This is a genomic window from Mesorhizobium sp. M0184 (assembly GCF_040322215.1).
Lineage (GTDB): Bacteria > Pseudomonadota > Alphaproteobacteria > Rhizobiales > Rhizobiaceae > Mesorhizobium.
On record NZ_JAMYSZ010000003.1, the window covers coordinates 1 to 217996 of the forward strand.

The 217996-nt window shown below is 63.3% G+C and carries 243 protein-coding genes and 5 pseudogenes (1 of these 248 cut by a window edge); 108 read left to right on the forward strand and 140 right to left on the reverse strand.

What is annotated here, in order from left to right:
- Positions 1–293: 293 nt before the first annotated feature.
- From NKJ23_RS04945 to NKJ23_RS05040, 20 genes are all read right to left on the reverse strand, one after another.
- Positions 294–1790, reverse strand: a complete 1497-nt coding sequence (locus NKJ23_RS04945; protein WP_352678733.1) for a sugar ABC transporter ATP-binding protein — start codon at positions 1788–1790, stop codon at positions 294–296.
- Positions 1790–2848, reverse strand: a complete 1059-nt coding sequence (locus tag NKJ23_RS04950; RefSeq protein WP_352678736.1) for an SMP-30/gluconolactonase/LRE family protein — start codon at positions 2846–2848, stop codon at positions 1790–1792. The genes NKJ23_RS04945 and NKJ23_RS04950 overlap by 1 nt, the downstream gene beginning before the upstream one ends.
- Positions 2845–4968, reverse strand: coding sequence for an ABC transporter permease (locus tag NKJ23_RS04955; protein ID WP_352678738.1), 2124 nt, complete (start codon positions 4966–4968; stop codon positions 2845–2847). The genes NKJ23_RS04950 and NKJ23_RS04955 overlap by 4 nt, the downstream gene beginning before the upstream one ends.
- Positions 4969–5051: 83 nt before the next feature.
- On the reverse strand, positions 5052–6077 hold the full coding sequence (locus tag NKJ23_RS04960) for a sugar ABC transporter substrate-binding protein (protein WP_352678739.1): 1026 nt from the start codon (positions 6075–6077) through the stop codon (positions 5052–5054).
- A 59-nt stretch (positions 6078–6136) separates the two neighbouring features.
- Positions 6137–7123: an ABC transporter permease gene (locus tag NKJ23_RS04965; protein WP_023675789.1), complete on the reverse strand. Its 987-nt coding sequence runs from the start codon at positions 7121–7123 to the stop codon at positions 6137–6139.
- Positions 7124–7403: 280 nt separating this feature from the next.
- Positions 7404–8846 carry a DHA2 family efflux MFS transporter permease subunit gene (locus tag NKJ23_RS04970; protein ID WP_352678741.1) on the reverse strand — a complete coding sequence of 481 codons (1443 nt, stop codon included), beginning with the start codon at positions 8844–8846 and terminating at the stop codon, positions 7404–7406.
- Between the two features lie 224 nt (positions 8847–9070).
- Positions 9071–9871, reverse strand: coding sequence for a 3-methyl-2-oxobutanoate hydroxymethyltransferase (locus NKJ23_RS04975; RefSeq protein ID WP_023675787.1), 801 nt, complete (start codon positions 9869–9871; stop codon positions 9071–9073).
- Positions 9872–9908: 37 nt separating this feature from the next.
- Positions 9909–10223, reverse strand: coding sequence for a MocE family 2Fe-2S type ferredoxin (locus tag NKJ23_RS04980; protein WP_352678743.1), 315 nt, complete (start codon positions 10221–10223; stop codon positions 9909–9911).
- A 44-nt stretch (positions 10224–10267) separates the two neighbouring features.
- Complete coding sequence (locus NKJ23_RS04985; RefSeq protein ID WP_352678745.1) at positions 10268–11356, reverse strand: fatty acid desaturase family protein; 1089 nt, start codon at positions 11354–11356, stop codon at positions 10268–10270.
- A gap of 91 nt (positions 11357–11447) precedes the next feature.
- Complete coding sequence (locus NKJ23_RS04990) at positions 11448–12629, reverse strand: aldose 1-epimerase family protein (RefSeq protein WP_352678747.1); 1182 nt, start codon at positions 12627–12629, stop codon at positions 11448–11450.
- Between the two features lie 34 nt (positions 12630–12663).
- Positions 12664–13446 (reverse strand): ATP-binding cassette domain-containing protein, encoded by a 783-nt coding sequence (locus tag NKJ23_RS04995; protein ID WP_352679344.1) that lies wholly within the window; start codon positions 13444–13446, stop codon positions 12664–12666.
- Complete coding sequence (locus NKJ23_RS05000) at positions 13443–14447, reverse strand: ABC transporter permease (protein ID WP_352452735.1); 1005 nt, start codon at positions 14445–14447, stop codon at positions 13443–13445. The genes NKJ23_RS04995 and NKJ23_RS05000 overlap by 4 nt, the downstream gene beginning before the upstream one ends.
- A gap of 61 nt (positions 14448–14508) precedes the next feature.
- Entirely contained in the window at positions 14509–15447 is a 939-nt protein-coding gene (locus NKJ23_RS05005) for a sugar ABC transporter substrate-binding protein (RefSeq protein WP_352452734.1), read from the reverse strand.
- A 37-nt stretch (positions 15448–15484) separates the two neighbouring features.
- Positions 15485–16399, reverse strand: a complete 915-nt coding sequence (locus NKJ23_RS05010; RefSeq protein ID WP_352678750.1) for a sugar phosphate isomerase/epimerase family protein — start codon at positions 16397–16399, stop codon at positions 15485–15487.
- Between the two features lie 42 nt (positions 16400–16441).
- A complete protein-coding gene (locus NKJ23_RS05015; RefSeq protein WP_352679347.1) occupies positions 16442–17530 on the reverse strand; it encodes a Gfo/Idh/MocA family protein in 1089 nt (362 codons plus the stop codon).
- 50 nt (positions 17531–17580) lie between these two features.
- The gene (locus NKJ23_RS05020; RefSeq protein WP_352678753.1) at positions 17581–18642 is read right to left on the reverse strand and encodes an ABC transporter ATP-binding protein; all 1062 of its coding nucleotides are present in this window, start codon (positions 18640–18642) and stop codon (positions 17581–17583) included.
- Between the two features lies 1 nt (position 18643).
- Complete coding sequence (locus NKJ23_RS05025) at positions 18644–19735, reverse strand: ABC transporter ATP-binding protein (protein ID WP_352678756.1); 1092 nt, start codon at positions 19733–19735, stop codon at positions 18644–18646.
- On the reverse strand, positions 19735–20694 hold the full coding sequence (locus NKJ23_RS05030) for a carbohydrate ABC transporter permease (RefSeq protein WP_352458309.1): 960 nt from the start codon (positions 20692–20694) through the stop codon (positions 19735–19737). The genes NKJ23_RS05025 and NKJ23_RS05030 overlap by 1 nt, the downstream gene beginning before the upstream one ends.
- Positions 20691–21551, reverse strand: coding sequence for a carbohydrate ABC transporter permease (locus tag NKJ23_RS05035; RefSeq protein WP_254820511.1), 861 nt, complete (start codon positions 21549–21551; stop codon positions 20691–20693). The genes NKJ23_RS05030 and NKJ23_RS05035 overlap by 4 nt, the downstream gene beginning before the upstream one ends.
- 78 nt (positions 21552–21629) lie before the next feature.
- Entirely contained in the window at positions 21630–23243 is a 1614-nt protein-coding gene (locus NKJ23_RS05040) for an extracellular solute-binding protein (RefSeq protein WP_352678759.1), read from the reverse strand.
- A gap of 372 nt (positions 23244–23615) precedes the next feature.
- On the opposite strand from NKJ23_RS05040, the gene NKJ23_RS05045 reads away from it, so the two are divergent.
- The gene (locus NKJ23_RS05045) at positions 23616–24647 is read left to right on the forward strand and encodes a LacI family DNA-binding transcriptional regulator (protein ID WP_352678761.1); all 1032 of its coding nucleotides are present in this window, start codon (positions 23616–23618) and stop codon (positions 24645–24647) included.
- Between the two features lie 225 nt (positions 24648–24872).
- The gene (locus NKJ23_RS05050) at positions 24873–25037 is read left to right on the forward strand and encodes an SIP domain-containing protein (RefSeq protein ID WP_023675773.1); all 165 of its coding nucleotides are present in this window, start codon (positions 24873–24875) and stop codon (positions 25035–25037) included.
- On the opposite strand, the gene NKJ23_RS05055 is transcribed toward NKJ23_RS05050, so the two are convergent.
- The 3 genes from NKJ23_RS05055 to NKJ23_RS05065 all read right to left on the reverse strand — a co-directional run bounded on the left by NKJ23_RS05055 (position 25034) and on the right by NKJ23_RS05065 (position 27142).
- Positions 25034–25456 (reverse strand): aconitase X swivel domain-containing protein, encoded by a 423-nt coding sequence (locus tag NKJ23_RS05055; RefSeq protein WP_352678764.1) that lies wholly within the window; start codon positions 25454–25456, stop codon positions 25034–25036. The genes NKJ23_RS05050 and NKJ23_RS05055 overlap by 4 nt on opposite strands.
- The gene (locus tag NKJ23_RS05060) at positions 25453–26703 is read right to left on the reverse strand and encodes an aconitase X (protein ID WP_352678767.1); all 1251 of its coding nucleotides are present in this window, start codon (positions 26701–26703) and stop codon (positions 25453–25455) included. The genes NKJ23_RS05055 and NKJ23_RS05060 overlap by 4 nt, the downstream gene beginning before the upstream one ends.
- A 187-nt stretch (positions 26704–26890) precedes the next feature.
- Complete coding sequence (locus NKJ23_RS05065) at positions 26891–27142, reverse strand: hypothetical protein (RefSeq protein ID WP_352678770.1); 252 nt, start codon at positions 27140–27142, stop codon at positions 26891–26893.
- Between the two features lie 275 nt (positions 27143–27417).
- On the opposite strand from NKJ23_RS05065, the gene NKJ23_RS05070 reads away from it, so the two are divergent.
- Positions 27418–27750 (forward strand): hypothetical protein, encoded by a 333-nt coding sequence (locus tag NKJ23_RS05070; protein ID WP_352678773.1) that lies wholly within the window; start codon positions 27418–27420, stop codon positions 27748–27750.
- 278 nt (positions 27751–28028) lie between these two features.
- Here the strand turns inward: NKJ23_RS05070 and NKJ23_RS05075 are convergent, their stop codons facing one another.
- The 4 genes from NKJ23_RS05075 to NKJ23_RS05090 form a co-directional block, all read right to left on the reverse strand.
- The gene (locus tag NKJ23_RS05075) at positions 28029–28262 is read right to left on the reverse strand and encodes a DUF2934 domain-containing protein (RefSeq protein WP_352621602.1); all 234 of its coding nucleotides are present in this window, start codon (positions 28260–28262) and stop codon (positions 28029–28031) included.
- An 86-nt stretch (positions 28263–28348) separates the two neighbouring features.
- On the reverse strand, positions 28349–28561 hold the full coding sequence (locus NKJ23_RS05080) for a hypothetical protein (RefSeq protein ID WP_352452715.1): 213 nt from the start codon (positions 28559–28561) through the stop codon (positions 28349–28351).
- 120 nt (positions 28562–28681) lie between these two features.
- Positions 28682–28987 (reverse strand): DUF1236 domain-containing protein, encoded by a 306-nt coding sequence (locus tag NKJ23_RS05085; protein ID WP_023675766.1) that lies wholly within the window; start codon positions 28985–28987, stop codon positions 28682–28684.
- Positions 28988–29329: 342 nt separating this feature from the next.
- Positions 29330–29626 (reverse strand): hypothetical protein, encoded by a 297-nt coding sequence (locus tag NKJ23_RS05090; protein WP_352678776.1) that lies wholly within the window; start codon positions 29624–29626, stop codon positions 29330–29332.
- 169 nt (positions 29627–29795) lie between these two features.
- On the opposite strand from NKJ23_RS05090, the gene NKJ23_RS05095 reads away from it, so the two are divergent.
- The gene (locus NKJ23_RS05095; protein ID WP_352678778.1) at positions 29796–30071 is read left to right on the forward strand and encodes a hypothetical protein; all 276 of its coding nucleotides are present in this window, start codon (positions 29796–29798) and stop codon (positions 30069–30071) included.
- A 51-nt stretch (positions 30072–30122) separates the two neighbouring features.
- Here the strand turns inward: NKJ23_RS05095 and NKJ23_RS05100 are convergent, their stop codons facing one another.
- The 6 genes from NKJ23_RS05100 to NKJ23_RS05125 all read right to left on the reverse strand — a co-directional run bounded on the left by NKJ23_RS05100 (position 30123) and on the right by NKJ23_RS05125 (position 32384).
- The gene (locus tag NKJ23_RS05100; RefSeq protein ID WP_023675763.1) at positions 30123–30422 is read right to left on the reverse strand and encodes a hypothetical protein; all 300 of its coding nucleotides are present in this window, start codon (positions 30420–30422) and stop codon (positions 30123–30125) included.
- Between the two features lie 170 nt (positions 30423–30592).
- Entirely contained in the window at positions 30593–30916 is a 324-nt protein-coding gene (locus NKJ23_RS05105) for a hypothetical protein (RefSeq protein ID WP_023675762.1), read from the reverse strand.
- A complete protein-coding gene (locus NKJ23_RS05110) occupies positions 30916–31119 on the reverse strand; it encodes a hypothetical protein (protein WP_352678780.1) in 204 nt (67 codons plus the stop codon). The genes NKJ23_RS05105 and NKJ23_RS05110 overlap by 1 nt, the downstream gene beginning before the upstream one ends.
- Positions 31104–31373: a hypothetical protein gene (locus NKJ23_RS05115; protein WP_352678783.1), complete on the reverse strand. Its 270-nt coding sequence runs from the start codon at positions 31371–31373 to the stop codon at positions 31104–31106. Before NKJ23_RS05115 ends, NKJ23_RS05110 begins: the two co-directional genes overlap by 16 nt.
- On the reverse strand, positions 31373–31585 hold the full coding sequence (locus NKJ23_RS05120) for a hypothetical protein (protein ID WP_352452708.1): 213 nt from the start codon (positions 31583–31585) through the stop codon (positions 31373–31375). Before NKJ23_RS05120 ends, NKJ23_RS05115 begins: the two co-directional genes overlap by 1 nt.
- 1 nt (position 31586) lies before the next feature.
- Positions 31587–32384, reverse strand: a complete 798-nt coding sequence (locus tag NKJ23_RS05125; RefSeq protein WP_352678785.1) for an N-acetylmuramidase family protein — start codon at positions 32382–32384, stop codon at positions 31587–31589.
- Positions 32385–32542: 158 nt separating this feature from the next.
- Between NKJ23_RS05125 and NKJ23_RS05130 the strand changes: the two genes are divergently transcribed.
- From NKJ23_RS05130 to NKJ23_RS05155, 6 genes are all read left to right on the forward strand, one after another.
- Positions 32543–32728, forward strand: coding sequence for a hypothetical protein (locus tag NKJ23_RS05130; RefSeq protein WP_352474196.1), 186 nt, complete (start codon positions 32543–32545; stop codon positions 32726–32728).
- A 140-nt stretch (positions 32729–32868) separates the two neighbouring features.
- Positions 32869–33051, forward strand: coding sequence for a hypothetical protein (locus NKJ23_RS05135; protein WP_352474194.1), 183 nt, complete (start codon positions 32869–32871; stop codon positions 33049–33051).
- Between the two features lie 180 nt (positions 33052–33231).
- Entirely contained in the window at positions 33232–33399 is a 168-nt protein-coding gene (locus NKJ23_RS05140) for a hypothetical protein (RefSeq protein ID WP_023675755.1), read from the forward strand.
- A gap of 153 nt (positions 33400–33552) precedes the next feature.
- Positions 33553–33726 (forward strand): hypothetical protein, encoded by a 174-nt coding sequence (locus NKJ23_RS05145; RefSeq protein WP_352452704.1) that lies wholly within the window; start codon positions 33553–33555, stop codon positions 33724–33726.
- 236 nt (positions 33727–33962) lie between these two features.
- Entirely contained in the window at positions 33963–34184 is a 222-nt protein-coding gene (locus NKJ23_RS05150; protein ID WP_352579388.1) for a hypothetical protein, read from the forward strand.
- Positions 34185–34272: 88 nt separating this feature from the next.
- Positions 34273–34737, forward strand: coding sequence for an acyltransferase (locus NKJ23_RS05155; RefSeq protein ID WP_352452701.1), 465 nt, complete (start codon positions 34273–34275; stop codon positions 34735–34737).
- On the opposite strand, the gene NKJ23_RS05160 is transcribed toward NKJ23_RS05155, so the two are convergent.
- From NKJ23_RS05160 to NKJ23_RS05235, 16 genes are all read right to left on the reverse strand, one after another.
- Positions 34726–35439 carry a class I SAM-dependent methyltransferase gene (locus tag NKJ23_RS05160; RefSeq protein ID WP_352452700.1) on the reverse strand — a complete coding sequence of 238 codons (714 nt, stop codon included), beginning with the start codon at positions 35437–35439 and terminating at the stop codon, positions 34726–34728. The genes NKJ23_RS05155 and NKJ23_RS05160 overlap by 12 nt on opposite strands.
- A gap of 33 nt (positions 35440–35472) precedes the next feature.
- Positions 35473–35694, reverse strand: a complete 222-nt coding sequence (locus tag NKJ23_RS05165) for a hypothetical protein (protein WP_352452699.1) — start codon at positions 35692–35694, stop codon at positions 35473–35475.
- Positions 35695–35697: 3 nt separating this feature from the next.
- The gene (locus NKJ23_RS05170; RefSeq protein WP_352679350.1) at positions 35698–37698 is read right to left on the reverse strand and encodes an SGNH/GDSL hydrolase family protein; all 2001 of its coding nucleotides are present in this window, start codon (positions 37696–37698) and stop codon (positions 35698–35700) included.
- Positions 37647–38900: a hypothetical protein gene (locus tag NKJ23_RS05175; protein WP_352678789.1), complete on the reverse strand. Its 1254-nt coding sequence runs from the start codon at positions 38898–38900 to the stop codon at positions 37647–37649. Before NKJ23_RS05175 ends, NKJ23_RS05170 begins: the two co-directional genes overlap by 52 nt.
- 157 nt (positions 38901–39057) lie before the next feature.
- Entirely contained in the window at positions 39058–39432 is a 375-nt protein-coding gene (locus tag NKJ23_RS05180; RefSeq protein ID WP_352678791.1) for a hypothetical protein, read from the reverse strand.
- A gap of 1086 nt (positions 39433–40518) precedes the next feature.
- Positions 40519–40746, reverse strand: a complete 228-nt coding sequence (locus NKJ23_RS05185; protein ID WP_352678794.1) for a hypothetical protein — start codon at positions 40744–40746, stop codon at positions 40519–40521.
- A 300-nt stretch (positions 40747–41046) separates the two neighbouring features.
- Complete coding sequence (locus NKJ23_RS05190) at positions 41047–41343, reverse strand: hypothetical protein (RefSeq protein ID WP_352472061.1); 297 nt, start codon at positions 41341–41343, stop codon at positions 41047–41049.
- A gap of 7 nt (positions 41344–41350) precedes the next feature.
- Positions 41351–43972, reverse strand: a complete 2622-nt coding sequence (locus NKJ23_RS05195) for a hypothetical protein (protein ID WP_352678796.1) — start codon at positions 43970–43972, stop codon at positions 41351–41353.
- Positions 43972–44463: a hypothetical protein gene (locus NKJ23_RS05200; protein ID WP_352678797.1), complete on the reverse strand. Its 492-nt coding sequence runs from the start codon at positions 44461–44463 to the stop codon at positions 43972–43974. The genes NKJ23_RS05195 and NKJ23_RS05200 overlap by 1 nt, the downstream gene beginning before the upstream one ends.
- Before the next feature lie 2 nt (positions 44464–44465).
- Positions 44466–45125: a hypothetical protein gene (locus NKJ23_RS05205; RefSeq protein WP_352678800.1), complete on the reverse strand. Its 660-nt coding sequence runs from the start codon at positions 45123–45125 to the stop codon at positions 44466–44468.
- A 196-nt stretch (positions 45126–45321) separates the two neighbouring features.
- A complete protein-coding gene (locus NKJ23_RS05210) occupies positions 45322–47778 on the reverse strand; it encodes a phage tail protein (RefSeq protein WP_352678803.1) in 2457 nt (818 codons plus the stop codon).
- A complete protein-coding gene (locus NKJ23_RS05215; RefSeq protein ID WP_352678806.1) occupies positions 47775–48377 on the reverse strand; it encodes a phage connector family protein in 603 nt (200 codons plus the stop codon). Before NKJ23_RS05215 ends, NKJ23_RS05210 begins: the two co-directional genes overlap by 4 nt.
- A gap of 283 nt (positions 48378–48660) precedes the next feature.
- Positions 48661–48906 (reverse strand): hypothetical protein, encoded by a 246-nt coding sequence (locus tag NKJ23_RS05220; RefSeq protein ID WP_352458158.1) that lies wholly within the window; start codon positions 48904–48906, stop codon positions 48661–48663.
- A gap of 201 nt (positions 48907–49107) precedes the next feature.
- Positions 49108–50097 (reverse strand): Coat protein, encoded by a 990-nt coding sequence (locus tag NKJ23_RS05225; RefSeq protein WP_352678810.1) that lies wholly within the window; start codon positions 50095–50097, stop codon positions 49108–49110.
- Between the two features lie 23 nt (positions 50098–50120).
- Positions 50121–51029: a hypothetical protein gene (locus tag NKJ23_RS05230; protein ID WP_352678813.1), complete on the reverse strand. Its 909-nt coding sequence runs from the start codon at positions 51027–51029 to the stop codon at positions 50121–50123.
- A 217-nt stretch (positions 51030–51246) separates the two neighbouring features.
- Entirely contained in the window at positions 51247–51819 is a 573-nt protein-coding gene (locus NKJ23_RS05235; protein WP_352678816.1) for a hypothetical protein, read from the reverse strand.
- A gap of 110 nt (positions 51820–51929) precedes the next feature.
- Between NKJ23_RS05235 and NKJ23_RS05240 the strand changes: the two genes are divergently transcribed.
- The 3 genes from NKJ23_RS05240 (at position 51930) to NKJ23_RS05250 (ending at position 53036) form a co-directional block, all read left to right on the forward strand.
- Complete coding sequence (locus NKJ23_RS05240; protein WP_352678819.1) at positions 51930–52118, forward strand: type II toxin-antitoxin system HicA family toxin; 189 nt, start codon at positions 51930–51932, stop codon at positions 52116–52118.
- Between the two features lie 4 nt (positions 52119–52122).
- Entirely contained in the window at positions 52123–52524 is a 402-nt protein-coding gene (locus NKJ23_RS05245; protein ID WP_352541138.1) for a type II toxin-antitoxin system HicB family antitoxin, read from the forward strand.
- Between the two features lie 194 nt (positions 52525–52718).
- On the forward strand, positions 52719–53036 hold the full coding sequence (locus NKJ23_RS05250) for a YMGG-like glycine zipper-containing protein (RefSeq protein ID WP_352453776.1): 318 nt from the start codon (positions 52719–52721) through the stop codon (positions 53034–53036).
- A gap of 225 nt (positions 53037–53261) precedes the next feature.
- On the opposite strand, the gene NKJ23_RS05255 is transcribed toward NKJ23_RS05250, so the two are convergent.
- The 9 genes and pseudogenes from NKJ23_RS05255 to NKJ23_RS05295 all read right to left on the reverse strand — a co-directional run bounded on the left by NKJ23_RS05255 (position 53262) and on the right by NKJ23_RS05295 (position 61506).
- Positions 53262–53582: a Bbp19 family protein gene (locus tag NKJ23_RS05255; protein ID WP_352678822.1), complete on the reverse strand. Its 321-nt coding sequence runs from the start codon at positions 53580–53582 to the stop codon at positions 53262–53264.
- Positions 53579–55321 carry a portal protein gene (locus NKJ23_RS05260; protein WP_352678825.1) on the reverse strand — a complete coding sequence of 581 codons (1743 nt, stop codon included), beginning with the start codon at positions 55319–55321 and terminating at the stop codon, positions 53579–53581. Before NKJ23_RS05260 ends, NKJ23_RS05255 begins: the two co-directional genes overlap by 4 nt.
- Positions 55322–55502: 181 nt before the next feature.
- The gene (locus NKJ23_RS05265) at positions 55503–56666 is read right to left on the reverse strand and encodes an acyltransferase family protein (RefSeq protein WP_352678827.1); all 1164 of its coding nucleotides are present in this window, start codon (positions 56664–56666) and stop codon (positions 55503–55505) included.
- Between the two features lie 487 nt (positions 56667–57153).
- A complete protein-coding gene (locus NKJ23_RS05270; protein WP_352678829.1) occupies positions 57154–57723 on the reverse strand; it encodes a hypothetical protein in 570 nt (189 codons plus the stop codon).
- Between the two features lie 116 nt (positions 57724–57839).
- The gene (locus tag NKJ23_RS05275) at positions 57840–58961 is read right to left on the reverse strand and encodes a methyltransferase (RefSeq protein ID WP_352678831.1); all 1122 of its coding nucleotides are present in this window, start codon (positions 58959–58961) and stop codon (positions 57840–57842) included.
- 51 nt (positions 58962–59012) lie between these two features.
- Positions 59013–59768, reverse strand: a complete 756-nt coding sequence (locus NKJ23_RS05280; protein WP_352678834.1) for a phage terminase large subunit family protein — start codon at positions 59766–59768, stop codon at positions 59013–59015.
- 330 nt (positions 59769–60098) lie between these two features.
- A pseudogene (locus tag NKJ23_RS05285) lies at positions 60099–60728 on the reverse strand (terminase large subunit domain-containing protein); the annotation flags it as partial.
- On the reverse strand, positions 60694–61098 hold the full coding sequence (locus NKJ23_RS05290) for a hypothetical protein (RefSeq protein WP_352678837.1): 405 nt from the start codon (positions 61096–61098) through the stop codon (positions 60694–60696). The pseudogene NKJ23_RS05285 and the gene NKJ23_RS05290, both read right to left, overlap by 35 nt.
- Before the next feature lie 3 nt (positions 61099–61101).
- The gene (locus NKJ23_RS05295) at positions 61102–61506 is read right to left on the reverse strand and encodes a hypothetical protein (protein WP_352678839.1); all 405 of its coding nucleotides are present in this window, start codon (positions 61504–61506) and stop codon (positions 61102–61104) included.
- 372 nt (positions 61507–61878) lie between these two features.
- On the opposite strand from NKJ23_RS05295, the gene NKJ23_RS05300 reads away from it, so the two are divergent.
- Both NKJ23_RS05300 and NKJ23_RS05305 read left to right on the forward strand, forming a co-directional pair.
- Complete coding sequence (locus tag NKJ23_RS05300; RefSeq protein ID WP_352678842.1) at positions 61879–62697, forward strand: class I SAM-dependent methyltransferase; 819 nt, start codon at positions 61879–61881, stop codon at positions 62695–62697.
- Between the two features lie 712 nt (positions 62698–63409).
- Positions 63410–63715, forward strand: a complete 306-nt coding sequence (locus NKJ23_RS05305; protein ID WP_352679353.1) for a hypothetical protein — start codon at positions 63410–63412, stop codon at positions 63713–63715.
- Positions 63716–63787: 72 nt separating this feature from the next.
- Here the strand turns inward: NKJ23_RS05305 and NKJ23_RS05310 are convergent, their stop codons facing one another.
- From NKJ23_RS05310 to NKJ23_RS05320, 3 genes are all read right to left on the reverse strand, one after another.
- Positions 63788–64141, reverse strand: coding sequence for a hypothetical protein (locus NKJ23_RS05310; RefSeq protein WP_352465355.1), 354 nt, complete (start codon positions 64139–64141; stop codon positions 63788–63790).
- Between the two features lie 298 nt (positions 64142–64439).
- Positions 64440–64871 (reverse strand): DoxX family protein, encoded by a 432-nt coding sequence (locus tag NKJ23_RS05315; protein WP_352678844.1) that lies wholly within the window; start codon positions 64869–64871, stop codon positions 64440–64442.
- 268 nt (positions 64872–65139) lie between these two features.
- On the reverse strand, positions 65140–65892 hold the full coding sequence (locus tag NKJ23_RS05320) for a tryptophan 2,3-dioxygenase family protein (protein WP_352678847.1): 753 nt from the start codon (positions 65890–65892) through the stop codon (positions 65140–65142).
- Between the two features lie 157 nt (positions 65893–66049).
- Between NKJ23_RS05320 and NKJ23_RS05325 the strand changes: the two genes are divergently transcribed.
- Complete coding sequence (locus NKJ23_RS05325; protein ID WP_245274655.1) at positions 66050–66526, forward strand: Lrp/AsnC family transcriptional regulator; 477 nt, start codon at positions 66050–66052, stop codon at positions 66524–66526.
- A 5-nt stretch (positions 66527–66531) separates the two neighbouring features.
- On the opposite strand, the gene NKJ23_RS05330 is transcribed toward NKJ23_RS05325, so the two are convergent.
- Positions 66532–67005, reverse strand: coding sequence for an Lrp/AsnC family transcriptional regulator (locus NKJ23_RS05330; protein ID WP_352465358.1), 474 nt, complete (start codon positions 67003–67005; stop codon positions 66532–66534).
- A gap of 111 nt (positions 67006–67116) precedes the next feature.
- On the opposite strand from NKJ23_RS05330, the gene NKJ23_RS05335 reads away from it, so the two are divergent.
- Entirely contained in the window at positions 67117–67680 is a 564-nt protein-coding gene (locus NKJ23_RS05335; protein WP_352678851.1) for an RBBP9/YdeN family alpha/beta hydrolase, read from the forward strand.
- 52 nt (positions 67681–67732) lie between these two features.
- Here NKJ23_RS05335 and NKJ23_RS05340 read toward each other — a convergent pair whose 3' ends face one another.
- On the reverse strand, positions 67733–68692 hold the full coding sequence (locus NKJ23_RS05340) for a prohibitin family protein (RefSeq protein ID WP_352678854.1): 960 nt from the start codon (positions 68690–68692) through the stop codon (positions 67733–67735).
- A 300-nt stretch (positions 68693–68992) separates the two neighbouring features.
- Here NKJ23_RS05340 and NKJ23_RS05345 point away from each other — a divergent pair, with 300 nt between their 5' ends.
- The 5 genes from NKJ23_RS05345 (at position 68993) to NKJ23_RS05365 (ending at position 70921) form a co-directional block, all read left to right on the forward strand.
- Complete coding sequence (locus NKJ23_RS05345) at positions 68993–69361, forward strand: hypothetical protein (protein ID WP_352678857.1); 369 nt, start codon at positions 68993–68995, stop codon at positions 69359–69361.
- The gene (locus NKJ23_RS05350) at positions 69358–69666 is read left to right on the forward strand and encodes a hypothetical protein (protein WP_023675703.1); all 309 of its coding nucleotides are present in this window, start codon (positions 69358–69360) and stop codon (positions 69664–69666) included. Before NKJ23_RS05345 ends, NKJ23_RS05350 begins: the two co-directional genes overlap by 4 nt.
- An 11-nt stretch (positions 69667–69677) precedes the next feature.
- Complete coding sequence (locus NKJ23_RS05355; protein ID WP_023675702.1) at positions 69678–69860, forward strand: DUF3606 domain-containing protein; 183 nt, start codon at positions 69678–69680, stop codon at positions 69858–69860.
- Between the two features lie 208 nt (positions 69861–70068).
- Entirely contained in the window at positions 70069–70266 is a 198-nt protein-coding gene (locus tag NKJ23_RS05360; protein ID WP_352678859.1) for a hypothetical protein, read from the forward strand.
- A gap of 43 nt (positions 70267–70309) precedes the next feature.
- Positions 70310–70921 carry a hypothetical protein gene (locus NKJ23_RS05365; RefSeq protein WP_352645419.1) on the forward strand — a complete coding sequence of 204 codons (612 nt, stop codon included), beginning with the start codon at positions 70310–70312 and terminating at the stop codon, positions 70919–70921.
- 15 nt (positions 70922–70936) lie between these two features.
- On the opposite strand, the gene NKJ23_RS05370 is transcribed toward NKJ23_RS05365, so the two are convergent.
- A complete protein-coding gene (locus NKJ23_RS05370; RefSeq protein ID WP_352645421.1) occupies positions 70937–71842 on the reverse strand; it encodes a S1C family serine protease in 906 nt (301 codons plus the stop codon).
- Between the two features lie 249 nt (positions 71843–72091).
- On the opposite strand from NKJ23_RS05370, the gene yghU reads away from it, so the two are divergent.
- Complete coding sequence (gene yghU, locus NKJ23_RS05375) at positions 72092–72979, forward strand: glutathione-dependent disulfide-bond oxidoreductase (RefSeq protein ID WP_352678862.1); 888 nt, start codon at positions 72092–72094, stop codon at positions 72977–72979.
- On the opposite strand, the gene NKJ23_RS05380 is transcribed toward yghU, so the two are convergent.
- From NKJ23_RS05380 to NKJ23_RS05395, 4 genes are all read right to left on the reverse strand, one after another.
- Positions 72976–73680, reverse strand: coding sequence for a hypothetical protein (locus NKJ23_RS05380; RefSeq protein ID WP_352678864.1), 705 nt, complete (start codon positions 73678–73680; stop codon positions 72976–72978). The two genes, yghU and NKJ23_RS05380, sit on opposite strands and share 4 nt — an antisense overlap.
- Before the next feature lie 428 nt (positions 73681–74108).
- Positions 74109–74360 carry an exopolysaccharide production repressor protein gene (locus NKJ23_RS05385; protein WP_023675695.1) on the reverse strand — a complete coding sequence of 84 codons (252 nt, stop codon included), beginning with the start codon at positions 74358–74360 and terminating at the stop codon, positions 74109–74111.
- Between the two features lie 155 nt (positions 74361–74515).
- The gene (locus NKJ23_RS05390; RefSeq protein WP_502902501.1) at positions 74516–75676 is read right to left on the reverse strand and encodes a KamA family radical SAM protein; all 1161 of its coding nucleotides are present in this window, start codon (positions 75674–75676) and stop codon (positions 74516–74518) included.
- 193 nt (positions 75677–75869) lie between these two features.
- Positions 75870–76040: a hypothetical protein gene (locus tag NKJ23_RS05395; RefSeq protein WP_023675693.1), complete on the reverse strand. Its 171-nt coding sequence runs from the start codon at positions 76038–76040 to the stop codon at positions 75870–75872.
- 128 nt (positions 76041–76168) lie between these two features.
- Between NKJ23_RS05395 and NKJ23_RS05400 the strand changes: the two genes are divergently transcribed.
- The gene (locus NKJ23_RS05400) at positions 76169–76600 is read left to right on the forward strand and encodes an SAM-dependent methyltransferase (protein WP_352453694.1); all 432 of its coding nucleotides are present in this window, start codon (positions 76169–76171) and stop codon (positions 76598–76600) included.
- Between the two features lie 61 nt (positions 76601–76661).
- On the opposite strand, the gene NKJ23_RS05405 is transcribed toward NKJ23_RS05400, so the two are convergent.
- Positions 76662–78284 (reverse strand): ABC-F family ATP-binding cassette domain-containing protein, encoded by a 1623-nt coding sequence (locus NKJ23_RS05405; RefSeq protein WP_352678869.1) that lies wholly within the window; start codon positions 78282–78284, stop codon positions 76662–76664.
- A 219-nt stretch (positions 78285–78503) separates the two neighbouring features.
- On the opposite strand from NKJ23_RS05405, the gene NKJ23_RS05410 reads away from it, so the two are divergent.
- The gene (locus tag NKJ23_RS05410) at positions 78504–78914 is read left to right on the forward strand and encodes a DUF5071 domain-containing protein (RefSeq protein ID WP_352678872.1); all 411 of its coding nucleotides are present in this window, start codon (positions 78504–78506) and stop codon (positions 78912–78914) included.
- A 249-nt stretch (positions 78915–79163) separates the two neighbouring features.
- A complete protein-coding gene (locus NKJ23_RS05415) occupies positions 79164–79331 on the forward strand; it encodes a hypothetical protein (RefSeq protein WP_352678874.1) in 168 nt (55 codons plus the stop codon).
- Between the two features lie 39 nt (positions 79332–79370).
- On the opposite strand, the gene NKJ23_RS05420 is transcribed toward NKJ23_RS05415, so the two are convergent.
- The 6 genes from NKJ23_RS05420 to NKJ23_RS05445 form a co-directional block, all read right to left on the reverse strand.
- Positions 79371–80141 (reverse strand): exodeoxyribonuclease III, encoded by a 771-nt coding sequence (locus NKJ23_RS05420; RefSeq protein WP_352678876.1) that lies wholly within the window; start codon positions 80139–80141, stop codon positions 79371–79373.
- A gap of 9 nt (positions 80142–80150) precedes the next feature.
- Complete coding sequence (locus NKJ23_RS05425) at positions 80151–80795, reverse strand: alpha/beta hydrolase family protein (RefSeq protein ID WP_352638111.1); 645 nt, start codon at positions 80793–80795, stop codon at positions 80151–80153.
- Between the two features lie 182 nt (positions 80796–80977).
- On the reverse strand, positions 80978–82009 hold the full coding sequence (locus tag NKJ23_RS05430; protein ID WP_352679356.1) for a tetratricopeptide repeat protein: 1032 nt from the start codon (positions 82007–82009) through the stop codon (positions 80978–80980).
- Between the two features lie 59 nt (positions 82010–82068).
- Positions 82069–82980, reverse strand: coding sequence for a non-homologous end joining protein Ku (gene ku / locus NKJ23_RS05435; protein WP_352678878.1), 912 nt, complete (start codon positions 82978–82980; stop codon positions 82069–82071).
- Positions 82981–83386: 406 nt separating this feature from the next.
- Positions 83387–85876: a DNA ligase D gene (gene ligD / locus NKJ23_RS05440; protein WP_352678880.1), complete on the reverse strand. Its 2490-nt coding sequence runs from the start codon at positions 85874–85876 to the stop codon at positions 83387–83389.
- A 155-nt stretch (positions 85877–86031) separates the two neighbouring features.
- Entirely contained in the window at positions 86032–86256 is a 225-nt protein-coding gene (locus tag NKJ23_RS05445; RefSeq protein WP_023675682.1) for a hypothetical protein, read from the reverse strand.
- A gap of 183 nt (positions 86257–86439) precedes the next feature.
- Between NKJ23_RS05445 and NKJ23_RS05450 the strand changes: the two genes are divergently transcribed.
- The 5 genes from NKJ23_RS05450 (at position 86440) to NKJ23_RS05470 (ending at position 91975) form a co-directional block, all read left to right on the forward strand.
- Complete coding sequence (locus tag NKJ23_RS05450; RefSeq protein WP_352678883.1) at positions 86440–87447, forward strand: aldo/keto reductase; 1008 nt, start codon at positions 86440–86442, stop codon at positions 87445–87447.
- A gap of 229 nt (positions 87448–87676) precedes the next feature.
- Complete coding sequence (locus NKJ23_RS05455) at positions 87677–88627, forward strand: substrate-binding domain-containing protein (protein WP_352467966.1); 951 nt, start codon at positions 87677–87679, stop codon at positions 88625–88627.
- Between the two features lie 222 nt (positions 88628–88849).
- Positions 88850–90418, forward strand: a complete 1569-nt coding sequence (locus NKJ23_RS05460; protein ID WP_502902496.1) for a sugar ABC transporter ATP-binding protein — start codon at positions 88850–88852, stop codon at positions 90416–90418.
- Positions 90415–91431: an ABC transporter permease gene (locus NKJ23_RS05465; RefSeq protein WP_352453856.1), complete on the forward strand. Its 1017-nt coding sequence runs from the start codon at positions 90415–90417 to the stop codon at positions 91429–91431. The genes NKJ23_RS05460 and NKJ23_RS05465 overlap by 4 nt, the downstream gene beginning before the upstream one ends.
- Before the next feature lie 46 nt (positions 91432–91477).
- Entirely contained in the window at positions 91478–91975 is a 498-nt protein-coding gene (locus NKJ23_RS05470) for a GNAT family N-acetyltransferase (RefSeq protein WP_352678887.1), read from the forward strand.
- 196 nt (positions 91976–92171) lie between these two features.
- Here NKJ23_RS05470 and NKJ23_RS05475 read toward each other — a convergent pair whose 3' ends face one another.
- The 3 genes from NKJ23_RS05475 to NKJ23_RS05485 are packed head-to-tail and all read right to left on the reverse strand — an operon-like array spanning position 92172 to position 94358.
- On the reverse strand, positions 92172–92312 hold the full coding sequence (locus NKJ23_RS05475) for a hypothetical protein (protein WP_023675675.1): 141 nt from the start codon (positions 92310–92312) through the stop codon (positions 92172–92174).
- Between the two features lie 42 nt (positions 92313–92354).
- Entirely contained in the window at positions 92355–93986 is a 1632-nt protein-coding gene (groL, locus tag NKJ23_RS05480) for a chaperonin GroEL (RefSeq protein ID WP_352678890.1), read from the reverse strand.
- Positions 93987–94043: 57 nt separating this feature from the next.
- Positions 94044–94358: a co-chaperone GroES gene (locus tag NKJ23_RS05485; protein WP_352457303.1), complete on the reverse strand. Its 315-nt coding sequence runs from the start codon at positions 94356–94358 to the stop codon at positions 94044–94046.
- A gap of 338 nt (positions 94359–94696) precedes the next feature.
- On the opposite strand from NKJ23_RS05485, the gene NKJ23_RS05490 reads away from it, so the two are divergent.
- On the forward strand, positions 94697–94966 hold the full coding sequence (locus tag NKJ23_RS05490) for an usg protein (RefSeq protein ID WP_023675672.1): 270 nt from the start codon (positions 94697–94699) through the stop codon (positions 94964–94966).
- Positions 94967–95051: 85 nt separating this feature from the next.
- Here NKJ23_RS05490 and NKJ23_RS05495 read toward each other — a convergent pair whose 3' ends face one another.
- Both NKJ23_RS05495 and NKJ23_RS05500 read right to left on the reverse strand, forming a co-directional pair.
- Complete coding sequence (locus NKJ23_RS05495) at positions 95052–95345, reverse strand: DUF982 domain-containing protein (protein ID WP_245274652.1); 294 nt, start codon at positions 95343–95345, stop codon at positions 95052–95054.
- Positions 95346–95482: 137 nt separating this feature from the next.
- Entirely contained in the window at positions 95483–95695 is a 213-nt protein-coding gene (locus NKJ23_RS05500; RefSeq protein ID WP_245274651.1) for a hypothetical protein, read from the reverse strand.
- Positions 95696–96039: 344 nt separating this feature from the next.
- Between NKJ23_RS05500 and NKJ23_RS05505 the strand changes: the two genes are divergently transcribed.
- From NKJ23_RS05505 to NKJ23_RS05545, 9 genes are all read left to right on the forward strand, one after another.
- Positions 96040–96516: an Hsp20 family protein gene (locus NKJ23_RS05505; RefSeq protein WP_352678893.1), complete on the forward strand. Its 477-nt coding sequence runs from the start codon at positions 96040–96042 to the stop codon at positions 96514–96516.
- 29 nt (positions 96517–96545) lie between these two features.
- Entirely contained in the window at positions 96546–97052 is a 507-nt protein-coding gene (locus NKJ23_RS05510) for an Hsp20/alpha crystallin family protein (RefSeq protein ID WP_352678896.1), read from the forward strand.
- Positions 97053–97110: 58 nt separating this feature from the next.
- Positions 97111–97350, forward strand: a complete 240-nt coding sequence (locus tag NKJ23_RS05515) for a hypothetical protein (RefSeq protein WP_352678899.1) — start codon at positions 97111–97113, stop codon at positions 97348–97350.
- Positions 97351–97430: 80 nt separating this feature from the next.
- The gene (locus NKJ23_RS05520; protein ID WP_352569184.1) at positions 97431–98033 is read left to right on the forward strand and encodes a CDP-alcohol phosphatidyltransferase family protein; all 603 of its coding nucleotides are present in this window, start codon (positions 97431–97433) and stop codon (positions 98031–98033) included.
- Positions 98034–98059: 26 nt separating this feature from the next.
- Positions 98060–99847, forward strand: coding sequence for a bifunctional alpha/beta hydrolase/class I SAM-dependent methyltransferase (locus tag NKJ23_RS05525; RefSeq protein WP_352678902.1), 1788 nt, complete (start codon positions 98060–98062; stop codon positions 99845–99847).
- Between the two features lie 2 nt (positions 99848–99849).
- Positions 99850–101193: a phosphatase PAP2/dual specificity phosphatase family protein gene (locus tag NKJ23_RS05530; RefSeq protein WP_352678905.1), complete on the forward strand. Its 1344-nt coding sequence runs from the start codon at positions 99850–99852 to the stop codon at positions 101191–101193.
- Positions 101190–101618 (forward strand): hypothetical protein, encoded by a 429-nt coding sequence (locus NKJ23_RS05535; protein WP_352678907.1) that lies wholly within the window; start codon positions 101190–101192, stop codon positions 101616–101618. Before NKJ23_RS05530 ends, NKJ23_RS05535 begins: the two co-directional genes overlap by 4 nt.
- Before the next feature lie 8 nt (positions 101619–101626).
- Complete coding sequence (locus NKJ23_RS05540; RefSeq protein WP_031211476.1) at positions 101627–102289, forward strand: lysophospholipid acyltransferase family protein; 663 nt, start codon at positions 101627–101629, stop codon at positions 102287–102289.
- Between the two features lie 22 nt (positions 102290–102311).
- Positions 102312–103247, forward strand: coding sequence for a phosphatidate cytidylyltransferase (locus NKJ23_RS05545; RefSeq protein WP_352679358.1), 936 nt, complete (start codon positions 102312–102314; stop codon positions 103245–103247).
- Positions 103248–103371: 124 nt separating this feature from the next.
- Here NKJ23_RS05545 and NKJ23_RS05550 read toward each other — a convergent pair whose 3' ends face one another.
- The gene (locus NKJ23_RS05550) at positions 103372–105405 is read right to left on the reverse strand and encodes an AI-2E family transporter (RefSeq protein WP_352679361.1); all 2034 of its coding nucleotides are present in this window, start codon (positions 105403–105405) and stop codon (positions 103372–103374) included.
- A 223-nt stretch (positions 105406–105628) separates the two neighbouring features.
- Here NKJ23_RS05550 and NKJ23_RS05555 point away from each other — a divergent pair, with 223 nt between their 5' ends.
- From NKJ23_RS05555 to NKJ23_RS05565, 3 genes are all read left to right on the forward strand, one after another.
- Positions 105629–105925, forward strand: coding sequence for a hypothetical protein (locus NKJ23_RS05555; protein ID WP_023675661.1), 297 nt, complete (start codon positions 105629–105631; stop codon positions 105923–105925).
- Positions 105926–106307: 382 nt separating this feature from the next.
- On the forward strand, positions 106308–106529 hold the full coding sequence (locus NKJ23_RS05560; RefSeq protein ID WP_023675660.1) for an alkylphosphonate utilization protein: 222 nt from the start codon (positions 106308–106310) through the stop codon (positions 106527–106529).
- A 192-nt stretch (positions 106530–106721) separates the two neighbouring features.
- A complete protein-coding gene (locus tag NKJ23_RS05565) occupies positions 106722–108692 on the forward strand; it encodes an acyltransferase family protein (RefSeq protein ID WP_352678910.1) in 1971 nt (656 codons plus the stop codon).
- A gap of 230 nt (positions 108693–108922) precedes the next feature.
- Here NKJ23_RS05565 and NKJ23_RS05570 read toward each other — a convergent pair whose 3' ends face one another.
- Entirely contained in the window at positions 108923–109201 is a 279-nt protein-coding gene (locus NKJ23_RS05570; RefSeq protein ID WP_352678913.1) for a hypothetical protein, read from the reverse strand.
- Between the two features lie 269 nt (positions 109202–109470).
- Between NKJ23_RS05570 and NKJ23_RS05575 the strand changes: the two genes are divergently transcribed.
- Together NKJ23_RS05575 and NKJ23_RS05580 are read left to right on the forward strand one after the other, a co-directional pair.
- Complete coding sequence (locus NKJ23_RS05575) at positions 109471–109734, forward strand: hypothetical protein (RefSeq protein WP_352678916.1); 264 nt, start codon at positions 109471–109473, stop codon at positions 109732–109734.
- 223 nt (positions 109735–109957) lie between these two features.
- Positions 109958–110260, forward strand: a complete 303-nt coding sequence (locus NKJ23_RS05580) for a hypothetical protein (protein ID WP_352678918.1) — start codon at positions 109958–109960, stop codon at positions 110258–110260.
- 44 nt (positions 110261–110304) lie between these two features.
- On the opposite strand, the gene NKJ23_RS05585 is transcribed toward NKJ23_RS05580, so the two are convergent.
- The 3 genes from NKJ23_RS05585 to NKJ23_RS05595 all read right to left on the reverse strand — a co-directional run bounded on the left by NKJ23_RS05585 (position 110305) and on the right by NKJ23_RS05595 (position 111911).
- Positions 110305–110910, reverse strand: coding sequence for a DUF6456 domain-containing protein (locus tag NKJ23_RS05585; RefSeq protein ID WP_352453502.1), 606 nt, complete (start codon positions 110908–110910; stop codon positions 110305–110307).
- 65 nt (positions 110911–110975) lie between these two features.
- A complete protein-coding gene (locus NKJ23_RS05590; protein WP_352678920.1) occupies positions 110976–111599 on the reverse strand; it encodes a high mobility group family protein in 624 nt (207 codons plus the stop codon).
- 69 nt (positions 111600–111668) lie between these two features.
- Positions 111669–111911 (reverse strand): hypothetical protein, encoded by a 243-nt coding sequence (locus tag NKJ23_RS05595; RefSeq protein WP_352678922.1) that lies wholly within the window; start codon positions 111909–111911, stop codon positions 111669–111671.
- A 238-nt stretch (positions 111912–112149) separates the two neighbouring features.
- Here NKJ23_RS05595 and NKJ23_RS05600 point away from each other — a divergent pair, with 238 nt between their 5' ends.
- Complete coding sequence (locus NKJ23_RS05600) at positions 112150–112845, forward strand: XRE family transcriptional regulator (protein WP_352579488.1); 696 nt, start codon at positions 112150–112152, stop codon at positions 112843–112845.
- Positions 112846–113066: 221 nt separating this feature from the next.
- On the opposite strand, the gene NKJ23_RS05605 is transcribed toward NKJ23_RS05600, so the two are convergent.
- On the reverse strand, positions 113067–113366 hold the full coding sequence (locus NKJ23_RS05605; RefSeq protein ID WP_352678923.1) for a hypothetical protein: 300 nt from the start codon (positions 113364–113366) through the stop codon (positions 113067–113069).
- A 191-nt stretch (positions 113367–113557) separates the two neighbouring features.
- Here NKJ23_RS05605 and NKJ23_RS05610 point away from each other — a divergent pair, with 191 nt between their 5' ends.
- Positions 113558–113920, forward strand: coding sequence for a hypothetical protein (locus NKJ23_RS05610; RefSeq protein WP_352678926.1), 363 nt, complete (start codon positions 113558–113560; stop codon positions 113918–113920).
- Between the two features lie 27 nt (positions 113921–113947).
- Here NKJ23_RS05610 and NKJ23_RS05615 read toward each other — a convergent pair whose 3' ends face one another.
- Together NKJ23_RS05615 and NKJ23_RS05620 are read right to left on the reverse strand one after the other, a co-directional pair.
- Entirely contained in the window at positions 113948–114337 is a 390-nt protein-coding gene (locus NKJ23_RS05615; RefSeq protein WP_352678928.1) for a hypothetical protein, read from the reverse strand.
- A gap of 43 nt (positions 114338–114380) precedes the next feature.
- Entirely contained in the window at positions 114381–114830 is a 450-nt protein-coding gene (locus tag NKJ23_RS05620) for a hypothetical protein (RefSeq protein WP_352678930.1), read from the reverse strand.
- Positions 114831–114949: 119 nt separating this feature from the next.
- Between NKJ23_RS05620 and NKJ23_RS05625 the strand changes: the two genes are divergently transcribed.
- The 4 genes from NKJ23_RS05625 to NKJ23_RS05640 all read left to right on the forward strand — a co-directional run bounded on the left by NKJ23_RS05625 (position 114950) and on the right by NKJ23_RS05640 (position 119332).
- Positions 114950–115408 (forward strand): GNAT family N-acetyltransferase, encoded by a 459-nt coding sequence (locus NKJ23_RS05625; RefSeq protein ID WP_352678933.1) that lies wholly within the window; start codon positions 114950–114952, stop codon positions 115406–115408.
- Between the two features lie 117 nt (positions 115409–115525).
- Entirely contained in the window at positions 115526–116767 is a 1242-nt protein-coding gene (gene dinB / locus NKJ23_RS05630; protein ID WP_352678935.1) for a DNA polymerase IV, read from the forward strand.
- A gap of 170 nt (positions 116768–116937) precedes the next feature.
- Positions 116938–117582 (forward strand): hypothetical protein, encoded by a 645-nt coding sequence (locus NKJ23_RS05635; protein WP_352678937.1) that lies wholly within the window; start codon positions 116938–116940, stop codon positions 117580–117582.
- A gap of 592 nt (positions 117583–118174) precedes the next feature.
- Complete coding sequence (locus NKJ23_RS05640; protein WP_352678938.1) at positions 118175–119332, forward strand: sulfite oxidase; 1158 nt, start codon at positions 118175–118177, stop codon at positions 119330–119332.
- A gap of 188 nt (positions 119333–119520) precedes the next feature.
- Here NKJ23_RS05640 and NKJ23_RS05645 read toward each other — a convergent pair whose 3' ends face one another.
- The gene (locus tag NKJ23_RS05645) at positions 119521–120396 is read right to left on the reverse strand and encodes a sigma-70 family RNA polymerase sigma factor (RefSeq protein WP_352678940.1); all 876 of its coding nucleotides are present in this window, start codon (positions 120394–120396) and stop codon (positions 119521–119523) included.
- A gap of 44 nt (positions 120397–120440) precedes the next feature.
- Positions 120441–120752: a hypothetical protein gene (locus NKJ23_RS05650; protein ID WP_352678942.1), complete on the reverse strand. Its 312-nt coding sequence runs from the start codon at positions 120750–120752 to the stop codon at positions 120441–120443.
- 144 nt (positions 120753–120896) lie between these two features.
- Between NKJ23_RS05650 and NKJ23_RS05655 the strand changes: the two genes are divergently transcribed.
- Together NKJ23_RS05655 and NKJ23_RS05660 are read left to right on the forward strand one after the other, a co-directional pair.
- Entirely contained in the window at positions 120897–121262 is a 366-nt protein-coding gene (locus tag NKJ23_RS05655) for a VOC family protein (protein ID WP_023680367.1), read from the forward strand.
- A gap of 230 nt (positions 121263–121492) precedes the next feature.
- A complete protein-coding gene (locus NKJ23_RS05660; RefSeq protein WP_031213090.1) occupies positions 121493–121717 on the forward strand; it encodes a hypothetical protein in 225 nt (74 codons plus the stop codon).
- A gap of 24 nt (positions 121718–121741) precedes the next feature.
- On the opposite strand, the gene NKJ23_RS05665 is transcribed toward NKJ23_RS05660, so the two are convergent.
- The 8 genes from NKJ23_RS05665 to NKJ23_RS05700 form a co-directional block, all read right to left on the reverse strand.
- On the reverse strand, positions 121742–122965 hold the full coding sequence (locus tag NKJ23_RS05665) for an MFS transporter (protein ID WP_352678944.1): 1224 nt from the start codon (positions 122963–122965) through the stop codon (positions 121742–121744).
- Positions 122962–124338 (reverse strand): FAD-dependent oxidoreductase, encoded by a 1377-nt coding sequence (locus tag NKJ23_RS05670; protein WP_502902502.1) that lies wholly within the window; start codon positions 124336–124338, stop codon positions 122962–122964. Before NKJ23_RS05670 ends, NKJ23_RS05665 begins: the two co-directional genes overlap by 4 nt.
- A 50-nt stretch (positions 124339–124388) precedes the next feature.
- Positions 124389–124721 carry an ArsR/SmtB family transcription factor gene (locus tag NKJ23_RS05675; RefSeq protein ID WP_352490030.1) on the reverse strand — a complete coding sequence of 111 codons (333 nt, stop codon included), beginning with the start codon at positions 124719–124721 and terminating at the stop codon, positions 124389–124391.
- A 69-nt stretch (positions 124722–124790) separates the two neighbouring features.
- Positions 124791–125213: an arsenate reductase (glutaredoxin) gene (gene arsC, locus NKJ23_RS05680; protein WP_352678950.1), complete on the reverse strand. Its 423-nt coding sequence runs from the start codon at positions 125211–125213 to the stop codon at positions 124791–124793.
- On the reverse strand, positions 125210–125902 hold the full coding sequence (locus NKJ23_RS05685) for an aquaporin (RefSeq protein ID WP_352678953.1): 693 nt from the start codon (positions 125900–125902) through the stop codon (positions 125210–125212). The genes arsC and NKJ23_RS05685 overlap by 4 nt, the downstream gene beginning before the upstream one ends.
- 4 nt (positions 125903–125906) lie before the next feature.
- Positions 125907–126239, reverse strand: coding sequence for an ArsR/SmtB family transcription factor (locus tag NKJ23_RS05690; protein ID WP_352678956.1), 333 nt, complete (start codon positions 126237–126239; stop codon positions 125907–125909).
- Between the two features lie 99 nt (positions 126240–126338).
- On the reverse strand, positions 126339–128348 hold the full coding sequence (locus tag NKJ23_RS05695; RefSeq protein WP_352678959.1) for a tetratricopeptide repeat protein: 2010 nt from the start codon (positions 128346–128348) through the stop codon (positions 126339–126341).
- A gap of 134 nt (positions 128349–128482) precedes the next feature.
- A complete protein-coding gene (locus NKJ23_RS05700) occupies positions 128483–129106 on the reverse strand; it encodes an NAD(P)H-dependent oxidoreductase (RefSeq protein WP_352678962.1) in 624 nt (207 codons plus the stop codon).
- Between the two features lie 343 nt (positions 129107–129449).
- Here NKJ23_RS05700 and NKJ23_RS05705 point away from each other — a divergent pair, with 343 nt between their 5' ends.
- A complete protein-coding gene (locus NKJ23_RS05705) occupies positions 129450–130193 on the forward strand; it encodes an SDR family oxidoreductase (protein WP_352678965.1) in 744 nt (247 codons plus the stop codon).
- Positions 130194–130239: 46 nt separating this feature from the next.
- Here the strand turns inward: NKJ23_RS05705 and NKJ23_RS05710 are convergent, their stop codons facing one another.
- Positions 130240–130830: a DUF922 domain-containing Zn-dependent protease gene (locus NKJ23_RS05710; RefSeq protein WP_352678968.1), complete on the reverse strand. Its 591-nt coding sequence runs from the start codon at positions 130828–130830 to the stop codon at positions 130240–130242.
- Between the two features lie 115 nt (positions 130831–130945).
- On the opposite strand from NKJ23_RS05710, the gene NKJ23_RS05715 reads away from it, so the two are divergent.
- Positions 130946–131710, forward strand: coding sequence for a pseudouridine synthase (locus tag NKJ23_RS05715; RefSeq protein ID WP_352678971.1), 765 nt, complete (start codon positions 130946–130948; stop codon positions 131708–131710).
- Between the two features lie 154 nt (positions 131711–131864).
- Here NKJ23_RS05715 and NKJ23_RS05720 read toward each other — a convergent pair whose 3' ends face one another.
- From NKJ23_RS05720 to NKJ23_RS05730, 3 genes are read right to left on the reverse strand one after another with little or no spacing between them, the layout of a single operon-like run.
- On the reverse strand, positions 131865–132116 hold the full coding sequence (locus NKJ23_RS05720; RefSeq protein WP_352678974.1) for a hypothetical protein: 252 nt from the start codon (positions 132114–132116) through the stop codon (positions 131865–131867).
- Positions 132077–132307 carry a hypothetical protein gene (locus NKJ23_RS05725; protein ID WP_352678977.1) on the reverse strand — a complete coding sequence of 77 codons (231 nt, stop codon included), beginning with the start codon at positions 132305–132307 and terminating at the stop codon, positions 132077–132079. The genes NKJ23_RS05720 and NKJ23_RS05725 overlap by 40 nt, the downstream gene beginning before the upstream one ends.
- Positions 132297–132806 carry a hypothetical protein gene (locus NKJ23_RS05730; protein WP_245274855.1) on the reverse strand — a complete coding sequence of 170 codons (510 nt, stop codon included), beginning with the start codon at positions 132804–132806 and terminating at the stop codon, positions 132297–132299. Before NKJ23_RS05730 ends, NKJ23_RS05725 begins: the two co-directional genes overlap by 11 nt.
- 140 nt (positions 132807–132946) lie before the next feature.
- On the opposite strand from NKJ23_RS05730, the pseudogene NKJ23_RS05735 reads away from it, so the two are divergent.
- The 4 genes and pseudogenes from NKJ23_RS05735 to NKJ23_RS05750 all read left to right on the forward strand — a co-directional run.
- A pseudogene (locus NKJ23_RS05735) lies at positions 132947–133141 on the forward strand (pseudouridine synthase); the annotation flags it as partial.
- A 146-nt stretch (positions 133142–133287) separates the two neighbouring features.
- On the forward strand, positions 133288–133635 hold the full coding sequence (locus NKJ23_RS05740; protein ID WP_023680350.1) for an antitoxin Xre/MbcA/ParS toxin-binding domain-containing protein: 348 nt from the start codon (positions 133288–133290) through the stop codon (positions 133633–133635).
- Positions 133636–134277, forward strand: coding sequence for an RES family NAD+ phosphorylase (locus NKJ23_RS05745; protein WP_352678980.1), 642 nt, complete (start codon positions 133636–133638; stop codon positions 134275–134277). It abuts the gene before it with no gap.
- Positions 134278–134300: 23 nt separating this feature from the next.
- Positions 134301–134582 carry a hypothetical protein gene (locus NKJ23_RS05750; protein ID WP_352579469.1) on the forward strand — a complete coding sequence of 94 codons (282 nt, stop codon included), beginning with the start codon at positions 134301–134303 and terminating at the stop codon, positions 134580–134582.
- A gap of 100 nt (positions 134583–134682) precedes the next feature.
- On the opposite strand, the pseudogene NKJ23_RS05755 reads toward NKJ23_RS05750, so the two are convergent.
- A pseudogene (locus NKJ23_RS05755) lies at positions 134683–134772 on the reverse strand (HAD family hydrolase); the annotation flags it as partial.
- A gap of 88 nt (positions 134773–134860) precedes the next feature.
- Here NKJ23_RS05755 and NKJ23_RS05760 point away from each other — a divergent pair.
- A complete protein-coding gene (locus NKJ23_RS05760; protein WP_352678983.1) occupies positions 134861–136255 on the forward strand; it encodes an NfeD family protein in 1395 nt (464 codons plus the stop codon).
- Entirely contained in the window at positions 136252–137022 is a 771-nt protein-coding gene (locus tag NKJ23_RS05765; RefSeq protein ID WP_023680344.1) for a slipin family protein, read from the forward strand. The genes NKJ23_RS05760 and NKJ23_RS05765 overlap by 4 nt, the downstream gene beginning before the upstream one ends.
- Positions 137023–137071: 49 nt before the next feature.
- Here NKJ23_RS05765 and NKJ23_RS05770 read toward each other — a convergent pair whose 3' ends face one another.
- Complete coding sequence (locus NKJ23_RS05770; RefSeq protein ID WP_352678985.1) at positions 137072–138001, reverse strand: LysR family transcriptional regulator; 930 nt, start codon at positions 137999–138001, stop codon at positions 137072–137074.
- A 105-nt stretch (positions 138002–138106) separates the two neighbouring features.
- Here NKJ23_RS05770 and NKJ23_RS05775 point away from each other — a divergent pair, with 105 nt between their 5' ends.
- Positions 138107–139117: a zinc-dependent alcohol dehydrogenase family protein gene (locus tag NKJ23_RS05775; protein WP_352636049.1), complete on the forward strand. Its 1011-nt coding sequence runs from the start codon at positions 138107–138109 to the stop codon at positions 139115–139117.
- Positions 139118–139226: 109 nt separating this feature from the next.
- On the opposite strand, the gene NKJ23_RS05780 is transcribed toward NKJ23_RS05775, so the two are convergent.
- The 3 genes from NKJ23_RS05780 to NKJ23_RS05790 are packed head-to-tail and all read right to left on the reverse strand — an operon-like array spanning position 139227 to position 143010.
- Positions 139227–141548, reverse strand: a complete 2322-nt coding sequence (locus NKJ23_RS05780; protein ID WP_352678988.1) for a xanthine dehydrogenase family protein molybdopterin-binding subunit — start codon at positions 141546–141548, stop codon at positions 139227–139229.
- A complete protein-coding gene (locus tag NKJ23_RS05785) occupies positions 141545–142528 on the reverse strand; it encodes an FAD binding domain-containing protein (RefSeq protein WP_352678991.1) in 984 nt (327 codons plus the stop codon). The genes NKJ23_RS05780 and NKJ23_RS05785 overlap by 4 nt, the downstream gene beginning before the upstream one ends.
- Positions 142525–143010, reverse strand: a complete 486-nt coding sequence (locus tag NKJ23_RS05790) for a (2Fe-2S)-binding protein (RefSeq protein ID WP_352579463.1) — start codon at positions 143008–143010, stop codon at positions 142525–142527. Before NKJ23_RS05790 ends, NKJ23_RS05785 begins: the two co-directional genes overlap by 4 nt.
- Positions 143011–143713: 703 nt before the next feature.
- On the opposite strand from NKJ23_RS05790, the gene NKJ23_RS05795 reads away from it, so the two are divergent.
- On the forward strand, positions 143714–144346 hold the full coding sequence (locus tag NKJ23_RS05795) for a TetR/AcrR family transcriptional regulator (RefSeq protein ID WP_352587101.1): 633 nt from the start codon (positions 143714–143716) through the stop codon (positions 144344–144346).
- 18 nt (positions 144347–144364) lie between these two features.
- On the opposite strand, the gene NKJ23_RS05800 is transcribed toward NKJ23_RS05795, so the two are convergent.
- Entirely contained in the window at positions 144365–144805 is a 441-nt protein-coding gene (locus NKJ23_RS05800; protein WP_352451439.1) for a lipid-binding SYLF domain-containing protein, read from the reverse strand.
- A 265-nt stretch (positions 144806–145070) separates the two neighbouring features.
- Here NKJ23_RS05800 and NKJ23_RS05805 point away from each other — a divergent pair, with 265 nt between their 5' ends.
- On the forward strand, positions 145071–146003 hold the full coding sequence (locus NKJ23_RS05805) for a hypothetical protein (protein WP_352645499.1): 933 nt from the start codon (positions 145071–145073) through the stop codon (positions 146001–146003).
- Between the two features lie 19 nt (positions 146004–146022).
- Here the strand turns inward: NKJ23_RS05805 and NKJ23_RS05810 are convergent.
- Both NKJ23_RS05810 and NKJ23_RS05815 read right to left on the reverse strand, forming a co-directional pair.
- Positions 146023–147584: pseudogene (locus NKJ23_RS05810) on the reverse strand (serine hydrolase).
- A 128-nt stretch (positions 147585–147712) separates the two neighbouring features.
- The gene (locus tag NKJ23_RS05815; protein WP_352678995.1) at positions 147713–149146 is read right to left on the reverse strand and encodes a coiled-coil domain-containing protein; all 1434 of its coding nucleotides are present in this window, start codon (positions 149144–149146) and stop codon (positions 147713–147715) included.
- A 443-nt stretch (positions 149147–149589) separates the two neighbouring features.
- On the opposite strand from NKJ23_RS05815, the gene NKJ23_RS05820 reads away from it, so the two are divergent.
- The 6 genes from NKJ23_RS05820 to NKJ23_RS05845 all read left to right on the forward strand — a co-directional run bounded on the left by NKJ23_RS05820 (position 149590) and on the right by NKJ23_RS05845 (position 155348).
- On the forward strand, positions 149590–150330 hold the full coding sequence (locus tag NKJ23_RS05820; RefSeq protein WP_352451444.1) for an ATP-binding cassette domain-containing protein: 741 nt from the start codon (positions 149590–149592) through the stop codon (positions 150328–150330).
- Between the two features lie 55 nt (positions 150331–150385).
- Positions 150386–151447, forward strand: coding sequence for an ABC transporter permease (locus NKJ23_RS05825; protein ID WP_352469187.1), 1062 nt, complete (start codon positions 150386–150388; stop codon positions 151445–151447).
- Positions 151448–151498: 51 nt separating this feature from the next.
- The gene (locus tag NKJ23_RS05830; RefSeq protein WP_023677316.1) at positions 151499–152503 is read left to right on the forward strand and encodes a sugar-binding protein; all 1005 of its coding nucleotides are present in this window, start codon (positions 151499–151501) and stop codon (positions 152501–152503) included.
- Positions 152504–152550: 47 nt separating this feature from the next.
- Positions 152551–153300 carry a glucose 1-dehydrogenase gene (locus tag NKJ23_RS05835; RefSeq protein ID WP_352451446.1) on the forward strand — a complete coding sequence of 250 codons (750 nt, stop codon included), beginning with the start codon at positions 152551–152553 and terminating at the stop codon, positions 153298–153300.
- 183 nt (positions 153301–153483) lie between these two features.
- The gene (locus NKJ23_RS05840; protein WP_352678999.1) at positions 153484–154395 is read left to right on the forward strand and encodes a DUF930 domain-containing protein; all 912 of its coding nucleotides are present in this window, start codon (positions 153484–153486) and stop codon (positions 154393–154395) included.
- A 152-nt stretch (positions 154396–154547) separates the two neighbouring features.
- A complete protein-coding gene (locus NKJ23_RS05845; protein WP_352679002.1) occupies positions 154548–155348 on the forward strand; it encodes a class I SAM-dependent methyltransferase in 801 nt (266 codons plus the stop codon).
- 64 nt (positions 155349–155412) lie between these two features.
- On the opposite strand, the gene NKJ23_RS05850 is transcribed toward NKJ23_RS05845, so the two are convergent.
- From NKJ23_RS05850 to NKJ23_RS05865, 4 genes are all read right to left on the reverse strand, one after another.
- A complete protein-coding gene (locus NKJ23_RS05850) occupies positions 155413–155988 on the reverse strand; it encodes a dihydrofolate reductase family protein (RefSeq protein WP_352679005.1) in 576 nt (191 codons plus the stop codon).
- Between the two features lie 101 nt (positions 155989–156089).
- Entirely contained in the window at positions 156090–156623 is a 534-nt protein-coding gene (locus NKJ23_RS05855) for an SRPBCC family protein (RefSeq protein WP_352679008.1), read from the reverse strand.
- Positions 156620–157009 carry an ArsR/SmtB family transcription factor gene (locus tag NKJ23_RS05860; RefSeq protein ID WP_352569142.1) on the reverse strand — a complete coding sequence of 130 codons (390 nt, stop codon included), beginning with the start codon at positions 157007–157009 and terminating at the stop codon, positions 156620–156622. The genes NKJ23_RS05855 and NKJ23_RS05860 overlap by 4 nt, the downstream gene beginning before the upstream one ends.
- Positions 157010–157154: 145 nt before the next feature.
- Complete coding sequence (locus tag NKJ23_RS05865) at positions 157155–157790, reverse strand: ankyrin repeat domain-containing protein (protein ID WP_352679010.1); 636 nt, start codon at positions 157788–157790, stop codon at positions 157155–157157.
- Positions 157791–158019: 229 nt separating this feature from the next.
- Here NKJ23_RS05865 and NKJ23_RS05870 point away from each other — a divergent pair, with 229 nt between their 5' ends.
- Positions 158020–158874: an aldo/keto reductase gene (locus NKJ23_RS05870; RefSeq protein ID WP_352679012.1), complete on the forward strand. Its 855-nt coding sequence runs from the start codon at positions 158020–158022 to the stop codon at positions 158872–158874.
- 231 nt (positions 158875–159105) lie between these two features.
- On the opposite strand, the gene NKJ23_RS05875 is transcribed toward NKJ23_RS05870, so the two are convergent.
- A complete protein-coding gene (locus NKJ23_RS05875) occupies positions 159106–159411 on the reverse strand; it encodes a hypothetical protein (protein WP_023677305.1) in 306 nt (101 codons plus the stop codon).
- A gap of 236 nt (positions 159412–159647) precedes the next feature.
- Here NKJ23_RS05875 and NKJ23_RS05880 point away from each other — a divergent pair, with 236 nt between their 5' ends.
- From NKJ23_RS05880 to NKJ23_RS05930, 11 genes are all read left to right on the forward strand, one after another.
- The gene (locus NKJ23_RS05880; protein ID WP_352679013.1) at positions 159648–160940 is read left to right on the forward strand and encodes an Nramp family divalent metal transporter; all 1293 of its coding nucleotides are present in this window, start codon (positions 159648–159650) and stop codon (positions 160938–160940) included.
- A gap of 722 nt (positions 160941–161662) precedes the next feature.
- Positions 161663–162220 (forward strand): FMN reductase, encoded by a 558-nt coding sequence (gene msuE, locus NKJ23_RS05885; RefSeq protein ID WP_023677302.1) that lies wholly within the window; start codon positions 161663–161665, stop codon positions 162218–162220.
- Between the two features lie 52 nt (positions 162221–162272).
- Positions 162273–163637, forward strand: coding sequence for an LLM class flavin-dependent oxidoreductase (locus tag NKJ23_RS05890; RefSeq protein WP_352645505.1), 1365 nt, complete (start codon positions 162273–162275; stop codon positions 163635–163637).
- Positions 163638–163677: 40 nt separating this feature from the next.
- Positions 163678–164526 (forward strand): ABC transporter permease, encoded by an 849-nt coding sequence (locus NKJ23_RS05895; protein WP_352645507.1) that lies wholly within the window; start codon positions 163678–163680, stop codon positions 164524–164526.
- 58 nt (positions 164527–164584) lie between these two features.
- Positions 164585–165583: an ABC transporter substrate-binding protein gene (locus tag NKJ23_RS05900; RefSeq protein ID WP_352679016.1), complete on the forward strand. Its 999-nt coding sequence runs from the start codon at positions 164585–164587 to the stop codon at positions 165581–165583.
- Between the two features lie 37 nt (positions 165584–165620).
- Complete coding sequence (locus NKJ23_RS05905; RefSeq protein WP_352679018.1) at positions 165621–166382, forward strand: ABC transporter ATP-binding protein; 762 nt, start codon at positions 165621–165623, stop codon at positions 166380–166382.
- A gap of 166 nt (positions 166383–166548) precedes the next feature.
- On the forward strand, positions 166549–167190 hold the full coding sequence (locus tag NKJ23_RS05910; protein ID WP_352679021.1) for a BA14K family protein: 642 nt from the start codon (positions 166549–166551) through the stop codon (positions 167188–167190).
- A 128-nt stretch (positions 167191–167318) separates the two neighbouring features.
- Positions 167319–167648, forward strand: a complete 330-nt coding sequence (locus NKJ23_RS05915; RefSeq protein WP_287286361.1) for a DUF2934 domain-containing protein — start codon at positions 167319–167321, stop codon at positions 167646–167648.
- Positions 167649–167651: 3 nt separating this feature from the next.
- Positions 167652–167801, forward strand: coding sequence for a hypothetical protein (locus NKJ23_RS05920; protein WP_023677295.1), 150 nt, complete (start codon positions 167652–167654; stop codon positions 167799–167801).
- Positions 167802–168013: 212 nt separating this feature from the next.
- On the forward strand, positions 168014–168274 hold the full coding sequence (locus tag NKJ23_RS05925; protein WP_352621365.1) for a hypothetical protein: 261 nt from the start codon (positions 168014–168016) through the stop codon (positions 168272–168274).
- A gap of 3 nt (positions 168275–168277) precedes the next feature.
- On the forward strand, positions 168278–168538 hold the full coding sequence (locus NKJ23_RS05930) for a hypothetical protein (protein ID WP_023677293.1): 261 nt from the start codon (positions 168278–168280) through the stop codon (positions 168536–168538).
- On the opposite strand, the gene NKJ23_RS05935 is transcribed toward NKJ23_RS05930, so the two are convergent.
- The 8 genes from NKJ23_RS05935 to NKJ23_RS05970 form a co-directional block, all read right to left on the reverse strand.
- Entirely contained in the window at positions 168535–169239 is a 705-nt protein-coding gene (locus NKJ23_RS05935; RefSeq protein WP_352679024.1) for an SOS response-associated peptidase, read from the reverse strand. The genes NKJ23_RS05930 and NKJ23_RS05935 overlap by 4 nt on opposite strands.
- Positions 169240–169350: 111 nt before the next feature.
- Positions 169351–169569, reverse strand: coding sequence for a hypothetical protein (locus tag NKJ23_RS05940; protein ID WP_292659780.1), 219 nt, complete (start codon positions 169567–169569; stop codon positions 169351–169353).
- A gap of 1082 nt (positions 169570–170651) precedes the next feature.
- Positions 170652–172439, reverse strand: a complete 1788-nt coding sequence (locus NKJ23_RS05945; protein ID WP_352679027.1) for an ABC transporter ATP-binding protein — start codon at positions 172437–172439, stop codon at positions 170652–170654.
- 9 nt (positions 172440–172448) lie between these two features.
- Positions 172449–173480 carry a glycosyltransferase family 2 protein gene (locus NKJ23_RS05950; protein ID WP_502902498.1) on the reverse strand — a complete coding sequence of 344 codons (1032 nt, stop codon included), beginning with the start codon at positions 173478–173480 and terminating at the stop codon, positions 172449–172451.
- A 6-nt stretch (positions 173481–173486) separates the two neighbouring features.
- Positions 173487–174593, reverse strand: a complete 1107-nt coding sequence (locus NKJ23_RS05955; protein WP_352679029.1) for a glycosyltransferase family 2 protein — start codon at positions 174591–174593, stop codon at positions 173487–173489.
- 2 nt (positions 174594–174595) lie between these two features.
- Entirely contained in the window at positions 174596–175792 is a 1197-nt protein-coding gene (locus NKJ23_RS05960) for an acyltransferase family protein (RefSeq protein ID WP_352679032.1), read from the reverse strand.
- Positions 175792–176094, reverse strand: coding sequence for a hypothetical protein (locus NKJ23_RS05965; protein ID WP_352679035.1), 303 nt, complete (start codon positions 176092–176094; stop codon positions 175792–175794). Before NKJ23_RS05965 ends, NKJ23_RS05960 begins: the two co-directional genes overlap by 1 nt.
- Before the next feature lie 133 nt (positions 176095–176227).
- The gene (locus NKJ23_RS05970) at positions 176228–177634 is read right to left on the reverse strand and encodes an MFS transporter (protein ID WP_352679038.1); all 1407 of its coding nucleotides are present in this window, start codon (positions 177632–177634) and stop codon (positions 176228–176230) included.
- A 201-nt stretch (positions 177635–177835) separates the two neighbouring features.
- Between NKJ23_RS05970 and NKJ23_RS05975 the strand changes: the two genes are divergently transcribed.
- Positions 177836–178738: a sigma-70 family RNA polymerase sigma factor gene (locus NKJ23_RS05975; protein WP_352679041.1), complete on the forward strand. Its 903-nt coding sequence runs from the start codon at positions 177836–177838 to the stop codon at positions 178736–178738.
- A gap of 97 nt (positions 178739–178835) precedes the next feature.
- Here the strand turns inward: NKJ23_RS05975 and NKJ23_RS05980 are convergent, their stop codons facing one another.
- Positions 178836–180038, reverse strand: coding sequence for an MFS transporter (locus tag NKJ23_RS05980; protein ID WP_352451471.1), 1203 nt, complete (start codon positions 180036–180038; stop codon positions 178836–178838).
- Positions 180039–180254: 216 nt separating this feature from the next.
- Between NKJ23_RS05980 and NKJ23_RS05985 the strand changes: the two genes are divergently transcribed.
- The gene (locus NKJ23_RS05985) at positions 180255–180683 is read left to right on the forward strand and encodes a VOC family protein (protein ID WP_352679044.1); all 429 of its coding nucleotides are present in this window, start codon (positions 180255–180257) and stop codon (positions 180681–180683) included.
- A 92-nt stretch (positions 180684–180775) separates the two neighbouring features.
- Here NKJ23_RS05985 and NKJ23_RS05990 read toward each other — a convergent pair whose 3' ends face one another.
- Complete coding sequence (locus NKJ23_RS05990; RefSeq protein ID WP_352679047.1) at positions 180776–181669, reverse strand: LysR family transcriptional regulator; 894 nt, start codon at positions 181667–181669, stop codon at positions 180776–180778.
- 96 nt (positions 181670–181765) lie between these two features.
- Here NKJ23_RS05990 and NKJ23_RS05995 point away from each other — a divergent pair, with 96 nt between their 5' ends.
- Positions 181766–182515 (forward strand): SDR family NAD(P)-dependent oxidoreductase, encoded by a 750-nt coding sequence (locus tag NKJ23_RS05995; RefSeq protein ID WP_023677277.1) that lies wholly within the window; start codon positions 181766–181768, stop codon positions 182513–182515.
- Between the two features lie 152 nt (positions 182516–182667).
- Positions 182668–183051: a YybH family protein gene (locus NKJ23_RS06000; protein ID WP_352679050.1), complete on the forward strand. Its 384-nt coding sequence runs from the start codon at positions 182668–182670 to the stop codon at positions 183049–183051.
- Between the two features lie 104 nt (positions 183052–183155).
- On the opposite strand, the gene NKJ23_RS06005 is transcribed toward NKJ23_RS06000, so the two are convergent.
- Positions 183156–183617: an Lrp/AsnC family transcriptional regulator gene (locus tag NKJ23_RS06005; protein WP_352455438.1), complete on the reverse strand. Its 462-nt coding sequence runs from the start codon at positions 183615–183617 to the stop codon at positions 183156–183158.
- A gap of 158 nt (positions 183618–183775) precedes the next feature.
- Between NKJ23_RS06005 and NKJ23_RS06010 the strand changes: the two genes are divergently transcribed.
- The gene (locus NKJ23_RS06010; protein WP_352679053.1) at positions 183776–184783 is read left to right on the forward strand and encodes an ornithine cyclodeaminase family protein; all 1008 of its coding nucleotides are present in this window, start codon (positions 183776–183778) and stop codon (positions 184781–184783) included.
- 80 nt (positions 184784–184863) lie between these two features.
- Here the strand turns inward: NKJ23_RS06010 and NKJ23_RS06015 are convergent, their stop codons facing one another.
- A complete protein-coding gene (locus NKJ23_RS06015; protein ID WP_352578476.1) occupies positions 184864–185796 on the reverse strand; it encodes a dimethylarginine dimethylaminohydrolase family protein in 933 nt (310 codons plus the stop codon).
- Positions 185797–185826: 30 nt separating this feature from the next.
- A complete protein-coding gene (locus NKJ23_RS06020) occupies positions 185827–187419 on the reverse strand; it encodes a zinc-binding metallopeptidase family protein (protein ID WP_352679366.1) in 1593 nt (530 codons plus the stop codon).
- A 75-nt stretch (positions 187420–187494) separates the two neighbouring features.
- Between NKJ23_RS06020 and NKJ23_RS06025 the strand changes: the two genes are divergently transcribed.
- From NKJ23_RS06025 to NKJ23_RS06050, 6 genes are all read left to right on the forward strand, one after another.
- On the forward strand, positions 187495–188382 hold the full coding sequence (locus NKJ23_RS06025) for a LysR substrate-binding domain-containing protein (RefSeq protein WP_023677271.1): 888 nt from the start codon (positions 187495–187497) through the stop codon (positions 188380–188382).
- Positions 188383–188505: 123 nt separating this feature from the next.
- On the forward strand, positions 188506–189600 hold the full coding sequence (locus NKJ23_RS06030; RefSeq protein ID WP_352679056.1) for an ABC transporter ATP-binding protein: 1095 nt from the start codon (positions 188506–188508) through the stop codon (positions 189598–189600).
- 64 nt (positions 189601–189664) lie between these two features.
- Positions 189665–190780: an ABC transporter substrate-binding protein gene (locus NKJ23_RS06035; protein WP_352679059.1), complete on the forward strand. Its 1116-nt coding sequence runs from the start codon at positions 189665–189667 to the stop codon at positions 190778–190780.
- Between the two features lie 17 nt (positions 190781–190797).
- Positions 190798–191631 (forward strand): ABC transporter permease, encoded by an 834-nt coding sequence (locus tag NKJ23_RS06040; RefSeq protein WP_352679062.1) that lies wholly within the window; start codon positions 190798–190800, stop codon positions 191629–191631.
- A 4-nt stretch (positions 191632–191635) separates the two neighbouring features.
- Positions 191636–192442 carry an ABC transporter permease gene (locus NKJ23_RS06045; protein WP_352679065.1) on the forward strand — a complete coding sequence of 269 codons (807 nt, stop codon included), beginning with the start codon at positions 191636–191638 and terminating at the stop codon, positions 192440–192442.
- 89 nt (positions 192443–192531) lie between these two features.
- A complete protein-coding gene (locus tag NKJ23_RS06050; RefSeq protein ID WP_352501284.1) occupies positions 192532–192819 on the forward strand; it encodes a DUF982 domain-containing protein in 288 nt (95 codons plus the stop codon).
- A 43-nt stretch (positions 192820–192862) separates the two neighbouring features.
- On the opposite strand, the gene NKJ23_RS06055 is transcribed toward NKJ23_RS06050, so the two are convergent.
- The 4 genes from NKJ23_RS06055 to NKJ23_RS06070 form a co-directional block, all read right to left on the reverse strand.
- Positions 192863–193171 (reverse strand): HigA family addiction module antitoxin, encoded by a 309-nt coding sequence (locus NKJ23_RS06055; protein WP_352455430.1) that lies wholly within the window; start codon positions 193169–193171, stop codon positions 192863–192865.
- A gap of 26 nt (positions 193172–193197) precedes the next feature.
- Positions 193198–193476 (reverse strand): type II toxin-antitoxin system RelE/ParE family toxin, encoded by a 279-nt coding sequence (locus tag NKJ23_RS06060; RefSeq protein WP_352679068.1) that lies wholly within the window; start codon positions 193474–193476, stop codon positions 193198–193200.
- Between the two features lie 147 nt (positions 193477–193623).
- On the reverse strand, positions 193624–194691 hold the full coding sequence (locus tag NKJ23_RS06065; protein ID WP_352679071.1) for a glycosyltransferase family 2 protein: 1068 nt from the start codon (positions 194689–194691) through the stop codon (positions 193624–193626).
- 470 nt (positions 194692–195161) lie between these two features.
- Complete coding sequence (locus NKJ23_RS06070; RefSeq protein WP_352578468.1) at positions 195162–196493, reverse strand: dicarboxylate/amino acid:cation symporter; 1332 nt, start codon at positions 196491–196493, stop codon at positions 195162–195164.
- Between the two features lie 238 nt (positions 196494–196731).
- On the opposite strand from NKJ23_RS06070, the gene NKJ23_RS06075 reads away from it, so the two are divergent.
- Both NKJ23_RS06075 and NKJ23_RS06080 read left to right on the forward strand, forming a co-directional pair.
- Entirely contained in the window at positions 196732–198591 is a 1860-nt protein-coding gene (locus NKJ23_RS06075; RefSeq protein ID WP_352679074.1) for a sensor histidine kinase, read from the forward strand.
- Positions 198592–198597: 6 nt separating this feature from the next.
- On the forward strand, positions 198598–199953 hold the full coding sequence (locus tag NKJ23_RS06080) for a sigma-54-dependent transcriptional regulator (RefSeq protein WP_352679077.1): 1356 nt from the start codon (positions 198598–198600) through the stop codon (positions 199951–199953).
- A gap of 30 nt (positions 199954–199983) precedes the next feature.
- Here the strand turns inward: NKJ23_RS06080 and NKJ23_RS06085 are convergent, their stop codons facing one another.
- Positions 199984–200727 (reverse strand): 2OG-Fe(II) oxygenase, encoded by a 744-nt coding sequence (locus NKJ23_RS06085; protein WP_352679080.1) that lies wholly within the window; start codon positions 200725–200727, stop codon positions 199984–199986.
- A 211-nt stretch (positions 200728–200938) separates the two neighbouring features.
- Between NKJ23_RS06085 and NKJ23_RS06090 the strand changes: the two genes are divergently transcribed.
- The 11 genes and pseudogenes from NKJ23_RS06090 to NKJ23_RS06140 all read left to right on the forward strand — a co-directional run bounded on the left by NKJ23_RS06090 (position 200939) and on the right by NKJ23_RS06140 (position 210286).
- Complete coding sequence (locus NKJ23_RS06090) at positions 200939–201613, forward strand: tetratricopeptide repeat protein (protein ID WP_352679083.1); 675 nt, start codon at positions 200939–200941, stop codon at positions 201611–201613.
- 69 nt (positions 201614–201682) lie between these two features.
- Positions 201683–202852, forward strand: a pseudogene (locus tag NKJ23_RS06095) (tetratricopeptide repeat protein); the annotation flags it as partial.
- A gap of 39 nt (positions 202853–202891) precedes the next feature.
- Complete coding sequence (locus tag NKJ23_RS06100) at positions 202892–203212, forward strand: tetratricopeptide repeat protein (RefSeq protein ID WP_352679085.1); 321 nt, start codon at positions 202892–202894, stop codon at positions 203210–203212.
- Between the two features lie 149 nt (positions 203213–203361).
- The gene (locus tag NKJ23_RS06105; protein ID WP_352679088.1) at positions 203362–204087 is read left to right on the forward strand and encodes a 3-keto-5-aminohexanoate cleavage protein; all 726 of its coding nucleotides are present in this window, start codon (positions 203362–203364) and stop codon (positions 204085–204087) included.
- Between the two features lie 95 nt (positions 204088–204182).
- On the forward strand, positions 204183–205079 hold the full coding sequence (locus NKJ23_RS06110; protein ID WP_352679091.1) for an acyltransferase family protein: 897 nt from the start codon (positions 204183–204185) through the stop codon (positions 205077–205079).
- Between the two features lie 384 nt (positions 205080–205463).
- Positions 205464–205967, forward strand: coding sequence for an Lrp/AsnC family transcriptional regulator (locus NKJ23_RS06115; protein ID WP_352679094.1), 504 nt, complete (start codon positions 205464–205466; stop codon positions 205965–205967).
- Positions 205964–207127, forward strand: coding sequence for a saccharopine dehydrogenase family protein (locus NKJ23_RS06120; protein ID WP_352679097.1), 1164 nt, complete (start codon positions 205964–205966; stop codon positions 207125–207127). The genes NKJ23_RS06115 and NKJ23_RS06120 overlap by 4 nt, the downstream gene beginning before the upstream one ends.
- Before the next feature lie 122 nt (positions 207128–207249).
- Complete coding sequence (locus tag NKJ23_RS06125; protein ID WP_023677252.1) at positions 207250–208038, forward strand: ABC transporter substrate-binding protein; 789 nt, start codon at positions 207250–207252, stop codon at positions 208036–208038.
- Between the two features lie 147 nt (positions 208039–208185).
- Positions 208186–208857 (forward strand): amino acid ABC transporter permease, encoded by a 672-nt coding sequence (locus NKJ23_RS06130; RefSeq protein ID WP_352679100.1) that lies wholly within the window; start codon positions 208186–208188, stop codon positions 208855–208857.
- A complete protein-coding gene (locus NKJ23_RS06135; RefSeq protein WP_352679103.1) occupies positions 208854–209528 on the forward strand; it encodes an amino acid ABC transporter permease in 675 nt (224 codons plus the stop codon). Before NKJ23_RS06130 ends, NKJ23_RS06135 begins: the two co-directional genes overlap by 4 nt.
- A 29-nt stretch (positions 209529–209557) precedes the next feature.
- Entirely contained in the window at positions 209558–210286 is a 729-nt protein-coding gene (locus tag NKJ23_RS06140; protein ID WP_352679106.1) for an amino acid ABC transporter ATP-binding protein, read from the forward strand.
- An 86-nt stretch (positions 210287–210372) separates the two neighbouring features.
- On the opposite strand, the gene NKJ23_RS06145 is transcribed toward NKJ23_RS06140, so the two are convergent.
- The gene (locus NKJ23_RS06145; RefSeq protein ID WP_352645542.1) at positions 210373–210618 is read right to left on the reverse strand and encodes a hypothetical protein; all 246 of its coding nucleotides are present in this window, start codon (positions 210616–210618) and stop codon (positions 210373–210375) included.
- 75 nt (positions 210619–210693) lie between these two features.
- Here NKJ23_RS06145 and NKJ23_RS06150 point away from each other — a divergent pair, with 75 nt between their 5' ends.
- Positions 210694–210786, forward strand: coding sequence for a LysR family transcriptional regulator (locus tag NKJ23_RS06150; RefSeq protein ID WP_352473773.1), 93 nt, complete (start codon positions 210694–210696; stop codon positions 210784–210786).
- 472 nt (positions 210787–211258) lie between these two features.
- Here the strand turns inward: NKJ23_RS06150 and NKJ23_RS06155 are convergent, their stop codons facing one another.
- The 6 genes from NKJ23_RS06155 to NKJ23_RS06180 all read right to left on the reverse strand — a co-directional run.
- Entirely contained in the window at positions 211259–211711 is a 453-nt protein-coding gene (locus NKJ23_RS06155) for a nuclear transport factor 2 family protein (protein ID WP_352679109.1), read from the reverse strand.
- Positions 211712–211725: 14 nt separating this feature from the next.
- The gene (locus NKJ23_RS06160; RefSeq protein ID WP_352679112.1) at positions 211726–212391 is read right to left on the reverse strand and encodes a hypothetical protein; all 666 of its coding nucleotides are present in this window, start codon (positions 212389–212391) and stop codon (positions 211726–211728) included.
- A 129-nt stretch (positions 212392–212520) separates the two neighbouring features.
- Positions 212521–214032 carry a LuxR C-terminal-related transcriptional regulator gene (locus NKJ23_RS06165; protein WP_352679114.1) on the reverse strand — a complete coding sequence of 504 codons (1512 nt, stop codon included), beginning with the start codon at positions 214030–214032 and terminating at the stop codon, positions 212521–212523.
- Positions 214033–214615: 583 nt separating this feature from the next.
- Positions 214616–215704 carry a Gfo/Idh/MocA family protein gene (locus NKJ23_RS06170; RefSeq protein ID WP_352679117.1) on the reverse strand — a complete coding sequence of 363 codons (1089 nt, stop codon included), beginning with the start codon at positions 215702–215704 and terminating at the stop codon, positions 214616–214618.
- Positions 215705–215756: 52 nt separating this feature from the next.
- Positions 215757–216542 (reverse strand): ThuA domain-containing protein, encoded by a 786-nt coding sequence (locus NKJ23_RS06175; RefSeq protein ID WP_352679119.1) that lies wholly within the window; start codon positions 216540–216542, stop codon positions 215757–215759.
- Positions 216543–216904: 362 nt separating this feature from the next.
- Positions 216905–217996, reverse strand: partial view of a DUF2778 domain-containing protein gene (locus tag NKJ23_RS06180; protein ID WP_352679122.1) — the 3' portion only. It continues 459 nt past the right edge of the window; the window shows 1092 of its 1551 coding nt (coding positions 460–1551); its start codon lies beyond the right edge, outside the window — the gene reads right to left on this strand; the stop codon is at positions 216905–216907.

Sequence of the window (217996 nt, forward strand, 5' to 3'; positions counted from 1 at the left end):
ACGGACGGCTCCCTTGTTTGAGATCTCAACGAACTCATTCTGGCACATCCGATGCCGTCGGGCGCCGTCCACCCCATCATGCCGTGACCTTAGCCGAAGAACGCAGCGAAACAGAATTCTGCGCCGCAGCAGCGCTCTGATGTAGCGGCATGGATCCTGGGGTCTGCGCCGCGTCGCTTCGCTCCTTGCTTCGCCCCAGGATGACGAAACGACGGGCGCCTCGGCCAATCTCCAAAGTGTATGATCCGCCGGCGCAAAAACCATCCCAATGTCAACCTTCCGCGCCCAGGAACCTAATGCACGGCCGCGTACATGATCTTCTCCTCCGTCGCCTCGGCCGGCGAGAACTCCTCGACGATGCGGCCTTGCCGGCAGACCAGGATGCGGTCGGACAGGTTCATGATCTCCGGCAGGTAGGACGAGATGACGACGACGGCCAGGCCCTCGTCGGCCAGGCGGTTGATGATCTGGTGGATCTCGGCGATGGCGCCGACATCGACGCCGCGCGTCGGTTCGTCGAAGATGACGATGCGCGGCTTCTGCACCAGCCCCTTGCCGATCACCACCTTCTGCTGGTTGCCGCCGGAAAGCTCGACCACGCGGGCGTTGTCGATGATCGCCTTGACGTTCAGCGTCCTGGTCCATTCGGCCGACAGCGCCCGCATCTCCTGCGCATTGATTACCCAGCTCTTTTCCCGCCCCGCCGCCAAAAAGCCGCCGAACAGGTTCTCGGCGACGTCCATCGTCTCGAAAATCCCCTCGCTTTTGCGATCTTCGGTGACATAGACGATGCCGTCCGCCACCGCCTCGCTCGGCACGAGATAGCGCACCGGCCGGTCGTGCAGTTCGATGCTGCCGCCGCGCAGGAAGTCGCGCTTGTAGATGCCGGAGACGATCTTGAACGTCTCGGTGCGGCCCGAGCCGATCAGCCCGAACACGCCGGTGATCTGGCCCTCGAAGATCGAGAAGGAATTGTTGCGCACGACATTGCTCATCGAGATGTCCTGCACCGACAGCACCTTCTTGCCGGGCTTGCGCAGCTTGGTCTCGTCGCGCTGGCTGTAGAGCTGCCCCGACAGCGTGCGCCCGACCATCGCCGCGACGATCCTGTCGCGATCGAAAGCGGCGGTATCGTCGGTGATCACCAGCTCGCCGTCGCGCAGGATGGTGATGCGGTCGGCGATATCAAGCGCCTCTTCGAGCGCATGGCTGATGAAGACGATCGACACGCCCCTTGCCTTGAGCCGGCGGATCAGCGCGAAGAAGTGCCGCTTTTCCTCTGGCGTCAGCGTCGCCGTCGGCTCGTCGAAGATGATGATCTCGGCATTGTGGTGGACGGCACGCGCGATCTCGACCATCTGCCGCTTGGCCGCGCCCAGCGTCGCCACCATGGCATTGGGATCGACGGGAAAATTCAGCGACTGCAGGAACTGCTGCGCCGAGATGTAGGTGCCGCGCAGCCGGTTGAGAAAGCTCTCCGTGCCGAGATAGAGGTTCTGCGCCACCGTCATCGACGGCACCAGGCTGGTTTCCTGGAACACCATGGCGATGCCGGCTTCAAGTGCCGCATGCGGCGAGGCGTAGGCGATCTCCTGCCCCCTGTGGAACATCTTTCCCGATGTCGCATCGACGACGCCGGCGATGACCTTGGTCAGCGTTGATTTTCCTGCACCGTTCTCGCCGAGCAGCGCGTGGATCTCGCCCTTGCGCAGATCGAAGCTGACATTCTTCACCGCAGGCACACCGCGATAGGTCTTGGTCACGTTTTCCAGGCGGACGATCGGTTCCATCAGCGATGCCCTCCTGAAGCCAGATCGATGGCCAGCAGGCAATCGCCGCCTTTCGAGGCAATGAACAGGCGACCGTCTGTCTCCGCCACGCTGCAGATGCCGTGGCGCGTGCCGTTGGCGCGGCTGTGCAGGCTGTACTGCGGCCGCATGTCCCGATCGAGCCTGACCACCAGCCCGTAGGAGCGGCTCGGCGACCATGGCTTGTGGATGCCCATGGTGCGGATGCCGCCGCATTGCAGCGGCTCGAGGAAGCTGCGGTTGGAGGCGAGTGCCGGCGCGATCCAGTGTTGCGGCGACACTTGCGCCAGCATGTCGTTTCGATAGTGCTTTTCCTGCAGCACGAATTCGATCAAACGGTTGCGGGGCGCAAACAGCGCCAGCCAGGCACCGCCATCGGCAGCGGGCGATAGCCGCGCGGGATAGCCGGGCAGATGCGCCAGCACCGTCGAGCGGCTGCCTGTCGCGCCGTCGAAGCGGACGAGTTGGTGCCGCCAGCTCTCGCCGACCAACACGTCCTTGCCGGTTGGATGCAGCCCATAGGGAAAGGCGATGTCACCGGCGAGCTTGCGGAATTCGCTGCCTGCCGGATCGCGCCTCCACAGCGAACCCGACGCACCCTTCTTCATCAGATCGGCGGCCCATTCCAACGGCGCGTGTTCGGCCGAGCCATTGGCCAGCCAAAGCGTGCCATCTTCTGCGTAGGCGAGTGCTGTTATGCAGCGGATCTCGGCCGGCAGGGCGGCCTCCTTGCCTGCAATCAGCAGCCTGCCGCTTTCGAGCCCGACCGTCAGTTCGCCGGCGGGCGAGCGCGCGAGCGCGGTGACCGCGGCCGGAAATGTCTCGACCAGAACAGGCGCGCCACCGGCGGCGAGCGCGTAGACGGCATTGCCGCTGGACGCCAGCAGCCGGCCGTCGGCGACCAGCAGATTATCGGGCTCGAGCAGTTCGGCGAAGGCCGCAACATCGTCCAGCAGCGTGTTCGGCCTGAAGGCGCCGTCGAGCGGCGGGATCGTCACCGCCTTGCCGCGGAAGATGTCGAGGATCGGGTCCAGCATCATGCCTTCGCCCCCCAGTAAGAAGCGGGGCTGGTCCAGTTCGGGTCGGCCCCGGCAATCCGGTAGCGGCCGATCCGATTGTTGAGGATACCGCCGACGAACAGAAAACCCTTGTGCTCGCGCACCGAGGTGACCATCGGGTGAGCGGCGCCCGACAGGTCGCCCATCGCCTCGACGATGCCGCCCTTCTCGTTGAATTTCACCACACCGCCGGTGTTGATGTTGGGGAACAGCCATTCGTCCTGCGGCAGCCGGCGCGTCATGCGCTTGCGCATGTCGGGATGGCGCAGCGACAGGTCGAAGCTCGGCGTGCGCATGCCGAGCCAGGCCATCCAGTAATTGCCGTCCGACGCTCGGTTGATGTTGTCGGGGTAGCCCGGCATGTCGCGGATGACGCATTCGGCGCTGCCTGCTTTCGGCCCTTCCAGCCAATATCGATGCACGCGGCAGGCCCAGCTTTCGGCAAAAAACAGCGACTTGCCGTCATGCGCCATGCACACGCCGTTGGTGTAACGGTAGCCGTCGAGCAATGTCTTGGTCGAACCGTCCTTCGGATCATAGACGAGCAGCCGCCCCGTGGCGCGGTTCTCGATCGAGTCCAGCGCCCAGTCGTGCGCGTCATAGCGCTTGGTGGAATCGGTGAAGTAGATGCGGCCGTCCGGCGCGATGTCGCAATCATTGGGGTCGCGCAGCCGCGCATCGTCGACGATCGAGGTCCAGGAGCGCGACGTTTCCGCCGAAAGCCGCTTCACCTCGCGCTGCGGCGAGACCGAATAAAGCCCCATCGCGCCAACGCAGCTGATCAGATTGCCTGTCTTGTCGAAGGCCAGGCCGAGCGGAAAGCCGCCAATATGGGCAAAGACCTCCGAGCGTTTGTAGTCCGGCGCGAAGAAGCGGACGATCTCGCCATGCCTGGTGCCGCAATAGAGATGGTCGTCGCGGTCGAGGATGACGTCTTCCGGCCCTTCCAGCTCGCCGAGCCCGATATGGTCGGCCTCCGACAATCGGTTGTCGAGTTCGTAAGGGGTGCCCGAACCCGGTGCCGCCGACTGCGTTGCCCCCATCTTCAGGTAGACCGGTGCGACATAGACCTCGTCCAGAACCTTGTGGCGGTTCTTCAGCCAGCGAATGTCGATGGTGACGGCGACGGCCAGCATGATGCCCAGCACCATCTGGTTGGTGCCGGTACCATAGCCCAGCCGGATCAGCCCGTTGGTCATGGTCAGCACGATGATCGCGCCCATCAGCCCCTTGATCACCGAACCGCGACCGCCGCCCAGGCTGACGCCGCCGACGACCGCCGCTGTCAGTGCCATGACCTCGAGGTTGAGGCCGGTGCCCGGCCCTGCCCCGCTCAGCCGGCAGGCGATGAGGAAGCCGCCGAGCGAGGCGCAGAAGCCGGAAAACACATAGGTCATGAATACGGTGCGGCGCACGCGGATGCCGGCATTGTGGGCCGATCGCCGCGACCCGCCCACCGCCTGCACATGCCAGCCGGGCCGCGAGCGCGTCAGCGCGACATGCGTAATAATCGCCAGGATAATCGCCGCCCACACCGCAACCGACAGGCCCCAGAAGGTGTCGTCGCCGATGAAGTCCAGCACATCCGATGTGGCATCGGAAAGCTGGACGTCGGCGGCATAAGTGGTGACTAAAATGTCGAACAGCGCCCGCCCGAAAATGAAGGTGACCAGCGTCGTCAGGAACGCGCGCAGCCTGAAATAGCCGATCAGGTAACCGTTGATCGCGCCGAACAGCAGGCCGGTGGCGATCGAGGCGGCCAGCGCCAACCACACCGATTGTTCGAGGATGAAGAAGACGAACACGGCGGAAAAGCAGGACAGCGCGAAGATCGAGCCGACCGAAAGGTCGATGCCGCCGCCAAGCATGACCACCGTCATACCGGTGACGACCAGCGAGAATTCGCCGAGCTGGCGGGTCGATTCCTGCAGCGACATCGGCTTGAAGAAGCCGGGAATGATCGAACCGAACACGCCGAGCGTCGCCACCAGCGCCAGGAACGGAATGGCGTTGTCGGTCCAGCGTTTGCTGAGGATCTCGCCGACGAGGTGGTCGGGCACGAGATTGTAGCGCCAGGATTGAAGGCGTTCGCGAAAGGACATCGGTTGCTGCTGCCACTCAAGAGAGAAAGAGGCGGCCGAACCCGGTCCGGCCACCTCGTCGATGCTTGCAACGGACCCGCGGTTTACTTGGCCGCAGCTTGGGCTTGCAGTGCTTTCAAGTCCCAGCAGCTGTCTGGCTTGAGGTCGGCCTTGGTTGTCGCCTTCTCCAGCGTGTAGATGTAGGTGTGCGAGGTGCCGGCCGGCTGGCCACTCTGCAACAGGAACTTGATGACGGCGTTGATGTCGCCCGACTGGCGGGCAAGGTCGGTCATCACCACCGCGCCATAGGTGCCGTCCTGCAGCTTGTCGCAGTCGGCGGTCTTTTCGCCACCGCCGGTGGTGACCAGAAAGACTTTGCCCTCGAGCTTGGCATCGCGGATCGCAGCAGATGCGCCGGTCGCGTCGCCGTCCCAGAAATCGATGATGGCGCAGATGTCGGGGTTCTGCTGCAGCATCGTCGTCGTCACGTTGCGCGAGGTCGTCGCATCCCAGTTGGAGTCAGGCTTGGCCACGACCTTGAAGTCGGGGTTCTTGTCCAGCACCTTCATGATGCCGGCATATTGGTAGAGGCTCGACGAGTTGGCCTGGTCGCCCTGCACCAGCCCGATCTTCTTGGACGAGTTCGGCCCACAACCCTTGATCGCCGCTTCGGCTTCCAGCTGGCCGAGCCGATCCCAGTCGCTGCCTACAAAGGCATCGGCCGGGAAGTTCGCCGGATTGTCGACCAAAAGCACATAGGTGCCTGCGGCCTGCGCCTTCTTCATCAGCTTGGCATAGGAGTTGAGGTCGGGCGAATGGATGATCAGCACGTCCGGCCTGGTGTCCGACGAGATTGCGTCGGTTATCGCCTGCGCGCCGGCATCGACCACCCAGTTCGGGTCACGCGTCTCGAACACGCCGCCCCAGGCCTCGACCTCCGTCTTCAGGTAATGCGCCCAGCCCTGTGCCAGGTCGAAGCCCATCGCCATCGGTACCAGCATCACGCGCTTGCCCTTGAGTGCTTGCGAATAGGCGCCCGGACCCGGATCTTCGGCCGCGAAGCCTGGCGCCACGAATGCGGAGGCGGCAAGCGCTGCCGCGGCAGCCATAAACGTCCTGATGATTTTCATGTCACATCCTCTGGTTTGGTCGTTGTCGTTCGCGGCCGGCCCCAACCGTTCGCGTCAGTCTAAATGTCGCCTTGCTGCGCGGTCTGCTCGTCGCGCGGATTGATGAACCCATCGACGATGATCGCCGCCAGCAGGATCGCGGCCTTGATCAGGTTCTGATAGAGCAGCGGAATGTCGATGATGGTCATCGCATTGAGCAGGATGCCGATCAGCGCGGCACCCACCAGCACGTTGCGCACCCCGCCCCGCCCGCCAGACAGACCGATGCCGCCTATCACCGCCACCAGCACGATGTCGTAGAGCAGCGTGGAATTGACGATGCGGGTGTTGATCGAATGCAGGCTGGCGGCGGTGAGCAGGCCGGCCACCAGCGAGACCAGGGCCGACAGCACGTAGCGCAGCACCAGCATCGGGCGCACTGGAATGCCGATGTTGCGCGCGGCAACCGGGTTGTCGCCGGCGAAATAGACGTAGCGACCCCATTTGGTGTAGCGCAGGAACAGGAAAAAGGCGAAAGCCAGCCCGGCGAAGACAAAGACCTCGACCGGGATGTCGAGGAAACGCAGCCCGCCCAGAAGCTCGACCCAATGGCCGGGCGGCACCGGCACGGCGTCCTGTGTGATCAATTGTGAGCGCACATAGCCGAAGACGAAGGATGCGGTCGCCAGCGTCACGAAGATCGCCGGAACCTCGGCGTAGGCGACCAGGATTCCGTTCAACAGCCCGATGGCGAGAACGCCAGCGAGCACATAGGCGAAGGCCAGCCCGTCGGATGTTCCCGAATTCAGCAGTTGCAGATACCAGGCGACCGACATCGCCATGATCGCCACCGCCGACAGGTCGATGCCCCTGCCGATAATGACGACCGCCATGCCGAGCGCCAATATGCCCAGCACCGAGACCGAGCGCACGATCGCAACGAGATTGTTCGAGTTGATAAAACCAGGCAGTCCGATGGCGGCGGCAATGAACAGCACAACCGCGATGGCAAAGACAATGCCCTCCTGGTTCAGGCTTCTCCAGTTTAGCCAGCCGGTCGCGTTCATTGCCCGCTTTCACCCGCGATGGCTACGCCCTGCTCCCTCTGCGGCCATCGGAACGAAAGCTAATCGGCTCAAGACCAATTCGTCAAATGAATCCGCGCATTGCAGGCCGGCTTGCGAGGAAATTCTGCGGTTGGACGCGCCGATTGGCGAGGCTGGCGCAATGCCAGGAACTCAAGCACTTTTGCAATTAACCGTGCCAATCGAACCGCTCGCAAAAGTTTGTTCCACAACGAGCGAAGCAGGCAGAATTTATGTCCGCGATCGCCGCTGGATTCCCGCGTCAAATCCGCGAAACATGGCCCGAGACCTCGGCGCCGGCGGCCTTCGCCAACGCCAGAAAGCGGAACGAGGCGACGAGCCCGATTGCGCCGATCACCAGGAAGGCAAGGCGGAAGTCGACGAGATCGAGCGCTGCCGCGCCCCTGGCGATCTGTGACAGGTTGAGCAGTGCCGCCGCAACCGCCACGCCGAACAGCATCGCCACCTGCTGCAGCATGCTGGACAATGTCGCCGCCGAACTACGCTGCGGTGAGGCCACATCGGCGAAGGCCAGCGTGTTGAGTGCGGTGAACTGCATCGATCGCGAAAGGCCGGCGATCAGCATCAGCACCACCACCAACGCTTGCGGCGTCTGCGGCGAAAGCGCCGCGCAGGCCATGATCGACAAGGAGGCGATCACCCCGTTGACGATCAGCACCGAACGGAAACCGAAGCGCCTCAGCGTCGGCGTCGTCACCGCCTTCATACCGAGATTACCGAGAAAATAGGCCAGGATCATCATGCCAGCATCGACCGGGCTCAGGCCGAAGCCGACCTGGAACAAAAGCGGCAGCAGGAATGGCGTGGCGTTGATGGCGATCCGGAAGATCGTGCCGGCCGACAGCGTCGAGATGGCGAAGGTCTGCACCTTGAAAGCTGTGAGATCGAGCAGCGGATGGTTGGCGCTTCCCAGATGCCGCACCGCCAGCCAGCCGACCAAAATGCCCGTGCCGAGCAGTGCCACGGTCGGCAACACACCCTCTTGCGGATGCGCGATGCGCTCGAGGCCATAGAGCATCGCGGCGAGCCCTACCGAGGTCAGCAGGAAGCCCGGCCAGTCGAGCGGCTTGGCCCCAGCTTCGCGGTCCCCAGGAATGAAGCGGGCAACCAGCGCCAAACCGGCAACCCCAAGCGGAATGTTGATGAAGAAATTCCAGTGCCAGGAGAGATAAGTGGTGATGAAGCCGCCAAGCACCGGCCCGACCACCGGCGCAAACAGCGCCGGCCAGGTGATCAGCGCCGTGGCGTTGAGAAGCTCGGATTTCGGCGCGTTGCGCAGCACCAGGATGCGGCCGACCGGCGTCATCAGCGCGCTGCCCAGGCCCTGAACCGCGCGTGCGGCGACGAACTCGGCCAGGTTCTGTGAGATGCCGCAAACGAGCGAGGCCAGCGTGAACAGGGCGATCGCCACGAGGAAGATGTTGCGCGCGCCAAAACGGTCGGCAAGCCAGCCGGACAGCGGCACGAACACCGCCATGGTCAGCATATAAACGGTGATGCCGATGCTCATCGCCACCGCCGGCACGCCGAAGGATTCTCCCATCTGCGGCAGCGAGGTCGAGATGATGGTCGAATCCAGAAGCTGCATGAAAAAGGCGACGGCGACGATCAGCGCCACCCGCCGAGCTTGCCGCGCCGCCGGCGCGGTTTCGGGCAAGGCTTTGTTTTCGGGAATGGCGGTCATGCGCAGAACTGTCCGAAGGGGAATTTTCACCCGCTCCATCGGCAACCGCACCATTGTCCGGCAAACCGATGACGCACCGGTTTCAACAGCATCTGGCCGGTGCCGTCCAGACCTGGTCCAACAAACTTTCGTGTGGCATCGCAGCCGGCCATGCGATGACCTGGCCCTGGCGCCGAACCGGCCTTTTACGATCCGCGATGACGCTTTGTGCCGGCCGGCGTATCTCATGCGGCTTCGATCTTCTCCAGGAACAGGCTGAGCTGGTCCGGGTCCATGTGCACGACGTGCCTGTCTTCGGGATACGCCAGGCTGTTCACATCGGCGACATATTCGGAAAAAGCGGCGATGCGTTCGGCCTGCAGGCGATCGTATTCGGCGGCGAAATTGCGATAGACCTTGGAATGGCGCGGCATGTGGCCACGGTTCTGGCCGAGGATGTCGTCGGCGAACAGATATTGCGCGTCACAGCCGGTGCCCGCTCCCATCGACAGCATGATCAGCGACGTCCGTTCCGAGATCGCCTTGGCCACTTCCACCGGCACCACTTCGATCTCGGCGCCGATCGCGCCGGCGGCCTCCAGTTGCTTCACCGCTTCGAACACCTGCATGGCGGTGTCGGCGGTCTTGCCGACAGCCTTGAAGCCGCCGGTCCAGGTGGCGCGTGACGGGATGAGGCCGACATGGCCGATTACCGGAATGGCGTCGTCGGCCATCCGCTTGATGGTGGCATAGCCGGCGCTGCAATAGACCGCATCGGCGCTGGCCTTGTAGAGCCGGAACGCCCAGCGGACGAAATCATCGGCGGTGCCGATCTCGAAGAAATTCTCGCCCGGCATGGTGAACAGGCTGGGTGCCGCATCGCGATATTGCGGATTGAGCACCAGCTCCGGCGGCACCGAGACGATATCGACGCCGGCGCGTTCGGCGGCCTCGGCCTCGTCCATCGTCAGCACGCGCAGCATCGTCAGCTGCCGCTTGCCCTTCATGGCCCGCAGGTCTGCGACGGTCGGTCTTTTCCGGCTCATGGATTTTGGTCCCCTTTGCTACGTGACAGAAGGCCGGTCAGGCGATCTGGATCATCACCTTGCCAGCTTCGACCTTGACTGGATAGGTCGCGAGATTGACGCAAACGGGAGCGCCCTTCGCCTGGCCGGTCTTGTAATTGAAGCGGCCATTGTGCTTTGGGCATTCGATGATGTCGTCAATGACAAGCCCATCGGCCAGATGCGCCTTCTCATGCGTACAAAACCCGTCGGTGGCGAAGAATTCATCGTCCGGCGAGCGGTAAATCGCGAAGGTGCGGCCGCCATGGTCGAAGCGAATGACGTCTTCCTCTTCGACATCGTCCACGGCGCACGCTTCGACCCAATCGGCCATTCTATATCTCTCCTGAAATTTTCTGCATGGCGCCGGTGCGGTGCCTATTCAGCCGCCGCCGACATGTTCACTTCGTGGAACTCGCCACGATAGGGCCTAGCCGTTGGCGGCAGTTCGCGCTTGAGGAAATGATCCTCGTATTTGAGCTGCCTGAGCAGGACAGGCCAGACCTCGCGATAGGCATGCCATATCGACGGGTTCGGCTCCGGCAGATCGTGCTTGATCAATTCATGCAGCTTGGGCAGCGCGTGATAGGGCACCATCGGAAACATGTGGTGCTCGACGTGGTAGTTCATGTTCCAGTAGATAAACCGGCTGATCGGGTTCATGTACACGGTACGGGTGTTGAGCCGGTGATCGACGACGTTGTCGGCCAGACCGATGTGTTGCAGCAGGCCGGTCATCACCATGTGCCAGGTGCCGTAGAGGCGCGGCACGCCGATGAGCACCACCGGCACCCACGACTGCATGTAGAGGGCGAGTGCTATCGTGGCGATATAGATGGCAATATGCCAGCGCGCCGCGATGACGGCCTTGTGCTGTTCCATCTCGGGAACGTAGCTTTTCTCGTCGGGCGTCAGCTTGCCGAACGCCTGGCGTACCAGCGCCGGAAGCGAATAGCGAAAATCAAGGATGCCGGTGAAAGCCAGCGCCGCACGCAAAAGGTCCGGCGGGCGCATCACGGCGATCTCGGCGTCGCGGCCGACGATGATCGTGTCTGTATGGTGCCGGGCATGGCTCCAGCGCCAGGTCACCGGGTTGCGCATCAGCATGAAGCTGGCGATCTGGTAGACGACATCGTTCATCCAGCGCGTGCGGAAGGCAGTGCCATGGCCGCATTCGTGCCAGCGCGAGTCGCTGGAGGAGCCGTAGAGCACGCCGTAGACGAAGAAGAACGGCACGCACCACCAGGTGCCCCAGAAATAGATGGCGCCGGCGGCGGAGCCGAGGATGGCGACGATCCAGATGATCGTGTCGCGGATCGCCGGGCCGTCTGAGCGCTGCATCAGCTCCTTGATCGCCTTGCGAGGGACATCCGTGTTGTACCACTCCGCCGAGGCCAGTCCCGTCTCGATCGCCCTGCGCGTGCTTTCGCCGACCAGGCTGTAATCGCGCTTTACCGTGCCAGCCATTGTGACCTCCGATTCCCGATCTGCCGCGAGCCCTCCCTGCTCCGGCCGGAGCCAGCCTCCCAACTGGTGTCCCGTATCTTGTTCGCCATTATCACGACCTGCCTCCAAGAACAGGAAAACGGCCCGACGGCTGCGGGTAGTCCTCTCGCGGCTGCCTGGCGATTGCCGCGATCCGGCTCTCCGCATCGGCGATCTCGCCGGCCCCGTCGAGAACCCGGAACACGGCATCGTAGGAGCGGCTCTCGCCGTGCTCCAGCCAAATCATCTCGCCGCGTTCGCGCGCGGCCAGATTCCCAAGCACATGATGCGTCGACGGCTCGATGCCAAGCGCGTACTGCCCGGCCTGGAAATTCTGCCATTGATAGGCGCAGGGCAATTGGTCCTTGCGCGTGACCACCTCGAAGCCGAGGCCGAGCCTATCGTTGACCACCGCCACCGGCACTTCGCCGGCGCTGTCGGCGCCGAGCTCGTGCTGCCAGACCTGTTCCTTGAACCCCGGTTGCGGAGCCGGCACCGTGCGGTAGCCGACCTTCTGCGCTTCATAGCGCTCGCCGGCATGGTCTGCCCAGATGACGTCGCGGATCGGCGCCAGGTAGCGCGCGCCCTCGTCGAGCACCGGATGACTGACATTGATGTGGTAGAAATACATATGCGGCGTCCGGTTGAAGCCGTGATTGACGACACGGTCCGAAAGCCGGATCTCGTTGCCGCCGACATCGGCCTCGATCCGCCGCAGCAGATGCAGATCTTCACCGAATACCGTCGATTGCTGGACGATGCCTTCGGCCCACAACACGCAGCGGTCGCCGTCCCAGGTCTCGCCATAGCCGGTCAGCCGCGCCGGAATGGTGCTGACGCGGCCGTGCAGCGAATGGCGCACCGTCTTCTTCGGCGGGTAGTTGTAGGTATCGGCCGGTACTTCGTTCATGAACAATATATGGTCGAGGCCGCAGGTCAGCAGAAGGCCGGAGAACGATCGCGCCCACGCCAATCCCTCCTCGCCTTCATATTCGTGCAGGCCGGGATGGCGAAAACCGCTCGGCGAGTGCCAGCCGATCGCCTGGCCCCTGAAATCGCAATCGGCGATATCGAGCGCCCGGTCGACCAGCGCGGTGAAGCGCAGGCCGGAGCCGGTGCGGAATTCGAGCATGCGGATGCCGCGCTCGACGCCGTCGCCAAGCGTCATCAGCCGCACGCCGGCGAACTGCGACAGCATGCCCGAGCGTTCCGAGACCTGCCGGCGCGACAGCGTCTTGCCGTAAAGCTCTACCATGTGACGGCCAGTTCTTTCACTTTGCTCCCGTCCTTCACTTCGCTCTCGTCTCCTTGAGCAGGGCCGACATGTCGGCGCCGGTGATGATGCTTTCCACGGTCAGCAGGTCGGTATCGGCGACGGTCTGCTCGGCGACGATCTCGCCACGGCGCATAACGATGATGCGGTCAGCGACCTGGAAGACGTGATGGATGTTGTGGGTGATCAAAAGCACCGAGTGACCGGCATCGCGCACCTCCTTGACGAAGCGCAGCACGCCGTGCGTTTCCTCGACGCCGAGATTGTTGGTCGGCTCGTCGAGGATGATGACCTTGGCGGCGAACTGCATGGCGCGCGAGATGGCGATCGACTGACGCTCGCCGCCTGACAGCGTGCTGACCAGCGCATCGGCGTCGAGTTTCTTCGAGATGCCGACGCGCTTCAATAGAGCCGACGCAGCATCGCGCAATCGAGCGAGATCGAGCGGCGCGAACACGCCAAGCCATTTGAGATTGACCGGCTCGCGGCCGAGGAAAAGATTGCGCGCGATGCTGAGATCGGGAGCCAGCGAGGTGTCCTGGTGGATGGTCTCGATGCCGAGATCCATCGCATCGCGCGTCGAGCGGATGGAGACTTTCTCGCCGCGCACATAGATATCGCCGCGGTCGACGGGAAACACGCCCGAGATCGCCTTGATCAGCGTCGATTTGCCGGCGCCGTTGTCACCGAGCAAGGCCACCACTTCGCCCTCGTTGAGCGTGAAGGAGGCGCTCTTCAGGGCGCGGACGCTGCCGAAGGACTTTTGCAAATTCTGCAGCCGAAGCACTTCCATGGTCAGCTCCTGGCGGCGTTCTTCTGCAGCAGAGCGTGCAGGATGAGCATGGCAAGGATGATGACGCCGACGAAGATGTTGTAGGCGAGCCCAGGCACGCCGATCAGCACGATGCCGTTGCGGATGCTGCGCAGCATCAGCGCGCCGACGATGGTGCCTAAAATGGTGCCGCGTCCACCGGTCAGCGCAGTGCCGCCGACCACCACCATGGCGATCACTTCGAGCTCGTACCCGGTGCCTGCCACCGGCGAGGCGGCAGAGATGCGAAAGGCGCTGATCATGCCGGCGAGACCGGCAAGTACCGAGGTCAGGATGAACAGCCAGATCTTGACCGCATCGGCCGGCACGCCGCGCGCCACGGCAGCGTTACGGTTCGAGCCGATAGCACTGATCCAGTTGCCGAGCTTGGCGTAGCGCAGCACATAGATCGCCAGTAGCGACAGGCCGATGAACCACCACAGCGAGGTATAGAAACGGAACGTTCCGATATTGAAGCTGCCGGCCAGCAGCGTTACGAAGAAGCCCGGCTGGTCCCAGGATTTCAGCGGAAATCCTTGCGTGATGTAAAGCGCTGCCCCACGCACGACGAGCAACATCGACAGTGTCACCAGGAAGGACGAGATGCCGATCTTGGTGACGATCAGCCCGTTGATCGCACCGATCGCTATGCAGAGCAGCAGGCCGGCCAGCAGCGCGACGCCAATATCAAACCCGCCGTTCTGCACCAGCAGCATGACGACGACCGGCGCCAGCCCGAATACGGCACCGACCGAAAGGTCGAACTCGCCCGCCGTCAGAAGCAGCGTCATGCCGAGCGCGATGATGCCGAGCTCGGGCAGGAACGCCATCATGTTGGAGATGTTGAGCGGCGACAGGAAATTCGCGTCGGCGATCGCGAACACCGCCAGCAGGACAATCAGGATGACGAGCGAAGAGAACTGCGGCGAGCGCATCAGGCTCGACCTGCGTTTGGCACGCGGCATTTCCTCTTCTGCGGCAATTGTCATGACTGTTTCGACCATATCTCAGGGTGACGCCCGCCGCCTGCGCGGCGAGCGTCAGTTCCAATCACTTGTTGTAGAGTTTCAGGATCGGTTCGACGCTCGAGGCGTCGTAGAGACTGAACGTGTGGATGTCGTAGCCGATCGGTTCGCCAGCGGCGGCCAGCCCGAGCAGCGCCACCGGCATGAAGCCTTGCGCCGAGGGAAACTGCCAGGCAGCCGCGTTGATGAACCCAGACTTCACTGACTCGGCCGTTTCCTTCGAATTGCCCCAGCCGACGACCGGGATCTTGCCGGCCGGCACGCCGGCGCCGTCGAACACCCGCTTGACGCTGGCCGCAACGGAATCGCCGAGCGCGATGATCGCCGGCGGGTTGTTGGCCACCATGTAGTCGGTCATCTTGGCGATGATGCCGGCCGGATCGGTGCCGCAATCGACCACATCATATTTGATGCCGAGCGGATCGAAGACGCTGGCAATGCCTTCGGTCTCGAGCTGCTGGTAGCTGGCGCCCGGCACTTCGACCGGCAGGAACACCTTGTCGCCCTGCTTCACCATCTTGTGGTCGACCAGATATTTCGCCCAGATGACACCGGCTTCCTTAAGGTCGGCGCCGACATAGGCCTGCCGGCCGGTTGCCGGATCGTCGGTATTGAAGAACACGATCGGGATGCCGGCCGCCTTGGCTGCCTTGACCTCCTCGGTCCACAGGCCGGGCTGCGCCGAGGTGGTGGCGATACCGTCCGGTTTGGCGGCGAGTGCCGAGTTGAAGGCTTCCTTCTGCGCCGCCATGTCGCCGCCGCTGAACGAGATCTTGCAGGTCACCTTGAGCTGGTCGCAGGCCTTGGTGGCGCCGGCATTCCAGTCGATCCAGAAGGCATCCGACGGGCCGCCATGCGACAGCAGGTAGAACGTCTTCTGGGCGTCCTGTGCCAGCGCCGAGGCCATGGTCACGCCGGCGAGCACGGTCGCCGCAGCCGCGATTTTCAACGCGAATTTCAACATTTCTCTTCCTCCCTTGTTTCGTAGCCGAACCGCGCCATCACAGACCGTTGGCGCGGAATTTCCCGTCGAGGAATTTCTTGGCGCGCGGCACGTCGTCTTCCGAAAGATGTTCGATGATGACCGGGATGTTCGGGTGCTTTTCGGCCAGCCGCTTGAGATAGAGGTCGTAGTTCAGCGAACCGAGACCGGGCGCCGGCAGCTCGATCTCGCCGACGCCGCGGAAAGTGTGGCTCTCCAGCGCGTCCTCGTCGCCGATATCTGCGTGCTTTTCCGACTTGTCGCCGCCGGAACGCTTGACGTCCTTGGCGTGGGCAATCTTGATCTTGTCGGTCAACGTGTCGAACACCTGGTTCAGGATCTGGTCCATCCTGTCGATGTTGTGCGTTTCGAAATAGTTGGTCGGGTCCATCAGCAGGCCGAGGCCTGGGTGGTCGACCTGCGCGAACATCCTCACCGTCTCTTCGACCGAGCCGACGACATTGTTGACATAGGTTTCGAGCAGGAAGACCGCGCCGTGGTCATAGGCGGTCTGGGCAAGGTCGGCGATGACCTTGCGGCATTCCTCAAAACCTTCCTCGGTCTTGTTCTTCGGGTGATGCACCCAGTCGGACTCGGTGTTGTAGGTACCGGTTTCCGAGATCACGTAAGGGGTGCCGAAATGGCGTGCGTTGCGGATGATCTCCTTCAAATGGCCGACGCGCCGCTCGCGCTCGCCCAGGTCCGGATGGATGATGTTGGTATAGCCCGACACACAGCAGATCGGCAGATTGTGGTCGCGGAACGCATCGCGGACAGTCTTGGCCTTGTCCTTGGTGATCTGTCCGGCGGAAAGGTCGATATCCCTGAAATGCAGGTCGAGCTGCACGGTGTTGAAATCGAGCGCACGGATCTTCTGCGCGGTTTCCTTGAGGCCATACGGGAAATAACCCGTGAAAATACCTGCCTGCATCATGGTGTGAATTCCTCCCTGTAAGTGATTCAGTCGTCCGGTGTTTCAGTTGATCGAGATTTCGGAAAGCTTGACGGTCCGGCCCTTGTCGATGGAGCGGTAGCCGGCTTCGACCAGCGCCATGGTCTTGACGTTGTCGGCGACCGATAGCGCCGGCGGCTCACCCGTCTTGACCGCGTGCTGGAGCTGCTCCATGACGCCGATGAAGGCATGCGGGAACCACATCGTGTCCCAGCTTGGCGTCACCCATTCACCACCGGTGGTCTCGGTCGAGGCATAGGTCAGCGTCGAGGCAGCGCCAGTCGGCCAGCCGATGGTGCCCTTGGCGACGCCCTTGGTGCCGTCGACGCGCCAGTTGATGTGCTGGTCGTCCTTGTAGCCCTCCTGGCGCGGACCGGACCAGACATCCTCAAGCGATACGGCGAGCACGCCCGACGGGAACTTGATCGTCGACACGGTGATGCCGTCCGAATGATCGAAGCGGGTGCGCGGATCCTTGCGGGTCAGGGTGGTGATCTCCAGGGGATCGCCGAACAGGAAGCGCAATACGTCGAGATGGTGGACGCTCATATTGGCGAGCGTCAGCCGGTCATAGTCCTCGAGGAAGCTCTGCCAGTGCGGGATCGCATGCATGTCGATCTGGGCGAAAACGATGTCGCCGAGCGCGCCGCTGTCGATGATCTGCTTCAAGACGCGCATCGACTGGTCGTAACGCATGTTCTGGTTGACCGAGAGGATCTTGCCTGCCCTGGCCGCCTCGTCGCGAAGTTTGACGGCCTCTTCAAGGGACAGCGCCAATGGCTTCTGCGCCAGGATCGCCTTGATATGTGCCTGCTTCAGAGCATGGCGGATCAGCGCCGGCTGCTTGTCCGGCGGAAAGGCAAGGTCGATGATCTCGACGTTCTTGTCCTCGATGAGCTGTTCCGGCGTGTCGTGGACGGTTGGGATATCCCAGCGTTTGGCGACCTTCTCGGCGCTGGCCTTGGTCCGCGAGGCAATCGCCACCACGGGGAAACCGGCTTCCTTGTAGGCGGCAAGGTGACATTCGGCCATGATCATGCCGGCGCCAACGCAGCCGATCCTGTATTCTCTGGTGCGGACTTCAACGTCCGGCTCAAAGCCGTTGCCCACCATTTCTTGGCTTGCCATATGTTCCTCCCGAAGCTCGTTCCTTGCAGCCGCCGTCATCGTGCCAGCGCTCCGCCGCCTTGCCCGAAATAATGCACCCTGCCCGGCTCGCAGGATATCGCCACCATCGCGTCCGGCCTGATGTCTGGCTGGCCGCGCAACAGCGCCCGCAGACGCGCCTGCCCGGCGGCGAGCGTCACAACCGTGTAGCCGCCGAGCGGCTCGACCTCGAACACTCGCGCCGCGCGGCCCGCGCCTCCCTCCGACCAGGCCTTAACCTTGATGTCTTCCGGCCTGAGTCCAATTTCCACGGCATCGGCCGGCGCAGCCTTGTCCGCGATGCGGATCGTGCCTTCCGCCGCCTCCACGCCTTCCGCGCCGTGCACCGACTTCAATATATTCATCATCGGCGACCCGAGCAGCCGCGCCACATAGGTGCTGGCCGGCCGGTCATAGATCTCGGCCGGCGCGCCGATCTGCCTGATCTTGCCGTTCTCCAGAATGGCCATTCGGTCGGCGACCGACATCGCTTCTTCCTGGTCGTGCGTGACATAGATCAGCGTCTTGCCGAGCTCGCGCTGGATGCGCTTGAGCTCGACCCGCGTCTCCTCGCGCAGCCGGGCGTCGAGCGCCGAAATCGGGTCGTCCATCAGATAGGCGGCGGGATCCCGTACCAGCGCGCGGGCAATCGCCACGCGCTGCCGCTCACCTCCGGAAAGCTGTGCCGGCGGCTTGTGCAGGATATGGCCGATATGCAGCTTGGCCGCGACGTCGGCGACGCGCTTTTCGATCTCGGCTTCGGCGACCCGGCGTTCGACCAGCGGAAAGCGGATGTTGTCGCGCGCGCTCATATGCGGAAACAGCGCCAAATTCTGGAACACCATGGCGACGTTGCGCTCGGCCGGCGACACCGTGTTGACCGGCTTTCCGCCGATCAGGATCTCGCCCGCGTCCGGGGTTTCCAGCCCGAGCACCAGGCGCAGTATCGTCGACTTGCCCGACAGCGGCGGCCCGAAGAAGCAGAAGAACTCGTTGTCGTTCACCGCGAACGACGCATCGTCGACGGCCAGCGTGCCGCCATAGCGTTTTGTCACATTACGGAAAACGATGTCGGCCATCTCAACCTGCTCTCAATGCAAGACCGGAGGCGGCGTCGAAGACGCGCACCGCCTCCGCCGCAGGCGCGACGACGGCTGTCTGCCCGATCGCCAGCCCGACATCATTGTCGAACACCGCCTTCACCGCAGTCTCGCCGTCGCCAAGGTGGATGATGGTGCGCGCACCGATCCGCTCGACGAAACTCACCGGCATGGACAGGCCACGGCCACCTTCAGCCAGCGTCACCTGCTCCGGTCGAAAGCCATAAAATACCTCGCCGCGCATCCTGCGTACGGCATCTGCGATCTCGACCGGCAGCGGCGGTGTCACGCCGAGCGGGCCGAGATCGATGACCAGACCTCGGTCGCTTTCCGCCGGCCTGCCCTTGAGCAGGTTCATGCCCGGCGCGCCGATGAAGCGGGCGACGAAGACATTGGCCGGGTTGTTGTAGACCTCGAGCGGCGTGCCGACCTGCTGCAGCACGCCGTGGTCCATCACCGCGATGCGGTCGGCCATGGTCATTGCTTCGAGCTGATCGTGGGTGACGTAGACCATGGTCTGCCGGAACTGCCGCTGCAACTGCTTCAGTTCGGTCCGCATCACTGCCCGGAAGGCGGCGTCGACATTGGAAAGCGGCTCGTCGAGCAGGAAGATCGCCGGCTCCATGATCGCCGAACGGCCGATCGCCACCCGCTGCAATATGTTGACCGACAGTCTGTCCGCCTTGCGGTCGAGCAGCGGTGTCAGCTGCAGCATCTCGGCGATGGCGCCGACACGGCGGTCGATCTCGGCCTTTGGTGCGCCGCGCATTTTCGGCCCGTACGCGAGGTTCTGCCGCACGCTCATATGAGTGAAGATCGCATAGTTCTGGAAGACGAAGCCGACGCCGCGCCGCCCCATCGGCACGCCGGCCATGTCGCGCTCGCCGAACAGGATCTTGCCGCTGGTCGGCCCTTCCATGCCGGCGATCATGTTCATCGTCGTCGACTTGCCGCAGCCGGACGGCCCGAGCAGCGCCATGAACTCGCCGTCGGCAATGGCCAGATCCATCGTCTTCAGCGCGGTGAAATTGCCGAATTTCTTGACCAGGTTCTGCAGATGGATGGTGCTCATCAGGCCGCCACCTCGCGTACCCGGGCCATGCGTTTCATGGCAAACACCGCAGCGATGGACAGCACGATCAATATGGCCAGCGCGATTGCCGCCACATAGCCCCAGATCAGGTCCTGGGTGGTGAGCTTGTAGATGTAGACGGAGATGGTTTCGGTAGCGACGCCGGGACCGCCGCCGGTCATGATGTAAAGCGTGTCGAATATCTTGAAGTTCTCGATCACCCTGATCGCCAGCGCGATGATGATGATCGTCTTCATCTTCGGCAGCACGATGGTGACGAAGCGCTGCCACGGGTTGGCGCCGAGCAGCGTCGCCGCCTTGATCTGGTCGTCGGGCACGCCGACCAGGCCGGCAAGCAGGATCAGGAACATCAGCGGCGTCCACTGCCAGATGTCGGCGACCATGACGGCGATGAGCGCCAGCGTCGGGTCCGACAGCCAGGCGATGGTGACGGGAAAGCCTGAGATCGCCGACAGGATGTCGTTGACCGGGCCACCTGACTGAAACAGCATGAAGAACATGTAGCCGGCCACCGCCGGCACCACCATCATCGGCATCAAGAGGATCGAGTAGAAGATCCGCTTGCCGGGGAACTCGTCGGCAAACAGTGTCGCGAGCGCTAAGCCGAGCAGGAACTCCGCCGGCACGCAGACGATCATGACGATGGCCGTGCGCTTCAGCGCACTCCAGAAGCGCGCATCGGCGGCAAGGTCGGTGTAGTTGGCGAAACTGTTCCACATCGACCAGGCGTTCCACCAGCCGGTGCCCGACAGCGGCGACCAGTCGGTCAGGCTGATGTAGAGCTGCATCAGGAGCGGGAAGACGGCGATGAACAGCACCAGGATCTGCGCCGGCAGCGTCAGCCGGAAGCCGAGCTTTGCGCCCTCGTCCGGCAGCACCGACGCCGCTTTGGAGGCTTGCATGTCGCCCTCCGAAATCGTCGCAGTCACCGCGCTCATTGCTTGAGCGCCCCGAAGGTCAGCCCGCGCACCAGATGGCGCTGGATGGCGATGCCCATGATGACAGGCGGCACTGCGGCTATCAGGCCGAGGGCTGCCTTGGCGCCGTAGAGTTGGCCGGTCATCGAGGAGGACAGCGAGGCCATGTAGACAGGGACCGTCACCCATTCGCGCGTCGTCAGAAGCAGCGCAATCAGATAGTCCGACCAGTTGAGGATGAAGACGAACAGCGCGGCACTGGCCAGCGGCGCGCGCATCATCGGCAGCGTGATGCGCGTGAAGACGCGCCACCGCGAGCAGCCCTCGACCAGCGCCGCCTCCTCGATCTCGCGCGGCATGTCGTCGAAGAAGGTCTTCATCAGCCAGAAGGCGAAAGGCAGCGTGACGATGCCGTAGATCAACGACAGCCCCCACCAGCTGTCGGTGAAGTTGAGGAAGGCCCACATGATCATCACCGGGGTCATGACCGCCATCGGCGGAAACAGGCGAAGCTGGATCAGCGCCAGCGGCAGGTTCTGGCCCGAGCCGAAGCGCGACAGACCGTAAGCCGCCGCAGTGCCCGCCGACATGGCGATTGCCGTACCGAATGTGGCCGACAGCAGCGACGACAGGATCGGCTTCAAAGCTGTGCGGTCGAGGGCGACGATCAGATTGTTGGTCGATTCACCGAAGACGAAGCGGAAATTGCTGAGTGTCGGGTTCTTCGGCCACCAGGTCAGGTCGGCGCCGGTCGCCGACCATTCGGCGATCGGCTTGAACGCCATCGACACCATCCACAGGATCGGCACCAGCGTCACCGCCATCGCCGCAAGGATCGCGGCATAGCGGAATATCTCGAAAGGAACTGAACGCTTCATCTTGCGGCTTTGCTGGGTCCTTCGTTGCCGAGGGGAAGAGCGACCGCTCCTCCCCTTCTTGGTAAGATCCTGGAAGGATCAGGCGATCGGATCGAGGACGGTCGGCCAGGCCTCCTTGTTGGTCTTGATGGCTTCGAGAAGCTTCTCCTCGCCGGTGCGGCGGGCAATCTTCTTCCACTCGGCCTCGGTGTCGGCCATCGCCTGCTCGGCTGTCTTGGCCTTGGTCAGCGCGGCGACGAGGTTCTCGTCCAGCGCGTTGTGGAAGGCGGTGGCGCCGGGATAGTTGATGGTGGGCACGGTGCGGGCGACCGTCTCGCGCACCACGTCCATGTGGTAGGTGTGATAGGTCTGGCGAACCAGCGGATCCGAGAAATCCGATAGCCGGAACGGATCGAAGTAGCCGCCTGGATTGGCAGTCATCCAGGCGTAGATGCGGCTTGAACCCAGCCACTGGAGGAACAGGTAGCAGGCCTCCGGATTCTTGGCTTGCGAGGACACCGACGCCGACAGATTGAGCCACAGCACCGACCGGCTGACCAGCTTGCCGTCGATTTCGCGGCCGGGCGGCAGCATCGAGCCGATCTTGCCGGTGACAGCTGAATCCTTGTTGCCGGCATTGTCGAGGAATTTCGGCAGATTGGAGAAGGCACAGGTCATGGCCGCGCCGCCCTTGGCGAAATTGCCGTACTGCTCCGGCCAGCCCCAGGAGATCGCATCCGGCGAATGATGCGAGAGCGACGCGATGTACTCGCTGGTCGCCGCGATACCTTGCTCCGAATTGATCAGCGGCTTGCCGGCATCGTCGAACAAGAACTGATTGGGCGAAGCCATTGAGACATAACGCTGATACCAGTTGGTGTAGCCCCAGCCCTGGTTGCGCAGATCGGTCGAGCCGAACAGGCCCTTGTCCGGGCGCTGGAAGAAGGCCGCGATCTCGTCATGCTGCTTCCACGTCTTCGGCGCCGCCAGTTCATAGCCGTATTTGTCGGAGAAGGCCTTCTTCTCGTTTGCGTCGCCGAACAGATCGGTACGGTAAACCCATGTCTGGAAGTCGCCATCCAGCGACACGCCATAGGTCGAGCCGCGATACTGATTGAGCAGCGAGACGCCCTTGGCGCCGTCGACATAGCCGCGCTCGGGATCGTCCCATTCCGGCTTGTATTGCGCGACGAAGTCGTCGAGCTTGAGGATGCCGCCGGTTTCGGCGAGGTCGCCAAGGCGGTTCCATTCGACCGCGTAGATGTCATACGCCCCACCCTTGGTGGAGATGTCCTGCATCGTCTTGGTGAATTCCTGGCCGTTTGGCACACCGACGATTTCCAACGGAATGCCGGTTTCCTTCTCCCAGAGATCCTTGATCGACGGCGCGCCGGCCGGAAACGGCTGGGTTAGCTGGCCGATCGAGCCGTCGGACAGGCCAAGCACGATCTTGGCCGGCGCCTTGCCGGCGCCCTTCATCGCCTTGGCCGCCTCGATGGCGCGGCCCTCCGGCGTATCGGCGCCATATTGATAGCGCTCCGAGCCGTCGAAGCCCGTCGGGCCACCGATCATACCGGGCGCCAGGGCATCGGCCGCATAGGCACGGCTCGGGCGAATGAATTTCGGTGCAATACCTGCGGCGGCAATAAGGACTGCCGCCTTTCCACCCGACGCCAGCAAACGGCGCCGCGACACGCGGATCAAATTCGACATTGGAACTCCTCCCTCAGGGCCTTGTTCCTCCACGGCCCTTATGATGGATATTGACGGCACTATACGAAGGCTGTCAACATCATAAATAATCAATACACCTCATAACATCTCATGGGAGGGGAAGGATGGCGTTTATCAAGGCTCTCACACTGAAGCCGGTGCTTGAATTTGAGGGAGCCCGGCTGCCCGCCTCCCCGCTTTGGTCCGCTTGGGCATTTTGGTGTAGCGCAGCGGCTTGCGCATCGGCCAAGGCCGGTTACATCATTTCCCATCAGAATCGCGGACGGCGATGAAGCCGCTCTGCGACATCGGACCCATGAAATGCGTAATCTCGATGCGCCCTTGGCGCATTTTGGAATGAGGTGATCGACAGTGCGGTCCACCCTGACAGACATAGCCCGGGAGGCCGGCGTGTCGGCCGCCACGGTCGACCGTGTGCTCAACAACCGCGCCGGGGTTCGGGCGCGCACCCGCGAGGTCGTGCTCGAAACGGCGCAGCGGCTTGGCTATATCGCTGAAAATTCGAACAATCCGAACCAGCGCAACGCGGTTACTGGCGAGGTCATACGGCTGGATTTCGCCCTGCCCGCCGGCACCAATTCCTTCATCAAGATGCTGCACCGCCAGATCGAGGCGCAGGCGCAGGCGCGGCCGGACCTCGACGTCCGCGTCGCTACTATCGAAGGCTTCAATCCGGACCGGCTTGCCCGTCTGCTGCAGGAACTGCACGGGCAGACGCAGGGCGTTGGTGTGATCGCGCTCGACCATCCAACTGTGCGTGAGGCGATCCGCTCGCTTTCGGCCAGCGGCGTCAGGGTCGTCACCATCGCTTCCGACATCCTGCATGTGCCGAGGGTTGCCTATATCGGCATCGACAACCGCGCCGCCGGCCGGCTCGCCGGCTACCTTCTCAACCGCTTCATGGGTGCCGGGCGTCCGGGCAAGGTCGCGCTGTTCGCCGGTTCGCTCTCCTATCGCGGCCACGAAGAGCGCGAGATGGGCTTCCGCCACATACTGGCGGAAGAATCACCCAATCTGCAGATCGTCGAGATGCGCGAAATGCTCGACGACCGGGAAAAAGCCTATTCGGAAGCCTCCGCCCTGCTCGACCGGCACCCGGACCTGGCCGCCATCTACAATGTTGGCGCCGGCAATACCGGCATCGCCCGCGCGCTGAAGGAGCGCGGGCGCGCGCTGTCGACGGTCTTTCTCGGCCATGAGGTGACGGAAGGCACCAAGGAGCTTCTGCTCGACGGCACGCTGGACGCGGTCATCGACCAGAACCCGCGCGTCGAGGCCCGTGAAGCGCTCAACACCTTGACCCATGCGGTCAGGGGCTTGCCTTACGAACTGCACCAGCCACGGCTGCAAGTGATCTTCAGGGAAAGCATCCCGGAGATCTGAAAGAAGGGCCGAAGCCGATGATAGATGCGCCGCCCAATACGAACAGCGCCTTCGTCTCCGCCGCCGGCGACGACCGTCTCGGCGGCCAGTGCCTTGAACCCGCAAGACGGCGCAAGGACAGACACGCCAGCGGCAGCATAACCGTCATGCTGCCCGATCGAAACCAGCGCATCTGCCCGCGCCCGCTATCACTGCCGACCTGCCATTTCGCCCCTGTGGGTAAGGTTGCTCGCATGGCCGACCGGTTCGGCATTCGGCTGGTTCGCGGCCGAAGCGGCAGCCGCCACGACGGTGCGCGAACACTGGCGCGGCACGCTGGCGCTCGGCCGCAACGAAACACTGGCGGCAGCCTACTGGCGGCGGGGCGCGGCGGGACTGATGGCCGGCTAGAGCTTGCTCACCATCGCTTGACCACCCTCGCCCGGACCGATTGCGATCCGGTCGCCGGAGACAATGCCTGATATGTCGCAGACGACCAGCGGCATGCTGATTTCATAGAGGAATTCGGCAACGATGGCGCCGACGGCAAGGATCGGGTCCGGCCGCTCCAGGATAATGCCGGCCGGCGCCGTGCCTCTGCGGATCGCTTCGGCCAGAACCGAAGACGAGGACGACGACCCTCGCCCGCTCGGCATCACCAGGATCTTGCCGGCGATATTGCCGCCCAGGTCCGGATGCGAATGGTCGATGATGTCGCCCGTTTCGACGTCGATCCCGCCCCAGAAGCTGAGCGCCTGCGAAAGCACCAGCGCTGGGCCTTGTGCCGAGCCGGAAAGGTGGAATGTACCGGTTCTGGCCGGCGTCTTCATGGCGCGCCTCGCACGACGCGGCCGGCCGCAGCCGAGCGGACGCAGTCTTCCATGTCACCGAAGGCCACCGAGACACCGATATTGCCAGGTGCGTAATGCGCCCATTTGCCCGAATTGGTCATCACCACGCCATCGAGACGCTCGAGGATCGACGTGACATAGGTGCAGGTGTCGGTGACCGGAACGAGGCCGAAGGCTTCCATGCCGGCCAGTGCGCCTTCGTCCTGCAGCCGCGTCAGCGTCGCGCGCCCTGTGTTGACATAGATTGGGACACCCTTGCCTGGACCGACTTCGCGCAGCAGCGGCAACAGGCGCATCCACTCGTCATAGGAGAAATGCGGCGTGCCTAACGACACGGCTGCAAGCTGCACGCCGTCGGGGACGCTCGACAGCCTGGCCAGCGCATGGTGGATGTCAGCGCGAGAGATCCGGATTTTTTCCTCCGGCGCCAGGCCGTGCAACGCCTCATCCGGCGTCTTCGCCTCCGGCGTGATGCCGACGGCATGAAACAGCGCCACGGCACCCGTCGTTGCCGCCGCCGCCCCCAGCGCCTTCAATTGGTCCTCGTCGCGCGGCTGCGGCAGGCCCGATATGACAGGGATGCGGTCGCGAGCCCTTTGCCCGATGATCAGCCCTACGCCGACAAACAGAGCGTCGCTTGGCTCGAAAGCAGCGTCAGTCAGCTCGAACAGGACCTGGCCTCGTCGATTTTCACTCAGATGCAGCCCCCATGCCGGCGCGCGCCCAGTCATTGCGCAGCATAAATCGACGAAATCGCCATAGCGGTTGGTCCGCGCGCCGATCACCGAATTGGCAAAGACGATGGCGTTGGATTCACCCCAGGCAATCTGCTCGCCAAACCCTGGCCGGAACCGCGTCTGATAGGGCGCGCAGGTGAAGGTCGCCTGGCAGCCGAGTTCCAGATGCGCCTTCATCAGGCGTCGCGCCGGCGTTTCTTGCGACACCGGCATCTTCACCAATCCGGGATGGATGAGGTCGAACGAACCGACATTCAGCGTCGTCGGCACCCGAACGCGGCCGCCGCCCTCGATCAGCCTTTCGACGAAATCGAGGCTGGCCTGGCCGTGATAGAGGCAGCCGTCGATATGGGCACCGGCAATGTCCAGCAACTTGCGCGCGCCGACCGCCTTCGAAAAGGCAACCAGGATCTTCATGGCGGCAGCCGCTGCCGAGCCTAGCTCGCCATGCAGCATCGACTGGTCGCCGGCCGTCAATTCCAGCGTCATCGGCAAAATTCCCGAGCCCACACCATGCCGATCAAGCACTCCCTGATTGCGGAGCGTCTGGCAAGACAGAGCTTTGGATCTCTTCTACTTCGCAGCGTTCAGCAGACCAGACGTCCACAGCTCATCGCGAAGCAAGAGAGACGCGAAGCACGGTCGGAGAGCGGGGCGATCCGCGGCGGAAACGGCGCTATTCCTTCTGGGGCACCCCGTCGACTGCCCCGTCGCCATCTGCAGAATGCGGCAGGATGCCGAAGTCGCGCGACTTGGTCCCATGCGCCGCCGTCAGGAAACCATCGGCTGTGAGGCCTCGCCTCAAAAGTTCCCGTATCGCGGCCGACCGGCTCGGCATGCGCTTGTCGAAGCGCCAGTTCTCCAACGCCGCCAGTTCACCGACGGTCAGCATGATCTGCAATCGTTCCGGGCGTTCCAGTTCGGACATCTCCGCCTCCAGTCATACCAGCCTAAATGCAGCTGAGTTAGTATGTTCCTAATTTTCTGTAGAGTTAGGTACGTGAGCAGAATGCGTCAAGGCCTTCAGATCAGCGAGTCATGCAGAAGTCCGATGAAGCGGATCAAGCATCAAATGGACAATCAACAAAATACGCTAACTATTTGACATAAAACGAGTTTTTAAGGAATTTCGCTTGCCAATCGCGAATCCTGGGCGCATCGTAGAACACGAGGGACAAACCGCTCCTGAAGGGAAGGTTTTCCATGCGCTACGGATTTTCGGTTCGCCTGCACGAAGACGTCAGTTCCCGAGTTCGGGCTACATTGCGGTCCGGGATTGCCATCAATCTGACTGCTGTCGCCGAAGCCGCGCGACTGCAGAACCTCGCCGAGAATGTTGCGCGCGAAGACATCGAATGGCTCGTCATGCAAGCAGCCCAGCTCTACGGGGCGGCTATCGAGTTCGACGGCTTCGCGGAAACCGATCTGGCGGAGTTTGCGTGCCCTCAGCTGATGCAAAGAAGCCCCGCCGTGGGCTGGGACGCCTTGGAAGACGGAGCGTCCGCTTCGTCGGATCCTGGCCGTCAAACACACTGAGGCGCGTGCTCGTGTGAGCCCCGCCCTGCTGCCGCGACGTGCAAGGCGCGCCATTGGGATGGCGGGCTTGGCGCCGACGAATCTCGCGCCTGAATATGAGGTCTGCACTGGCAGGCACGAGGAATGGCTGTTGCCATTGGCTTGGGCAGGGCAGTTCCGCCGTGACCGGACCGATCCGGACAAGGCGGCCGGGCCTATACCATGAACGTAGCCTATGATGGATCTGAATTCTGCCGTTTGGACGCGTTCAATCCAAGTCTGCCTAAATCCGCTTGAGTTCACGCTTTGCGTGGTCGCGCCTTGGGTTTGCTTCCGTCCTTGGTGGCGGGCGCCGGCTTAGGCTGACGTGGTGTCGGCTTCGGCCGGCTGGCGGTCTTCTCTTTCGCGGCGATTTCCGTGTCGATTTCTGTGGTAGCCTGATCCCAATGCTGCTGATGGGCCCCGTCGGGCCTGCCTGCCTGTTCCCAGATCGCGTGTGCTCGCTGGCGAATCCGTTCCTGCCTGTCCGTCACTGATACCTCCGTCGGCTCGGTTCATGCGTAAGCAACCTTGTTCTAGCTGAAATTTCGACCGGCGTCTTGAGCGGCAGGCAAGACCGTTATTGAACCTCTCTGTCACACAGGACAGCAACGCCGAGGAGCGCCGCCTTCTTGATGATCAGCCCTTCAAGGTCCGCGTCCGAGCGCTCGGTTCCGGTGCGTTCGCGCAACAGTGCTATCGCCGCCTTCATCGACAGCAGGCCATCGCCTCGTTCAGCAAGTAGTTTGTCGACGGCGGCGGCCACGTTGACCGGCTCGACATGCGGCAGCATGGGAATGGCTCCTTTCCTTGTTTCGAGACGACAGCGGCTCCATCCCGATCGCTCGGGATGGAGTTCGATTTTATAAGACCGTGACCTTTCCAAACCCGGTTCGCGGTTTGGCAACGCCGATCACTCGATGACCTGCACGATCTTGCGGGTGCCTGGGTCGACGAGCACGGTGCGATTGCCGACGACGACGTATCTGTACCGCACGTCTGGAACATCGATCGGTTGCAGCTCGACCGTATCGGGCAACGTGGAACCGATATTGAGCTCCACCCCCAGAAGACTGATCGACGCAAGCGGGTGCTTGTGGACGTATTCGCGGATGACCGTCTGCTGTTCGGGCGTGACAATCACCTGGTCCGCGGTGGCCACGCCGACGCCGGCAAGCAACGCCAATCCCGCCGCAGCAGGAACAAGGTGGATTTTCATCGTCTACTCCTGTTGTTACGGGCCTCGCCCTTACAATTGCGACGCTGCATTCCGGTCGAAGCGGCGAACCCTCTAGGCAAACGCCCACGCCACCTTGTTGTTCCGTAAGTGGCGGCTAATCGAACAGCGGTGAAGTGCCCGCGCGATGCGGCGAATGGACTGCGAATGAACTGCGGTGGCCCGCGTCGCAAGACGCGGGCCGATCGGTTTCCCGATCAGCAGCGATACCGGAGGGGGGTGATATCTACTGCGTCTGAAATAACATTTAGGACAAGCTAATGTTCCTAAGCGAGTGCAACAAACCTGCCGGCGCAAGCGGCGCGAAGTTGCCGCTCGTCGCTGCTACTGCTTTGGCGGCTGTGGCGGCACCTCGCCGGGCTTGATCACCGGGGTCCTGCCCTCGTCCGGCGGTGGCGCCGCCATGCCCTGATCGCCCGTTGGCGGGGGCTTCAGGACCCCACCGCATGGCTCGAGCGTATCGGACAAATTGTTGCTGGCCGGCTTCTGCTGCTCGCTGTTCTGGTCCGGCAGCTCGACTTTGCAGCGGTCGGATTGCGCCTGTTCGTCCGGCTGCGCGGCCGCCGGCACCGCCAGCAGCAGCGCACCTAGCATATACGGCAAGAAAATGAGCGGTCTCATATCGAGCTCCTTTCGCGCCAGTATCTTCTGAATGTGAAGGCGGGCAGGCGCGATTGGTTCCGTCGTGCGGCAATGCGCCCGGACCGCAGTGGCCTGGGAACCGGCCGCCAGACTTATGAGTTCAACCAGTAAGCCAATTCAGGGCCGCTGACATTATGGAGAACCGGCGATGGAACCGCGCAGGAAAGAACGAACCGACGACGAGACGGAGAGCCCGACGATCCAGCAGCAGGACTGGGATGCCATCCGGAGCGGGAGAATCCTCCCTGACGGCGTGCCGCAAAACGTCGATATTCGCTATGACGTCGAGAAAAGCGGCGAACTGCCGGAGGAGGACGACGATAACGCTTACCAGGAAAGCGACGAGGCCTTGCCGGACGACACCGATGAACGCGTCATTTCGCGCGATCTCGAACGGGAAGGTGGTCCTTTCGACGAGGAATGAGCCACCGCCTTCCGCATTCTGCATCGGCGGCCGGATGAAAAACCCTTGCTTTCAGTCCGGGAGGTCGAAGACCGGATCCTGGCAGCGATAGACCGGACATTGACCGTCACGCGTCTTGATATAAGCGGCGCGCGGCACCTGCGGCCAGTCGCATTCATTGCCGAATTGGCGGACGTAACGGTCGTAGGTGTTCTGGCCGGTGGTCAGCACCACAGAGCGGTGCCTCTGGATCAGAAGCTGTGTCTGTTCGCACGTCATCGCGCGGCTGTCCGGCCGGGCGTGGGCCGTCGCGGCAAACAGAAGCGCCCCGGCTGTCAGGACCGCCGCTTGTGTCAGGACCTTGGCAAGCATGACACCATCTCCCATGCCTAACGCGCATCTTGCTCGGGCAGCGCCGGATCGAGCCGCCGTCGCGCAGAGGCAGATCGTACAGAATGCGAGGGAAAATGCAAAAAGCCCGCCGCACCTTGCGGCGCGGCGGGCTCCAACCGAACGTCACTATTTCGTCGGGCTTGGGCGGCTTATTCCTCCTTCACCGGCCCGAACCGGCGCACGATCATTTCGAAGACGATGTCCGAAATCCACATGGCCGAGACGCCGATTAGGAACGCCGCGGCCAGCGTCGTGGTGTCGTCGTCCGGAGAAGGAATGGGCAGGCCGGCGGCGCGGAAATAATGCACGACCGGCAGCGTCAGATAGGCCGCCGCCAGCGCGCCGCAGATCGGCGAGGCCACCATCTCGCGGACCTTGTAGCGGTGGCGCGACAAGGCTCGCAAAATGCCGCCGGAAAGGCCGGCGACCAACACCGGCGCCTTGATGCCCAGGACGTCGAGTAATTCGTGCATCATGGCGTCCACCCGCACCATCTGGCACCCTGCCCGTTGAAGGCGTTCATCTCGTCGAGCTCGGGCCGGGTCATGGCGGCGACCACGGCCGCCGATGGCCGGCGCGGCTGGTTGTGGTCGCACCAGACCTGGCGCGGATTGCCGGCCGGCGTGGTTGTCGCGCAGCCGGCGAGCGCCACGCAGAGGATCAGCGCTTTGCCCATTTCGCAGCCTCCGCTCTTGCTGCCGCATCGGCCATGCCGGCGGCCTTGCGCTCTTCGGCGGCGGCCTCGCGCCTCATTTCCAGGCGGTCTTCGGCGGCCGCGACTTTTGCCTCGGCCTGTTTGACCGCCTCCTTCTTCGCCCGGTTGATGCCGCCGGCAACATAAAGGCCGATGCCGCCGCCCACGGCGGCCAATACCGTCATGACGACCTTGTTGCCGAGGATGGCGCTGAGAATGCTGAGAAGCGCTGCCATCACAGATCCTCCGCGCGGCGACGGCGAAGGAACTCGGTCAAAACGCCGTTGATGACGAGGAACCAGGGGAACCATTCCCCCGGGATGATCGGCGAAAGAACCTGCGGGTCGACATAGGTAACGATGGCCGCGATGACGCCGATGGCCGCCTGAAGCCGCGCCCAGAATATTGTCTCGCTGTCGCGGAAAAAGCTCTTGATCCGGGTCCACATGTCATTTCCTTCCAAACAGTTTGAGGATGGCTGATAGTTTCAGGATGGCTGCGATCAGCGCTGCCCAGAAGCCGGGCTTGGCGACAGCCACGGGAGGCGCAGAGGGCGCGGCGGTCGGTTGTGGAACGGCAATTGGCTTCGCGGGCTCTGGCGGGGCTGCAGGGACGACCGCCGATGACGCCGGGCCGGCAGACGGCCACGGCGTGTCCTTGATGCGCGACCATTTGCGATAGGCCTCGGCAAGCCTGGTATCGTATGAGTTTTTGCGATAGCCGGCGCCGTTGTAGCCCTTGGCGAATCCCGACCAGTCATGATTGCGCAGATTGTCGTCGAGCCGGTTCTCGACGATGAAGTCGATCGCCGCGCCGAGCTGCAGCGCCTCGTCCGCCATCATTGCCTCGGCCATCGCCTGCACGGTAAGGAAGCCCGCGGCCTTGAAATTCTCGCCGAGGACCTGACCCAGCCCCCACGAAGCGGATTTGAGCGCCGCGGTTTCGTCGATCGCACAAGCTGCCCTGAGCCGTGGGTAGCTCTCCCTGGGATAGGGCTTCTCGCCCCACTTCGGATAAGCGAGGCCGGCGGCTACCGCTTGTGCCCGCTTAGCACCCGACAGGTTGCGGTAGAAGACGTGCGGTTCGAACAGGATGACCGGCCGGCCAACGGCGTCGAAGCCGTGCCCGCTGGTTTCAACATCGAGGAACGCGTGCATCTCGTCCTCGCCGACGCCGATCCGGGCACCGAGTTTCGGCAAGTCTATATCATCGAGGCGCCTGGCGGCGCCCCTGAACGTCATGTCCATGGGCAGTCCTTTCCGCCCTCGCGGGCAAGGTTTTGAGGTTGAAAAAGCAGATGCGTGGCGGCAAAGCAGAATTGGGCGGCAGCCCGTGCCGATGTTGCCGTGGCAAGGAAGGTTGATGTTTTCGACCTGCCGTGTGAAATGGCCGCGGGATGGTGCACATGTCTGATGATGAACAAACCGCTGCGGCGCGCTGGTCGGTGAAGTCCGAGCTCCGCGCCGTCGCTCGCGACAAGCCGTTGCTCGCGGTGCTGGCGGCGATCCTCTGCCTCTATTGTGCGTTTATCGCCGGACCGATCGTCTATGCGGTGCTGGCCATCAACGGCATTGCGGATTTCTTCAAATGAAGCCAGTTCCGGCGATCTCGCTCCGGTCCCGGTTCCTGCGTCTACCGCGCCCGAAATTGCTCGACCTGGATGAAATTGCTTAGCCGGGATGAAACTGTTCCCGTCTATCGTTCGTACCTGTAGCGGGTACGGGAGGACACGTGACGATAAGAATCAGGCTTCCGGGCGGCACCTTGAAGATCAAGAAAAGGAACGAGCTGCGGCGCCGCGAGCAGAACCGCGAGGTGCCGGTTTGGCAGGTCGGCAATTACTTCGTCATCTGGTGGCCGAGCGGCGTGTCCGATCGTCCGTCCTCGCCCAGAAAATCCTCGCCCAGGAAATAGCCCGCGCACCAGACGATGCCGACCGAGCAATGACGCCTCCGTGCGGGATCGGGAACCGCCGTGCGCGCCAAACCTCCGAAGACCGCTCGATAAATCCCAGAAATAGTCAGCGGGCGGGCATTGACTCTTCCGCAACGGAAGGTCTCTGATGCTGCATTGCACAATGGGGTGGCGGAATCGATGGCGGTGCGTATCAGGATGCCTGGCGGCACACTGAAGGTGAAGGTGTACCGCGAATTGCGCGACCGCGAACGCGCCCGCCGCATACCCGTCGTCAAGATCGGCCGGATCTATTTCACCTGGTGGTCGAACCGCCAGCGCCTGATTGATGATCAGTCGCCAGGATGAAGCTCCTTCGGCCGGCCCTGCCCGCCTGGCACCGCGAAGCCTCTGCAGCTCGCAAAATAAGTTGATGATCCTGCTGTTGACTCTTCCGCAACGGAAGGTCTCTACTTACCGCATTGCACACAATTGCTGCGTTGCACAACGGGAGTTGGACCGATGGCAGTGCGTATCAGGTTGCCTGGCGGCACTCTGAAGATGAAGACCTATCGTGAGTTGCGGGCCAGGGAACGCGACCGCCGCGTGCCTGTGATGAAGATGGGCTCGCTGTATTTTGTCTGGTGGTCGAAAAGCCAGGACCCTCACCAGAAGCCGCAGGACAGCAGACGGTAGCGGCTCTGCCGCGGTGGGTCTGGGTCCGCGTCAGCGATAAACTCTTGCCGAAACCTCTCCCCCCAGGATTTCTGGTCGAGTTGCAGCGCCATGTTGGTGTGACCTCGCGCGGCTCCCGATTCTTCTGACGTCTTTCGGCGATTTTCACGGCGTCTATATTGGCGGACGCGGTCGTCTCGCAAGCTTGCAAACCGCCGCCGCTTGTCGCAATAGCTAGGCCGTAAAGAGACGCATGGATGATGGAGGCTGACCTGTCTATTGCGAACAGCCGATTTCGGTTGTCGGCTCAGTTAGCCGACGAGCCACCGATCCCACGTGCAATTATTGATTCGGACCTCGAAGACGCGGCGCGGGCATTCTTCGAAGGGGTATCTGAACACCAACATTGGAAGCATTTCTTCGAGCGATCGCAGCTTTTCGCTGAGAGGGTGCGAAAGTCGCGCTTCGGCCGCAACTGATATGCCTTTCGTTCCACCATTCCTCTACCGCCTAGCCGGCATCAACTCCGGCCCCGCAACGAAGCTAAGTTTGCGGAGCGTCCGAAGTTTGCGGCGAGGCAAGCATGCGATCGGCGAAGAATGCATCATCAACAGCGTCTTTTCCTTCGATCGCGCCGATGCAAAGATCACCGTTGGAAAAAGATCCTATATCGGCAAGAGCCACCTCGTGGCGGCTGAGAAGATCGAAATCGGGGATGACGTGATCATTAGTTGGGGTACCACAGTCGTCGATCACAACTCACACGCGACGGGTTGGCAAGACCGCAAGGAAGATGTCGCCGACTGGCATCAGGGAAAAAAGGACTGGTCAAAGATCACCATTGCGCCAGTGAAGATTGAAGACAGTGTTTTTATCGGCTTCAACGTCATTATTCTCAAGGGCGTAACGATCGGCAAGGGATCGGTCGTTGGTGCGGGCTCTGTCGTCACGAAAGACGTGCCGCCCTTTAGTATGGTCGGCGGTAATCCTGCAAAGCAAATCGGCGGCGCTGCTGCTAGATCAGCGACTTGAGCACAGAGCTCCGGCCATGTAGGCCATGCTGCGCATCGCCGTCTTGGGTGCAAACCTTAGAAATTCGGTCCGCAGTCTGTGTTTTACCCATCCTTTTTTTTCGCCAGCCAGGTGCTGTTCATAAGCGAGGTCGTGCGCAAAAACCTTTAGCCGTTCGACCTTTAGCCCAGACGTTTTGAGAAGGTTTTCAAACGTTTGGGTCGTGTAGAAGTTGATATGCCCATACGGCCCTGACATCCGAATGGCCTTGCTGAGATCTCGCGTATGCTCCAAAGGCACTTCAATATAGAGCTTCTCGCAGACCCGAGCCGCCTCCCTCAGAAACATCCGTTCGTGCTCGACGTGTTCGACGACGTGAATGGCAAGCCCAAGATCGAACGACTTGTCGGGATGAGGGATGTGATAGCCGTCGAATACGTCGATGCTGTCCAGTTTGGCGATTTTTCTTGCCTTGATGGCCTCGACGCCGCTCTTCGAAATCTCGACGGCGCCAAGCTTCTTACCGAGCCCCTTCCTGTTCAGCTTATCCAGCACCGCACCTTCGCCCGCCCCGATGTCAAGAATCCTGTCGAAGAATTGGCCTTGAATGACCGCTTCGATGTGCCCGACCGACTGGTTTGAAGCTATGTCCCGTTTTGCGGCTACTTTTCCATCGGCGTAATAGTCGTCATAGATGTCGATGATGCTGCCGGCATGCGCCATGGGACAATCCTCCAAGGATAGCCCCCGCCGACCTCATCCTGCCATTGCCTGCGAATGGCGTCCAGCGTCGACTACGGCGCCGCCTACCCAGACCTCAATGAGACCCTCAATGTCGCCGTCAGGAACCGGGATTTCGCGGCTGTGTGCCGGATCCTTCGGCTTTGCGACCATGATCATTGCGCCCACCACCAGCCATTCCTCGCCCTCCTCGAGCTCGGTGATGATTTCGCCCTTATGCTGGATAGCGAATGCCATTGCTTATCCCCTTTCCGCGACTTGTTCGATGAAGCGCAGCGCATTGCCGTCATGGCCGGCATCGTTGAAATGCAAGCCCTCTTGATAGTTTCCCGAATTGATGTAGTCGAAGCCGTCGATCGGGATGGTCAGCACATTGCGCGATCGATAGGTCTGACGGATTGCGCCAAGGGCGGCATCATAGGTCCGACCGCCCGTGTAGCTTGCATCCCATGCGGCTGACGGCCGCGTCGGCGGCATCACAAGGATACGCGGTGCAGCGGCCGCTTCCAACGTGTTGATGATTGTTGCGATGTTTGCCGATATCGTGGCCGGCGGCGTGCCAAAGCTGTCATTGATGCCGAGCGCCAGGATGGGCACGATCTTGCCGCCGGCGTAGCCGCATTGAGCGGCGGCCGATGTAAGACGCGCGGTGTTGAATGACGAGAAGGAATAGCTGCCGTGTGCCGCGCGCAAGGTGCGCAGGCGCGGACGCGAGCCGGCCGCCTTGACGCCAAGCCTGATGAGCCCGGTAATCTCGACAGGACCGCCGACAGCCGTAAGAGTGTAATTGCCGCTTGCCGCTTGCCCGGTGAGCGAAGGCCCCGAATACTGATCAAGCGCCAGGGCGCCGGCGCAGTTGACGGTTTTGTACGCCGCGCCGCCGTTGAAGACAAAGGCAAGCGATCCCTGAGCGGCGTCCTGAGTGTAGTGGACGTCGACCTGTTCATAGGTGCCGGTAAACGCCAAGGACGCGCCGGCGGCGAGGAGGATGCTCTCGCCGATCGGCCCGCGCGACCCTGTCAACACGCTCCCGGCGACGGTGACGCCATAGAAAGTCGGAAGATAGGTAGAGCTTGGCCGCAAAGCAGTCATGCCCGGTTCATCGTCGGCAATGCCGATATTGGCAAAACGCGTAACCAGGTTGAACCAGTGTTTCGGCCCGTCGCTGGCAAGCGCCCAATGGCCGATGCTATCGGCGATCAGGCAGAGCACATCGTTGTTGGCGATGTGTTCGGCCATCGTCGCGCGAAAGCCGTCATAGAGATTTTGCAGCGACGGCCGGCGCGGAATGAAGAAGCGCTTACTGTTGACGGCCGGCTTGCCAGGTCCCCAAAAACCGTCGCCAGATGCGGGAATGGCCGTCAAGGTGAAATTTCCAGGCGGCACATAGGGATTGGGATGAGCGCTCGCCGCGGACGCAAACAGCGCGGTCGCATCGACGACGCCGTTCGGATCGGCGTCAGCCAGCAGGTTCATGCCGGTATTGCTGGCGCCGCCGGTCAAGGCCCGGTCGGCATCGGCGAGCAGACCGGTCTTGATCGTAAAGCGGACCTCGTACCGATGCTGGGCGGACGATGCTACGGTCGCGCCATTCGACAGCGCGCCTGATTTGATCCATGCCGGGATGCCTTGCGGGTTGACGTTGTTTTGAAATTTGTAGGCGCCACCGCTGATCGCCGGATATTTGCCGGCTGGGATTGGGATACCCAGCGGGATATGAGCGACCCCGTTGACCAGCGTCACCGCATATGTGCTTAGGACATTGACCACCAACCCGCCGAGATAGTCCACTACATGAATGAGCGCAGCGCCGGCGCCAGCGCCAGCGCCAACGTCGACCGCTGTAATATGGCCGTCGGCCGGCGCTGGCGTCTGCATGATGACGCTGTAGCTGCCCGGAACGTCCGACCCCGTGTTGACCAGCGTCGGCCAGCCGATTTCCTGGCTAACGCCGACAGCGGAAACGAGACCGTTTGCTGTGGTATAGGCAGCACGCGCCTTGACGGCGACTTCGCCGGTGAAGGTCGCCTTCCACTGCGGACCATTTACAGCGCCTATAGTCTTGGCAGTGTGCGAGGCCGGAACCGCCGCCGTGAACCACTCGAGTTCGCCGTTCGGAATTGCCCCGGCAGTGTAGTACCAGCTACCAGCGCCAGTGCGCTGGAGGCCCATGACGCTGCCGGCAGGCTTCAGGATCGAAAGCCCTGAAACAACAGACGACGGGCCGGCTGGAACGGACATTGTCTGGTCGGAAACCAGGCTAAGCGTCCCGTCGCCCTCGACGTGGGCAATAACGATGTGGGCTGTCCCCGGCACGATGCCAAATCCAAGCTCCAGGTCGACAGATATTCATCGACCGTCGACAGCGATCCAGGCCAAAAATAGACGCTGTCGTTCGTAATCACCGTGCCGCCGACGGAACCCGTGATCGGAACGGGTCCGACGATCCTTGAGCTGATCAGGGCAATTTCCGCCGTTGCCGCGCGAACGCCCGAATCGGCCGCCACAGGCCCGGCCGTGACATTGTACAGCCCAAGCACACCAGTCGAAGCTTCGGTCCAGAAATACTCGCCGACATCGACATTCCTGCCAAGCACCGCCGCGGCGGCGGCGCCGGCGAGCCCTGCCGAGGCTGCAAAACTGAACGTCGGCGCCACTGTGTAGGAGCCCGGCGCCGTGATCAGTATCTGCGTCAGCGCCCCGCCCGCCACCACGAAGCGGCCGGCGGCGCCCGAACCGGTCCCGCCGGTAAACGCCAGGTCGAACGTGCCATTGGCGCCGCCCGAGCCTGCCGTGATCGCACCGTTGCCGACGACGCCGAAGCCGATTGCCGCCGCCGTCGTCGGGAAAATGCCCTTGCCGTAGAGCGAAGCGTCGCGTGCAGCCTGGGCGCTGATGACTGCGGCGGCGGCGGCGACGGCATCGGAATTGGTCGCAGCCCGGTCGGCAGTGGTTTGGCCGGCATTCGCGGCGGAAGCGGCGGCACTGGCGGTTGCCTGGCCGGCGCTGGCTGCGGCAGCATCCTTCAGCGCCTGGGTTTCATCGCGCAGCGCTTCGACCTCTTCGACCACATCGGCGATGTCGGGCGAAACGGATGCGGCGATGGTTATGGCATCGGCGCCGACGGCCGGCTCGTCGGCCGTGAACTCGAACACGCGGCCGGCGTTGACCGACCCGATCTGGGTGTGAACGGTCGTGCCCTTCTGCAGGGTGCGCGTAGAACGGGCGTCGGCGGCGCGAAACCAGTCGCCTTCGCTCGCCGTGTAGATGCCGTTCTGCGTCGGGTCGGCCTGGTCCTTGACCAGCACGCGGTCGCCGATTTCGGCCGGCACGCCGTCGATGGCCTGCAGGCCGTGCAGGAGGATGCCGCCCGTAGTTGCGAGGCGCACGGGTTCGCGTTCGCCGGTCAGGAGACGAACGGCGGCAGTTGCAGGTCGGGACATGAGGGCTTGCTCCATAAAAAAAGCCCCGCTAAGCGAGGCTGGAAGGGGTTCGGTGCTGGTGTGGGAAAGCTAAGCTACGCGGCCGGACACCGCGCTATTCGGCGCAGCCGGTGTATTCACGGACGATTTTGCGGATAGTGAGCAGCGCGCTCCAGGGCTACAGCAATCCGCCGATGAGCCTTCTTGTGCCGCCCATTGCCGCCAGCCCGCAGGCCATGCCGGCGCAGTCGGCGACCCAGTCGAGGATATCCATATCGCGCGCGATCAGCTGCGCGCCCTGAAGCAGCTCGATCGCCGCGCCGGTAATGGCGAGGAGCAAAACCAGTCTCGTCTTCTGCTCCGGCCAGCCGAGGCTTCCAAGCGCCGCCAGCACCGCGAACGCCGCGGCGTGGTTGAGCTTGTCGTGCTGGAAGGTGAAGCCCATGTCCAACTCCTGCAGGAAGCGCACCGGCGAAAGCGCGAGCAGGAGAACGCCGGCCAAGGTGAGCAGAAAAACGATCCTTGCCATGGTCGGAAAAGTGTCTGTGCGCAACAGGTCAATCCTTCATCTTAAACAGGAGGCGATCCAGGAGGCACCGCCAACTGACCGCCCGGCGGTTAGCAGGCCATAAGCCAGCATCGTGACCACAATCAGACCGCGGGCCCGTTGCGTGCCTGGTCGCCATTTCCGGCGCATACTCACCAGTGATTGCGCCAGCGCTGATCCGGTCGAGCCGGCTGCCGGGCCTGCATCAGCGACGAGCGACGGAGCGTGGCTGTACATCACTTTGGGAGCAACGGAAGCACGTTCTCGTCAAGGAACCGACGGCGCTTGCCGACAAGCGGCAACCGATCACTCTCGAAGTTCCGGCAATACCCTTTCGTCGAGAAATTTGAGACGGCTATCCAACATTTCGGCGTTGGCTGGGCTAGCCGGCACATTGACCGGGATTAGATCTGCCACCGAGTCCCCCCGTCGCGCAGCTTCGACCCACTCTTCCATGGCGCCGATATATCCATCCAGCGCCTCGTATGGAGTCTTGGCGTCCACAGCCGGCAGATATGTCGGGGGCACATCGCCGACGATTACCCATATCCATGGGTCAACTTCTGGCCTGCCCGGAACAATCTCGAAGAGGAAATATAGATTATGCCATCGGCACCGTATCCAAGGTACTCCCCCTTGATGTCTGAAACCCAATCATAGAAATCAAGATATTTTCGGGGCTTCCAGACGTGCAGCATCAAGCTCTTCATCGCCTGTGCTTTTGTCAGCCGACGGCAAGCGGGTGACGCTAGTCAAGTCGGGTTTGACGTCGCTATAATTTCTCTCGACCACTTGTGTTCCCTTTCATTTCTTGCTTGAGCCATCTTCTTCTTGCCCAGCGAGCATAGTCTCTTGCATCGCCATGGTGTTTAATATGATCTGCTCTCGCACGATGCGTTATGTTTGAGAGGTGATCTGCCCCCCGTCGGCCAGCGCTTTCTCGTGAGACACATCCATATTCCGGCCCGTGGGCTGATTGGTCCTTGCCAGAACGCTCCGTGCGAAGTGACGCCCCGGTTTCTTGCACCGCTGTCGGCTCCGCCGCTCAGCGTCGCAATCACCCATGTCAACCGTTACAATTGGAAGTCGAAACTAACTCCGCTCCGATTCTGGGTGTTCGTCGAGGGTTTTGCCTCGCCTCCATGGCGAGGTTTTTGTCTCGCGCCAAGCATACCAGCCGTAAGGTAAATCAGCCAACTGCATAATAGTCTTGTCTTTTTCAACCATATTTTTCAGGCCTATGATCATAATATCGCTTTCAGCGAAATCTTCGGATTCATCCGCGTGAAACTGCCATGATCCGTCATCATCATCATGCACGACGCGAGCAACCCACCCACCATTGCGTATAGCTTTCCTGTTTACAAAAACAGCTACGTTCTGGGGGTCTTAAAACTTCCATTTAGTCATCACAGCGCCTATTTGTTCCACTTTCTCTGTTTCGAATTCTTGCAACCATCCTTGCATTGGTGTAACTATTCGATCCGGGAGTCTTTGTCGGATCAACTGGAATAAGCGGATCGATGTGATCAAACTGTGATTCGTTGGCGGAGGAGTAACGCCTTTTTTTACTTTCACCGGGTCAAAGCAGAGTAAACTCCGCTACCATTCAGAATGTGTTTAGGTGATTTTGTCGCGCTTCCATGGCGAAGACTTTGTATCGCGCCACGCACGCCAGCCTAACGGCAAATCCGCCAACTGTGCAACAGTTCCATCAAGCTCGACCACCTCGACCAAGGCCACTAAAATTAGGTCATCTTGATCAACTTCAGCTTCATTTCCGTAGAATTGCCACGACTCATTATCGTCGCCGTCATCATCATGTGACACATACGCAATCCAGCCGCCCCCCCTAAATATCTTCCGAGTCGAAATAACGGCTGTGTTTTTTGGGTTTTCGAACTTCCATTCGGTCATATGTCACCTATTTGTTCGATTTTTCTATATTCTCAAACCCAGCCGTAAGACGAAGATTTTTATAGCTATTTGATCCTGACGATTTTGTCTTGTCAGCGGGATTAACCGGATCTATGTGATCGATATGAGCTTCATTTTTTGGAGGAGTTACGCCTCTTTTGCTTTTCTTTGCTAGAATTATTTCTATACCACTCTCATCCGATCTCAAAATTCCATCATTCACCCTTTTATTTTCCTCGAAAATAGCTATCCTCTGCTTCTTTGTTGGATCCTTGCCGGACGCAACGTTGGGAGGATCTTCCAAATGCGTATAGGGCCTCCTTATTTCTCGGGCCTTGCCGGTCGAGATCGGAATCTCTTCTGCATTGACAGAAACCGGGGGAGCCCCACCATCCAGTACGATATCAGGTTTAGCATTCGCAGAACGCCCGGCAAGCCTTGCCAACACCTGGCTGCCAACGGCACTGAGCCCTTCGGCAAGGACATTGCCGCCCGCCCCCCAAAGCGCGCCGTTGGCAATTCCCCAGGGGACGCTCTGTCCTGTGTTGAAGGCGTATGCCCCGCCATAAGTGCCACCCGCCACACCCCCGACGCCAGTTCGGGCAGCAAGACCGATCAAGCCGTTCTCTGCCGCCGCGCCAACGCTTGCCCGGCCCAGCAAACCGAACAAACTCTCCGCCAGGCCATATCCGCTTAAACCGGTGCCGAGGGCTTCCGCCGCCCAACCGGCCGAGCCGGCCCGGTCCTCGGCGTCCTCGGTCTTGGCCTGTTCATCTTCGAGGAGGTGCTGGTAGTTTCCTCCCGACCAAACGGAGTCCAGCCCGGCGGAGATCGCATCCGCACCGCCGGCGGCCGCGCCCTTAGCCGTGAGGCGGCCGACATCCGAGAACGCCAAGCCGAATTGCTGTAGCCACGGCATGGCGCTGTACTGGGCTTGGGCCGGATGTTCCCCGATCCACGCCAGCCCGTTCTTGAGCACCGCAACCTGGGCTTCCAACGACTCTGGCGCGACGTTCGGATCTTGGGCGGCCTCGGCTCGCCACTGGGCTTCCGCCGCCACAGAAATCTGTTGGGTTGTCGCCTTGCGGGCATCAGGATCGCGAACCGCCAGGACGATCGAACTCAACTTGGCAAGGCGCTTTTCGAACGGCACACCTTGGTCGATGTATTTCGCCGCCTGCTGGCCAGCTACGGCCCAGGGCATTGGCAGTATTCGGTCGAAGCCCAACTCCTGCTGAGCAGCGACGGCCCAGGTGACGGCAGCCTTATAATCCTCAGGAGCTGTGATCTTGTCCCAGTCCGGAGCATGGTTCGGGAACAGTTGGCCGACGTAACCGGCGGGATCGGCGCGCCTGGCACCCAGCACCAATTGCGCGGCGCCGGCCCTTATCTCATATTGCTCCCGCTCTTCCGGCGAGCCGTAGGGGCCGGGTTCAAAATCCCGAATCTGGGCGTGTATCGCCTGGTTCGGGACGGGTCGCATGTCGAAAACCGCGCGGCCGATATCAGCCGTTATGTCGAAGGCTTGGAGACGCTTGCCGCCATCTTCGGCGCCGTACACGGCAGTGAAGTCTTCGGCACCCGGTGTCTTGCCAGAATAGCTGCCGGTATTGGCAATGGCAGCCGGCGCGTTCTGCAAGGCGATGTCGATGTTCGTGCGCGCATCGACCAGGCTTGCCACAGTCGCTACCTGCGCCTTCTGGCCGAGATCCTGAACCGTGTCCGGCGACAAGTCGGCAATCCAGGGTCCTGCGGCAGCCCAAGCCGTATTTCCGACGGGCCCCACGGAACCCGTGCGGATAGGTGTTTCGTCGGACGGAAGGCCACCTACGGGCGCTTCGCGCGTCGCCAGCACGCTGGACCCACTCGCCCGAGGTCCGCCCACAGCTTCGATGGTATCGTCCTTAGTCCTGCCGTCCGTTGAGACCGGCCCAGTCCCCAGCATCCCCGCAGCGCGCTTCGGGTCTTGGGCGATCATCGCCTGGACGAGCGCCTTTGCCGCGTTGCTGCGCCAGGCGGCCTCGGCAGCTTGCCGGGCCACCGGGTTGCCCATCTTGCCGATCAGGTCGAGCCCGCTCTGCCTGATCGCCTCGAACGTGCCGCTGTCGTCCGGGTCGCCCTGCGCGATGGCGCTTGTGTAACCGTCCTCGACCTTGCTCCACTCGGCCTGCTCATAGTTCTGGCGCCGCGCGTGCTGCTGCGCGGCCATGCGCGCCGAGCCGGCGAGCCGCAGAGCCTGCTTTTGCGCGAGGAAGTTGGCGCGTTCGCCCTCCGGCACTTTCGCCGCGGTCTCGTCGAAGATCTGGTCGAACAGGCCGGGCTTGACGACGCCGTCGCTGCGCGGATCGAGCTGGCCATACATGAAGTCGTGCAGGCCGCCGCCGTCGGCCGGCGCGGTCTGCACCGCCACGGCCTCGGCGTGCGCTATGCGTGCGTTCAGCTCGCGGCCGATAATGTCGGCGTCGAACGCATCCTGCTGCTGCTTCTGCTGCCGGAAGCGTTCGGCTATCGCCGACAGCTCGTCGCCAAAGCCTTGCATGGCGGCGCCCACCGGCGAGCCGTTGGGATAGGAAACCACATTGCCGGTATCGAGGCGGCGCTGGGCAAGCTGGAGCGGGATGGTGGCCATCAGTAGAGGCCTCCACCCGGCGCCGGCGGGAAGGCGCTTCTGCCGAACGTCACCGCCTTGGCCGGGTCGTAGAGGCCGGAAAGGCCCGACACGAGATTGCCGCCGGCCTTGAAAATCGAGGCGCCCACCGCCTGTCTGCCGGAAAAGCGCGCGATCGCCGCCTGCGTGGCGAGACCGTTCTGGCGCAGCTGCGAGCCGTACTGGATCGCCTTGAGGTCGAGCTGGCCCTGCCTGGCATTGGCCGCCAGCACCTCGGTCGGCGAGCCTGCTATGGCGACGCCCGAAGCGCCGGCCTGGGCACGCGCCTGCGCCTGCAGCAGATCCTGCTTGTGGCGCTCCTGGCCCTGCTCGAAGGCCGAGCTTTGGGCGTCGGCCCGCGCCTGCTGTTCATAGGCCTTGGCCTGGTACTCGGCCATCTGCTTCGACTGCTGGCCTTCCGCCAGCGCGCCGCCGACCGAAAGCGCCGTACCGATAAGAGCTAGTGTGCACATGGTCAGCCTCGTTCGCCGGCGGGAATGAATTTGCTTTTGATGCCGTCGACCGGCGCGCCGATCGCAGGGCGCCGGTCGAGCACGCCGCCGGGGCTGAGGAAGGACAAAAGCAGTCGGTCGGCCTGGATTGCCGGGCGGCTGAGACGCGATGGCGCGGCGGCGCGCGGGCCGGCCATGGCGGTGCGCCGGATGGTGGTCAGGTTGACTCTTGCCCCGGCAGCGCCGTCGGCATCGAAATGGCCGTTGGCGACGATGACGGCGCGGCTCAAGGCATCGGCCGCGAACAGCTCCTGCCGCAGTTGCTCGATCAGTTCGTGAACGCTCTTCCAACGCTCGCCGAGGGAGGCCGCCTTTGTTTGGATCTCAGCGCCAAGCGCTTCAATGTCGACGCGGGCTTCGTTTCGGGCGGCGGCGATGCGGCGCTTGTCCGCTGCCTCGATGGTCTGCTCGATCAGCGCAATTGCATCGTTGCAGTCGTCAAGTGCGGCACGGGCTGCTGCCAGGTCGCCCTTGCCGAAAATCGCGCGATCCTCGGCCTGTTGCAGCTCCTGTTTGCAGGCGATCGCATTGTTGAGGTCGGTGTCGAGCAAGGCGCGGATGGCAGCGAAATCGGCAGCCGTCCGCGCCTTGCCGAGGTCTTCGGCATGGGGGATTTGGGTCACGGGTGGGTTCCTTGGTTGGGGAAGCGATGGAGGACGGAGCGGGTGATCTCCCCCCTCGAGGGGGAGATGGCCGGTAGGCCAGAGGGGGTCGTCTCGCGTGGAGCTCCAACCCCCTCAGTTTGCGATGGGAGGCCGCGTCAGGACGTGCCGACCCCTCTGTCGCCTTCGGCGACATCTCCTCGAGGGGGGAGATTAACTAAGGCTCGGCGTCGAACACCGGTGTCATCGCCCTGATCGTGCAGGGCGTTGGATTGACGTGGCGGATCTTCACCCGCCCCTGCCCTTCCCAGCTATCGTCGATCGGCACCTCGACATTGCCGGTGAACAATTTCGCCATGCCGTCGGGTGCAACCACGGACGGGATGCGAACCTGCTCCGAGCGGCCGCGGATGAACGACTGGACCTGAAGCCCGGTTGTGTCGGTTTCCAGCAGCGAAAGGATGAGCTTGGCCACCTTCTTGCGCCGCCCGACGATCGATCCGTCGCGGCCGCCGACATCGAGCTCCAGCGTGTTGGCTTCGGACTGGTAGCCGAGCCCGACCTGCCATTTGGCTGCCGTAGCCCCACCGGGCAGCGAGACCGCGCCAGCGGCCACAGCAAGGCCCTTGTAGACCTTGCCGTCGGCCAGGACGTCGGCTGTTTCGCCGTTGAGATGATCAAGCCCTGAGACCGTGCCCACAGCGACGCCATCATAGGTCAGACCGCAGTCGACTTCGAATGCATCGCCGATCCCGCCATACTCAAACGGCGCGGTCTTTATTTCGATATAGCGCCTGGTCACGCCGCCGATCGTGCGCTTGACTATCAGCCAGAGATCGTCGTTGCCGTCCTGGCCGGGCGTCACCACGGCGCTTTCGACAACGGCCCAGTTCGATCCTGCGAAGCTTCCGGCGATCTGGTGGATGTGCATGCCGCGAACGTCCTGCGACGGCTGATGCGTGTAGCCGCCGAGTTCGCCATCCCCGAGCGGGAACCACAGCAGCGGATCGGGGTCGGTCTGGAAGGCGAGTTCGACGACGCCTTTCTTGGGAATGTGCTCCGATATCTGACCGACATCGTCGGAGGTGAAGCGGCCGGTGGCGTTTTGCGTCAGCTCGGCGATCGATTTGCGGGAGCGGGTGACATAGAGGAACGACTGCCCCGCATCGACGGGACGCAGCGGGGCACAACCGAAAGTCCGCGACCGGCGGTTCTTGAACGAGGACGGCGTCAGCGCCTCGTCGATGCCGGAGCCAGACAGCGCCCTCACCCCGCCAAGCGTTCCGATGATCAGCGCGCCGTCCGATTCCGCCACCCACGTAATGTCATTGGCCTGACCGCCACCTGCCTGCACGAATTCCAGCGCGTCGGTGTCTTTCTCACCGGTGGCGAAGTTGTCGAAATCGCCGGTTTGCGAGGCATAGACCGAGAATTTTCGGCTGAACGCCAGGCGCTCCTCGTAAAGCGAACCGCTCTGGACGTACTTGCCGGGCACGAACGTGCCGAGACGCCAGCGGATGATCGGGCTGAGATCGGGCAGAGCGTGCCCGTACAACTGGACCGTGACTACCGTCGTGCTGGTCCGGGCAACGACCTTGGCCCAGCGCCAGAAGCCATCCGCGCCAAGCAGACGAACGGCGCGGCCGATATCGCTGGTCTGGAAGCCGATACCGTCATTGATGCCGACGATCGAGGAGGCCGAGAGATCAAATGGCGTTTGCGACGGCGCGTATTCGTGCAGGGCCAGTTCGGCGATAGCGGTTCCGTCGCTGCCGCCACCTGAAAACAGCAGCTGATAATATTCGTAGGCAACCGTGTTGTTGAAGCCGTCGAAGAAGCGGGTTTCCGACTTGGACCAGCCGGTCTCTCCGTCCCGGCTGTCGAGCGTCGTCCAGTCGGTGCCGTTGTGCGAGGCCTGGAATTGCCACTGGCTCGGCGATGCAGTGTCTGAGTGATCATTCGTGGCGGTAATCCAGTAGGCGTCGACCGTCTTGGCCCCGCCGCCGCCGAACTGGTAGCGCAGATACCCGCTCGGAAAGCCCGCTATGTTCTCCCCCTTCTGCTTGTCGCCATCGAACACCTGCCACACGTCGGATGAGCCGTTGCTGTTGCTGACCGTGCCGCTTGGCAGCGTATTCGCGACCATGACCGGCATGGCGTTGCCGGTTGCGGCCGGCGTTAGCGTCGTGGCCGTGGTGTTGATCTTGTCGTATGGGCCGTCGAGAAAGACGAAATCGGCGAGCATCCAAGTCGTGTGCGCAGTGCGCGTCAGCACTTTGACCGGATGATCCTTGTGGGTGATCCACATCTGGTCTGCCGACTGGACGAATTGCAGGTCGAACAGATCGGCCTCGGGATAAGGCGAAACGACTTCGACCGTGCCGACACGCGCGCCATAGGCATAGACGCGGATGTAGAGATCGCCGAATTCGAGCGCATAGGCCTGATCGGCCGAGAAGATGAACGGGATCAGCCGTGTCGCCTTCGACGGAGCCTTCACCTGCGCGCAAAAATACGTGCCGCCGCGTTTCCTGATGCCGCCATGCGGCAGCGTGACGAAGTTCGTGCATTTCGACAGCGCCGCCCGGTAAAGGTCGAGCGAGGCGCGAGCATGCAAGCGGGGAGAAATCTCGCCGCGGATGAAAGCGTCCTGGACCGGATAGAGCGTGGTCATCGGCCGACGCCCCGGCTGTCGCCGCGCTGGAAAGCCCAGGACGTCGTGGAAAATCTGCCGCCGCGCTGGATGGCATTGGCTGAATAGGCGGCGTCCAGCGCCCTGTCATAGGCGCTGCGTGCGACGTCGATCATGCCGGACTTGTGGGTCAACGGATGCGCGATCTTGATGGCGAGCGCCGCCACCAGCACTTCGCTGAATAGCGCGTCCCAGTCGTTGGGGTCGGTCAGGTTGGCGACATAGCGGATGATGCGCGGCCCGGCCTGATCGGAATAGACCAACCCGGCCTCCTGCCGCCATGAGAGCGGCACGCCATCCGGCTCGCCATTATGGGTCAGCGGCAAGGGCCGCAGGCAATCGGCGGGAAGCTCATAGGCGAAGTTCAGCGTGCCAGCGCCGCCGCCGGTGTCGAAGCCGGCGACCGAGGCCGCCAGGATGGCGAAGACAAAGGCATGCTTGGTCAATTCGGCCTCGCGGGTCAGGTCGAAATGCAGATTGAGCAGGCGCGCCGCCTTGGCGTCCTGGTCGAGGCTGTCGATCGGCGCCTCGTCGAGCACGGCGAGCGCCATGTTGGCGATGTCGAGCGGGGTGATGGCCATGGCTCAGCCCTCTGTCTGTATGGTTGGTCGGAGAAAACGGGGCATGGTGCCTCCACGGCAAAAAGCCGCTTCGAAGCGGCTGGGGATTTTTTGTGATTTGTGGCTTGGGCAGAACGTTGCACGTCTCGTGCATCGAGCGTCACAACGCCAACCGCCCGTCAGGACACGGGTGGCAGGCGCTGCGTGATCCGTGTCTTTTCCGTTCGAAGCAAGGAAGCAATGCTTCGGCTATTGCGGTTCACGATATCGCCGCGCAACGCGGCGATGTCTTGCATGAATTGTGTCAGCCGATGCGTGCGCCGGTCGAGATCCCTGTTTCAGCTGACTTGGCAAAGACGCTTGCTTTCACCCTTCCGGCACCTCCCGCCAAAGCCAAGCCCCTGTCCAGGGCATCCTGAAGACTTGGCGTGTAGTAGGCGGTGTCTTCCAGGCCGCTGAAGAAGTTTATGCGATGAACTTCCCCCTTCTTACTCATGACAATGCCCGCTTTTCGGAGCACTTCCTGAACTGTTTTGTACTTCATGTTCATGGTGACCTCCCTTACCAAGACAAGGCAGCATCGCCCTTTCTTGTAACTGTTTGGTGCCGTCGATTGAGCGAAGGGCAACATGAATGTTGTAGCGAACGCCAAAATTCACATCACTCCGACGCAGCGCAGCGGGTGAACTTGGGATTCGCCGACCTGGCGTCCAGAAGGGGCGGGACGTCTGACGCCCGCCCCTTCGCCCGATCAGGCCTCGGTCGTCTTCAGCGCGATGAACGTCATGTGCTTGACGCTCGACGCCGTGCGGTCCCAGTTTGCCGCCAGTGCCAGCTCGGCATCGGTGGCGAATTCGCCGGCCGAGGACGCATCGAGGAAGCGGGTGCCCGGCACATGCGGCACGAAATGCCGGCGGCCGACCATTTCGGTGACGCCGCCGCCATGGCCCTGCCGCGGCTTGCGGTCGAACTCGAGCGGGCCGCCTTCGGTATTGACTGGCAGCTCGTTCCACAGGATTGCCTTGTCCTTGAACATGAACGCCGTGTAGACGCCGCCGGCAACCGGAATGTCGTCGTCGACGACAGCCCTGAGCCCCATGTAATAGGGGATCAGCGGCCCGCCCTGCTCGGACGACGGCACATAGTCGATGAGGTCGGCGAGTTTCAGTGCCTTCATCTGTTTGGAATGCATCCAGATCGTCTTGAACTTGTCGGCGCGGTCGCCCATCAGATAGGCGGCCTCGATGATGTCGGTGTCGACGATGGAGGCGCCGGTGATGCGCACCAGGTCGCCGGCGTCATTGGCAATGTTGTCGGCCAGCACGCCTTTCAGTATGCCCAGCAGCGTAAGCTTGTTGGCGCGCTGCCAGTAGTCGGTCTGGCGGCGCACGATAAGCTTCTGCGGATCGTCGCCGGCAAGGATCGAGGTCAGATCCGGGATGCCCCAGGCCTGCGCACGCACATTGCGGGCCGCGACTTCGCGGCGCGCACCGATCTTCTTCATCTCGATCGAGTCGGCCGGGTCGTCATTGACCGGCTCGGACGGATCGTTGCCGAGGTCCTTCCAGCCGGGCATGTCGACGGAACGTCCGCCCAGGCTGAGCTTCGAGGCGATCGACGGGTCGGAAAACAGGATCCCGGCCTGGTAAATCTCCAGCGACTGGACGTGCTCCTCGAACGAGTATTGCGCATAGACGGACGGAACGATCGCGTCCGCGGTACGGGTATAGGCGTCTGCCATTTTTGTCTTCCTTCAGGTTCGGGTTAAAGAGGATTGTTGGGCATCCACAGGTCAGGATTTTCGCCGGCCTCGCGTGCCAGCCGCCGGGCGCGGGCGGGGTCGCTTTTGACCAGGGCTGAGATGCCAGTCAGGTTGCGCTCGCCGGCGGCATTGCGCTTGAAGGGATTGCCTCCGCTCAAGGCAGCATTGCCGTCGATCGTGTCTTCGCGGAACATCGCCTCGCCGATGGCGTAGAACGCCTTGGCGATCTGCGGGTCGGTCAAGGCACCGTCCGGCAGAAGGATGCCCTTCGCCTTGTAGGCATTGACCAGGCCGAGCTTTTTCATCGCCCGGTTGGCGACCTCGAGCTTCTGGCGAAAGCCATCGCTGCCGGTCGGTCCCCAATCCCTGACGAGATCGTCGTGCGTCATCTCGACTGAGCGGGCAACAGCGATTTGCTGTGCCTTGGCCTGCTCCGCCATGTAGCCGACGAAGCGGTCGTGATAGGCCTGTGCGACCTTCGGGGTAGCACCTGCCTCGACTGCCCAGGCCTTGGACGCATTGGCGAGCTCGTCCGAATAGGCGAAGTTTTCGGGAAGCCCGTCGGGGCGCCTGTACTCGACCTTGTCGGGTGAGGTCAGCGGACGCATCGCCTCGGGCAGCCGGGCATGGAACCTGTCCCAGTCTTCCGCGGCTGCATCGGCTGCCGGAACGCGCAGGCTCTCGCCCTGCTGCCGCTCCAGCTCCGCATAGGAGGCGAAGACCCGATCGAGGCTTTCAGGCTTGGTCCAGCCCTTGGTTTCAGCAAGCTTGCGGTTGCCTTCGGAAAGACCGTCAAACCAACTTTTGGCCGCAGGCGGGGCGGACCCGTTGTCCCCGTTGGCCGGTGGCCGTGCAAGGTTGCCCGCCGGTGGCGCCGCCACCACGGACCCGGCGTCTGCCAGATCTGTCATGAGAAGATTCCTTTTGTTACAGAATTAAAGGCCGGTGATGAGAGCACTGGCGGCGAAGCTTGGTATCTCCCCCCTCGAGGGGGAGATGGCCGGCAGGCCAGAGGGGGTAGCCGCGCGTGGAGCGCCGACCTCATCTGTCGCCGGGCGTCGCGCCCGTCGAACCGACCCCCTCTGTCGCCTTCGGCAACATCTCCCCCTCAAGGGGGGAGATTAGCGCCTACGCATTATCGCCCCAGTTCTCCCAGAGCAGGGTGATGGTGCCCGACACCGCCAGCGTGCCGTCGGCGTCGATATCGGTGCCGGTCGCAAACGCCAGGTTGAGATAGAGGTCGACCGGCGTCACGGTGCCGTCGAGCGTCAAGGCTGCGGCAACATCGGCAATCGACGCGCTCGACGGCGCGGCACCCGCGCCATCCAGCGTGCGGCCGGTCGCGGCCAGCACATTGACCATGGTGCCGGCAAGCACCGCGCTCGATGCTGCCGTCGAGCCGAGCGACCAGGTCAGCGCGGCATTGTCGTTGATGGTCGAGGCGCGCGGCGTCAGCACGGCGAACTGCAGTCTTGCCGTGCCGCCCTTGATGCGGACCTTGCCATCGAGAAAGTCGAAGAGCTTCTGGCTGGCAAAGCCCTGCGCATCGGTGACCGGCACCGGCATGGCATTGAAGGAGAAGACGGTGCGGTAGGCGCCGCCCTGCCCAGTCGTCCTGGCGGTAAGCCCCGCCCTGGGCGGGGCAAGGCCGGCTTCTCTGGCGGCGGCACGCGAAAGCGTCCGGGCAAGACCTCGGGTCATTTGATTTCTCCATTCTTGCGGGATTGAAAACGGGGTCGGCTGGGCCGCCGCACGCAACAGCGGCAAAAGCTCATGGACATTTGGATCAGTTATGTGTATTTATACACAACATGAAGGGCGCCGATGTCATCCACAGGCTGTTGGCGGATGGCTGGTACGAAGTGGCTCGAAAAGGAAGTCACGCCCAGTTCAAGCACAAATCCAAGCCGGGCCGGGTGACAGTTCCGCATCCCAAGCGCGACATCCCGATCGGCACTCTCAAGAGTATTGAAAAACGATCCGGCGTGAAGCTGAGGTAGAGAAATGCGGAACTATATCGGATTGATCCACAAGCAAGCGGACAGCGACTTCGGCGTCTCCTTTCCCGATTTTCCGGGCCTGGTGACAGCCGGCGTCAACCTGGATGATGCCCGTGCCATGGCCGGGGAAGCACTGGCCTTTCATGTCGAGGGGCTGGTCGAGGATGGCGAGGCCATTCCCGAACCGTCGTCCTTGGAGGAGGTGATGTCGGACAAGGACAATCTGAGCGGTGTCGCCATCCTGGTTCCCTTGAAAGCTGAAGCTGCGAAGGTCGTGCGTGTCAATGTCACCATTCCGGAAGATGTCCTCGATCAGATTGACCGATATGCGGAGCGCCACGGCTACAGCCGATCCGGATTTCTGGCCGCTGCGGCGAAAAAGGTAATGCAGATCGAGGCAGCGTAGCGCTCTCGAAGGTCGACTGGAGATGAAGCTCTTTGGGTCTTGTTCGGTTACTTTCTTTGCGGATCAGGCCGTCAGACAAAAACAACCATGTCTTATTTCGTGAGGCACGGCGCCTATGTTCCGCCGCAAATGCGACCGCACTTGGCAAAATCGCCCCGTGTATTAGCTCATAGGTTTCAAGGGAGTACCAGACGATGACCATGTCCAGAGCCATTGCCGCCATGCTGGTGACTGCCGCATTGGCAGGCTGCGCGCAGACCGAAGCACAGCAGAGAACCAGCACCGGTGCGCTGCTCGGCGCCGGCGCCGGCGCGCTTGCCGGCCAGGCGATCGGCGGCAACACCAAGAGCACGGTCATCGGTGCCGGAGCCGGCGCCTTGCTGGGCGCCGTCGTCGGCAACGCCACCACGCCGCAGCCGCGCAGCGAACAGCTTTGCCGCTATCAGGATCGCACCAGCGGCCGCATCTACACCGCCCCCTGCGACGACCGGTACTACAACGGCGACTATTGAGCCGGCGCGGGCTGCAATCACGACAAGGCCGGCGGGACAGCACCCCCCTCTGGCCTGCCGGCCATCTCCCCCTCAAGGGGGGAGATTGGGTATCTTGTCTGCTTCCGCCAATCACCAACGTTGCAGGATTGGCGGCTAGGGCGAAGCTGCTGATCTCCCCCTTGGAGGGGGAGATGGCCGGCAGGCCAGAGGGGGGCGCCTCGCGCCTTTCGGACCTTATCCTACCTACGCCTCCAGCCTCGCCGCCTTCTCCAGCGCCGCCAGCTGCGCCTCGTCCAGCGTCAAAAACCCCATAATGTGCTGCACCACTTCGGCGCGGGCATTGCTCAGCGCGCTGTGCAGCTCGAAGCCGTTCGGCGTCTTGGTCTTGGCCAACCACTCGCCATAGGACGGGCGGCGGTAATAGCCGGTCACGGCCGTCAGGTCGGCCAGCACCATTTCGCCGTCCTGGCCCGAGAACACCCTGAGATAGGCCCTGGCCAGGGCATCCCGCGCCTTGGCCGGGCCGCCGGCCTGGCTGGAATGGGCGAAGCGTTTGCCGCTCATGCGCCCTGCCCGCCCGAAGCATCTTGCGCAGCCTGCGGCATCAGCCCGCCGAGCCCGTCGAGCAGGCCGCTGTCGCGCGCCTGCACTGCCGCCGGCACGGCATCCCTGGCGACCTTGCCGGCGGCAGCCATCGCCGCCATGCCGGCCTGTTCAGCTTGAGCCTTGGCTCTGGCATCGCGGATGCCGGCCACCTCGTCCTGGCGGCGAAAGATGCGCTGCGGGCTGCGGCCGGCGCCCTGCACGATCTTCAGCGCCTCGTCGCCGTCGATATTGTCCATCACGCCGGGGTCGAACTGCGCCATCTGCATGGCGGTGGTGACAACCTGGATGGTGTCGCGCGCCTCGGCCGAACGGCGCAGCACGTCGAGCGGGCCGGTGAAGGTCGGCCGCAACGCCTTGCCGGCAAGGCTCGCCGGCGGCAGGAAGCGGCTGTCTTCCTCGTAAAGTCCCTTGTCCTCGAGAATGCCCAGCTCGCGGTCGAGATTGCTGGCAAAGCCGGCCTGGATGATCGAGCCGGAGGGGCCGAGCAGCGCGCCCTTTTCCTCCTGCCGGATCAAGGCTTCGGTCGCCGTCATCTGCGGGTTCTGCACCAGCGTCTGGAACAGGTTGACGAACATCATGTCACGGATCTCCTCGGCCCGGCTGTCGGCATAATTGAAGGCATAGGTCGGGTTCTGGCCGGTGGCGATCGGCGCGATCAGCGGCCGGCCGGCATCATCGATGAGGCCGGGATAGTTCTCGCCGGGATTGAGCACCGGCACATAGTCGAGCCTTGCCTTGGAGGCGGTCGCCGGATCGGTGATCTGCTGCAGCGCGCGAAGGCCGGAGCGCCGCACGGCGTTCTCCTCGCGCACCGTCGTCAGTGCTTCAATGGTCGGCGAGATGCCGTACGGATCGCCCTCGTAGCGGCGCCAGTTGAAGCACGACACCGGGAACGAGCGAAAACCGCTTTCCCTGACTATCACCTCCTCGTCCTCGATCACGTGATAGGAAGCGAACGCCGTATCGAGATACTGGTAGGAGCCGCTCAAGCTGTACATCTTGCGCTCGTCGCGCGGCTGGATGCACTGGATCAGCGAGATCTTCGTCTCGCATTTGGCGGGGTCGTCGACCAGGATTTTGATCCGCGCCGGCAGTCTGTCATAGCCGAGCAGTTGCGCGGCCTGTCTTGCCGTGCGCTCGTAGCGGCGGTGGAAAATGTCGACCTGGCCCCAGCGGTTGCGCGAGAGATAGCCCTCGACCACCGGGATCGAGGCATAGCGGATCAGCGTGCCGCCAAAACCTTCCTCGGCATAGAGATAGGCCGGGCCGTAGCGCACGACATTGCGCAGGCAGGCCTGCGTTGCCGGCACGAAGTTCGAATTGGCGGAGTAGCGCAGCGAGAAAAGGAAATCGCGCAGCGCTTCCGCCCATTCCTTTTCCTCGTCGGTCTCCTCGTCGTTGATGGCCGCGGTCGACAACCCATGCCATTTCTCCGACTGGGGAATGATCAGGCTCTCCAGCCCCGCGGCCAGCCGGTTGGCGGCCGAGTTGATGGTATTGGCGTAGACACGCGCACCGCGCCGCTCCTGCCGCTCAGCCTGCGAATCGAAGCCGGCCTTTCGGCTGCCGCTCCACATGTCGGGCGCGTCGGGATCGCAGAATTCGGACACCGCCTCCCAGACATGCTCATACTGGCTGCGTTCGCCCTCCAGTTCTGCCTGTCGCGACAGGATATCGCGAGCACGGGAATCGCTCATGGTCAGCCTCGCTTGATGAACTCAATGGGAAAAAGAAATGGCGGGCGCGCCGAAACCGCCGATCTCCCCACTTGAGGGGGAGATGTCCGGTAGGACAGAGGGGGTCGTCTCGCGTGGATCGGCGACCCCCTCTGTCGCCTTCGGCGACATCTCCCCCTCAAGGGGGGAGATTGGAAGCGCCTTATTCCGCCGGCGTCGTCTCCAGCGCCGCTTTGCGCCCAAAGCGCTGCACCACGAAACGGCCCATCTTCTGGCCGGGCACTTCGATCAGCGTGTAGGTTATCCAGGACAGCAGGCACACCACCGGCAAGACGACGACGGTGACGATCGCAAAGCGCAGCGGCGCCGACAATTCGTGGCCGAACTGGGTTATGACCAGAGCCGCCACCGGCTGGAGAACCAGCAGATGGATCAAATAGATGCTGAAGGAAAGCTCACCCATCAAATGAAAGAACCTGTTGGCGAGCGTCATGGCGATCTTTCTGGCCACGATGCCCGCCATTCCCGGCAGCATCCGGTAGAGAACCAGGGCAAAGAACCCCAGGACGAGCGCTTCGCGCATCAACAGCTTGCCCAGCCCATAGCCGCCGCCGAAGGGCAGCGCCGCCAGCAGCATGGCCAGTGCCAGATGCACGAAGGGCCGCTTCTGCCTTTGATGGACGACGCCCGCCAGCAGCATCCCGCACAGGAAAATCTGCATCTTCAACGGCAGGAACGACGGCATCGGAAAATGCACCGACAACTGCCCCATCAAGAACACCATCGCGCTGCCGGTCGCCGCGGTCAGGATGGCCGCCCATAGCCAGTCAAGCCTGCGCACCAGCAGCATGATGGCCGGAAACAGTGCGTAGAACTGCATCTCCAGCCCGAGGCTCCAGTCGGGCAGCGGCGTGCGATAGGCGAAATTCGGCACCAGGCCGAACAGGAACAGCAGATGGGCGCCGATATTCTTGAGGCCGCTGTCGAGATAACGCTCGGGCGCCTGCGGCGACCGCAGCAGGAACTCGTCGATGACCATTCTCGACCCGTAGAGATAGGGGCCAAGCGCCAGGGCAACGAACAGCATGACGTAGAACAGCGGCGCTATCCTGAAATAGCGGCGGGTCCAGAATTTCAGCCAGGTTTCCGGCCTTTGCCAAGGCTCCCTGTCCTGGCGCAGCTGGTAGTGGAACACCATCAGGAAGCCGGACAGCATGATGAACAGATCGACGCCGAGGTCCGGTTCGCCGAGAATAGGAATCTGCCAGCCGGTCAACAACAAGCAGTGCCCGATGAGCACCCAGATCGCGGCAAGCGCCCGAAGCCCGTCCAGGCACTCGATGCGCGATGACCCGGCTTCTGTCATGCCGAACTCCTCGATGGCCATGTTGCAATGCAGCATGGCGGCTGAGGGAGGAATGTCAACCGTGCGGAAGGAACACGATTTGCGCTGTGCTGTTACGGAAAACGCGGAAGCTGCCTTGACCTTCTCCCCTTGTGGGAGAAGGTGGCCGAGCGAAGCTCGGTCGGATGAGGGGTGTTGGACCGATCGCTATTTTGCAGAGGTAAGCTCTTCAAATCGCTAAAGGTTTTTTCGCCTCATCCTTCCAGCATCCCTCATCCGGCTCGGCGCTGCCGCACCGATCCACCTTCTCCCACAAGGGGAGAAGGAAGAGCCCTCATCCCGCCTCTCTTCTTCACCAACCGCGCGTGCCGGCGCCAGTACCACCACGCCAGCACCCGGTTGCGGAACACTCGTCTCATCGCGCCCATGTCAAACCCCCAGCAGCACGCGGCGCTGGCCGGTCAGATCGCCGGGCGACAAATCGGTCTTCACGGTTCCGGCGGTGCCGTCATTGGCCGCAAGCTGGGCCCGCAAGGCGGCTTCGCGCGCCTGCACGTCCTTGTCGGCAATGGTCGGTGTCGGTGGCAACGGCTTCAGCGCCGGCGGCTTTTGAAAAAGGCACATGGTTTTCTCCAAAGTGAGAGGCTCTTGTCCAGTCGTAGAGCAGAAAATCCTCGCCGTTCCGGCCATAGCCCGGCAGGCGGCAGCGTTGCATAGCGCCCAGCCGGGCAAGCCAGCGCAGCGCCAGTTGATTGGCCGCCAAGGCGCGGGCCTCGACACGCCAGGCGCCGCGCGCCGCAACTTCAGGCCCGAGCACGGCATGAAAGAATTCCGTAATCCCAGGCACGCAGCGCCTCATGCGGCGCAGCCCGCTGCGCTGCTCGGCAGCGCCAAAGCCGGCCTCCGGATTGCCGTCGAGCTCGGCGACGTAAGCAAAGCCCTGCAGCGCCGTCAGCGCCAGCAGCGCCGGCGACCACTCGTCGAACTGGCAGTCGATCTCGGCCCGGTCCTCTGGCCGGAGGTTGGCGGCGATGTAGGAGAGATCGCGCAGCGTGGCGGGAATGATGCGGAGGGTCATGCTCGGCGAACCTTACCGTCCACTGCGGCGCTAGAAGGCGGCGGTCGACCTTGCATGCGGTCCAGCATTTCAATCAGCCCGGCCTCGACCCAGCCAGCGAACTGGGTGCCAAGCCTCTACTTGTAAGCCACTGCTGCGCTTGCAGGTCCCGCCAACGGAATAATCTCGCAGCGACTAAACCCTGCCTCTTTGCACCACTCGGTGAACTGGGCGCCGGTGAAGTCAAACGCCTCGCCAAATTCGATCAGCATGTTCAGCGACATCATGAGACCGAAGCCGTTTTGCCTGCGTTCATCGTCGATGATGTTCTCGATGGCGACCAGCGCGCCGCCGGTCGGCAATGCACGATAGGCCTTGGCGATCAGCATTTTCTTGTTCTCGAGATTCCAGTCGTGAAGGATCATTCCCATCGTGATGATGTCCGCCTTGGGGAATTCGTCCGCGAAGAAGTCGATCGCCTCGGCGATGACCCGGCCGCCGAGATTGCGCTCCCTCAAGCGCCGTTCGGCGATCGGCTGCACATCGGCGAGATCGCACGTCCGACATTGCATGTGCGGATGCCGCGCCGCGACGATGGCCGAAAGCTGCCCGGTTGCGCCGCCTATATCGGCCAGCGTCTTATAGTTGGAAAAGTCGAATTTCTCGGCAAACGCCGTGAAATTGCCCATGGAGATGCCGCTCATCGCGTCCATGAACTGCTCCAGGCGCGCCGGGTCCGCATAGAGTTCGCCGAACATCGACTTGCCTGTCTCCTTGATCTCGTTTTGAGGCTTTCCGGTTTGCAATGCCGGTGTGAGATCGCCCCAGAACCGATACAGTCGTGCGTTCGCCATCTCAAGGATTCCACCGATGTATTGGGGGCTCCGCTTGACCAGGAACAGCGCGGTCGATGGCGTATTGCCGTATTTGCCGGTTTCACCGGCGCCGTCCCTCTGCAGCAATCCGAGCGCGACGAGGGTGTCGAGAAAATCATACGTTGCGCGCGGATGCAGCCTCATCGCGCCTTGCAGTTCGAGGCCCGTTTTGGGGCCGTCCGCAAGCAGCGAGAAGAGTCCCAGTTCCACGGCGCTCAACAATGTCTTGGCTGGCCAGAATCCAAAGCCAATTTGCAGTATGTGGTCTGGAGAAATTCCGTTTTGCATCTGATCCTCCCCTATCGGCGAATGCCCCGTGAGGCCACGCCGATGCGTCCCTTGAGCGGGATCATTCGATGCTACACCACGTCCACGGACGTTCACTACAGTTTTCCAATCGGAGCCGGAGCGCGTTGCCTCCCTCCCCGATTTTCCTCACCGAAACGCCCCCAGCGGATCGGCTTGCCCCGCCTTCCGCCGCGCGGCCTTGAACACCGCCGGGTCGACCTGCGCTTCCCTCAGCATCATCACGCCGTAGCGGGTCGCCGACATCAAATCGTCGCGCAGCTTCACCACCTGGCCGTCCCGGCGGTGATAGAGCCGGAACTCCTCGAACCACGGCAAAAGCGTCGCAAACACCTTGAAGCGGCCTGAATGCATGCGGTCGAGCATCTCCATCAGCCCGGCTTCGACGGAGACCGAACCGTCGGCGAACTGCGCATGGCTGACGAGCATGTTCAGCCCATGCGCTGAATACTGCCTCGCAAGTGCGGTGCCGGCACCTTCCAGCGTCTCGCGGCGGCCGTCGCGCGGCCACGCCCAAGGCAGCCATTCGCCCCATGGTTTCAGCGTCAGCGCCTGCATGGCCGGCGTCTGCTGCGAAGCTCGGCAGGCTTTCGTGACATAGACGACATCGGCCTCCGTATCCCAGGCGAGCTCGACGGCGGCCGACGGATGGTCCCAGCCGAAATCGAGGGCGCCGAGCCGCGGCCAGTAGCGCGGCAGCCGGAACGGCTCGCAGGCGATCAGCTCCTCGGCCACCGGAAAGATGCGGCCGGAGCCGAGCACCGGAATGCCCTTGGCCCGCGCCTCGCGCTCATGCGCCGGATAGGCGGCAATGATCTCGGCGCGCTGCTGCGGCGTATAATGCCCGGCATCGTCGATGGTCATGAAGGTGACGTGGCGGGTCATTGTGCGCCCTCGCGGCATTGAATCGTGGTGGCAGGCGCTGGACGTATGGTGCTGTTTGACAAAGAACTTTCCGATGGCGGGACAGCGCCCCTCTCTGTCCTGCCGGACATCTCCCCCACAAGGGGGGAGATCGGATGCCACTCCAGCTTTCGCCAACCTCCAACGTCGACTGCAAAGCGCGGCCGGTGAAATTGCCAATCTCCCCCCTCGTGGGGGAGATGTCCGGCAGGACAGAGGGGGGCGCGAAGGAACGCAACGGATGAGAAGAGCGAATGCTTCTTTCCTGAACTTGCCTCACCCCCTCCCCATCCCTCCCACCTCCCCCGCAGACAAGAACAGCAGCACCACATCGCTCATGCCGAGCAGCGGCGTGAAGGTGACGATGGTGATGCCGCCGGTGGCGTTGGTGCGGGTCAGCCCTTCGGAATAGATGTCGAGCGGCGGCTCCTCGTCGAACCAGACGCCGTGCAGCGTTTCGCCCTGCCATTTCTCGCGACCCTTCTCGTAGCTCTTGAACGACAGCACCGATTCACCGGCCTGGACGTCGCCACCGCCGCCCCAGCGCACCACGACGCTGTCGAGCGCGCCCGGCGCCCGTCCCGCCATCGTGCTGACGACGGCGTCGGCCGGGATCATGCCGGTGCCCCAGGCCGCCTGCTGCTGCGGCGGGCCGATCAGGATGCGCTGCGGGTTGTCGCGCGTGCTTTCGCCGGTGACGCCGGCCGCCCACATCCGAACCGGACAATCGAAAACCTTGCCTTGCCACCAGTCGGGATAGCGGCCGGTGAGGTGCATCGCCCATTCGGCGCCGCCGGCCCTGGTCTTGCCGAGCTGGTTGCCGGCCATGAACAGGCGCTCGCGATTGGTCGCGCCGGCTGCATGGAACTCGGCCTGCCTGGAATAGGGCCGATAGGCGGCAAGCTGGTTAGTGCGGCGCCTGCGGTCCAGCTCCGCCAGCAGGCTGAGATATTCCGTCCTTGGCGCCCGGCTGTGCGAGGCCTTTTGCGAAGCCCGGCTTCTCGAGGAACGGCCTGAGGACGGCTTCGAGGCCGCGGATGCGCTGCCTGATTTCGTCATCGCTCAATGCATCCAGATTGTTGATGTTGACATTAAGATCCTTGGGCAGCACCGACACCACGAGCTTCAGATACTGATCGGGCTTTTCGGCGCGCACCTCGGCGATGACGCCGGCGCCATGGGCGCGAAAATCGGCGCGGATCGCTTCGAGAAAGCCGTCGGCCAGCGTCTTCTTCGCCCGCTTGGTTCGGCCGGGCTTGCCGGGTGCTTGATCGTGCGGCTGCGGATCGCCGGCGGAAGGAGCCTTGGCCATGCCCTACTCCGCCGTCCCGGCGGACATCGGCTTCTTGTTGCCTGGCCGCACGATGCGCTTGCGCGGCCTGGCCTTCTTGCCGGCGCGTGCCGACTTCCGCTTCCGCGGCTGGCTTGCCGGTTTCGCATCAGTCGTCGTGCCGGGCTTCATCGCACCGGCGTCGGGCAAGGCATTCAGCCTTGCCCTGAGAATTGCCGCCGCCTTGTCGTCGAGTGCTCCCGACGGGAAGCCGAAGCCGCCGACCGCATCGACGGTACCGCCACGCACCATGCCGATCCGCACGCCGGCGGCGACCTGCTCGAAGCGGCCATGGCGGGCATAGGGTGCGGCGCCGGCGAACTCGCCAATGGCGCTGACGACCTCGCGTGCGTCATCGTCGGTGATGATGGTGGCATAGCGACTGGACATGGGGTGTTCTCTGAAATGGGCGCACGGGCGCGTTGGGAAATCTATGGACGATAGGTGGTTGCGGACCGGGATAGTCGGTCGCGCTCATCGCGCCGACATACCTCGGCAGCACACGCAACATTCGGTCGAACAGGAGCCCGAAATGAAAAACCCGCCTCGGCGGGCGGGTCGTTGGAGCCAATTGGCACCATACCCAGATTAGTAGCATAGCTGCCGGCACAAAGCAAGAACAAAATGTGGCGCGGCGGCAGAAAAATGCACTGACGACCTCGCACCCTCGTCGGTGAACGGCTGGAAGGAGGGGCGAAAAAGGCGGGCATTGCGTGAGACTTGCGTTGATGGGATGGTGGTTGCGCTTGAGGGGAACGCGTCATGGGCAATGTCACCAGTCACTACGGCAGCGACGGCATCGTCGATCGCATATTGGCCGCGATCCCGGACGCCGACCCGGCCGGAAAACTCGAGGCCGCGCAACTCTATCCATTCGATCAGCTCCATGGCCGCGAACTGATCGCCACGCGGGAGCATGCGGCCCGTCTTGCTCCTTCGCCGACAGATCGGATCCTGGATATCGGCAGCGGCATTGGCGGGCCGGCAAGATTTCTGGCCTCGACCTATGGCTGCCAGGTCGACGGCATCGACCTGACACCAGCCTTTGTCGCCGCGTCGAGCCGACTGACCGCACTCAGCGGACTGGCAGACAAGGTTCGCTTCCATCAGGCCGACGCAACGAAACTGCCTTTTGGCGACAGCACCTTCGATGCGGCGATCTGCTTCTATGTCGGCATGAACATCGAGAACAAGGCCGCGGTCATCGACGAGGCCTGGCGCGTGCTGAAACCGCGAGGCAGGCTGATCTGGACCGAAGCCGTGCTCGCCGGCGGCGAGCCCTACTATCCCATGCCCTGGGCGGTTTCTGCGGCGACCAGCCACCTCGCCGATCGGGAAAAATTGAAAACCCTGTTTGTCGATGCCGGATTTCGCATCGACGAAATCGTCGACGAAACCGGCGAACATGTTGAGCTGGCGCTGAAGAGGGCCAATTCCGGCATCGTGCCCTCGCCGGCGCAGCAGCAGGCAAATGAAGTCGTCATGGGCGCGGAATTCCTGCAGCGCCGCCGCAACTACATCCGAAGCCTGAGTGACGGAAAGCTCGCTTCGCTCGCCGTGATCGTCTCCAAACCGGCCTGAAAACAAAAACCCGCCTCGGCGGGCGGGTCGTTGGAGCCAATTGGCACCATACCCAGATTAGTAGCATAGCTGCCGGCACAAAGCAAGAACAAAATGTGGCGCGGCGACAAAAAAATGCGATTTCCTTTCAACGCCTCGCCTTGTCCGCCTCCCGATTGACCTTCCAAGAAGACCGCTAGGCTGCATTCCTTCGCGCCCCTCTCTGTCCTGCCGGACATCTCCCCCACTTGGGGGGAGATCGGCTTTCGCGCCGGCTTTCGCCAATCTCCAACGTTGCAGGAAGAGCGCAGTGCCGAAACCCAATCTCCCCACTTGAGGGGGAGATGGCCGGCAGGCCAGAGGGGGGGTACTGTCCCGGGCGCTGTCCCGCCGACTTCACAGCCGGCAACACAAGCAACGTTCGATCGAAAAGAAGCCTGAAAACAAAAACCCGCCTCGGCGGGCGGGTCGTTGGAGCCAATTGGCACCATACCCAAATTAGTAGCATAGCTGCCGGCACAAAGCAAGAACAAAATGTGGCGTTGCGACAAAAAAACCGAATTCTCTTCGGCGCCTCGCGTTGCCCGCCAGCCACTTTGTGGGCGCGAACGCAGCGTCGGCAATTGGCGCTTCCTCCATTTGCCGAGGCATCTCACCGGCCGACGAGCAGCCCCAGCCGCGGATCAGAACAGGCATTCGCGCGTTTGAACCCCAGCCAATGGGAGCAAAAGCCATGAACGTCGCCAATCTGCAACTCGAAGGCCTGCTTATGGCCATCGCATCAATCAATCAGGTTCTGGTCCGCAAGGGCGTGGTCTCTGTCGAGGACATAGACATCGCCTTGCGCAAGGCCGAAGCCAGCGAGACCAACGAGGAAAGGTCCGAAGGCATGTCGGCGTCGAGCCGCGACGCCGTCAACTTCCCGATCCGACTGCTGGAGTTGGCCAATCAATGTCAGCCGGAGACGGACATGCCGTCCTTCTCGAAACTGGCACGCATGGTCGGTCAGATCAAGGAACCTTACAACGACCAGATGTGACACCGCGATCGGAGCTGACGCGGCGATACCAGCTTTGCCGCGCCGGGGCGGCAAGACTGCTGGCGGCGACTGCTAGCGGCCCTGCAGGATCTTGATCAACTTGCTGCTGTCGGCCCCCGGCGAGGAAAGCCTGCGGTAGTCCGCGTAAGTCAGCCTGCCATTTGCAACGGCATTAAAGAGCCGGTTACAAAAGGCGCTGTCGTATTTTGCGACACTGACATTCATGATTGCTGCGTAAGTCTTTCTTTCGTTGAGCGGGGTGGACCTCTCGCGTGCAATGCATTCGTTGATCGCCACGCGCTTGGTGACAGGGCTGCCTTCAAGCGTGGTATGCATCGTGTTGAATTCGCCTTCGGTCAAGGTAGTGCAGCCGGCAAGCAGAGACGTGCCGATCATGGCGGCAGCAAAACGCGTGGCGATGTTCATGAATTCCCCCTCAAGACCCGTGTCTTGCTTAGCCCGCCGAAAGTTGGAAGTACAGAGGGAATGCAGGCGCATCTACAAAAAGCATAAACCTCGAACGCTCGTACTTTAGCTGTCGCTTTTATTGCGCGCGACCTGCGGATGGCCGGAATGACGGTACCCGGCCGCTCTCGATCGTCACGACGATGCTGGTGCGGATCGTGCTGCCGATCTGGCCCTGGTCGCGGTCATAGACCCGACCGCCATTGTCGCAGCCACCTTCTGAGCGCCTTTACGAGAACGCCGCCTCCGAGATTGGGGATCACCCCCTGCCAAGCCTCAGCGCCAGGACCCTGCCCGGCCCGTGCACGGCGGCAAACAGCAGCCCGGCCAGGAAAGTGAAGTGATCGACGAAGAAGCCGAACTCCGCCTGGTTGCCGGCCCAGTGCGACGGCCCGTGGAAGGCGAAGCCGAGGAACAGCACATAGGCGCCGGCGACGAGTGCTGCCCATGAGAAGAAGGCGCCAGTCAGGAAGCATAGAACGAGGACGACCTCGAGCAGGGCTGCGCACCAGGCCAGGAACAGCGGGAACGGAAATCCAGCCGCCGCGATATAGCCGGCGGTGGCGCCGATATCGATGAATTTGAAGATCACGGCCATCAGGAACACGGCTGCGAAGATCAGCAGGCCGATGAGGATTGCCGCGGTCTGCCACGGCGACTGAACGGTTGATTGAGCGGTTTCCAAGGTCATGATGTCCTCCCAAGAGTTACGATGGTTGTGCCCCAAGGACGCACCACCAGCCGCAAGCCCGACATCATCCCCCGAAAAACCTGCAGGATACAAGCGCGGCACCAAAGTGGCGCCTTCCCTTCTCCCCTTGTGGGAGAAGGTGTCGCCGAAGGCGACGGATGAGGGGTGCTCCAGCTTGGCGCCGGCGGCACTCCGTCCAACACCCCTCATCCGTCTCGGCGCTGCGCGCCGATCCACCTTCTCCCACAAGGGGAGAAGGAAGGTTGTACTACCCCACCTTGACCCCCGGCTTGCTGATCGGCTCCCGTACCGTTCCATACTGGCTGCCCCAGCGGTCGGTCATCGCCCAGCGTATGTCCCAGAGTTCCGGGAAGAAGCGGTGGCGGGCGCCGGCTTCCAGCAATTCGACCGGCCGGCCCTTCAGCGATTTCGCGCCGAGGCCGATCGTGCGGTGGATGAGATAGAGGTGGTTGGCACGGAATTTCTGGAACAGCTCGTCGAACTCGATCAGCGCTTCGGCAACGACATAGCTGTCGCCGTGATCGTAGCCGGTATCGTAGACATCCTCGACCGAAAGGCCGCGGTCGTCGAGGTATGACGCCTTGAAGGCCCGCCACAGATCGGGCGGCAGGCGCAGCAGCTGCTTGAAGCCCGGCGATTCCTGGCCGCTGCCATTGCCGAGCTGCAGCCGGATCTGCTGGTATTCCTTGGGCGACATGGTTTCGAGCAGGTCGAGCTGCGCCGTCATCAGCCGCATCAGCCGGTGCACGCGCGCCATCAGCGTGACGATGCGATGCGTGTCCTGCTTTTCTAGGAAATCGACGACATCGACCAGCGTATAGGCGATGAGCTTCATCCACAGCTCCTCGACCTGGTGCACGATCTGGAACTGCAACTCGTCGGCATTCACCATCTCGGCCAGCGGCTTCTGGCAGGCAAGCAGCCTGTCGCATTTGAGGTAGACGCCATAGTCGCGCATCTCAGGCGTTTCGATGCGGGCATAATAGTCCTGCTTGTCCATGGCCATGCTCCTTGCCCCGGCCGTTGGGCCGCAGGCGCTTGTTGGATCCCGGTCCCCCGAGTCTAATCGCTTTCTTGCCGAACATTGTCCCTTTCTGTTATTCGATTGGCGGGAAACGAAGGACGAAAATTGTCGCTGAAGCAGATTGGAAGAACGAATGATGCTGGACGCGGTCGACCGGAAGATCGTCGCGGCGCTCGAACGCGAGGCCCGCATCTCCTTTGCCGCGCTCGCCGATGAGGTCGGCTTGAGCAAGACGCCGTGCTGGAAGCGGGTGAAGGCGCTTGAGGACGCCGGCGTCATCCGCGGCTACTCGACCCGGATCGACCCGGCCAAGCTCGGCTTCGGCATCGAAGCCTTCATCCAGGTGTCGATCGATTTCGAACTGTCGGACGCCTTCGAGGCGGCGGTCAAAAAGCATCCGCTGATCCGCCGCTGCCACGCCACGACTGGCGAGGCCGACTATCTCCTGCAGATCGTCACCGTCGACATGATGGCGCTCGACAGGATGCTGCGCGAGGAGCTCAGCCGGCTGCCCGGCGTGCGGCGCACGATCACCTCGATGGCGATGCGCGAGATCAAGGGCGGCATCTCGTTCGCCAATGCCGTCGGGCATACGCAGACCAAGCGATAGACCGGTCAGGCCCTGGTCATCAATTCGCGTCCCAGCCGCTTCGGTTGCTCGGCGCGCAGAACCACATTTGTCGTCACCGTGCCGTAGTGGCCGATGCTGTCGACGATGCTTTCAAGATCGGGCGGTGACGGGACCACGACCTTGACCAGAAAACAATCCTCGCCGGTCACCCGCAGCACCTCGACCACCTCCGGCAATTGGGCGAACCTCTTCAGGCAGGCCTGGATATGCTCATGCGTGGTGCGCAGGCGGATGACCGCCATGGTGCCGAGCCCGAGCGCTGCCGAATTGATCACCGCCTTGTAACCGGTGATGACGCCGCGCTCCTCCAGCCGCTTCACCCGTTCCGAGGTGGCGGGCTGGGACAGTCCGACGCGGCGGCCAAGCTCGGAGATGCCGATGCGGCCATCCTCCTGCATGATCTCAATGATCGCCAGATCGGTGGGGTCGAGCCTTGGCCGATAATCGCCGTTCCGCATGATCGCCTTTAATCCATCGGATTTCGTCGCTGCTTTCCGATGATCTCTCATTCCGCCACCTGGAAGAAGACCTAGAATTGCACGCGCTGCATCAGGAAAGAAGGGCTTCGCATGACCGACTTCATCATTGTGCCGGGCATCGGCGGATCGGGCAAAGCCCACTGGCAGACACGTTGGCAGCAGGCAAACCCGGCGATGCGGCGGTTCAACCCGTCGAGTTGGGACGCGCCGGACCTCGACGACTGGGTGGCCGCGCTGGAAACGGGTGTATGCCAGGCAAGGACACCGCCGATGCTCGTCGCCCATAGCCTCGGCTGTCTGCTCATCGTACACTGGCAGCGGATCTCCCCCCGCTCTATCGGCGGCGCGTTGCTGGTCGCGGTTCCGGACCCTGCGTCGCCGGCCTTCCCCTCCTCTGCCCGGGCCTTCGCCGACGCACCGCAACAACGGCTTCGCTTTCCGTCGCTGATTGTCGCCAGCACCAACGATCCCTACGGCTCGCTGGACTATGCCAGGGCGAAATCCGAGCGATGGGGCAGCGATCTCCATATCGCCGGACCGCTTGGCCACATCAATGGCGACAGCGGGCTCGGCAACTGGCCGGCGGGAATGGAGCTGCTGACAGCTCTAAGTCAAACGCAGGCAATCGCCCGAGGCGCCGTGCTTCAGCCGTAACCGCACCAGGACGGCTATCGCGCCGCCGTCCTGATCTGGTTTGCGCCGCGCCTCAGTTCGATGCTGCGGCAGGCGTGCTGAGTTCGAGGAACGGTACGGTCGAGCCCGGGATCATCGACTTCGGCAATTCGCCGTTCCATCTCTCCGCCTTGGTCAGTTCGACCAGCAGCGGATTGTTGGCGATTGCGGCGGCGCGAGCCTTGATGGCGCTCGCGGTCGCATCGCCTTCGACCCTGGTCTTGTAGGCGCTGGCCTCGGCTTCGGCCTTGACGCTGTCGGCGCGGCCCTTGGCCTGGGTGACGGCGATATCGGCCTTGATCTTTTCCTGCTGCAGGTTCTGTTCCTGCTTCTGCACCTCGACCTGAGCCGTCATCCTGGCTTCGACCGCCTGCTCGTAGGCGTCGGAGAAGTCGATGTTCTCGACCTGCACGCTGTCGATCATCACCGGGCCGTCGGTTACCGCCGCGATGGCCTCGGCGACGTCCTTGTTGAACTTCGCCCGGTTCTGGATAACCGACACCGCGTCGTACTGGCCGAACACCGTCTTGATCTCCTGCGGTGCTTTCCTGGCAATGACACGGTCGGCCAGTGCCTCGATCGATCCATAGTTGGTGTAGACGTTGCTGACTTCGGCGGCCGGCACGTGGAAGTTGACGGTGACGCGCATGTCGGCCGGCTGCTGGTCGCGCGAATAGGCCTGCATGGCCGGCAGGCCGCTGCAATCGTTCTGGTTCTCGCAGCCCCATTTGAGCACCTGCTGGCGCAGGCTGATCTTCTCGACACGCTGTAACCACGGCAGCTTGAAATGCAGTCCGGGATCAACGACCGAACTCAGCGCTCCGTTGGTCAAGAGCACGCCGCGGTCGCCCTGGTCGATCGTGTACCAGGATCCAAACAGCGCAAAGACGCCGAGCGCCACGATGACGAGTGCGATCAGGCCGGAACCGATCGACCCCGATGCCATCCCCGGCTTGCCCTGCGGACGGCTTGAATTACCTTGCGTTTCGGTCATCACCCCACCCCAACCTGATTGCCCGTGCTGCTTTTGCCCACAATAGTGGCGGCATTGCAATCCTCTGGATATGGAAGGACCTTCGCGCCAACCGGCCGGACCGGCGGGTGGTTCTGGCTGGCTAGCGGATTTCCCCTGCAGCCGCGGCAGCGGGCTGGGACGCGTTGCCTGGCGTCTCCTTCTGCCGTTCGGCATCGGTTTTGCGCTTTGGGCAATCCTCGTAATTGTGGTCGCGCCCACCGCAGTAGGAGCAGCATTGTGCCGGCGCGTCGGGGCGAAGCATCGTTGGCATGCACAAGAATGCACGAAAACCCGACAGATTGCGAAGGCTTCGGCGCCGGCAAGGTCGATTTCACCACGGAACCGCTCGCGGCGCCTGAAAGTTATCTGCTCATTGCAACCGGAGCACAGGACATGGCCGACGACCAGAACCGCTACGAGACCGGCGCGAGGAAATATCCGGCAAAGACGAGCCCCGACGCGGCCGACGAATTTTCGCAGGATGCGGCCGGCAACAAGCCGCCTCCCGGCGGCATGGGATTGACCAGGCCGGCTGACGATTTCGACGACAGGACCCTGCATTCGGAGGGCCAGAACCCGCCGCGCGCAGCGATCCGGCCAGACGGCAAGGCCACCGCCAAGAAGCCCGGCAAGGACGCAAGACGATGAACGTCGCCAATCTCCAGCTCGAAGGATTGATGATGGCGATCGCGGCCGTCAACAACGCGCTGGTCCACAAGGGCCTGTTATCGGTCGACGAGGTCGACATGGCGTTGCGCCGCGCCGAGGCGGCGATGACCAGCGACGAGCGTCTCTATGAAGACATGTCGCCATCCAACCGCGACGCCGTCTGCTTTCCGCTCAGGCTGCTGCAGGCGGCCAACAATGCCCAGGGTGAAACCGGCGTACCGTCCTTTGCCGAACTGGCCAGGATGGTCGGCCGGACCAAGGAGCCCTATAACGACCAGATGTGATGGAGGACGCCATGGCCGACGACAAATCCAAGACCAAGCAGGATCGCAAACTGGTCTCCGGCGAAGAGCCATACGAGGTCGCTGCTTTTGCCCGCAAATACGGCATACCGCAAAGCGAGGCCGCGACCATCATCAAGCGTTACGGCCCCTCGAGGAGGAAGCTCGACGCGCATATGGCGAGCCGCAACGCCTGATCCAATTCTGGCGGCGGCCGCCGTTCACGCCGGAAGCGTCCCTGCCCTGCCGCCTTGTCGAGAGTATCGGCACCGTCAGCCGTGACCTGTCGGGTTCGCCCCTGTGGGGATTCAACGCCTGGTTTTGACAGCCGCGGAATACTCGCGCGGCGCAACAACTCATTTACCTCGACGCTGTACCAGTCCGGTGAGCAAAGCCGGGGGTCGGATGCAGGAACAATTATTGCGCTACGAATGTGTCATGGAGCCGAACGGCCGTTGGATGGTGTGGGACATCATTCACGATCTGCCGGCGCAATTTTCGGAAATCGCGCTGATCGGCCTGAGCCGTCGTGAAGCGGTTTCGCTCTGCCGGCTGCTCAACGAGACGAGCCGTTCCGAGACGCGGCAGAGCCGGGCCTCCTGAGAAGCGCGTGCGTCTCAGGCCTGCCCAAGCGCGGGGGATCTACATGCGATCGATAATATTCGGTCTGGTCTTGCTGCTGCCGGCCGCCGCCCTGGCGGAGCCGATCGAGACCCAGAAGATCATCACGGCGGCGACCGGCGACTGGAACGGCGACGGCGCCGCCGATCTGGCGATGATCGTCGAGACCGAGCCCGGCTCTCCCATGGACCTGTATTTTTTCCTCAAAGATCGCGATGGCGATTTTCTAAAACCTGCCGGGATCGTGCATGATCAGATTGACGGGGAATGGAAGGATTACGACCGGCCGGGCCCCGCCACATCCGACACTGAGCCCGAACTCACTGCGCTCCCCAACGGTTCGATCAAGCTCTATATTCCGGCGATGGAGATCGGCAGCGAGCGGACCAACAAGACGCTGACGCTCGCCTGGCGCAACGGCACGTTCGTCGTCGCCGGTTTTGCCTACGAGTATTGGGATTACATGGACGACAATGTTGCCGGCGACTGCGACTACAATGTGCTGACCGGCAAGGGCAACAGCAGCAAGAAGCTGGCGGACGGCACCACCAGGCAAGCGACCGTATCGGTCGAAGGCAAGGTCATCCCATTCGCGGAGTGGACCCCGGGCACTGGCTTCAGCGCTTGCGGAGAGTGAGAGGTTTCGGTTGCCTCACTGCAGCGGCGGCTTCCACAGCAGGCTGTTGCGATCGGCGGACTTGACGCGCAGCCAGGTTTCGCGGCCATCGCGCAGCACCCGGAGCGGGATCTCGGCACCGGCCGGACCGCTCTTCCAAAGCTTGCGATAAAAATCGGCAAGCCCATCGACCGCCGTGTCGCGGACATCCGAGATGACATCGCCCTGGCGAAGGCCCGCCTGGGCGGCTGGACCGCCCTCGGCGACGCTCATCACCACGACCTTGCCGTCGCTCTCGGCCGAGAAGGCGCCGAGCCACGGCCGCGGCGGCCTGGCGACCTGCCCGCGCGTCAGCAGATCGTCGAGGATGGGCGGCAGAAGATCGATCGGCACCACCATGTTGATGTCGGCGACCTCGCCGTTGCGGCTCATCTGCAGGCGCAGCGAACCGATGCCGAGCAGCCTGCCATCCGCGCCGATGAGGCCGGCGCCGCCCCATGAGGGGTGAGCCGGCGCCGTGAAGATCGCCTCGTCGAGCAGATATTCCCAATAGCCGGCGAATTCCTGCTTGGTGACGATCCGCGCCCGCACGGAGCGGCCGACGCCGTCGGCGAGCACGACGGGATCGCCGATCTTGGCCCTGGACGCATCACCGAGCGCAATGGCGGGCAGCCCGAGCGGCGCCAGCGCCTGCACCAGGCCGAAGCCCGACTCCTGGTCGTAGGCGAGCGCATGGGCGGGAACCACGCGCCCGTCCTGGTCGGCCAGCCAGACCTCCTCGGCCTCAGTGGTGAGATAGCCGATGGTGAGTACCAGCCCGTCGCCGCGGATGACCACGCCACTGCCCTCGCGGCGGGTGCCAAGTGTATTTGCCGTGAAGGCGTCCTCTGGCACGGTGGCGCGGACGGCCACGATGGATCGCAAAAGGGGTTCGATATTCATGCTTTGGTTCCTGGCAATGTTCGCAGGCTGATATGGGCTATAGGTATGGCGCAGGTGACCGGGCGCAAGAGGCGGCGCCGGCTTTGGCGTGGACCGGCGCCGCGCCGTTCGCGCCGGGGTTTTGCATCAGCGCCGGCAGCCCTATCTGTACCTACGGCTATCCCAAGCTGCCCTATGCAAAGTTCCTCCGCCATTACCCACGTTGATATCTGATATCCTCCCAACCCAACCCTTCCAAAGGCCTCCCAAATGAACGACTACGCAACGGACCAATACACGCCGCCAAAAGTCTGGACCTGGAACAAGGCAAATGGCGGCGCTTTCGCCAGCATCAACCGGCCGACCGCCGGCCCGACGCATGACAAGAAACTGCCGGTCGGCAAGCATCCGCTGCAGCTTTATTCGCTGGCGACACCGAACGGCGTCAAGGTGACGATCATGCTGGAGGAACTTCTGGCGCTCGGCCACAGCGGCGCCGAATACGACGCCTGGCTTATCAGGATCAACGACGGCGACCAGTTCGGCAGCGGCTTCGTCGAGGTCAACCCCAACTCGAAGATCCCGGCCATGGTGGATCGCAGTGGGAAAAAGCCGGTCCGCATCTTCGAATCCGGCTCGATCCTGCTCTACCTCGCCGAAAAATTCGGCGAATTCCTGCCGACGGAGCAGCCGGCTCGCGCCGAGACCCTGTCATGGCTGTTCTGGCAGATGGGCTCGGCGCCCTATCTCGGTGGCGGATTCGGCCATTTCTACGCCTATGCGCCGACGAAGATCGAATATGCCATCGACCGCTTCGCCATGGAAACCAAGCGGCAGATGGATGTGCTCGACCGACGCCTCGCCGAAAGCGAGTATTTAGGCGGCAGCGACTATACGATTGCCGACATTGCGGTGTGGCCCTGGTATGGCGGGCTGGCCAAGGGCCGTATGTATGACGATTCCGGCGAGTTCCTGCAGGTGGAGCAGTACAAGAACGTGCAGCGCTGGGCCGACGCCATCGACGCGCGGCCGGCGGTCAAGCGCGGCCGCATGGTCAACCGCACCTTCGGCGAGCCTTCGATGCAACTGCACGAGCGCCATGACGCCAGCGATTTCGAGACCAAGACGCAAGACAAGCTCGCGGCGGCCAAAAGCTAAGCGGACGACGCGCCGATCTCCCGCCTTGTAGGGGAGATCGGGAGCTTCGGCCGACTGCTCAAGCTCGCCTTCACCGCCGCCATCCACAGCCGGTCGATGTTGGCCAGGAATTTCTCGTCGAGTTTGTCGAGGTGCTTCCAGTACATGCCGTCCTCGAAGAGATAGCCGAGTTCCTTCTCGATCCTGTCGGCCTCCTCCGCCTGATCGAGCCGCAGGCCGGCAAGCATCTGCGCCTTCATTTCCGATATTCGCGAGGGAGAAAGCGCGCCGAGTTCATCGAGCGTCAGCCGCGGGAAGACCAGCCGGCTGCGCGGCAGGTCGGATAGGTTGACGCACAGGCAGCCGCGCCGAAGCGCATGGATGAGCAGGCGGGCCGACTTCGCCTCGAGGTTGCGCAGGGTGACGTCGTTGCGCAGCGGATCGGCGCGGCCGACGCCGTAAAAATGCGTGTTGCCGGGCTGGTCGTAGATCATGTCGCAGCCAAGGAATGCCAGCACGTCCGGCTTCTGACTGTGGATCGTCCGGTAGGCCGCCGTCATCGACATGGTGCCGCCGGCATAGACGAAGCCACCAAAGCTGTTTTGCGCCGGCACGTAATGCGAGGCGCTGAATATCTGCGCCTGCTGCAGGGGACCGCCTTGCGGCATCCGCTCCGCCGGGAAATCGCCGGCATGGACGAGGAAATCCCAGTCGGGGCGCACGCGCCAGGCGTTGTTGATGGCGACGATCTTGCCGAAGGCCTGCTTGGGCTAGGCGGCGCAGCGCACGACATCGGGGGCGCTACCGATCAGCAAGATCACGTTCGGCGTTCCGTCGATCACCACAACCCTCTCGACCGGCCGAAATGCATCTCGATGCCGCCCGGTTGAACGGCTTTATAGCCTCAACGGCCCATCGAAAACACCAGCCGGATTTAAGCTGGCATCAACAAAAGGGAGCTTGCCAGCCGGTTGTAAAATGTGGCCTTAGGCACCGTCGTACAAACAGCAGGCAGGTTTTCCCGCTAGCCCAAAAACGACGATATGAGTTGGGCGATATATATTAGTTGACTAAACTAGCGGAACGTCCAATGCACATTCCCAGAACCGAACATGTCCTGTCTAGACCATGATATCTATATGGGACATTACTACATAAGCTGAACGCGACCTCGACGGTTCGGCGGCACAGCCCTCAGACGCCGCGGCTTTGCCTCCGCGCTTTTCGCCCCGGATCCGTAGATCAACCGGACGACGAACAGGAAATATCCAACCTGCATGACGATCAAGGTCAAGATCGTCCAGGCCAGCGTCTTCCAGATTGAACCCGTCGCAAGGTAAGTCGAGATCGCCACGATGGACGATGTGGTGGTCAGCCCCACCAGGAACTGTGGAAAGTTCATGACTTTTCTGCGCCGCCCCGAAACTCGCTACAGCCGGGACGAACTCCCCTAACCCATTACCCCGGACCAACGTTTTCACTATTTCAGCAATTGCGCAAGCACCAAATAGAACAGCAGTTAACGCATGCTTCCGTGATCAAGCGCTGCATGTCAGGTCACCAAGGTGGGCTGGCTTGGACGGCGGCTGCGCGTCCCTCCTCCCCAACCAGCTCTCCATAACCCCTCACCGCCCCATCAAGCCCACGTATTCGCCACGTCTCCCCTTCCCGTGCCTCAAGATGGGACGGGCCGAGCGGCACTTTCCCTCCGCCGTCCGGCAGGTCCAGCACGTAGACGGGATTGCAGATGCCCGACAGGCGCGCACGCAAGGCGCTGACCAGCGCCTGGCCCTCGGCGATCGTGGTGCGCCGGTGCGCCATTCCGCGCACGAGATCGCCGTGGTGCAAGTAATAGGGTTTGACGCCAAGGCGATACATCAGCTCGCGGCACAGCTCTTCCAGCACCTCGACCGTATCGTTCACGCCTTTCAGCAGAACGCTCTGGTTCAGCAGCACGAAGCCGCCCTGCCGCAACGTGCGGCAGGCCCGCTCGGTCGCCTCCGTGATTTCGCGTGGATGGTTGAAATGGGTGACGACAGTGACCATCAGCCGGCCCTGCAAGGCTTGCATCAACCCGCCGGTGACGCGCGACGGCAGCGCGACGGGTACGCGAGTGTGGATGCGCAACAGCCGCACATGCTGGATCGCCTCGACACGGGCGCGGATTTCCGCCAGCGCCCTGTCCGGCAGCGATAGCGGGTCGCCGCCGGTCAGGATCACCTCGCGGATTTCCGGATGGGCCGCGATATAGGCGAAGGCTTCGTCGAGAGCTTCGCGCGTATAGCCGCGGCCGATCGACGTCAGCTGCTCCTTGCGAAAGCAGAACCGGCAATAGACCGCGCATTGATAGGTCGGGAACAACAGAACCCGGTCCGCATGTCGATGCGTCAATCTAGGCACGGGACTGAAGGCGTGGTCGGCGATCGGATCGTCGAGTTCGCCCTCCTGCTCTGCCAGTTCGTCGGGCGACGGGATGACCTGAAGCCGTATCGGATCGGCGGGGTCGTTCCAGTCGATCAGGTCGAGATAGGCCTTGGGAATGCGAACCTTGTGGCGCGTGGCCGCAGCTTCGGCCGCCGCCCGCTCGGCTGGCGACAGCGGCAGCGAATCCAGATCGCCTACATGCCGCACGCCCTCGCGAACATCGTCCCGCCATGCGGCATCCGCCTCGCGAGCGCGCCGGTCATCGGCTGCCACGCCGGCCGCATCGACCGCCATGCTGGCGTCGGGGATGTCGGGATGTGAGGTCATCGCAGGCTCCTTGAATTTCGGGCCGGGGTACAGCATTGGAGCCAGGACTTGAAGGCAATAAGCGGTGTTTGGCCGGGTTGGAGGGCGCGGCAGGAAGCCACAACCGGCCACTGATCAGAACAATCGTCCAACATAGCTGACGCAAAACATTAGCTTGCTCTTATATTAGCTTGAGCGTATACACATAAACGGCCGGTGATCTACCCCCCAACCGGTTAGGCTCGGCGCCAGTTCCCTCCCTACCCCTCAGGTCAACGACGCCGGGCCGCTCGGGGTCCGCCCGGTCGCCCGCGGTCGAGACCGGATCGTCGACCTCTTCGATGTCGATCATGCCCCTGCTCAAGCAGCACCCAACTGAACATACCAGCTGAACACATCGGCGATGCCCGCGTCTCTCGGCCTTCCCGTCGCCGGCTGCGGTCGCTAATCTCGGATTGCAAAAAAGCTGGAGACCAGCGTATGGCGAACGACTTGTCGCCAAGGCTTTTGGAGATCGTCAATGCGCTGCCCTTGCGGCAGGGAATGCGAGTGCTGGAGATCGGCTGCGGACCGGGTGCTGCAGCGCGCGAGATCGCGCGCCGGATCGGCGGTGGGCACGTGCTGGCGATCGACCGCTCGGCCAAGGCCATCGCGCAGGCCGGGGCCGCCTCGCGCGCCGAGATTGCGGCAGGCCGGCTGAGCCTTCGCCAGGTCGCCATCGAGGATTTCGAGTTGGAGGCCGATGAGAAGCACTTCGACATTGCCGTTGCGGTGCGCGTCGGCGCGCTGGACGGGCGTCATCCCGAAGCAGGAAAAATTGCCCTGCGACGGCTCAAGGCGGCGTTGACCGCGCAAGGCCGGCTGTTCATCGACGGCGGCGATCCGCTGCGCGAAATTGCGATACATGGCTGAGCACCTCGTGCTTGGCCTCCGGAACCGAGCGTCTACGTGACCGTGAGCGGCAGAGCCGGCCTCAGCCCCGCAACCCCGGCGCCTCCTGCCCGGTGCGCTCGACATATTCGGTATAGCCGCCGCCATAGGTGTGGATCCCCTCGGGCGTCAGTTCCAGCACCCGGTTCGACAGCGCCGCCAGGAAATGGCGGTCGTGCGAGACGAACAGCATGGTTCCCTCGTACTGCGACAGTGCCGTGATCAGCATCTCCTTGGTGGCGATGTCGAGGTGGTTGGTCGGCTCGTCCAGCACCAGCAAATTGGGCGGATCGAACAGCATCAGCGCCATCACCAGCCGCGCCTTCTCGCCGCCCGACAGCACGCGGCATTTCTTCTCGATCTCGTCGCCGGAAAAGCCGAAGCAGCCGGCCAGCGCCCTGAGCGGCGCCTGGCCGGCCTGCGGAAATGCATCTTCCAGCGTCTGGAACACGGTGCGCTCGCCCTCCAGCACTTCCATGGCGTGCTGGGCGAAATAGCCCATCTTGACGCTGGGCCCGCGCGCCACCGTGCCATTGTCCGGCTCGGAAGCGCCAGCGACCAGCTTCAGCAGCGTCGACTTGCCGGCGCCGTTGACGCCCATGATGCACCAGCGCTCGCGGCGGCGCACCTGAAAATCCAATCCCTCGTAGATCGAGCGGCTGCCATAGCCCTTGTGCACGTTCTTCAGCGTCACCACGTCCTCGCCGCAGCGCGGCGCCGGCTGGAAGTCGAACGACACCTTCTGGCGGCGCTTGGGCGGCTCGACACGGTCGATCTTGTCCAGCTTCTTCACCCGGCTCTGTACCTGGGCGGCATGTGAAGCCCGCGCCTTGAAGCGCTCGATGAAGGCGATCTCCTTGGCCAGCATCGCCTGCTGGCGCTCGAACTGCGCCTGCTGCTGCCTGTCGGCAATCGCCCGCTGCTGCTGGTAGAATTCGTAGTTGCCGGAGTAGGCGGTCAGCGAACCGCCGTCGATCTCGACCACCTTGTTGACGATGCGGTTCATGAACTCGCGGTCGTGCGAGGTCATCAGCAGCGCGCCGTCATAGTTCTTCAGGAACTGCTCCAGCCAGATCAGGCTTTCGAGGTCGAGATGGTTGCTCGGCTCGTCGAGCAGCATGGCGTCGGGCCGCATCAAAAGGATCCTGGCCAGTGCCACGCGCATTTTCCAGCCGCCGGACAGTTTGCCGACGTCGCCGTCCATCATCTCCTGGCTGAAGCCGAGCCCGTCGAGCACCTCGCGGGCGCGCCCATCCAGCGCGTAGCCGTCGAGCTCCTCGAAGCGGTGCTGCGCCTCGCCGTAGCGGGCGATGATCTCGTCCATTTCACCGGCGCGATCGGGGTCGCCCATGGCGTGCTCGAGCTCGCGCATCTCGGCCGCCACTTCGCTGACCGGTCCGGCGCCGTCCATCACTTCGGCCACGGCGCTGCGGCCTTCCATGTCGCCGACATCCTGGCTGAAATAGCCGACGGTGACGCCGCGATCGACCGAGACCTGGCCTTCGTCGGGCTGCTCCTCGCCGTTGATCATGCGAAACAGCGTCGTCTTGCCGGCGCCGTTAGGCCCGACCAGCCCGACCTTCTCGCCCTTCTGCAACGCGGCGGAGGCTTCGATGAAGACGATCTGACGGCCGTTCTGCTTGCTGATGCTTTCGAGACGAATCATGGTTTTCCGGGAAAGGCCAAAGGAGCGTTCCCGCGCCAATACGCGATAGGCCGCGTCAGAGGAAGCGTGCAGTGGCGAGGCGCCCCGCGCCAAATTGTCGTCGGTGTCTCCGCAGCATGGGACCGCCAATCGGCGAACTTTGGCTGTGCCGCCACGCGGCGAAGCTTCTGGCTTTGGACGGTTAGATCGTGCAAGATCGACAGCAGAAAGTGACGTTAGATGATTGATGCCCAGCAGCTACTACCGCGCAGCAAGTACGATCTTGACGCGATCCCGGCGATCGTCGAAGCGGGCTACCCCGCGATTGCGCCGATATTGGGCGACCTGTTGGATTGGACGGCCGATAGCAATTGGCCAATAGCCGGACCGCTCGCTGATTTCCTTGTCACCTTGGGGACACCGCTGATCGATCCTATTTCGCGGGTCCTTCGGAGAGCCGACGGAACCCAAAAATGGCACTGCATTGCCTTGATCGTGCAGAGATTGCCGAAAGAGGTTCTTGGCGGCTTGGAAGAGGACTTGCGACAGTTAGCCGATCGTCCGAGTGACGATGATAGGCGAGAGGAGGCCGATGTTCTGGCGCAAGAAGCCTTGCTTCGGTTCGAACGCCAAAGTGCTGTGATCCTCTAACGTGATTTCGCCCTGCTCAGCAATGGATGGGGAACCGGCCTTGGCTCGCCCGAGTTGCGCGTCTCCAAACCGCAAATGAAGTCCGTTGTCAGCTGTTCGTAATCCTCCATGGTCGGCAGCGCCTCGTAGCTTGCAGAACCGGCGTGCTCAAATCCCCGATCTCTATCTGCGCATCGCCCGCCGGAATCGCTCGTCCAGCTGCTGGAACTCGGCAAAGAGCCCATCGCATGCCCGGCGACCCGCGCGACCATGCTGGACGAGCACCATTGGTATGTGCCTTTCGTCGAAGTCTTCACGTCGGAAAAGCTGCCCTGGGCTTCGACCGCCGCTACCCACAGTTTCGCAACGCAGCCCGACCTTGAGGGATACGCCCCTTTGATCGAGGCGTTCGCCCGCGAAGCGGCGCGGCCAACCTGACTGGTTGCCGCCCGGAAAGGCGGCGCCAGCCTCCGTGCCTCACTTCAATTCCACCCAGACCGGCGCGTGGTCGCTGGCGCCGGTCTCGCCACGCACGTCGCGGTCGATGCCCGCCGCTACCAGCCGGCGCGACAGCTTCTTGCTGAGCAAGATGTGGTCGAGTCGCAGGCCGGCATCGCGCGGCCAGCGATTGCGGCGATAGTCCCAGAATGTGTAGAGCGTCTCGTTCGGGTGCTTCTTGCGCAGCGCGTCAAGCCAGCCCTGGTCGAGCAGCCGCTGGAACGATGCGCGGCTTTCCGGCTGGACCAGCGCGTTGTCGTCATAGGAGCGGGTCGGGTAGATGTCGCGCGGCTCGGGCACGATGTTGTAGTCGCCGGCCAGCACCACCGGCAGGCCGGTGTCGAGCAACTGCGCCGCATGCGCCTCCAGCCTCTCGTGCCAGGCCAGCTTGTACCGGAATTTCGGGCCGGGCTGCGGATTGCCGTTCGGCGCGTAGAGGCAGGCGACGACGATGCCGTTGACCGCTGCCTCGATGTAGCGCGCCTGCTGGTCACTGTCGTCGCCGGGCAGCGCCTCGCGGGTCAGAACGGGTTCTGCGCCACGCGAAAGGATGGCGACGCCGTTCCAGGTCGGCTGCCCGACCCAAACTGCGCCGTAGCCGGCGGCCGCCAGCACAGTGCGCGGAAACTGCGTCTGTCTGGCCTTGAGCTCCTGCAGGCAGGCGATGTCGGGTTTGGCGGCAGCCAGCCATGCGAGCAGGTTCGGCAGCCGACTGTTGATGTTGTTGACGTTGAAGGTGGCGATCTTCATCGGCCTGCTTCAACGCACGATGCGTTCGGTCCACGCCTTCACCGCATCAGCGAGCGTCTTCAGATGATCGGCGGTGGAGAAGCCGGAGATGTTTTTGCGCGGCTTCAGATCATGGTCGCCGTCTTCCAGCCAGAAGATCTCGATCGCGTCGGACAAAGCATAGGTCGCGACCTCGTCTTTGGTCCCGAACTCGTCGCGCGTGCCCTGGAAGATCAATGTCGGCGTCTTGAGATCGGCGAGGTGCTTTGTCCGAAGCTGCGTCGGTTTCCCCGGCGGATGGAAGGGATAGCCAAGGCAGAGCAGGCCCGAGATCTCGCCCTTCGAAAACATCTCGTCGGCGATCATCGAAGCGACGCGTCCGCCCATCGACTTGCCGCCGATGATCAGCGGACCCTTCACGCCCTTCGCCCGGAGGTCGGCGATCGCCTTGACGTATTCCGGGTTAACCGTCTCGGCGCGCGGCGGCGGCTTGCGGTGGCCGTAGCGGCGAGCCGCCATGTAGTGGAATTCAAAGCGCGCAACGCGGAAGCCGGCCTCGGCCAGCGCCTTGGCGGTGGCGGTCATCGAGGCCGAGTCCATCGGCGCCCCGGCGCCGTGGGCGAGTAGGATGGTGATTGGGGCGGTGTCGGGACCGTCGAAGAGGAAGGTGGTCATGGGGACTCCAACGCTGGTGACCCCTTCTCCCCTTGTGGGAGAAGGTGGCCGAGCGAAGCTCGGTCGGATGAGGGGTGTTCCAGGGAACGCCGACGCCTCATTTCTTCCAACACCCCTCAACCGTCTCGGCGCTGCGCGCCGATCCACCTTCTCCCACAAGGGGAGAAGGAAGCGCTACTACCTCACCCCGCCGACTTCTGCGCCAGCTGCAAATCCACTAACTGTATCCCCTTGGCCGCCATGCGCGCCCATTCGGAATTGGCGTCGAGCTCGAGATAGCGCACCCAGCGACGCCGCGCCTCGGCGAGATTGCCGGCGTCGAACTCCAGCCTGGCAAGGTTGAATACCGCATCGGCATAATCAGCGTCCAATGCGATCGCCTTGAGCAAATGGCGGCGCGCCGAGGCTACCCGCCCCTCTTCGCTCATCAGCCCGGCAAGATTGAACCAGGCCTCGACGAAGCCGGGGTCGCACTTGATGGCGCGGGCATAGTCGTGCGCCGCCTCGGCCGCGTGGCCGGCGGCGCGCAGGCAGTTGGCGCGGTTGAAGGCGGCGATGGCATCGCTTGGGTCGATGGCCAGGCAGCGCTGGTAGAGCGCCGCCGCCTGCTCGTGGTCTTCAGCCCCTTCCGCCGCCTCGGCATCGGCGAACAGCTCTTCCAGCGTGTCGTCATCCTGCGTTCCCAGATCGAACAGCAGCTGGCCGTCGAGTTCGCTCTGGCCGCCCTCGAGATAGATCGCATCGGCCCGCCCATGCTGTGAGCCGACCGCGAGCGACTTGGCGGTGAGCGAGGCGACCGGGCCCGACCGGTGCACCGAGCGCGCAATCGCCCCCCATGAGGCGCCGCCGGCAACCAGCCCGGCATATTTGCGGGCGAGGATCAGGTCGCGAAAGGAATACGGTTCGCAATCATGCTCGAAGGCATCGAACAGCGACAAAAGGTCGAGATCCTCGCCGGTCAGCCGCGACTGGTCGATCAGCGACTGCCGCGACAGCGCCGAAGCCTCCGGCGCTTTCATCAGGCCGAGCAGGCGCAGGAAGCCGTTCTCGCTGACCAGCTTGCGCCCGGCCGCGCGCTCGGTGACGACGCGGCGCTCAATCTCGGCATCATCGGCCTTGGCGAGGAACGTCCGCCCGAATACAACATGGGTGGTCCGTCTGGTGACTCCGCGCCGCAATTGGGCTTGCCGGCGCGCGACCTCGCGCGCCGCCATGCGAAGCGGAAACGCCGCAAGCGCGCCGATAGTGCCGAAGATCGTGCCAGTGGGCACCGTCACCCTTTGCTCTTACCGACGGCCTGCAGCAGATTGGCCTTGAGCGGGTTTTCCTTGGCGCCGCCCTTGGCGGACTTTGCTTTGGCTGCCGGTTTCGTCGCCTCATCGGCCTTACTCTTCGACTTCGCCGGCGGCTTGGCCGATTGCGACAGGCTCGCCTTCAGCGCATCCATCAGATTGATGACATTGCCGCGCTCGGGTGCCGCCGCGATGATCGGCTTGTGGCCCTTGAGCTTCTCGCGGATCATTGTCATCAGCGCGATCTCGTAGCGGTCCTCGTAATTCTTCGGATCGAAGGTGGTTTCCTTCTGCTTGATCAGCGCCTCGGCCAATTGCAGCATTTCGGGATCGGGGTTTCCGGCCGGGATATTGCCGAAATACTCAGCCGTGGCACGCACTTCGTTCGGATTCCTCAAGGTGCAGACGAACATGCCGTTCTCGCGCGCGCCGATCGTCACCACGCGCTCGCGGCTGGACAGCACCAGGCGGGCGATCGCCAGCTTGCCGGATTTGCGCATCGCTTCGCGCAGCACGGCGAAGGTCTCCTCGGCCATTGCGCCGTCCGGCGCCAGGTAATAGGGCGCGTCCTGATAGATGACGTCGACCGAATGCTCGTCGACAAAGGCCTCTATGTTCATCGTATGGTTGGATTCGATGCGTACCGCATCGAGATCGGAGTCCTCGATGATGATGTACTGCTTGTCCTCGTATTCGTAGCCCTTGACCAGGTCCGAACGCTCGACCAGCCCGAGCTCGGGGTCGACCGGCTTCATGTTGATACGGTTGTGCGTCTTCTTGTGCAGCTGGTTGAAGCTGATGCGCTCGCTGGCGCTGGTCGCCGGATAAAGCCGGACCGGACAGCTGACCAGACTGAGCTTGAGGTAACCTTTCCAACTTGCCCTGGGCGCCATGAAATACTCCTACGCGGCCTTGTGCTGTCGAACTGTTCGCAGCGTTCATTCGTCCGGAGGACGAACGGGGCTGCCGAAATCCTACATTGCCCCTTACAATACCGGCAAATCCCTAGCGAAATCTTCCATCTCGGCTGAGGGGTCGGCGGTGGGACCCGGCGGGAAGATTAATTCAAATTTTCCGGAGCGTCGATGGAGTCTGGAGCCGCGCTCGCAGAACTTGGTTCCTCGCCCCCATGGAATGGGGGAGAGGTGGCTCGGCGAAGCCGAGACGGAGAGGGGGAATGGCGCCCCTTCGCCCACAAGAGAATCTCTTCCTCCGCCGGCGAAGACCCCTCTCCGTCCGCTACGCGGCCACCTCTCCCCGCTTTCGCGGGGCGAGGAACCCTAGTTCTGCAAAGCCCGCTTACTTGACCACCGGCAAATCCCTGGCGAAATCTTCCATGTCGGCCCAGGGATCGCCTGACGTCGCCAGCAGGCCCGGCAGCGACGAATAATTCAGATCCTGCGGAGCGTCGATGGATTCCAGATCGCTCCAGCTCACCGGCGTCGAGGCCGGCAAATTGGTGCGGGCGCGGAGCGAATAGGGAGCCGCAGAAGTGTGGCCGCGCGCATTGCGGTGATAATCGATGAAGATACGCCGCTTGCGGTTATCCTTGCCCATGGTGGTGGTGAAAGTGTCGGGCGCGGTGGCGGCAAGATGCGTCGAGATGGCGCTGGTCGCCTGGTGCAATTTCTTCCAGTTCTGCTTTTGCGTCACCGGCACTGATATGTGGATGCCGTGGCCGCCGGACGTCTTGGCGAACGGCACCAGCCCTAGCGCTTCCAGCTCGCCCTTAATGTGCACCGCCGCCTCAACCACCTCGCGCCAGGCGATCCCCTCGCCCGGGTCGAGGTCGAAAACGATCAAGTCCGGCTTGTCGAGCCGCGTGCGATGGGTGCCCCAGGTGTGGAACTCGACGACACCGAACTGCGCCAGCGCCAGATAGCCCTTGGCGTCTTCCACCGAGAGATAGGATTTGGTCTCGCCCTCCGAATTGGTGGCGTCGAAGGTCGCCACAGAGGACGGCATGCCGGTGAAGGCGTGGCGCTGGAAGAAACAGTCCTGCGGCCTGCCGGTCGGGCAGCGCACCAGCGACACCGGCCGGCCGAGAATGTGCGGCAGCATGAAATCGCCGACCAGCGCGTAATAGACGGCAATGTCGAGCTTGGTCGGGCCGGTCTTGCCGAACAGCCGTCGCGTCGGGTTGGTCACCCAGATGGTGGCGAGGTCGGCCTCGGCGATCAGCCGCTTGCGCTTGGCCGAAACCGGCGTCGACAGGCCGACGTCGCGCAGGCCGCGGAAAACGGCATGGCGCAGCGCATTGTCGGTGGTCCGGTTGGCGTAGTGGATATGCGCCGAAAGCAGCGGCCGCACCCAGTTCATCTCGCGCATGATTTCGCGGGGAACCCCTTCGGGCGCGGACGCCCCGGCGCGCAAAGGCTCCAGCCGGGCCAGCAACTCGGTGGCGGTGGCGGCATCGAAGCCGGTGCCGACCTTGCCGCGATAGTGCAATTCGCCATCCTCGAATTCGCCGAGGCCGAGTGCGGCCAGCCCCTCGGCCGCGTCGGAGACAGTGTAGCCGGCGATGACGAAGTCGCCGGTCTGAAGCGCCTTGGTCTTGGTCCAGGTCTTGGTACGGCCGCTCTGGTAGATTGCCGTGGCGCGCTTGGAGACGACACCCTCGAGCCCCATCTCGGATGCCTGGTCATAAAGTGCTTGGCCGTCTCCTTCGACATGATCGCTGAGCTGGATGGCCGAATTGGCGCCGAGACCGGACAGCAATTGCGAAAGCAGCGCCTTGCGCCGGCGGAGCGGCGCTTGTCTCAGGTCCCAGCCGTCGAGATACAGAAGATCGAAGGCGTAGAAGTGGAGCTTGTTGCCGGCGCCTTCGGCCAGCGCGTCTTGCAAAAGGGCAAAGCGGCTGATGCCCTTGGCGTCCAGCGCGACGACCTCGCCGTCGATGATCGCCTCGCGGCACGGCAGCCTGGCGAATGCAAGCGGCAGGTCGCCATAACGCTTCGTCCAGTCGAGGCCGGCGCGGGTGATCAGCCTGACTGCGCCGCTAGCGAGATGCGCCATGGTGCGGTAGCCATCGAATTTGATCTCGTGCAGCCAGACTTCGCCCGTTCGGGCCGCTGGCTCATCGCCGCCCGGCGGCTTCGGAACCTGCGTAGTCAGCTGCGGCTCGATCCGGGAAGGCGGCGGCGCCTTGACGGCGCCCGGCAAAGCGCCGGGTTTCAGCACCACCGGCCTGGCAGGTTTGGCGGCAGGCTTCGGCGTTGCCACCAGCTCCTCGATGCGGCGTCCGGATTTGACGCTTTCCGGGCGGGCTTCCAGTATGTCGAGCTTGGCGTCGGCGGCGAGATCGCGCTCCTTGAACAGCAGCCAGTTCTTCTTGCCCTCATCCTCGCCGGGCTTCGGTTTCAGCCGCGTCAGCATCCAGCCGCCATTCAGCTTTTCGCCGGCGAGGCGGAACTTGAAGGAACCGGTGCGCAGGCTCTTCTCGACATCGTCCATCGGCGCCCAGACGCCGGTGTCCCAGACGATCATCGGCCCGCCGCCATATTCGCCTTCGGGAATGACACCTTCGAAGTCGATATACTCGAGCGGATGGTCCTCGGTCTCGACCGCCAGCCGTTTGTCGGCGGGGTTGAGCGACGGGCCGCGCGGCACCGCCCAGCTCTTCAGCACGTCGCCGACCTGCAGGCGCAGATCGTAGTGATCGGCGGTGGCGTGATGCTTGTGGACAACGAAACGATTGCCCTCACCGGCAACCAGACCGCCGGCTGGTTCCGGCGTCCTCGTGAACTCGCGCTTGGCGCGATAAGCCTTGAGCTTCGAAGGAGCTGGCATGGACTAGGCGCGGGTGGTGGGCAAAAGCAACGAGCGCGGCATCAAAATCCCATCGCAGCGGCGCTCCAATGTCACGGCATGGATCCCAGGGTCTCCGCGACGTCGCTTAGCTCCTGCTCCGCCCTGGGATGACGAAGGATGGCAGGTCACGCCGCTCAATCGTCGGTGGCCGGCGTCAATTCGAGCTCGGCCGGCGACAGGCCCTGCTGCAGCTGGCTGAGCCGGAATTCGTCGACCCAATAGGCCTCGCCGTCGACCAGCACCCGCGCGCTGTAGCTGCCGGCCGAAAAACGCTGCGCAGTGATGTACACCTTGTGGCGGTCGAGCGCGTTCCGCACCGCGGCGCGCTTGGATTTCTGACTGGCGACGGAACTGGCCATGCTGGTTACTCACGCACAAGCCGCAAGGCGGCGTGCCTTAAGGATGGCCGAGAGCGTGTCGGCTGTCAATTTGGCGGTCGCTGCGAGCCGCGCGCGGTGGCGCCTCCCGCTCTGTGGAAACCGAGCCGGTGCGCTATATTGCCCTGGCGGCTTGGAACGCGATGCTGATCCGGAGAGCTTCACATGACATTGACGATGCGCAAACTCGGCAGCCAGGGGCTGCAAGTCTCGGCAATCGGTCTCGGCTGCATGGGCATGAGCCAGTCCTATGGCCCGGCCGACGAGGCGGAATCGACCGCCACGCTGCACCGCGCCATCGAACTCGGCTGCACCTTCCTCGACACTGCGGAAGTCTACGGGCCGTACGCTAACGAGGAACTGCTCGGCCGCGCGCTGAAGGGCCGGCGCGATGAGGTGACGATCGCGACGAAATTCGGCTTTCGCATCGAAAACGGCAAGCAAGTCGGCACCGAGCGCGACAGCCGGCCCGAACATATCCGCGAGGCTTTGGAAGGTTCGCTGAGGAGGCTCGCCACCGACCACGTCGACCTCCTCTATCAGCACCGCGTCGATCCGGCGGTCCAGATCGAGGATGTGGCGGGCGCTGTCGGCGAGCTGATCGCTCAGGGCAAGGTCCGCTTCTTCGGCCTCTCTGAAGCCGGCGCCGCCAATATCCGCCGGGCGCATGCCGTGCATCCGGTGTCGGCCGTGCAGAGCGAATACTCGCTATGGGAGCGCAATCTGGAACCGGAGATCATTCCGCTGCTGAAAGAGCTCGGCATCGGCCTGGTGCCGTTCTCGCCGCTCGGCCGCGGCTTTCTCACCGGCGACGTCAGGCGCGCCGAAGATTATCCGGAGGGCGATTACCGGCGCGGCGATCCGCGCTACCAGGGCGCCAACTATGACGCCAACATGCAGGCGGCGGCCACGGTACTCGACATCGCCGCCGCCAAGCGCGTCAAGCCTGGTCAGATCGCGCTGGCCTGGCTGCTCCACAAGGGGAGCGGCTTCGGCATCGACATCGTGCCGATCCCCGGCACCAAGCGCAGAAAATACCTCGAGGAGAACGTCGCCGCGGCTTCGATCAGGCTGGACCCAGCCGAGATGCAAGTGCTCGACGACGCGCTGGCGCCGGGAAAGGTCGCCGGGCCGCGCTACGGCGAGCGCACCATGGTGATGATCGATCGGTAGGTCTTGCCTGCTCCCGTTCTTGCGCAAAGCTCCGGCCTTGGCTAGCATCCGCCGGCAGGCACCGAGCGGAGGAGAACGTCGCGGTGGACCGGCTGGAGCGCCGTTGCGTCCCTTCAAACACGAGTTGGGCGCTCGAAGGACACTCCATTTTTGAATCGACGCAAGGAACCTTCCGGAAAACCCCTTCCGGTTTAGGGGTCGTGCGCTCATCTGGGAGGAGACTAAATTGATCAACAGACGTGAATTCCTGCTGTCGTCGGCGGCGATGGGCGCTTTGGCGCTGGCCGCTCCGCAACTGGCTTTTGCCCAGGACAAGCTGACCATCCTTGGTTCGGTGCCGAGCCTCGGCTTTCCGTTCTTCGTGCACATGCTGAACCAGATCAAGGCGGAAGCTCAGGCGCAAGGCGTCAACCTGATCGAGAGCGACGGCCAGAACTCGGCGCCCAAGCAGACCGCCGATATCGAGGCGGCGCTGGTGCAGAAGGTCAACGCCATCGTCATCTCGCCGCTTGACGTCAACGCGCTGGCCCCGGCCATCGAAGAAGCGGTGAAGGCCGGCGTTCCCGTCGTCACCATTGATCGCCGCGTTGAGGGCGTCGAGGGCATCCTCGCCCATGTCGGCGCCGATAACGTCAAGGGCGGCGAGGCCGAAGCGCAGGCCATGGTGGCGGCATTCCCGAACGGCGCCAAGATCTTCCATTTGCAGGGCCAGCCCGGCGCCGGCCCGGCGATCGACCGTAACAAGGGCGTGCACAACGTCCTCGATCCCATGAAGGACAAGTACCAGATCATCTTCGAGCAGACCGCCAACTTCGCCCGCGCCGAGGCGCTGTCCGTCACCGAGGCCGGCCTTGCCGCCAACGGCAAGCCCGACGCGATCATCTGCGCCAATGACGACATGGCGCTTGGCGCGGTTGAAGCCTGCGCGGCGCGCAACTTCACCGACGTCAAGATCTACGGCTTCGACGCGCTTCCCGAAGCGCTGGTCGCCGTGCGCGACGGCAAGCTGGCCGGCACGGTCGAGCAGTTCCCCGGCGAGCAGTCGCGCACCGCCGTGCAGATCGCCGTCGCCTACGCCAGGGACAAGACCGAGCCGAAGGAAAAGCTGGTGCTTTTGACACCGATCGTCATCGGCAAGGACAATCTCGACAAGGCGGAGAGGCTGGGCGAGACGAAGTAGGCGAAGCCGACGGGACAGCACCCCCCTCTGGCCTGCCGGCCATCTCCCCCTCAAGGGGGGAGATTGGATGTCACGTCGGCTTTCGCTAGTTTTCGATCTTGCAGAAGAGGCGAAGCCAATGAAGCTGCAATCTCCCCACTTGAGGGGGAGATGGCCGGCAGGCCAGAGGGGGGCGCTGCCTCGCCAGCCTTGCGTGACAACCGAATGATCGAGGAGCAAACTTTGCCCAAGGCAGCCGCCATCGCGCCCTCTCCCGCCCTGCTCACCGTCGAGGGCGTGACCAAGCGCTTTGCCGGCGTCACCGCGCTGAACGACGTTTCGCTCGAAGTCCGCCCCGGCGAGATCCTCGGCCTGCTCGGCGAGAACGGAGCCGGCAAATCGACGCTGCTCAAGATCCTGTCCGGCGTGATCCCGCCGTCCAGCGGCCGCATCGTCTTCGATGGGGTCGAATTCAGCCCGCACAATCCGCAGGATGCCAAGCGCCACGGCATCGTCACAATCTACCAGGAACTGAGCCTGATCCCGACGCTGACCGTGGCGGAGAATATCTTCATCGGCCGCGCACCGCTCGGCCGGTTCGGGCTGGTCAGTTGGCGGAAGATGGAGGAAGATTCGCGCGCGATCATCTCTCGCGTCGGCCTCGACCTCGACCCGGCGACGCCGGTGTCGGCGCTGTCGGTGGCCGAGCAGCAGCTGGTCGAGATCGCCCGCGCGCTATCGCTGAAGAGCCGCTTGATCATCATGGACGAGCCGACCTCGGCGCTGACCGAAACCGAAGTGCACAGGCTGATGTCGATCATGGACCGGCTGCGCAAGGATGGCGTCGCCATCATGTTCGTCACCCACCGGCTGGAGGAGGCCTCGGCGATCTGCGACCGCATGACGGTGCTGCGCGACGGCAGGCTGGCCGGCCATCTCGACCGCGAAGGCGGGCCGATCAAACTGCCGAAGATCATCGAGAAGATGGTCGGCCGCGCCGCTTCCGAGCTCTATGCCAGGCCGACGCAGCGCGACGTCGCCGGCGACGTCCGGCTCTCGGTGCGCGGCCTGCGCACGGTGCGCGATCCGCAGGCGCCGCACGCGATCGTGCTCGAAGGCGTCGATCTCGACCTCAAGGCGGGCGAAATCCTCGGCGTCGCCGGGCTCGTCGGCTCCGGCCGCACCGAGCTCGCCCGCGCCATCTTCGGCGCCGACCGCATTGCAGCCGGCACCATCATGCTCGACGGCAAGCCGATCGCGCCCGCCTCACCCGCCGACGCCATCGAGCTCGGCATCGGGCTGGTTCCGGAAGACCGCAAGCACCAGGCAATCTTCGCAGCACTCGCCATCCTCACCAATTTCTCGATCGCCGCGCTCGACCGCTACTCCAATGTCGGCTTCATGGCCGAGCGGCGAGAGCGCGAGGCGCTGGCGAACTATAGGAAGACGCTGTCGATCCGCATGGCCTCGCCCGAGCAGGCGATCGAGGGACTGTCCGGCGGCAACCAGCAGAAGGTCATCCTTGCCCGCTGGCTGGCACGCGACCCCAAGGTGCTGATCGTCGATGAACCGACGCGCGGCGTCGATGTCGGCGCCAAGGCGGAAGTGCACCAGATCCTGGTGGAGCTCGCGGCGCGCGGCATCGCCATCATGATGATCTCGTCCGAGCTGCCCGAAGTGCTTGCGGTGTCGGACAGGATCGTCACCATGCGACGCGGGCGCATTACCGGCGAGATGCCCGGTATTGAGGCGACCGAGGAGAAACTGATGGAACTGATGGCGCTCGACCAGAAGCAGGAAGCAACGCAATGACCAGCACGACCGAACGGAGCCAGCGCGGCGGCGTCAATATTGCGCGCCTGCTGATGAGCTTCGGCCCGCTGATGTTCCTGGCGTTGCTGATTGTCGTCTTCACCGTGCTGAAGCCGAGCTTCATCGACCCGATCAACCTGTTCAACATCATGCGCCAGATCTCGATCACCGGGCTGATCGCGCTCGGCATGACCTTCGTTATCCTTACCGCCGGCATCGACCTGTCGGTCGGCTCGCTGCTCGCCTTCTGCGGCATGGTCGCGGCGGTGGTGGCCAAGGGCGGCACCGCCAACACGCTGTCGCTGTCGACGTCGGGCACGCAAGGCTATGGCTGGTTCGCCGCCCTTCTCGCCGCCGTCGTCGTTGGCGCCGTGGCCGGCGGCGTCCAGGGCTTTGCCATCACCAGGCTGAAGGTGCCGCCCTTCGTCGTCACGCTCGGCGGCCTCACCGTGTTTCGCGGCCTGACCTTGACGATTTCCAATGGCGGCCCGATCTCCGGCTTCGACGCCTCGATGCGCTGGTTCGGTACCGGCCTGATCGGCCCGGTTCCGGTGCCGGCGATCATCTTCGCGATTGCCGCGATCCTATGCCATATCGTGCTGCGCTACACACGTTACGGCCGCGCGGTCTATGCCGTCGGCGGCAATGCCGAGGCGGCACGGCTCTCCGGCCTGCGTGTCGACCGCATCCTGATCTCGGTCTACATCATCGTCGGCTTCTTCGCCGGCCTCGCCGCCTTCGTTTTGTCGGCGCGGCTCAACTCCTCCGAAGCCGTGGCCGGCATCGGCTACGAGCTGACGGTGATCTCGGCGGTCGTCATCGGCGGCACCTCGCTGTTCGGCGGCATCGGCAGCGTCGGCGGCACGGTGGTCGGTGCAGGACTGATCGGCGTCTTGCAGAACGGGCTGCAGTTCAACAACGTCTCGTCCTACACGCAAAGCATCGTCATCGGCCTGATCCTCATCCTCGCCGTGGCCTTCGACCGCTGGCTGAAATCGCGGGTAAGGCGGTGATGGCGGAGCGAACGCTGCGGTGCCATAAACTGCCCGGGAGGTGCCAATGCCCCAAATAAGAACCATGACCGAACAGGACGTTCCGGCGGTGTCGCGGCTGCTTGGAGGGTCCTGGCGCTACACCTATTCGCCGATCCTGGGTGCCGAGACCACGGCACGGCTGTCGGATGAGAGGCACGCGCCGGAGCGGCTGGCGTCCGAGCTCGGGGACGACAACAAGATGTCCTTCGTCGCCGAGCGGGCTGACGGCTCGCTCGCCGGTTATGCGATGGCCGCGATGGACGACAAAGGCGAGGTCATGCTCGAGCGGCTCCATATAGACAAAAGCGAGTACGGCACCGGCCTTGCCGCCGACCTGCTGCATGCCGTTCTTGCCGCGCATGCGGGTATTCCCAGCATCGCCCTGGAAGTGATCGAGGGCAACGACCGCGCAATCGCCTTCTATCGCAAGCACGGCTTCGAGGTCGTCGAGCGCCGGCCGGCTGCACACGGCGTGGGCGGCCATGCCTCGCTGATCATGCGCCGGCTGCTACCACGGGCTTAGCAAGCGAAAGCGGCTGAGCGCGTAATCTCCCCCCTTGAGGGGGAGATGTCCGGCAGGACAGAGGGGGGCGCCTCGCGTGAAGCGCCAACCTTCTCTTTCGTCCCACAGGGCGTCGCGCCAGGACGTACTGACCCTCTCTGTCGCCTTCGGCGACATCTCCCCCTCAAGGGGGGAGATTGGCGACTTCTCCGACCGCTCAGACCGGGGCGTTGACGCGCTGTGCGCGCGTTGCCCAGTCGGCAACCGTCGCGCCAGCAACGCTCTCGCCGGCAACCATCCCGTTCGTCTGCGGCGCAAGCAGGTCGTTGCGGCGGGCGAAGGCGACGAAGGTGGACACGGTCCATCTGCCGTTTCGAAGTCGCGCTTTGGAAGCCTGGCCTTAGAAGTCCATGCCGCCACCGCCGGGCATCGGAGGCATGGGCGTTTCCTTCTTCGGCTTCTCTGCCACCATCGCCTCGGTCGTCACCAGCAGGCCGGCGACGGAAGCGGCGCCCTGGAGAGCAGTGCGCACGACCTTGGCCGGGTCGATGACGCCTTGACTGTAGAGGTCGCCGAACTCGTTGGTCTGGGCGTTCCAGCCATAGCCGAAGTCGGTCGTCTCGCGCAGCTTGCCGACGATGATCGAACCTTCCGCACCGGCATTCTCGGCGATCTGGCGCACCGGGGCCTCGATCGCGCGACGCACGATCTCGACGCCGGTCTTCTGGTCGGGATTGTCGACCTCGATATTGTCGAGCGCCTTCGCCGCCCTCAGCAGCGCCACGCCGCCGCCGGGCAGGATACCCTCCTCGACCGCCGCGCGTGTGGCGTGCATGGCATCGTCGACGCGATCCTTGCGCTCCTTGACCTCGACCTCGGTCAAGCCGCCGACGCGGATGACGGCGACACCGCCAGCGAGCTTGGCCAGCCGCTCCTGCAGCTTCTCGCGGTCGTAGTCGGAGGTGGTTTCCTCGATCTGGGCCTTGATCTGGCTGATGCGCGCCTGGATTTCATCCTTGCGGCCGGCACCGTCGACGATGGTGGTGTTCTCCTTCTCGATCAGCACCTTCTTGGCGCGGCCGAGCATCTCCAGCGTGACGTTCTCGAGCTTGATGCCGAGGTCTTCCGAGATCGCCGTGCCGCCGGTCAGGATGGCGATGTCTTCGAGCATGGCCTTGCGGCGGTCACCAAAGCCCGGCGCCTTGACGGCTGCAACCTTCAGGCCGCCCCGCAATTTGTTGACGACCAGCGTCGCCAGCGCCTCGCCTTCGACGTCCTCGGCAATGATCAGCAGCGGCTTGCCGGATTGCACGGCGGCTTCGAGCACGGGAAGCATGGCCTGGAGGTTGGAGAGCTTCTTCTCGTGGATCAGCACATAGGGTTCTTCGAGCTCGACGCGCATCTTATCCTGGTTGGTGATGAAATATGGCGAGAGATAGCCGCGGTCGAACTGCATGCCTTCGACCACTTCCAACTCGGTCTCGGCGGTCTTGGCTTCCTCGACAGTGATGACGCCCTCATTGCCGACCTTTTCCATCGCCTCTGCGAGGAAGCGGCCGATCTCGGCATCGCCATTGGCAGAGATGGCGCCGACCTGAGCGATTTCGTCGTTCCTGGTCACCTTGCGGGCATTGGCCTTCAGTTCGGCGATGATTGCTTCGACCGCCTTGTCGATGCCGCGCTTCAGGTCCATCGGGTTCATGCCGGCAGCAACCGCCTTGGCGCCTTCCTGGACGATCGACTGCGCCAGAATCGTCGCGGTCGTGGTGCCGTCGCCGGCGGTATCGCTGGTCTTCGAGGCGACCTCGCGCACCATCTGCGCGCCCATGTTCTCGAACTTGTCCTCAAGCTCGATCTCTTTCGCCACCGTCACGCCGTCCTTGGTGATGCGCGGCGCGCCGAACGATTTGTCCAAGACAACGTTGCGGCCCTTGGGACCGAGCGTCACCTTCACCGCATTGGCGAGGATGTCGACGCCGCGCAACATCTTCTCGCGCGCTTCGGTATGAAATTTCACATCTTTGGCAGCCATTGGAACACTCCTCGATAGGCAGCTTTTCGTTGACTGGAATGCTTGTTCAGGCCCCCCTCAGGCAGCCTTCTTCATCTCGCCCGTGGCTTCGATCACACCCAGCACGTCGCTCTCTTTCATGATGAGCAGATCCTCGCCATTGAGTTTGATCTCGGTGCCGGACCATTTGCCGAACAGAATGCGGTCGCCGACCTTGACGTCGAGCGGCTGCAACTGGCCGCTGTCGTCGCGCGCGCCGGGGCCGGCGGCGATGACCTCGCCCTCCTGCGGCTTCTCCTTGGCGGTGTCGGGGATGATGATGCCGCCCGCGGTCTTTTCGTCGACCTCGATGCGGCGGACCAGGATACGGTCATGCAATGGACGGAACGCCATGTCGTTCTCCTCTCTGGACAAACAGATTTTCGAACATCCTCCTGACCGGACCGGCAATATCGGCCCGGCACGGGGTGCGCGACCCCTTCATCAGGCATCGCGCGCATACGAACTAGTCGCGCTTTTTTCAGCTTTCAAGAGGATCATGCAAAAATTTTAGCACTCGACGCCTGAGAGTGCCAATACGCTGTAATTGTTAGCACATTCGCCGTTTCCGGCGCGATGACCCGGCCGGATTTCCAAATCTGTCCGTCTCCTGAGCCGCTTGCGGCGGCTGGAACCTATGTGGAAGGCGAGGCGTTTTGCAGACGGAGGTTCATTGGGAAAGGAAGGATTGCATGATCAGCAGGGACTTTCAGCTCCAGATGCAAGGGTTTGGCCTCACCACGGCGGAGATCCACTACCGCCTGCCCGATCATCGAAGCCTTCTGCAGCTCTACATCTGGCAGGAATACGATATTGCCCCCGATTTCCCGACGCTGAAGCATTTCCTCGATTTCTGGGAGCGCGAGATCGAAGGCCCGCTGCATTCGGTGCGCGTCGCCCATCATCACCTGATCCAGCCCTCCGAATGGCGGGCCGTAAACGGCATTATTACCGTCCACTGAGGAGCAAGCCGATCTGCCGCTAGACAGCGGACAAAGTCTCCGAAGCGGGGGAAAGGCAGCTGCCTCTCCCCACTTGTTTTGGATCTCACAATATCGGAGGGGGGTCCGGACTAGCCGGCGCGGTCGACAGGCTTGCGGGCCGATGCGAGCAATCGGGCCTTGCGCGCCGCCCGGACGAAGGCCTTGCGCGCATCACGCCGGTACGCCAACCGTCGAGCGCGTCGCGGCAGGTCCGATAGGCGGCGCGCCAACTCCGGCTGCGTGCACGGTCCGGCCACTGCTGGCGCATGCATTCGATGGCTTCCCAACTGCTGGCGACCTTGCGCTCGCTGGATTGGAATTTCAACGTGATCGGCTCGGCAAAGCGGACGTCGTCCATCACCTCCTCCTTGTTTTCTGATCGTCTTCTTGTTTGAGCAAGCAACGTTATGCTGGCGGCACCGGCGGCCGGCCGGCGCCGCTGAAGGACATGGTTCGTCTCTCTGCGCGGTTCAAGAGCATCGCGGCGACAGCCGGTTATTCCTCCTCGTCCGGCCCTTGCAGCAGTTCGATCAGCGTCGCTACTCTTGCCGTCGGCAGCGGTCGGCCCTCGTTCACCAACGCCTCGTCGGCGGCGATCCAGGCCAGGGCCTCGCGCAATTCCTGGACCGTCCCGTCCGTCGCCGCAATGTCGGCGATCACGGCTTCGTCGACCGGGCCCAGCACAGAAATGATCTCGTCGCGTGTCATGGTCAGCTCCATCTGCGGGTGCCGGGAACGGGCCCGGCAACACAAGAAATCTGGGTCTTGACCTGCTGCAGACAATAACCGGCCGGGGAAGTCAGCGTTGGCAATTGAAATCAAACAGGCAATCTCCTGCCGGACATCTCGCCGCAAAAAGGGGGATTGGCAGCCTCGCCGAGCCGACCGAAAACGGCCCGAAAAACCGGCAAAGCGAAAGCCACCGGGTCTTGACTTGCGGCGGACAATAACCAGATCGAAGGCACCGGTCGCCGAAATGGGGCCGGCGAAACCAGGGAGCGCCAGCTCTTTGGCGCTCCTCGTATCTATGTTGCTCGATGGAGGATGTAGCTATGAGAACCGCATTCGACTTTTCCCCGCTCTATCGGTCGAGCATCGGCTTCGACCGCGTCTTCAACCTGCTGGAAAATGCTCCGCAGGCTTTCGACGCCTGGCCGCCCTATGACATCGCGCGCAGCGGCGAGAACAACTACCGCGTCACCATCGCCGTCGCTGGCTTTTCCGAGGACGACCTCGAAATCACCCATGAACCCAACCTCCTGATTGTCTCCGGCCAGCACAAGGAGCCGGATAACGCGGAGTATCTGCATCGTGGCCTCGCCGCACGGCCCTTTACCCGCCGTTTCGAGCTTGCTGATCACGTCAAGGTCGCAGGCGCCTCGCTCGACAACGGCCTGCTCAGCATCGATCTGGTACGTGAGGTGCCCGAGGAGATGAAGCCTCGGCGCATCGCCATCGCGACCGATGTCGCCTCGCCGAAGACCGGGCCGAAGGTCGCGCAGGTCGAAGCAAACAAGCAGGCTGCCTGAACGCACCAGTCGAGAAAGGAGACTATGCAATGGCTATTCGTGATCTCATTCCCTGGGGCCGGGAGAACAATCAGACCCCCAGCCTGTTCCGTGACGCCGATCGCGATCCCTTCCTGACGCTGCATCGCGAAATGAACCGCCTGTTCGACGAGGCGTTCCGCGGCTTCGACACGCGGCTGCCGTCGCTCGGCCTCTCCGCGGCCCGCGCCAGCTGGCCGAGTGTCGAAATCTCCGATGGCGAAAAGGAGATCCGCGTCACCGCCGAAATCCCCGGCATGGACGAGAAGGACGTCGAGCTGCTGCTCGATGACGGCGTGCTGACGCTGCGCGGCGAGAAGCGTGAAGAGACCGAGGACAAGGACAGGCAGTTCTCCGAACGCTTCTATGGCCGTTTCGAGCGGCGTATCCCACTCGGCTACGAAGTCGACGGAGACAAGGTGAACGCCGCGTTCCGGAACGGCGTGCTCAGCGTGACGCTGCCCAAGACGGAGCGCGCCCAGGCCAAGGCCAAGCGCATCGCCATCGGCAAAACCTGACAGCTCGCAGGACGACGCCCCCTTCTGTCCGCCGGTTGCGGCTGACAGAAGGGGACAAATGTCGATGACCCGTTCTCCCGACGCTCCGGTTCCGCCAGATCAAGCGCAGCAGGCCCTGCAGTGCCTGACGACCGAGCATTTCGTGCTGCAAAATGCCCGCGCGGCGACCATTCAGGAAGCGAACCAGCGAGCCGATCTGTTCCTGACCTCGGTCTCGAGCGCAACGTTTGCCCGCCCTGTTCCCGGGCGACACGGTCAAAGCGAGGACATAGCCGTCCGGCAAGTTTGCGGAAAGTGATGGGCGCCGCCCTTGCGTCTTGCGCGCCGATTGACCATCCTCGCCAACATCACTTTGCACCGCGGCCGGGGGGTTCGCACATGCCGACGCTTTATGCGCTGAAACCGGCCTTCCAGGCCAGGTTGCGGCCGCTTGCCGACGGCCTGGCCAGAGCCGGCGTCACCGCCAACCAGATCACGTTGCTGGCCGCTGCCCTCTCGCTCGCCACCGGCCTTGTGGTGGCAGCCCTTGCCGGCCACCGCGTGGTCTTTCTGCTGATGCCGCTCGTGCTGTTTACGCGAATGGCGCTGAATGCGATCGACGGTATGCTCGCGAGGGAACATGGCCAGGCCTCGAAGCTCGGCATGTATCTCAACGAGCTCTGCGATGTTGTCTCCGATCTCGCTTTGATCCTGGCCTTTGCCGTCATTTTTCCTGCCTGGGGCGTCGTTGCATTTGCGATCGCGGCTATGATCACGGAGTTCGCCGGCGTGCTCGGCATCGCCGCAGGAACCGGGCGCAACTATGCCGGCCCGTTCGGCAAAAGCGACCGGGCGCTGGCGCTCGGCATCCTCGCCGTGCTTATCGCGTCCGGCCTGTGGGTCCCGGCGCTCACGCCGCTCGTGTTTCCGGCCATGGCTACACTCTCGCTGGCGACCGCCATCAACCGGATACACAGCGGCCTTAACGGGAGCGGCAGCTGAATTCGGGTCTCGCCAGGGAGAACGACATGCTTCACCAACAGACGGTTGCGGCAGTGGCTTCAGCCAACATCGAGCGGGTGGCGCAGGAGCGCAGCTTCAAGAGCCATGACGGCACCGATATCTTTTACCGCTGTTGGCCGGCGCTGTCGGAACACCGCAAGGGTGCCATCCTGCTGTTCCATCGCGGCCACGAGCATGGCGGCCGCATGGCGCATCTGGTCGACGAACTTGAGATGCCCGACCACGCCTTTTATGCCTGGGATGCGCGCGGCAATGGCCGCTCCGCCGGCGAACGCGGCTATGCGCCGTCGTTTGCGGCGCTGGTGCGCGACATCGATTGTTTCGTGCGCGAGATTGGCAGCGACGGCTTTGCGCGGCGCGACATCGCGCTGATCGCGCAATCCTTCGGCGCCGTGCTTGCCGCCGCCTGGGTGCATGACTATGCGCCTGACATTCGCGCCCTGGTGCTGGCCTCGCCGGCCTTCTCGGTCAAGCTCTACGTGCCCTTCGCCAAGCAAGGCATTGCGTTGTGGCAGAAGCTGAAGGGCCGCTTCTTCGTCAATTCCTACGTCAAGGCGAAATTCCTGACGCATGACCCCGAGCGCATCGCCTCCTTCGACGCCGACCCGCTGATCACCCGGCCGATCGCCTCCAACATCCTGGTCGAGCTCTACGACCATGCCGCGCGCATCGTCGCCGACGCCCGCGCCATCACCGTGCCGACACAGCTTCTGATCTCCGGCAGCGACTGGGTGGTGCGCCATGGACCGCAGCACGAGTTTTTCGTCAATCTGGCGAGCCCGGCCAAGGAGCGGCATATTTTGCCCGGCTTCTTTCACGACACGCTGGGCGAGCGCGACCGCCACAAGGCACTCGACCTGATCAGGCCTTTCCTCGAAAGGCAGTTCACAGCGCCGGAAAAGCCGGTCGACCTGACCGAGGCCGACCGTGCCGGCTACACGCGCGACGAGGCCGACCGGCTGGCCTCTCCGCTGCCGCTGCTGTCGCTAAGGGGCCTCTACTGGGCAATGAGCCGCGCTTCGATCCGCATGGGCGCCTGGCTGTCGTCCGGCATGAAGACGGGGATTGCCACCGGCTTCGATTCCGGCTCGACCCTCGACTATGTCTACGAGAACGAGGCGCGCGGCATCAGCCCCATCGGCCGCATGATCGACCGCACCTTTCTCGATGCCATCGGCTGGCGCGGCATCCGCCAGCGCAAGCTGCATCTGGAAGAGCTGATCGGCAGCGCCGCCGCCTCGCTCAAGGCCACCGGCCGGCCGGTCCATATCGTCGATATCGCCGCCGGCCATGGCCGCTATGTGCTCGATGCCGTGCAGAAATGCGCCGAGCCGCCGGCAAGCGTGCGGCTGCAGGATTTCTCCGAGCTCAACGTCTCGCTCGGCCGCAAGCTGATCGCCGAGCGCCAGCTGCCGGCGACGGTTTCGTTCCATCAAGGCGACGCCTTCGACGCCACGATGCTGGCCGGGCTCGACCCGGCGCCGGATCTCGCCATCGTCTCGGGGCTCTACGAATTGTTTTCCGACAATGCCATGATCGCCCGCTCGCTCGGTGGACTGGCCAGCGCCATGCAGCCGGGAAGCCTGCTCGTCTACACCAACCAGCCTTGGCATCCGCAGCTCGAGATGATCGCGCGCAGCCTGACCTCGCATCGCGGCGGCCAGGCCTGGGTGATGCGCCGCCGCACGCAGGCCGAGATGGACCAGCTGGTGGCGGCCGCCGGTTTCGAGAAACTCGACCAGCGCATCGACCAGTGGGGCATCTTCACCGTTTCGGTCGCGCGGCGCGTCTGAGCATGGACTTGCCTGCCTCTGCCTTACCTCGCGATGCCCCTGCCCTTCCGGCCTTGCCGCGCGAGCCGTATACCGGGATAGTCCTGCGCGCCGCATTGTGGCTGTCATTTCTGGCGCCGTTCTTCTACGCCACCTACGGCTTCGCCAATTGGCTGGCGTCGCGGCGCCACGATATCGGCAGCATCGTGTTCGGCTGGGAGCATGGCATCCCGTTCCTTGCCTGGACGATCGTGCCCTACTGGTCGATCAACCTGTTCTATGGCTTGTCGTTGCTGTTGAACAATTCGAAGAGCGGCGTCGACCGCCTTGCCGGCCGCTATCTGACGGCGCAGATCGTCGCCGTCGCCTGCTTCATCCTGTTCCCGCTGACTGCGACGTTCGTGCGCCCGCAGACGAGCGGCCTGCCCGGCTTCATGTTCGCCGTGCTCGGCGGCTTCGACAAACCCTTCAACCAGGCGCCGTCGCTGCATATTGCGCTGCTGGTCATCATCTGGGACCATTGGCGTCACAGATTGACCGGCATCGCCGGCGTCGCCTGGCATGTCTGGTGTTTCCTGATCGGCGCCTCGGTGCTGACGACGTGGCAGCACCATTTCATCGACATTCCGACCGGCGCGCTGCTCGGCCTTTTCGCCCTATGGCTATTCCCGCGCGCCGACGCCTTGCCTTTCGCCGGCTTCCGCCTGACCGCGGACCCGAAAGCGCGGCTTCTGGCGCTGTTCTATGCGCTTGGCGCAGCCTTTGCGCTGGCCGGCGCTGCTGCCGGCGCATTGGTCTCGGCGCTGTGGCTCATCCTGTTGTGGCCGGCACTGGCGCTGGCCATAGTCGCTTTCGCCTATGCCGGCGCCGGCGCCAAGGTGTTCCAGAAAACAGCCGATGGCCGCGTGTCGCTGGCCAGCCGTCTTCTGGTGTGGCCCTACCGGGTTGCCGCCAAGGTCAATGTGTGGGCGTGGACGCGAAAGCTTCCGGCGCAGATCGTCATCGCCGACGGTGTTTCCCTTGGCCGTTTTCCGACCGCCGCCGAGGCCGACGCCTTCGGCACGGTGATCGACCTTGCCGGCGAATTGGAAAGGCCGCGTGGCGCCTCGATCCGCTGGTTGAGCCTGTCTATGGTCGACCTTTTGCCACCGTCTCGCGAGGCGCGTGCGCAAGCGGTGGCGGCGATCGAGACGGCGCGGGGCCAGGGCACCGTGCTGGTCTGCTGTGCGCTCGGCTTCCAGCGCAGCGCCGCCGTCGTCGCCGAATGGCTGGTCGCCAGCGGCCGGGCCGCCACGCCGGATCAGGCGCGAGGCCAGCTCGCCGCCGCGGGCCGGCCTGTGCATCTTGGCATGGACGCGGCGACATGACCGCCTATCGTGACAAGGCCGAAGCGTTCGCCGCCGGGCTGATTGTGCAGGTGGCATGGCCGCTGCTGTTGATTGCTGCTGCCTTGCTGGCGGCGCCGGTCATCGGCCTGGCGGCTGCGCCGCAAACATCGTCGCTGTCCGCGGCGGCCTGGCTGATCGCCGCCGCGGGTGCCATAGCCACAATTATTCTCTCGGCCCTTGCTTTATTCGACGCGCTGCTGTTCCGGCTGATGGCCAGCCACGCCAGCGAAGCAGGCGGCGGTGCGGCGATCGACGACGTGCTGGCGCGCATGCGGCTGAAACCCACGGCGGCCGGTGGCCGCTCGCTCGACCAGCGGATGGCCGGCACGCGCCGTCTGCTCGCCAAGCAGCGTATCGCATTTGGCCTGTTCGCGGCGGCCTCGGTCGTCGCGGCATTCTTTTGAGCCCGTCCATGACAAAGCTTCGCGTCAGCACCTATACCCTGCTGCAGACGGTGACCTCGGTCGGCCTGTCGGCACTGGCCTGGGTGGTCACCGGTGTGCGGCCGATCTGGAACGGCAGCCAGCCATCGGACCGGCAGCGCATCTACTTCGCCAACCATGCCAGCCACGGCGATTTCATCCTGCTGTCGGCCTGCCTTAGCGAGAAGGAACGCGCCCGTACCCATGCGGTGGCGGCCGCCGATTATTGGAGCAAGACGCGGCTGCGCCGTTTCATTGCCGAGGACATGCTGTCTTCCGTGCTGATCCACCGGCAGTGGACGGATGAAACGCAGCACCCGATCTCGATCATGCTGTCGGTGCTCGACCAAGGCCATTCGCTGATCCTGTTTCCCGAAGGCACGCGCAACATGACCGACGAACCGCTGCTGCCGTTTCGCTCCGGCCTCTACAATCTGTCGATGGCGCGGCCCGATGTCGAACTCATCCCGTGCTGGATCGAGAACATGTCGCGGGTGCTGCCCAAGGGCCAATTCGTGCCGGTGCCGCTGCTTTGCCGTGTCGTCTTCGGCGCGCCGATCGCCATTCAACCGGGTGAGGAACGCCGCGCCTTTCTCGATCGCGCCCGCGAAACGCTGCTGGCGCTCAACCCCCGGCCGCAGCGAGACGATTGAGGACCAAGGCAAAATGCTGCCGATGATGCACGAAACCCTCATTCTGATTGTCGGCCTGCTGGCGGTGCTGATCAGTGCCAGCGTCGTCGCCGGCGTCTTGTCATGGCGCGCGCCAAAGCCGTTGTCGCCGACGCTGGTCAACCTCACCCAGCGCATCAATGCCTGGTGGGTGATGGTGGTGGCGATCACCGTCGCCTTCTTCTTCGGCCGCCCCGGCATGACCATCCTGTTCGCGCTGATTTCCTTCGCCGCCCTGCGCGAATTCGTGACGCTGACGCACAGCCGCCGCAGCGACCACTGGGTGCTGCTCGGCATGTTCGGCATCGTCATCCCGTTCCAGTACTGGTTGGTGTGGACCGCCTGGTACGGCCTGTTCACCATCTTCATCCCGGTCTACTGCTTCCTGCTGATGCCGGCGATCACCGCGCTGCACGGCGACACCGAGCGCTTTCTCGAGCGCGTCTCGGCGCAGCAATGGGCGGTGATGATTTCGGTCTACTGCGTCAGCCACGTGCCGGCGCTGCTGACGCTCGAGGTGCCAGGCTTCGAAGGCCGCAACCTGTTGCTGATCGCTTTCCTGATCATCACCGTGCAAGGCAGCGACGTGCTGCAATATATTTTCGGCAAGCTGTTCGGCCGGCATCTCCTGGCGCCGACGGTCTCGCCGTCGAAGACTTGGGAGGGGCTGGTCGGCGGGCTGGCGGCATCGAGCCTGCTCGGCGCGCTGCTGTCGTTCCTGACGCCGTTCTCGCCGCTGCAGGCAGCCGGCGTCGCCTTCATCGCCTGCCTGATGGGCTTCCTTGGCGGGCTGGTCGCCTCCGCCATCAAGCGCGATCAAGGCGTCAAGGACTGGGGCCATCTGATCGAAGGCCATGGCGGCATGATGGACCGTGCCGACAGCCTGGTCTTCGCCGCCCCGGTCTTCTTCCATACGGTGCGCTATTTCTGGACTCTATGAAGGTTGGCGCCGTTTGCCGCGGCGGACGGTTCAGCGCGACCTTGCGAAGACAACCTGATCCGTTTCGTTATTGCCACTTTCGCGAAAGCGGTAATAACCCGACCTGCCGCGGTCTTCGCCGCGCTCATTTTGCCGCGGCGAGCGGCTCTTTCTTGCGCGCCGGCGTCAGGCGGCGCATGCGGCGTTTGGCGGTGGTCTTCAGCGCCACCGGCGGAGCGCTGGACAACGCACCGAGCACCGCGCCTACCATGCCATGTGCGACGAAATCGGCGTTGATCTCGTTGGCCAATCTGGCATCTGCCTCCTGGTTGTCGCTGTCGGCTTCCGACCACAACACGATGCCCACTCGCAACCTTGGTTTGGCTCGTTTCAGCCGACGGACCAGGAACCGCCCGTGCTTGACGGAATCCCGGTTCAAAAATCCGATGGCGACACTATCGACGGCGTCGAGCTCAAGGCGGCGAATGCTCCCCGGTTCGATCTCGGCGAAGCTCGCTCTCAACACCGTGGCGCCCTGGACTTCGAGCACCTGGGCCAGCATGGCGGCCGCCGCGTCGTCGAGTTCGCCGCGCCCGCCGGCGCACAGCACCGACATGCCCGTGCCATCCGGCAGTTCGGTGTACTCCTCGCCCTGAACCTCCCCCTGAACGTGCTTGTCCTCGCGTGAGCCGTTGTCTTCGGCCGCGGCCGTGTCGTCCGCTTCCGCCTCCTCCTGCGCGCTGTCGTCGAGGTTCGCCACCATCGTCAGCGCGCTGCCCGCGACCTGCTGTCTTTGCTCATCGCTTAACACGCCACGCACCCGGTCCTGCTCACCGAGCAGAAGTGCGGGAATCGCGACCTTGTCGTAGAACTCGACCAGATATTCTTCCTCCAGCATCTCCTCGGCATGGTCCGTCGCTTCCTCGGGATCCCCGGCCAGCAGCCGCTGGTAAAGCCGGGCGTGCGGTTCGAGCACGGGTTCGTTGCCGAACAGAACGTCGAGGAATTCGAACTGCGGCACATGGCGGCCGAGCACGACGAGGCAGACCGTGAGCGGCGTCGACAGAACCAGGCCCAATGGCCCCCAAAGCCAGGTCCAGAAGATCGCCGCAACGATGATGGCCAATGGCGACAGCCCGGTGCGCGAGCCGTAGAGCCAAGGTTCGATCACGTTGCCGGTGATCAGTTCCACCACGACGAAAAGCCCTGCGGTCCAGAGCACGAGCGACCAGCCGGGCGCCACGGCCAGCGCCAGGAACAGAGGCAACAACGTCGCGATGACCGGGCCGATATAGGGAACGAAGCGCAGCGCCAGCGCCAGCAAGCCCCACAGCAATGGATTGGGTATGCCCAGCAGCCAAAGTCCGATTGCAATTGGGACGGCATAGACGATGTTCACGACCAGTTGCATGAGCAGATAGCGGCCGACGCGCTTGCCGGCATCCTGCAGCGCCTCGGTGGTTCGATGCAGATCGCCATAGCCGACGAGGCGTATGAAGCGATCGCGCAGGTCCTCCCGCTCGAGCAGCATGAATATGACGACCACGACGATCAGTCCGGCCGATGCCAGCGGGCTCAGCAGCGGGCCGATCAGATTCTGGAGAACCTCGAGCGGTCGTTCGCGCGCGACGATTTCGACCGGGATCGGTTCCCGCGGAGGCTGATCGGCGGCGGGTTGTGCGGGCTCGGGTCTGTCGAGCTCCTGGCCGACACGTTCGATCACCCGGCTCAATCTGGAAACGATGCCGCCGCCGACGCCGGTTTCCTTGAGCGACCGGACCTTGGTCAGGATATTCGCCTGGTAAAGCGGAATGTTCTGCGCCAGTTCACTGACCTGCGTGGCGACGATGAAGGAGAACAGAGCCAGCACCGTGAATGCGCCGAGCACACTGGCGATCACGGCAGGAAGACGCGGAATGCCGGCTCGCTTGAGTGCCGACACCATGGGCACGAGCGCAAAGGTAAGCAGCAGCGCGATTGCGATCGGCAGAAAGACCTCGCGCCCGAAATAGAGCGCCGCGACGGCCGTCACGACCGACGCTACGCTGGGCAACGATGTGCGCGGAAGCGCCCTGGCCGCGGAAACAATGCCCGCCCGCCGGGGCTCCGACAGGTGCGCGTCGTTTCGACGATTTGCCGCCACTGATACCTCCGCCCCGCCGTCGCCATGATCGGGCATATTGAGCCGGCGTGCAACTTCGCAGCGTCTCACCCAGCTGGACGCCGGTTGCCCTGGTCGGCAGCGCGGCAAATTCAGTCATGGTAGAATTTTTTGCATTAATAACGTCACGGGCAATCCTGTTCCATGTCTGCGCCAGAACGTGGAACTTTTGGGTCAAAACACCGTTCCTTCGTAGATCGCTGATGGACAACCTCAAAGCAGCAGCTCAGGAGGAATGATCATGAACATCAAGACGCTTTGCATGGGCGCGATGGCGCTTTCGATGATGACCGGCGCTGCGCTTGCCGCCGGTGCCACTGGCACTTCGGCGCTCGACGATCCGCAGAAAATGAACCCCTTCTTCACCGACGCCGGCATGAAGACCATGAAGTCGGAAGCCGAATTCAAGGCGGCATGGATGGCCATGTCCACGAGCGACCGGGCCATGATGTTGAAGGAATGCAGCGACGCAGGCATTGCCACGATGCATGCCGACTTCTGCAAGATGGCCAACCAGCTCGGTGGCGCCAACAAGTGATCGTTGCCAATTGAAATAACGCACCAAGCGAAAGGGCGGGCAGGTCTGTCACTGCGACCTTCCTGTCCGCACGGGCGGGCGCTCATCTATTTGAACTCGTGCCGGAATATCCGCGTAAAAGGCCACGACTTCGATTGCCGTGGCGCCATTGGCATGGCTTGGCCGGAGCGCATGTCGCGAAGCGGCAATGCCACTACCGCCCAGGGGGTCCCAGTCTGCTCACAATCCGGGTTTTCCGGTCGGCCGTCCGCCTGGCATTAGCGGTCGGCACGCTTGGTTACCGGCACGCTGCCCCCGGCACGCTTGACCTCGCCGCCAACCGTGGGATAGGCCGGGTAATGAGCCAACCACCTCCGCACCGGAGTCCCACGAAAGACCTGCCATGACCGACGCGATCATAAGAGACAGCAATGGCACGGCGCTGCACGAGGGCGACTCCGTGACCCTGATCAAGGATCTCAAGGTCAAAGGCACGTCGGAGACGATCAAGCGCGGCACGCTGGTGAAGAATATTCGCCTCACCGGCAATCCCGGCGAGATCGAATGCAGCACCAGGCAGGTGAAGGGCCTGGTGCTGAAGACCGAGTTTTTGAAAAAGGCGTGATCGCCTCGGCACCCTTCGCTTCGCTTCCATATCAGTCGCTCTCGAATCGCTCATGTGAGTGAATCGCCCACGCGAGGAACTGGAGGAGCCGCGCCCTCCCCCTATGTTGCACTGCGTTAGATTTGTTGCATTGCAATATCGTCGCATCGGGTCGAGCCTCTGCGAGGTGGGCATTCCTTGCATGAGGTGATTGTGTCGGCATCATTTCGGCCTGACATCGAAGGGCTGCGCGCGCTGGCGGTGGCGGGTGTCATCGCCTTCCATTTTGGTCTGTCCGGCCTGCCCGGCGGCTTTGCCGGCGTCGACATCTTCTTCGTCATCTCCGGCTATCTGATCACCCGTCACCTGGTTACGGAAATCACCGAGACCGGGCGGCTGAACCTCTGGCGCTTCTACGCCCGGCGCGCCCGGCGCCTGTTGCCGGCGGCACTGTTCGTCATCCTCGCCACGCTGTTCACGGGTTACTTCATCCTGTCGCCGGAGGAACAGGCGCTTTATTCGAAAGGCGCCATGTTCGCCTCCGCCTACATGATCAACCTTTGGCTGATCCGCTGGTCGTTCGACTATTTCGCCGCCGACGCCACCAACAACCCGTTCATCCACTTCTGGTCGCTCTCGGTCGAGGAACAGTTCTATTTGGCATGGCCGGCGCTGCTTCTTGCCGCCGCTTGGCTGCGTCCCGGCAAGCGCGCCGCTATAATCGTCATCGGCGTCGCCGGCGCGGCCTCCTTCGCCGCCTGCGCCTGGCTGACGGAAGTGTCGCAGCCCTGGGCGTTCTATTTCTCGCCGCTCAGGGCCTGGGAATTCGCCGCCGGCGGCCTCGCGACCATGGCGCCGGCAAAGATCTGGCGCGACCGGCCGCTGCTGGCCACGCTCCAGGCATGCCTCGGTCTGGCGCTGATCGCCTGGGCCTATCTGATGCTGGACGAAGACTCGCCGTTTCCCGGGGTGAATGCGCTGGCGCCTGTTGCCGGCACCGTGCTGCTGCTGCTCAGCGGCAGCGGCGGCCGCAATCTGCCGAGCGCCGTGCTGGCGCTGCCGCCCATGCAATGGTTGGGCCGGCTGTCCTATTCGCTCTATCTCTGGCACTGGCCGGTCATCGTCTATGCGGCGATGGTGGTTCCCAGCCTGTCCATCCTGGACCGCCTTGCCTGCGCGGCGCTGACGCTGCTTCTATCGATGTTCACCTATCATTTCATCGAGAACCCGATCCGCCGCAACGGCTGGCTGATGGCCGGAGCAGCGCGGGCGCTGGTGCCCGCCGTCGCGCTGACCGGCGCCGGCGTGGTCGCGGCCTATGGCAATGCGCGCTTTGCCGAGCACAATCTCAGCCCCGAACAGCACGTCATCGCCGACAGCGCCGCCCAGCTCTCCACCGTGCGCGCGACCAATGGCGGCTGCGTGCTCGATTTCGAGACCGTCAAGCCGAAGCCCTGCATGTTCGGCCGCAAGGATGCCCAGCGCTCGGTCGTGCTGTTCGGCGACTCGCATGCCGACCATTGGTCGACGCCGCTGATCAAGGCGGCCGAGAAGAACAATTTTCGCGTCGTCACCTTTCTCAAATCCTCCTGCCGGGCTTCGCGGGTGACGACCTGGAACTGGCGGCTGAAGCGCGACTACACCGAATGCGATCAATGGCGCGAGCAGTCGGTCAAGGACATCATCGCGCTCCACCCGCAACTGGTGGTGATCTCGGAGTTCTCGATCGGCAATGTGATGAAAGAATCGCCCGAGGAGTTGAAGCACGCCGATTGGCTAGCGCAGTGGCGGACGGGCCTCACCTGGACGCTTCAAGCCTTCAGCCAGGCCGGCATCAAGGTCGCGGTCATCAGGGACGTTCCCTACAATGCAAGCTACGCCGACAAATGCGTGGCGCGGGCGCTGTGGCGGGGCCAGACGCCCGCGACATGCGACACGCCGAGGATCATGGCGGCAAACGACGACATCGCCACCATCGAGCGCGATATCGTGCGCTCGACACCGAACGCTGCTTACATCGACATGACCGACCGCTTTTGCGACCAGACCACCTGCCATGTCTTCATCGACGGCAAACTAGCCTTCCGCGACCGCCACCACCTGGCGACGCCCTTCGCCGAAACGCTGGAGCCGGCGGTGGAACGGGCGCTATTTTCGGATGTGATGGCGGCGGCTGTGAAGTAACAATGCCGGATCTTGTCGGATCCGGCCCACCGGCCCCCGGCCAGCAACCATGCGGGGCTCAGCTGAGGATGAGACCCGCCAGGAAAACCGTAAGGATAAGCGACAGCGGAACTGCAAGAAGGCAGCACAGCTCGAAAGTATTGGCTGGCCAAGAAGTCATTGGGCGCTTTTCCATGTTGGCCTCCTCCCTCAACGGCCAGACCGAGACGGCAGTTCCGCTTAGATAGTGCTCATCCCCACCACTCATCATGCAATTGGCGCAGTTCGTTCCGCTTCCTGGTCATCCATCGTGCACGCGCCAGATGTGTCGCCCACGCCCGGAAAGCCCTCTCCGGCTCCCGCTCCGGATCCATATGCAGAACGATGCGGGCGACCTCGCGCCAATCGGTTCCTTCCGCCGAAGCGTCGAGCAGCCGGATATAAGTAAGCATGCGATCTTCGTCATAACCGGTCGGCACCGAAGACGTCGGCGCTGCGTTCGCGATATGAAGGTTTGGCGGCTTTAGCATTGCGATCTACCCACTGGCGCATCGTAGCAGCCTATGAAGAAGCCCGCGCCCTTTGATCGGAGGATGCGGATCGAGGATTCGCCTCGACAGTCGACAAATGCGGGCCTCGGGCGGGAGTTCCCCCAGCTGGGCTCACGCCTCACCCATCGCGATCGGGTCCGAGGTAATCTATGTATTTTAGTGGAACCTAATTTAGTCGACGCAATTATGCGTGCGTGAGAAAGCGTGAAATCCAGACAGTCACTGAAAGCCGGCTATCGCGGGATCAGTTGGCCGATGACCCAGTGATTGCGGTCGATTTGACGGAACGGATATTACAGGCGGCCGACAACGACAGGATCGTCTGCCTCGTCGTGGCAACCGAGCAGCTGGAAGCCGACCGCGTCGAGAAAGGTGAGCCCAAGGAGACCAAGATCGCCGCAAGCTTCGTCCGGGACTTTGAGGTGATGCTGCTTGTTCTTTATGCAGCCTACGCCCTCGCTGTGCTGGGTGCGACCGCGTTCGTTTTGCTGGAACTGGGCCATGTTCTGTAGGCAGACGTCGGCAAAAGACGGGACTGACGCGCGATTGCCGCTGTTTGATGAGAGGAGCGGCCACGCTGCGTCGGCGATCCGACCCCGCCGCAGCCAGCGGCATTTTCGCGCCAGCAGGCGCTAAACTTCGGGCCCGTCCGTTCGTTACATCTTGCCAATCTATGGAACGAGGCTGCCCCTCGGGGGTTTTTCTATTAGAGGGACGTTAAAGAAGGAGGTAGCTATGAAGAAGCTCCTGCTTGCCTCGGTGATCGCCATCGCATCGGCGGCTTCCGTGATCGGCCCGGCGAATGCCGGCGGCAGCGTCACGATCGGCATCGGCAACGGCTATGACGACGACTATTATTATCGCCACCATCGGTATTCCGATTACGACGATGAGTACGTCCCCCGTTACCGCTATGATGTCTACGACGAGGACTACAGGCCGCGCTACCGGTACCACCGGCGCTGCCACACCGAAGTCATCAGGCACTGGCGTCATCACCACCGGATTATCGAAAGAATCCGTGTCTGCCGTCGTTGACGGATCGATCCGGCCGGTTTTGCCGGCCGGATCGGCGGGGCTTCTCACCTCGGCTTGCGCATCAGCATCATGCCGTAATGCACGGCCAATATGTCGAGCCCGATCTTGAGTAGTTTCACCACCACGTCGCGCGGCTCGCCGGCCTGTTCGGCCAGGCTCTTGACCGTTGCGTCGGCACAGCAGACCTTTTGCACGATGCCGGCGATCTCCCAATGGACAAGCGCCCTGGTGGCCTCGGCATGGTCGCGGCCGGCGGACAGGATGTGTTCGGCGACGCCGCTGCCGGTGCGGCCGCCGTCGACGCGCTCGGCCCAGGCCATCGGCTTGGCGGTTGCCTCGGACGAGTTGCGGAAATCCTGGCGGTAGCGCATGCCCGCCTCGCGCTGCTGGCGCGACAGCGAGGTGAGGCCGCTCAGCGGGTCGACGTTGCGCACCCGCACGATGCCGCCGGTCGCTGTGTGGCCGTCATTGGAGACCTCATAGAGGCGCGCTCCCTCCTGCGTCCCCTTCGCCAGCCGCTTGCGGCCGAACCGGTCGTCCTTCAGTGCGAAATCATGGCCGATCTCCTTGCGGATGCGCACCTGCTCGGCCTCGCCTTTCGGCAATCTCGGTGGCCTGGCTTTGGCCTTTTGGGCGGTTTTGGTGCTCATCGGCTCGGTCCTCCTGGGTTTTGGTCATCGGGCTCTGGCGAACTTCCAGCCTCATTGCAGCGAGCTCAAATCGCTTCGGCCGGCAGCGTGCGCAGGAAGCGCGCAGCGTGATAGGCGCAGTAGCTTTTCGATGGGTTCGTGCGCATTCCGCAGCACAGCATGTCCAAACCTGGCCGGCTGCCGGGGGCGTCGTTTTCCGCATCCTCCTGCAGCGTCGTATCGAGCGGCGCGCGGCAGCGCTCGAACAGGCAATCGATGAAGCGCATGGCGGCGAAATGCGGCTGGCGACCGCCGGCGGCGATCGGGCGCGGCGCCGGCATTTCGAGCGGCGCGCCATCGGTCCCGGTGATCCGAGCCGGACCCGGCTGCCAGGCCGGCGGCGCCAGCCTGGCCGACAGCCTTGCCGGGCGGCAGCGTGGCTCGGCCTTCGGGGCCGACTCCGCTTGATCAGCAGTGCTTGATGGCTCAGGCGCCGAATTTCCGAGCCGGCCGCCACACCAGCCCTTGGATTTGGCAAGGCCGATGGCGCGCAGACGGGCGGTGCGGTGGACGATGCCGATGATGGCCGCGCGCGAGGCCGGGCGGCCGCGCAGCGCGGTCAACCGGGTGGCGATCTTCGCGGCCGACAGCCCGCTCATCAGCCAGTTCTCGATTTGTTCCAGTTCCGAGGCGGAATAGCGGGCGGCCATGATGTTTCATTCCCTGCAAAAATGGTTGTGTGCGGCGCCGGCTTCGCCGGCCTCAGGCTCGAAAGCCGGTCAGCCTTCGCGTGGTCTGCTGCGATCGAGCTTCATCTCGGCCGCCTGCCTTGTTGCGCCGGACACTGCCTTGCCCGTCCGCTCGTCGAAGGCGATGACCGTGCCGTCTTCGGTGCGGGTGCAGGAAACCGCGGCATCCACATTGCCGGCCGGCAGGTAATTCGTGGCCGGAGCCGTGAGGGGAACGGCTCCGGCCGTTCCGGCCGCTTGCGCTGCCGGATCCGAGGCGCGAGCCCCGGGCATCGTCCCGGCCGGGGAGGAGGACAGCCGCGACGAAGGGGACAGGGTTGGCACATGCATGGCCCCGGCGATCGGTTGCGGTACCACCTCCAGGCGAGCGCTGCCGGCGCGCTGAACGGCGGATTCAAGGACCGAAAGCTGGCGAAGCGACTTGTGCATGCCTACATAAGAGCATAACTCAAATCATAATGCAAGCGATTCTTGCATAGACGAAACCGAATCTTATGCCACAGATGGAGCCATGGCGAAAACTGCACTGTCGATCAAGGTCGGAGCGGCGATCCGCCGGGCGCGCAAGCAGCGCGGCCTGGTGATGCGTCACATTGCCGAGCACAACGACACCGACGTCGCTGCCGTCGGCAATTGGGAGACCGGGCGCAACCTGCCCAAGACCGAGAACCTTTTGAAGACCGCCGCTTTCCTGCGCGTCGACCCGGTGGCACTCGGCAAGGGCGAGGTCGTTTTCCTCGATGATGCCGGACCGGTCGCCGATGCCGAGATCGTCACCGATCCCGGCCCCCTGCCCGCCGGGCCGATGGACATCCAGCTTCTCGGTACCGCCGTCGGCGGCGACGATGGCGACTTTACCTTCAACGGCCAGCCGGCCGGCTATGTCCAGCGGCCGCCGGGGATCCGGCATCTGCGCAATGTGTTTGCGCTGCACGTGCTGAGCGATTCGATGGTGCCGCGCTACGAGCCCGGCGAGATGATCTATTGCGGCGGCCGCGAAGCGTTGCCCGGCGACCATGTGGTGATCGAGACCCTGCCCGAGGAGAACGAGCAAAACGGCAAGGCCTTCATCAAGAAGCTGGTCAAGCGCACCGCCGCCGAGCTGATCGTCGAGCAGTACAACCCGCCCAAGACGCTGTCCTTCAACCGCTACGCCATCAAGAACGTCTTCCGCGTCATCCCGCTCAAGGAACTGCTGGGGTATTGAGGGCCTGTTGCCTTCTCCCCTTAGGGGAGAAGGTGGATCGGCGCACAGCGCCGAGCCGGATGAGGGGTGCTGGAAGGAATGCGGCGGAGGAAATGTAGAAGCGATTTTTAAGCACTTACGCCATCAAGGTAGCGATCCGTCCAACACCCCTCATCCGACCGAGCTTCGCTCGGCCACCTTCTCCCACAAGGGGAGAAGGGAAGAGCAGCACGCCCGCCCCCTCAAGCCCGCCTCGACTGCAGCTCTCGACCGTTGAGCAGGCGCGCCTCGGCGCGGGTCCGTTGCCGGTCGTCGATGAAGGCGGCCTGGATCGAGACGGCGGCGCCCGGCAGGCCGTCAGCCCGGCAGGCCTTGCAGATCAGGCGCCCCGAAAGTGCGGCCAGCGGTGTCTCCGGCATCACCCCATGCCGCTTGAGCTCGGCCGGTTTCCACCACCTGTTGCGGCCGCAATCGATGCATTCGACGGCAATCGAGACAACATCGGCGATCGTCGCTTCCTTGCCTGCCAATGCCATAGCCATCCCCATCATTGTTCCTGCTTTGTTCACATCATTATCGGTTTTTGGAGCGGAGTCGAGTCGGTTCCGCTTGCACCAACGTGAAAGTTTCACTTGTTCGATTATTTGAGTTATGCTTATACATGGTGCGGACTGGAATCGGCGCGAGCCACAGAACCGCGCCCGCTCCGTCCGCCGGCAGCAAGGGAGTGACGATGGACCCAGCCCAGTTCGCCCATGCCTGCGGCTATAGCGGCGACAGCCCGGCCATGTTTGCCGCTTTCGCGGCCATCCGCCAGGACGGCATCCGCAAGGCACGCCAGGGTCATCGCCAGCGCAAGGCGGCGATCGACCGGATGAAGCCGAGCCGCGCTTTGTTCCTGGCGGCGATCCGCCCGGCGCAGTCAGCCGAGGAGGCACTCGAGGATGCCGCCCGCTTCCTGTCGATGTTCCGCAACATGCCGCACTGGCGACAGGAAAGGCGCGCCGCCGACCTCACCCGCGCCAGGCAGCAGCGCCTCTTCGCCCGCTTCTTCCGCCGCTACGGCCACCGCCTCTGGGCGCTCGAGGCGGCGTAAGCCCGAGCGGAGCGCCCAGCCAGCCGATCAAAGCTGCTGGCTGCGAGCGAAAATGCGGCCGTAGCTGGCATCGTCGATCTCTGCGAAGTGGTGGGAGCGCAGGAAATGCTGCAGCCGGGGATTCGGTGTGGCGCAGGTGGCGGCATGAACATTCCAACGGATCAGCTTGAATTGCCGATCGATGGCATAGGCCCGGACAAGCCTCCACAAGACGAGCAGGACGCCTTCGCCACCGCCGTCGATATGGGCAAAATTGACCAGAAGCGTGCCGCCATTGCGATTGAATTCGGCCAGGACGGTGGCGCTGCTGCCCATGGCGAAGGAGATCGGCCGGCCGAAGGCCAGCAACGCATCCTGGTCCGCGCGCGACAGCGCCCTCAACGTCTCCAGGGAGACACCCTCGATTTCGATCCGCATTGAAGGGTTGACCCTCGCTAAGTTGCTCGCCTCGCCCATTGCCCTAGTCTGCTTGCCAGAAAGACAGCTGATAATCCTCCAGGTCTCTGGAGTCTGAAGCGAAAAAATCGACGACAAACCTTCGGTCCGCAAACTGCCATTGCAGTTTTGCCTCATAAATCTCCTTGAGAACCGAGCCGAGAAACACGAGCTTGTCGCGAGAGATGTCGGCGGCGCCGAAGGCGTGAATGTCGGCAATGTGCAGGTGGTTCATAACCGCTTCCACGGACTGTCGTGTGGCGTTGGGGTCTCGTTCAAAGCTTCGCAGGCCTTCCTCGCTAAACCCTTCCATCAAAACGTAGCGTTCGAACGTCACGAATTTCGGCCAGAAAATGGTGCTGTATCCCACAGCAAGCGCAAATCGGCCCTCGCACCCGACCCAGCTTTGTAGATCGATGCCGGACCCATTGTTCCAGGCTGCCAATTCAGCCTTCATGCTGGCTGGAACATCCATATCGTAGCCTCCCGATCTCGCCTGTCATAGGTCTTTCAACGGCTGCTTTCCAGTAGACCGGCAAAGTTGCATCCCTTCACGCTTGTAGTCCCCAAATCCGCGCCGTATGTCTCCACGCGATGAGCGAGATCAAGTTCCGTCGCGCGCAAGCGCCCGACCTGCCGGCAATTGTTGCAATGCTTGCCGACGACGTGCTCGGCGCGAACCGGGAAGACCCGTCCACGCCGCTTGCGCCATCCTATCTCGATGCCTTCAGCGCAATCGATACCGATCCCAACCAGTTGCTGGCCGTCGCCGTCAACGCCGGGCAAGTGGTCGGAACGCTGCAGCTCAGCTTCCTTCCAGGCATTTCGAGAAAAGGCGCCTGGCGCGGCCAGATCGAAGGCGTTCGCGTCGCCCAGCAATGGCGCTCTCGCGGCGTCGGCAAGCTGATGATCGAATGGGCGATTGAAACCTGCCGTTCGCGCAATTGCAGCTTCGTCCAGCTCACCACGGACAAAGGTCGACGGGAGGCGCACGCTTTTTACGAGCGCCTCGGCTTCACCGCCAGCCATCTCGGCTACAAGATGGCGCTGTAGGTCGCGGCGGTAGCCTTCGCGCTGCTTGACAATTCGTCAGCAATGTTCTCTTTATGTTCCATTAAAACCACTCTAGAAATGATGCGGCGTTCGAACCGCCGCGGGCGAACGGGCCGGATGGAAGCCAACATCCTCCACGCGGATCTGGATGCCTTCTATGCCTCGGTCGAACAGTTGCTCGACCCGGCCTTGCGCGGCAAGCCGATTGCCGTCGGCGGCGGGGTAGTGCTTGCCGCATCCTATGAAGCCAAGGCGTTCGGCGTGCGCGGCGGTATGCCGGGACGGCGGGCGCGGGAACTCTGCCCGCAACTCATCTTCGTCGGCGGCCATTTCAAGGACTATCAGCGGCTGGGCGATGCGGCAATCAAGGTGCTCGGCGATTTCACGCCGGTGGTCGAGCGGATTTCGATCGACGAGGCCTTTGCCGACGTCGCCGGCTGCACCCATTTGTTCGGCTCGCCGGCCGAGATCGCCGGCAAGATCCGCCGCCGCGTGCGGGCCGAGCTCGGCCTGCCGATCTCGGTCGGCGTAGCCCGCACCAAGCATCTGGCCAAGATCGCCTCACAGGTCGCAAAACCGGACGGGCTGGTGGTGGTCGATCCGCGCCACGAGCTGGAGTTCCTGCACCACCTGCCGGTCGAGCTGATGTGGGGCGTCGGCCCGGTCACCAGGCAGCGGCTGGCCGGCATCGGCGTCAACACCATCGGCGAGCTGGCGAAGACCAATGGTGCGGCGCTTGAGCGCCTGCTCGGGCCGGCGGCGGGAGAAAAACTCAACGCGCTGGCGTGGAACCGCGATCCGCGCAAGCTCGAGACGCAGCGCCGGGCGCGCTCGGCGGGTGCGCAGTCGGCGCTTGGCCGAAAACCGGCCGAGGAGCAGGTCTTCGTGCCCGCTTTGCTGCATCTGGCCGACAGGGTCGCCACAAGATTGCGGGCGAAATCCCGGCCCGGCCGCACGGTGACGGTTCGCGTCCGCTTTGCCGATTTGCGCTCGGTGACGCGCTCGATCACGCTCGACCAGCCGATATCGGCAACCGCCATGCTGGCCGAGATCGCCGAGGCGCTGGTGCGCAAGGTGCTCATCGACCATCCGCACGAAAAGACAATCTCGCTGCTGGCGATCGCCGTATCGCATCTGGAGCAGCATGCCGGGCTGCAACTGGAACTGCCGCTCGGGCTCGACGACGATCGCCGTCGCCCCGGCACCAGGCAGGGCGCGGCGCGCTGGACCGCCGACCGCGCCGTCGACAAGATCCGCGACCGCTTCGGCTGGGAGGCGGTCGGCTACGCCTCGGTCGCGCTCGGGCTACAGCGGTCGGTTCCCGACGCCTTTCGCGAACTGGCCGAAAAGGAATTGTGAGCCTCGATTACACTTTGGTTGCCAAGTCGCCGGAATGACGTTGAAGGCTGCGGACTTGTGAATTTATCTTCGGTCCAGTTGGTCGTGCACCGGTTTGGGCATCAGCCAGACAGGGTAGCACCCGCCCGCAAATCCTTCCGCACCTTCATTTCGAACGACAGGAGATCGGCATGGGACAGAACGCCGGATATTTCGCACTCATCGTTGCCGGACTGGTGACCAATGCAACGACGCTGGCCAAGCCGCTCAACCCGGACCGGGCGATTCCATCCCTGGGCGATATCAACTCGCCGCTGGCCAGCCCGCTATTCAAGCAGGTCAAGGCCGGGCCGCTGGAGATAAAGCTTGAGGAAACCACGCTTGCCGATGTCGAAAAAGCCTTCGGCGGAGCGATGCACGATGAAGGTGACGCCGGAGATTCACGCCACTGGCTTTGCTATGCCGGCCCCGACGCCGGCGGATCACCGTCGATCTTCTGGTTCGTATCCGGCGAGATGGGCGGCTCCGACCACGGTGTCCTGTCCGTCGCCCTGCAGCCGAACCCGGAAGGCAAGGTGCCGGAAGGATGCGCCAGCGCGCCTGCCAGCCTGACAGCTATTGAACTCGATACGCCCGGCGTCGGAGCGCCGCTGAGCGACGTGGCCGCGAAATTTGGCGCCGCCAAGCCCGATCGTTACGGCCATTTCGGCTTCGCCGCCTCTTATCCTCCTTCGTCTCCCGACCAGAAGGACGCCACGGTCACGCAGACACTCACCTACACAGCCGAGAACGGCAGGATAACCGGCGTGGCGGTGACGCAAGTCACCACCAATTAAGGTGTCCCCGCTCGGTTGGCGAATGGTTCACGTGTGAATGATCTGCCGCGCCCGAGCCAGGCGGCCTGGTTGCTGGCCACCTCGTTATGCAGATTGGTTCTGATGTGCCGCCCGGGCCCGCCCTCCACCTGCAAATGCGACATTCGAGGCGGCCCTGGTCGTCAGACCAAAAGCGTTGCGCCGCCCCAAGCGATCAGGGCGGTGCCGGCCGCCCGGCCAACCCACGGGCCGGCAGGAAACACCGGTTCGACGAGAACCCGCGAAGGTCCGGAAATGACCCAGAAGCGGGCGGTCGGCAGCGATCCGAGCAGCAACGATTTTGGCAGGACCGGAAATCGGCATGGAATGCTGCAATCATCATCATGTCCCGCCCAAGTTGTGGACAGTTCCTTCTCAAAGGCGCACTCTTAGCATGCGAAACGCGAGCTAGCGTTTCGTGCAACGCTTCACATGCTTGACTTGCGTCGGTGATTATCTGACCTACCCGGATACTTCCGGGTGGGCAGACCTCACATTGTGTCGCCTATCCGTGATCAGGCTACGGCCTAAGGCACGTTGCAGCCCGTTCCGGATCAACTGGGAGGTAAACAACATGCCTGATTTTCAGCGCAGAGAACTTCTTGTTCAAGGAAGCGCGGCTCTTGCCGCAATTGCTGCTCTCTATACCTCGCGCCGGGCTTACGCTTTTCCAACACGGCCGAACGAGGAAGTTATTCCATGGCTGGATCAGCCGACCGAAAATCCCGATCCGGCGGGTATCCAGAAGCAGCTTGTCTGGGAGGATTTGGATAGCTGGATAACGCCAAACGACAAATTCTTCAGCATCTCGCATTTCAACCGACCAACGATCGACGAGAAGACATGGTCGATGGAGATCGGAGGCCTGGTTAAAAAGCCCCTGGAGTTAACGCTCGCCGACATCAGGGCGCGACCGCGGCAGGAGGTCGTTTTCACAGTGGAATGCTCGGGCAACCACGGGTTTCCCTTTTTCACCGGCGGCATCGGCAATGCTCGCTGGGCAGGGACGCCGCTCGCCCCGATCCTCGAGGAAGCCGGCGTTCTGGAGAAGGGCATCGAGGTCGTCTTTTTCGGTACCGACACAGGCGAGATCCCGATACGCGACGTCAAGATGCAGCAGAACTTCGCTCGTAGCATGTCGCTCGCCGACGCGATGAACCCCGACAATCTCCTCTGCTATGAAATGAACGGGGCCGCCTTGCCGGCGCCCAATGGCTTCCCGGTACGGCTCATTGCGCCAGGCTGGTACGGGATCGCCAACGTCAAGTGGCTAAAGCGCATCGAGGTTCGCGATACGCGGTTCATGAGCCTTCTGATGGCCCGTGACTATGTCACCATCCGGGAGGAGGACCACAACGGCGAGACCGTATGGGCCGAGACGTCAGTCGGGCGAGCGCTGATAAAGTCCGCGCCCGCGAAGGTTACCCGGAAAGACTCAGATTACTCCATCATTGGAGCAGCCTGGGGGGCGCCGATCGACCGGGTCGAAGTGCAAATCGATCAAGGGCCTTGGGCACCAGCGACCATTGACCACAGTGAGGAGGCCGAACACGCTTGGAAAATATGGTCCCTGGCTTGGGCAAATCCCTCTCCTGGAGAACACACGGTGACCTCGCGCGCGGTCAGCACCACGGGACAAATTCAACCGGCGATGGACGATCCCTTGATAGCCAAGAAACACACATACTGGGAGAGCAATGGCCAGGTGACGCGCCGCGTGCGTATCGGCTAGAGGATTTTGCCGCCAAATGGAGTCATTTGGCGTCCGCATAAATGCGGCAAAACAGATAGTTAGAGCGAGTTACCGGTTCCAAGAGAACCGGAACCGCTCTAAGAACTTGCTGCCATGTGGCAATTGCGTTTGGGTCACCCAGGAGGAGGCTGCCTGATCGCCATTTCGCACTATTTCCAGCGCTCTCCTCACCCCTCCACGGCCCTGATCTCCGCGTCGACCAGGCACCACGGCGCGTAGCGGAAGTCGCGGATCTGGATGACCTGATCGTCCCGCCATTCGACCAGCATGAAGCCACGCACGGCGCCGTCGGCCGCTTGCGGGTGGCGGATCAGGATCGCCGGCCTGCCGTCGACGAAGCCGAGCGACAATGTCCAGTCGCTGATACGGTCGTAATTGCCGAAATAGGTCGACACCTCGGCCTTGCCGCGCAGGCGGACGCGGTTGACGACATCGAGCCGGACGTCCTCGGCGATCAGTGCCCTGACCGCGTCGAAGTCGCGCGCGTTGAACAGGTCGACATAGCGCCGTAGCCGGCGCTCGTCATCGGCGTCGAGCCTCGGCGCAAGCGCCTGTTCGGGCTGCAGCGCCAGCAGCTTGAGCTGCGCCCGCCCGCGATGCAGCGCGGCCTTGGTGGCGGCAAGCGTCGTGCCGGTCACCTCGCAGGTCTCATGCAGGCTGAGGCCGAGCACGTCGACCAGGATCACAGCGCTGCGCTGCGGCACCGAAAGCTGCATGAAGGAGCGCAGGCTAGTCTGGGCGGCGAGCCGGCTGTCGGCGCTGCCGGAGGGATCCTCGATGACGCTCATGTCGGCCTCGGTCATGCGCGACCTTTCCCGATTGCGCCGCCGCAGATGATCCTGCGCGGCATTGTGGGCGATGCGAAACAGCCATTGCTCCGGCCGTTCGACCATCGCACCGCCGTCGATCGCCTGCAGCGCCTTGATCAGCACCTCCTGGACGATGTCCTCGCCATCGATCACCGAGCCGGCCATGCGTGCGCAGTAGCGATGCAGCCTTGGCCGCAACCCGACGAGCATCACCTCCAAAGTCGCCCTGTTCATTTTCGGCGTAGCGTCCCATTTCTGCGCGAGCGGCATGGCAGGCGCTACCCGGCTTTCTGATCCGCCAGCATACGGTAATTGCCGATGACTTTGACAGCCGATCGCATTGCCGGGGTCGAACGGCGCTCGGCGTGGTTTTCCGTAAACGCCTTGAAAGCCGCAAGCCCGGTCAGCGCCGACGAATCACCGTCCTGGCCGACGATGTGGACGAACGAGCCGTCGTCCAGCTCGAGCACGAGATAACGCACCGTCGGCGGTGCCGCCTCGCCCAGCGCTTCGAACACTTTTTCGACCAGCGCGCGGTTATCTTCCAGGTCGGCTTGGTTCACACCGTATCGAATGAGCGCGTAGTTCATCGTCGTCTCCTGACTGGTTGGTATGAACGAAGGACGACCGGCTGCGCTGAAAAGATTCTCCTTGCCGAAGAATCTTTTCGGTTGCCCGCATCGTCTTTCCCGCGTGGGCGGCTGCGCGGCAGCCATCAAGCAGGAGAGACGATCATGCATATCCAGTTTGCCGAGCTTCCGGTGTTCGAGCAGGACCGCGCCAAGGCGTTCTACACCAGGCATCTCGCCTGCCAGGTCATGGCCGACCAGAAGATGGGTGATGGCGGCTGGCGCTGGATCGAGCTGGCATTTCCGCATGCCGTGACGAACCTGCATTTTGTCAGGCGCGCCGACGACGCACCCGGCGCGGAGCCGGTATTGGTGCTGGTCGACGAAAATGTCGGGGCAATGATCGCGGCCATGAAAGCGGGCGGCGTCGAGATCATCACCGAAGCGCATGAGGCGCCGTGGCAGCCGGGGCGCACGGTGGCGGAGTTTCGCGACAGCGAAGGCAACCGCATGGTCCTCGCCAGCCGATAAGGCACCGGAGCCCTCTGTCCGGCGGGGCGTCATACCTAAGTCCTACCTCCGGCCCGACCATCGGCCGTACTTCCTTCGTATTATTATTTCGTGACCTCTGCGCGCCGGAACCTTCCCTTGCATCGGGCGTTCGGGCGCTGTATCGCGATGCCTCATATTTAGGCAGGCGGAGGAAATACGAATAAGGGCGGGTGGCAAAACAAACATGGGCCGGGGAGGAGCATCTTACCATGTCGAACCGTAAAATCGGAATGTCCCACAGTTTGGGGCTGCGCGTCGCTGACCTCAAATCCAGAATGCAAAGTGCCCAGATTACCGAGCATGAGATCAAGACGTTTCAAAAGGTTGCCGCCATTATGGGCGGCGCCAAAGGCTCCCTGCGCCTCGATGCGGACGATCTGATCGCCGCGTCTTTCCTTGTCGATCCCTTGGAAGATCTCCCGCTCTCCAGTTGAAGGCGCCGAACGCAGGTCGAAATCCTATCGGGTTTGAACCTGCGATTGCCGCCGGCGGAGCATCCGCCAGCCCAAGCCGCATGCGAGGATGACGTTGGCCAGCGCCAAGCCGGAAAGCGCGGCCAACGTCCCGTGCGGGCCGAAGCGCTCCAGCAGCAATGCTCCGGCCGAGGGTGCCGCCGCCTGGGCGACCAGGCTCGGCATGGCGAGGCGGCCCATCAGCTTCGCATAGCCGTTCGAGCCGAACAGCGCGAGCGGCAACGTCCCCCGCGCGATGGATTCCAGGCCGATCCCTGCGCCGTAGAAGCCCAGCGCCAGCGGGATGATTGGCATGCCGGCCCAGAGCGTCGAAACGCCGATCGCCACAAACGTAACCGAGGCAAACTTGGTGAAAATCGGATGGTGGTAGCGCGCGATCATCATCTCGATCGCGCGGGCCGCCACCTGTGATGGACCAACCAGCACGCCGAGCCCGACGGCTGCGGCAAGCGCCATGCCGCTGCCTTGCAGGATTGTGAGCAGATGCACCGATAGTGTCGACGAGATCACCGCTGCGAGTGTCAGGGTCGCGGCCAGAACGATCACGATCGACGGATCGGCTTGGTTGTCGAGAATGGGTGCCGCCTTCTTCACTCCCGGTTTGACTGCCGGTTGCGGCGCCTCCCGGGGCAGGATCACCAGATAGAGCGGAAGCGCAATCACCAGCTGAAAGGCGGCGTAAACCAGGCAGGTGCCGCGCCAGCCGACCTCCCCCAGCAGCAAGGCTGAGATCGGCCAGCAGATGGTGCTCGCAAGGCCGCCGAACAGCGTCAGCATGGTGATGGCGGAGCGCGCGCCGTGGCCGTAGTGGCGGCCAAGCGTTGCGAAAGCGGCATCGTAGAGCCCCGCCCCCATGCCCAGGCCGATGACCAGCCAAGCCGCGATATAGGCCGCAAGATTAGGGGCAAGAGCCAGCCCGATCTGGCCGAGCCCGATGCATCCGGCGCTGAACGCCAGGACATTGCGGCCGCCATGCCGCTCGATCGACGACCCGACGCGCGGAGAGATCAATCCGGCCACAAGCAAGCCAAGAGACAGGCCGCCGACAACCCATGCCAGCGGCCAGCCGGTATCGGAGGAGACTGCCGGCGCGATGACCGCGGGAAGATAGTAGGAAGAACCCCACGCCATGATCTGCGTCAGGCCAAGCGCGGTGATGATCGCGCCGCGGCTGCGCAGGATGGCCGGCGAAGGCGGCGAAAGACTCATGCCGCGACGCTGCAGCCACAGCCGCCTTTGCCGACCGCCTTCGCCTTGGCGTCGGCGACACAGCACGCATCCACCGCTGCCGGCGCCGGACCGCCGCAGCACCCCTTGTCGGCCACGCCGATCCGCGGCACCGTGCAGACGCCGGTCTCGGGCAGCACGAGCTGGACATTGTCGGCCGCCACCATGTCTCCGGCGATCGCCGCCGCGACCGAGCGGACCTGCTCATAACCGGTCAGCAGCAGGAAGGTCGGCGCGCGGCCATAGCTCTTGATGCCGACTGTGTAGAACCCTTCCTCTGGATGGCTGAGCTCACGGTGGCCGTGCGGCGGCACGTCGCCGCAGGAGTGCTCGTTGGGATCGATGAGCGGTCCCAGTGCCTTGACGCTTTCCAGCCATGGATCAAGCTCGAGCCGAAGCTCGCGGGTCAGCGACAGATCGGGGCGCTGTCCGGTCGCGGCGATGATGCGGTCGACCGGACCCAGCGCCTGCAAACCGTCCCTGGTCTGGCCTTCGACGACCAGCCGGCCGTTGGCATCGCGGATCGAAACAGCCGCAAAGCCCGTCACCAGTCTGACGCCGCCGCTCTCGGCGAGTTCGCGCACTTCGGCGCCGAGTTCGCCGCGTGCCGGCAATTGGTCGGCATCACCGCCACCGTAGATGCGCACCAGGTCGGTGCCGCGCGTTGTCCAGATGAAAGCGGTGCCGGCCTCCACATTTGCTAGGCTGGCGAGATCCAGCACCGCATTGGCGGCCGAATGGCCGGAGCCGGCGACCAGCGTCGTCTTCCCCGCATAAAGGCTGCGGTCGCGGCCGAGAATATCGGGGATGCCGTAGGCGATGCGGTCGGCAAATTCGGCCTCGCCTTCTGCAGGAATTCCGCCGGCGCCGAGCGGGTTCGGCATCTGCCAGGTTCCCGAAGCATCGATGACGGCACGTGCGCTGTCGCGTCTTGTACCATCGGCAGTCTCGACCGCCAGCATGAACGGCCGGTTCTCGCGTCCCTTGCTCAGCACCTTGTCGGCGCCCCAGCGCGAAATGCCGACGACCCGGGCGCCGCTTTCGATCGACGGCGACAATTGCGGAAGCTTTGCAAGCGGCTCGAGATAATCCGCGACGAGGTCGTCCGCGGTTGGGAATGCCTCGGGCTCAGGCATCCGCCAGCCATGCGCCTCGAGCAGGTTTCTGGCCGCCTGATCGACGCAATAGCGCCAGGGCGTGAACACACGGACATGGCCCCAATCCCTGAGATTGGATGCAACCGCATTGCCGGCTTCGTAGACTTTGACAGGAATGCCCCGCGCGATCAGGTGGACCGCTGCCGCCAGGCCGACCGGCCCGGCGCCGATCACCGCAACGGGGAGTTTTTCAATCATCTCCATGTCTTCCATCCTTCCGGTAATTTCGAATTATAATGGCAAAAAAATCATGCCGCCGTTTTGGCGGCCGCTTCCGCCGATGCCGGCGCACAGGTGGCGTCGGCGCAGCATTCGTCCGCGAGGTATCCGATGAGCCCGTTCATGGCGGGATAGTTGGCCCGGCAGATTAGCGTCGTCGCCTGGCGCTCCTGTGTCACCAGGCCGGTGTCGACCAGCCGCTTGAGGTGATGCGATAGCGTCGAGGCAGCGATGCCCAATCTGTCCTGGATACGCCCGACCGGCAGCCCCTCATCGCCCGCCCGCACCAGCGTCCGATAGAGCTGCAACCGCGTCGGGCTGCCGAGGGCTTCAAGTTGCGAGGCTGCTTTTTCGAGTTTCATGGAAATAAGCTATTTCCAGAATCGCTGCACGTCAAGAGAATTTCGACAAAGATCGAAATAAGACGATATCTAGCCGACGCGCTTGCCGCTGGCGTCGATGACCATCTCGCCGTCCTCCTTGGTGAACGGGCCGATATCCGGATTGGGCAGGATATCGAGCACCGCTTCGGATGGTCGGGCGAGCATGGTGCCGAGCGGCGTCACCACGATCGGCCGGTTGATCAGGATCGAATGCGCCAGCATGAAATCGAGGATCTCGTCATCGCTCCACTTCGGATCGCCCAGGCCGAGTTCGGCATAGGGCGTGCCCTTTTCGCGCAGCAATTGGCGCGGCGTCATGCCCATCGCTGCGATCAGCTCGACGAGCTTTTCGCGCGACGGCGGATTTTTCAGATATTCGATCACCTCCGGCTCCTCGCCGGACTGCCTGATGATGGCCAGCGCGTTTCGCGAAGTGCCGCAATTGGGGTTGTGGTAGATGGTGACGGTCATTGCGCAGCTTTCATCTGTCCGGCTGGTTTCGGTTGGGCGAGCAGCCACCCTGCCAATGTCATGGCGAGCAACGCGCCCAAAAGTTCGGCGCCGATGAAGCCCGGCAGATCGGCGGGGCGGATCCCGGCAAAAGTGTTGGAGAACGCACGGGCGATGGCGACGGCCGGATTGGCGAAGGATGTCGATGCGGTGAACCAGTAGGCGGCGGTGATATAGAGCCCGACCAGCCCGGGGATCGAATCCGGACGGGAACGCAGGCCGGCGAGGATGGTGAAGACCAGCCCGAAGGCGGCGACCAGCTCCGCAATCCATTGCCCGCTTCCGGTCCGCACCGTCGCCGACACTTGCAGGATCGGCAATTCGAACATTGCATGCGCCAGGAATGTTCCAGCGATGCCGCCGGCAATCTGGGCGGCGACGTAAGCCATCGCTGCGTTCGTTTCGATCTCGCGTCGAAGCGCGAATACCAGCGTCACCGCCGGGTTGAAGTGCGCTCCGGATATCGGCCCGAATATCGTGATGAGCACGACCAGGATCGCCCCGGTCGGCAAGGTGTTGCCGAGCAGGGAGACGGCGACATCATTGCTCAGCCTGTCAGCCATGATGCCGGAACCGACCACGGTGGCGACCAGCAGAGCCGTGCCGAGGGCTTCGGCAACAAGGCGGCGGGGAAGATTGCCGGAGCTCATCTGGCTAGCAGTTGCAGGTCACAGCCTGGATGACAGGCTGGCAAAGCTCCGGCGCGCCATTGCAGCAATCCTCCATGAGGTAGGCGAGCAGATCGCGAAAGCCGGTCATGTCGGCGAAGTAGCGCACGCTGCGGCCTTCCCGTCCGGTCCGCACCAGGCCAGCATGCGACAGGATCTTGAGATGCGCCGATATCGTATTCGGAAATGCGGCGAGCCGCGTGGCGATCTCGCCCGCCGGCACGCCGTCGGCGCCGGCCCGCACCAAAAGGCGAAAAACGTCCAGCCGGGTCTCCTGGCCGAGCGCGGCAAGTGCCGAAAGGGCGAGCGTCTTGTCCATATTTCCAGATTTCCAGAAATGGGGAATAGAGTCAACGCGCGAAGACTGTGTTGAGCAACGAAATCTCACCGAAGGCGGGGAAGTCCGTAGCGGCGGCGGCTAAGGCGACAGCTCGCGCAGGGCTGCGTTGGCGGCAACAAATTCGTAGGAGTTATTGGGGCAATCGCTGGCGGCGAGCCGATAGAGCCGCAAAGCTTCATCGCTGTGCCCCTGCAGTCGGCTCAGCTCGGCGCTGAACATATTTGTCTCGCACAGGTTTCCGCGTTTCTTTATCGCATCAGGGTCGTCGGCTTCTGCAATTGTCGCGGCGAGAGTCTGCTCGCCAAGCAGCATTCGAACAGCCGGCGCTGGCCATCGCGTCATGTCGAGCTTCTTGGTCGCTTCCTGCAAATGCCCTGCTGCGCCATTGCGACGCTCGGCAAAATCGAGCCAGATCGCAACATACGCATCCTCTGGTTTGACTGTGGCGGCTTGCGCGAAATCGGCTTGGGCTTTCTCCATCGCACCGGAGTAGAAATGGACGATACCCCGGCCCAAATAGGCGTAGACAATCGTCGGATCGAGGCTGATTGCCTGGTCGTAATCTGCCGTTGCACGTACGTATTCGCCTTTTATTGACCAGACGAGACCTCTGCTGAGATAAGCATGGGCATATTTCGGATCGAGCCCAATTGCTTTGCCATAGTCCTCGAGGGCGCGGTCGTATTCGCCATTCTTGTCCCATATCCAGCCGCGCTTCCTGTAGGCACTGGCGTGTTTCGGGTCGAGCAGGATTGCCTGATCGAAGTCGGCAATCGCGCGGTCGTCATCGCCTTTGTGTGCCCAAGCCGTACCTCGATCGTCGTAAGCATTGGGGTCTTTCGAATCGAGGCCGATCGCCTGGTCAAAGTCGGCGATGGCGCGGTCATAGTCGCCTTTGTCAGCCCAAACGTTGCCTCTGTTGTAGAAGGCACTGGCGCGTTCCGGATCGAGACTGATCGCCTGGTCGGCGTCGGCGATGGCGCGATCGTAGTCGCCCTTATATTTCCAGGCCCGGCTTCGATTGCCATAGGCACTGGCGTCTTTCGGGTCGAGGCTTATCGCTTGGTTGTAGTCGGCGATCGCACGATTGTAATCGCCTTTGATTGTCCAAGTCAGGCCTCTATCGAGGTAGGCACGGGCGTTCTTCGGATTGAGGCTGATTTCCTGATCGTAGTCGGCAATGGCGTAATCAGAATCGCCTCTGAGTGACCAGGCCATGCCTCGATGATGATGGACTCCGGTGACATTCGGATCGAGGCTGATCGCCTGTCCGAAATCGGAAATGGCATGGTCATAGTCGCCCTTGAGTAGCCAGGCCATGCCCCGATTGTCGTAGGCGCTGGCTTCCTTCGGATCGAGGCTGATCGCCTGGTCATAATCGGCGATGGCACGGTCGTAGTCCCGCTTCCTTTTCCACACGAGACCTCGGTTGTTATAAGTTCGGCCATCGCGGGGATCGAGGCTGATCGCTTGGCCGAAATCGGCGATAGCGCGGTCGTTGTCGCCCTTGCGTGCCCAAGCCAGGCCCCGGTCGCCATAAGTTCCGGCATTCCGGGGCTCGAGGCTGATGGCCTGATCGTAGTCGACAATAGCTCGGTCGTTGTCGCCTTTGTCGAGCCAGGCAGAGCCTCGGATGCGGTATGCATCGCTCTTCGGGTCGAGGCTGATCGCCTGGTCGAAATCGGCGATAGCGCGATCAGCGTCGCTCTTGAGTGCCCAGGTGATGCCTCGGTAGTAATAAGCACTGGCATCTTCCGGATCGAGGCTGATCGCCTTATCGAAATCGGCAATGGCGCGATCATAATCATTCTGCCTCGCCCAGGCGACGCCGCGCTTGAAATAGGCCGTCAAACGGCTGCTGGCGGGCTCCGTCACATCCTCTATCATGAGTGTACAAGCGGCAATTCGCCGAGCCGTATCGGCCTCGTCGTCCCCGACACAATCGCTGCTGGCAGCCAAAGCTGGGCCGCTCAGGGCAAACAAGACCACGAGCCCACGCAGCAGCGACCGACAAAAAGACCTATGCCATTTTCGAATCATCGGCTCACGGATCATGTCGTTTATTTGCATCGCAGTGCGCTTGATCAAGAAGGCCTTGATCTTTGCAACCCAACACTGCAACCATTCTTGGGTCAAGGTGAGACTTGATTTTTTTGACCTTTGCCAAACCGACACCCGCCCGTGACATTCGGCGGAGACAGCGGCGGCTCGCCTGGTCCAAATCAGCCAGGCACTGTGGCGGCGACCGCATCAGCGCGACCAAGGCCGGCAACCGCATTTCTGACCCGCTGCAGATGCGCCTGGCGTCCGGCGGCCGAGACGCTGTCCATCCGGTAGAGCGCCAGGAATTTGGTCCGGCACAGCGGATGGCAGACGGAGCGGAAGCCGCGCAGCAGGGTCCGCCGGCCGGGCTGTCCCATGATCCACGACATCAGCGGCGTGGCGCCACATGTGGTCATTGCCATCACCCGGCGTATGTGCCGCAATTTGGGCCGCGGGCCGTGTCGTGCCGTCGGCATCTCGAAAGCGAAGCCCGGCACCAGCACGCGCTCCAGCCAGCCTTTCAGCATCGCCGGCAGGCCATACCACCACGTCGGATAGATGAAGACGACCGCCTCCGCCCAGAGCAGCTCCTGCGCATGTTCGTGCACCGGTTGCAGGTTCGCCGCCTTGTCGTGGTAACCGCGCCATTCCCGCGTGCGCATGACTGGATCGAAGCCGGTCGCATAGAGGTCGAGCAGGTGGACCTGATGGCCGCTTTCGGCAAGCGTCTCCAGCACCGTGTCGCGCACGGCGCCGTTGAAGCTGTCGGTGCAGGGATGGCAATAGACGACGAGGACCTTCATCTTGCGCTCGGTCGCGAGAGTGCATGCAAGCGCGTCGCATGCAAACAAGCCACCCGCAGACGTAGTCGATCAGCTGTTTTCATGCGAAGCCGCGCTGCCCCCGTATCAAGACGCAACAGCTCCAGTCACGTCAAGGCCCGCTCGTCAGCTCAAAGGAAATTGCGCGCACATGGGCTTGCCGGAGGGCACTGTCCCGCATGCCTTGCGGTACTCTGCGGGAAACGGGCGCTGCCGCGTATTGCGCCCAGGAACTCCAACAGTGGATTCGGTTTTCGATCAGCATTGTTGCCCGAAAGCCTGCGCCCTAGCTTCACGGCGTGTCCAAAGCGTCAGGAGAGAAAACATGCACACAGGAAAACTGAGCGGCAAGATCGCCTTGGTGACGGGCGCCTCTTCCGGCATCGGCGAGGCCACCGCCTTGGCGCTGGCGGCCGAGGGCGCCACGCTGGTGATTGCCGCGCGGCGCGCCGAGCGCCTGGACGACCTGGCGAGGCGGATCCGTGAGACCGGCAGCGCGGCACTGCCGATTGCCGTCGACGTCACCGACGAAACGCAAGCCACGGCGATGGTCGAGCGGGTCCGGCAGGAGTACGGCCGGCTCGACATGCTGCTTGCGGTTGCCGGCGTCGGCGTCGCCGCGCCGTTCCGCAACACGACGCCGGAAGAATACCGCCGGATGGTCGACGTCAACATCCTGGGCCTGCTTTATCCGATCCATGCGGCACTGCCGTCGATGCAGCGGCAAGGCGCCGGCCACATCGTCGTGGTCTCGTCCGGCACCGGCCGTTACATCCACCCTTCGGTGGTCTATTCCGGCACCAAGCACGCGGTGAGCGCGATGGCGGAATCGCTGCGTCGCGAGATCGGCAAAGACGGCATCCGCGTCACCTGCATCGAGCCTGGCGCCGTCAAGACCGAGTTCACCCAGAATATGCGCGCCGATGTGCGCCAGGCGGTCGAGCAAAGGCTGGGCGACATGGAGCAACTGGAAAGCGAGGACATCGCCGCCGCCATCCTTTATGCGGTGACGCAGCCGCCAAGGGTCAACGTCAACATCCTGACGCTCTATCCGACCGAGCAGGCGTGAGGGCCGCAAAGGTGGTACCCTGCGCCGCCCCCGCAGCCCTGCAGCATCATCCGCCTATCATCAGCGTGAACACAAGCTGCCGCAACTTGCCGCCCGGGCCGAATTCGACCCGGTCGAAATCGCGGCTCGCCTGCCGTTGTGCCTGCGAGATTCCGGCGAGCCGTCTCGTCACTTCGGTCCTGATCTTGCTGCAGCCGCGGTCATCGGCGACGGTCAGGCCGATGGTGGCCGCCTCGATCTTGTGCACCATGTCGACGATGCTGGCGCCATGCACCTTCTCGTGGGCGGCGAGGCCGGCTGCGAAAACCTCCCAGTTCTTCTGGATTGCGCCCGGCAGCCGCGCGGCCGGCTTCGGCAAGGTGTAGGTGATGATCAGCTTCGGCCGCGCCGACACCAGCACGCAGGCGTCGCCTTGCGGCTGGTAGTCCCTCACCCAGGTCAGCTTGAAATTGGTATGCGCGATGACGCGGCGTTCGCCGAGCAGCGGCCCGCGCCCGCCGATCGAGGCGTAGAGCTCCGGCCCGGATTGCCCTGAGATGGCATAGGTCTCGACCTTCTCGACCGCCTGCCAGCCGGCATGCGCCGGCGATGTCGGCAGGAAGGCGAGCAGCAGGCAAAGGCGAATGGCTGTTTTCATGCAAGTCCTCGCAGCCGTTGCGCACGACGCAAACGATATGCAGTTCCCTTCCGTGGACATAGCCGGCGGCCGGCTATAGTGGGATGCTCGTATACAAGAATCCACAGGCAACATCATGTCGCCGCGACCGAACATTGCCCGGCAACGCCCTGCCCCCGGGGCCCAGCCTCCCGGCGTCAGCCTCTGTCGCGCGCTGTCGAAGCTTGGCCTGTGCTCGCGCAAGCAGGCCGAGCTTCTGGTTGCCGAGGGGCGCGTGCGGGTCGCCGGCAAGATCGTGCGCAACGGCTCGATGCGCGTCGATCCAGGCCGCGATCGCATCGAGGTCGACGGCCGCCGCGTCGCCGCTGAGCGCAAGGTCTATCTGATGCTCAACAAGCCGCGCGGGCTGGTCACCACTCGCGACGACCCGCAGGACCGCGGCACCGTCTATGATTGCCTGGCAGGCCTCGACCTGCCTTTCCTCTCGCCGGTCGGCCGCCTCGACAAGGCCAGCGAAGGCCTGCTGTTGATGACCAACGACACGCGCTTCGCGCAGCGCCTGCTCGATCCCGCCTCGCATGTCGCCAAGACCTATCACGTGCAGATCGGCGCGCTGCCCGACGAGGCCATGCTGGCGCGGTTGCGCGCCGGCACGACCGTCGACGGCGAATTGCTGGCGGCCCGCTCGATCGAGCTGCTGCGCGGCGGCACAAGCACCGCCTGGCTGGAAATCGTGCTCGACGAGGGCCGCAACCGCCATATCCGCCGGCTGCTCGCCGCCCACGATATCGAGGTGCTGCGCCTGGTGCGGGTCGCGATCGGATCTCTGCAACTCGGCGACCTTGCCAAAGGCAAGGCACGCCATCTGAGCGCGGAAGAGCTGGCGATGCTTCAGGCCTAGCCGGCTGGCGGCGACTCGATAGTCAGGCAGCTGCCAGTCGAAGCCCACGTGACGCAGCAAGCAGCGCGGGCGGACAAGGGTCGCTTTCGACTCCTGGCGGATATTCCTGACCGACCGCTCACACGGGTTCGACCGATATCAATGTCTGTCGGTATTACATTCCGTCAGCACACCACAGATCGCAGCCGGCGGCGTTGATTTCCTGCATAAAAATCTTGAGCGATTCTTGGGCAGGCATGGGAAGCTGGCCAACCAACGGGACAAACAAATCGATCAGGGCCTGGCGATGGTCTGGAGAGATGCTCTGCGCGAGATAGGGACCATCTGCTCTCAGCGATTCAACAAGAACTATCTTGTTTCCCTCCTTCAGAGCCGGGTCAGCCAGAAAAATCGAGGCGCCAGCCAAAGCTGTTCCCTGTCGGATACAGCATCAATTGCCCGCAAGAGAACCGACACCGCGGTGTCCAGGCTGCTTTCCTCGGCCTCCAGTTCGACAAGCCCTGTCCAGGAATCGAGGTTAGCGGGATCACGCTCTATCTTCGCAACCAACGTCTCGCGCGATTCAAATTGAAATGTAAGGGGTTCATCAGTTGTCATTGTCGGAAGAAGCCTTGGCTTTGCCGCACTGGGCCAGCACCTTGCCGATGGCGGCGGATGAGCCGGCAAGCGGAAAGCTGTTCTCGCCATATTTGCCCGAGGCGACCGTGACCTCGCCCTTGGAGCGCAGCAGGGCCAACAGCGGGTCGGTGCTGCTCAATTCCACGGTGAAGGTGTTGTACATTTCTTCGAGTTGAAGCGTCTTGGTCACCGCCTTGCCGCCGGCCTTGAACGCGAACGAAGCGATGCCGGGTTCCAGTTGCGGACCGCTGTCGCCCAAATCATAGCTCAGCGTCGGCTTGCCGAAACAGGCCAGCGTCAGCTGGGCGCCGCCATTCGATCCGCCGCAGACCGACGCCATCAGCACTTTGCCGCCCTCCTCTTCCTCCAGTTTCGCCGTCCAGCCGCACGGCGCGGCAAACGCCGGCTGCGCCGCTTGCAGGACGACCTGAGCGGCGACGCAACCCGCCACGACGAATTTCGCCAATCCGCTTCGCATGATCTTCCCTTCCCAAGTCATCGAACCATCGTCGGCCACGTGGCATCAAGGACTATACAAAACAAATTGTCCCGTGGCATTACCGGCGACACCAGGGCGCTGTAGCAATTCAGGCGATTGATTTTCGATCGAGTGGAAGCGGCACCAGCACCGCCTGGCTGGAGATCGTGCTCGACGAGGGCCGCAACCGCCACATCCGCCGGCTGCTTGGCGCCTACGATATCGAGGTGCTGCGCCTGGTGCGGGTGGCGATCGGCCAATTGCAGCTCGGCGAGCTTGCCAAAGGCAAGGCACGCCATCTGAGCGCGGAAGAGCTGGCGCTACTTCAGGCCTGAAGTGCTGGCTCCAGGGGCCTTCGCACCGAACGGGTGATTGACATTAACATTCCTGTTTCATATTTTCCTTTTATGAAACCGAAATGCGACAGCGCAATTGAAGGGCTGGTCCGACGCGAAGTGGCTCGGCAGCCGGAGAGAAAAGCATGAGCACGGCGTTGCGGGCGGTCCCCAGGTTCCTGGACGAATTGGGTACGTTTGGCGGCCTCAAGGGAACCGATATTGCAAACATCACCGACGTGTCCAAGGCCACGGTTTCGAGGTGGAAGGCCGGCGACATCAAGCCCCAGCCGCGCAGCGAGCTCATTCTGTCGGACCTGCACTATATCGTCGGCCGACTGCAGGAATTCTACGAGCCAAGCGATATCCGCACCTGGCTTTACGCTCGCCACCCGCAATTGAACGGTGAAAGGGCGATAGATCTCATTCACGACGACCGCGCCCTCGACGTGCTCAAAGTCATCGACCGCCTTGAGAACGAGGTCTTTCTGTAATTGGCGATCGCCAGGCGGATGAGACGAGACAGTCGGCTCATCGATGCTATCGAGGAAATGGTTCCGGTCGAATACTCCGGGACGGTTTGGCGTGTGGTGCGCCAGGGCCGCAGCCCGATCCAGTGCTCGAGCTCCGGCGGCCGTTGGGACGATGGAACGTTCGACGTGCTCTACACCTCGCAAGAGCGCGAAGGTGCCTTGAGCGAGATGAGATTCCACCTGACGCGGGGGCAGCCAGTGATCCCTTCGCGCGTCAGATACAATCTCTTCGAGATCGATCTTGCTTTGGACCGGACGCTCAGACTGCTCGACCTGGCAGCCTTGCAGACCCTTGGCCTCGACACCGCGCGCTACGGGCAGCTTTCGTGTCAGGAAAAGCACGCCGAATATCCGAGGTCGCAAGACATCGGCGAGGCCGCGCATTTCCTCGATTATGACGGTCTGATCGCGCCCAGCGCGCGATATGATTGCCTGAACGTCGTCGCGTTTTGTGATCGGCTGCCGGCCGGAGCGATGACGATCAGAACCGATCACGGGGAAATTGCCTGGGCAGCGGCGGCCCCGCTGCCATCCATCCCCCGCACGGGTGATGCGGCCAACGGAAGTGGCGCGCTAACATTGCCTCCAAGTGCAGAGGTCTAACGCGCAAGGGAGGATCCATGCGTATGCTCCGACTGATACCGACGCTGCTGGCGCTGCTGGCCGTCTTGCCATTGAACGCTGAAGCGACCACGAAGAAGTACCCTAAGGGCCACGGCACGAATTGCGCCGAGAAGGACCAGGCGTGCCAGAAGAAATGCCAGGCTGTGCCGATCGACTACAACAGCGTCAAATCCATCCAGGGGCGCAACGAATGTCTGAATAATTGCACCATCGGCTACGATCAGTGTCTCGGGGCACCCGCCCGAATCCAGGAACAGACAATCCAGGAGGACGCCGCGCAATAGAAGCCCGCCAGAGATGGCTCCAATGCGCAAAACATAGGTGTGATCGAATGACGGCGACAGCCCGCCGGTCGCCTTCATGTGCGGCCGCCGACTTCGTCGGCATGTCGTCGGAATCTTCATAGACGCGAAACGCGCCCGATTGGCGGAGCTCCTCGGTGCCGTAGCCGCCGCTGAGCAGGCCGACATTCAGCAGGACCGTGCGATGCGTCACCCGCCGCGCGCCGCGTCATGGATTTCGGCAAAATCCAGCCCATATTCCTAGATGTGGAGCTTTGAGCGTGAAACTCGCGCGTGCGGTCCTGCTTGCCGCGGCTTTCGTGGCTGTTGCGGCCGTTTGTCCCTCTTCCGCAACCGGAGAGGCGGACGGCCGGGAGAAAATTGTGCTGCGCGTCGAGATAGACGGCGCCATCGGTCCGGCGAGTGCCAGGCAGCTCGAGGAAGCGCTGGCGGTGGCCGCGGACCGAAATGCCCAGGCTCTCATCCTGCAGATGGACACGCCCGGCGGGCTGGTCACCAGCATGCGCGAGATGGTCGCCGGCATTCTCGCCTCGCCGGTTCCCGTCATCGGCTATGTCGCACCCGCCGGCGGGCATGCGGCGAGCGCCGGAACCTATATCCTCTACGCCACCCATGTAGCGGCGATGGCGCCCGGCACCAATCTGGGCGCGGCAACGCCGATCGAGATGGGCGGGCCGCTGCCATCGTTTCCCGACGGCGGCAAGAACGATGGCCCCGAGGCGGACAAGGACAAGAAGAACGCACCCGCGGGCGATGCGATGATCGCCAAGGCGACGAACGACGCCGTTGCCCTGATCCGCAGCCTGGCTGAATTGCGCGGGCGCAATGCCGAATGGGGAGAAAAGGCCGTGCGCGAGGCGGCCAGCCTGTCGGCCGGCGCGGCGCTGCAGCAGCATGTCATCGACTTCGTCGCCCGCGACACCACCGAACTGCTTCAACTGGCCGACGGCCGGACCGTCGAGATCGCCGGCAAAAAAGAGGCAATGGCGACGAAAGGACTGCCGGTCGAAACGCTCGAGCCAGGCTGGCTCATCCGGCTTCTCGCCGTGATCACGGATCCGAACATCGCCGTCATCCTGATGCTGGTCGGCGTCTATGGCCTCGTCTTCGAATTCACGAGCCCGGGCGCTGTCGCGCCCGGCGTGATCGGCACGATTTGCCTACTGCTCGGACTCTATGCGCTCAATCTCCTGCCGATCAGCTATGCCGGCCTTGCCTTGATGCTGCTTGGCATCATCTTCCTGGTCGTCGAAGCCTTGAACCCGACTGTGGTCCTTGGGCTGGGAGGCGTGGCTGCGTTTCTGCTGGGCGCAGCCATGCTGCTCAGGATCGAGGGGCCCGGCTTCGAGATGTCGTGGGCCGTTATCGGCACCGCCGCCGCCCTGACGCTCGGCCTGGCGCTGCTGACCGGCAGCTATCTGTGGGCGGTCCGCAAGAACGTTCCGCGTGTTGGCGCACAGGCCATGCAGGGGCTGCCGGCGGAGGTCCTCGACTGGCACGGCAGCGAGGGCCACGTGCTCGCCCGGGGCGAGCGCTGGCGGGCAAAAGCCGACGAACCGCTTGCAGTGGGCGACAGCGTCGAGGTGGCCGATGTCAGGGATCTTGTGCTGACGATACGGCGCCGCAATGTGAGAAGCGATGGAGCAAGGCAATGATCATCGGTTATGTGGCCTATCTGGCAGCAGCGCTCGTCGTGGTCATGTTCCTATCCGCGGCCATTCGCATCCTGCGGGAATATGAGCGCGGCGTGGTCTTCACCCTCGGCCGCTTCACCGGGGTCAAGGGCCCCGGCCTTATCATCCTCATCCCCTTCGTGCAGCAGATGGTGAAGGTCGACCTGCGAGTGGTGGTCCAGGACGTCCCGCCGCAGGACGTGATCTCGCGCGACAACGTCTCGGTGAAGGTCAACGCGGTGCTGTATTTTCGTATCGTCGACGCCGAGCGGGCGGTGATCCAGGTTGAAGACTTCATGACCGCCACCAACCAGCTGGCACAGACCACGTTGCGCTCGGTGCTCGGCAAGCATGAGCTCGATGAAATGCTGGCCGAACGTGACAAGCTCAACAGCGATATCCAGGAGATTCTCGACCAGCGCACCGATGCCTGGGGCATCAAGGTCTCCGATGTCGAGATCAAGCACGTCGACCTCAACGAGAACATGGTCCGCGCCATCGCCAAGCAGGCCGAGGCGGAACGGCTGCGGCGTGCGAAAGTGATCAATGCCGACGGCGAACAGCAGGCGGCGGCAAAGCTCGTCGAGGCCGGCAAGATGCTGGCCGAAGCACCGCAGGCCATGCAGCTACGCTATTTCGAGGCTCTCCATGACATCGCCGGTGAGCGCTCGTCGACGGTCGTGTTTCCGGTGCCGATGGATCTGCTCGGTCATTTTATCAAGCAGGGTGGTGGAGGCGGAGGCGGCTGAGCGCGTGATCTCCCCCCTCGAGGGGCCCTCGAGGGGGAGATCAGCACCCTCACCTCCGCCACGGCGGGACCGGCGCAAAGCGTTTGCCGATCCAGTCGGCGAAGGCACGTGTCTTGGCGGCTTGCCCCTTGGCCGAAGGCATGACGACATAGACGGCGCCCTCATCGGCGAGTGTCCAGTCCTCCAGCACTGGCACCAGCCGGCCGTCGGCGAGCTCGCGTCCGACCAGCCAATCCGTGCTCATCATCAGTCCGGCGCCTTGCACGGCGGCTTCGACCAGCACCTCGGCGTCGTCAGTGACCAGCGGCCCGGAGACCTCGATACTGACGCGGCGACCCGTGCTGTCGGTCATCTCCCAGGCCGGAAAGGTCTGGAAACCCGAGAAGCCCAGGCAACTGTGTTCCAGCAGTGCCTCCGGCGCAGTCGGCGTGCCCCGGCGGGCGAGGTAGGACGGCGCGGCGCACAGCAGCCGCCGCCGTGTCGCGACCTTGCGCGCCACCAGCCGCGAATCCTCCAGCGCGCCGAGACGCACGGCGACATCGAAATTCTCGGCGACGAGATCGACGAAGCGGTTGGAGAACTCGGCCTCGATACGAACGTCGGGAAATTCGGCGAGAAACTGGGGCAGCAGCGGGCCGATCCACATGCGCCCGAACGAGCCGGGCAGCGCCAGCCGCAGCACGCCGCGCGGCCCGCCGCCGGCATGCGCCGACGCGGCAGCCTCGGCCTCGTCGACCGCAGCCAGGATGGCGCGGACGCGGACGAGAAATTCCGAACCCGCCTCGGTCAGCGACACGCTTCGCGTCGTCCGGTGCAGCAGGCGCACGCCCAACCGCTCTTCCAGCGAGGCAAGGCGCCGCGACAGGATCGTCGCGTCGCGGCCGATGCGAGCAGCCGCCTTGGTGAAGGAGCGTGCTTCGGCGATTGCCGCGAAGGCGGCCATTTCGACCAATGCTGCCGGTTCGTGCGATTGCTGCATCAGGCGCAGAGCTCAAATGTAAAAGCCAAGGATTATATACCAATAGCGCAGCAGCTAGTTTCACTCAATCCCGGCCCGTCAATCGGCCATCAACCGGAGTGAGACATGAAAGCGATCGAACTGACTGCCCCGAGACTGGACGCGTTTCGCGCGGCCACCGTTCCCACGCCTGAACCGCAGCGCGGCGAAGTGCTGATCCGCCTGCGCGCCGCAAGCCTCAATTTTGTCGATGTCGCAATAGCGAGCGGCAACTATCCAGGTCCGAGCTTTCCGCTCATTCCCGTCGTCGACGGCGCCGGCGAGATCGTCGGCATCGGCGAGGGCGTGTCGAGGCTCGCCATCAACGACCGCGTCATCGCCCATGCAAAACCGCGCTGGATCGGCGGCCGTCCGCGGCCTTATGAGACCAGAGAGATGCGCGGGCTGACGCTGCCCGGCTCGCTCGCCGAATACGTCGCGCTGCCGGCCAATGCCGTTGTGCCGATGCCGGCGCATCTGTCCTTCGAAGCGGCAGCGACGCTGCCGATCGCCGGCACCACCGCGTGGAATGCGCTTCGCGCCGCCGATGCCGGGCCGGGGTCGGTCGTCGTCCTGCTCGGTACCGGCGGTGTCTCGATCCTGACCCTGCAGCTGGCCAAGGCAGCCGGCGCCACGGTCATCATCACCTCGTCGTCGGACGAAAAGCTGGCCCGCGCCAAGGCTTTGGGTGCCGATCACCTCATCAACTACCGCGAAACAACGGACTGGGACGCCAAGGTGCTCGAATTGACCGACGGGCTCGGCGCCGACCTGATCGTCGAAACCGGCGGCGCGGCGACCTTCGCCCGCTCTATCAATGCCGCGGCGCCCGGCGGCACGGTGTTCGCCATCGGCTTCGTCACCGGCGCCGAGGCCACCACGAACCTGCTGCCGATCATCATCAAGGCACTCAAGGTTGTGGGCAACAACACCGGTTCGGTATCCGACCTGCGCGACGCGGCGCGCGCCATCGGCGCCGCCCGTATCGATCCGGTCATCGACACGGTCTACGGCCAGCACCAGGCGACCGAGGCCTACGCCCATATGGCAGCCGGCGGCCGGCATTTCGGCAAGCTTGCGTTCAGTCTGTCGTGGTGAGCCTGAAAAAGGCAGAGCGTTGAAGCTGCCGATCTCCCCTCTCGTGGGGAGATCGGTCGTCACCTCGGCTTTCGCCAATCGCCAACGCGCGGACAGTCCCAACCTCCGCCTAAATCAGCTTCTCCAGCGTGATCGGCAGATCCCGCACCCGTTTCCCGGTGGCGTGGAATACCGCGTTGGCGATCGCCGGCGCCACGCCGACGATGCCCAGCTCGCCGACCCCCTTGCCGCCCAGCACCGAGGAATGCGGATCGGGAATACCGACCGAGATCACCTCGATGTCGGGAATGTCCGCATTGGTGGCGATGAGATAGTCGGCGAGGTTGTTGTTGACGATGCGCCCATGCCGGCGGTCGACGATGCCTTCCTCGAGCAGCGCCTGGCCGATGCCCATGATGATGCCGCCCTTCCACTGGCTTTCGGCGAGCTTGGGGTTGTAGAGCCGGCCCGAATCCAGCGCCGACACCACACGCGACACACGAACCGTGCCAAAGTCCTCGTCGACGCGGACTTCGATGAAATGCGCGCACCAGCTGTGGCGGGAATAGTCGCCCTCGGTGTGTGGCAGCGCCATGGCTATGGTGGTGTAGTTCTTGTAGCGGTCCTCGACCGTCGAATTGGCCGGCATGGTGTCGCCCTTCGCCTCGATATGCTCGCGCCCGACGCTGCTGAGCAGTTCGGCGATGGAAACTTCAGGGCCGTTGCCGCGCGGTGAAGCGATGCGGCCATTGGCGACGACGAGCGTGTTGGCCTGCAGTGCATGGAACGGCGAAGCCGGATCGCTGATGGCGAGCCCGATCAGTTGGTCGAGCGCGGCACTCGCCGCCTTGTGGACGGCACCGGTCATCACCCCGGCCAGCCGCGAACCGCCGGTGACGCCGGCACGGGCATAGCGGGAATCGCCAAGCTTGACGACGACGTTTTCCGCCGGCACGCCCACCACCTCGGCGGCGGTCTGCGCCAGGATCGTGTAGGTGCCCTGCCCCATGTCGATCGATGAGCTTTCGACCTCGACCGAGCCGTCGGCGAGAATGCGCACGACCGCCTCGCCATAGGCGCGCCGCACCGGGTAGGTGCCTGCCGCGACACCCCAGCCGATCAGCTGGTTGCCGTCGCGCATCGAACGCGGCCGGGGGTTCCGCTTCGACCAGCCAAAGGCTTCGGCGCCGGCCGCGAAGGCCTCACGCAGCTGCCGTGTCGACCACGGCTTCTTCGCATGCGGGTCCTGCTCGGCATAGTTCCTGAGCCGGATTTCCAGCGGATCGATACCGACCTCATAGGCGAGCTCGTCGATGGCGCTTTCGATGCCGAAGGCGCTCGGGTTCTCGCCCGGCGCGCGCAATGCCCCCGGCACCACCGTGTTGACCCGCACGACGTTCTGCCGCGACGAGAAATTCGGCGTCGCGTACATGACCGAGGTGACCGAGCCGAGCGGCTCGACCCACATGCCGTCGACCGAGGTCTCGTTGACGCCGCGATGCACGATCGACTGGATCTGACCCTCAGCGTTGGCGCCGAGCGCCACGGTCTGGCGCGTCGCCGCCCGTCCGCCATAGGCGGTGAAGGTCTGCGGCCTGGTGACCGCCAGCTTCACCGGCCGTCCCAGCATTTTCGCGGCGACTGCCGCTACAGCGCCGTAGCCATAGGCAAACGCCTTGGAGCCGAAGCCGCCGCCAATATAGGGCGAGACCAGTCGTACATTCTCGAACGGCACGCCGAACCATTCGGCATAGGTCCGCGCCATGCCGTCGAGCCATTGGCTCGGCTCCCAGACCGTCAGCTGGTCGCCCTGCCACTTTGCGATCAGGCCATGCGGCTCCATCGGCGCCTGGTATTCGCGCGGCGTGTTGTAGGCGTTGCAGATCCTGACCGGAGCCGAGGCGAACGCTGTGTCCGCCTCGCCCCATTCCTTGGTCATCGCATCGACCGGGATGCCGTCGCCGGCCTTTGGATCGCTGAGGTCGACGATCGCCGGCGCCTCGTCATAGGCGATCTTGACCAGCCTCGCGGCGGCGACCGCCTGCTCGAATCTCTCTGCCACCACCGCCGCGACATGCTGGCCGCTGAAGGTGATGTCGCGCGCCAGCGGGCAATAGGCGACGTCCGGCGGCGGCGTGCCCAGCCAGTCCGTTGCGGTTCTCAGCGGCAGGATGTTGTCGGGCGTCAGCACCAGCAGCACGCCGGGCGACGCCTTGGCCGCGGTCGTGTCGATCGAACGCACCCGGCCGGCGGCAATGGTGCTCTCGACCAGCACCGCATGGGTAAGCCCCTCGAGCTGCTGCTCGACGGCGTATTTGGCGGCACCGGTGATCTTGGCCGGGCCGTCGACGCGCGACAGCCGGCCGCCGACCTGATCGGCGAGGACGGCACCGTCCGAAGCGTCGCCGCGTTTGGCATCGCCGGGTCTTGTTCTCAACTCGTGAACGGTCATGCCGTTTCTCCCATTTTGAGGATGGCGCGGGCGACGACGCGCGGCGCCAGTTCGATCTTGTAATGGTTGGCGCCATGGTCGACGGCGCCCTCGACGGCGAGCAGGCTGGCTTGCCTGACGACCTCCGGCTCGAGCACTTTGCCGTTCAGCGCCTCTTCGACGGCACGGGCGCGCCATGGCTTGGTGGCGACGCCGCCAAGCGCGACGCGCAGATCGCGAATTGTCCTTCCGTCGGCTTCGAATTCAATGCCGACCGCAGCACTTGCCGCGGCGAATTCATAGGACTGGCGGTCGCGGACCTTGAGATAGGTCGAGCGGCGGGCGGCGGCCGAAGCGGGAATGCTGATCGCGGTGATCATCTCGCCGGGCTCGATCGCATGTTCCCTTTCGGGCGTGCTGCCAGGCAACAGGAAAAAATCATCGACGGCGACCTGACGGTCGCCGAGATGGACAATCGCGTCGAAGGCGACGAGTGCAACCGCCAGGTCGCCGGGATAGGTGGCGATGCAGGCCTCGCTGGTGCCGAGCACGGCATGGCCGCGGGTGACGCCGCCGATCGCCGAGCAGCCGCTGCCGGGCGAGCGCTTGTTGCAAGCGGGAAAATTCGCCGGATCGCGGAAATAGGGGCAGCGCGTACGCTGCATCAGATTGCCGCCGATCGTCGCCATGTTGCGCAGCTGAGCCGACGCCGCCTGCCACAATGCTTCCGAGACTGCGGGGAACCGACTCTTGATATCGGCATGGTCGGCGACGCGGCTCATCCTGGCCAGCGCGCCGATCGTGGCGCCCCGCTCATCAACGGCAATCGTGTCCAGTCCCTTGAGATGGGTGATGTCGACCACGGTCTCGGGTTCGGCAACGCCGCATTTCGCGAGATCGACAAGCGTCGTGCCGCCGGCCAAAAGCATGGCACCGGGAAGTGCTGCTGCCTCACGGGCTGCATCGACGGAGCCGGCGCGGAGATACGAAAAGTCCCTCATGACGCGGCCTCCACGGCCGCCTGGCGCACGGCGGCGATGATATGCGGATAGGCGCCGCAGCGGCAGAGATTGCCGGCCATGTATTCGCGGATCTCCTCATCCGAGCCGGCATGGCCTTCGCGAATGCAGGCGACCGCCGACATGATCTGGCCCGGCGTGCAATAGCCGCACTGGAAGGCATCCTGTTCGAGGAAGGCGGCCTGCACCGCATGCAGCGTGCCATCCTCCCCGGCAAGCCCTTCGATGGTGGTGATGTCCCTGCTTTCAGCCTGAGTGGCAAGCGTCAGGCAGGCCAGCACGCGCTGGCCGTCGATATGAACGGTGCAGGCGCCGCACTGGCCCTGGTCGCAGCCCTTCTTGGTGCCGGTCAGGCCGAGATGGTCGCGCAAGGCGTCGAGCAGGGTAACGCGCGGTTCGACCTCCAGCTCATGTCGATGTCCGTTGATTCGAAGTTGGATTGGAGTTCGGGTTTTGCTTGTCATGGGGCGTCTGGCTCCAGTTGCTTGACGCGGGAGGGGATGATCTGGTGCCCGGCCGGCGAGCGGCAAGGTCAGCTTATGGCTAGGTGAAGGCTATCTACCCCTTGGGGGAAATGCCCGGCAGGGCAGAGGGGGTCTGCCTGACTTGGTGCGACCTCAGGGAGGGCTGCGGCTTGCGAGGTCGAAAGACGTGACATACCCGATCCCGTGATTACATGAGAAAGGCGCTCCACAATCGGAGGCGCCTCCGTTTATTACCTAAGGGCCTGCCCTGCCCTGTTCAAGCCCCGGATCGAAATTGATCGAAATTGGAGAAAATTGGCAGGGCAGCCAGCCGTCATGCCTGGAGACAAAAAAGCACCACCGGCCCAAGCCGGTGGTGCTCTCTGAACTGTCTGTAGGGGCAGGACAGTCCAATGATCCTGAGGGGATCGTGCTCAACGTGGGCTCATTTTTGCCCCACGGCATCGGCCGAACAGATGAGGAGTGCCGGCCGCGAGGAAATATCCTCCGTCGTCATCCACCGGCCGTGCACCGGAGGCGGGCAAGATGCCTCGCCTGCCGGAACGCCGGCCCAGACTCGATCCTGTGATTATATTTACTTGCGATTATATTTGTCGGAGACGTAACGAAGGTGGAAGCGTCTGCGTTCTTGAAACGGGGCCTGCCTATCCGGGTATGCTTCGGATCAGCACTGGAGAAAAAATTGGCCGCGGAGCCGCCCGTCATTTCTGGAGACAAAACCGAAGCCGCCGTTGCAAAACCGCTGCGCGCCGACGCGCAGCGCAACCGCGATGCGCTGGTCGAGGTCGCGGCAAAAGCCTTTGCCGCGCAAGGCGTCGATGCCTCGCTGGAGGAGATTGCGCGCCAGGCCGGCGTCGGCATCGGCACGCTCTACCGGCATTTCCCAACCCGCGAGCACCTGGTCGAGGTGGTTTATCGGCGCGAAGTGGAAGGACTGTGCCAGGCGGCCGACGAACTCGCCCGCGATCATGCGCCCGACATGGCGCTCGAACAATGGATGCAGCGCTTCGTCGACTACATCGCCACCAAGCGCGGGCTGTCGACAAGCCTGCGCATCCTGCTCACGACCAACTCAACCTTGTTCTCCGATGTTTCCGGCAGGGTGACGCTCGCCTTGCGGCGGCTGATAGATGCCGCGGTCGCCGACGGCTCGATCCGCGGCGATGTCGATGCCTCCGACGTGCTGCATGCGCTGGGCGGCATCTATTCGGCCCCGGACACCAAGGACTGGCGCGACCGCTCGCGCCGATTGGTGTCGCTGCTGATGGATGGGCTGCGGTTTGGAGCGGCCAAATCCGACCCATCCAAGGAATAACGAATGCAGTGACTGTCCTTATTTCAGCGAGATGCTCATACCGCTGAGATCGGCATTGACTTGCAGGCCTACCTGCCTGCCCGTGAGTTCGAGTTGGGCGCCCTTGTCATTGGTCATGACGATCACCTGGGCTCCTTTGCCGAGCGCGCCGCCACCGCCCGCTGCACCGTACACCCCCGTCACATCCCGGGCGCGGCGTATGTGGCGCACGGTACCTTTGAAATAGGTCTTGGAGGCGCCGAAGGCGAGGCCGCCCGAGATGCCGCCGACCGAGATGGGATATCGGCGACCATGGAAGGTCAGTGTGCCCTCGCCTCCGGAGCCGCCGATGAAAAAGGCCGCCTTGTAGACGGCGAAGCGGATCGTACCGCTGTCGGCATGCGCGACGCTGGCAAAGCTAACTGCCGCCGCAGCGATGACGGCAACTGCGACTGAACGAAATCTGGACGAAATCTTCATGATGAGAACTCCTCAAGATCGCCGCATGCCCAGCCGGCCGGGCACGTCGGCGTCGTATCAAAGTCATAGCTGAACAGTCTCGCCCGTCATTGGTTCCAAGCACGCGGCCTGAATCCGGCTGCGAGAAGACCGCCACGAAACGAGGCGGATGGCGAGCGTAGTCCTGGCTGTAAGAACAGTGGCCGAATGGTGGGGATGATCGTAGGTGTTGAGGCGGAATGGTATTAGTCTGCGCTGTCTGGGGTTTCGGGAGCGCGGCAAAGGAATGGACTTCAACTCACGCCATGGCTACCTGCTGATCGGCGGCCTGATCCTGGTCGGCGCCGGGCTCCTGGTCGTTTCGCTGATCGTCAATCTTCGCGTGGCGCACAGTGTGCGTGACGACGTACGCCATCGTGAAAAGCTGCTGGAATATTATCGCAATATCTTTTCGCAGCTGGGCGTGATCCTGATCGGGATTGGCGTGTCCCTGTTCATCTTCTTTTTCCAGCAGAACTATCAGGACCAGCGCAAACGCGAAACGGAGCTCCAGCAGGTTCTCGCCAAACTGGCGGCGCGTGTTGCCCGCGACAGCGCTGTCGTGGAGGCCCTCGGCGAATTCGATGAGCTGCTGGATGATGGCGGCGCCTATGTCAGTCCGGAACTCGGTGGAAACAATGCCGCCGTCAGCGCCCACGGAACGGCGCTCGCCAAGCAGGTTTCGCAGATCCTTCTGGTCGAGCGCGACGTCGATGTTCAGGGGTTCGATATCCTGAATCTGTCGCGCGATTTCGAAGCATCGTTCGTCGTCAACGAGCTCAACCCAATGCTTTGGTTCAACATCGTCCGGGACGAGAGCGACATCAAATATGCCACTACCCAGATCGCCCTGGATTACAAGGACCTGCAGGATGCGATCGGCGGCGAGCCGATCGAGGTTGCGATTGCCAATCCCGAAAAGGAGCGGAAGATCAAGCAGGAGGTGCTCGACGTCTTTTATGATGCCGATCTGCTGCGCCAGCGCAGCAGGCGGTTTCTTGGCCGCGCGTGCTGGCTTTTCAGCAAGGGGCGCGACTTCGTCAAGCTTGCACCGGCCAATGAGATCGAACCCGATGCCAGATCGCACCAGGAATGGCTCGACCGGTCGAAACCCTTCCTGACGCAGTTGAAGTCGGGAAGCGACAATTGCTTCAAATTGCTTCAGTTCGGCCCGGCATAGGCTCCCTCACCGCCGGTGGCTAATCCCCCACGCGCTGCAGCGTACCGAGATGATTGTCGTTGAGAAAATCAACGGTCATGGCCGACGCCTTGCCGTCGGGGCCGAGGGCAAAGCTGACAGCCGAAGGCCTGTCCGGCATCTCGGCATCGGGGAAGGTCACGAAGAGGTCGCGGTTGAAATGCTTCAGTGGATAAGACCGCGCACCGGCAGGCCCGACCTTAAGGACAAGAGCGTCTCCTTCGCCCGACACAATAGCTTCGCCGAAGAAGTCGTTGAAGTAACGGCCTGCATAGGCACTGGCCGGCTCGGCCGGACTTGCTGGAGAAGGCGGCGCGGCATAGGTGGCCTTGGCCGCCGCAATCACCGGGCCGAACATGCTCGCATAGATATCATTCCATGCCTTTATCTTATCCTTGCCCAGCGTTCCGTCGAAGACGAGATCGGCGAAGCTGTCGGACAGCCCGTCCGGCACGCCTGTCGGAAAGGCGTTGGCGATGACGACGATGCCAAGCTTCTCCTCGGGGAAGAGCATCACCAGACTGCGTGCGCCGGTGCTGAAGGCGCCCGCATGACCCCAGATCAGCCCGTGCCGGCCGAATTCGATATTCCAGCCGAGGCCGTAGAAGGCCTCGCCTCCGGAGACGGGGTTCTTGCCGCGAACCATCAAGGGAATATGTGTCTGTTCCAGCGCATCGGCGGCAATGAGTCTCTTGCCGGCATAGACCCCGTTGCCGAGCACAAGGCGCATCCATTGCGAGAGGTCGCGTGCGGTGGAGCTGACGCCGCCTGCTGGCGCCTGCGCATCCGGATAGCGCTGGACCTTCGCGGTCCAGGCGCCATCGATTTTGGCGTGGAGCTCGGCGCGGTTGGCGTGCTTGATGAAGCCCGAATGACGGGAGCTGGTCGAGGCCATTCCAAGCGGACGGTAGAGCTTCTCTTCGGCGACCTCTTCCCACGATTTGCCCGTCGGCTTCGCGGCCGCGACGGCACCCTCGGTCAGTCCGAAATTGCTGTAGGAATAGCCCGCACGAAAGCTCGATGACGGCGACACGAACCGCAGCCGGCGCAGGATCTCCGCGCGGTCATAGCCGATGTCCTCGAGGTCGTCGCCGGCGGTGCCGGGAAGCCCGCTGCGGTGCGCAAACAGGTCGCGGACCGTGAGTTCGCTGGTCGGATAGGGCTGGGCGAGCCGGAAAGCCGGATCGAGGTCGGCGATCTTCGAATCCCACGAAGCGATCCCCCCGCTGACCAGCGCCGCCACGACCGTGGCGGAGACAGGCTTGGAGAGCGAGGCGATCTGGAACACCGTGTCGGCGTCGACGGCCTCCGGCTTGCCGGCCTCGCGATGCCCAAAACCCTTGAGGAAGATCACCTCGTCGCCGTGCACGACACCGATGGCGAGACCAGGTACGCTACCATCCGCGACGACGCCTTCGGCCAGTAATTCGAGCTTCGCAATGGCCGCGGCGATCCTGTCGGGTGTAATGGTGTCGGCCGACGCCGCTTCGGCGAAAGCGTAATGACGGCGATGAAGGCCAACATCCTCCACCGGAGGTGATTCCGGTTTGTGAATAGCCGCATGCTCAGCCCCCTCCGCCTCACCGGCGTGCACTATTGCAGCCTGACGCAGGGGAGGCCAGCCCCAAGGATCGCTTCCATCGACGGATGTTCGCTTCGCACCAGTCGAAATTCAGACAGCCGCGCCTGAGCTACGAAGCAGCGCGCAGGCGAAGGCGCCGCCTGCTGGCGCGGGCCTTCTCCGCCACCGCGGCGGTGATCTCGACCACGCCGTCTTCACGCGGTCTGGCGTTGGTGGCCTTGTGGAGCCGCTCATAGGGCAACAGTTCCTTGACCCGGGCTTGAAGCGACGCGACTTCGGCTCGCAGATCCTCGCATTCCTGCCTCTGGACGTCGAATTGTATCTGTTCGGAAGCCTGCTGCAGGGAAAGCTGCGAAAAATTCGCGCTGATTGCGGAAAGGTTCATCTTGTCGCTTTCGCTCTCTTTCATGAGAGCAGACAATTTTTGCTCGACAATTTGCTTTTCGGCCACCGCGTCGCTCGCTTGAGCCTTGAGCCTGGCGATCTCGCTGGCGGCTTCGCTGTTGTGGTTGGAGGCGGCTTCCAGCCGCGATCGAAGGTCCTCGATTTCAGAACGCAAGCCGGTCATCTCCGCAATACTGCGTGCAAGCTCGGCTTCCCGGTCACCGTCCCTGAGGCGGGCCGCTTCCGTTATTTCCGATAGCTTTGCCTGCGCCATATCGAGCGATTTCTGCAGCCGCATCTCCTCTTTCTCGCTCTTGCCAAGCGCGGCCAGCAGTTCCGAAACCTGCGCGGCATCATTGGCATGGACAGTCGAGAGTTCGTCCAGCCTGTGCCGGGCCTCGGCCTCCCGTTTCAGCGCCTTGTCGAGGTCGATCGACAGGCTGACATGTTTCTCCCGCAGCATCTCGTTCTCGCGTGAGCGTCTGTTGGCCTCGACCGCTCTGGCCGAGAGCGTTTTGACAAGCTCGCCGAACTCGGCCTCGCGTTTTGCGCTTGCATTGCCTGCAACGACGAGTTCCAGCCTTGCCGCAGCCAGCGCGCCGCGAAGTGCTTCCTTGTCCTCGACAAGGCTCGCCTCGTGCTGCTGCAGGGCCTCGATAGCGCTGTCGCGCTCGCGCTGCTTTCTGGTCGCTTCGTGGAGCTGTTCGGACAGCACTCTTTGCTGCGCGGTCAGGCCGGTATTTGCCAGCTCCAATTCGTTGGCGCGAAGAATGTCGCCGTGGAGGAGTTTCAGGAATTCGCCTGTCAGATGATGCGAGGTCGCGATCTCCGACAGTTTCGCATTGATCTCCCCCAGATACTCCTGCGCGTCGTGAAAGAGCCCATCGACCGCACTTAAGGCAGCCAGCCGGGTTTGCGTATGGGGGGACAGCCGTCGTGCGGTCTCGAAGGCGTCCGCATTGGCCTCGAGCTGCGAGCTGTCATCCGTTGCCGGGAGATTCTCATCCGACACAGTCTCATCCGGAACAGTGACGTCGTTCAATGGCGACTGATCGTCCACGTTGAGACATTCGCTAAACGCATCCGCCAAATCGGTTTCGAGCTCCTTGAACGCTCTCTCCACAGTCTCGGCACGCTTGATCAAACCTTTGAAATTCATGACCGAATATCCCTCTCGTGCAGCGCCGTTAAGGAGCGGACTTTCAACACTTGACCCTCGCCTCCCCCGAATGCGGGTTCATCTCCTGACGTGCGCTCTGGCCGACGCACGCTAGGGACAGGCTTGGCCACTGTCCTCGTGTGTTTGAATGACGTGTTCTGCCGCGCTCCATCCCCGAGGCGTTGGCACCGCTCGAAAAATGCCCACTCATTTCACCCGAAACGGATATGAAGCGGCGCAAGCATGAGGATCGCCTGGTGACTGTTGTAAGGATCGGCCGAGCGCCTCGGTGCTCTGCAGCAGCTACAAGTCACACTCGGACGAGGCGCGTTACGGCCGGAAGGCCTGACCTAATAAATTATTGTGTTGAATACGTTTCGCTGATTAGCTGCTGTGCATTGACCAGGGACAAGACCGATAAATGTTGTCCCGGGAGGACCGCGATGCCGGTGCTTGAGGTTTGCCACGTCTCCAAGAATTTCGGGGCTATCCAGGCCCTGACTGACGTCAGCTTCCAGGTGGAGCGAGGCGAAGTCGTTGGTCTGATGGGGGACAACGGGGCCGGCAAGTCGACGATAGTCAAGACTGTGGCCGGGAATTTTCCTCCGAGCGACGGCGAAATTGTAGTCGAGGGCGAGGTGTGCCACTTCCACCAGCCCGTGCAGGCCCGCGCCAAGGGGATCGAAGTTGTTTATCAGGACCTGGCGCTCGCCGATAATCTGACGGCCGCGCAGAACGTCTTTCTGGGGCGCGAGATCAAGAAAGGCTTCTGGCCGATCAGGATTCTTGACAAGCAGGCGATGATCGATCGCTCGGCAGCGCTGTTCAAGGAACTCAAATCGGAAACCCGGCCGCGCGACCTCGTCAGGAAGATGTCGGGTGGGCAGCGCCAGGCGGTCGCCATCGCGCGGACCCGGCTTTCAAATGCCAAGCTGGTGCTGATGGACGAACCAACGGCCGCCATCTCCGTGCGCCAGGTTGCGGAAGTACTCGAACTGATCCGACGCCTCAAAGCACAAGGAGTCGGCGTCATGCTGATCAGTCACCGAATGCCTGACGTGTTCGCCGTGGCAGATCGCATTATCGTCCTCAGGCGGGGCTCGAAAGTTGCCGACAAGCCGGCCGACAAAACATCGCCCGAGGAAATCACTGGACTGATAACGGGGGCCATCCGTGGCGAATAGTGTTCAGGAGTCAGTTGGCGTTCAGGGCTCAGTCGAAGAACATGGCCGGCCGGCCATGTCGGATTTCGTCCCGACCAAGGAAAAAACAGTTCTCCAACGTGTGATTTCAAGTCAGCCCTTCTGGGTGACGATCGCGCTCATCGCGCTCGTCATGTTGATGACTGCGATGGAGCCGAGCTTCGGCACCTCTGAAAACGTCGCCAATGTGACGCGCAACTTCGCACCTTTCGGCATCATGGCACTTGGCATGACGATCGTCATCATCACCGGCGGTATCGATCTGTCGGTCGGCTCCGTCATGGGTCTCGTGGTCATCGTCGCCGGCCTGTTCCTCACCTGGCATTATCCCTGGTACGTCGCCTTCGCCATGGGCCTTTTCTCCGGTCTGGCCTGTGGCGCGGTCAACGGATTCTTTGTCGCCTATGTCGGGATGCCGTCCTTTGTGGTCACCCTCGGTATGCTGTCCGTCGCGCGCTCGCTGGCGGTCGTATTCTCGGCCAACCAGATGCTCTACCAGTTCGGGCCCGATGCTCCGATCGTGAAGGCAATCGGTCAGTGGAAATGGCCGCGGCATGGTCCGAACGACTGGGCACCGCATTGGATACCAGAACTGTCGTCACAATTCTGGACCATGGTGATCTTGGCCCTGATTGTCGGCTTCGTATTCAACTTCACAGCCTGGGCCCGGCATCTCTTCGCCATCGGCGGCAATGAGGAGGCGGCACGGCTCACCGGCGTTCCGGTCAATTGGATTAAATTCCAGGCCTATCTCTTCTCGGCTTTCACCGCCGCGCTCGCCTCGCTCCTGCTCCTCGGCTACAACGGCTCGGCCATCAATGCCATGGGCCAGGGCTACGAGCTGCGCGTTATCGCCGCGACAGTCATTGGCGGCGCCAGCCTCATGGGCGGCGCCGGCACGGCCTTCGGTGCGATCATCGGTTCGGCCTTCCTCGAGGTGATCAGGAATGCGCTGCTGATGGCCGGTATCGATTCAAATTGGCAGGGTGCCTTCGTCGGCGCCTTCATCGTTCTTGCGGTTCTTTTGGGCATGCAAACCGGCGGCAAATCGATTCTCGCCGCGTCGCTGGCAGTCTTGATGCCCAAAAAACGCCGCTAGAAACCCGCCGGCGGGAGGCTTGCGGGATCACACCCAGGAGGAGAACGTCACATGAAAAAACATCTGCTGACGGCCGCCGTGGCGCTTGGCGCAATGGTGCTCGCCGTTTCCGGCGCCCAGGCGAAATACACCTTCGCCCTGGTGCCGAAGAACATGAACAATCCTTTCTTCGACCAGGCACGCGACGGCTGCAAGAAGGCCGAAGCCGAATCCAATGGCGCCGTGGAGTGCATGTATATTGGCCCCGGCGAGCATGGCGGCGGCGACGAGCAGGTACAGATCGTACAGGATCTCGTGGCCAAGAAGGTGGACGGCATCGCCGTGTCGCCATCGAACGCCGCGGCGATGGCGGTTGCGCTGCAGGCCGCCAAGGAAGCCGGCATCCCGGTCCTCACCTGGGATTCCGATCTCCTGCCCGAAAACAAGGATCTGCGCGTTGCCTATATCGGCACGCACAATTATGAGATCGGCGAGAACCTCGCCAAGCTTGTCATGCAGATCAAGCCCAAAGGCGGCACGATCTGCATCCAGTCCGGCGGCGCCGCGGCGGCCAACCACAACGAGCGCATGCAGGGCATTCGCGATACACTTTCGGGCACCAAATCGGCGGCCTCGCCCGGGGATCGGCTGACGGGCCAGAACGGCTGGACCGAAATCGAAGGCTGTCCGCTCTACACCAACGATGATTTCCCGCTTTCGGTGCAACAGTTCGAGGATATCATGGCGAAAAACCCGAACCTCGACGCATTCGTCCCAACCGGTGGCTTCCCGCAGTTCATTCCCGATGCCAACCGCGCCGCGGTCGCACCGTACAAGGACAAGATCGCCTCGAAAGCCCTGGCCCTTGTCGTTGCCGACACGCTTCCGGTACAGATCGACCAGATGAAGGAAGGTTTCTCCCTTGGCCAGGTCGGCCAGCGGCCGTTCGAGATGGGCTACAAGACGATGATGGCGCTGAAGGAAATGAAGGAGGGCAAGGCTCCGCCGGCCGACCCGACCTACACGGGCCTCGATGTCTGCACTCCGGAGACAGCCGACACTTGCGTCGCCAAATAGTGCTTTTGGGCGGGAGGAAACTCCCGCCCTTTTCACAGGGGATCTCAATGCCGGAATTGTTCTCGCTCAAGGGCCGTGTCGCATTGGTCACGGGTGCCTCGCGTGGTCTTGGTTTTGCCATGGCCAAGGCACTTGCGGAAAACGGCGCGACGGTGATCGTCAATGCGCGCGACATGGCCGCCCTTTCCGCGGCCGCCGAAAGGATCGGTGCAGAAGCCCTGCCGTTCGATGTCACCGACGCGGCGATCTCAAGGGCGTCGCTCGAAGGAATCGTCGAACGCCACGGCCGCCTCGATATTCTGGTCAACAACGCCGGCATCCAGCATCGGAAACCGCTGGTCGAATGGCAGGACGAGGATTTCAACCATGTGGTTGCCGTCAATCTGTCGGCTTGCTTCCGCATGATGCGCGACGCGGTGCGCCTGATGCTGCCAAACAAGTTCGGGCGCATAATAAACACCGGATCGGTCGCAGCGATCCTTGGCCGTCCCACCATTCACGCCTATGTGGCGGCAAAGGCGGGGCTGCACGGGCTGACACGCTCCACTGCCGCTGAGCTGGGCCGTCACGGCATCACCGTCAACGCGATCGCCCCCGGCTATTTCGCCACCGAGCTCAACACCGCACTTATGCGCGACGAGGCCTTCACCAAATGGGTCGAGGCACGAACCCCCGCGGGCCGCTGGGCCCAGCCTGAGGAGCTCGGCGGAGCCGTGGTGTTTCTCGCCTCCGACGCTGCCGCTTACGTCAACGGGCACGTGCTCGCGGTTGACGGCGGGCTATCGGTTTCCCTGTGATTTCAACCGGTGACACCGTGCCGGCAGGGCGTGCCTGCTAGCCGCCTGAAATGACGACTTGCTGCATCCGCTGCTGGCCCGGTCCCCTGCACGGACGCCGACTCCAGACGATTGGATGACGCGCCGTATTGCAGCCGCCGACTTTCGATTCGCAACGGGTTATTTCGACGTCCGGCGGCATCGATGCTTGATGCCGCCAATATTTCATTCCACACACCGGTCACGATGAGAGACGACACACGGGATCAGCGCCGGGTATTCGGGTGGGCCTTGCCTGCCTCCGCGGTCGTGCATTTGCTCGCCGCCGCGCTTCTTTTGTCCGCACTGCCGCTGTCGCCCCCGCAGCCGCAGAAGGAGCAGCCCATCGCAGTGGATATCGTGCCGCCGCCTAAACCGCCGGAAAAAACCAAACCTCCGTCCCCCGCTGAACCGCCCAAGCCGGAAAAGCAGCCGGAAGCCAAGATCGAGACCCCGGCGAGCCGTGAGGTCGCCGCGCAGAGACCTGTCTTCCAATTCGGTGAGAAGGACGCCGGTCCTCGCAAGTCTCTGGACGGCAACAGTGCGGAGGATGGTTCGGAACAACCGCCAGCGCCGCAAGTTCCCAGTAACCAGGATCTTGCACAGCCACCTGCCGTGACAGCGGTCGAGGGGAAAGACCAGGCTCCGTCGCCTGGCGCATCCGCGCCGCCTAAGCCCAAGCCAGCGAACGTCGCCAAGGAGCAAAAACCCTTGAAGCTTCAGCAAGCCAAGACGTTGTTCTCGGAGGCAGCAACCGGTGATCCGATAGCGACAAGCGCAATGGGCAATATACCCCGCCCCGTGCGGATCGGTCAGCTCTGCCTCACGGAATTGCGCGAACAGTTGCGCCGCGCCTCGCCCCCCTATTTTCCCGACCTCTTGCGTTCATTCAGGCTGAAGGAAGGCACTATCATGCAAGTTCCCAGGACCGCCTTCCGTGCCAACGGGCAGTGGTACGATCTGAGCTTTCGCTGCGAGGTCGATCCGGACGCGACGAGAGTCGTGTCGTTTGCCTTTCGTGTTGGAAATCCGGTGCCGCGCAGCGAATGGAAGCGCCGCGGGTTGCCCGCCGAATAGGTGGTCGAGGCCACGGAGGCTGGCTGGCCGGCGCCATCAAATCCGGCCGGCGATGTCTTCGCGCGCTCCGGGCTGCCGAACCAACACGCGCCAAAAGTGGCTTTCGTCAGCGGCCGCCGAAGTCTAGCATACGGCTTTGGGAGGAGGCTTCGATGACTTCAAGTTTCAACGTTCATCATGCTGCCGGCTATGAGCAGCTCATGGGCCGCTGGAGCCAAAGACTCGCGCCGCTGTTCATCGACTTCGTGGGGCTTGCCGACGGCGAAAACATCCTCGACGTCGGTTGCGGTACCGGCAGCCTGACCTTCGCACTCGTCAAGGCCGCTGACCTCGGCGAGGTCGCGGCGATCGACTTTTCGGCCGTTTTCGTCGAGGAGGCAATCCGGCGCAACACCGATCCGCGGATAAAAATCCGTCAGGCGGATGCCTGCGCCCTGCCCTTTGAGGATGGCGCGTTCGACCGTGCCCTAGCCCTGCTCGTGCTCCATTTCGTGCCCGAAGCCGGCAAGGCAGTCGCCGAGATGCGCCGCGTCGTGCGGCCGGGCGGCGTCGTCGCGGCGACGGTATGGGACCATCTCGGCGGCATGCCGGGGATGCGCATGATGATCGACACCGTGGCGGTGCTCAGTGAAGGCGGACGCCAGCTGCGTGCCCGCTATTGCACGCAGCCGATGATGCAGCCGGGTGAAATGAAACGGACCTTTGTCGAACAGGGTCTCCGCGACGTTACGGAAACCCAGTTGATGATCCGCATGGACTACCAAAATTTCGATGATTACTGGGCGCCGATTGCCGCCGGCGAAGGGCCGCTCGGTAAGTATGTGGCCACGCTCGACCCGGAAGAGCGGGCGCGCACCGACGCCGCCATGCGCGACGCCTATGAGGCCGGCCGGCCCGACGGCCCGAGGTCCTTTGCCAATGTCGCCTGGGCCTGCCGCGGCGTCGTTGCCTGACCTTGGCGCTAATGCATGCCGCGCAAAAAGCGCATCGCATGAGGCCGATCGAACGCGACGCGCTTTAGCCGATCCCGTAGACCAGCCCAACGCGGCCGTCCGAAAGCTGTTCGACCTTGCGCAGTTCGAGCCCACGACGATTTTTCGCCGTCCCAAACAGCGCCTTTCCGTCACCGGCGAGCAGCGGATAGACGATCAGCCTGAGTCCATCGACCAGCCCGGCATCGATAAGGCTCGCGGTTATTCGGGCGCCGCCCATAAGGTAGATGTCCTTGCCGGGCTGCTGTTTCAGCGCAGCGATATCCTCGAAATTCCGCACGAAGCGCGTCTTTGGCCAGGCCGCCGAAGTCATTGTGTTCGACAGCACATAATGCGGCGTCTGCGCGGCGAAGCTGGCCCATTCGAGCTCGGCCGGCTTCGGTAACTTGCCGGTCATCGGCAGCGGCTTGTCGGGCTCGTTCTGGATGGCGCTCCAGTAGCGCTCGTAGCCGGCATACATGACGCTGCCAAGCAGGCAGGCATCGATTTGCGGCGTCAGGCCGTATTCGTCCGACCACGCATCGACCCAATCGGCGTAACCCTCGGGTCCCTCCATCTTGCCGTCGACGGAAATCTTCATTCCAGCGATCAATTTGCGCATGACTTCCTCCACCAGGCTTGCGGGATGCAAGCACGTTTCATCGGTTCATCGTTGCTTCGTGTTGCTGGCGGCGACCTCAGGGATGGCCGCCGCGAGTTACATCAGACCGGCAGGCGGCGGTCGTATTCTTCCCGCAGGCGGCTCCAGCCGTCCCAGAACGAGGTCGGCGTCTTGCCCGCCAGGCGGGCGGCCAGCAGGTCGAGGTGTATGTGCCAGCCGGCCGTGATGTTGAGCTGGATTGCACGTTCCGGCAGGCGGCGATGAACGACGGTGAGCAGCACATCGCTACCCTTCGCCTCCAGCAAGAAGGAGACGCCGCCGGTGTTTCCCCAGGTGATGGAAAGCTTGCGCGGCGGATCGAGTTCGGTGATCCGGCCCTCCATCCGATGCTCTTCGGGAAAGCCCGCGGGTCGCTGGCCAGGCGGGTCCGTCAGCTCGTCGTTACGCCAGACCAATTCGAACGAGCTGCCGGCCTTCATTTCCATCTGGCCCGCGGCCATCCATTGCCGGCGCAAGTCACTCTCGGTGAGATAGGCCCAGACGCGCTCGATGGGGCCGGGCAAGAGGCGCTGGATGGTGAACGTGGCGGGCTCGCTCAGCGCGCCATAGGCGTCGATGCTTCTCATCTGGTTCATTGCTCGTCTCCTTCTTTCGGATTGGGCGATTTCCTGGACTCATCCTGGGCTTTGCGTGCGTCCTCTTCGCGAAGAAGGCGTTCGAGAACATCGAGACGACCGGTCCAGAAGCGCTCGTAGAAGCTGAGCCACTGATGGGCGCTGGCCAGCGGTCCAGGGGCTAGTCGGCACAGATGCGTGCGGCCCCTCACCTCTCGACGAATAAGCCCTGCGTTCTCCAGCGCCTTGATGTGCTTGGAGGCCGCCGCGAGCGACATCGCGAAGGGTTCCGCCAGCTGGCTTACCGTTTTCTCGCCATCGGCGAGATCGCGAAGCATGTGCCGCCGGGTGGCGTCGCCAAGGGCGTGAAAAACCGCGTCCATCTGGGGTGTCTCTAATTCAACCATGTAGTTGAATATAGACACACGCTTTGAGATAATCAACTGTTTGGTTGAATAATTTTTGTGAAGCGCCGCGGGGCCGTTTGCGCCATCGAGCGTGTCGACGTCACGGGAGATACGGACGCGCCCCGCGACAGTAAGGGCGAGGCCCTTATTTGCCGTTGAAGAAACTGTGGATCGCGGCTTCCAGCTTTTCGATAAGCTGAGGGTTGTGGCAGCTGCCAGCCCAGATCAGGGCGTTTAGCCTCATCCCTTTGTTGATAAAGCTCACTTTCCCAGAATCCAGCAGGTATTCCGCGATCTCGTAGTGCCGCCCCTTGATAGCCTCGATGAGCGCGTTGTTTCTCCCCGTCTTGTCGGTCAGATTTACTTCCGCGCCATTCTCCACGAGCAACTTGACGACTTCGAGATGCCCGTTCTTCGCCGCCTCGATAAGAGCCGTTCTGCCGTAGTAGTCAGCTCGCGCGTTGATCTCTATTTGGGGGTGTCTCACGAGGACTGCGATACACGCGTAATGTCCCTTGGCCGACGCAAGGCTCAAGGGCGTGCTCTTCCACTTGTTTCTGGCATTCACGTCGATTTCCGGGTCTTCGATCAGCGCCTCCACCACAGCTGTGCGGCCATTGAGGGCTGAAAGGTGAAGTGCAGACCAGCCGCCGTCGTCCGACTGATTGATGTCGGCGCCAGCCGCCAATTCCGATCGAACCGCCTCCGCATCGCCTTGTTCTGCCGCGACCAGCAGGGGCGACCAGTCTCTTGCGCCTTCGGCTTCCAAGCTGTTGGTCAACGCAGTCGCCTCCTCGGATCGTCCACAGAATACCACAGAATCCGCGATAGTGGGGTCGTCCTGTATAGAGTTCCCTGGAGTCCGTGGGTCGCAGAGAGCTGTCGGCCCGAAGCGGAGGATCAGCGCTTCACGTCCGTCTCCTCACATTCTCCTGATATCGACTGGCTTTAGCGGCCATTCAGACTAGATAGAGCCTGCGCCGGGCGGAACGATGCAGAAGGACCTGAACATGCCTGAACAGATTACCCTGAATAGACCTGAACAAATCAGATTGAACGACGGCTCCGCCATTCCGCAGATCGGCCTCGGCGTGTGGCAGGTCGATCCAGCCATCACCGCCAAGGTGGTGCGCTGGGGAATCGAGGCCGGCTACAGGCTGATCGACACCGCCGAAGGCTATCAGAACGAGGAAGGTGTCGGGCAGGCGATCCGCTCGGCCGGCGTGCCGAGAAGCGAGTTGTTCATCACCTCGAAACTGCGCAACGGCGCGCATCAGCGCGACGCCGCCTTGCGCGCCTTCGACGAGACGATGAGCAAGCTCGGCATCGAACAGATCAACCTGTTCCTGATCCATTGGCCGGTGCCCAGCCAGGACAGATATGTCGAGGCCTGGAAGACGCTGATCGAACTCAGGCAATCAGGCCGGATCAAGTCGATCGGCGTTTCGAACTTCAACCAGGACCACCTCGAACGGATCATCGGCGAGACCGGCGTCACGCCGACCGTCAACCAGATCGAGCTCCACCCCCGCTTCCAGCAGCGTGACAAACGTGAATTCCACGACAGGCACAACATCCGCATCGAGAGCTGGAGCCCGCTGGGCAGCGGCCGGCTGTTGAGCGATCCGACGCTTGAAAGCATCGCCAGGAAACACGGCAAGTCGGTGGCGCAGACGATCGTCAGGTGGCATCTTCAGGAAGGGCTGATCGTCATTCCAAAGTCGATCCACCAGGACCGCATCGCCGCCAATTTCGATGTCTTCGATTTCGAGCTGGAAGCGAAGGACCTCGAGCTTATCCGGGGCATGGATTCGCCCGACGGCCGCACCGGCCCGAACCCCGCCACGGCCGCATTCCTGTTCTAACGAGGCGGGCCAACCGGGACGTTGGCATTCCTTCACACCCCCCTCTGTCCTGCCGGACATCTCCCCTTCAAGGGGGGAGATCGGCAGCTTCAATAGCCGCGCCCTTCTTGCAGCGTCGGAGATTAGCGAAGGCCGCGATGAGGGCCAATCTCCCCCCTTGTGGGGGAGATGTCCGGCAGGACAGAGGGGGGCGCTGTCCCGGCAGCGATCAAAACTACCCTTCCCGCTAGCTCATATCCCGGAGCCATCCACCAGCGGCACATCTTCCCCTTCCCAGGGGCTAGGCATCGATCCCTTGCTGAGATTGGCCGACGGCAGCGGCATCCAGCACTTCAGTTCGGGTTCGGCATATTCGACGATGCGTCCTGGAGACGAGTCGGAGGCGCGCCAGCCTTCGCTGCCGAACTGATCGGCGCGGGCCCAGTAAGCCATATCGACCTCGGCCGGACCCTGTTCGGACGGCCGAACCGTGACAAGGATTCTGCTGCCGTCCCTTGGCGCGCTCGACATGTGGCGCCACTGACCGGGCTCGTCCATTGCATTTCCTCCTGCGATCTTCGCGTCGAACGGATAGTCGCTTCGCGTTCGGAAGCGGTCAACCCGAACTTTTTTGCCTGAGACAAAACCCCTGTCCCGTCGTCGCGGAACAAGTCATGGCACGCCGGGTTTGGGCAAGTTGTTGAAGGAAGCACAATGAGACCAGCGCCGCGACCGATCCTTACCATTATTGCATGGCAGGCCGCGTCTTTCGTTCGCAACCCGGTCCGGTCGCAATGAGGCAGGCCGGTTCCGATCATTCCATCCCACCGAAGGAGGGCAAAGACGGCATAGGACGAGCACTCGGCCTTGGCCTGATAACAGGGGCGGCCGACGACGATTGTTCTGCGATAGGGACCTACGCCAGCGCCGGCGCCCGCTTCGGACCCGACTTGCTCTGGACGGCCCCGGTGACGTTGCCGATGATGTACGCGGTCGTCTACCTGTCGTCGAAGCTCGGCCAGGTGTCGGGGCGCGGATTGTTCCACGTCATCAAGGACTTCTATCCGCGGTGGCTGCTCTGGTCGGTGCTGTTGGGTGTGCTCGTCGGCAACACGATCGAGGCAGCGGCAGACCTTGGTGGAATGGCCGCGGCGATCAATATATTCGTGCCGCTTCCCATTCCGGTGATCGTGCTGTTCGTCGCCGGCCTCATCTTCGCCCTCCAGGTCTTCGGCTCCTACACTTTGATCCGCAACATCTTTCGCTGGCTGGCGCTGGCGCTGCTCGCCTATGTCGGTGCCGCCATTCTGGCCAAGCCGGAGGCCGCGGCGGTGCTGCGCGGAACGCTGCTTCCCAGGATCGAATTCAACCGGGAGTTCCTGTCGATCCTGGTCGCCATCATCGGCACGACGCTGTCCGCCTATCTCTATACGTGGCAGTCCAATGAGGAGGTCGAGGAGGAGATTGCCCAGGGGCGAACGACGCTCAGGCAAAGGAAGGGCGCCACCGCCGGCGAACTCCGCCGCTCGCGCCGGGACATCCTCATCGGCATGACGTTTTCAAATCTCATCATGTATTTCATCATCCTGTCGACGGGTGCTACGCTCTACAAGGCGGGCCACCACGATATCGACACGGCAGCGCAAGCCGCGGAGGCGCTGCGCCCGCTAGCCGGCCAGGCCGCAAGCGTCCTGTTCGCCGCAGGCGTGATCGGCGTCGGTTTCCTCGCAGTTCCTGTCATGACCGCCGGCGCTGCCTATGATGTGGCGCAAGCCATCGGCTGGAAAAACAGCCTGCACGCCCGGGCGCGAGAGGCACCCAAATTTTATCTCGCCATCGGATTTTTTACGGCGATCGCCGCCGGCCTCAACTTTCTCGGCTTCAATCCGATGAAGGCGCTGGTCTGGTCCGGCATCGTTCAGGGCTTCTCGACGCCGCCCTTGCTGCTGCTCATCATGCTGATGACGAACAGCCGCAGGATCATGGGGGAGCAGGTGAACAGCCGCAGCACCAACATACTCGGTTGGGCAACGACCGCCGCTATCTTCTCGGCGACGATCGGCCTGGTGGCCACCTGGTTCATGTAAATCCGGCAGGACAAGGGACGCCGCCAGTTGGATTACCCGTTCCCGCTTGCCGATTGCCCCAGCTTTGCCGGCCTTGGAAACTCCACAACATCTCCCACCGGCCGCTTGTATTGCGCTGCGACAATTGCATCGATCAAGAGATCCAGAGCCGCACGAGCCGTGCGGCTTGTCTCGTCCTCGCCGCTCAAATAGTGGCAGGCTCGTTCAAGGTGCAGGTGTGCGGCGGCAAAGTCGCTTGTCATAGGCATCTCCCTGTTGCCCGCCCGCCGGCAAGATGACCGCCTCGATTTAGCCAAAAGCAAATATCCACAGCCGGATTTGAATCAAATTGACCTGACTCACTGCATGCCGCGGAGCCACTCCAGCGCCGTGGCCTGTGCCTCGCTTGCATCCTCCCCGAGGACCGCTAGGCCGTCGAGGATTGTACCACAAGCACATGGTTCCCCGACGTCGCGCCGGGAGCGTCCGAGGGCGACTTGCCTTATATGTCCAGCCGGCTTGTCCGACGCGCTGCGCCATCGCGGCTGAAGGCGCTGTGGCGGGTTTTCAGCGCGCTGCGCCGCATTGAATGAACCAATTGCGGGCGATGTGCCGCAAACTCAATTCGCTCATCGCCCTGCTTTTGAAATTTTCTCGCTCTTTTAATTCTACAAACTCTCTAGATTTAACATAGATCGCTAGACCCAAGATCTTAAAATAGAGCGCTTGAGAGGGAGCCAGGAATGTCGAAAAAGCTCGTGGTGGGGCTGTCGGGCAATTTGACCCGGCCCTCGAAGACCAAGGCGTTCGTCAGCCACATTGTCGGGCAGGCCGCCGAAAGCATCGGCGCGGCCTCGGCCGTCTTCGATATCGAGGATCTCGGCGCTTCCCTGCCGCAGGCAAGGCGCCTCGGCGACCTCGACCCGGCGGCGCGCAACATCGTCGAACGGCTGCTGGGCGCCGACATCCTGGTGGCCGGCTCGCCGACTTTCAAAGGCAGCTATACCGGACTTTTCAAGCATTTCTTCGACCTGCTCGATCCGTCGTCGCTGAGGGGCAAGCCCGTCATCCTCGCCGCGACCGGCGGCGGCGAGCGCCATTCGCTGATCGTCGAGCACCAGTTGCGGCCGCTGTTCGGCTTCTTCGAGGCGCTGACCGTACCGACCGCGATCTACGCCTCCGACAAGGATTTTGCCAATGGCGTGCTGGTGTCGGAAGCCATCCACGCCCGCGCCCGGCAGGCGGTCGCCGAGGCATGCCGTGTAACCGGGGTGCCCTACGGCGTCGGCCTTGCCGCCTGAACGCACCACTGACCCGAGATCCCCTTTCCGATTCGTCCAGGAGCACGCCGCGATGACCAGATCCACCAAATCCAGGCAAATCAAACTGGGCGCTTTCCTGCCCGGCGGCGGACAACATATCGCCGCCTGGCGCCACCCCGAGGCGCCGGCCGACGGCGCCACCAATTTCGAGTTCCACAAGCAGCTCGCCCTGACCGCCGAGCGCGGCCTGTTCGATGCCTATTTCCTCGCCGACAATCTGACGGTCGGGCTCGGCGCCCGCGAAGGCGGCAATGCCAAGATCGCCGGCTTCGAGCCAGTGACGCTGTTTGCAGCGCTGGCGCCGCTCACCACGCATCTCGGCTTCATCGCTACCGCCTCGACCACCTACGAGGAGCCCTACACGCTCGCCCGCAAATTCGCCTCGCTCGATCATCTGTCGAATGGCCGCGCCGGCTGGAACGTCGTCACCTCGGCCGGCGACGAAACCGCGCGCAACTTCAATCGCGAGACGCAGCCTGCCCACGCCGAGCGCTATGCCCGCGCGCATGAGCATGTCGAGACGGTCAAGGCGCTGTGGGACAGCTGGGAGGACGATGCCTTCATCCGCGACAAGAAATCGGGGCGCTTCTACGACAAGGACAAGCTCCACGACATCGACCACAAGGGCGCGCATTTCAGCGTGAAAGGGCCGCTCAACGTGCCGCGCCCGGTGCAGGGGTACCCGGTCGTGGTGCAGGCGGGGCAATCGGAAGACGGTCGCAAGCTCGCCGCCCACTCGGCGGAAGTCATCTTCACCGCCCATCAGAACCTGGCGTCGGCGCAGGAATTCTATCGCGATATCAAGGCGCGCGTGACGGCCGCCGGCCGCAATCCCGAGCAGGTGCTGATCATGCCGGGCGTGGCACCCTTCGTCGGCCGCACCGAAGAAGAAGCGCGCGCCAAGTACCAGCAACTGAACGATCTCATCCTGCCCGAAGACGGCGTCGCCCTGCTCAACGGGCTGGCCGGCCAGACGCTCGACATCACCGGCTATCCGCTCGATGGACCGCTGCCGCCGAGCAAGGAGACCGAAGGCATGAAGAGCCGCCAGGCGCTGATCCGCCAGATTGCCGACGAGCACAACTTCACCATCCGACAGCTCTACCAATGGGTGGCAACGGCCCGCGGCCATTATACCGTCATCGGCAGCGCCACGCAGGTCGCCGATCAGCTGGAGGAATGGTTCGGCAACGAAGCCGCCGACGGCTTCAACATCCTGCCGCCCTGGCTGCCCGGCGGGCTCGACGACTTCGTCGAGCTCGTGATCCCCGAACTGCAGCGCCGCGGCCTGTTCCGCACCGCCTATGAAGGCAGGACACTGCGCGAGAACCTCGGCCTCAGGCGGCCGGAAAACCCCTGGACCGCCGCGCGCTCGGCGGTGCTGGCCGCCGAATAATCCCGAGAAGCCCGATATTTTCCAAGCAGGAGGCAAGACGATGACCTTGCAGCACATCGAACAGGCCGCCAGCCTCGGCACGCCTGACAGCACGACAAGCCTCGGCACGGACCTCCTGCGCCTCGGTGGCCAGGCGGGCATCCGCTTCCTGTCGCGCTACGGCGTCCTCATCGCTTTCCTCGCAATCTGGCAAGTGTCGAGCAGCGCGGGCTGGGTCAACGCGGCCGTGCTGCCGCCGATCGACATGATTGTCGCAGCACTTTGGAAGGGGCTGGCCGGCGGCACTCTGCTCGGCGACATCGCCATCAGCCTGCAGCGCGCCGGTCTCGCTTTCGCGGCCGCCGTGCTGGTCGCCATCCCACTTGGCCTGTTCATGGGTCAGGTGCGCACAGTCGAAACCGCGCTCGATCCCATCCTGCAGGTTTTCCGCCAGACCTCGGCGCTGGCGCTCTATCCCGTATTTATCCTGCTGCTTGGGCTCGGCGAGGCGTCCAAGGTATTCGTCATCTTCTGGGCGACGCTGTTCCCGCTGCTGCTCAACACCATCGGCGGCGTCAAGCAGGTCGATCCGAAACTGCTGGAGATGGCCCGCGTCTATGGTGCCAGGCAGCTCACCGTCTTCCGCCGCGTCGTGCTGCCCGGCGCTGTGCCCTCGATCTTCGTCGGACTGAGGCTCAGCGCCACCACGGCGCTGCTCCTGTTGATCGCCTCCGAAATGATCGGCGCCAACAAGGGCATCGGCTTTCAGGTGATGAACGCGCAGTACAACTTCCAGATCCCGCTGATGTTTGCGGCAATCGTCATCCTCGCCGGCCTCGGCCTGATCGCCAACCAGGCGCTGGTCAGCCTGCAGCGCCGGCTCTGCCGCTGGAGCAATGCCGTCGACTGACCACCCGCCCTTACCAATCTCAACCAGGCCAGAACTCAAATCAGGAAAGACCCGGACCATGAAAATCACCCGCCGTTCCCTGCTTGCCGGCGCGCCCTTCGCCGCCGGCCTTCTCGCCGCCGGCCTGCCGCGCTTCGCCTTTGCCGAAGCCGCACCCGTCAAGTTCCGCTCCCTCGCCAGCCGTGGCAGCATGTCTCCGCATGAGCTGGCCGGCGAGCTCGGCTATTTCAAAGGCCTCGGTATCGAGGTGGAGAATGTCGGCTATTCCGGCGGCGGCCCGGAATCATTGTTCGCGCTCGCCTCCGGCAGCGTCGATATCGGATCGGCCGCAACCGCCGCCGTGATCAATTCGATCTCCGGCGGCAACGACTTCGTCGCCGTCTATCCGAGCAACGGCATCAACAGCAAGGTGCGCAGCGTCTTCTACGTGCTCGACGACAGCCCGATCAAATCGATCGCCGACATTGCCGGCAAGACCATCGCCGTCAACACGCTCGGCGCCCATCTCGACTACACCGTGCGCGAGGCGCTGCACAGCGTCGGCCTGCCGCCGGATGCCGCCAATCTCGTCGTCGTGCCCGGACCGCAGCTCGAACAGACCTTGCGCTCCCGTCAGGTCGACATCGCGGCGCTCGGCTACTGGCAGGCGACGTTTGCCGGCGCCCTCGTGGACAACGGCGGCGTGCGTGGCGTGTTCAACGACACCGACGTGCTGGGCGAGCTGGCCGGCGGCTTCGTCGTGCTCAGGCGCGACTTCATCGCCGCGCATCCCGACGCCGCCCGCAACTTCGTCGAACAATCGGCGCGCGCCTCCGACTGGTCGCTGCAGAACCCCGACGAAGCGCGCAAGGTGCTCGCCACAATCCTCGACAAGCGCGGCGAAAACGGCGAGCTGGCGCGTTACTGGACCGGCTTCGGCCTGCGCCAGGGCGCCAAGGCGACGGACCGCGACATCGACTTCTGGGTCAGCGTGCTCGAGCGCGACGGCCGTCTGCCAAAGGGTAAGCTGAAGGCAGCGGACATCCTCTACCGGCCGGGCGAAACCAAGACCAACTGACAAAAGCAACCGACCAACCAGTTGGGAGACGAGCGCGATGAGCAGCACAAGCGGCGGTCAGGTCAGCATACGCGACCTGTCCAAATCGTTCAGCATCAGTGGGCGCTCGCTTGCCGTGCTGAGGACCCTCAACCTCGACATCCGCTCGGGTGAATGCCTTGTCATCGTCGGCGCCAGCGGATCGGGCAAGACCACGCTGCTGCGCATCCTAGCCGGGCTGGAGGCCGCCGACAGCGGCGGCGTCGCCATCGACGGCATGCCGGTGCACGGCGTCGGTGCCGAGCGCGCGGTGATCTTCCAGGAACCGCGCCTGCTGCCCTGGTTGACCGTGCTCGGCAATGTCGCCTTCGGTCTCGAAGTGCGCGGCGTGCCCAAGGCCGAGGCCGAGGAAAGGGCGCGCTTCTATATCGCGCTCGTCGGCCTCGCCGAATTCAGCGATGCGTTTCCCCGGCAGCTATCGGGCGGCATGGCGCAGCGCGTCGGCATCGCCCGCGCCTTGACCGTGCAGCCCGAAATCCTGCTGCTTGACGAGCCGCTGGGCGCGCTCGACGCCATGACCAAGATCGGCATGCAGGAGGAACTGGCGCGCATCTGGAGCGAGGAGAACGTCACCATGGTGATGGTGACACACGACCTCGAGGAAGCGATCTACCTTGCCGACCGGGTGCTGATCCTGCCCAAGGAGAAAGGCGGCGCGGCGCGGCTGATCGACATCGACCTGCCCCGCCCGCGCGAGCGCAGCGAAAGCCGTTTCGTACGCTACCGCGAGGAACTGCTGCGCGAATTCGGCCTGCACTGAAAGCCGCCTAAGAGGCCTTGGTTCCTCGCCCCGCAAAGCGGGAGGGGTGTCTCGGCGAAGCCGAGACGGAGAGAGGGGTCCTCCTTTAAGTGCCCTGCCCCGCGCTTTCCTGGAACCGGATTCCCCGCCCCCGCATTTCCTTAACCGGGAGGCGAAGGAGCGCGGCATGAAAGCTTTGTTCGCAATCTTTGGCGGCTTCGTGCTGACGCTTGCCGTATTCGCCAGCGGCCTCGCCTTCGCCACGTGGCTTCTAATAGCCAAGCCGGTACGGCCGGCCGCCCCAGTCTCCAGCGTCGCCGAACTGTGGGCCAAGGACCCGCGACCGGTGAACCCGGCCTCGCAGCGCCTCGAGCGCCTCCCGGCCCGCCCGGTCCCCGTTCGCATCTCGGAAGTCGATCGCACTTCGAAACCCGCCGACACCGCCGCAGCTTCGACACCCGACACCACCGTGACGGGCTCCATCCAGCCGCCAGCGGAAGAGCAGCAGGCTCTGCCCGCTGCCCACGTGGAATGGTGCGCCAGCCGCTACCGCTCCTACAGGCCGGACGACAACCGCTACACATCCTACAGCGGACAACAGCGCCCCTGCATCTCGCCCTATCTCGACGCCGGCGCCGCCGATGACGGCAGCTATTTCGAGGCGAGCGATACGTCGTCGATGGAGGGCTACCCGCCATCGGATGAACCCGGCGCCGCCGAGCTCTCATTCGACCACGTGCAATACTGCTTCAGCCGCTACCGGTCATATCGACCAGAGGACAACAGCTATCAGCCGTATTCGGGCGGGCCGCGCAGGCAGTGCGAGTAGGCAGGCCGTGGGGTGGCTGGCGGCCGCAGTGCATGGCGCCTTGTGCGACCCCACCCAACGATCACGCAGATTTCTTGGATCGTTCGGGTTGGCGCGGCGTTCATCCGATACCCAAAGGAGAAATCAACATGGGCGACGACCGGGAAGACAAGATTCGTGAGCGCGCATACCAGATCTGGGAACGCGAAGGCGGGATCCATGGCGATCCCGAGCGGCACTGGCACCGGGCCGAGGCCGAGATCGATAGGGAGGCAGCCCTGCCACTGACGGCAGGCGATGCCCTGCCGGAAACCCGCGAGGTCGCGAGCTCCGACGTTTTGACGGTGGAGGCCCTGGCGGTGCGCACCGGCATATCGGGCGAACAGGCGCAGGAGCTGATCGACAGGCTGGGAAACGACAGGGCGGCTATCGAACAAGCCGCACGCAACCTTAAGGGGAAGCAGCGGCTCGGGGAGTAACAGATGATCAGAAAACTCAAAGACGGAAAATACCGCCTCTATTCGCGCAAGAAGGACGAAAAGACCGGCAAGCGCCGCAATCTCGGCACCTTCGATACCCGCGAGGCCGCCGAAAAGCACGAACGCGAGGTGCAGTATTTCAAGAGGCATTGACGGGCGTGCTGTCGCTTCCCAGGCAGCCGCGCCGGAGGGCAGCCTCCTGGCGGCGTCCAGCGTCACGATGTGGTCCTTGGCGGTGCCTCCAGCGTTCCTGTTGAAATTGAACAAAACGGGAACAAAAATGTCAAGAGCGAATTGACTCTGCGAGGAATGCCTTCCTATTTGTCAGTAGGCGGGGCGGTGCTCACAAATCGAGGAGAGCCGCGATGGGCAGACGAAAAAGCCGGTTTGACAGGCTGTCGGCGAGGGATGCGGAGGCGATCATCAGGGACACTTTGAGCCTGCGCAAGACGGTGCTGTCGTCGCAGCTGCATTTGAAGGCGCATGGCGAGCTGTTCTGGCAGCTTTGCGGGCTTGTCGAGAAATTGCACGAGGTGCTGGCCAGCGTCGCGGAGAAGGAGCCCGATTACCGGATGGCGGAGCTTGGCCTGCTTCCCCTCCCCGAGGATTACTCGACCCGGAAATGAGCCATGGCCGGGCCGATGGACAGCGTTGGGCGTGCCGCCAAGGCCAACATGCTGCTCATCGTGGAGTGCGGCCATTGCTACCATGTCGGACGCTTCAGGGCGAATGACGTGGCCCAGGTGGTGGGCTGGAACAAGCCGCTGGAAGCGATCAGGTTCAGGTGCAAACGATGCAGCCGCAAGGACACGACGGTGAAGACGCAGTTCATCGACCAGGATCATCCGCCCAAGGGCTACATCTGGGTGCTGCAGAAGTTCAAGCGCTAAAACAACGAGCCTTGCACCGGCGCCTGCTGCGGAAACTTGATCTGCGTCGCCGGCTTGTCGACGATCACCAGCGCATCATCGGGCGCCGTGCGCTGCAGGTGCCTTGCCTCGGACCATGGCGCCGTCAGCCAGGTCTCGGTTTCTTCCGGCGTGGTCAGGATCACCGGCATTGCCTTTTCGTGGATCGGCGCGATCAGCGCGTTGGGCTGGGTCGTCATGAAGCCATAGACTTGGTGATCGGCAGGGCCGTCCTTGACTTTGCGAATACCCTGCCAGCGCGTCCACAGGCCGGCAAAGAAGAACAGCGGGCGGTCCTCGCCGAGTGCAAACCAGTAGTTGCGCTGAATGCCGGTCTCGGGGTCCTTGTCGCCGGGCGTCGGGCTGGGCTCGGCGAAGCTGGTGACAGGCACCACGCAGCGGTTCTCGATGCCGAGATATTGCTGCCAGTGGCCGTATTGCGGATTGCGGATATTGGTGGTGCCATAGTCGGCCTTGCCCTTGACCCGCTCCAGTGGCGTCGGCATGCCCCACAGCAGATTGGCCAATTCGCGTTCGCCGTCCGGCGTGTTGCGCACCACAGGGCCTGGCTGGTTGGGATAGATGTCGATGGAGGGTTCGAGATTGCCGAGGATGTCGCGCAAGGCGCGGGTCCACTGGCGGATGGCCTCCTGGCTGGTCGTGATATTGTAAAGATTGCACATTTCAGGCCGTTCCCGGATGCTCAGGCATCTTGTTGGAAACGGCCTGGAATTTCCAGCGCTGTGCGTCGGGTTGCTGACACGGCAGGCCGTGTCAGCAATGGTTTGTGAGACTTACCGCGCCGATTGTCTCATAGCTTGTGCGGCGACTGCCGCGAGAAAAGCCCTCGCCGCGGCATCGCAGGCCGCTCGAGACGGGCCTTTGGCGAAAAGAAGAAGCTCGGCGGCTCGAATGTTGAGCCCGTGCTTCCTTGCGAATGTGGCTAGATCGTAAGGCTTGTTGTCGTAAGGTTCGTCGTCGTAGTCGATCGTCAGATCGTAGTTTTCTTTCATTTTCTTCCTCCCTTTAGCGATCTCCCCCCTCCTGTCGCTAACGCAAAATTAACGTCGATGGCGGCGGGCGAGTCCACCAATCAGAGATTGTGTAAAAAACGTACGAGCTCGCATGCTCGCCCTCGCAACGGGCCTGCGAGCAATCGCCGCGGACCGGACCTGTCGAAAGAGCCGATTATGATGGCAATATTGGAAAGGCTGCCACGGCCTGGTGCTACGGGGTGTCCGCGACGCCTAGCGTGCCTAAATAGCCGGCATTTTCATCTTCCAGGCTCCGGTCCGCAGCCGGCCTCGTTGGGTCCGGCTAAAGGATAAGTCCGGCTAATAACACCGTAAGGAGCAGCGACAGCGGAACGGCCGCAAGACACCAGATCTCCAACGTGTTGTTTTGCAGCGGGTCCATCATCAGCCTCACTTTTTGGTTTGTCATTGTGACACTAACGGTTGGTCGGAGGTAGCGGTTCCAAGCGACGCCGTTCATAGAGCGCTGCCTGTGCTGCATATTAGCAACAGCTTGACGACCGCTGCGTACCGCTTGGACAACTTCACTGGCGCCGGTGGATGCGTATTCCGCAGGACTGCAAGCGCCCCTCGGCATCAGTCGTGCGGGGATCGATCGCCGCCCATGATCAGCGCCGAGCCGGTCATGCCCCGGAACCCGATGGCTGCATCTATCTCCGGCCGAAGTTTCGCTACCACCGAGCCGATCCGATGTTCACTCCAGCCAGCGATGCGCGTTTACAGGGACCTAAGTCTGACCTGCCTGCGCAATGGTCTTGTGTACGGCCGGCGTCGGGAACAACTGCGCCCGTCTTCAGTTGATGGCGTCACCTCCTCGAGGAGACATCGGCGCAGAATCAGTCCCTTCATGCGCTGATTAGGGTCCGCCTGCCATTGCTGGATTTGGCAGGCGGACCCTTGGTTCTGTACGCTCCAGATGGAAAGCGGGTAAGCTCGGGATCACTCATCATCCCAGAAATCCCGTAGAGACGTATGGCGGAGGTCTTCCTCGCCCCTGAGATGCTTGACCTGGCTTGACATCCGAGACGACCTCCCAGCGCGCGCATGCAGCGGGGTCGCCCTCAGCCTTCCAGCGCCTCGTGCTGGTAAAGCTCGTCCATGCTGAGCGTCGCAAGCGCGGCGAAGGGTGCCTGCTTTTTCACGCGGCCGTGGCTCAGGATCACGACGTCGTCGCAGAACGAGATGGTGCTGCGATGATGGCTGATGACGATGGTGGTGCGACGGCCGGCGCGCGACTTGAGCGTCTCGACGATTGCCGCTTCCGACAGGCCGTCCACCGCATTGGTGGCTTCGTCGAGGATGAGGATATCGGGATCGCGCACCAGGGCCCTGGCCAGCGCGATCCGCTGCCGCTGTCCTGCCGAGAGATTGACGCCACGATAGCCGACGACCGTCCAGTAACCCTGCGGCAGTTGCTCGATGAAGCCATGCGCTTCGGCCAGTTTTGCCGCGCGCTCGGCGTCATCGGCCGAGGCCGCGTCCTGGCCGTAGATGATGTTGTCGAAAATCGTGCCGTCGACCAGCTCCAGCTCCTGGCTGGCGAGCGCGATGTGCTTTCGCCATTGGCTGGGGTCGATGCGGTCCAGAGGCGATCCATCAACGAGAATCCTGCCGCTATCCGGTTCGACGAAGCGGCACAAAAGATTGACGATCGTCGTCTTGCCGGCGCCCGACCGGCCGATCAGCGCGGTCGAGCGGCCGCTGCGGAGGTCGAAGCTCGCCGCATGCAGCACCACCGCGCGCTGTTCCGAACCAGAATAGGTAAAGGTGACGTCCTCGAACTTGATGCCTTGGCTGAGCCCGGGGAACGCTGCGCTGCCTTGCGGCGGCGCGGGCTTGCCGGATGGGTCCAGCATCCACGTCACCTCTTCAAGCGATCCGCTCAGGCCCTGCAGCTGGCTCCAGGCCATTTGCAGCGACCGCATATAGGGCTGCAGCCTGTAGAGCAGGATGACGAAGGCGACGATCAGCGGGAAGGAAACATTGGCGAACCAGGCGCCGATCACCACCGCCAGGAACAGCATGGCGTGCAGAACCTCGGTCAGCGGCGGCAAAGCTCCCTGACGCGTCAAAAGCACGAACGCCGCCCGGCGCACCGCATCCGATGCCTGGTCGAATGCCGCCTTCTCGCGTTGCTCCTGGCCGAAGATGCGGATCAGCCGCCCGGCATGCACCAGATGCAGCATCTGCGATGCGAGCTGGCTGTTGCGGGAGGCGACGCTGCGGCTCGGCGCCTTCAGATTGGCCGACAGCACGGCGTGCGCGACCTGGACCAGCGCCAGGCCCAGCGTCACCAGCAGCGTCATTTGCCACGACAGAAGCAGCAGGAAGGCCAATAGGATGATTGCGGCCGATGCATTGACGATTGCCCCCAACGTGATCTGGATGGCATCCGAGGCCCGCCAGGATTCGTTGGAGATGATGTTGAGCAGCCGTCCCGGGCTTTGCTGCAGGAAGAACGGGTAGCCCACCCGCAGCAGCTGCTCCGACAGCGCGCTGCGGATCGAATGGCTCGCCTTGCCGTAGATGAAGGTGGTCAGCAGCGTGTTGGCGTAGGCGAACAGGTTCTTCAGCACGATCGAGCCGAGAATCGCGACGGATATGACGATCAGGCGGTCGCGCTCGCTCAGGCTCGATCCGACATGCTGGAAGACGGCGGAAAAGCCGGCCATGCCGGTCTGCCCCTGCTGCCCCATGATTATGTTCAGCAACGGGATGATCAGGCCGATGCCGAAGCCTTCAAGCGCGGCGCTGAGCAGCCCGAGCGCCACCACGGCAGGAAGCAGGCGCAACTGCTTTCTTCCGAGCGCGCGGCGCAGCATCGGCAGGCTGGGCGGCATCAATCGCATGGTGGCGGATCACCTCGCCTCGGCATTTGCCTGTTGCTCCTGTCGCATTTGCGCCGGCTGCGGCGATTTCGCCAGCAAAAGCACCGCGAACTTGGCCGCGCCGAGCAAATTCATGCCGACGATCGGCCAGTGCGACAGCTTGAGTTCACGGTCGAACAGAGGGCCTTTCACCAGTTCGCGCATGGCCGCCCTCATCGACCAGTAGCAATGCCGAAGCAGCCACGGCGCGTGGCGGATATGTTTCAGGCAAAGCCCGCCATTGCCCATGCTGTAGTCGCGGTGCAGCTTTTCGATGGCCTTGCGGTCGCGCCGGCCGTGATGGTGATAGATAGTCATATCGGGCACATATTCGACCGGAATCCCAAGTAGCACCGCCCGCACTAGATAGTCCGTATCCTCTGCGGAGCGCAGCGGGCCGCCGGCGCCGAAGCGTTCGTCGAAACGGCCGATGCGGGCGGCAACATCGCGGTGCATCGTCATGTTGCAGCCAAGCACGAAGCCGCCGGGATGGACGTCTGGGGTAAGCCGCGCGCGCACCGGCGACCGCTTGATGGTGAACGGCAGGTCGCGGGGATCGCCGATCTCGACGCGGCCGCCGCGGATGACCCGTTCGCCTGCCGCATAGTGCCGCTGCAGATCGCGCAAATAATCCCGGTGGACCGCGCAATCGTCATCGACGAAAACCAGCACGCGGCCCCGCGCCCGCTCCAGCCCGGCATTGCGCGCGGCCGCCAATCCGGGTCGCGGCTCGCGAATGGCCGTGAACGGAATGTCCGAAAGTTCGGCGATGCCGGCCAGCCGTTTGGCCGTGCTGTCGGTCGAGCCATTGTCGACAACCACCAGTTCGGCAGAGAAGGCAGCGTAGGCGCGGCACGCGGCCTGGATCGACTTTATGCAAGGCTCGAGCACGTTGACGCGGTCGCGTGTGCAGACAATGAAGCTGACCTCCGGTGCCGGCCCGTGCTGCGGCCGGGGCGACATGGCCGCCGGCACCGTCGAGCGGCCGCGCTGCTGGAGGAGCTGATGGGATTTGACGAACATGCGCTGCTAGCTCAACTGGTTCGAAGGCAAAACCGCCGCGGCCGGCACGGACTGCAGATACCGCGACAAGGCATCCACCTGCCTGGTGACCGACATCGAGGCGAGACTGAAGCGCGGCGCGAAGGCACCGGTGCGAAACACGTACTGCTCGCGGCGCCGGATGAGTTTCCATTTCGCCGTCCGCGTCAGGAATTCGTGCATCAGCAGCGGCTGCCTTTCCCCCGATATCAGCTGGTAGAGGAAATAGAACAGGTTCAGCGTGCCGGCCTGATAGCTCGGCCTCGTCTGGGCCGGCAGGGCGGCAATCCTTTCTTCCAGCCCAAGGATCCATTCGGCGGCACGGCGAACCGTGCCCATCGACAGGACGTCACCGATGTCGCGAAGGCATTGCGTCTCTTGTGCGAGCCCCTCGCGCTCGAGGTTCTCGGCGACGATCTTCAAATGCGTCCTGCGCATTTCGCGCTTGTGCCTGTTGGTCACGCTGTCGTCATGGATTCGATAAGCGATCAGGCTTTCGGGGATCATGGCGGCCGGGTAGCGGTCGGTCAGCCGCCTGAACAGGTCGAAATCCTCGGCGTGCTTGTAGCTCGTGTCGTAATATAGAACGTCTTCTTCGATGACCTTTCTGTTGTAGACGACCGTGGAATGCATGAAGATCGTGAAGAACATCGACAGTATTCGCAGGATATTGTCCTGGAATATCGGATCGGGCGAACCCCTGACGATGCGGTTGCCGAGCAAGGTATCGAAACCCGCGCCGCATAGAGCCAGATCAGGCTGCTGGTTGAACAGCGCGACCTGCCGCGACAGGCGCCGGGGATAGGCGATGTCGTCGGCGTCCATCCTGGCGACCAGATCGCCGCGCGCCACGGCCAGGCCTTCGTTCAAAGTTGCGATCAGGCCACGGTTTTCGCGTGAGATGATCGAGATGCGATTGTCGGCCTGGCGGTATTTCTGCAGGATCTGCAGCGAGTTGTCGGTCGAGCCGTCATCGATGGCGATGACCTCCAGACGCTCGTAATCCTGGCGCAGGACGCTGCCCAGCGCAGCGGCGAGATAAGGTCCCGCATTGTAGATCGGCAGCAGAACGGAAACCAAGGGAGCAGCAGCCATGATCAGCTCCGATCGGTTCGCTGCAGCTTGCGCGGCAAGGGTGACGTGCCACCATCAAGCGGCCTGCCCGGATATGCTCCCGCCGCGAGCCATCCGGCATTGCCCACGTCGATGCCTGCCGGAATGGCGCCGCGGCCCTTTCGAGCAACATAGGGGAAGTGGCGTTTGAGGCTGTTGAGCGGCTTCTCGAAAAGCAGCCACGAGACCGAGGCCAGCATGAGCGTCGCAGTTCCCGCGACCAGGAACCGCCCGGGCCCTTGCTCCGAGACGTTGAGCGGGATCCAGGGCTGCGACTTGACAACCAGAGCCAGCACTATGGGATGGTAGAGATAGACGCCGTAGCTGATGCGGCCAAGGCCAAGCAGCGGCGGCAGTTCGAGAAGTTTTCCGACGCGACCGCCAATGCCCGTCGAACAGCTTGCAACGATGACCACCAGCGGTACGAGAGGCAGGATCTGCAACAGCAGCCAGAGACCCCATTCCTGCACCGGATTTGCCGGCGCCGGCGCAAACCACTGCAGAACGAAAAACGCCACCGCGAGCCCCGGCCAGCCAGCTCGAAGCCATTGCGGCAAGCCGGCTGTTCTTGACCGGTAAGCGGCAAGCAGCGCGCCCGACGCCAGTGCATCCATCGACGCCGGCGGCAGCAGGTCGCGCGCCAAACCGAGCGTTCCCGCGATCGGCCAATAAAACCGGTAGGCCAGCGACAGCACGATCACGCCGATGCAGATCGATTCCAGGCGCTGGCGCGGCGCCAGCAGGACGATCAGCGGCCAGGCGATATAGAACTGCTCCTCGATGCTCAGGCTCCAGAAATGGCAGAGCAGCCAGGGCGTCCATTCATTCTGCGCCGCGTACCAGAAATTCGACAGATAGAGGGCATGCCAGGCCAGCGATCCTCTGGACTGCTCCAGGTCCACCAGCCAGACGAAACCCAGCACGGCGAAATAGGCCGGGAATATTCGCAGCGCCCGCCTGATATAGAAGGATTTCAGCGCCGGTCCGGTTTCGAATTCGGCGGCCGAGCGGGCTTCGAGCAGCAGGCGCGTGATCAGAAAGCCGCTCAGCACGAAGAACAGACGCACGCCGATATGGCCCCAGAACGAAGACCCACCGGCCGCGAAGAAGTGGGCGTACAGCACCATCGTCACGGCGATGGCCCTCAGCGCGTCCAATTGGGTGTCGCGCGCATTTGCCATTAGCGGCATACGCCGGCGGGACGGCGAAACTGCCAATCGGTCAACATGGCGGCGTCGTTCACGGCGCATTTCCAATCGAAAGCGCCCCCCTCACGCAGAATAGGGCCACCATTGTGCAACGCAACACAAAAAGTTGACACATTTGAAACAGGAACGTGAGGCGCGACTAATAAAAGCCAAAAAACAGCAGAAACCAGCCCGAATTGTCCATTTTTGACGATTTTCTCGCACTCCCTTGGCCCGCCGATATCGGCGGCAGGGTGCTGCGATGCAGCATGTTCGCCGCCATCACGGGCGCGCAAGATCTGGGTCTGGACACAGATGCCCCCCACAGGACCGGCCGGCAACCGACGCTCGGCGACCTTTTTGCTGCGCTGGCGCGGCTGCTGTTAACGCGACAACAGTGGGAGCAAGCGCAAGCTTCCCGCCTCCGAGTTACGCCTCCTTGCTGGCATTCGCGAGCACCACTGCGCGACGCTCCGGGAGCCCCAATCCGACGAGCGCGCCGGCGAGCGAGAGCAGAGCGGAGACGTCGATTGCCGAGGTGAAGCCATCGCTGAACGCGTCGGTGGACGAGAAGCTTCCAGTGCCGGCGAACACCGCACCGGCGATCGCGATCCCGGATACGCCGCCGAGAAAGCGGAATGTGTTGAACGTGCCGGCAGCCTTGCCGACCTCCGGCCGCGCGACCGCATTGAGAGCCGCGTTCTGCGCGGCAGGCATGGCCATCGACACGCCGGCACCGGTAATGATCAACGGGGCGACTAGCTGGATATAGGGCAGATCAGGTGCGGCGATCTGCGCCAGCCAGGCCATTCCAGCCGCTTGCAGGATCAGTCCGGCCACGACAAGCCAGCGCTCGCCGACGCGGTTGATCAGGCTGCCGGAGATCGGTGCGACCACGAAAAGCGTCGCGGTCCAAGGCAGCAATCCCATGCCGGCGCCGAACGGGTCACGGCTCTGGGCAAACTGCAGAAACTGCGGCAACAGGAATACGAGGCCGTACATGGCGGCGCAAAGCAGGAAGTTCGCCCCTACGCCCGAGGAGAATGCGCGCGCCCGAAAGAACCGCAAAGGCAGCATGGGCTCGCGGGTACGCAGCTGCCAAAGGACGAATGCGATGGCCAGAAGCAACCCGGCCGTCAGCGCCGTCAGCACTTCAGAGCTGCTCCAGCCCACGATGTTGCCGCGCATCAGACCCCAGACCACTCCGAATGCCGCCGCAGTTACCAGCACGACGCCGAGGACATCGATAGCCGTGCCCGGCCCGTGACTCTCCGGAATCCGACGCATCACCAGCGGGATGAGAACGATACCGACCGGGACATTGAGCCAGAATATCCAGTGCCAGGAGAGCCCTTCGGAAATCGCACCGCCCGCCATCGGGCCGATAATCAGGGCCAGGCCGGTGATGCTGCTGAAGATACCCAGCGCCTTGCCTCGCTCCTCCGGGGGAAAAGCGACGCTCAGCAGCGCCATGGCCAGCGGCATGACCATTGCGGCACCTGCGCCCTGGACCGCACGGGCCGCAATCAGCAATCCGGCATTGCCAGCGAGCGCGCAGGCAACCGACGCTGCGACGAACAACGCCAATCCGACAACGAGCGTACGGCGGCGGCCGAACCGGTCACCGAGCGCAGCCCCGGTCATGAGCAGGACGGCAAAACTCAAATTATAGGCGTTCATCGTCCATTGCAGCGTCTCCAGCGAGGCATCGAGCTCGACCCGCATCGTGCTCAATGCGGTCGCGACAACCATCGCATCGAGAACGACCATCAAGGAGCCTATCGACGTGAGAGCGAGAACCCAGACCTTCGTTGATCCCGCACTTTGCTTGCTCATGACTATGGCGCCTCCGGCTTGAACAAAGGGCCCGCCAGGTTACGGGCCCGTGATCCAGAGACGCGTAGGAACCATCAAAGGATTCCAGCCAAAGAAAGTTTTTTCGACCGAATCCTTTTGCCCTCGTCGAGCGTCTATAGGACGCTGCGCCTGATGACGGGCGCCTGCCTGGGAGATACGCATGAAATCGATCCTTGTGCGATGACCGGATCCGCAACCGGCACGCCAGAAGGACGGGAGCCATTTGACCGGCTGCTCGGCGAATTGCGGCCGAAACTGCACCGCTATTGTGCCCGCATGACCGGTTCGGTGATCGATGCCGAGGATGTCGTCCAGGAAGCTACGGTCAAGGCGCTCGAGGCGTTCCCCGGGACCGGGCCGATAGCCAATGTCGAGGGCTGGCTGTTTCGCATCGCGCACAATGCAGCGCTCGACCACCTGCGCCGTCGCGCCAGGGTGGATGCCGCGCATGCCGTCGAGGATATCGACACGATACCTGACCCCGGCATATCGGCCGAGGGTCGGCACACTGCAGCCGCAAGCCTGCAGACCTTCATGCGCCTGCCCGCGGCGCAGCGTAGCAGCGTCATCCTCATGGATGTGCTCGGCTATACGATCGAAGAGATCGGCAACATTATCGACAGCAGCGTTCCGGCGGTGAAAGCCGCACTGCATCGCGGCCGTTTGCGCCTGCGCGAAGTCTCCGGCGAGCCTGACGATCGGCCTGTGCCGGTGTTGGCCGAGCCCGAGCGGGCGCGTCTGGCAGCCTACGTGGAGCGGTTCAACGCCCGCGACTTCGATGCGATCCGCGACATGCTGGCCGAGGACGTCCGGCTTGACCTCGTCAACCGGCTCCGGGCGAGTGGCCGCACGAAAGTGGGCCGGTACTTCCATAATTACGCGGGTATCCACGATTGGCGGCTGCTTCCAGGCCTGGTGGATCGGCACCCAGCCATTCTTGTGATTGATCCGGAGGACTCGGCCGGAGGGCTAAAATACTTTATCCTGCTGGAATGGGCCGGCGACAGATTGGCGAGAATTCGCGATTTCCGCTATGCGCGCTACACGCTTGACGGCGCCGAGGTGGTGTCTCTGCGGGCGTAGCAATTCGCGTTTCATAATGCCGAACAAACACTGCCAGCTATTTTTGGATCGCGGCCGCTTGCCATCCAAGCGGCCGCCCTTTTCCGCCGATCCTGCTTTAAGCCGGTTGCAACTCCCTGCGCGGCAGCGGCGGGAAGGCGATCGCAATCGCCATCGCGCCAAGCCCGACAAGGGCCGAGCCGATGAACAGCCAAGAATAGCTGGCATAGGCATCGAACACCATGCCGCCGGCGAGCGGGCCGAAAGCCATGCCGAGGCTGGACAGCATGGTTACGGCACCGAACACCGTACCGAGGATGCGCTGGCCGAAATATTCGCGCGCCAGCACCGCATAGAGCGGCATGACGCCGCCATAGGTGGCGCCGAAGATGACGGCGAGCGTGTAGAATTGACCAAGCTCGCTGACCGCAAGATAGGCTGCGATGACCACGGCCTGTATGGCCAGCCCGGTGATCAGCACCGGCTTGACGCCCAGCCGATCGGCAAGCACGCCGTAAAGCAGCCGGCCACCCAGCCCTGCCAGGCCCTCGATACTGTAGATGCTGACCGCCGCCATCGGCGCTATGCCGCACAGCATCGCATAGCTCACCATGTGGAAGATCGGCCCGGAATGCGCCGCGCAGCAGGCAAAGAAGGTCAGTCCCAACACGATGAATTGCGGCGAGCGCAGCGCCTGCGGAACCGTCATGCCGGCACCCTCGGCGGCAACGCTTGGGGCAGCGCCGTCGGCAGCGGGCTTGGGCGGCTGGCGCACCAGAAGCGCGGCCGGCAGTAGCAGCACCCACGCGGTTATGCCGATGTCGAACATCGCGGTGCGCCAGTCGTAGGCCGAAATCAGCCAGCGGGCGAAGGGCGAGATGGTCATTGGCGCCACGCCCATGCCGGCCGAGACCAGCGAGACGGCGAGGCTGCGGTTCGTGTCGAACCAGGCGGAGGTGAGCGCGATCATCGGCGCGAAGAAGGCGCTTGCCGCGAGGCCGACGAGCACGCCATAGGCCAACTGGAAAACGAGCAGCGAACCGGTGCGGCTGGCCAGGACCAGCGCCAGGCCAAGCAGCACGGCGCCGGTCATGACGACGATGCGGGCGCCAAAGCGGTCGTAAATGGCGCCCCAGGCGAAGCCGCCGAGGCCCATTACCAGGAAGTTCAGCGTCATCGCACTCGATATGCCGGCGCGCGACCATTGTGTGTCGAGCGCCATCGGTTCGAGAAAGATCGCCAGCGAGAACATCGCCCCGAGGGCGACACAGGTCATCAGCGCGCCAGCCGCGACGATAACCCAACGATAGGGAAGGCTCATTTCACTTTTCTCCCATGCCGGAAGCGTTGGTACAGCACGACTTTTTCGAGCTTCGCCGAGCCGCTTGCGTCCGAAGGACGTCGGACATGTCTTGAATCCGACAATCCGGTTGCATTTTTTATCCAGTCGGCGCGATGGCGCCATTCCACGGCTTTCTGGATTGACCGCGCACCATTCGAAGCTAGATTTCCAACCGGCGATCAGGAGCTGTCAAGCATGGCAAATCAGGAACTTCATCGCGGCCGTCTCATCGACCACCTCCAGCTGGTGGTCAGGGATATTGCGGCCAGCCGTCGTTTCTACGAGGCGGTTCTCAACGTGCTCGGCATACCGATCGGTGGCGCCGGCAATGATTATTTCTGGGCCGACGAGCTGTTCATTTCCAGCCCCGACAGCCCGGCGGCCCTGGGAAAGCTGACCGGCCGCCATCACCTGGCCTTCCAGGCAAATGACCGCGCCATGGTCGACGCATTCTACAGGGCCGGCCTCGACGGCGGCGGCACCGACAATGGCGCGCCCGGCGAACGATCCTACCATCCCGGCTATTACGCCGCCTTCCTGCTCGACCCCGACGGCAACAACATCGAGGCCGTCCACCACGGCGCGGCCAACCGCAGCGCCGATTCAGTGAAGATCACGTTCTAGCTTCGGGTAAGGGTGGTTCGCTTGCGCAAACGGCCGGCACGGTTGGTCTCTGCCAAAAGCTGGGTGTTTGCGTCATAGACCATGCGTCTGCCCTATCGCGTCAGCGCAGCCATTTGGCCTGCAAGGAAATCGACGAACAGCCGCGCCCGGACCGGCAGCTGTCGCCCGTACGCATGGACTATGTGCACCGGCATGGTTGGCATCGCCACCTCGGGCAGGATGCGGACCAGGCGACCCGTGTCGAGATCGTTCTGCACGGCAAACCGCATCAGATGCGCGATGCCGGCGCCGGCAAGTGCGGCATTGCGGATGGCGCCGCCGTCATCGGTATCGAGCCGCCCATCCGGCACGATCATCGTACCGTCGGCAAACGTGACCGGATAAGGCCGGCCAGCTATCTGGTGGCGGACGAATTCATGGTCCCGTAAATCCTCGACCGATGCCGGACGGCCGCGCCGCTCGACATAGGCCGGTGAGGCCACCAGCATGATCGGCAGATTGGCGATCTTGCGCGCGACGAGCCCGGTGTCTGAGAGCGGCCCCATGCGCACCGCAACGTCATAGCCTTCGCGGATCAGATCGGCGTGACGGTCGGTGACGCTGAGCTCGATCTTCACTTCGCCATGCTGCGCAAGGAACGCTTGCGCCCATGCCGCGATCAGGCCACGCCCAAGCTCGACCGGCGCTGTAACGCGCAGCAGGCCGCGCGCCGTATCGGCCATCTGGACGATGTCTTCGGCATCGTCCAGCGCCCTGAGCAGCGGCGCCACGCGCTCGTAATAAGCGATGCCTTCGCTGGTCAGCCCGAGCCGGCGCGTCGAGCGCTGGACCAGCCTGACGCCGAGCCGACGCTCGAGCCGCGCCACGCTTTTCGACACCGCCGACGGGCTGGAGCCGACCAGCCGGCTGGCGGCATGGAACGAGCCGGCATCGACCGTGCGGACGAAGGCGACGAGACCGGCGGTCTTTTCGAGGATGGTGGTCATTCCGGAATTCCAGGCACGAAAGAATGGATAATAATGATCCTAATACGCTTTTTGATCATCATTAAGTACTGCTCATCGTCGACAAAGGAGAGATTAATGAGCAAGCTGAACGGCAAGGTCGCCATCGTCACCGGCGCCTCCAAGGGTATCGGCGCCGCCATCGCCAAGAGTCTTGCCACGGCCGGCGCCGCAGTGGTCGTCAACTACGCCTCGTCACGGGAAGGCGCCGACCGCGTCGTCGCCGAGATCGAGGACCGTGGCGGCCGCGCCGTCGCCGTCCAGGGCGACGTGTCGCAAGCGGCTGATGTGCGCCGCCTGTTCGAGGCGGCGAAATTGGAGTTTGGCGGGCTCGACATACTGGTCAACAATGCCGGAGTCTTCGCATTCGAGCCGCTGGAAGCGGTTACCGAGGCCGAGTTTCACCGCGAGTTCGACACCAATGTGTTGGGCATCATTCTGACCACGCAAGCAGCAGTGAACCATTTTGGCGCGGGCGGCGGCAGCATCATCAACATAAGCTCGGTCGCCAGCCGCAATCCGCAGCCGAACTCGCTCGTCTACGCCGCGACCAAAGGTGCGGTGGACACGATCACGCTGTCGATGTCGCGGGAGCTCGGCGCACGCAACATCCGCGTCAACGCCATCGCGCCCGGCGGCATCGATACCGAGGGCCTCGCGCGCATCGGCATCGTCGGCAGCGAATTCGAGAAGCAGATTATAGCCATGACGCCGCTCGGTCGCTTCGGCCTGCCCGACGACGTCGCCCGCGTCGCGGTGTTCCTCGCCTCCGACGAAGCGTCCTGGCTGACCGGCGAGCGCATCACCGCCTCCGGTGGCTGGCGATAGGCATGGAGGGCGCGAACCTGCCGGCTCGCGGACCGTGCTACCCGCGGCGCGACGCGCTGCAATCGATGACGAGAGCGATCTAAGCCCTATGTAGCAGCGAGGGAGGAGCGCCGTGCGCCATCGATGGCGGCGAGATGCCAGGGAGGTAACGGATGACGGGCGACGAAAGAGCAATCCGAAAGCTGGTCGAGACGTGGATGGATGCGAGCAAGCGTGGAGACATCGCGACCGTCCTCAGCTTGATGACGGACGACGCGATCTTCATGGTTCCCGGCCGGGAGCCCTTCGACAAGGAGGTCTTCGCGGCAGCCGCGCAGGAGACGGCCGGCGTTCACATCGACGGCACGAGCGATATCGTGGAACTGCAGCTTCTCGGCAGTTGGGCCTTCATCCGCAGCCGCATCGATATGACCGCGACCCCGCCGAATGGCGAGCCGGTCCATCGATCGCGATATGCGCTGACGCTCCTGCGCAAGGAGGCGGATGGTGAGTGGCGGCTCGCGCGCGACGCAAACCTGCTGACCCTGCAAGGCTAGAGCCGGTCTCCGGCATCTCTGCACCGGAAGGCACGCCAGGGGGAGCGATAAGATGGCGAAGATGCGATGCAAGTCGCCCTGAATAGCGTTCCCCCTCCAGCTGATCACACCGGCAAGAGGGCGTTCGGCTTGACATCGGCGATGGAGGCGAAAGTGTGCGTTTCGCGCACGCCAGGCAGTGGCAGGATGACCCGCTGCAGGAAATCCTGGAACACCGCCATATCGGCGATCCGCGCCTTGACCAGATAATCGAAACCACCAACCACCATATGGCACTCCAGAACCTCCGGAGCTTTCGCCACGGCTTCGGCGAAGCGGTCAAAGACATGCGGCGCCGTGTGGTCAAGCCGGACCTCGATGAACACCAGCGTTCCCCGGCCGACCTTGCGCGGATCAAGCACGGCCCTGACCGCGGTGATGAACCCGTCGCGGAACAGGCGCTTCACCCGCTGGCTGGTTCCGGTCGGCGACAACCCGACGCGCCCGGCAAGATCAAGCGTCGTCCGACGGCCGTCTTCCTGGAGCAGCCTGAGCAGGCTGCGGTCTATCTGGTCGAGATCCTCCATTCCACAATCCACGCTATCTCAGAGATTTTTGTGCTTATTTCACGCAGAGATGCCAAAAACAACGTATTTCATCACATAAAACGTCGCAATAACCTGCGCTTCCCTCTCTCACCTAAGCAAACGCGGTGAGCCGATTTCGACGACCACAGGAGTGCAGGATGACCAAACAAGCGTTCAGCCCAGCCGGCAGGAGTGCGGCGGAAATCAGCAAGGGAGCGACCGAGATCCTGGTGCTGAGCGAAGCCGACGTGATGGCATGCATCGACCTCAGCCAGCTTCTCGATGTTCTGGAAGACGGCTTCAAGGTGCTGTCACAAGGCAAGGTCGTCAATCCACCCCGACCACAACTCGACATCCCCGGGGCCGGCTACAGCCTCGCCATGCCGGCCTGGATGGAGGGCATGAACCTGACCGTCAAGATCGTCAACGTCTTCGAAGGCAACCTGGCCAAGAACCTGCCCAGCCACCTTGCCACCATCAGCCTGTTCGATCCGCTGTCCGGCCTGCCGGTCTGCATCATGGACGGCACCTTCATAACCGCAGTGCGAACCTCCGGCTCCGCCGTGCTGTCGGTGCGCGCGCTTGCGCGCCGGGATGCCAGGATAGCAACCGTGGTCGGCGCCGGCGTGCAGGCCAACCAGCACCTGCATCTGTTGCCGCTGGTGCGCGACTTTGCCGAAATCCGTGTCGCTTCAAAGAGTTTCGACGATGCGGCAGCGCTTGCCCGGCTGCATCCGTCGGTGGTGGCGGTCGCCGACCTCGAGACGGCAGTGCGCAGTTCCGACGTGGTGTGCCTGGCGACCCACTCCTACCAGCCGGTGATCGACGCAGGCTGGGTCCAGCCGGGCACGCATGTCTCCTCGGTCGGGGTGGCGCCGCCCGGCGGTGAAATGCCGATCGAGCTCATCGGCAGATCCAGTCTTTTTGTCGAAACCAAGGATGCATTCAAACCGACCCCGGTCGGATCTTGCGAGCTTGCCGGCTTCGACCCGGATTTCGGCACCGAGCTTGGCGCCATGCTGCTCGACCGCGCGCCGGGCCGCGTTTCGGATCAACAGATCACCACCTACAAGGCGATGGGCATTGCGATGGAAGACATGGTCGCTGCCGACCTCGTCTATCGTTGCGCCCGGCGTCTGCGCAAGGGAAAGCTCATCGTGCTGTAGGCGCGCGCCGCGCGCCAGGCGGGATCGACGGTGCTGACAATGGCGCTTTCGCGCAAGCGGCCGGGCTAAAGGCCGGCCCCTCAGGCCGGCTCGCGCTTCAGCGCCTGCGCCATGCAGTGAATGCCGCCGCCGGTCTTCGAGATCTCGCTCATGTCGATGGCCGCCACCTCGAAGCCGCGCGCCTTGAGCTGGCCGATCAGCGTCTGGCTCGAGGTCGGGGCGATCACCCGGTCCTTGCCCAGCGACATGAAGTTGCAGCCGAGCGCCATGGTATCCTGGAACGGCACGTCGATGATTTCGTGGCCCTTGCCCTTCAGCCAGTCGACGATGCCCGGCTCCGTGCAGGCGAGGCAGACAGCAGTCAGTTTTTCAGCGATCGGCACCACCATCAGGTCGATATGGACATAATATTCGTCGATGAAGGCGATGCGGGTCTCCCAGCCCTCCTTGTCGAACCAGGCCTGCACTTGGCGCGCGCCCTCCTCCTGCGTGCGGGCGCCACCGCAGCCGATCAGCACGACGCCGTCCTCGATGACGTTGAAGTCGCCGCCCTCGAACGTGCCCGCGGTGACCATGTCGTAGATCGGGATGCCGAGCTTCTCATAGGTGCGGATCGCCGCGTAGTTCTCGCCGCGCCGCCACCACTGGGCCATGGCGGTGATGATGGCGCCATACGGCGTCATGACGCTGGAATCGCGCGAGTAGACCTGCATCGGCAGTTCCGGCGTCGGCTCGTGCCAGTGGATGTTGACACCGAAATGCTCATAGGCGGCGACCAGGTCCTTGTGCTGCGCCTGCGCGATCTGGACATTGCACGGCGCCTCCCGCAGATGTTTGCGCGACAGCGAGCTGGTCGAGAGATGGCGCAGGAAATTCGGCGAGCCGAGCAGCACGTCGGTCAGCACGTCGGTCTCGTTGGCAAAGCCCCAGGCGGTCAGCGGCTTGGTGCCGCCAGCCGGGTTGCGGCGCTGCAACGAGAACGGCTCGGTGACGATGCGGTCATGGACGGTCATGGGTTCTCCTCGTGAAATGGGGGCTGTTGATCATGCGGCTTGGTTGCCTGGTATCCACCAATCCCGTCCGCGCGGGGTGGTGACATATTCCGGCCAGCGAAATCCAATCGGCGGCTCGTAGTCGCACAGCGGCGCGATCCAGTTCGAGCCACCGATGCCGCCGCCGGTGCGGGCGACGAATTCGTCCATCGCCGCGTTGCGCGCGGCCTTGTCTTCCAACAGGCGAAGTGCCGCGAGCGCGATCGTCTTTGCTGCGCAGGTGACCATCGGGTCAATGGTGGCAGAAATGCCGCCCAGCGCATTCATCGCCCAGGATGGATAGGCGTGGCCATTCTGCAAACGCAGCGCCGGGCGGGCGACGTAGAACCGCGCTGTCGGCGTGTGCCACGACATGTCGGTGTAGTCGTCGGAGGTCGAATTGAGCTGCGACGGCGGCAAGTCGCGGCGCAGGATCGCTTCTGCATCCTGCGGCGTGATCAGCTGCTCCAACTCGGCGATGAACGGCTCGTCGGTCGCCGTGCCGCCGGCATTGACCTGGATTTCGCGGGCGATCGCCTTGGCCGTCTCGTCCCACCACGGCGGCCCGACCGCCGCCAGCGCGTCGAAGGCAATGCCGGCCATGACGTGATTGGCAAGCCCCGGCCGCGACTTCGACACCCAGTGCCGCTCATGGCGGCAGCCGCTCATCCTGGCTGCGGCTTCCGCATTGGGGTCGAGCACGGCGGTGACCTGCTCGGCCATCGCCAGCGTCGGCACGCGGATCATGTACTGGATCTCGGCCAGCCCGGCCGGCAGATTGTCGGCGGTCGCCTGGCCCGCCGTCAGGATCGCCTCGCTGATCGACCAGCCACCCTGGTGCGGCAGCATGGAATCGCGCAGCGCCTTGGACGCCATATACATCATCATGAGCGCGTCGTTGGCGCCGGGCGCCCTGACCGCCGAATGCGCCTGCGGGATGGGTGCTGCATCGCTGGCCGCCCTCGCCCAATTTTCGGGTTCGTCGCACACAAAGCGGTAGATCATCGCATAGGCCGCACCGCAATGCGTGTCCCAGCGCGCCGTGTTGCACAGCGGCAGCATGTAAAAAGGATGGAAGGAGATCATGCCCGCCAGCCCATCGTAATAGCCCTTCGCGGCATGGATCGGCTTCGATCCCCTCACCTTCTCCGCCGGCTCGCCAGTGAAGCGCAGCGTGCCTGATATGCCGTGGCGCTGCATCGCCGCCTTGGACGCCAGCAGCCCGCCGAGGCTGGCAATGCCGAGGCCGGAATGCGGATCGGTGTGGCCGCCGGCCTCAGCGCCGAGGCCCGGGCGCGGTCGCTTCACCGTCGCCGCATCCTGGCAATTGCCAGGCACCGCGTCGTATTCGGCATACATGCCGATGGTCGGGCCGGTCCCGTTGGTCCAGTGCGCGCAAAACGCGGTCGGCATGCCGCCCGAGCTTTCCTCGACCGAAAACCCTTCGTGCTTCAGGCGCTCGACATACCAAGCGGCCGACTGGTATTCGCGCCAGGCGGTCTCGCCGAAATCGAAGATCGTCCGCGTCCACGCCGATAGCGACGGCTGGATGTCGTCCAGACAGGCAAGTGCGGTCGCTTGCGCGGAGGTCACCGGTTTCTCCATGGTGGAAAGAAAGCAGTGAAGCGCCCCGCCAAAAAGTGATATGTTTTCCCGGCTCATGCAAATTCGGTTCACCTCTTGAGAATTCCCTCGACGCAGGCGCTGCGCGCCCTCGACAGTTTTGCCCGCCACGGCAGCGTCTGGCGCGCCGCTGACGAACTGCATCTGACCCGCAGTGCCGTCAGTCATCAGTTGCGCCTGCTCGAACGCGATCTCGGCTTCGATCTGCTCGAACGCATCGGCAAGGGCGTGGCGCTAACGCCACGCGGCCAACGCTATGCCAGCGACGTGCGCAAGGCGCTGACGGTGCTGGGCGACGCGGTGACACGCCATGCCGGCACCGGCATCGGCGGCTCATTCAGTGTCAGTTGTACGCCGGGTTTCGCCTCCCTGTTCCTGTGCACCCATATCGGCGAGTTCCGGCAGATGTACCCCGATGTCGCACTGCGCATCCTGACGCCGCGGCGTCTCGATGATGTCAGCAACGCCGAGGCCGACGCCTTCATCGCCTTCGGCGTCGGCAATTGGCCGAACCGCGCGGTCGAGCTGTTGTGCGGGATCTCCTTTACGCCGCTGTGCAGCCCGACGCTGCTCAACAAGATCGGCGGCTTCTCCAAGCCGGCAGACGTGCTGCGCGCCAATCTCCTGCATCTCGGCGATACCGAGGACTGGGCGCGCTGGCTGGCGCTGTCCAAGGTCGAGAACCCCGACCCGGAAGGCGGCATCTTCTTTTCCGACATGAACCTGGTCTTTTCGGCGGCGATCGCCGGCCAGGGCATCGCCATGGGCGACGAGCTGACCAGCGGCCGGGCACTGAGCGAAGGCCGGCTGGTCCGCCCCTTCGACATAGCGATCAATTCACCGCGCTCGTATTTTTTGGTTTCCGAGCACGCCAAGGCGGCGCATCCGGTGCTGGAGGCGTTTGGGCGGTGGCTGAGGTCGAAGCTGTCGGAGAACCAGCGTTAATCTCCCCCTCGAGGGGGAGATTGGCGCATAGATGAATCAAATTTGCCGATCAGGCGAAAACTATTCGGTTGCGGTGAGCCGCCGCCCTGCCTACGATTTCGGCTACGCTAAGGAAAGGGCAGGATGCAGCAACCCGGCCGGGCCGCAGAGATCAAGGCAATCGGGATCGGCAAGAGCTTCGGCTCGTTCCGTGCGCTGGACGATCTGACGCTCGATATCGGCCGTGGCGAGTTCCTCACCCTGCTCGGCCCCTCCGGTTCCGGCAAGACCACCTTCCTGATGATCCTTGCCGGCTTCATTCAGCCGACCGACGGTCGCCTTTACAGCGACGGTGTCGACATCACCGAGCGGCCGGCCGAGCAGCGCGCCGCCGGCATGGTTTTCCAGGGCTATGCGCTGTTCCCGCATATGAGCGTCGAGGCCAACATCGCCTTCCCGCTCAAGGTGCGAAAGAAACCGGCGACCGAGATCAAACGCCGCGTCGGCGAAATGATCGAGCGCGTCGGGCTCAAGGGCCACGAAAAGAAACTGCCGTCGCAATTGTCCGGCGGCCAGCAGCAACGCGTGGCGCTGGCGCGGGCGCTGGTGTTCGAGCCGGGCGTACTTTTGCTCGATGAGCCGTTTTCGGCACTCGACAAGGGCCTGCGCGGCCAGATGCAGGCCGAGATGAAGCGGTTGCACCAGGAGACTGGCACCACCTTCGTCTTTGTCACCCATGACCAGAGCGAGGCGCTGGCATTGTCGTCGCGCGTCGCCATCTTCAATCATGGAAAATTGCTGCAGGTCGGCGCGCCGGACGAGGTCTACGACCGGCCGGATAACCGCTTCGTCGCCGAGTTCCTGGGCGAGATCAACATGCTGCCGCTGAAGGGCGTGCGCCCGGCCGACAATGGCTCGACGGGCCTATGCGAAGACCGCGCGATCAGCATGCGCTGCAGGGCCGAGAAGGTCCGTGGCGATGCCATCCTGGCGATCCGGCCGGAATACATGTCGATCGCCCGCGAAGCCGCGGCAGGCGAGAACGGCATTGCCGCGACTGCCGTCGCCTCGACCTATCTCGGCGCTGCAACGCGGCTCGATCTGACGACGCGCCAAGGCGCCAAGGTGACGGTCTCGGTGCCGAACGAGGTCGCCGCCTCTGCCCTCAGCAAGGGCAATTCCGTCTGGCTGACCTGGCCGGCGGAGAAAGGCTTCCTCCTTCCGGATGGAGGACAATGACGATCGGCGTGGCGAATTTCGCCAAGCTGACAGGAAATACCAACGACAAAAAAGGGGAACTGACATGACAAACCAAACCAAGAAAAATTCCATCGAGGCGCTATCCGCCAGGGCAGTGCGCGGCGAGATCTCGCGCCGGCAGTTCACGCAGCTGGCCGCACTGGTGCTGGCCGGCACGCCGATGCTGCTGCGCTCGACCGGCGCCTTTGCCGCGGCGAAGGAACTGGTGCTGGTCAACTGGGGCGGCGACGCCATCACCGCCTACGATGCGGCTTACGGCCAGGCCTTCACCAAGGAGACCGGCATCACCGTCAAGATGGACGGCTCCGGTCCGACCGAAGGCGCGATCGCGGCGCAGTTCAAGAGCGGCGCGCCGACCTGGGATCTGGTCGACGTCGATCCGTTCTCGGCCATCACGCTCGGCGCACAGGGCATGCTCGAGCCGATCGACTATGCGGTCGTCGACAAGAAGAAGATGCGGCCGGGATTCGGCTGGGAGTACGCTGCCTCGACCTATTTCTTCTCCTACGTCATCGCCTACGATGCCGAGAAATACGGCAGCCAGGCACCGACCGGCATGGCAGACTTCTTCGACGTGGCAAAATTCCCCGGCAAGCGTTCGCTCTACAAATGGGGCGTGTCGAGCTGGGAAGCGGCACTGCTCGCCGACGGCGTCGCGCCGGCCTCGCTCTACCCGCTCGACCTCAAGCGCGCGCATGACAAGATCGCCGCCTTCAAGGAAAATGTCGTCGCCTATTGGGGTGGCGGCGCCGAAAGCCAGAGCGTGCTGCTCAATGGCGAGGCCTCGATGGCGATCGTCTGGTCGACCCGGGCTTCGCTCATCGAGCAGGACAGCGGCGGCAAGATCAAGTTCATCTGGGACCAGGGCCTGATCTCGCCCGGCGCGCTCGCCGTGCTCAAGGGCAATCCCGGCGGCAAGGACGCGGCGATGAAGTTCATCGCCAGCACCCAGGACCCGGAGAAGGAACTCATCATGTTCGACAAGCTCGGCCAGGGTCCGGCCAACCCGGCCACCGATGCGCTGATCCCCGCCGACAAGAAGCGCATTAACCCGGTCGATCCCGAGAACATGAAAAAGCAGATTCCGCTCGACATGGATTGGTACGCCAAGAACTACGGGGCAGCACTCGACGAATACACGAAGATCATCTCCGCCTGACAAGCCGGGATAACCGGATGAGAGCATACCTCTCCGACAGGATGGGCGCGGCGCTGTTGATGGCGCCGCTGCTCCTCTTTCTTGTGCTGGCCTACGCCTGGCCATTCCTTGGCGTGGTCAAATGGAGTTTTACGCTGCCCGCGCCGGGGCTGGGGCAGTACAATGCGCTGCTCACGGATCAGTTGGTGCAGTCGGTCTTCATCCGCACGCTGCGTATCGCCGCGATCGTAACGATCGTTTCGGTTGCCGCCGCCTACGCCATCACCGTTGTCTGGGTACGCGGCACGCCGGTGCAGCGCGTCGTGGCCGAGTTCTGCATCCTGGTGCCGTTCTGGATCTCGGTGCTCACGCGCGCTTTCGGCTGGGTGGCGCTTTTGTCCAATCGCGGCCTGATCAACACCTGGCTGCAGGCGGTCGGCTTCATCTCGGAGCCGCTGGCGCTGGTGCGCAACGAGTTCGGCGTTATCGTCGGCATGACGCATTTCCTCATTCCCTTCGCCGTGTTTCCGCTGGCCTCATCGATGCGCAGCCTCGACGATCGCGTGCTGCTGGCGGCGCGTGGCCTCGGTTCCAGCCGCATGCGCACCTTTTGGTCGGTATTCGTGCCGATGACCCGCTCCGGCATCATCGGCTCGGCGCTGATCGTCTTCGTCTTTTCGCTCGGCTTCTTCGTCACGCCGGCGATCCTCGGCGGCGGCCGCAGCGTGATGATCGCCGAGCTGATCTATCTCCGCATCTTCCAGAGCCCGGACTGGGGCCTGGGTGCGGCGATCAGCGTGGTGCTGGTGCTGTTCGTCGGCGCGCTGATGGCGCTGCTGTTCCGCTATATCAGACCCAAGCAATTGGTGTAGCGCGATGCCGACCTACCGCCCCGGTCCCGTCTCGCTGGTCCTCGCCGCCCTGGTCGCGCTGTTCCTGCTGCTGCCGCTGCTCGCCGTCATCCCGGTGTCGCTGACGCCGAGCCGCATGCTGGCGATGCCGTCGGGCGAATTGTCGCTGCGCCATTACCGGGCGCTGATCGAGGATCCGCGCTGGATCAATTCGATCCTGCTCTCGATCAGGATCGGCATCGTCAGCAGCGCCTTTTCCACCGTGCTGGCGCTCTGCTTCGGCCTCGGCATCTGGATGTTCCAGCCGCGCTTCACGGCAGCATTGGTCGGTTTCGTGCTGCTGCCGATGGTGGTGCCGCCGGTGGTCTCGGCAATCACGCTCTACTTCCTGCTGACCTCGATCTCTGGCGTCAGCTCATTCTTCGGCTATGACACCTGGCTGGGTGTCGCCATGGCGCATGCGGTGATGACGGTGCCCTTCGCCACGGTGCTGATCCTGGTGTCGCTCAGCCAGCTCGACCGCCGCATCGACCTCGCCGCCCGCGGCCTCGGCGCCACCGTGTGGGAGCGCGCCACCCGCATCATCATGCCCAATATCAAGTTCGGCATCGTCACCGCGGCGTTGTTGTCCTTCGTGCTGTCCTGGGAAGAGATCGGCGTCACCCTGTTTATCACCTCGGTCAACGCCATCACGCTGCCGCGCTTGATGTGGATGGGCCTGCGCGACAACATCGACCCGGCGATCGCCGCACTCTCGGTGATCCTGATCGTCATCACCGTGCTGGTGCTTGTGGCGCGCAGCGTCGTGGTCAGGCTGCGCGAGGCGCAGTGAGGGCCGCCTCACGCCGTGGTGGCTGGCGCGAATGAAACCTTGCGCTACGATTTTCGTTATAGATGGTTCAACACGTCGAGGGCTCTGCCATGAACCAGGGATGGTTTGCCAAGCCGGTTGCGGTTGCGGTCGGCATCGTGGGAGATATCCGCAACATTTCCAACGCACGGCAGGCTGTCGAGTTGCTGACAGCCCACTGGCGTGACGCCGGCAGCGCCAAACACGGCTTGGCACTGCGCACATGCCGCCGCGCCATGAGCGACGATCGCTGGACCGAAGCCGCCAGGGACGCGTTCATCGAGGCCGCGCGGGAAGCGCATGTCCTGGTCGAGCGAGCCGTCGAACCGCAGGACCGGTCCAGGCAGGCGGGACCGTGATCGATTTGTGAGAGCCTCGGTGGTTCGGCCGATCTATTGCATCTCAGGCAGCATGCAGCCTTGGAATGGCGCTGACGTCAACCTCGCGTTCCGCGTGCCACGCATCATAGGCGGCCTGCATCCTGAGCCAGATCGCGGCGCCGTCGCCGAACATCTTTCCAAGACGGGCAGCGACAGCCGGCGACACCGGCTTCTTTTCGCGGATGATGTCATAAAGCTGCTGGCGCGAGATTCCGAGCAGATTGGCGATCTCCACCTTGGTCTTTCCGGTTGCCGGGATAATGTCGTCAAGCAGCGCTCCAGGGTGGGATGGGCAGCGCTCCATCGGACGCATCGGCTCATACACGCTCATAAATCGCCTTCTCCAATCTGGCCGCCTCAATGGTACTGTTCGAAATCGACGCGGGCGGCATCATTGGCGTCGAATTCGAATGTGATGCACCACGGCCCGTTGACATGCACCGTGTAGCGGATCGGGTTGAAGCCCTTCAAAGCGTGGAAGTCGAAGCCGGGCAGGTCCATGTCATCCGGCCTTTCCGAAACCTCCAAACGGTCAAGCCGGACAAGGATGCGCTTATGCATCTTGGCGTCTATCTTTCCGGTCTTTCCGGTTTGAAAGAGATCCGCCAGCGCCTTGTGCTTGAACGACTTTATCATGCGCTATGTAAGCATATTGCTTACGCACGTCAACTAGGCGTAAGCAAATAGTTTACAGAGCAGTTCAAGCCTATGAAAGGCAATGATCGCGCCATGGACGCTTGGCCGGATCGGGCGAATACCTGGCAGAGCTATGTCACAGTGCCGCTATCCCATGGCGTGGCGAATAGTCTTGGACAGGCGGCTCAAAAATGCCGGCCTCGACGACGCATCAAGCTTCCACGACAGCACCGCGGTCGCCATTTTCCGCGGCAACACTCCGACCGACAGGAACCAGGCGGCAAGGATTGCACGCCGCCGCAGGGATGCGGTCATTTCGAGGCTGGCGACGGCGCCGGCCGCCCCGAGCGCCAGCCGGGAATCGTCGGCCACGGGATGTCGGTCTCTGTCCGTGCAAAGCGACGCCAGCCGCTCTTCCAGGTGGACCGGATCGTGGCGGACAGCATCCGACGGCACGATGGTCAGGCCGATCCCGGAGGCCTGGTCCGACAGCGCCTGCATGCGGCGGAAATCGTGAGTTACCCGCCAGCGTGCCCGCTCGGCGAGCTTTTCACCGAAGACTGAATGGTTGGCGCCATGGATCCGGTAGGCGCCGAGGCATTCGTCGATGGACTGGACGTGCCCGTACATCGGCGCCAGCGTTGCCAGATAGCCGTCGGCGCCCTGGCGGAACTCCGGCTCCGGTATCGGCATGATCGATTCGAGCGTTGCGCGGTCAAAGGCGAGCCCGCTGGTCACGGTCGTCTGATAGCGGCCCTTGTGCAGGAGTTTCGGCATGACGTCGCCGCTGTCGAAAGCCAGTTCGGGCGGCGGAAAGACATCCTTGATGCGTTGCCCTTCGTCGACGATATGCAGTCTGGACTGGACCTGGGCGGTTGCCTCGTCCCAGGTTTCCACGATGGTAGAGACGGCGGTTGGATAAAGATAATCGTCGGCGTCGAGGAACAGGACGATCTTGCCCGAGCTCGCAGCGAAGCCGGTGTTGAATGCCGCCGCATGTCCGCCATTTAGCGCTCGCGGGCATGCGAGGATCTCGTCGCGATAAGATTCCATGATTGTCGTGGAATTGTCCTGCGATGCGTCGTCGACGACGATGACCTCGACATCCGCGTAGTCCTGCTCAAGAGCGCTGTCGATGCTGCGTTTGAGGAACCGCGCGTAGTTGTAATTCGGGATGATGATGGATACCGGAATCCTGTTTTGGACAGACTGCATCGCGTTTGACCTCGCATCTTGCTTTGGTTCGGCAAAGGCCCTCATGGGCCTGCCCCCTCTTCAAGCGCCCCTCTTCAGGCGCGACGAGTTCCCTCAGAAAAGCTTGCGCTTTCCACCAGGAGGACGGGTCACGTTTCGCTTGCGACTTCGCAGTGAGGCCGCCATTGCCTTCGAGGGCTGCCGCCATAGTCAGAACGCGGTCGGCAGCAAAAGCTCCGACGGTTCGGCAAGGATGATGTTGCAAACCGAGCCCGACGGAAATGTCTCGCCTCGCGATCAGGTCGGGAGCGAAGCGGACGGTGCCATGAAGGCACGGCGGATACTGGCCTGCAAATGCGGCTGGAACAAGCCCCGCATCGAAAATAGCGCCACTTCAGGTTGCGTTTCAGGCGGCATACTGCGACCGCCGGCGCTTTTGCCCCGGAGCCGGCGAACCGCCTCCGGGCCTTATAGTCGTGTGGCCTAAACAGTCAGGCGGCCTGCAAACCCGGCTGCGACAGGTCGACTTCCTCCGGCAAGTCGCCGGCCATGGCGGCGGCGAACTTCGTCTGGTCGAGTTCTCCCTCCCAGCGTGCCACCACGACCGTCGCTACCGCATTGCCGATGAAGTTGGTCAGCGCCCGGCACTCCGACATGAAGCGGTCGACGCCGAGGATCAGCGCCATGCCGGCGACCGGCACCGTGGGGACGACCGAAAGCGTCGCCGCCAGGGTGATGAAGCCAGCGCCGGTGATGCCGGCGGCACCCTTGGAGCTCAGCATGGCGACCGCAAGCAGCAGGATCTGGTCGCCATAGGTGAGTGGCGTGTCGGTCGCCTGCGCGATGAACAGCGCGGCCAGCGTCATATAGATGTTGGTGCCGTCCAGATTGAAGGAATAGCCGGTCGGGATGACCAGGCCGACCACCGAGCGGTTGCAGCCGGCGCGCTCCATCTTGGCCATGAGGCCCGGCAATGCCGCTTCCGAGGACGAGGTGCCGAGCACCAGCAGCAGCTCTTCCTTGATGTAGCGGATCAGCGCCAGGATCGAGAAGCCGTTGTAGCGGGCAACCGCGCCGAGCACCACCAGCACGAACAGCAGCGCGGTCAAGTAGAACGTGCCGATCAGCATGGCGAGATTGGCGATCGAGCCGATGCCGTATTTGCCGATCGTGAAGGCCATGGCGCCAAACGCGCCGATCGGTGCGGCCTTCATCAGGATGGCGACGAGGCGGAAGATCGGCGTGGTCAGCGCCTGCAGGAAATCGACAACCGGACGGCCGCGATCGCCGACCAACGCCAGGGCGACGCCGAACAGCACCGAGAAGAACAGCACCTGCAAAATGTCGCCCTGCGCGAAGGCGCCGGTGATGGTGTCAGGGATGATGTTCATCAGGAACCCGACGATGGTTGTGTCGTGCGCCTTCTCGGCATACGCCGCCACCTTGGCGGTATCGAGCGTGGCCGGATTGATGTGCATGCCGGCGCCGGGCTGGACGACATTGGAGACGACCAGGCCGACGACCAGCGCCAGCGTCGAGAACACCAGGAAATAGATCATCGCCTTGCCGGCGACGCGGCCGACCTTCTGCAGGTCGGAAACACCGGCGATGCCGGTCGCCACCGTCAGGAAGATCACCGGCGCGATCACCATCTTCACCAGCTTGATGAAAGCATCGCCGAACGGCTTCATCGCCTCGCCGGTTTCGGGATAGAAATGGCCGAGCAGCACGCCGGCGGCGATCGCCGCCAGCACCTGCACATAAAGATGCCGGTATAAGGGAAGTTTGCCGCGCGGCTCGGCGGCAGCGATTGCTGTCTGCATGACGTCCTCCATGGCGCCCCGATCGAAAGCTCGACTCCCCGGGGCAGTTGTTTTGAGACCAGCAGCCTCGCGACTGCTGAATTCGTGTTTGCAACAGCCGTGCCAGATACGCAGAAGAGTGCTTCAGCATTGATTTTATTGAGCATTCGCAAACGTCCGCACTGCCGGACGCATGGTTAAGTGCGACTCTCCGCATAGGTCGAATTGTGTTTTGTGCGAGTTCATGCACAAATGGGCGATGCTGCAACGCCCCGCCGGTGCCTTGTCTTCGACGCCCGAGCAACTCGCCAGGCGGGCGCGCCGAGCCTGGCTGCTGTTTGCGGCCGTCGCCCTGCTGATCGTCACCGCAGCGCTCTACGGCGCCGGCCTCTACGGCCGCACCGCCGAGGTCAAGACCCTGGCGGCGCAGGGGCGTACCGACGCCAATCTGAAGGTCGCGCTGCTGCGCGCCGTGCTCGAAAGCCCGCGTGCCCTGCCCCTGCTATTGTCCGCAGACCAGCAAGTGCGTGACGCGCTGACGCAGAAAAATGCCGCGGCAATCGATGTGCTGAACCGCAAGCTCGAGGGGCTGGTCTCGGGCACCAAGGCGTCGGTACTCTATGTCATCGGCACCGATGGACTGGCGATCGCCTCCAGCAACTGGCGCGAGCCGATCAGCTTCGTCGGCAACGACTACCGTTTCCGCGATTATTTCTCCGGCGCGATGCAGGCCGGAACCGCCGAGTATTTTGCGCTCGGCAATGTCAGCAAGCGTCCCGGCCTCTACATTTCGCGCCGCGTCGGCGATGCAGCCGCACCGCTCGGCGTCGTCGTCGTCAAGATGGAGTTCGACCAGCTCGAAGCCGACTGGCGCGAGGCGAACCGCCCGGCTTATGTCAGCGACGAGAATGGCGTCGTGCTGATCACCAGCGTGCCGTCCTGGCGTTTCATGACAACCGCACCGCTGGCCGCACCTAAGCAAGCCGCGATCCGCGACAGCCAACAGTTCGGCGATGCGCCGCTTGTGCCGTTGCCGATCAAGCACCCGCGGGCGCTCAGCCCGGATGTGTCGATTGTCCACGCGGTGACGCCCGGCGGCACCGACGCGGAGTATCTCAGCCTTTCCACGACGGTTCCTTCGACCCCCTGGCGGCTCGACTATCTTGTCCCGGTCGAAGCGCCGATCGCCGCCGCCGTCCGCGAAATGCGGCTTCTTGCGCTCGGCGTCGTCGTCCCGCTGCTCGGCCTTGCCGCGTATCTGTTGTGGCGCCGGCAGTCGGCGCAGATGCGGATTGCCGCCGAACAGGCGGCCCGCACCGAACTCGAACGCCGCGTCGTCGAACGCACCGAGGATTTGAGCCGCGCCCGCGACCGGCTGCAGGCCGAGATAACAGGCCACCGCAGCACGGAAGCCAAGCTCCAAATCGTGCAGCAGGATCTGGTCCAGGCCAACCGCCTCGCCATCCTCGGCCAGGTCGCGGCCGGCGTCGCCCATGAGATCAACCAGCCGGTCGCCACCATACGCGCCTATGCCGACAATGCCCGCACCTTCCTCGACCGCAAGCAGACCGGGCCGGCCGAGGAAAACCTCGGCGCTATCGCAGCCCTTACCGAACGCATCGGCTCAATCACCGAGGAGTTGAAGGCATTTGCCCGCAAGGGCCGCACCGCCGCCGAGCCTGTCCAATTACGTGGTGTTATCGAAGGCGCCGTCATGCTGTTGAGAAGCCGCTTTGCCGGCCGGCTCGACGCATTGGCCATCGACCTGCCGCCGCCGAGCCTCAAGGTCATGGGCAATCGGGTGCGGCTCGAACAGGTGCTGATCAACCTCTTCCAGAACGCGCTCGAAGCACTCGACGGCCGCGACGACGCTCATGTGCAGGTGTCGGTCGAGGAGACCGCGGACGGCGTGACGGTCGGCGTGTCCGATAACGGACCCGGCATTCCACCCGCGATCCTCAAATCGCTGTTCACGCCGTTCAACACCTCCAAGGAAAAAGGCCTTGGCCTTGGCCTCGTCATCTCGAAGGACATCGTCGCCGATTATGGCGGCCGCATCGAAGTTTCGAGCGACGACAGCGGCACCCGCTTCACCATTCATCTCCAGACAGCAGCGTAAGCCATCATGACGAACGACAATGCCGCGCCGGTGATCCTGATCGACGACGACCGCGATCTCCTCAAGGCCACCGCGCAGACGCTGGAGCTTGCCGGCTTCTCGGTCTCCGCCTTTGCGGTGGCGGCTGAGGCGCTGGCCGGGCTCGACGCCGGTTTTACCGGCGTCGTGGTGTCGGATATCCGCATGCCTCAGATCGACGGCTTGCAGCTTTTCAATCGCATCCTGCGGCTGGATGCCGACATTCCCGTCATCCTCGTCACCGGCCACGGCGACATCGCCATGGCCGTCAAGGCGATCAAGGACGGCGCCTACGACTTCATCACCAAGCCTTTCGCCGCCGACCGGCTGGTACAGAGCGTGCGCCGCGCAGCGGAAAAGCGCCGCCTGGTGATGGAGAACCGGGCCTTGCGCGAGGCGGCCGGAGAGGCGCAGGACAGCCTGCCGCTGATCGGCCAGACGCCGGCGATGGACAGGCTGCGCCGCACACTACGCCAGATCGCCGACACCGACGTCGATGTGCTGGTGACCGGCGAGACCGGCTCCGGCAAGGAGGTGGTGGCAAGCCTTCTGCATCGCTGGAGCCGCCGCGCCAAGGGCAATTTCGTCGCGCTGAATTGCGGCACGCTGCCGGAGACCGTCATCGAGAGCGAGTTGTTCGGCCATGAGGCCGGCGCCTTCACCGGCGCGCAGAAGAAACGGATCGGCCGCATCGAGCACGCCAGCGGCGGCACGCTGTTCCTCGACGAGATCGAAAGCATGCCGGTCTCGACGCAGGTGCAGATGCTGCGCGTGCTGGAGATGCGCGAGGTCACCCCGCTCGGCACCAACGAGGTGCGCCCGGTCGACCTGCGCGTCGTCGCCGCCGCCAAGGTCGACCTCGGCGATCCGCGCCAGCGCGGCGCTTTCCGCGAGGACCTTTACTACCGGCTCAACGTGGTGACGATCTCGATCCCGCCGCTGCGCGAGCGCCGCGACGATGTCGCCCTGCTGTTCTTCTATTTCGCCGAGCGCGCCGCCGCCCGTTTCCACCGCCAGGTGCCTGCAGTGCCGGCTTCGGTGCATCGCCATCTGAGCGACCATGACTGGCCGGGCAATGTGCGCGAACTGGCGCATTTCGCCGAGCGGTTCGTGCTTGGATTGGAGGAAGGCGCCGAAGCACAACCCCCTGCCCCGACCCAATCGAACACCGCCATGAAGCTGCCGGAGCGGCTGGAGCGCTACGAGGCCGACATCATCCGCGAGACGCTTGGCCGCAACGACGGCGACGTCAGGCGCACGATCGAAGCGCTGGGGATTCCGCGCAAGACCTTCTACGACAAACTCCAGCGCCACGGCATCGTGCGCAGCGATTTTTCTCGGTAACCGCCGCCGGGCCTCGACCGGGCGGCTCGGTTACTTGGCGTCGTGGAAGATGATGCCGACGGTGTGGCGGATGCCGGAGCGAAGCCGGCTGACGCCGTGCCTGAGATTGACGCGGTAATTGCCCTTGCTGCCCCGGACCGGTCGATTGTGGACCGCGAAGGCGACCGCATCGCCCTGGCGCAGCGGCACCACCTCGGCGCGGCTTTGCATGCGCGGACGCTGCTCGGTCAGCACGAACTCGCCGCCGGTGAAATCCTTGCCTGGTTCCGACAACAGGATCGCGACCTGCAGCGGGAACGCCAGATCGCCGTAGAGATCCTGGTGCAGGCAGTTGAAGTCGCCGTTAACATATTGCAGCAGGAGCGGCGTCGGCCGCGTCTGGCCCTGCTCGTGGCATTGCCTGAGGAACGCGGCGTGTTCGTCGGGATAGCGCTGCGCGATACCCATGCGCTCGTTCCAGTCGTTGGCGACCGCAGCCAGGCGCGGATAGAGCGCGGTGCGCAAGCCGCCGATCAAGTCGGGCAAGGGATAGCGGAAATAGCGGTACTCGCCCTTGCCGAAGCCATGCCGCGCCATATGGACATGGCTGCGGAAATGGCTCTCGTCCGAATAAAGTTCGGCAATCTGCCGGCACTCCTGCGGCGTCAGCAGCTTTTCCATCACCGCGCAGCCATAGCCGCTCAGCTCATCGGCCAGCGTCCGCCAATCATATCCGGCAACGCGCAGCTCCGCCGATTTCACCGCCGCTTTCGCGCCTATCGAATGGATGGTCATGGCTTCGCCTCCTGTGGCTTCTCTGTCATTGAGATGGGTGAAACGGCGCGCGCGGACCACCCGTTTCTTGCCGGGTGAACTCGTTAGCGATTGTCTCGGGGATTTCGTTGAATACAATGCAGCGGGGCTTGCCGCGATGGGGGGCGATTTGATCGGACGGGTTCGACAAAGGGACGGGGCAGTCCGGCAATTCCTCGTTTGCCTCGTCGTCATGCTGGTCTCGGCGCTCCCGGCCTTGCCCGCCAGCAGCGACTGCGTCGGCGACGATGAGATCGATCCGGCGGTGCGGATTCCCGCCTGTACGCGCATGATCGAGGATCCCACGGAGCCTGTGGCCAACCGCGCGACTGCCTACTACAAGCGCGGCGAGGCACGGGCATCACAAGGCGACTACGACCGTGCGATTGCAGATTTGGGCCAGGCGATCGACCTCGATTCGAAATTCGCCGGTGCTTACTATGTCAGAGGCGCCACAATGGTCGAGGAGGGCGAAAATGATCGCGCCATCGCCGATTTTGGCCAGGTGATCAGCCTCGACCCGACAAACCCCGAGGCGTACAACAGCCGAGGTGTCGCCTGGGAGCACAAGGGCGACTACGACCGCGCCATTACAGACTATGGTCAGGCCATCAGCCTCGACCCGAAGCATTCCGATGCCCACAGCAACCGGGGCAACGCCTGGGCAGACAAGGGCGACTACGATCGTGCCATCGCCGACTACGACCAGGCAATCAGCCTCGATCCTAAAAATGCGGGAGCCTACAACAACCGTGGCGTTGCCTGGAAACAGAAGGGCGAATACGACCGAGCCATCGCCGACTACGAACAGGCGATCAGTCTGGATGCGAAAGACGCCAAAGCCTACAGCAATCGTGGTGCTGTCTAGGTACTAAAAGGCGACTATGACCGAGCCATTGCCGACTACGCTAAGGCGATCGGCCTCGAACCTCGCGATGTCGATGCCTATCAAAGTCGAGGCATCGCCTGGGCACGCAAGGGCGACTACGACCGCGCCATCGCGGATTATGACCAAGCAATCGGCCTCAATCCTCAGGACGCTAGTGCTTACAACAATCGAGGCGTTGCCTGGAAACACAAGGGCGATTACGACCGCGCTATCGCGGATTATGACCAAGCGATCGGCCTCGATTCCCGGGACGCCACCGCTTACAACAACCGTGGCATTGCCTGGAAGAAGAAGGGTGACGACGACCACGCTATCGCCGACTACACGCAGGCAATCAGCCTCGACCCAAAAAACGTTAATGCCTGGTACAACCGGGGCCTCGTCTGGTCTGACAAGGGCGACTATGATGGCGCCATCGCCGACTTCAGCCAGGCAATCACGCTCGATCCTAAAGACCCAACTGCCTACGACAACAGAGGCAATGCCTCGGCACGCAAGGGCGACAATGACCGTGCCATCGCCGACTACGGCCAGGCGATCATGCTCGATCCAGCACATGCCAAAGCCTTCAGGAACCGAGGCCGGATCTGGCAAAAGAAGGGCGAGGACGACCGCGCCATCGCCGACTACGACAAGGCGATCAGCCTCGATCCGAAAGGTGCCCCTGGTTACGACGGCCGCGGCTTCGTCTGGTCGGCAAAGGGCGACTACGCCCGCGCGACCGCCGACTACGATCAGGCAATCAGCCTCGATCCGAAATATGCCTATGCCTATCTTGGCCGTGGCATTCTCTTCTTCTATTCCGGCGCGCTGGCCAAGGCGCAAGCCGATTTCGGACAGGCGGCCACGCTCAAGCCCGATAATGCCTATTTTGCGATCTGGCTGGAGATGACCGAGCGTCGCAGCGGTGCGGTGGGCCACTTGCAGGAAGCGACTGAAAAGCTCGATATGACCAAATGGCCGGCGCCAGCGGTTCGCATGCTGCTTGGAGAACTAACGCCGGCCGAGGTATCGGCGGCAGCCGACGACGCCGACCCGGCCAAGAAGCGTGGCAATTCGTGCGAGGCGAACCTGTTCATCGCCGAACTCGATCGGCTGCAACGCCATGACGGCGAAGCCTTGCGGCTCTACCGGGTCGCTGCCAGCGATTGCCCTGGGGACTATTACGAATACGTTGCGGCCAAGGCCGCTCTGCACGAGTTGGGCGCGGTTCCGTGAAGACAATTTCCAAGACTTTTTGATGACCCGAGGAGCGAATTGACCGGATCGGTTCGAGAACGGCACAGGTTTTTCTGGCGCACGCTGGCTGGTCTCATCGTTCTGCTTGTCACGGGGCTTCCGGCGCTGACTGCCAGCAGCGACTGCGTCAGCGATGACGTGGTCGAGGCAAGCACGCGGATCGCCGCCTGCACGCGCATGATCGAGGATGCGACAGAGCCCGTCGAAAACCGTGGTATTGCCTATTTCAAGCGCGGCAATACCCTAACGGAACGAGGCGACTATGACCACGCCATCGCCGACTACAGCGCGTTCATCGGCATCGCCCCGACCGTCGCCCGACGGATGTTCGTTTGCTAAGAAGACTGAGCCGAACACGATAGAGGTGCATTCTGCCAGACTGATTCAGGCTGTGCCGCGTCCATATGTCAGGAGCCTTCGCCAGCGCGATTCCGGTTTTCACTGGCCCGCGCTAGACTGGCAGCAACCGCAACCGGACTGCCCCTAGCATGATCGTCCAGACCTGCATCAATGGCGCGCGCAGCGCCGATTATCATCCGCACCTGCCGCTGACGGCGGAGGCCATGGCGCGCGACGGTGCGACCTGCGTCGCCGCCGGTGCCGCCGAACTGCATGTCCATGCCCGCGGGCTGGACGGTCGCGAAAGCCTGGCTCCGGCGGCGATGGACCGGACGGTGCTGGCGCTCCGCCGCGCCTGCCCTGGAACGCTGATCGGCGTGTCGACAGGGGCCTGGATCGAGAATGACGATGCGCGCACGCTGGCCGCGATCGCCGGCTGGAGCGAGCTGCCTGACTATGCCTCGGTCAATCTCAGCGAGAATGCCGCGCCCGCTGTCATGGATCTCCTGCGACAGCGCGGCGTCGGCATCGAGGCCGGGCTCGCCTCCGTTGCCGACGCCGAACGCCTGGTGAGCCTCGACCATGGCAACCGCGTGCTGCGCATCCTGATCGAAATCTCCGAGCAGGAGCCGGACGCGGCGCTTGAGATCAGCGACGATATCGCCGCCGTGCTCGACGGCGCCAGGATGCGCCGGGCAATCCTGCTGCACGGCGCCGACGCCACGGTCTGGCCTTTCGTGCACCGGGCGGCGGCGCGTGGCTGGTCGACGCGTGTCGGACTGGAAGACGGCAAGGAGTTTCCTGATGGAACGGTGGCATCCGGTAACGCCGCGCTGACAGCGGCAGCCGTCGCGATCTTCGAGACCAGTCGTTAGCGCGTGGAAAGCGTCGATGTCCGCCGATCTCCTCTTTACGGGGGAGATGCCAGGATTTGATAGGGAGGCAGGCCAAAGTCGGGCGGGTCTAAAGTATGGCCGCCAGTGGTGTCAATAAAATCTATCTAAAACTTTATATATTAATTAAACCGGCGATTAATCAGCACATCAACGATCCCGCTTTTTTGATGCAGCGGTTCACGCGCGTCGTTCCGTTCTATTGGGTTATGACCTTCCTCATGGTCGCCGCACTTTGGTTGTTTGCCGGTCGTGCAGTGTCTCTTGAGCAGACCACCAATAGCCTGCTTTTCATACCCTATCTCGATACGGTCACAGGCTATGTCCAACCGGTGCTTGGCGTGGGTTGGACGCTCAATCTGGAAATCCTGTTTTACATTCTGTTCGCGGCGACTATGGGTTTTGGCAGGTTGACGCAAATGGCCGCGGTCGGCGTTGTCTTTGCAATCGCCGTTGCTGCACGCATCATCTTCAAACCCGCCGCCGACACTGTGCTGTTTTTCTACACCACGCCAATCCTGTTTGAGTTCCTTGCCGGCATGGCTCTCGGCCACCTGGTCCGCGGGCTGACGCGTTTGCCTGTTTTCCTGGGTGCCTCGGCAATCGTGTTCGCCATCATGTCCGTGCTGGTGATGGTACTTGGCTTCGACTTGCCGCGAACCCTTGCTCAGGGAATCCCGGCGTTGATCCTTGTCGCGGCTTGCATCAGCCTGGAAAGCTACTTCCGGCTTTTTGCTCCTCGCGTGCTGGCAATATTGGGCGATGCTTCCTACTCTCTCTATCTGACGCATCCTATCGTGCTACTTGCGACCGCTCCTGTCGTTGCAAGCGCCAATCTGTCACCATGGCTTGCAGGCGCGGCTATTGTTACCGCCTGCATTGCCGTCTGCCTGGCCAGCTACAGTTTTATCGAAAAGCCGCTTTTGGCCATATTGCGGATGAGCCGTTCCGCCCATCAGGTGAAGGTACAATGAGTTGCGGCTGCGCCCCCACCAACTTGGTCGGCGTGCTATGGAGGTGCGTTGCACCTCTTGCGCACCCTCGAACACAGCGCGTCCCGAACGGCGCTGTCCCGCCAGCCTCAAACCGGCGGCGCTGAACCTCCAAAGGTATCCTAAACACAAAAAAACCGCCTCGGCGGGCGGGTCGTCGGTGTGAATCAGCACCATACGAAAATTAGTAGCATAGCTGCCGGCACAAAGCAAGAACAAAATGTGGCGACATCGACGAAACTGCCGATAGGCACAGCGGCACGGCGGATGACATGGCTCTTGCCGTTCTTAAAAATCTCTCATAAGGTATTTTCATATCAGAAAGAAAATACGATCGTTTCTTTCCCTTTATGAAAGCCTGAGCGTTTGCGGGAACATCTCGATCAGACCGACCGGCGACTGGTCAAGCTGCTGTCGCAAGATGCGCAGCTTGGCGTCAACCGCCTCGCCGAGAAGATGGCGATCTCGGTGCCGACGGTGCGCATGCGGCTGCGCAACCTGCTCGACCGCAACCTGCTCAAGATAGTCGGGCTGCTCAACCTGACCGAACGCCCCGAGCTGATCTCGGCCATCGTCGGCATCAATGCGCAAGGGCGCGGTCGGGCGCGAGAACTGGCGCAGCGCATCTCCGAACTGCCTTTCGTGAACTCGGCCGCCGTCGTCACCGGGCGCTTCGACATCATCGTCGACGTAACCGTGGCCGGCGATGTCGCCGATCTCTACCGCGTCACCAGCGAGCTGATCCCCGGCGCCGGTGAGCCGGGCGAGGTCGTGCGCAGCGAGACCTTCGTCGTCATGGCGTGCTGCAACAAATGGGTCAGCCTGCCGGAAGGCTGCTGGTCGGACGAGACGCGGAAGGAAATGGCATGAAGATCGCGGTTCTCGGCGGCCTCGGCCTGCAAGGCCGGGCGGCGATCGCCGACCTCGTTGCCAGCGACGGCGTCGAGCAAGTGGTCTGTGTCGACACCGCAACCGACGGCGCTGCGCGGCTTGGCGGCCTGACCGACCTTGCCCGGGTGCGTTTCGTCGTGCCGGAAGGCGCGATCGGTCCGGTATTGACGGAGGTGCTGGCCGATGTCGACGCGGTCATCGACCTATTGCCGCAGCCGCTGATGCGCGAGGCGGTGCAGGCGGCGATCACGACGCGCACGCCGCTGGTCACCACCAATTACGGCAAGTCCATCGCCGACCTCGCTCCCGAGGCCGAAAAGGCCGGCGTCTCGATCGTCACCGAATGCGGGCTCGACCCCGGCGTCGACCTTGTGCTCTACGCGCGCGCCGCAAGCCAGTTCGACACCATCACCGCGATCGATTCCTACTGCGGCGGCATTCCCGAGCCGAAAGCGGTGGTCGAGCCGCTGCGCTACAAGGTGAGCTGGAATTTCGACATGGTTCTGGTCAGCCAGAACCGCGACAGCGTGCTGGTCGAGGACGGCAAACGGGTCGATGTGCCGGCCGCCCGCCAGCACGACAATCGTTTCATCCACGAGATCGAGGTGGCGGGGCTGGGCAGGCTGGAAGCCTTCCCCAATGGCGACGCGCCGCATTATGCCGGCATGCTCGCCGCCGCCAAGGGGCTGCAGCGCTCCGGCCGCTATTCGCTGCGCTGGCCCGGCTGGTCGGCGTTCTGGGCGCCGCTGAAGCAGCTCGGCTTCCTGTCCGAGGACAAGGTGCCCGGCACCGGCGTTAGCCCACGCGAATTCCTCGGCCGGCTGCTTGGCCCGCAACTGCAATATGGCGCGGACGAAAAGGACCTTTGCGTCATGCGCAACGTCTTTGTCGGCAGCGAAGGCGGCCGCCGCAAGACGGTGACCTCGGAGCTGATCATCGAACGCGATCTCGCCTCCGGCCTGTTCGGCATGAGCCTCGGCGTCGGCTATCCCGCCAGCATCGTGGTGCAGATGCTGGCACGGCGTGAGATCGCCACGCCTGGCCTGCTCAACCCGCTGCTGCATGTGCCCGATGGCCGCTTCCTCGATGAGCTGGCCAGGCGCGGCATCAAGGTTGCCGAAACGGTGAGCTGGGATTGAAGATTTTCGAACGGTGGTTGCCGCCGGCAACGGCGCCGCCGCTCAAAAGCGCCCCCCCAACGGAAATCAAAGGGGTGAAACAACAAGTGGAACAACAAACGACAACAAGGAGGAATGCCCAAATGAAGATTGCCAAGCTTTTCATCGCCGGACTTGCGCTCGCCGGCCTCACCGCCGCCGCCAGTGCCGGAACCCTCGACGAGATCACCAAGCGCGGTGAGTTGCGCGTCGCCGTGCAGACGCAGGGACCGCCCTTCTCGCTGGTGGGTGCTGCCGGCGAGCGCACCGGTAGTTCGGTCGAACTCGCCGAACTGATGGCCAAGGAAATGGGCGTCAAGATCACCTTCCTCGACTTCGACTGGGACGGCCTGATCCCGGCGCTGCTGTCGGGCAAGGCCGATCTTCTGGTCGCCGACATGACGCCGACATTGGCGCGTGGCATGAAGGTCGCCTTCACCAAGCCTTACATGTACACGGGCAGCACCGTCTTCACCAAGGCTGGTACCGCCTTCAAGTCCACCGAGGACTGCAAGGCCAAGGGCACCAAGATCGCGGTGCTGCTCGGCGCCACCGGCGAGAAGGAAGCCAAGGCCGCCTTCCCCGATGCCGACATCAAGAGCTACAAGGGCGGCGGCCCGCTGCTGCTCGATGCCGTCAACAACGGCCAGGCCGATTGCGGCGTCAACGACGTCTCGGCGGTCAAGGGCCAGTCGACCGCCTATCCGGCCGGCAGCTTCACCATCATGCCGGATATGCTGTCGAAGGAGCCGCTGGCCTTCGCCACGCGCTATGACGAGCAGGACCTGCTGGTCTGGATGAACCTGTTCCTCGACCAGGTCAGCCTCGACGGCCGCCTGCAGAAGAACCTCGATTACTGGGTCAATTCCGACGCCTGGAAGAAGGATCACTAAGTAGAGTGAATGGTGAATAGTGAGTAGGGAGTAGGGGATAGGGAGTAGAGAAGAGCTACTCGCTACTCGCTACTCGCTACTTGCTGCTCCTATTCCCAATTCACTATTCCATACTCACCATTCACCATTCACCATTCACCGTCCAAAATGCTCGAAAACTTCAGCTTCCGCACCATCGTCGAATATCTGCCCCTGTTCGGGCAGGGCCTCGTCACGACCGTGTGGCTGTCTGTCCTCTCCTTTGCCGGCGCGCTCGCCGTCGGCATCGTGCTCGCCGCCATGAATTTGCAGCGCGGCCGGCTGTTCCGCGTCCCGGCCAAGGCCTATATCGACGCGGTGCGCGCCACGCCGCTGCTGGCGCAGCTTTATTTCCTCTATTTCGGCCTGCCGCGGCTCGGCTTCGTCCTGCCCGAGCTCGTCGTCGGCATCTTAGCCCTGTCGCTGAACAGCGGCGCCTACGTCGCCGAGATCATCCGCGCCGGCATCCTGTCGATCCCGCGCGGCCAGGTGGAGGCCGGCGTCGCTTCGGGCATGACCTATGTCCAGCGCATGCGCCTGGTCATCCTGCCGCAGGCGTTCAAGGTGACGATCCCGCCGCTGCTCGGACAGGCAATCGTGCTGGTCAAGGATTCCGCGCTGTTGTCGCTGATCTCGGTCGCCGAACTGACGCGCGCCGGACAATTGCTCGCCTCCGACCGCTTCATGCCGGCCGAAGGTTTCATCACCATCGCCGCCTTCTACCTCCTGCTCTATTACGGGCTGAAGGGGCTGGCGGCACTGTCCGGGCGTTGGCTCGGCCTGGCGGGGACACGGACATGATCTGGCAGCAGCTGCAAAGCGTCGCCGGCAGCTATCCCCTGGCGCTGCGCGGCCTCGGCATGACCGTGGTGCTGTCGCTGATCAGCCTGGTGCTGGGCACGCTGCTCGGCTTCGGCCTCGGCATCCTGCGCACCGGCGGCAACCGGCTGATCAGCGGCGCGATCGGTGCCTGGGTCGACCTGATCCGCGGCACGCCGTTCCTGGTGCAGATTTTCCTGATCTTCTTCATCCTGCCGGAACTCGGCATCGAGCTCGACGCCTTCACCGCCGGCATCATCGCGCTGACCAACCTGGCCGCCTGCTTCATCTGCGAGATCGTCGTCGCCGGCATCCGCTCGGTGCCGACCGGCCAGGTCGAGGCAGCACTTGCGTCCGGCCTGTCGCGCTGGCAGCGCATGCGCCAGGTGGTGCTGCCGCAGGCGATGCGCATCGTGCTGCCGCCGCTGGTCGGGCAATATGTGCTGCTGATCAAGGATTCATCGGTCGTCTCGGCCATCGGCCTCACCGACCTCACCCGCGTCGGCTGGCTGGTGGTGCAGCGTGTGCCGAACGGCCTGCTCGTCTTCTTCCTGGTCGGCCTCGGCTATTTCATCGTCTGCTACCCCCTGATCATGCTGGCCCGCCGGCTGGAGCAGCGCATGGGCGCGGCGCATGGCGAGTTGCAATTGTGATGTCGAACCCTAGCAAAAATGGCACCGGCATGATCGAATTTCGCGGCGTCAACAAATGGTTCGGCCAGCTCAACGTGCTCAGGGATGTTACGTTGAGCGTCGAGCCGCGCGAAGTGGTCGTCGTCTGCGGCCCGAGCGGCTCGGGCAAGAGCACCCTGATCCGCTGCATCAATGGGCTGGAGACGATCCGCGACGGCGACCTGACGGTCGACGGCCAGCGCCTCGGCGACCCCGCCACCAACATGACGCGGCTGCGCACCGAGATCGGCTTCGTCTTCCAGTCGTTCAACCTCTACCCGCACAAGACGGCGCTCGAGAACGTCACCCTGGCGCCGATCCATGTCCGCAAGATCCCGCGCGCTGAAGCCGAGAAGGCCGGGCGCGAATTGCTCGCCAAGGTCGGCCTCGCCGACAAGGTGAACGCCTATCCGGCGCAGCTGTCTGGTGGCCAGCAGCAGCGCGTGGCGATCGCGCGCTGCCTCGGCATGCGCCCCAAGATCATGCTGTTCGACGAGCCGACCTCGGCGCTCGATCCCGAGATGATCTCGGAAGTGCTCGACGTCATGGTCGCGGTGGCGGAGGAAGGCATGACCATGATGGTGGTGACGCACGAGATGGGCTTTGCCCGCAAGGTCGCCCAGCGCGTCGTGTTCATGGACGCGGGCGCCATCGTCGAAAGCGGCACGCCGGATGAGTTCTTCTCGCACCCGAAGACCGACCGCAGCCGCGCCTTCCTCAGCAAGATCCTGCGGCATTGACAGCAGCGACAATACGCACCGAACCTGCCGTCGCCTTTGCGCCGAGGTTGCGCTCGAGCCTACAATGGATCATCCGCAGCGGCGCACTATGGCGACACACCGAGCGCGCGCAGTGCCTTGCCTGCCGCGACATATTCGATGAAGTCGTGGGGGCAGTCGCGTACCGCAAGCCGGTACCGCCGCAAGGCTTCATCGTCACGGCCGTCGAGCCGGTAAAACTCCGCGACATAGAGATTGGCCTCGCATAGATTTCCGCGTTTCTTGGCCGGGACCGGGACGGGATCGTCGGCTGCGGCCAACGCTGCTTCGGGCGTCTGTTCGCCAAGAAACATGCGAAACCAGCGGCGCCGGCCAACTTCACGGCCGCGGCCAAGACACTTCGGGTCTCGCCGTCGGCGATCAGCAAGATGATCAGGCAACTGGAAGCGCGGCTTAGCGCGACCCTTCTGACGCGGACCACGAGGGCGACGAGCCTGACTGAAGCCGGCGAGAGGTTTTGAGCCAGGCAGGACCGGCGCTGGAGCTCATCCTTGCCGCAATGAGGGATGCGGGAAGCTTTGCCGAAAAGCCTGCCGGCCGGTTGCGGTTGAATGTCCCGCAGATGAACTTCCTCAAAGTACCAGAAACATAGGTAATTATACTTTCCAAATCCCTGCCCCGGAGCGCCGATCTGGTTCCTTTCGTGGCTCCTGCGGACGTGGCCGCCCTGTTCGCGACCAAATCTTGCGCCGGGTTAGCGTCCGCTCTGGGCCTAAGATCTGCCGAAGCGTTCAGCCGACCAAGCGGCAGCAATGGGTGGCGAGCCGACGCTCCACGCGAACGCATGGAATGGCCGGATTGCTAGGCTAGCCGGCCGTTGAATGTGGATCAATTCGGGCTGAAAAGAAGCACAGTTCTGGCTCCATGACGCCGGCAGAGCCGATGGTCCCGCCAGCGCAAATCCTTTCTCTGCCCGTTTCGGACCGACGCTTCTCAGAACGCGAAATCCGCGGACTGAACGACATCGGCTGGGAGCCAGGTTTCATGAACTTGCAAGATCTCGGGCCCCCGGCTGTAGCCGCGATCACAGACCACCATCGTCGTGACCCGGCCATTGTTCGGTTGATCGGAGTCCTTCGCGTCGCGTTGCCATTCGTGGTAGTTCACGACCGCCAGGTCGGCGCTTTGATGGCTGATCCGGATGTCGCGTATCTTGATACGGAAGGCCGGATTCGATCCGTAGATGCTCTTCATGTAACCTGCGAAGTCTTTTTTCCCGAACGCCCTGCCGCCTGGCATGATGGCGACCAGATCATCGCTGATCCGGTCGAGCGCGTTCTTCTTGAACGTCGCATCGTCGCCACGGCATCGGCCCGTCACCCAGTCGGTGAAGAATTCGTGGACGTCGTGGATCGTCGCTTCGATTTCCTTCGTTTGAAGGGACATGTTTTCCTCCTGTCTTAAGATGATGCTGGATCAGGCGCTTTGCGCTGTGGCTTGCCCGACCGGAGGCTCCTTGAGGACAGCCCGTACCACGCGAGCCACAGGCACATGAGAAGCGAGGAAATCAGCCAGATCGGACCTCCGATGCCGATCCCGAGCTGCTCACCGAGTGTCCACCCGGTTGCCGAAAGGATACCGAACGCCGAGCCGACGATCGCGGCCCATCGGGGCAGTATCCCGACGTCATCGCGGGCGTCGTGATACGCGACAAGCGCTGTCGCCAGGGCGAGCGCCCAGAATCCGTTACCCATGCCGCCGGAAAACGCCCACCAGGTCATGAAGGCGTTGGTGTCACCCCGGTCGGCCGCGAGCGCGACCACCGATGCCTCGGCGACTGCGGTGGAGAACGTGGTCAGGGCGCCGAGAGCCATCACTATCCAGGCAGAACTCAGCATCGGCGAACGCCGGACCCGGGGGTTGAGTGCCAGGTTCAGGAACGAAGCGCCGGCGATCAGGAACAGCGCCGCTGCCGCCGTCCAATGGACCGTAGCCCATCGCCCATGGCCCTCGGCGATATTCTGCATCTGAACAGACAAATCCGCGTCCGGTGGCCCGTGAAAGACGAGCGCAGCCGCAAGCAGCAGCGTTCCGGTGGCGAGCCAGACACCGCCCGGCCCGCTCATGCTGTTATTATTCGTTTGCATCGGGAAAACCTCCTGTGGCCTTTACCACGCCATGAGGTTTAGACCCGCGCCACGGTTGCCCGCTTCGGCGTAAGTACCCACGCAGCGAGAAATTTGGCTTGGGTAGGATTACCCAGATACGACCATGCCGATCAGGCCGTGCTCGACCGCATAGGCCGTGGCTGCCGCGCGCGTGCGCACGTTCAGCCGCGTCAGGATATCGCTAACGTGACGGTCTACCGTCCGCTGGCTCAGACCGAGCTCGCCGGCAATTTCCGGGTTGGTCAGGCCTGACGCGATCAGGCGCAGAACCTGCGTCTGTCTGGGGGTGAGAACTTCGCTGCCTGTCGCCGTCATGGTGACCCGCAGCTTGCCGGCAACGGCTTCGTCGGGGCGCGCGCCGAGCTCGCGGAAAAGTCTTATCGCTTCGTCCAATTCGGTCTGCGCCGCTTCAGTATCGCCGGTTGCGAGACAGGCCCGCGCTGTCAGCACCCGCATCCGGGCAAGATGATAGGGCGCCCGAAGGTCCCAGAGGATCGCTACCGCGCGCCGGATATGGGCCAATGCCTCCGCGGCTCGACCAGCATGGATCAGCACCCGCGCGGTAGCCTCGGCGGCTGCGGCGCGGACTGCATCCGCGGAATATTGGCGCGCGCAGTCGTGCAGTGTTTCGCACAGCTCCCAAGCGTCATCGGCCGAACCGACGGCGAGAGTGATTTCCACCGCAGCCGGCAAGAGGCGGAGTTTGCCCGGCAGGTCGTCGACGGACTGCAGTGCGCGGCGGATCGCCGAAAGGGCCGGCTGCTCGTGCCCCTGCTGCAATCGCATAAGCGCCAGCCCCGGCTGCGGATCGAACCCGAGCCTGCTCGCCGCGCGATAGGCGGCATCGGCCTCGTTCCATTGGCCGCGGAGTCGAAATACCTCGCCCTTCTGGTAGAATGCCGGACCGGCGTGGTGCTTCGAGGGCCCCTGCTGAAGGCGGATGCTGGCGACACCGGCCTCGCGGCCGGCCTCGTCCCAGTGGCCGTCGAGGATCAGAATTTCGGCCCGGTGGATCAGGCATCTGCCGGTGAAGGCAACGATGTCGGGCTGTCCCGCGCACCATCCGACCAGCGCCGAGGTCCATTCCCTCGCCCGGCCCGTGGCATGAAATTTCTGACAGATCTCGATCACGCTGCAGTAGACCAGCCCGGTAACGATCGGTGAGAGCCGGCCCGAGGTGACCGAAACCATCGCCTCGTCCAGCAGTTGGAAGCCGCGCACATAGTCGCCGCGCAGGATCAATATCCGGCCCTGAAGGTGGCGCGCGATAGCCAAGAGGTCCGGATCTTCGCAGCGCTGTCCGATCTCCACGGCACGTGTTGCGTGCGCGAATGCTTCGTCCGGCCTGTCGGCGGCGAGACGTTGTTCGACCATTGGGAGCTGAAGGTAACCGTGTTCTGCACATTCCTGCGTATGATCCTCGACCAGCCGGTTGGCGCGGGTCAGCCATCCGCTGCCTTGGGCGAATTCTCCGCGAAACATCAGGGTTAGCCCGATCCAGAAGCCGCAACGCGCTGCGGATCGTTCGCGTCCGTTCCGGAGATGCTCTTCGAAGGCCCTCTCGTAGTCCCGAACGAATTCCTCCTCGCGCCCAAGCATGTAGGCGGCTTCCCCGAGGCGCTGGAGCTCGGCGCCGCCAAGTTCCCTGCAGCGGTCTCTGTCTGACAGTTCGCGGTGAAGCCTGGACCAATCGCCGCGATTGGCTAGCTCCGCATACGGATCCGATGCAACTGCACCGTCTTCCGGCGACTTGTCGGGTGATCGGTCGGAGGGCGCGGGCATAGCCTCAGAATAGCACATATCTTGCTGAGGAGGTGGCGCCAGGTTACCAACGTGACAGAAGTTCGTTTCGGGCTCAATCGAGCCGTTCATCGCGTCCGCCGCCGAGGACCGGGAACGGTGGTGGAATGCTGCCATTCGTCTCGTCGATGGGAACGAGTAGGTAGCGCCAATATCGCGACATTCATGGCGCTTCTCAAAAGCTGCCCTTCGCGCAACGGCTCGAATCGACCGATTTCTGCCATTCCGATATCGGCCTCACCACCTCCAAGGCGGACATTCATCCCTTGTTCGGCGAAAAATCTCATTCCGATCAAAGCCGCCCTACTTCCTTGCAGCGGCTGCGGCTCGCCCGAACAAGTGGCTGACAGCTGACCGCAGGAACATTCGGCGCGCCGCGTGATCATGGCTGGCTCCTCTCACGATTCCCTGAACGATATCGCTGCGTATCGGTGCTCAATTCGGCCCGCTTCTCATCCGAGACGACTGCGAGGTCCAGGACCTTCTGCAATTCGGCCGCATGGCGAAATGACGGTTCGGCCTGGACGCCGTTGCGGACTGCATCGACGAAGCGCCGGTAGTTGGTCGGTACCGTTCCGGCATCCAGAACCTGCCATTTGGCGTTCTCGACGTCTTGGCCGACGCAGGCTTTCAGCTCCGAGCCGGTCAGATTGTGCACGACTTCGATGCCGCCCTTGTCGCCGTAGATGCGCAGGCGGAGTTCGTTGAGATGGCCGGTTGCCCAGCGGCTGGCATGGACGACGCCGAAAGCGCCATTGCTGAAATCGAGCGCCATGGTGAAACTGTCGTTGGCGTCGAGCTCGTATTCGCCGATCCGGTTGCCGGGCGCCTTGTCGAAGGATCTCAGCCGGCAGAACACATGGTCGATGTCGAGCGCCGCGCCATAGCTGGCGAAATCGAGGATGTGGATGCCGACGTCGCCCAGCACGCCATTGGAGCCGTGGCCGCGCGACAGCCGCCACAGCCATTTCGGATCGGTGCGCCAGTCGCCCCAGAATTTGGATATCAGCCAGCTCTGCAGATAGGACGCCTCGACATGCCTGACGGTCCCGATCTCGCCGGCCAGCACCATGGCGCGCGCTCTCTGCAGCGGCGCGACGTTGCGATAGGTCAGGTTGACCATGTTGATGATGCCGGCCCGCTCGGCGGCATCGGCCATCTCACTGGCTTTCTGGTAATTTTCGGCCAGCGGTTTCTCGCACAGTACCGGCTTGCCCGCCGCGATCAGCATCATGGTGGTCGGATGGTGGATGCGATCGGGCGTCACGTTCGCCACCGCGTCGAACTTGCCCCACGCCAGCGCCTCGTCCAGCGACGCGAACCGGTTGGGGATACCGTAGATGTCCGAAAACTTGTCGACACGCGTACGGTCGAGATCGACGGCGCCGATCAGTTCGACGCCCTCGATCTTGCCGAACTGCCTGGCGTGCTCCTCCGCCATCCAACCGGTGCCGAGTATCAAGAGGCGCATGATTCTTATCCTTAGGACAGGGCTTTATCTTCTTGTTCGATCATGGATTGGTCTAGCGAAAGCCGGCTTCGCCCGCGGAATGAAGTTTTCCGCCGCGCTCGACGATCGGCTCGAGCGCCTTTTCCACCGGCACGTTCGGCGCATCGAGGATGGCCGGATTGGAGCCTTGGGGGTTGTGCGCCCATCTCACCGCATTGCGCAGCACCTTGTGGACGTTGGCGTCGTGATAGGTCGGATAGGTCTCGTGGCCGGGCCTGAAATAGAAGATGTTACCGGCGCCGCGGCGATAGGTCAGCCCCGACCGGAACACTTCGCCGCCCTGGAACCAGGAGATGAACACGGTCTCGAGCGGCTCCGGCACGGCGAACTGCTCGCCATACATCTCCTCGTTCTCGAGCTCGAAATACTCGCCGATCCCGGCAGCGATCGGATGGTTGGGGCTGGTCACCCAGAGCCGTTCGCGCTCGCCCGCCTCGCGCCATTTCAGCGTGCAGGGCGTGCCCATCAGCTTCTTGAAGATTTTCGAGAAATGGCCGGAATGGAGAACGATCAGCCCCATGCCTTCCCAGACGCGGCGCGCCACGCGCTCGACCACTTCGTCGGCGACGGCGCCATGGTTCTTGTGCCCCCACCACAGCAAGACATCGGTCTCGGCCAGACGGTCGGCCGGCAGCCCATGCTCCGGCTGCTCCAGCGTCGCCCACGACACCGAAATCTCCGGGTCGAGCTTCAGTGCATTGGCGATCGTCGCATGCATGCCCTCGGGATAGATGCCCGCGACCACCTCGTTGGTCCGCTCATGAATATTCTCGCCCCAGACGACAGCGCGTATTGTCATGATGTCCTCGTGATTGTTTGAAGCTGGAGCCGCCCCGGCCGGTCATTCATAGTGTCATCGGACGGGATTGAAAACCTTCGAGATTGGCCAAACCTCCCCAGCTTCGTCATCCCAGGGCGGAGCAGCCGCGAAGCGACGTCGCGAAGACCCTGGGATCCATGCCGTGACCTCTCCGCGCTGCAACGGGCGGGACTTTTTGATGCGGGAAGGACAGGAGGTGAAAGGGATCGCTACAGAACGGCTTTCAATCTGCGTCGTTGCATTCTTCGGCTGACGTAACGGCATGGATCCCAGGGTCTGCGCTCCGCTTCGCGTTCGCTCCGCCCTGGGATGACGAAGCCATGAAGGGCTGCCGCCACCGTCTAAGCGCCGCGGCCCTCTTGGGCGACGCGTGTCAGCGGCTTCGACAACCGCGGCACCACGACGAGCCGCTTGATCTTGCCCTTCTTGTAGGCGGCGAGGAAGCGGGCATAGTCCTTGAAGACGACGCAGCCATTGGATTCGGCGCGCCCGCCGCGCAGCATGTAGGTGTGGGCGAGCAGGCCGTCGCGGCCATATTTGTTGCTGCCGCTGGCCGGCGTCAGACGGATCGCCTCGACGCCGTGGAAGCGCGATTCCCGCATCGTCAGATTGTAGGTGTCCGGCGGCGTCGGGCCGACATTCTTCTTGTGGACGTAGCGTGGCTGGTCGACCATCGCGCCCAGTCCCGAATGCGCCTCCAGCCGTGAGCCGTCGGGCATATAGACGGTCTTGGCCGAGATGTCGTAGACGGCAACGCCAGTACCCATGTTGGGCGTGGTGAACAGGTTCCTGAAGGCTCCGCCGAGTCCGCCGGAAGGCATGTCGGGCTTGGCATAGGCCAGCATGTCGCCGCCCTGCGTCTTCGACCGTTTGCCCGGCTTGCCCGACACGGCCGGCACTGCCGCTTGTGACGAATTGCGAGGCGACAGGCTGCCGGGTTGCGTCTCGACCGGCGGAGCGTCGGCCGTCTGCACCTTGCTCGCCTTGGCGGTCCTGGAGGCCTGCGCCTTGGGCGGCTCCGTTTTCGATGCCTGATCCTTTTGCGCCTGGGCCTTTTGCGCCTGGGCCTTTGGCGCCTGGTCTTTTGGCGCCTGATCTCTTGACGCTTGAGCCCGCGGCGCCTCGGCCGGCTTATCGATGTCCGCCCGCGGACGCAGCGTCGGCAGCGGAATGCTGTCGGACATGTCGTCTTGCGGCGGCAGCGAGGCCAGCTGGACCTCAGGTTCTTGCGGCTCTTGTGAGGCTGCGGGCTCGCTTGCCGCGACGGCTGCCGGGAGCACGTCGATCATCTGCTCCGGCAATGTATTCGCCAGCGCCAGCGCAAGGCGCGACGAGCGTTCGATCTCCGCCACCGCCGGCCCGAAGCGCACCGATGCCGGGCCGTTCGGGTCGGGTATGCGCACCGGTTCAGCGAACCGGGCATCGGCCGGCAG

Bases quoted from the DNA above. Each gene is read 5' to 3' on its own strand.
- NKJ23_RS04945 (WP_352678733.1), bottom strand. From the start codon at position 1,790: ATGGAACCGATCGTCCGCCTGGAAAACGTGACCAAGACCTATCGCGGT.
- NKJ23_RS04950 (WP_352678736.1), bottom strand. From the start codon at position 2,848: ATGATGCTGGACCCGATCCTCGACATCTTCCGCGGCAAGGCGGTGACG.
- NKJ23_RS04955 (WP_352678738.1), bottom strand. From the start codon at position 4,968: ATGTCCTTTCGCGAACGCCTTCAATCCTGGCGCTACAATCTCGTGCCC.
- NKJ23_RS04960 (WP_352678739.1), bottom strand. From the start codon at position 6,077: ATGAAAATCATCAGGACGTTTATGGCTGCCGCGGCAGCGCTTGCCGCC.
- NKJ23_RS04965 (WP_023675789.1), bottom strand. From the start codon at position 7,123: ATGAACGCGACCGGCTGGCTAAACTGGAGAAGCCTGAACCAGGAGGGC.
- NKJ23_RS04970 (WP_352678741.1), bottom strand. From the start codon at position 8,846: ATGACCGCCATTCCCGAAAACAAAGCCTTGCCCGAAACCGCGCCGGCG.
- NKJ23_RS04975 (WP_023675787.1), bottom strand. From the start codon at position 9,871: ATGAGCCGGAAAAGACCGACCGTCGCAGACCTGCGGGCCATGAAGGGC.
- NKJ23_RS04980 (WP_352678743.1), bottom strand. From the start codon at position 10,223: ATGGCCGATTGGGTCGAAGCGTGCGCCGTGGACGATGTCGAAGAGGAA.
- NKJ23_RS04985 (WP_352678745.1), bottom strand. From the start codon at position 11,356: ATGGCTGGCACGGTAAAGCGCGATTACAGCCTGGTCGGCGAAAGCACG.
- NKJ23_RS04990 (WP_352678747.1), bottom strand. From the start codon at position 12,629: ATGGTAGAGCTTTACGGCAAGACGCTGTCGCGCCGGCAGGTCTCGGAA.
- NKJ23_RS05000 (WP_352452735.1), bottom strand. From the start codon at position 14,447: ATGACAATTGCCGCAGAAGAGGAAATGCCGCGTGCCAAACGCAGGTCG.
- NKJ23_RS05005 (WP_352452734.1), bottom strand. From the start codon at position 15,447: ATGTTGAAATTCGCGTTGAAAATCGCGGCTGCGGCGACCGTGCTCGCC.
- NKJ23_RS05010 (WP_352678750.1), bottom strand. From the start codon at position 16,399: ATGATGCAGGCAGGTATTTTCACGGGTTATTTCCCGTATGGCCTCAAG.
- NKJ23_RS05015 (WP_352679347.1), bottom strand. From the start codon at position 17,530: ATGGTGGGCAACGGCTTTGAGCCGGACGTTGAAGTCCGCACCAGAGAA.
- NKJ23_RS05020 (WP_352678753.1), bottom strand. From the start codon at position 18,642: ATGGCCGACATCGTTTTCCGTAATGTGACAAAACGCTATGGCGGCACG.
- NKJ23_RS05025 (WP_352678756.1), bottom strand. From the start codon at position 19,735: ATGAGCACCATCCATCTGCAGAACCTGGTCAAGAAATTCGGCAATTTC.
- NKJ23_RS05030 (WP_352458309.1), bottom strand. From the start codon at position 20,694: ATGAGCGCGGTGACTGCGACGATTTCGGAGGGCGACATGCAAGCCTCC.
- NKJ23_RS05035 (WP_254820511.1), bottom strand. From the start codon at position 21,551: ATGAAGCGTTCAGTTCCTTTCGAGATATTCCGCTATGCCGCGATCCTT.
- NKJ23_RS05040 (WP_352678759.1), bottom strand. From the start codon at position 23,243: ATGTCGAATTTGATCCGCGTGTCGCGGCGCCGTTTGCTGGCGTCGGGT.
- NKJ23_RS05055 (WP_352678764.1), bottom strand. From the start codon at position 25,456: ATGAAGACGCCGGCCAGAACCGGTACATTCCACCTTTCCGGCTCGGCA.
- NKJ23_RS05060 (WP_352678767.1), bottom strand. From the start codon at position 26,703: ATGACGCTGGAATTGACGGCCGGCGACCAGTCGATGCTGCATGGCGAG.
- NKJ23_RS05065 (WP_352678770.1), bottom strand. From the start codon at position 27,142: ATGTCCGAACTGGAACGCCCGGAACGATTGCAGATCATGCTGACCGTC.
- NKJ23_RS05070 (WP_352678773.1), top strand. From the start codon at position 27,418: ATGCGCTACGGATTTTCGGTTCGCCTGCACGAAGACGTCAGTTCCCGA.
- NKJ23_RS05080 (WP_352452715.1), bottom strand. From the start codon at position 28,561: ATGCTGCCGCATGTCGAGCCGGTCAACGTGGCCGCCGCCGTCGACAAA.
- NKJ23_RS05085 (WP_023675766.1), bottom strand. From the start codon at position 28,987: ATGAAAATCCACCTTGTTCCTGCTGCGGCGGGATTGGCGTTGCTTGCC.
- NKJ23_RS05090 (WP_352678776.1), bottom strand. From the start codon at position 29,626: ATGAGACCGCTCATTTTCTTGCCGTATATGCTAGGTGCGCTGCTGCTG.
- NKJ23_RS05095 (WP_352678778.1), top strand. From the start codon at position 29,796: ATGGAACCGCGCAGGAAAGAACGAACCGACGACGAGACGGAGAGCCCG.
- NKJ23_RS05100 (WP_023675763.1), bottom strand. From the start codon at position 30,422: ATGCTTGCCAAGGTCCTGACACAAGCGGCGGTCCTGACAGCCGGGGCG.
- NKJ23_RS05105 (WP_023675762.1), bottom strand. From the start codon at position 30,916: ATGCACGAATTACTCGACGTCCTGGGCATCAAGGCGCCGGTGTTGGTC.
- NKJ23_RS05110 (WP_352678780.1), bottom strand. From the start codon at position 31,119: ATGGGCAAAGCGCTGATCCTCTGCGTGGCGCTCGCCGGCTGCGCGACA.
- NKJ23_RS05115 (WP_352678783.1), bottom strand. From the start codon at position 31,373: ATGGCAGCGCTTCTCAGCATTCTCAGCGCCATCCTCGGCAACAAGGTC.
- NKJ23_RS05120 (WP_352452708.1), bottom strand. From the start codon at position 31,585: ATGTGGACCCGGATCAAGAGCTTTTTCCGCGACAGCGAGACAATATTC.
- NKJ23_RS05125 (WP_352678785.1), bottom strand. From the start codon at position 32,384: ATGGACATGACGTTCAGGGGCGCCGCCAGGCGCCTCGATGATATAGAC.
- NKJ23_RS05130 (WP_352474196.1), top strand. From the start codon at position 32,543: ATGTCTGATGATGAACAAACCGCTGCGGCGCGCTGGTCGGTGAAGTCC.
- NKJ23_RS05140 (WP_023675755.1), top strand. From the start codon at position 33,232: ATGGCGGTGCGTATCAGGATGCCTGGCGGCACACTGAAGGTGAAGGTG.
- NKJ23_RS05145 (WP_352452704.1), top strand. From the start codon at position 33,553: ATGGCAGTGCGTATCAGGTTGCCTGGCGGCACTCTGAAGATGAAGACC.
- NKJ23_RS05150 (WP_352579388.1), top strand. From the start codon at position 33,963: ATGATGGAGGCTGACCTGTCTATTGCGAACAGCCGATTTCGGTTGTCG.
- NKJ23_RS05160 (WP_352452700.1), bottom strand. From the start codon at position 35,439: ATGGCGCATGCCGGCAGCATCATCGACATCTATGACGACTATTACGCC.
- NKJ23_RS05165 (WP_352452699.1), bottom strand. From the start codon at position 35,694: ATGGCATTCGCTATCCAGCATAAGGGCGAAATCATCACCGAGCTCGAG.
- NKJ23_RS05170 (WP_352679350.1), bottom strand. From the start codon at position 37,698: ATGTCCGTTCCAGCCGGCCCGTCGTCTGTTGTTTCAGGGCTTTCGATC.
- NKJ23_RS05175 (WP_352678789.1), bottom strand. From the start codon at position 38,900: ATGTCCCGACCTGCAACTGCCGCCGTTCGTCTCCTGACCGGCGAACGC.
- NKJ23_RS05190 (WP_352472061.1), bottom strand. From the start codon at position 41,343: ATGACCGAATGGAAGTTCGAAAACCCAAAAAACACAGCCGTTATTTCG.
- NKJ23_RS05195 (WP_352678796.1), bottom strand. From the start codon at position 43,972: ATGGCCACCATCCCGCTCCAGCTTGCCCAGCGCCGCCTCGATACCGGC.
- NKJ23_RS05200 (WP_352678797.1), bottom strand. From the start codon at position 44,463: ATGTGCACACTAGCTCTTATCGGTACGGCGCTTTCGGTCGGCGGCGCG.
- NKJ23_RS05210 (WP_352678803.1), bottom strand. From the start codon at position 47,778: ATGACCACGCTCTATCCGGTCCAGGACGCTTTCATCCGCGGCGAGATT.
- NKJ23_RS05215 (WP_352678806.1), bottom strand. From the start codon at position 48,377: ATGGCCATCACCCCGCTCGACATCGCCAACATGGCGCTCGCCGTGCTC.
- NKJ23_RS05220 (WP_352458158.1), bottom strand. From the start codon at position 48,906: ATGAACATGAAGTACAAAACAGTTCAGGAAGTGCTCCGAAAAGCGGGC.
- NKJ23_RS05225 (WP_352678810.1), bottom strand. From the start codon at position 50,097: ATGGCAGACGCCTATACCCGTACCGCGGACGCGATCGTTCCGTCCGTC.
- NKJ23_RS05230 (WP_352678813.1), bottom strand. From the start codon at position 51,029: ATGACAGATCTGGCAGACGCCGGGTCCGTGGTGGCGGCGCCACCGGCG.
- NKJ23_RS05235 (WP_352678816.1), bottom strand. From the start codon at position 51,819: ATGACCCGAGGTCTTGCCCGGACGCTTTCGCGTGCCGCCGCCAGAGAA.
- NKJ23_RS05240 (WP_352678819.1), top strand. From the start codon at position 51,930: ATGAAGGGCGCCGATGTCATCCACAGGCTGTTGGCGGATGGCTGGTAC.
- NKJ23_RS05245 (WP_352541138.1), top strand. From the start codon at position 52,123: ATGCGGAACTATATCGGATTGATCCACAAGCAAGCGGACAGCGACTTC.
- NKJ23_RS05250 (WP_352453776.1), top strand. From the start codon at position 52,719: ATGACCATGTCCAGAGCCATTGCCGCCATGCTGGTGACTGCCGCATTG.
- NKJ23_RS05255 (WP_352678822.1), bottom strand. From the start codon at position 53,582: ATGAGCGGCAAACGCTTCGCCCATTCCAGCCAGGCCGGCGGCCCGGCC.
- NKJ23_RS05260 (WP_352678825.1), bottom strand. From the start codon at position 55,321: ATGAGCGATTCCCGTGCTCGCGATATCCTGTCGCGACAGGCAGAACTG.
- NKJ23_RS05265 (WP_352678827.1), bottom strand. From the start codon at position 56,666: ATGACAGAAGCCGGGTCATCGCGCATCGAGTGCCTGGACGGGCTTCGG.
- NKJ23_RS05270 (WP_352678829.1), bottom strand. From the start codon at position 57,723: ATGACCCTCCGCATCATTCCCGCCACGCTGCGCGATCTCTCCTACATC.
- NKJ23_RS05280 (WP_352678834.1), bottom strand. From the start codon at position 59,768: ATGACCCGCCACGTCACCTTCATGACCATCGACGATGCCGGGCATTAT.
- NKJ23_RS05290 (WP_352678837.1), bottom strand. From the start codon at position 61,098: ATGGCCAAGGCTCCTTCCGCCGGCGATCCGCAGCCGCACGATCAAGCA.
- NKJ23_RS05295 (WP_352678839.1), bottom strand. From the start codon at position 61,506: ATGTCCAGTCGCTATGCCACCATCATCACCGACGATGACGCACGCGAG.
- NKJ23_RS05300 (WP_352678842.1), top strand. From the start codon at position 61,879: ATGGGCAATGTCACCAGTCACTACGGCAGCGACGGCATCGTCGATCGC.
- NKJ23_RS05305 (WP_352679353.1), top strand. From the start codon at position 63,410: ATGAACGTCGCCAATCTGCAACTCGAAGGCCTGCTTATGGCCATCGCA.
- NKJ23_RS05310 (WP_352465355.1), bottom strand. From the start codon at position 64,141: ATGAACATCGCCACGCGTTTTGCTGCCGCCATGATCGGCACGTCTCTG.
- NKJ23_RS05315 (WP_352678844.1), bottom strand. From the start codon at position 64,871: ATGACCTTGGAAACCGCTCAATCAACCGTTCAGTCGCCGTGGCAGACC.
- NKJ23_RS05320 (WP_352678847.1), bottom strand. From the start codon at position 65,892: ATGGACAAGCAGGACTATTATGCCCGCATCGAAACGCCTGAGATGCGC.
- NKJ23_RS05325 (WP_245274655.1), top strand. From the start codon at position 66,050: ATGATGCTGGACGCGGTCGACCGGAAGATCGTCGCGGCGCTCGAACGC.
- NKJ23_RS05330 (WP_352465358.1), bottom strand. From the start codon at position 67,005: ATGCGGAACGGCGATTATCGGCCAAGGCTCGACCCCACCGATCTGGCG.
- NKJ23_RS05335 (WP_352678851.1), top strand. From the start codon at position 67,117: ATGACCGACTTCATCATTGTGCCGGGCATCGGCGGATCGGGCAAAGCC.
- NKJ23_RS05340 (WP_352678854.1), bottom strand. From the start codon at position 68,692: ATGACCGAAACGCAAGGTAATTCAAGCCGTCCGCAGGGCAAGCCGGGG.
- NKJ23_RS05345 (WP_352678857.1), top strand. From the start codon at position 68,993: ATGCACGAAAACCCGACAGATTGCGAAGGCTTCGGCGCCGGCAAGGTC.
- NKJ23_RS05350 (WP_023675703.1), top strand. From the start codon at position 69,358: ATGAACGTCGCCAATCTCCAGCTCGAAGGATTGATGATGGCGATCGCG.
- NKJ23_RS05355 (WP_023675702.1), top strand. From the start codon at position 69,678: ATGGCCGACGACAAATCCAAGACCAAGCAGGATCGCAAACTGGTCTCC.
- NKJ23_RS05360 (WP_352678859.1), top strand. From the start codon at position 70,069: ATGCAGGAACAATTATTGCGCTACGAATGTGTCATGGAGCCGAACGGC.
- NKJ23_RS05365 (WP_352645419.1), top strand. From the start codon at position 70,310: ATGCGATCGATAATATTCGGTCTGGTCTTGCTGCTGCCGGCCGCCGCC.
- NKJ23_RS05370 (WP_352645421.1), bottom strand. From the start codon at position 71,842: ATGAATATCGAACCCCTTTTGCGATCCATCGTGGCCGTCCGCGCCACC.
- yghU (WP_352678862.1), top strand. From the start codon at position 72,092: ATGAACGACTACGCAACGGACCAATACACGCCGCCAAAAGTCTGGACC.
- NKJ23_RS05385 (WP_023675695.1), bottom strand. From the start codon at position 74,360: ATGAACTTTCCACAGTTCCTGGTGGGGCTGACCACCACATCGTCCATC.
- NKJ23_RS05390 (WP_502902501.1), bottom strand. From the start codon at position 75,676: ATGGCGGTCGATGCGGCCGGCGTGGCAGCCGATGACCGGCGCGCTCGC.
- NKJ23_RS05395 (WP_023675693.1), bottom strand. From the start codon at position 76,040: ATGATCGACATCGAAGAGGTCGACGATCCGGTCTCGACCGCGGGCGAC.
- NKJ23_RS05400 (WP_352453694.1), top strand. From the start codon at position 76,169: ATGGCGAACGACTTGTCGCCAAGGCTTTTGGAGATCGTCAATGCGCTG.
- NKJ23_RS05405 (WP_352678869.1), bottom strand. From the start codon at position 78,284: ATGATTCGTCTCGAAAGCATCAGCAAGCAGAACGGCCGTCAGATCGTC.
- NKJ23_RS05410 (WP_352678872.1), top strand. From the start codon at position 78,504: ATGATTGATGCCCAGCAGCTACTACCGCGCAGCAAGTACGATCTTGAC.
- NKJ23_RS05415 (WP_352678874.1), top strand. From the start codon at position 79,164: ATGCTGGACGAGCACCATTGGTATGTGCCTTTCGTCGAAGTCTTCACG.
- NKJ23_RS05420 (WP_352678876.1), bottom strand. From the start codon at position 80,141: ATGAAGATCGCCACCTTCAACGTCAACAACATCAACAGTCGGCTGCCG.
- NKJ23_RS05425 (WP_352638111.1), bottom strand. From the start codon at position 80,795: ATGACCACCTTCCTCTTCGACGGTCCCGACACCGCCCCAATCACCATC.
- NKJ23_RS05430 (WP_352679356.1), bottom strand. From the start codon at position 82,009: ATGGCGGCGCGCGAGGTCGCGCGCCGGCAAGCCCAATTGCGGCGCGGA.
- ku (WP_352678878.1), bottom strand. From the start codon at position 82,980: ATGGCGCCCAGGGCAAGTTGGAAAGGTTACCTCAAGCTCAGTCTGGTC.
- ligD (WP_352678880.1), bottom strand. From the start codon at position 85,876: ATGCCAGCTCCTTCGAAGCTCAAGGCTTATCGCGCCAAGCGCGAGTTC.
- NKJ23_RS05445 (WP_023675682.1), bottom strand. From the start codon at position 86,256: ATGGCCAGTTCCGTCGCCAGTCAGAAATCCAAGCGCGCCGCGGTGCGG.
- NKJ23_RS05450 (WP_352678883.1), top strand. From the start codon at position 86,440: ATGACATTGACGATGCGCAAACTCGGCAGCCAGGGGCTGCAAGTCTCG.
- NKJ23_RS05465 (WP_352453856.1), top strand. From the start codon at position 90,415: ATGACCAGCACGACCGAACGGAGCCAGCGCGGCGGCGTCAATATTGCG.
- NKJ23_RS05470 (WP_352678887.1), top strand. From the start codon at position 91,478: ATGCCCCAAATAAGAACCATGACCGAACAGGACGTTCCGGCGGTGTCG.
- groL (WP_352678890.1), bottom strand. From the start codon at position 93,986: ATGGCTGCCAAAGATGTGAAATTTCATACCGAAGCGCGCGAGAAGATG.
- NKJ23_RS05485 (WP_352457303.1), bottom strand. From the start codon at position 94,358: ATGGCGTTCCGTCCATTGCATGACCGTATCCTGGTCCGCCGCATCGAG.
- NKJ23_RS05490 (WP_023675672.1), top strand. From the start codon at position 94,697: ATGATCAGCAGGGACTTTCAGCTCCAGATGCAAGGGTTTGGCCTCACC.
- NKJ23_RS05495 (WP_245274652.1), bottom strand. From the start codon at position 95,345: ATGGACGACGTCCGCTTTGCCGAGCCGATCACGTTGAAATTCCAATCC.
- NKJ23_RS05500 (WP_245274651.1), bottom strand. From the start codon at position 95,695: ATGACACGCGACGAGATCATTTCTGTGCTGGGCCCGGTCGACGAAGCC.
- NKJ23_RS05505 (WP_352678893.1), top strand. From the start codon at position 96,040: ATGAGAACCGCATTCGACTTTTCCCCGCTCTATCGGTCGAGCATCGGC.
- NKJ23_RS05510 (WP_352678896.1), top strand. From the start codon at position 96,546: ATGGCTATTCGTGATCTCATTCCCTGGGGCCGGGAGAACAATCAGACC.
- NKJ23_RS05515 (WP_352678899.1), top strand. From the start codon at position 97,111: ATGTCGATGACCCGTTCTCCCGACGCTCCGGTTCCGCCAGATCAAGCG.
- NKJ23_RS05520 (WP_352569184.1), top strand. From the start codon at position 97,431: ATGCCGACGCTTTATGCGCTGAAACCGGCCTTCCAGGCCAGGTTGCGG.
- NKJ23_RS05525 (WP_352678902.1), top strand. From the start codon at position 98,060: ATGCTTCACCAACAGACGGTTGCGGCAGTGGCTTCAGCCAACATCGAG.
- NKJ23_RS05530 (WP_352678905.1), top strand. From the start codon at position 99,850: ATGGACTTGCCTGCCTCTGCCTTACCTCGCGATGCCCCTGCCCTTCCG.
- NKJ23_RS05535 (WP_352678907.1), top strand. From the start codon at position 101,190: ATGACCGCCTATCGTGACAAGGCCGAAGCGTTCGCCGCCGGGCTGATT.
- NKJ23_RS05540 (WP_031211476.1), top strand. From the start codon at position 101,627: ATGACAAAGCTTCGCGTCAGCACCTATACCCTGCTGCAGACGGTGACC.
- NKJ23_RS05545 (WP_352679358.1), top strand. From the start codon at position 102,312: ATGATGCACGAAACCCTCATTCTGATTGTCGGCCTGCTGGCGGTGCTG.
- NKJ23_RS05550 (WP_352679361.1), bottom strand. From the start codon at position 105,405: ATGCCCGATCATGGCGACGGCGGGGCGGAGGTATCAGTGGCGGCAAAT.
- NKJ23_RS05555 (WP_023675661.1), top strand. From the start codon at position 105,629: ATGAACATCAAGACGCTTTGCATGGGCGCGATGGCGCTTTCGATGATG.
- NKJ23_RS05560 (WP_023675660.1), top strand. From the start codon at position 106,308: ATGACCGACGCGATCATAAGAGACAGCAATGGCACGGCGCTGCACGAG.
- NKJ23_RS05570 (WP_352678913.1), bottom strand. From the start codon at position 109,201: ATGCTAAAGCCGCCAAACCTTCATATCGCGAACGCAGCGCCGACGTCT.
- NKJ23_RS05580 (WP_352678918.1), top strand. From the start codon at position 109,958: ATGAAGAAGCTCCTGCTTGCCTCGGTGATCGCCATCGCATCGGCGGCT.
- NKJ23_RS05585 (WP_352453502.1), bottom strand. From the start codon at position 110,910: ATGAGCACCAAAACCGCCCAAAAGGCCAAAGCCAGGCCACCGAGATTG.
- NKJ23_RS05590 (WP_352678920.1), bottom strand. From the start codon at position 111,599: ATGGCCGCCCGCTATTCCGCCTCGGAACTGGAACAAATCGAGAACTGG.
- NKJ23_RS05595 (WP_352678922.1), bottom strand. From the start codon at position 111,911: ATGCCCGGGGCTCGCGCCTCGGATCCGGCAGCGCAAGCGGCCGGAACG.
- NKJ23_RS05600 (WP_352579488.1), top strand. From the start codon at position 112,150: ATGGCGAAAACTGCACTGTCGATCAAGGTCGGAGCGGCGATCCGCCGG.
- NKJ23_RS05605 (WP_352678923.1), bottom strand. From the start codon at position 113,366: ATGGCTATGGCATTGGCAGGCAAGGAAGCGACGATCGCCGATGTTGTC.
- NKJ23_RS05610 (WP_352678926.1), top strand. From the start codon at position 113,558: ATGGACCCAGCCCAGTTCGCCCATGCCTGCGGCTATAGCGGCGACAGC.
- NKJ23_RS05615 (WP_352678928.1), bottom strand. From the start codon at position 114,337: ATGCGGATCGAAATCGAGGGTGTCTCCCTGGAGACGTTGAGGGCGCTG.
- NKJ23_RS05620 (WP_352678930.1), bottom strand. From the start codon at position 114,830: ATGGATGTTCCAGCCAGCATGAAGGCTGAATTGGCAGCCTGGAACAAT.
- NKJ23_RS05625 (WP_352678933.1), top strand. From the start codon at position 114,950: ATGAGCGAGATCAAGTTCCGTCGCGCGCAAGCGCCCGACCTGCCGGCA.
- dinB (WP_352678935.1), top strand. From the start codon at position 115,526: ATGGAAGCCAACATCCTCCACGCGGATCTGGATGCCTTCTATGCCTCG.
- NKJ23_RS05635 (WP_352678937.1), top strand. From the start codon at position 116,938: ATGGGACAGAACGCCGGATATTTCGCACTCATCGTTGCCGGACTGGTG.
- NKJ23_RS05640 (WP_352678938.1), top strand. From the start codon at position 118,175: ATGCCTGATTTTCAGCGCAGAGAACTTCTTGTTCAAGGAAGCGCGGCT.
- NKJ23_RS05645 (WP_352678940.1), bottom strand. From the start codon at position 120,396: ATGAACAGGGCGACTTTGGAGGTGATGCTCGTCGGGTTGCGGCCAAGG.
- NKJ23_RS05650 (WP_352678942.1), bottom strand. From the start codon at position 120,752: ATGAACTACGCGCTCATTCGATACGGTGTGAACCAAGCCGACCTGGAA.
- NKJ23_RS05655 (WP_023680367.1), top strand. From the start codon at position 120,897: ATGCATATCCAGTTTGCCGAGCTTCCGGTGTTCGAGCAGGACCGCGCC.
- NKJ23_RS05660 (WP_031213090.1), top strand. From the start codon at position 121,493: ATGTCGAACCGTAAAATCGGAATGTCCCACAGTTTGGGGCTGCGCGTC.
- NKJ23_RS05665 (WP_352678944.1), bottom strand. From the start codon at position 122,965: ATGAGTCTTTCGCCGCCTTCGCCGGCCATCCTGCGCAGCCGCGGCGCG.
- NKJ23_RS05670 (WP_502902502.1), bottom strand. From the start codon at position 124,338: ATGATTGAAAAACTCCCCGTTGCGGTGATCGGCGCCGGGCCGGTCGGC.
- NKJ23_RS05675 (WP_352490030.1), bottom strand. From the start codon at position 124,721: ATGAAACTCGAAAAAGCAGCCTCGCAACTTGAAGCCCTCGGCAGCCCG.
- arsC (WP_352678950.1), bottom strand. From the start codon at position 125,213: ATGACCGTCACCATCTACCACAACCCCAATTGCGGCACTTCGCGAAAC.
- NKJ23_RS05685 (WP_352678953.1), bottom strand. From the start codon at position 125,902: ATGAGCTCCGGCAATCTTCCCCGCCGCCTTGTTGCCGAAGCCCTCGGC.
- NKJ23_RS05690 (WP_352678956.1), bottom strand. From the start codon at position 126,239: ATGGACAAGACGCTCGCCCTTTCGGCACTTGCCGCGCTCGGCCAGGAG.
- NKJ23_RS05700 (WP_352678962.1), bottom strand. From the start codon at position 129,106: ATGAAGGTCCTCGTCGTCTATTGCCATCCCTGCACCGACAGCTTCAAC.
- NKJ23_RS05705 (WP_352678965.1), top strand. From the start codon at position 129,450: ATGCACACAGGAAAACTGAGCGGCAAGATCGCCTTGGTGACGGGCGCC.
- NKJ23_RS05710 (WP_352678968.1), bottom strand. From the start codon at position 130,830: ATGAAAACAGCCATTCGCCTTTGCCTGCTGCTCGCCTTCCTGCCGACA.
- NKJ23_RS05715 (WP_352678971.1), top strand. From the start codon at position 130,946: ATGTCGCCGCGACCGAACATTGCCCGGCAACGCCCTGCCCCCGGGGCC.
- NKJ23_RS05725 (WP_352678977.1), bottom strand. From the start codon at position 132,307: ATGACAACTGATGAACCCCTTACATTTCAATTTGAATCGCGCGAGACG.
- NKJ23_RS05730 (WP_245274855.1), bottom strand. From the start codon at position 132,806: ATGCGAAGCGGATTGGCGAAATTCGTCGTGGCGGGTTGCGTCGCCGCT.
- NKJ23_RS05740 (WP_023680350.1), top strand. From the start codon at position 133,288: ATGAGCACGGCGTTGCGGGCGGTCCCCAGGTTCCTGGACGAATTGGGT.
- NKJ23_RS05750 (WP_352579469.1), top strand. From the start codon at position 134,301: ATGCTCCGACTGATACCGACGCTGCTGGCGCTGCTGGCCGTCTTGCCA.
- NKJ23_RS05765 (WP_023680344.1), top strand. From the start codon at position 136,252: ATGATCATCGGTTATGTGGCCTATCTGGCAGCAGCGCTCGTCGTGGTC.
- NKJ23_RS05770 (WP_352678985.1), bottom strand. From the start codon at position 138,001: ATGCAGCAATCGCACGAACCGGCAGCATTGGTCGAAATGGCCGCCTTC.
- NKJ23_RS05775 (WP_352636049.1), top strand. From the start codon at position 138,107: ATGAAAGCGATCGAACTGACTGCCCCGAGACTGGACGCGTTTCGCGCG.
- NKJ23_RS05780 (WP_352678988.1), bottom strand. From the start codon at position 141,548: ATGACCGTTCACGAGTTGAGAACAAGACCCGGCGATGCCAAACGCGGC.
- NKJ23_RS05785 (WP_352678991.1), bottom strand. From the start codon at position 142,528: ATGAGGGACTTTTCGTATCTCCGCGCCGGCTCCGTCGATGCAGCCCGT.
- NKJ23_RS05790 (WP_352579463.1), bottom strand. From the start codon at position 143,010: ATGACAAGCAAAACCCGAACTCCAATCCAACTTCGAATCAACGGACAT.
- NKJ23_RS05800 (WP_352451439.1), bottom strand. From the start codon at position 144,805: ATGAAGATTTCGTCCAGATTTCGTTCAGTCGCAGTTGCCGTCATCGCT.
- NKJ23_RS05805 (WP_352645499.1), top strand. From the start codon at position 145,071: ATGGACTTCAACTCACGCCATGGCTACCTGCTGATCGGCGGCCTGATC.
- NKJ23_RS05815 (WP_352678995.1), bottom strand. From the start codon at position 149,146: ATGAATTTCAAAGGTTTGATCAAGCGTGCCGAGACTGTGGAGAGAGCG.
- NKJ23_RS05820 (WP_352451444.1), top strand. From the start codon at position 149,590: ATGCCGGTGCTTGAGGTTTGCCACGTCTCCAAGAATTTCGGGGCTATC.
- NKJ23_RS05825 (WP_352469187.1), top strand. From the start codon at position 150,386: ATGTCGGATTTCGTCCCGACCAAGGAAAAAACAGTTCTCCAACGTGTG.
- NKJ23_RS05830 (WP_023677316.1), top strand. From the start codon at position 151,499: ATGAAAAAACATCTGCTGACGGCCGCCGTGGCGCTTGGCGCAATGGTG.
- NKJ23_RS05835 (WP_352451446.1), top strand. From the start codon at position 152,551: ATGCCGGAATTGTTCTCGCTCAAGGGCCGTGTCGCATTGGTCACGGGT.
- NKJ23_RS05840 (WP_352678999.1), top strand. From the start codon at position 153,484: ATGCTTGATGCCGCCAATATTTCATTCCACACACCGGTCACGATGAGA.
- NKJ23_RS05845 (WP_352679002.1), top strand. From the start codon at position 154,548: ATGACTTCAAGTTTCAACGTTCATCATGCTGCCGGCTATGAGCAGCTC.
- NKJ23_RS05850 (WP_352679005.1), bottom strand. From the start codon at position 155,988: ATGCGCAAATTGATCGCTGGAATGAAGATTTCCGTCGACGGCAAGATG.
- NKJ23_RS05855 (WP_352679008.1), bottom strand. From the start codon at position 156,623: ATGAACCAGATGAGAAGCATCGACGCCTATGGCGCGCTGAGCGAGCCC.
- NKJ23_RS05860 (WP_352569142.1), bottom strand. From the start codon at position 157,009: ATGGTTGAATTAGAGACACCCCAGATGGACGCGGTTTTTCACGCCCTT.
- NKJ23_RS05870 (WP_352679012.1), top strand. From the start codon at position 158,020: ATGCCTGAACAGATTACCCTGAATAGACCTGAACAAATCAGATTGAAC.
- NKJ23_RS05875 (WP_023677305.1), bottom strand. From the start codon at position 159,411: ATGGACGAGCCCGGTCAGTGGCGCCACATGTCGAGCGCGCCAAGGGAC.
- NKJ23_RS05880 (WP_352679013.1), top strand. From the start codon at position 159,648: ATGAGGCAGGCCGGTTCCGATCATTCCATCCCACCGAAGGAGGGCAAA.
- msuE (WP_023677302.1), top strand. From the start codon at position 161,663: ATGTCGAAAAAGCTCGTGGTGGGGCTGTCGGGCAATTTGACCCGGCCC.
- NKJ23_RS05890 (WP_352645505.1), top strand. From the start codon at position 162,273: ATGACCAGATCCACCAAATCCAGGCAAATCAAACTGGGCGCTTTCCTG.
- NKJ23_RS05895 (WP_352645507.1), top strand. From the start codon at position 163,678: ATGACCTTGCAGCACATCGAACAGGCCGCCAGCCTCGGCACGCCTGAC.
- NKJ23_RS05900 (WP_352679016.1), top strand. From the start codon at position 164,585: ATGAAAATCACCCGCCGTTCCCTGCTTGCCGGCGCGCCCTTCGCCGCC.
- NKJ23_RS05905 (WP_352679018.1), top strand. From the start codon at position 165,621: ATGAGCAGCACAAGCGGCGGTCAGGTCAGCATACGCGACCTGTCCAAA.
- NKJ23_RS05910 (WP_352679021.1), top strand. From the start codon at position 166,549: ATGAAAGCTTTGTTCGCAATCTTTGGCGGCTTCGTGCTGACGCTTGCC.
- NKJ23_RS05915 (WP_287286361.1), top strand. From the start codon at position 167,319: ATGGGCGACGACCGGGAAGACAAGATTCGTGAGCGCGCATACCAGATC.
- NKJ23_RS05920 (WP_023677295.1), top strand. From the start codon at position 167,652: ATGATCAGAAAACTCAAAGACGGAAAATACCGCCTCTATTCGCGCAAG.
- NKJ23_RS05925 (WP_352621365.1), top strand. From the start codon at position 168,014: ATGGGCAGACGAAAAAGCCGGTTTGACAGGCTGTCGGCGAGGGATGCG.
- NKJ23_RS05930 (WP_023677293.1), top strand. From the start codon at position 168,278: ATGGCCGGGCCGATGGACAGCGTTGGGCGTGCCGCCAAGGCCAACATG.
- NKJ23_RS05935 (WP_352679024.1), bottom strand. From the start codon at position 169,239: ATGTGCAATCTTTACAATATCACGACCAGCCAGGAGGCCATCCGCCAG.
- NKJ23_RS05940 (WP_292659780.1), bottom strand. From the start codon at position 169,569: ATGAAAGAAAACTACGATCTGACGATCGACTACGACGACGAACCTTAC.
- NKJ23_RS05945 (WP_352679027.1), bottom strand. From the start codon at position 172,439: ATGCGATTGATGCCGCCCAGCCTGCCGATGCTGCGCCGCGCGCTCGGA.
- NKJ23_RS05950 (WP_502902498.1), bottom strand. From the start codon at position 173,480: ATGTTCGTCAAATCCCATCAGCTCCTCCAGCAGCGCGGCCGCTCGACG.
- NKJ23_RS05955 (WP_352679029.1), bottom strand. From the start codon at position 174,593: ATGGCTGCTGCTCCCTTGGTTTCCGTTCTGCTGCCGATCTACAATGCG.
- NKJ23_RS05960 (WP_352679032.1), bottom strand. From the start codon at position 175,792: ATGGCAAATGCGCGCGACACCCAATTGGACGCGCTGAGGGCCATCGCC.
- NKJ23_RS05970 (WP_352679038.1), bottom strand. From the start codon at position 177,634: ATGAGCAAGCAAAGTGCGGGATCAACGAAGGTCTGGGTTCTCGCTCTC.
- NKJ23_RS05975 (WP_352679041.1), top strand. From the start codon at position 177,836: ATGACCGGATCCGCAACCGGCACGCCAGAAGGACGGGAGCCATTTGAC.
- NKJ23_RS05980 (WP_352451471.1), bottom strand. From the start codon at position 180,038: ATGAGCCTTCCCTATCGTTGGGTTATCGTCGCGGCTGGCGCGCTGATG.
- NKJ23_RS05985 (WP_352679044.1), top strand. From the start codon at position 180,255: ATGGCAAATCAGGAACTTCATCGCGGCCGTCTCATCGACCACCTCCAG.
- NKJ23_RS05990 (WP_352679047.1), bottom strand. From the start codon at position 181,669: ATGACCACCATCCTCGAAAAGACCGCCGGTCTCGTCGCCTTCGTCCGC.
- NKJ23_RS05995 (WP_023677277.1), top strand. From the start codon at position 181,766: ATGAGCAAGCTGAACGGCAAGGTCGCCATCGTCACCGGCGCCTCCAAG.
- NKJ23_RS06000 (WP_352679050.1), top strand. From the start codon at position 182,668: ATGACGGGCGACGAAAGAGCAATCCGAAAGCTGGTCGAGACGTGGATG.
- NKJ23_RS06005 (WP_352455438.1), bottom strand. From the start codon at position 183,617: ATGGAGGATCTCGACCAGATAGACCGCAGCCTGCTCAGGCTGCTCCAG.
- NKJ23_RS06010 (WP_352679053.1), top strand. From the start codon at position 183,776: ATGACCAAACAAGCGTTCAGCCCAGCCGGCAGGAGTGCGGCGGAAATC.
- NKJ23_RS06015 (WP_352578476.1), bottom strand. From the start codon at position 185,796: ATGACCGTCCATGACCGCATCGTCACCGAGCCGTTCTCGTTGCAGCGC.
- NKJ23_RS06020 (WP_352679366.1), bottom strand. From the start codon at position 187,419: ATGGAGAAACCGGTGACCTCCGCGCAAGCGACCGCACTTGCCTGTCTG.
- NKJ23_RS06030 (WP_352679056.1), top strand. From the start codon at position 188,506: ATGCAGCAACCCGGCCGGGCCGCAGAGATCAAGGCAATCGGGATCGGC.
- NKJ23_RS06035 (WP_352679059.1), top strand. From the start codon at position 189,665: ATGACAAACCAAACCAAGAAAAATTCCATCGAGGCGCTATCCGCCAGG.
- NKJ23_RS06040 (WP_352679062.1), top strand. From the start codon at position 190,798: ATGAGAGCATACCTCTCCGACAGGATGGGCGCGGCGCTGTTGATGGCG.
- NKJ23_RS06045 (WP_352679065.1), top strand. From the start codon at position 191,636: ATGCCGACCTACCGCCCCGGTCCCGTCTCGCTGGTCCTCGCCGCCCTG.
- NKJ23_RS06050 (WP_352501284.1), top strand. From the start codon at position 192,532: ATGAACCAGGGATGGTTTGCCAAGCCGGTTGCGGTTGCGGTCGGCATC.
- NKJ23_RS06055 (WP_352455430.1), bottom strand. From the start codon at position 193,171: ATGAGCGTGTATGAGCCGATGCGTCCGATGGAGCGCTGCCCATCCCAC.
- NKJ23_RS06060 (WP_352679068.1), bottom strand. From the start codon at position 193,476: ATGATAAAGTCGTTCAAGCACAAGGCGCTGGCGGATCTCTTTCAAACC.
- NKJ23_RS06065 (WP_352679071.1), bottom strand. From the start codon at position 194,691: ATGCAGTCTGTCCAAAACAGGATTCCGGTATCCATCATCATCCCGAAT.
- NKJ23_RS06070 (WP_352578468.1), bottom strand. From the start codon at position 196,493: ATGCAGACAGCAATCGCTGCCGCCGAGCCGCGCGGCAAACTTCCCTTA.
- NKJ23_RS06075 (WP_352679074.1), top strand. From the start codon at position 196,732: ATGCTGCAACGCCCCGCCGGTGCCTTGTCTTCGACGCCCGAGCAACTC.
- NKJ23_RS06080 (WP_352679077.1), top strand. From the start codon at position 198,598: ATGACGAACGACAATGCCGCGCCGGTGATCCTGATCGACGACGACCGC.
- NKJ23_RS06085 (WP_352679080.1), bottom strand. From the start codon at position 200,727: ATGACCATCCATTCGATAGGCGCGAAAGCGGCGGTGAAATCGGCGGAG.
- NKJ23_RS06090 (WP_352679083.1), top strand. From the start codon at position 200,939: ATGCTGGTCTCGGCGCTCCCGGCCTTGCCCGCCAGCAGCGACTGCGTC.
- NKJ23_RS06105 (WP_352679088.1), top strand. From the start codon at position 203,362: ATGATCGTCCAGACCTGCATCAATGGCGCGCGCAGCGCCGATTATCAT.
- NKJ23_RS06110 (WP_352679091.1), top strand. From the start codon at position 204,183: ATGGCCGCCAGTGGTGTCAATAAAATCTATCTAAAACTTTATATATTA.
- NKJ23_RS06120 (WP_352679097.1), top strand. From the start codon at position 205,964: ATGAAGATCGCGGTTCTCGGCGGCCTCGGCCTGCAAGGCCGGGCGGCG.
- NKJ23_RS06125 (WP_023677252.1), top strand. From the start codon at position 207,250: ATGAAGATTGCCAAGCTTTTCATCGCCGGACTTGCGCTCGCCGGCCTC.
- NKJ23_RS06130 (WP_352679100.1), top strand. From the start codon at position 208,186: ATGCTCGAAAACTTCAGCTTCCGCACCATCGTCGAATATCTGCCCCTG.
- NKJ23_RS06135 (WP_352679103.1), top strand. From the start codon at position 208,854: ATGATCTGGCAGCAGCTGCAAAGCGTCGCCGGCAGCTATCCCCTGGCG.
- NKJ23_RS06140 (WP_352679106.1), top strand. From the start codon at position 209,558: ATGATCGAATTTCGCGGCGTCAACAAATGGTTCGGCCAGCTCAACGTG.
- NKJ23_RS06145 (WP_352645542.1), bottom strand. From the start codon at position 210,618: ATGTTTCTTGGCGAACAGACGCCCGAAGCAGCGTTGGCCGCAGCCGAC.
- NKJ23_RS06150 (WP_352473773.1), top strand. From the start codon at position 210,694: ATGATCAGGCAACTGGAAGCGCGGCTTAGCGCGACCCTTCTGACGCGG.
- NKJ23_RS06155 (WP_352679109.1), bottom strand. From the start codon at position 211,711: ATGTCCCTTCAAACGAAGGAAATCGAAGCGACGATCCACGACGTCCAC.
- NKJ23_RS06160 (WP_352679112.1), bottom strand. From the start codon at position 212,391: ATGAGCGGGCCGGGCGGTGTCTGGCTCGCCACCGGAACGCTGCTGCTT.
- NKJ23_RS06165 (WP_352679114.1), bottom strand. From the start codon at position 214,032: ATGCTTGGGCGCGAGGAGGAATTCGTTCGGGACTACGAGAGGGCCTTC.
- NKJ23_RS06170 (WP_352679117.1), bottom strand. From the start codon at position 215,704: ATGCGCCTCTTGATACTCGGCACCGGTTGGATGGCGGAGGAGCACGCC.
- NKJ23_RS06175 (WP_352679119.1), bottom strand. From the start codon at position 216,542: ATGACAATACGCGCTGTCGTCTGGGGCGAGAATATTCATGAGCGGACC.